This is a genomic window from Caballeronia sp. M1242 (genome assembly GCF_017220215.1).
Taxonomy (GTDB): domain Bacteria; phylum Pseudomonadota; class Gammaproteobacteria; order Burkholderiales; family Burkholderiaceae; genus Caballeronia.
On sequence record NZ_CP071131.1, the window covers coordinates 513,033 to 742,865 of the forward strand.

208 protein-coding genes and 3 pseudogenes (2 of these 211 running past the window's edge) are annotated in these 229,833 nt (G+C 63.5%); 122 read left to right on the forward strand and 89 right to left on the reverse strand.

Annotated features, from left to right (window positions below; genetic code table 11):
• Both JYK05_RS21860 and JYK05_RS21865 read left to right on the forward strand, forming a co-directional pair.
• Nucleotides 1-811, forward strand: the 3' portion of a protein-coding gene (locus JYK05_RS21860; protein WP_206469774.1) for a cytochrome c. It extends 488 nt beyond the left edge of the window; the window shows 811 of its 1,299 coding nt (coding positions 489-1,299); its start codon lies off the left edge, out of view; it ends in the stop codon at nt 809-811.
• 322 nt (nt 812-1,133) lie between these two features.
• Nucleotides 1,134-2,390 carry a glycosyltransferase family 4 protein gene (locus JYK05_RS21865; RefSeq protein ID WP_175943723.1) on the forward strand — a complete coding sequence of 419 codons (1,257 nt, stop codon included), beginning with the start codon at nt 1,134-1,136 and terminating at the stop codon, nt 2,388-2,390.
• 50 nt (nt 2,391-2,440) lie between these two features.
• Here JYK05_RS21865 and JYK05_RS21870 read toward each other — a convergent pair whose 3' ends face one another.
• On the reverse strand, nt 2,441-3,550 hold the full coding sequence (locus JYK05_RS21870) for a nucleoside hydrolase (protein WP_206469776.1): 1,110 nt from the start codon (nt 3,548-3,550) through the stop codon (nt 2,441-2,443).
• Between the two features lie 162 nt (nt 3,551-3,712).
• On the opposite strand from JYK05_RS21870, the gene JYK05_RS21875 reads away from it, so the two are divergent.
• Genes JYK05_RS21875 through JYK05_RS21900 form a run of 6 tightly spaced genes read left to right on the forward strand, consistent with a single transcriptional unit; the run spans nt 3,713 to nt 7,133 of the window.
• A complete protein-coding gene (locus JYK05_RS21875) occupies nt 3,713-4,069 on the forward strand; it encodes a CidA/LrgA family protein (protein WP_206469778.1) in 357 nt (118 codons plus the stop codon).
• The gene (locus JYK05_RS21880) at nt 4,066-4,800 is read left to right on the forward strand and encodes an LrgB family protein (protein ID WP_175943729.1); all 735 of its coding nucleotides are present in this window, start codon (nt 4,066-4,068) and stop codon (nt 4,798-4,800) included. The genes JYK05_RS21875 and JYK05_RS21880 overlap by 4 nt, the downstream gene beginning before the upstream one ends.
• Nucleotides 4,801-4,841: 41 nt before the next feature.
• A complete protein-coding gene (locus tag JYK05_RS21885) occupies nt 4,842-5,261 on the forward strand; it encodes a hypothetical protein (protein WP_175943731.1) in 420 nt (139 codons plus the stop codon).
• Entirely contained in the window at nt 5,258-6,478 is a 1,221-nt protein-coding gene (locus JYK05_RS21890; RefSeq protein WP_175943734.1) for an Nramp family divalent metal transporter, read from the forward strand. Before JYK05_RS21885 ends, JYK05_RS21890 begins: the two co-directional genes overlap by 4 nt.
• Nucleotides 6,475-6,840: a hypothetical protein gene (locus tag JYK05_RS21895; RefSeq protein WP_241270030.1), complete on the forward strand. Its 366-nt coding sequence runs from the start codon at nt 6,475-6,477 to the stop codon at nt 6,838-6,840. The genes JYK05_RS21890 and JYK05_RS21895 overlap by 4 nt, the downstream gene beginning before the upstream one ends.
• Entirely contained in the window at nt 6,840-7,133 is a 294-nt protein-coding gene (locus JYK05_RS21900) for a PRC-barrel domain-containing protein (RefSeq protein ID WP_206469780.1), read from the forward strand. Before JYK05_RS21895 ends, JYK05_RS21900 begins: the two co-directional genes overlap by 1 nt.
• Before the next feature lie 6 nt (nt 7,134-7,139).
• Here the strand turns inward: JYK05_RS21900 and JYK05_RS21905 are convergent, their stop codons facing one another.
• Nucleotides 7,140-8,102, reverse strand: coding sequence for an alpha/beta fold hydrolase (locus JYK05_RS21905; RefSeq protein WP_206469782.1), 963 nt, complete (start codon nt 8,100-8,102; stop codon nt 7,140-7,142).
• A gap of 138 nt (nt 8,103-8,240) precedes the next feature.
• Here JYK05_RS21905 and JYK05_RS21910 point away from each other — a divergent pair, with 138 nt between their 5' ends.
• Complete coding sequence (locus JYK05_RS21910) at nt 8,241-8,477, forward strand: MARCKS-like protein (protein WP_206469783.1); 237 nt, start codon at nt 8,241-8,243, stop codon at nt 8,475-8,477.
• 12 nt (nt 8,478-8,489) lie between these two features.
• Here the strand turns inward: JYK05_RS21910 and JYK05_RS21915 are convergent, their stop codons facing one another.
• Nucleotides 8,490-8,915, reverse strand: a complete 426-nt coding sequence (locus JYK05_RS21915) for a CBS domain-containing protein (RefSeq protein WP_206469784.1) — start codon at nt 8,913-8,915, stop codon at nt 8,490-8,492.
• A gap of 124 nt (nt 8,916-9,039) precedes the next feature.
• Between JYK05_RS21915 and JYK05_RS21920 the strand changes: the two genes are divergently transcribed.
• From JYK05_RS21920 to JYK05_RS21935, 4 genes are all read left to right on the forward strand, one after another.
• Nucleotides 9,040-10,125, forward strand: a complete 1,086-nt coding sequence (locus JYK05_RS21920; protein ID WP_175943744.1) for a glycosyltransferase family 4 protein — start codon at nt 9,040-9,042, stop codon at nt 10,123-10,125.
• Nucleotides 10,126-10,143: 18 nt separating this feature from the next.
• Nucleotides 10,144-11,214: a glycosyltransferase family 4 protein gene (locus JYK05_RS21925; RefSeq protein ID WP_206469785.1), complete on the forward strand. Its 1,071-nt coding sequence runs from the start codon at nt 10,144-10,146 to the stop codon at nt 11,212-11,214.
• Between the two features lie 15 nt (nt 11,215-11,229).
• Complete coding sequence (locus JYK05_RS21930; protein ID WP_206469786.1) at nt 11,230-13,029, forward strand: HAD family hydrolase; 1,800 nt, start codon at nt 11,230-11,232, stop codon at nt 13,027-13,029.
• A 112-nt stretch (nt 13,030-13,141) separates the two neighbouring features.
• Nucleotides 13,142-15,598: a glucose/quinate/shikimate family membrane-bound PQQ-dependent dehydrogenase gene (locus JYK05_RS21935; RefSeq protein ID WP_206469787.1), complete on the forward strand. Its 2,457-nt coding sequence runs from the start codon at nt 13,142-13,144 to the stop codon at nt 15,596-15,598.
• Nucleotides 15,599-16,670: 1,072 nt separating this feature from the next.
• On the opposite strand, the gene JYK05_RS21940 is transcribed toward JYK05_RS21935, so the two are convergent.
• Both JYK05_RS21940 and JYK05_RS21945 read right to left on the reverse strand, forming a co-directional pair.
• Nucleotides 16,671-17,900: a YihY/virulence factor BrkB family protein gene (locus JYK05_RS21940; RefSeq protein WP_206469789.1), complete on the reverse strand. Its 1,230-nt coding sequence runs from the start codon at nt 17,898-17,900 to the stop codon at nt 16,671-16,673.
• A gap of 127 nt (nt 17,901-18,027) precedes the next feature.
• A complete protein-coding gene (locus JYK05_RS21945) occupies nt 18,028-18,198 on the reverse strand; it encodes a hypothetical protein (RefSeq protein WP_206469791.1) in 171 nt (56 codons plus the stop codon).
• A gap of 112 nt (nt 18,199-18,310) precedes the next feature.
• Here JYK05_RS21945 and JYK05_RS21950 point away from each other — a divergent pair.
• From JYK05_RS21950 to JYK05_RS21960, 3 genes and pseudogenes are all read left to right on the forward strand, one after another.
• A pseudogene (locus tag JYK05_RS21950) lies at nt 18,311-18,835 on the forward strand (type VI secretion IcmF C-terminal domain-containing protein); the annotation flags it as partial.
• Between the two features lie 350 nt (nt 18,836-19,185).
• Entirely contained in the window at nt 19,186-20,487 is a 1,302-nt protein-coding gene (locus JYK05_RS21955; protein WP_241270031.1) for a glycosyl hydrolase, read from the forward strand.
• 158 nt (nt 20,488-20,645) lie between these two features.
• The gene (locus JYK05_RS21960; protein ID WP_206469793.1) at nt 20,646-21,875 is read left to right on the forward strand and encodes a YbfB/YjiJ family MFS transporter; all 1,230 of its coding nucleotides are present in this window, start codon (nt 20,646-20,648) and stop codon (nt 21,873-21,875) included.
• Between the two features lie 15 nt (nt 21,876-21,890).
• Here the strand turns inward: JYK05_RS21960 and JYK05_RS21965 are convergent, their stop codons facing one another.
• Nucleotides 21,891-23,288, reverse strand: a complete 1,398-nt coding sequence (locus JYK05_RS21965) for a replication initiation protein (RefSeq protein ID WP_175943759.1) — start codon at nt 23,286-23,288, stop codon at nt 21,891-21,893.
• Nucleotides 23,289-23,897: 609 nt separating this feature from the next.
• On the opposite strand from JYK05_RS21965, the gene JYK05_RS21970 reads away from it, so the two are divergent.
• Nucleotides 23,898-25,109 carry a ParA family protein gene (locus tag JYK05_RS21970; protein ID WP_206469795.1) on the forward strand — a complete coding sequence of 404 codons (1,212 nt, stop codon included), beginning with the start codon at nt 23,898-23,900 and terminating at the stop codon, nt 25,107-25,109.
• A complete protein-coding gene (locus tag JYK05_RS21975; RefSeq protein ID WP_206469797.1) occupies nt 25,106-26,083 on the forward strand; it encodes a ParB/RepB/Spo0J family partition protein in 978 nt (325 codons plus the stop codon). The genes JYK05_RS21970 and JYK05_RS21975 overlap by 4 nt, the downstream gene beginning before the upstream one ends.
• Nucleotides 26,084-28,555: 2,472 nt before the next feature.
• Here the strand turns inward: JYK05_RS21975 and JYK05_RS21980 are convergent.
• The 4 genes from JYK05_RS21980 to JYK05_RS21995 all read right to left on the reverse strand — a co-directional run bounded on the left by JYK05_RS21980 (nt 28,556) and on the right by JYK05_RS21995 (nt 33,171).
• The gene (locus tag JYK05_RS21980; protein ID WP_175943768.1) at nt 28,556-29,020 is read right to left on the reverse strand and encodes a hypothetical protein; all 465 of its coding nucleotides are present in this window, start codon (nt 29,018-29,020) and stop codon (nt 28,556-28,558) included.
• A gap of 337 nt (nt 29,021-29,357) precedes the next feature.
• The gene (locus JYK05_RS21985; protein WP_206469799.1) at nt 29,358-30,413 is read right to left on the reverse strand and encodes a serine hydrolase; all 1,056 of its coding nucleotides are present in this window, start codon (nt 30,411-30,413) and stop codon (nt 29,358-29,360) included.
• Between the two features lie 30 nt (nt 30,414-30,443).
• On the reverse strand, nt 30,444-31,733 hold the full coding sequence (locus JYK05_RS21990; RefSeq protein ID WP_206469802.1) for an MFS transporter: 1,290 nt from the start codon (nt 31,731-31,733) through the stop codon (nt 30,444-30,446).
• Nucleotides 31,726-33,171, reverse strand: coding sequence for a M20 family metallopeptidase (locus tag JYK05_RS21995; protein WP_206469803.1), 1,446 nt, complete (start codon nt 33,169-33,171; stop codon nt 31,726-31,728). The genes JYK05_RS21990 and JYK05_RS21995 overlap by 8 nt, the downstream gene beginning before the upstream one ends.
• A 154-nt stretch (nt 33,172-33,325) precedes the next feature.
• On the opposite strand from JYK05_RS21995, the gene JYK05_RS22000 reads away from it, so the two are divergent.
• The 4 genes from JYK05_RS22000 (at nt 33,326) to JYK05_RS22015 (ending at nt 38,232) form a co-directional block, all read left to right on the forward strand.
• The gene (locus JYK05_RS22000; protein ID WP_206469804.1) at nt 33,326-34,252 is read left to right on the forward strand and encodes a LysR family transcriptional regulator; all 927 of its coding nucleotides are present in this window, start codon (nt 33,326-33,328) and stop codon (nt 34,250-34,252) included.
• 39 nt (nt 34,253-34,291) lie between these two features.
• Nucleotides 34,292-35,473: a Gfo/Idh/MocA family protein gene (locus JYK05_RS22005; RefSeq protein ID WP_206469805.1), complete on the forward strand. Its 1,182-nt coding sequence runs from the start codon at nt 34,292-34,294 to the stop codon at nt 35,471-35,473.
• 9 nt (nt 35,474-35,482) lie between these two features.
• On the forward strand, nt 35,483-35,929 hold the full coding sequence (locus tag JYK05_RS22010) for a DMT family transporter (RefSeq protein WP_206469806.1): 447 nt from the start codon (nt 35,483-35,485) through the stop codon (nt 35,927-35,929).
• A 128-nt stretch (nt 35,930-36,057) separates the two neighbouring features.
• On the forward strand, nt 36,058-38,232 hold the full coding sequence (locus tag JYK05_RS22015; protein WP_206469807.1) for a TonB-dependent siderophore receptor: 2,175 nt from the start codon (nt 36,058-36,060) through the stop codon (nt 38,230-38,232).
• A gap of 14 nt (nt 38,233-38,246) precedes the next feature.
• Here the strand turns inward: JYK05_RS22015 and JYK05_RS22020 are convergent, their stop codons facing one another.
• The gene (locus JYK05_RS22020) at nt 38,247-38,747 is read right to left on the reverse strand and encodes an Lrp/AsnC family transcriptional regulator (RefSeq protein WP_175943788.1); all 501 of its coding nucleotides are present in this window, start codon (nt 38,745-38,747) and stop codon (nt 38,247-38,249) included.
• A gap of 176 nt (nt 38,748-38,923) precedes the next feature.
• Between JYK05_RS22020 and JYK05_RS22025 the strand changes: the two genes are divergently transcribed.
• The 5 genes from JYK05_RS22025 to JYK05_RS22045 all read left to right on the forward strand — a co-directional run bounded on the left by JYK05_RS22025 (nt 38,924) and on the right by JYK05_RS22045 (nt 44,328).
• Nucleotides 38,924-39,940, forward strand: coding sequence for a 1-aminocyclopropane-1-carboxylate deaminase (locus JYK05_RS22025; RefSeq protein WP_206469809.1), 1,017 nt, complete (start codon nt 38,924-38,926; stop codon nt 39,938-39,940).
• Between the two features lie 85 nt (nt 39,941-40,025).
• Nucleotides 40,026-40,346 carry a DUF1330 domain-containing protein gene (locus tag JYK05_RS22030; RefSeq protein ID WP_175943792.1) on the forward strand — a complete coding sequence of 107 codons (321 nt, stop codon included), beginning with the start codon at nt 40,026-40,028 and terminating at the stop codon, nt 40,344-40,346.
• A gap of 123 nt (nt 40,347-40,469) precedes the next feature.
• Nucleotides 40,470-41,804 carry an argininosuccinate synthase gene (argG, locus tag JYK05_RS22035; RefSeq protein ID WP_175943794.1) on the forward strand — a complete coding sequence of 445 codons (1,335 nt, stop codon included), beginning with the start codon at nt 40,470-40,472 and terminating at the stop codon, nt 41,802-41,804.
• Between the two features lie 91 nt (nt 41,805-41,895).
• Complete coding sequence (locus JYK05_RS22040; RefSeq protein ID WP_371826461.1) at nt 41,896-42,720, forward strand: DUF1932 domain-containing protein; 825 nt, start codon at nt 41,896-41,898, stop codon at nt 42,718-42,720.
• A 162-nt stretch (nt 42,721-42,882) separates the two neighbouring features.
• Nucleotides 42,883-44,328, forward strand: a complete 1,446-nt coding sequence (locus tag JYK05_RS22045; RefSeq protein WP_175943797.1) for an NAD-dependent succinate-semialdehyde dehydrogenase — start codon at nt 42,883-42,885, stop codon at nt 44,326-44,328.
• A gap of 64 nt (nt 44,329-44,392) precedes the next feature.
• Here the strand turns inward: JYK05_RS22045 and JYK05_RS22050 are convergent, their stop codons facing one another.
• Both JYK05_RS22050 and JYK05_RS22055 read right to left on the reverse strand, forming a co-directional pair.
• On the reverse strand, nt 44,393-45,322 hold the full coding sequence (locus tag JYK05_RS22050; RefSeq protein ID WP_206469812.1) for a phosphatidate cytidylyltransferase: 930 nt from the start codon (nt 45,320-45,322) through the stop codon (nt 44,393-44,395).
• Between the two features lie 3 nt (nt 45,323-45,325).
• On the reverse strand, nt 45,326-45,955 hold the full coding sequence (locus tag JYK05_RS22055) for a lysophospholipid acyltransferase family protein (RefSeq protein WP_206469813.1): 630 nt from the start codon (nt 45,953-45,955) through the stop codon (nt 45,326-45,328).
• 205 nt (nt 45,956-46,160) lie between these two features.
• Between JYK05_RS22055 and JYK05_RS22060 the strand changes: the two genes are divergently transcribed.
• Nucleotides 46,161-46,790, forward strand: coding sequence for a CDP-alcohol phosphatidyltransferase family protein (locus JYK05_RS22060; protein ID WP_206469814.1), 630 nt, complete (start codon nt 46,161-46,163; stop codon nt 46,788-46,790).
• On the opposite strand, the gene JYK05_RS22065 is transcribed toward JYK05_RS22060, so the two are convergent.
• Together JYK05_RS22065 and JYK05_RS22070 are read right to left on the reverse strand one after the other, a co-directional pair.
• Entirely contained in the window at nt 46,783-47,757 is a 975-nt protein-coding gene (locus tag JYK05_RS22065; protein WP_206469815.1) for a glycosyltransferase family 2 protein, read from the reverse strand. The two genes, JYK05_RS22060 and JYK05_RS22065, sit on opposite strands and share 8 nt — an antisense overlap.
• 355 nt (nt 47,758-48,112) lie before the next feature.
• Nucleotides 48,113-48,292: a hypothetical protein gene (locus JYK05_RS22070; RefSeq protein WP_206469817.1), complete on the reverse strand. Its 180-nt coding sequence runs from the start codon at nt 48,290-48,292 to the stop codon at nt 48,113-48,115.
• 184 nt (nt 48,293-48,476) lie between these two features.
• Between JYK05_RS22070 and JYK05_RS22075 the strand changes: the two genes are divergently transcribed.
• On the forward strand, nt 48,477-49,616 hold the full coding sequence (locus JYK05_RS22075; RefSeq protein WP_206469824.1) for a YhcG family protein: 1,140 nt from the start codon (nt 48,477-48,479) through the stop codon (nt 49,614-49,616).
• A gap of 193 nt (nt 49,617-49,809) precedes the next feature.
• Here JYK05_RS22075 and JYK05_RS22080 read toward each other — a convergent pair whose 3' ends face one another.
• Together JYK05_RS22080 and JYK05_RS22085 are read right to left on the reverse strand one after the other, a co-directional pair.
• Nucleotides 49,810-51,501, reverse strand: a complete 1,692-nt coding sequence (locus tag JYK05_RS22080; RefSeq protein WP_206469826.1) for a response regulator — start codon at nt 51,499-51,501, stop codon at nt 49,810-49,812.
• A gap of 4 nt (nt 51,502-51,505) precedes the next feature.
• On the reverse strand, nt 51,506-53,023 hold the full coding sequence (locus JYK05_RS22085) for an ATPase domain-containing protein (protein ID WP_206469828.1): 1,518 nt from the start codon (nt 53,021-53,023) through the stop codon (nt 51,506-51,508).
• A 4-nt stretch (nt 53,024-53,027) separates the two neighbouring features.
• On the opposite strand from JYK05_RS22085, the gene JYK05_RS22090 reads away from it, so the two are divergent.
• The 3 genes from JYK05_RS22090 (at nt 53,028) to JYK05_RS22100 (ending at nt 57,277) form a co-directional block, all read left to right on the forward strand.
• Nucleotides 53,028-53,171: a hypothetical protein gene (locus JYK05_RS22090; RefSeq protein WP_206469830.1), complete on the forward strand. Its 144-nt coding sequence runs from the start codon at nt 53,028-53,030 to the stop codon at nt 53,169-53,171.
• A gap of 515 nt (nt 53,172-53,686) precedes the next feature.
• On the forward strand, nt 53,687-55,399 hold the full coding sequence (locus JYK05_RS22095; RefSeq protein ID WP_206469831.1) for an IlvD/Edd family dehydratase: 1,713 nt from the start codon (nt 53,687-53,689) through the stop codon (nt 55,397-55,399).
• A 297-nt stretch (nt 55,400-55,696) separates the two neighbouring features.
• A complete protein-coding gene (locus JYK05_RS22100; RefSeq protein ID WP_206469832.1) occupies nt 55,697-57,277 on the forward strand; it encodes a sodium:alanine symporter family protein in 1,581 nt (526 codons plus the stop codon).
• A 17-nt stretch (nt 57,278-57,294) separates the two neighbouring features.
• Here the strand turns inward: JYK05_RS22100 and JYK05_RS22105 are convergent, their stop codons facing one another.
• The gene (locus JYK05_RS22105; protein WP_206469833.1) at nt 57,295-57,687 is read right to left on the reverse strand and encodes a nuclear transport factor 2 family protein; all 393 of its coding nucleotides are present in this window, start codon (nt 57,685-57,687) and stop codon (nt 57,295-57,297) included.
• Nucleotides 57,684-58,454 (reverse strand): SDR family NAD(P)-dependent oxidoreductase, encoded by a 771-nt coding sequence (locus JYK05_RS22110; protein WP_206469834.1) that lies wholly within the window; start codon nt 58,452-58,454, stop codon nt 57,684-57,686. The genes JYK05_RS22105 and JYK05_RS22110 overlap by 4 nt, the downstream gene beginning before the upstream one ends.
• A 164-nt stretch (nt 58,455-58,618) precedes the next feature.
• On the opposite strand from JYK05_RS22110, the gene JYK05_RS22115 reads away from it, so the two are divergent.
• Both JYK05_RS22115 and rpsQ read left to right on the forward strand, forming a co-directional pair.
• Complete coding sequence (locus JYK05_RS22115) at nt 58,619-60,523, forward strand: ATP-binding protein (protein WP_206469835.1); 1,905 nt, start codon at nt 58,619-58,621, stop codon at nt 60,521-60,523.
• A 188-nt stretch (nt 60,524-60,711) separates the two neighbouring features.
• Nucleotides 60,712-60,878, forward strand: a pseudogene (gene rpsQ, locus JYK05_RS26450) (30S ribosomal protein S17); the annotation flags it as partial.
• Between the two features lie 440 nt (nt 60,879-61,318).
• On the opposite strand, the gene JYK05_RS22120 reads toward rpsQ, so the two are convergent.
• The 3 genes from JYK05_RS22120 to JYK05_RS22130 all read right to left on the reverse strand — a co-directional run bounded on the left by JYK05_RS22120 (nt 61,319) and on the right by JYK05_RS22130 (nt 64,408).
• Nucleotides 61,319-62,722, reverse strand: coding sequence for a sensor domain-containing diguanylate cyclase (locus JYK05_RS22120; RefSeq protein ID WP_241270032.1), 1,404 nt, complete (start codon nt 62,720-62,722; stop codon nt 61,319-61,321).
• Nucleotides 62,723-62,848: 126 nt separating this feature from the next.
• Entirely contained in the window at nt 62,849-63,292 is a 444-nt protein-coding gene (locus JYK05_RS22125; RefSeq protein ID WP_206469836.1) for a hypothetical protein, read from the reverse strand.
• An 879-nt stretch (nt 63,293-64,171) separates the two neighbouring features.
• Nucleotides 64,172-64,408, reverse strand: a complete 237-nt coding sequence (locus tag JYK05_RS22130) for a hypothetical protein (protein WP_206469838.1) — start codon at nt 64,406-64,408, stop codon at nt 64,172-64,174.
• Between the two features lie 436 nt (nt 64,409-64,844).
• Between JYK05_RS22130 and JYK05_RS22135 the strand changes: the two genes are divergently transcribed.
• Entirely contained in the window at nt 64,845-65,105 is a 261-nt protein-coding gene (locus tag JYK05_RS22135) for a hypothetical protein (RefSeq protein ID WP_371826462.1), read from the forward strand.
• A 95-nt stretch (nt 65,106-65,200) separates the two neighbouring features.
• Here JYK05_RS22135 and JYK05_RS22140 read toward each other — a convergent pair whose 3' ends face one another.
• Together JYK05_RS22140 and JYK05_RS22145 are read right to left on the reverse strand one after the other, a co-directional pair.
• On the reverse strand, nt 65,201-66,310 hold the full coding sequence (locus tag JYK05_RS22140; RefSeq protein WP_206469842.1) for a patatin-like phospholipase family protein: 1,110 nt from the start codon (nt 66,308-66,310) through the stop codon (nt 65,201-65,203).
• Nucleotides 66,311-66,395: 85 nt separating this feature from the next.
• Nucleotides 66,396-66,710 (reverse strand): DUF4148 domain-containing protein, encoded by a 315-nt coding sequence (locus JYK05_RS22145; RefSeq protein ID WP_175943827.1) that lies wholly within the window; start codon nt 66,708-66,710, stop codon nt 66,396-66,398.
• A gap of 744 nt (nt 66,711-67,454) precedes the next feature.
• Here JYK05_RS22145 and JYK05_RS22150 point away from each other — a divergent pair.
• The 6 genes from JYK05_RS22150 (at nt 67,455) to flgM (ending at nt 71,763) form a co-directional block, all read left to right on the forward strand.
• The gene (locus tag JYK05_RS22150) at nt 67,455-67,754 is read left to right on the forward strand and encodes a flagellar transcriptional regulator FlhD (protein ID WP_175943829.1); all 300 of its coding nucleotides are present in this window, start codon (nt 67,455-67,457) and stop codon (nt 67,752-67,754) included.
• 2 nt (nt 67,755-67,756) lie between these two features.
• On the forward strand, nt 67,757-68,329 hold the full coding sequence (flhC, locus tag JYK05_RS22155) for a flagellar transcriptional regulator FlhC (RefSeq protein ID WP_206469843.1): 573 nt from the start codon (nt 67,757-67,759) through the stop codon (nt 68,327-68,329).
• A 468-nt stretch (nt 68,330-68,797) separates the two neighbouring features.
• Nucleotides 68,798-70,486 carry a methyl-accepting chemotaxis protein gene (locus JYK05_RS26555; RefSeq protein WP_206469844.1) on the forward strand — a complete coding sequence of 563 codons (1,689 nt, stop codon included), beginning with the start codon at nt 68,798-68,800 and terminating at the stop codon, nt 70,484-70,486.
• Between the two features lie 125 nt (nt 70,487-70,611).
• Nucleotides 70,612-70,776, forward strand: coding sequence for a hypothetical protein (locus tag JYK05_RS22165; protein ID WP_175943835.1), 165 nt, complete (start codon nt 70,612-70,614; stop codon nt 70,774-70,776).
• Between the two features lie 70 nt (nt 70,777-70,846).
• Nucleotides 70,847-71,290 carry a response regulator gene (locus JYK05_RS22170; protein WP_175943837.1) on the forward strand — a complete coding sequence of 148 codons (444 nt, stop codon included), beginning with the start codon at nt 70,847-70,849 and terminating at the stop codon, nt 71,288-71,290.
• Nucleotides 71,291-71,457: 167 nt separating this feature from the next.
• Nucleotides 71,458-71,763 (forward strand): flagellar biosynthesis anti-sigma factor FlgM, encoded by a 306-nt coding sequence (flgM, locus tag JYK05_RS22175; protein ID WP_175943840.1) that lies wholly within the window; start codon nt 71,458-71,460, stop codon nt 71,761-71,763.
• Between the two features lie 162 nt (nt 71,764-71,925).
• Here the strand turns inward: flgM and JYK05_RS22180 are convergent, their stop codons facing one another.
• The 3 genes from JYK05_RS22180 to JYK05_RS22190 form a co-directional block, all read right to left on the reverse strand.
• A complete protein-coding gene (locus JYK05_RS22180; RefSeq protein ID WP_206469847.1) occupies nt 71,926-73,200 on the reverse strand; it encodes an ATP-binding protein in 1,275 nt (424 codons plus the stop codon).
• A gap of 7 nt (nt 73,201-73,207) precedes the next feature.
• Nucleotides 73,208-73,948 (reverse strand): response regulator, encoded by a 741-nt coding sequence (locus tag JYK05_RS22185; protein ID WP_175943844.1) that lies wholly within the window; start codon nt 73,946-73,948, stop codon nt 73,208-73,210.
• A 94-nt stretch (nt 73,949-74,042) separates the two neighbouring features.
• Complete coding sequence (locus JYK05_RS22190; RefSeq protein WP_175943846.1) at nt 74,043-74,558, reverse strand: hypothetical protein; 516 nt, start codon at nt 74,556-74,558, stop codon at nt 74,043-74,045.
• A gap of 49 nt (nt 74,559-74,607) precedes the next feature.
• Here JYK05_RS22190 and JYK05_RS22195 point away from each other — a divergent pair, with 49 nt between their 5' ends.
• The 3 genes from JYK05_RS22195 to JYK05_RS22205 all read left to right on the forward strand — a co-directional run bounded on the left by JYK05_RS22195 (nt 74,608) and on the right by JYK05_RS22205 (nt 79,280).
• Nucleotides 74,608-74,790 carry a hypothetical protein gene (locus JYK05_RS22195; RefSeq protein ID WP_175943847.1) on the forward strand — a complete coding sequence of 61 codons (183 nt, stop codon included), beginning with the start codon at nt 74,608-74,610 and terminating at the stop codon, nt 74,788-74,790.
• A gap of 684 nt (nt 74,791-75,474) precedes the next feature.
• Nucleotides 75,475-77,550 carry a secretin N-terminal domain-containing protein gene (locus tag JYK05_RS22200; protein WP_175943849.1) on the forward strand — a complete coding sequence of 692 codons (2,076 nt, stop codon included), beginning with the start codon at nt 75,475-75,477 and terminating at the stop codon, nt 77,548-77,550.
• 404 nt (nt 77,551-77,954) lie between these two features.
• Nucleotides 77,955-79,280, forward strand: coding sequence for an MFS transporter (locus tag JYK05_RS22205; protein WP_175943851.1), 1,326 nt, complete (start codon nt 77,955-77,957; stop codon nt 79,278-79,280).
• 133 nt (nt 79,281-79,413) lie between these two features.
• Here the strand turns inward: JYK05_RS22205 and JYK05_RS22210 are convergent, their stop codons facing one another.
• Nucleotides 79,414-80,337, reverse strand: coding sequence for a LysR family transcriptional regulator (locus JYK05_RS22210; RefSeq protein WP_175944048.1), 924 nt, complete (start codon nt 80,335-80,337; stop codon nt 79,414-79,416).
• Nucleotides 80,338-80,494: 157 nt separating this feature from the next.
• Here JYK05_RS22210 and JYK05_RS22215 point away from each other — a divergent pair, with 157 nt between their 5' ends.
• Both JYK05_RS22215 and JYK05_RS22220 read left to right on the forward strand, forming a co-directional pair.
• Entirely contained in the window at nt 80,495-81,670 is a 1,176-nt protein-coding gene (locus JYK05_RS22215; RefSeq protein ID WP_175943852.1) for an L-rhamnonate dehydratase, read from the forward strand.
• A gap of 189 nt (nt 81,671-81,859) precedes the next feature.
• Nucleotides 81,860-82,861 carry a 4-hydroxythreonine-4-phosphate dehydrogenase PdxA gene (locus tag JYK05_RS22220; protein WP_206469850.1) on the forward strand — a complete coding sequence of 334 codons (1,002 nt, stop codon included), beginning with the start codon at nt 81,860-81,862 and terminating at the stop codon, nt 82,859-82,861.
• A gap of 194 nt (nt 82,862-83,055) precedes the next feature.
• Here the strand turns inward: JYK05_RS22220 and JYK05_RS22225 are convergent, their stop codons facing one another.
• Nucleotides 83,056-84,435, reverse strand: a complete 1,380-nt coding sequence (locus JYK05_RS22225; RefSeq protein ID WP_206469852.1) for an MFS transporter — start codon at nt 84,433-84,435, stop codon at nt 83,056-83,058.
• A 70-nt stretch (nt 84,436-84,505) separates the two neighbouring features.
• Complete coding sequence (locus JYK05_RS22230) at nt 84,506-85,258, reverse strand: class II aldolase/adducin family protein (RefSeq protein WP_175943858.1); 753 nt, start codon at nt 85,256-85,258, stop codon at nt 84,506-84,508.
• A 91-nt stretch (nt 85,259-85,349) separates the two neighbouring features.
• On the opposite strand from JYK05_RS22230, the gene JYK05_RS22235 reads away from it, so the two are divergent.
• From JYK05_RS22235 to JYK05_RS22255, 5 genes are all read left to right on the forward strand, one after another.
• Nucleotides 85,350-86,366 (forward strand): LysR family transcriptional regulator, encoded by a 1,017-nt coding sequence (locus tag JYK05_RS22235; protein WP_175943860.1) that lies wholly within the window; start codon nt 85,350-85,352, stop codon nt 86,364-86,366.
• Between the two features lie 662 nt (nt 86,367-87,028).
• Nucleotides 87,029-88,291, forward strand: coding sequence for a porin (locus tag JYK05_RS22240; RefSeq protein WP_175943862.1), 1,263 nt, complete (start codon nt 87,029-87,031; stop codon nt 88,289-88,291).
• Between the two features lie 149 nt (nt 88,292-88,440).
• Nucleotides 88,441-90,114, forward strand: coding sequence for a tannase/feruloyl esterase family alpha/beta hydrolase (locus JYK05_RS22245; protein ID WP_241270086.1), 1,674 nt, complete (start codon nt 88,441-88,443; stop codon nt 90,112-90,114).
• 197 nt (nt 90,115-90,311) lie between these two features.
• Nucleotides 90,312-90,587, forward strand: coding sequence for a hypothetical protein (locus JYK05_RS22250; RefSeq protein WP_206469854.1), 276 nt, complete (start codon nt 90,312-90,314; stop codon nt 90,585-90,587).
• 635 nt (nt 90,588-91,222) lie between these two features.
• The gene (locus JYK05_RS22255) at nt 91,223-92,056 is read left to right on the forward strand and encodes an ATP-grasp fold amidoligase family protein (RefSeq protein WP_241270035.1); all 834 of its coding nucleotides are present in this window, start codon (nt 91,223-91,225) and stop codon (nt 92,054-92,056) included.
• Between the two features lie 170 nt (nt 92,057-92,226).
• Here JYK05_RS22255 and JYK05_RS22260 read toward each other — a convergent pair whose 3' ends face one another.
• Both JYK05_RS22260 and JYK05_RS22265 read right to left on the reverse strand, forming a co-directional pair.
• Nucleotides 92,227-94,035 (reverse strand): CpsD/CapB family tyrosine-protein kinase, encoded by a 1,809-nt coding sequence (locus tag JYK05_RS22260; RefSeq protein WP_206469855.1) that lies wholly within the window; start codon nt 94,033-94,035, stop codon nt 92,227-92,229.
• A 90-nt stretch (nt 94,036-94,125) separates the two neighbouring features.
• A complete protein-coding gene (locus JYK05_RS22265; protein ID WP_206470522.1) occupies nt 94,126-95,268 on the reverse strand; it encodes an acyltransferase in 1,143 nt (380 codons plus the stop codon).
• Between the two features lie 735 nt (nt 95,269-96,003).
• Between JYK05_RS22265 and JYK05_RS22270 the strand changes: the two genes are divergently transcribed.
• Entirely contained in the window at nt 96,004-97,254 is a 1,251-nt protein-coding gene (locus JYK05_RS22270; RefSeq protein WP_241270037.1) for a glycosyl hydrolase, read from the forward strand.
• A 74-nt stretch (nt 97,255-97,328) separates the two neighbouring features.
• Here the strand turns inward: JYK05_RS22270 and JYK05_RS22275 are convergent, their stop codons facing one another.
• The 3 genes from JYK05_RS22275 to JYK05_RS22285 form a co-directional block, all read right to left on the reverse strand.
• Nucleotides 97,329-99,020, reverse strand: a complete 1,692-nt coding sequence (locus JYK05_RS22275; protein WP_206469857.1) for a beta-glucosidase — start codon at nt 99,018-99,020, stop codon at nt 97,329-97,331.
• A 90-nt stretch (nt 99,021-99,110) separates the two neighbouring features.
• Complete coding sequence (locus JYK05_RS22280; protein WP_206469858.1) at nt 99,111-101,417, reverse strand: polysaccharide biosynthesis tyrosine autokinase; 2,307 nt, start codon at nt 101,415-101,417, stop codon at nt 99,111-99,113.
• A 338-nt stretch (nt 101,418-101,755) separates the two neighbouring features.
• The gene (locus JYK05_RS22285; protein WP_206469860.1) at nt 101,756-102,829 is read right to left on the reverse strand and encodes a glycosyltransferase family 1 protein; all 1,074 of its coding nucleotides are present in this window, start codon (nt 102,827-102,829) and stop codon (nt 101,756-101,758) included.
• Nucleotides 102,830-103,367: 538 nt separating this feature from the next.
• Here JYK05_RS22285 and JYK05_RS22290 point away from each other — a divergent pair.
• Complete coding sequence (locus JYK05_RS22290; protein WP_175943881.1) at nt 103,368-103,586, forward strand: hypothetical protein; 219 nt, start codon at nt 103,368-103,370, stop codon at nt 103,584-103,586.
• Between the two features lie 54 nt (nt 103,587-103,640).
• Nucleotides 103,641-104,840, forward strand: coding sequence for a glycosyltransferase family 4 protein (locus JYK05_RS22295; RefSeq protein WP_206470523.1), 1,200 nt, complete (start codon nt 103,641-103,643; stop codon nt 104,838-104,840).
• A 46-nt stretch (nt 104,841-104,886) separates the two neighbouring features.
• On the opposite strand, the gene JYK05_RS22300 is transcribed toward JYK05_RS22295, so the two are convergent.
• Entirely contained in the window at nt 104,887-106,077 is a 1,191-nt protein-coding gene (locus JYK05_RS22300; protein ID WP_206469861.1) for a hypothetical protein, read from the reverse strand.
• A 295-nt stretch (nt 106,078-106,372) separates the two neighbouring features.
• Nucleotides 106,373-107,566, reverse strand: coding sequence for a glycosyltransferase family 4 protein (locus JYK05_RS22305; protein WP_206469862.1), 1,194 nt, complete (start codon nt 107,564-107,566; stop codon nt 106,373-106,375).
• 807 nt (nt 107,567-108,373) lie between these two features.
• On the opposite strand from JYK05_RS22305, the gene JYK05_RS22310 reads away from it, so the two are divergent.
• The 6 genes from JYK05_RS22310 to JYK05_RS22335 all read left to right on the forward strand — a co-directional run bounded on the left by JYK05_RS22310 (nt 108,374) and on the right by JYK05_RS22335 (nt 113,386).
• A complete protein-coding gene (locus JYK05_RS22310; protein WP_206469863.1) occupies nt 108,374-109,267 on the forward strand; it encodes a hypothetical protein in 894 nt (297 codons plus the stop codon).
• 164 nt (nt 109,268-109,431) lie between these two features.
• On the forward strand, nt 109,432-110,319 hold the full coding sequence (locus JYK05_RS22315) for an ATP-grasp fold amidoligase family protein (protein WP_206469864.1): 888 nt from the start codon (nt 109,432-109,434) through the stop codon (nt 110,317-110,319).
• An 8-nt stretch (nt 110,320-110,327) separates the two neighbouring features.
• On the forward strand, nt 110,328-110,873 hold the full coding sequence (locus tag JYK05_RS22320) for a DUF4142 domain-containing protein (protein WP_241270038.1): 546 nt from the start codon (nt 110,328-110,330) through the stop codon (nt 110,871-110,873).
• A gap of 194 nt (nt 110,874-111,067) precedes the next feature.
• Entirely contained in the window at nt 111,068-111,235 is a 168-nt protein-coding gene (locus JYK05_RS26465; protein WP_241270039.1) for a hypothetical protein, read from the forward strand.
• 169 nt (nt 111,236-111,404) lie between these two features.
• Nucleotides 111,405-112,376, forward strand: a complete 972-nt coding sequence (locus JYK05_RS22330; RefSeq protein WP_371826478.1) for an ABC transporter substrate-binding protein — start codon at nt 111,405-111,407, stop codon at nt 112,374-112,376.
• Between the two features lie 53 nt (nt 112,377-112,429).
• Nucleotides 112,430-113,386 carry a TauD/TfdA family dioxygenase gene (locus JYK05_RS22335; protein WP_175943897.1) on the forward strand — a complete coding sequence of 319 codons (957 nt, stop codon included), beginning with the start codon at nt 112,430-112,432 and terminating at the stop codon, nt 113,384-113,386.
• Nucleotides 113,387-113,437: 51 nt separating this feature from the next.
• Here JYK05_RS22335 and JYK05_RS22340 read toward each other — a convergent pair whose 3' ends face one another.
• The 6 genes from JYK05_RS22340 to JYK05_RS22365 form a co-directional block, all read right to left on the reverse strand.
• Nucleotides 113,438-114,262 (reverse strand): CHAD domain-containing protein, encoded by an 825-nt coding sequence (locus JYK05_RS22340; protein ID WP_175943899.1) that lies wholly within the window; start codon nt 114,260-114,262, stop codon nt 113,438-113,440.
• 122 nt (nt 114,263-114,384) lie between these two features.
• Nucleotides 114,385-116,055, reverse strand: coding sequence for a metallophosphoesterase family protein (locus JYK05_RS22345; RefSeq protein ID WP_206469866.1), 1,671 nt, complete (start codon nt 116,053-116,055; stop codon nt 114,385-114,387).
• Nucleotides 116,056-116,079: 24 nt separating this feature from the next.
• The gene (locus JYK05_RS22350) at nt 116,080-117,549 is read right to left on the reverse strand and encodes an esterase-like activity of phytase family protein (protein WP_206469868.1); all 1,470 of its coding nucleotides are present in this window, start codon (nt 117,547-117,549) and stop codon (nt 116,080-116,082) included.
• A gap of 113 nt (nt 117,550-117,662) precedes the next feature.
• Nucleotides 117,663-118,955, reverse strand: coding sequence for a sugar efflux transporter (locus JYK05_RS22355; protein WP_175943905.1), 1,293 nt, complete (start codon nt 118,953-118,955; stop codon nt 117,663-117,665).
• A gap of 111 nt (nt 118,956-119,066) precedes the next feature.
• Entirely contained in the window at nt 119,067-119,849 is a 783-nt protein-coding gene (locus tag JYK05_RS22360; RefSeq protein ID WP_175943907.1) for an SDR family NAD(P)-dependent oxidoreductase, read from the reverse strand.
• A 58-nt stretch (nt 119,850-119,907) separates the two neighbouring features.
• On the reverse strand, nt 119,908-121,209 hold the full coding sequence (locus tag JYK05_RS22365) for an L-fuconate dehydratase (protein WP_175943909.1): 1,302 nt from the start codon (nt 121,207-121,209) through the stop codon (nt 119,908-119,910).
• A gap of 142 nt (nt 121,210-121,351) precedes the next feature.
• On the opposite strand from JYK05_RS22365, the gene JYK05_RS22370 reads away from it, so the two are divergent.
• The 4 genes from JYK05_RS22370 (at nt 121,352) to JYK05_RS22385 (ending at nt 125,727) form a co-directional block, all read left to right on the forward strand.
• Nucleotides 121,352-122,110, forward strand: coding sequence for a GntR family transcriptional regulator (locus tag JYK05_RS22370; protein ID WP_206469870.1), 759 nt, complete (start codon nt 121,352-121,354; stop codon nt 122,108-122,110).
• Nucleotides 122,111-122,162: 52 nt separating this feature from the next.
• Complete coding sequence (locus JYK05_RS22375) at nt 122,163-123,674, forward strand: sugar ABC transporter ATP-binding protein (RefSeq protein ID WP_175943912.1); 1,512 nt, start codon at nt 122,163-122,165, stop codon at nt 123,672-123,674.
• 17 nt (nt 123,675-123,691) lie between these two features.
• The gene (locus JYK05_RS22380; protein ID WP_175943914.1) at nt 123,692-124,717 is read left to right on the forward strand and encodes an ABC transporter permease; all 1,026 of its coding nucleotides are present in this window, start codon (nt 123,692-123,694) and stop codon (nt 124,715-124,717) included.
• A 68-nt stretch (nt 124,718-124,785) separates the two neighbouring features.
• Nucleotides 124,786-125,727, forward strand: a complete 942-nt coding sequence (locus tag JYK05_RS22385) for an ABC transporter substrate-binding protein (protein ID WP_175943916.1) — start codon at nt 124,786-124,788, stop codon at nt 125,725-125,727.
• 48 nt (nt 125,728-125,775) lie between these two features.
• On the opposite strand, the gene JYK05_RS22390 is transcribed toward JYK05_RS22385, so the two are convergent.
• Nucleotides 125,776-126,123, reverse strand: a complete 348-nt coding sequence (locus JYK05_RS22390; protein WP_206469872.1) for a hypothetical protein — start codon at nt 126,121-126,123, stop codon at nt 125,776-125,778.
• 75 nt (nt 126,124-126,198) lie between these two features.
• Nucleotides 126,199-127,101: a LysR family transcriptional regulator gene (locus tag JYK05_RS22395; protein ID WP_206469874.1), complete on the reverse strand. Its 903-nt coding sequence runs from the start codon at nt 127,099-127,101 to the stop codon at nt 126,199-126,201.
• Between the two features lie 216 nt (nt 127,102-127,317).
• Here JYK05_RS22395 and sdhC point away from each other — a divergent pair, with 216 nt between their 5' ends.
• The 5 genes from sdhC to JYK05_RS22420 all read left to right on the forward strand — a co-directional run bounded on the left by sdhC (nt 127,318) and on the right by JYK05_RS22420 (nt 131,806).
• A complete protein-coding gene (sdhC, locus tag JYK05_RS22400; protein ID WP_159834264.1) occupies nt 127,318-127,728 on the forward strand; it encodes a succinate dehydrogenase, cytochrome b556 subunit in 411 nt (136 codons plus the stop codon).
• Between the two features lies 1 nt (nt 127,729).
• Nucleotides 127,730-128,098, forward strand: a complete 369-nt coding sequence (sdhD, locus tag JYK05_RS22405) for a succinate dehydrogenase, hydrophobic membrane anchor protein (protein ID WP_175940907.1) — start codon at nt 127,730-127,732, stop codon at nt 128,096-128,098.
• Between the two features lie 5 nt (nt 128,099-128,103).
• A complete protein-coding gene (gene sdhA / locus JYK05_RS22410) occupies nt 128,104-129,879 on the forward strand; it encodes a succinate dehydrogenase flavoprotein subunit (RefSeq protein ID WP_206469118.1) in 1,776 nt (591 codons plus the stop codon).
• 21 nt (nt 129,880-129,900) lie between these two features.
• Nucleotides 129,901-130,602: a succinate dehydrogenase iron-sulfur subunit gene (locus tag JYK05_RS22415; protein WP_175940909.1), complete on the forward strand. Its 702-nt coding sequence runs from the start codon at nt 129,901-129,903 to the stop codon at nt 130,600-130,602.
• 319 nt (nt 130,603-130,921) lie between these two features.
• A complete protein-coding gene (locus tag JYK05_RS22420) occupies nt 130,922-131,806 on the forward strand; it encodes a LysR family transcriptional regulator (protein WP_206469876.1) in 885 nt (294 codons plus the stop codon).
• A gap of 12 nt (nt 131,807-131,818) precedes the next feature.
• Here the strand turns inward: JYK05_RS22420 and JYK05_RS22425 are convergent, their stop codons facing one another.
• A complete protein-coding gene (locus tag JYK05_RS22425; protein WP_206469878.1) occupies nt 131,819-132,844 on the reverse strand; it encodes an AraC family transcriptional regulator in 1,026 nt (341 codons plus the stop codon).
• Nucleotides 132,845-132,991: 147 nt separating this feature from the next.
• Here JYK05_RS22425 and JYK05_RS22430 point away from each other — a divergent pair, with 147 nt between their 5' ends.
• From JYK05_RS22430 to JYK05_RS22445, 4 genes are all read left to right on the forward strand, one after another.
• Nucleotides 132,992-133,930: a 3-keto-5-aminohexanoate cleavage protein gene (locus JYK05_RS22430; RefSeq protein ID WP_206469881.1), complete on the forward strand. Its 939-nt coding sequence runs from the start codon at nt 132,992-132,994 to the stop codon at nt 133,928-133,930.
• A 76-nt stretch (nt 133,931-134,006) separates the two neighbouring features.
• Complete coding sequence (locus JYK05_RS22435; RefSeq protein WP_206469883.1) at nt 134,007-135,356, forward strand: MFS transporter; 1,350 nt, start codon at nt 134,007-134,009, stop codon at nt 135,354-135,356.
• A gap of 22 nt (nt 135,357-135,378) precedes the next feature.
• On the forward strand, nt 135,379-136,119 hold the full coding sequence (gene fabG, locus JYK05_RS22440; RefSeq protein WP_175942494.1) for a 3-oxoacyl-[acyl-carrier-protein] reductase: 741 nt from the start codon (nt 135,379-135,381) through the stop codon (nt 136,117-136,119).
• Nucleotides 136,120-136,170: 51 nt separating this feature from the next.
• Nucleotides 136,171-136,962, forward strand: coding sequence for an SDR family oxidoreductase (locus tag JYK05_RS22445; RefSeq protein ID WP_206469886.1), 792 nt, complete (start codon nt 136,171-136,173; stop codon nt 136,960-136,962).
• A 57-nt stretch (nt 136,963-137,019) separates the two neighbouring features.
• Here the strand turns inward: JYK05_RS22445 and JYK05_RS22450 are convergent, their stop codons facing one another.
• Together JYK05_RS22450 and JYK05_RS22455 are read right to left on the reverse strand one after the other, a co-directional pair.
• Nucleotides 137,020-137,583 (reverse strand): thioredoxin family protein, encoded by a 564-nt coding sequence (locus JYK05_RS22450; protein ID WP_206469889.1) that lies wholly within the window; start codon nt 137,581-137,583, stop codon nt 137,020-137,022.
• Nucleotides 137,584-137,608: 25 nt separating this feature from the next.
• The gene (locus JYK05_RS22455) at nt 137,609-137,791 is read right to left on the reverse strand and encodes a hypothetical protein (protein ID WP_206469890.1); all 183 of its coding nucleotides are present in this window, start codon (nt 137,789-137,791) and stop codon (nt 137,609-137,611) included.
• Here JYK05_RS22455 and JYK05_RS22460 point away from each other — a divergent pair.
• Together JYK05_RS22460 and JYK05_RS22465 are read left to right on the forward strand one after the other, a co-directional pair.
• Nucleotides 137,790-139,559: a cytochrome c biogenesis protein DipZ gene (locus tag JYK05_RS22460; protein WP_206469891.1), complete on the forward strand. Its 1,770-nt coding sequence runs from the start codon at nt 137,790-137,792 to the stop codon at nt 139,557-139,559. The genes JYK05_RS22455 and JYK05_RS22460 overlap by 2 nt on opposite strands.
• A gap of 162 nt (nt 139,560-139,721) precedes the next feature.
• The gene (locus JYK05_RS22465; RefSeq protein WP_175942504.1) at nt 139,722-140,018 is read left to right on the forward strand and encodes a DUF4148 domain-containing protein; all 297 of its coding nucleotides are present in this window, start codon (nt 139,722-139,724) and stop codon (nt 140,016-140,018) included.
• A 770-nt stretch (nt 140,019-140,788) separates the two neighbouring features.
• Here JYK05_RS22465 and JYK05_RS22470 read toward each other — a convergent pair.
• Genes JYK05_RS22470 through JYK05_RS26560 form a run of 3 tightly spaced genes read right to left on the reverse strand, consistent with a single transcriptional unit; the run spans nt 140,789 to nt 142,999 of the window.
• Nucleotides 140,789-142,132 (reverse strand): HAMP domain-containing sensor histidine kinase, encoded by a 1,344-nt coding sequence (locus JYK05_RS22470; RefSeq protein ID WP_175942507.1) that lies wholly within the window; start codon nt 142,130-142,132, stop codon nt 140,789-140,791.
• On the reverse strand, nt 142,129-142,869 hold the full coding sequence (locus tag JYK05_RS22475; RefSeq protein WP_175942509.1) for a response regulator: 741 nt from the start codon (nt 142,867-142,869) through the stop codon (nt 142,129-142,131). Before JYK05_RS22475 ends, JYK05_RS22470 begins: the two co-directional genes overlap by 4 nt.
• 7 nt (nt 142,870-142,876) lie before the next feature.
• Nucleotides 142,877-142,999: a hypothetical protein gene (locus tag JYK05_RS26560; RefSeq protein WP_256443438.1), complete on the reverse strand. Its 123-nt coding sequence runs from the start codon at nt 142,997-142,999 to the stop codon at nt 142,877-142,879.
• 352 nt (nt 143,000-143,351) lie between these two features.
• Here JYK05_RS26560 and JYK05_RS22480 point away from each other — a divergent pair, with 352 nt between their 5' ends.
• From JYK05_RS22480 to JYK05_RS22495, 4 genes are all read left to right on the forward strand, one after another.
• Nucleotides 143,352-143,570, forward strand: a complete 219-nt coding sequence (locus JYK05_RS22480) for a DUF4148 domain-containing protein (RefSeq protein ID WP_175942511.1) — start codon at nt 143,352-143,354, stop codon at nt 143,568-143,570.
• A 67-nt stretch (nt 143,571-143,637) separates the two neighbouring features.
• Entirely contained in the window at nt 143,638-143,859 is a 222-nt protein-coding gene (locus JYK05_RS22485) for a DUF4148 domain-containing protein (RefSeq protein WP_241270040.1), read from the forward strand.
• Nucleotides 143,860-143,906: 47 nt separating this feature from the next.
• A complete protein-coding gene (locus JYK05_RS22490; RefSeq protein WP_305870417.1) occupies nt 143,907-144,326 on the forward strand; it encodes an organic hydroperoxide resistance protein in 420 nt (139 codons plus the stop codon).
• 189 nt (nt 144,327-144,515) lie between these two features.
• The gene (locus JYK05_RS22495) at nt 144,516-145,052 is read left to right on the forward strand and encodes a DUF2934 domain-containing protein (protein WP_206469892.1); all 537 of its coding nucleotides are present in this window, start codon (nt 144,516-144,518) and stop codon (nt 145,050-145,052) included.
• A 47-nt stretch (nt 145,053-145,099) separates the two neighbouring features.
• Here the strand turns inward: JYK05_RS22495 and JYK05_RS22500 are convergent, their stop codons facing one another.
• Entirely contained in the window at nt 145,100-146,299 is a 1,200-nt protein-coding gene (locus JYK05_RS22500) for a YbfB/YjiJ family MFS transporter (RefSeq protein WP_206469893.1), read from the reverse strand.
• Between the two features lie 97 nt (nt 146,300-146,396).
• Between JYK05_RS22500 and JYK05_RS22505 the strand changes: the two genes are divergently transcribed.
• Nucleotides 146,397-147,269 (forward strand): LysR family transcriptional regulator, encoded by an 873-nt coding sequence (locus tag JYK05_RS22505; protein WP_206469894.1) that lies wholly within the window; start codon nt 146,397-146,399, stop codon nt 147,267-147,269.
• Nucleotides 147,270-147,296: 27 nt separating this feature from the next.
• Here the strand turns inward: JYK05_RS22505 and JYK05_RS22510 are convergent, their stop codons facing one another.
• The 3 genes from JYK05_RS22510 to JYK05_RS22520 form a co-directional block, all read right to left on the reverse strand.
• Nucleotides 147,297-148,010 carry a TetR/AcrR family transcriptional regulator gene (locus JYK05_RS22510; RefSeq protein ID WP_206469896.1) on the reverse strand — a complete coding sequence of 238 codons (714 nt, stop codon included), beginning with the start codon at nt 148,008-148,010 and terminating at the stop codon, nt 147,297-147,299.
• A gap of 100 nt (nt 148,011-148,110) precedes the next feature.
• Nucleotides 148,111-148,392 carry a hypothetical protein gene (locus JYK05_RS22515; protein ID WP_206469898.1) on the reverse strand — a complete coding sequence of 94 codons (282 nt, stop codon included), beginning with the start codon at nt 148,390-148,392 and terminating at the stop codon, nt 148,111-148,113.
• A gap of 41 nt (nt 148,393-148,433) precedes the next feature.
• The gene (locus JYK05_RS22520) at nt 148,434-148,715 is read right to left on the reverse strand and encodes a hypothetical protein (protein WP_175942526.1); all 282 of its coding nucleotides are present in this window, start codon (nt 148,713-148,715) and stop codon (nt 148,434-148,436) included.
• A gap of 706 nt (nt 148,716-149,421) precedes the next feature.
• Here JYK05_RS22520 and JYK05_RS22525 point away from each other — a divergent pair.
• The 11 genes from JYK05_RS22525 to JYK05_RS22575 all read left to right on the forward strand — a co-directional run bounded on the left by JYK05_RS22525 (nt 149,422) and on the right by JYK05_RS22575 (nt 161,458).
• Nucleotides 149,422-150,144 carry a serine protease gene (locus JYK05_RS22525; protein WP_241270087.1) on the forward strand — a complete coding sequence of 241 codons (723 nt, stop codon included), beginning with the start codon at nt 149,422-149,424 and terminating at the stop codon, nt 150,142-150,144.
• A 173-nt stretch (nt 150,145-150,317) separates the two neighbouring features.
• On the forward strand, nt 150,318-151,817 hold the full coding sequence (locus JYK05_RS22530; protein WP_206469902.1) for a SulP family inorganic anion transporter: 1,500 nt from the start codon (nt 150,318-150,320) through the stop codon (nt 151,815-151,817).
• A gap of 165 nt (nt 151,818-151,982) precedes the next feature.
• Nucleotides 151,983-153,095 carry a hypothetical protein gene (locus JYK05_RS22535; RefSeq protein WP_206469905.1) on the forward strand — a complete coding sequence of 371 codons (1,113 nt, stop codon included), beginning with the start codon at nt 151,983-151,985 and terminating at the stop codon, nt 153,093-153,095.
• A gap of 199 nt (nt 153,096-153,294) precedes the next feature.
• The gene (locus JYK05_RS22540) at nt 153,295-153,615 is read left to right on the forward strand and encodes a DUF2946 domain-containing protein (protein ID WP_241270041.1); all 321 of its coding nucleotides are present in this window, start codon (nt 153,295-153,297) and stop codon (nt 153,613-153,615) included.
• Nucleotides 153,616-153,717: 102 nt separating this feature from the next.
• Nucleotides 153,718-154,614: a hypothetical protein gene (locus JYK05_RS22545; protein ID WP_206469908.1), complete on the forward strand. Its 897-nt coding sequence runs from the start codon at nt 153,718-153,720 to the stop codon at nt 154,612-154,614.
• A 76-nt stretch (nt 154,615-154,690) separates the two neighbouring features.
• Nucleotides 154,691-155,005, forward strand: a complete 315-nt coding sequence (locus JYK05_RS22550; protein WP_371826479.1) for a copper resistance protein CopC — start codon at nt 154,691-154,693, stop codon at nt 155,003-155,005.
• Between the two features lie 673 nt (nt 155,006-155,678).
• On the forward strand, nt 155,679-156,023 hold the full coding sequence (locus tag JYK05_RS22555; RefSeq protein ID WP_175942543.1) for a PleD family two-component system response regulator: 345 nt from the start codon (nt 155,679-155,681) through the stop codon (nt 156,021-156,023).
• 67 nt (nt 156,024-156,090) lie between these two features.
• Nucleotides 156,091-156,768, forward strand: a complete 678-nt coding sequence (locus JYK05_RS22560) for an SDR family NAD(P)-dependent oxidoreductase (protein ID WP_206470527.1) — start codon at nt 156,091-156,093, stop codon at nt 156,766-156,768.
• A 225-nt stretch (nt 156,769-156,993) separates the two neighbouring features.
• Nucleotides 156,994-158,994, forward strand: a complete 2,001-nt coding sequence (locus JYK05_RS22565; protein WP_206469910.1) for a TonB-dependent siderophore receptor — start codon at nt 156,994-156,996, stop codon at nt 158,992-158,994.
• Nucleotides 158,995-159,077: 83 nt separating this feature from the next.
• On the forward strand, nt 159,078-159,518 hold the full coding sequence (locus tag JYK05_RS22570) for a YfiR family protein (RefSeq protein WP_206469911.1): 441 nt from the start codon (nt 159,078-159,080) through the stop codon (nt 159,516-159,518).
• Nucleotides 159,515-161,458: a bifunctional diguanylate cyclase/phosphodiesterase gene (locus JYK05_RS22575; RefSeq protein WP_241270042.1), complete on the forward strand. Its 1,944-nt coding sequence runs from the start codon at nt 159,515-159,517 to the stop codon at nt 161,456-161,458. Before JYK05_RS22570 ends, JYK05_RS22575 begins: the two co-directional genes overlap by 4 nt.
• Before the next feature lie 147 nt (nt 161,459-161,605).
• Here the strand turns inward: JYK05_RS22575 and JYK05_RS22580 are convergent, their stop codons facing one another.
• The 3 genes from JYK05_RS22580 to JYK05_RS22590 form a co-directional block, all read right to left on the reverse strand.
• Nucleotides 161,606-162,061: a carboxymuconolactone decarboxylase family protein gene (locus tag JYK05_RS22580; protein ID WP_175942551.1), complete on the reverse strand. Its 456-nt coding sequence runs from the start codon at nt 162,059-162,061 to the stop codon at nt 161,606-161,608.
• Nucleotides 162,062-162,085: 24 nt separating this feature from the next.
• Nucleotides 162,086-162,502: a cupin domain-containing protein gene (locus JYK05_RS22585; RefSeq protein WP_175942553.1), complete on the reverse strand. Its 417-nt coding sequence runs from the start codon at nt 162,500-162,502 to the stop codon at nt 162,086-162,088.
• A 107-nt stretch (nt 162,503-162,609) separates the two neighbouring features.
• A complete protein-coding gene (locus tag JYK05_RS22590) occupies nt 162,610-164,022 on the reverse strand; it encodes a PLP-dependent aminotransferase family protein (protein WP_206469912.1) in 1,413 nt (470 codons plus the stop codon).
• Between the two features lie 166 nt (nt 164,023-164,188).
• On the opposite strand from JYK05_RS22590, the gene JYK05_RS22595 reads away from it, so the two are divergent.
• Nucleotides 164,189-164,848: an HD domain-containing protein gene (locus JYK05_RS22595; RefSeq protein WP_206469913.1), complete on the forward strand. Its 660-nt coding sequence runs from the start codon at nt 164,189-164,191 to the stop codon at nt 164,846-164,848.
• A 377-nt stretch (nt 164,849-165,225) separates the two neighbouring features.
• Here the strand turns inward: JYK05_RS22595 and JYK05_RS26470 are convergent, their stop codons facing one another.
• The gene (locus tag JYK05_RS26470) at nt 165,226-165,399 is read right to left on the reverse strand and encodes a hypothetical protein (protein WP_241270094.1); all 174 of its coding nucleotides are present in this window, start codon (nt 165,397-165,399) and stop codon (nt 165,226-165,228) included.
• Here JYK05_RS26470 and JYK05_RS22600 point away from each other — a divergent pair.
• The 3 genes from JYK05_RS22600 to JYK05_RS22610 all read left to right on the forward strand — a co-directional run bounded on the left by JYK05_RS22600 (nt 165,320) and on the right by JYK05_RS22610 (nt 172,617).
• A complete protein-coding gene (locus tag JYK05_RS22600) occupies nt 165,320-169,411 on the forward strand; it encodes a CheR family methyltransferase (protein ID WP_241270088.1) in 4,092 nt (1,363 codons plus the stop codon). The two genes, JYK05_RS26470 and JYK05_RS22600, sit on opposite strands and share 80 nt — an antisense overlap.
• Nucleotides 169,412-169,733: 322 nt before the next feature.
• On the forward strand, nt 169,734-170,726 hold the full coding sequence (locus tag JYK05_RS22605; protein ID WP_206469917.1) for a chemotaxis protein CheB: 993 nt from the start codon (nt 169,734-169,736) through the stop codon (nt 170,724-170,726).
• Nucleotides 170,727-171,060: 334 nt separating this feature from the next.
• Complete coding sequence (locus JYK05_RS22610; RefSeq protein WP_206469919.1) at nt 171,061-172,617, forward strand: phospholipase D family protein; 1,557 nt, start codon at nt 171,061-171,063, stop codon at nt 172,615-172,617.
• 119 nt (nt 172,618-172,736) lie between these two features.
• Here JYK05_RS22610 and JYK05_RS22615 read toward each other — a convergent pair whose 3' ends face one another.
• From JYK05_RS22615 to JYK05_RS22625, 3 genes are all read right to left on the reverse strand, one after another.
• Nucleotides 172,737-172,994: a hypothetical protein gene (locus JYK05_RS22615; RefSeq protein WP_206469921.1), complete on the reverse strand. Its 258-nt coding sequence runs from the start codon at nt 172,992-172,994 to the stop codon at nt 172,737-172,739.
• Between the two features lie 10 nt (nt 172,995-173,004).
• The gene (locus JYK05_RS22620) at nt 173,005-173,295 is read right to left on the reverse strand and encodes a hypothetical protein (RefSeq protein WP_241270043.1); all 291 of its coding nucleotides are present in this window, start codon (nt 173,293-173,295) and stop codon (nt 173,005-173,007) included.
• Nucleotides 173,296-173,472: 177 nt separating this feature from the next.
• The gene (locus tag JYK05_RS22625; protein ID WP_241270044.1) at nt 173,473-174,240 is read right to left on the reverse strand and encodes an SDR family oxidoreductase; all 768 of its coding nucleotides are present in this window, start codon (nt 174,238-174,240) and stop codon (nt 173,473-173,475) included.
• A 104-nt stretch (nt 174,241-174,344) separates the two neighbouring features.
• Between JYK05_RS22625 and JYK05_RS22630 the strand changes: the two are divergent.
• Nucleotides 174,345-175,288, forward strand: a pseudogene (locus tag JYK05_RS22630) (LysR family transcriptional regulator).
• A gap of 187 nt (nt 175,289-175,475) precedes the next feature.
• The gene (locus JYK05_RS22635; protein ID WP_175942570.1) at nt 175,476-176,450 is read left to right on the forward strand and encodes a helix-turn-helix domain-containing GNAT family N-acetyltransferase; all 975 of its coding nucleotides are present in this window, start codon (nt 175,476-175,478) and stop codon (nt 176,448-176,450) included.
• Between the two features lie 35 nt (nt 176,451-176,485).
• Here JYK05_RS22635 and JYK05_RS22640 read toward each other — a convergent pair whose 3' ends face one another.
• From JYK05_RS22640 to JYK05_RS22680, 9 genes are all read right to left on the reverse strand, one after another.
• Nucleotides 176,486-177,682, reverse strand: coding sequence for a hypothetical protein (locus tag JYK05_RS22640; RefSeq protein ID WP_206469923.1), 1,197 nt, complete (start codon nt 177,680-177,682; stop codon nt 176,486-176,488).
• Between the two features lie 160 nt (nt 177,683-177,842).
• Nucleotides 177,843-178,388 carry a 4-hydroxyphenylacetate 3-monooxygenase, reductase component gene (gene hpaC / locus JYK05_RS22645; protein ID WP_175942574.1) on the reverse strand — a complete coding sequence of 182 codons (546 nt, stop codon included), beginning with the start codon at nt 178,386-178,388 and terminating at the stop codon, nt 177,843-177,845.
• A gap of 121 nt (nt 178,389-178,509) precedes the next feature.
• On the reverse strand, nt 178,510-179,253 hold the full coding sequence (locus tag JYK05_RS22650) for an SDR family NAD(P)-dependent oxidoreductase (protein ID WP_206469925.1): 744 nt from the start codon (nt 179,251-179,253) through the stop codon (nt 178,510-178,512).
• Nucleotides 179,254-179,265: 12 nt separating this feature from the next.
• Entirely contained in the window at nt 179,266-180,408 is a 1,143-nt protein-coding gene (locus JYK05_RS22655; protein WP_206469926.1) for an amidase, read from the reverse strand.
• On the reverse strand, nt 180,405-180,908 hold the full coding sequence (locus JYK05_RS22660) for a nuclear transport factor 2 family protein (protein ID WP_371826463.1): 504 nt from the start codon (nt 180,906-180,908) through the stop codon (nt 180,405-180,407). Before JYK05_RS22660 ends, JYK05_RS22655 begins: the two co-directional genes overlap by 4 nt.
• Nucleotides 180,909-180,912: 4 nt before the next feature.
• Nucleotides 180,913-181,290: a hypothetical protein gene (locus JYK05_RS22665; protein ID WP_175942584.1), complete on the reverse strand. Its 378-nt coding sequence runs from the start codon at nt 181,288-181,290 to the stop codon at nt 180,913-180,915.
• A 64-nt stretch (nt 181,291-181,354) separates the two neighbouring features.
• Nucleotides 181,355-181,729 (reverse strand): tautomerase family protein, encoded by a 375-nt coding sequence (locus JYK05_RS22670; RefSeq protein WP_206469928.1) that lies wholly within the window; start codon nt 181,727-181,729, stop codon nt 181,355-181,357.
• Nucleotides 181,730-181,748: 19 nt separating this feature from the next.
• Nucleotides 181,749-182,249: an aromatic-ring-hydroxylating dioxygenase subunit beta gene (locus JYK05_RS22675; RefSeq protein ID WP_206469929.1), complete on the reverse strand. Its 501-nt coding sequence runs from the start codon at nt 182,247-182,249 to the stop codon at nt 181,749-181,751.
• Nucleotides 182,246-183,529 carry a Rieske 2Fe-2S domain-containing protein gene (locus tag JYK05_RS22680; protein ID WP_175942591.1) on the reverse strand — a complete coding sequence of 428 codons (1,284 nt, stop codon included), beginning with the start codon at nt 183,527-183,529 and terminating at the stop codon, nt 182,246-182,248. Before JYK05_RS22680 ends, JYK05_RS22675 begins: the two co-directional genes overlap by 4 nt.
• 156 nt (nt 183,530-183,685) lie before the next feature.
• On the opposite strand from JYK05_RS22680, the gene JYK05_RS22685 reads away from it, so the two are divergent.
• Nucleotides 183,686-184,606, forward strand: coding sequence for a LysR family transcriptional regulator (locus tag JYK05_RS22685; RefSeq protein ID WP_206469930.1), 921 nt, complete (start codon nt 183,686-183,688; stop codon nt 184,604-184,606).
• Here the strand turns inward: JYK05_RS22685 and JYK05_RS22690 are convergent.
• From JYK05_RS22690 to JYK05_RS22715, 6 genes are all read right to left on the reverse strand, one after another.
• On the reverse strand, nt 184,603-185,565 hold the full coding sequence (locus JYK05_RS22690) for a PDR/VanB family oxidoreductase (protein WP_206469933.1): 963 nt from the start codon (nt 185,563-185,565) through the stop codon (nt 184,603-184,605). The two genes, JYK05_RS22685 and JYK05_RS22690, sit on opposite strands and share 4 nt — an antisense overlap.
• 177 nt (nt 185,566-185,742) lie before the next feature.
• On the reverse strand, nt 185,743-187,050 hold the full coding sequence (locus JYK05_RS22695; RefSeq protein WP_175942598.1) for an MFS transporter: 1,308 nt from the start codon (nt 187,048-187,050) through the stop codon (nt 185,743-185,745).
• Between the two features lie 143 nt (nt 187,051-187,193).
• Entirely contained in the window at nt 187,194-188,114 is a 921-nt protein-coding gene (locus tag JYK05_RS22700; protein ID WP_206469936.1) for a LysR family transcriptional regulator, read from the reverse strand.
• Between the two features lie 55 nt (nt 188,115-188,169).
• Nucleotides 188,170-188,826, reverse strand: a complete 657-nt coding sequence (locus JYK05_RS22705) for an EthD family reductase (RefSeq protein ID WP_206469939.1) — start codon at nt 188,824-188,826, stop codon at nt 188,170-188,172.
• A 7-nt stretch (nt 188,827-188,833) separates the two neighbouring features.
• Nucleotides 188,834-190,024: an acyl-CoA dehydrogenase family protein gene (locus tag JYK05_RS22710; protein WP_206469940.1), complete on the reverse strand. Its 1,191-nt coding sequence runs from the start codon at nt 190,022-190,024 to the stop codon at nt 188,834-188,836.
• A 32-nt stretch (nt 190,025-190,056) separates the two neighbouring features.
• Nucleotides 190,057-191,415: an MFS transporter gene (locus JYK05_RS22715; RefSeq protein ID WP_371826464.1), complete on the reverse strand. Its 1,359-nt coding sequence runs from the start codon at nt 191,413-191,415 to the stop codon at nt 190,057-190,059.
• Nucleotides 191,416-191,714: 299 nt separating this feature from the next.
• On the opposite strand from JYK05_RS22715, the gene JYK05_RS22720 reads away from it, so the two are divergent.
• From JYK05_RS22720 to JYK05_RS22760, 9 genes are all read left to right on the forward strand, one after another.
• Nucleotides 191,715-192,920 carry a porin gene (locus tag JYK05_RS22720; protein ID WP_175942605.1) on the forward strand — a complete coding sequence of 402 codons (1,206 nt, stop codon included), beginning with the start codon at nt 191,715-191,717 and terminating at the stop codon, nt 192,918-192,920.
• 117 nt (nt 192,921-193,037) lie between these two features.
• Entirely contained in the window at nt 193,038-194,174 is a 1,137-nt protein-coding gene (locus JYK05_RS22725; RefSeq protein WP_206469947.1) for a muconate/chloromuconate family cycloisomerase, read from the forward strand.
• A 15-nt stretch (nt 194,175-194,189) separates the two neighbouring features.
• Nucleotides 194,190-194,480, forward strand: coding sequence for a muconolactone Delta-isomerase (catC, locus tag JYK05_RS22730; protein ID WP_206469949.1), 291 nt, complete (start codon nt 194,190-194,192; stop codon nt 194,478-194,480).
• Nucleotides 194,481-194,524: 44 nt separating this feature from the next.
• Nucleotides 194,525-195,460, forward strand: a complete 936-nt coding sequence (gene catA / locus JYK05_RS22735; protein ID WP_206469951.1) for a catechol 1,2-dioxygenase — start codon at nt 194,525-194,527, stop codon at nt 195,458-195,460.
• A 208-nt stretch (nt 195,461-195,668) separates the two neighbouring features.
• Complete coding sequence (locus JYK05_RS22740; RefSeq protein WP_206469953.1) at nt 195,669-197,642, forward strand: sigma-54-dependent Fis family transcriptional regulator; 1,974 nt, start codon at nt 195,669-195,671, stop codon at nt 197,640-197,642.
• Between the two features lie 170 nt (nt 197,643-197,812).
• Complete coding sequence (locus tag JYK05_RS22745; protein ID WP_206469955.1) at nt 197,813-198,853, forward strand: ATP-NAD kinase family protein; 1,041 nt, start codon at nt 197,813-197,815, stop codon at nt 198,851-198,853.
• An 18-nt stretch (nt 198,854-198,871) separates the two neighbouring features.
• Nucleotides 198,872-199,870 (forward strand): thiamine pyrophosphate-dependent dehydrogenase E1 component subunit alpha, encoded by a 999-nt coding sequence (locus JYK05_RS22750; protein WP_206469957.1) that lies wholly within the window; start codon nt 198,872-198,874, stop codon nt 199,868-199,870.
• A gap of 18 nt (nt 199,871-199,888) precedes the next feature.
• Nucleotides 199,889-200,905, forward strand: a complete 1,017-nt coding sequence (locus tag JYK05_RS22755) for an alpha-ketoacid dehydrogenase subunit beta (protein ID WP_206469959.1) — start codon at nt 199,889-199,891, stop codon at nt 200,903-200,905.
• Nucleotides 200,905-202,029, forward strand: coding sequence for an acetoin dehydrogenase dihydrolipoyllysine-residue acetyltransferase subunit (locus JYK05_RS22760; RefSeq protein WP_206469961.1), 1,125 nt, complete (start codon nt 200,905-200,907; stop codon nt 202,027-202,029). Before JYK05_RS22755 ends, JYK05_RS22760 begins: the two co-directional genes overlap by 1 nt.
• A 55-nt stretch (nt 202,030-202,084) precedes the next feature.
• On the opposite strand, the gene JYK05_RS22765 is transcribed toward JYK05_RS22760, so the two are convergent.
• From JYK05_RS22765 to JYK05_RS22775, 3 genes are read right to left on the reverse strand one after another with little or no spacing between them, the layout of a single operon-like run.
• Nucleotides 202,085-202,489 carry a cupin domain-containing protein gene (locus JYK05_RS22765; RefSeq protein ID WP_206469963.1) on the reverse strand — a complete coding sequence of 135 codons (405 nt, stop codon included), beginning with the start codon at nt 202,487-202,489 and terminating at the stop codon, nt 202,085-202,087.
• A 4-nt stretch (nt 202,490-202,493) separates the two neighbouring features.
• Complete coding sequence (locus JYK05_RS22770) at nt 202,494-202,973, reverse strand: carboxymuconolactone decarboxylase family protein (RefSeq protein WP_206469965.1); 480 nt, start codon at nt 202,971-202,973, stop codon at nt 202,494-202,496.
• Between the two features lie 47 nt (nt 202,974-203,020).
• The gene (locus JYK05_RS22775; protein ID WP_206469968.1) at nt 203,021-203,773 is read right to left on the reverse strand and encodes an SDR family oxidoreductase; all 753 of its coding nucleotides are present in this window, start codon (nt 203,771-203,773) and stop codon (nt 203,021-203,023) included.
• 176 nt (nt 203,774-203,949) lie between these two features.
• Here JYK05_RS22775 and JYK05_RS22780 point away from each other — a divergent pair, with 176 nt between their 5' ends.
• Together JYK05_RS22780 and JYK05_RS22785 are read left to right on the forward strand one after the other, a co-directional pair.
• Nucleotides 203,950-205,440, forward strand: a complete 1,491-nt coding sequence (locus JYK05_RS22780; RefSeq protein ID WP_175942624.1) for a PLP-dependent aminotransferase family protein — start codon at nt 203,950-203,952, stop codon at nt 205,438-205,440.
• Between the two features lie 144 nt (nt 205,441-205,584).
• A complete protein-coding gene (locus JYK05_RS22785; RefSeq protein WP_175942625.1) occupies nt 205,585-205,866 on the forward strand; it encodes a hypothetical protein in 282 nt (93 codons plus the stop codon).
• Between the two features lie 133 nt (nt 205,867-205,999).
• Here JYK05_RS22785 and oxlT read toward each other — a convergent pair whose 3' ends face one another.
• Both oxlT and JYK05_RS22795 read right to left on the reverse strand, forming a co-directional pair.
• Entirely contained in the window at nt 206,000-207,277 is a 1,278-nt protein-coding gene (gene oxlT / locus JYK05_RS22790) for an oxalate/formate MFS antiporter (RefSeq protein WP_206469969.1), read from the reverse strand.
• A gap of 98 nt (nt 207,278-207,375) precedes the next feature.
• Complete coding sequence (locus JYK05_RS22795; protein WP_206469970.1) at nt 207,376-207,681, reverse strand: hypothetical protein; 306 nt, start codon at nt 207,679-207,681, stop codon at nt 207,376-207,378.
• Between the two features lie 458 nt (nt 207,682-208,139).
• Between JYK05_RS22795 and JYK05_RS22800 the strand changes: the two genes are divergently transcribed.
• The 5 genes from JYK05_RS22800 (at nt 208,140) to JYK05_RS22820 (ending at nt 213,697) form a co-directional block, all read left to right on the forward strand.
• The gene (locus JYK05_RS22800; RefSeq protein WP_206469971.1) at nt 208,140-209,372 is read left to right on the forward strand and encodes an AMP-binding protein; all 1,233 of its coding nucleotides are present in this window, start codon (nt 208,140-208,142) and stop codon (nt 209,370-209,372) included.
• 78 nt (nt 209,373-209,450) lie between these two features.
• Entirely contained in the window at nt 209,451-209,840 is a 390-nt protein-coding gene (locus JYK05_RS22805; protein WP_175942629.1) for a phosphonate transporter, read from the forward strand.
• Between the two features lie 5 nt (nt 209,841-209,845).
• On the forward strand, nt 209,846-211,117 hold the full coding sequence (locus JYK05_RS22810; RefSeq protein ID WP_206469972.1) for a sensor domain-containing diguanylate cyclase: 1,272 nt from the start codon (nt 209,846-209,848) through the stop codon (nt 211,115-211,117).
• A gap of 92 nt (nt 211,118-211,209) precedes the next feature.
• Nucleotides 211,210-213,090, forward strand: a complete 1,881-nt coding sequence (locus JYK05_RS22815) for a bifunctional diguanylate cyclase/phosphodiesterase (RefSeq protein WP_241270045.1) — start codon at nt 211,210-211,212, stop codon at nt 213,088-213,090.
• A gap of 88 nt (nt 213,091-213,178) precedes the next feature.
• A complete protein-coding gene (locus JYK05_RS22820; protein ID WP_206469973.1) occupies nt 213,179-213,697 on the forward strand; it encodes a GNAT family N-acetyltransferase in 519 nt (172 codons plus the stop codon).
• A gap of 69 nt (nt 213,698-213,766) precedes the next feature.
• Here JYK05_RS22820 and JYK05_RS22825 read toward each other — a convergent pair whose 3' ends face one another.
• Complete coding sequence (locus JYK05_RS22825; protein WP_206469974.1) at nt 213,767-215,230, reverse strand: chemotaxis protein CheW; 1,464 nt, start codon at nt 215,228-215,230, stop codon at nt 213,767-213,769.
• A complete protein-coding gene (locus JYK05_RS22830; protein WP_175942633.1) occupies nt 215,227-217,026 on the reverse strand; it encodes a PAS domain-containing methyl-accepting chemotaxis protein in 1,800 nt (599 codons plus the stop codon). The genes JYK05_RS22825 and JYK05_RS22830 overlap by 4 nt, the downstream gene beginning before the upstream one ends.
• Before the next feature lie 180 nt (nt 217,027-217,206).
• Here JYK05_RS22830 and JYK05_RS22835 point away from each other — a divergent pair, with 180 nt between their 5' ends.
• Nucleotides 217,207-217,713 carry a GAF domain-containing protein gene (locus JYK05_RS22835; protein ID WP_175942634.1) on the forward strand — a complete coding sequence of 169 codons (507 nt, stop codon included), beginning with the start codon at nt 217,207-217,209 and terminating at the stop codon, nt 217,711-217,713.
• Nucleotides 217,714-217,820: 107 nt separating this feature from the next.
• The gene (locus JYK05_RS22840) at nt 217,821-219,053 is read left to right on the forward strand and encodes a Zn-dependent hydrolase (RefSeq protein ID WP_206469975.1); all 1,233 of its coding nucleotides are present in this window, start codon (nt 217,821-217,823) and stop codon (nt 219,051-219,053) included.
• 24 nt (nt 219,054-219,077) lie between these two features.
• Here JYK05_RS22840 and JYK05_RS22845 read toward each other — a convergent pair whose 3' ends face one another.
• Genes JYK05_RS22845 through JYK05_RS22865 form a run of 5 tightly spaced genes read right to left on the reverse strand, consistent with a single transcriptional unit; the run spans nt 219,078 to nt 224,950 of the window.
• Nucleotides 219,078-219,893 (reverse strand): amidohydrolase, encoded by an 816-nt coding sequence (locus tag JYK05_RS22845; RefSeq protein ID WP_206469977.1) that lies wholly within the window; start codon nt 219,891-219,893, stop codon nt 219,078-219,080.
• Nucleotides 219,890-220,912 carry a hydroxyacid dehydrogenase gene (locus JYK05_RS22850; RefSeq protein ID WP_206469979.1) on the reverse strand — a complete coding sequence of 341 codons (1,023 nt, stop codon included), beginning with the start codon at nt 220,910-220,912 and terminating at the stop codon, nt 219,890-219,892. Before JYK05_RS22850 ends, JYK05_RS22845 begins: the two co-directional genes overlap by 4 nt.
• Complete coding sequence (locus JYK05_RS22855) at nt 220,909-221,988, reverse strand: LacI family DNA-binding transcriptional regulator (RefSeq protein WP_206469981.1); 1,080 nt, start codon at nt 221,986-221,988, stop codon at nt 220,909-220,911. The genes JYK05_RS22850 and JYK05_RS22855 overlap by 4 nt, the downstream gene beginning before the upstream one ends.
• A gap of 18 nt (nt 221,989-222,006) precedes the next feature.
• On the reverse strand, nt 222,007-223,902 hold the full coding sequence (locus JYK05_RS22860; RefSeq protein WP_206469983.1) for a TRAP transporter large permease subunit: 1,896 nt from the start codon (nt 223,900-223,902) through the stop codon (nt 222,007-222,009).
• A 16-nt stretch (nt 223,903-223,918) separates the two neighbouring features.
• Nucleotides 223,919-224,950, reverse strand: a complete 1,032-nt coding sequence (locus JYK05_RS22865) for a TRAP transporter substrate-binding protein (protein ID WP_206469985.1) — start codon at nt 224,948-224,950, stop codon at nt 223,919-223,921.
• Between the two features lie 338 nt (nt 224,951-225,288).
• On the opposite strand from JYK05_RS22865, the gene JYK05_RS22870 reads away from it, so the two are divergent.
• The 6 genes in view from JYK05_RS22870 to JYK05_RS22895 are tightly spaced (at most 46 nt apart) and all read left to right on the forward strand, a layout consistent with a single transcriptional unit that may run on beyond the window.
• Complete coding sequence (locus tag JYK05_RS22870) at nt 225,289-226,023, forward strand: GntR family transcriptional regulator (RefSeq protein ID WP_371826465.1); 735 nt, start codon at nt 225,289-225,291, stop codon at nt 226,021-226,023.
• A gap of 46 nt (nt 226,024-226,069) precedes the next feature.
• On the forward strand, nt 226,070-226,876 hold the full coding sequence (locus JYK05_RS22875) for an SDR family oxidoreductase (RefSeq protein ID WP_206469987.1): 807 nt from the start codon (nt 226,070-226,072) through the stop codon (nt 226,874-226,876).
• 14 nt (nt 226,877-226,890) lie between these two features.
• Nucleotides 226,891-227,823: a 3-keto-5-aminohexanoate cleavage protein gene (locus JYK05_RS22880; protein ID WP_175942647.1), complete on the forward strand. Its 933-nt coding sequence runs from the start codon at nt 226,891-226,893 to the stop codon at nt 227,821-227,823.
• 13 nt (nt 227,824-227,836) lie between these two features.
• Nucleotides 227,837-228,616 carry an N-acyl homoserine lactonase family protein gene (locus JYK05_RS22885; RefSeq protein WP_175942649.1) on the forward strand — a complete coding sequence of 260 codons (780 nt, stop codon included), beginning with the start codon at nt 227,837-227,839 and terminating at the stop codon, nt 228,614-228,616.
• Between the two features lie 39 nt (nt 228,617-228,655).
• On the forward strand, nt 228,656-229,783 hold the full coding sequence (locus JYK05_RS22890; protein WP_175942651.1) for a sugar ABC transporter substrate-binding protein: 1,128 nt from the start codon (nt 228,656-228,658) through the stop codon (nt 229,781-229,783).
• Nucleotides 229,784-229,794: 11 nt separating this feature from the next.
• Nucleotides 229,795-229,833, forward strand: partial view of a sugar ABC transporter ATP-binding protein gene (locus tag JYK05_RS22895; RefSeq protein ID WP_206469989.1) — the 5' end (the start) only. 1,485 nt of this gene lie beyond the right edge of the window; the window shows 39 of its 1,524 coding nt (coding positions 1-39); its start codon is at nt 229,795-229,797; the stop codon falls past the right edge of the window.

The following is a 229,833-nucleotide window of genomic DNA, read 5'->3' on the forward strand; positions in this document are numbered from 1 at the left end:
GCGATGGGCTATCGCGCCGAAGAAGGTGTACGAGCCGCGGCCCGAGCGCGATGCCACATGGAATCGCGGCGCGTATATCGTGCAAGGGCCCGGCCATTGCGGAGCCTGCCACACGCCGCGCGGGCTTGCGTATCAGGAGCGCGGCTACGACGAATCGTCCAAGACATATCTCTCGGGCGCGGTCACCGACAACTGGTACGCGATGAATCTGCGCGGCGATCCGGGATCGGGACTCGGGCGCATGTCGACAGAGGAGATCGCGTCGTTCCTGAAGACGGGTCATGGCGGCGACAAGACGATCGCGTTCGGCACCATGGTGCAGACCATCGAGGACAGCCTGCAGTATCTGAACGACGACGACCTCACCGCCATCGCCACGTATCTGAAGACGCTGCCCGCGACCGGCGCCGCCGATGGCACGTTCGATCCCTCGCTCGCGCCGCCGGGGCGTCTCAAGACGCGCGCGCCCGATAAGCCGCCCGGTCAGGGCGCGGCCGTCTACGCGACCTTCTGCGCGCAATGTCACCTCGATACGGGACAGGGCGTGCCGAAGGCGTTTCCGAGGCTCGCGGGCAACCCCGCCGTCATCAGCGAGGACACGACTTCGCTCATTCGGCTGATCGTCGAAGGCGGCAATAGCCCGGACACCGTTCACGGGCCGCCGCGGCAAAACATGCCGGGCTTCGCGGGCCGGCTGTCAGATTTGCAGATCGGGCAAGTGCTCTCTTACATTCGTTCGTCTTGGGGCAACGACGCGCGGCCGGTCACCACGAACGATGTTGCGTCCTTTCGTAGCAAGATACATAAGTAACGGCGGTTACATTCACGAGTAAATCATGCGGATTCGTCGGACGCTTCGATGAGACAAGGTTGCCGACAGAAGATCGGACAAAAAGACTTCGTTCCACTAAATACGGCTTGCATTTCCTTACGTTTCGCTTTGAGCCTTCTCAAGCTTTTTGGCTTATCCTAAACTCTTGCTTACGAGTAAGAGCGAAACGTGGACCTGTGGATTCCGAGTTCGTCTTCGGGGGAAGACGACCACAGTTAGCGCACTCCTCGCCCTTGCCGCATCGCCTCACGGGTGACAGCCAGGGTGCCTCTAGAAGAACGACAACATCACTTCTAACGCCGTGAAAATTCTCATCGTCAACACGTTGTATTACCCGGACAAGGTCGGTGGGGCCGAGGTATCGACGCAACTTCTCGCCGAGGGTCTCGTGCGAGCCGGCATGGAAGTCAGCGTCGCCTGCGCGACCGGTACGGGCACGGACAGCATTTCCGAATTGAACGGGGTGAAGGTCTATCGTCTGCGCAACGCCAATCTGTACTGGCCGCATCGGCCAAAAAAGCGCTCGCGCGTGGCGAGATTCGCCTGGCACGCGCTCGATGTCTATAACGTCGTGATGTCGCGCAAGCTCGCGGGCATCATCGCGCATGAAAAGCCGGACGTCATTCATACCAGCAATCTCGCCTGTCTCTCCGTGGACGTATGGCGCGTGGCGCGCAACGCGGGCGTGCCTATCGTGCATACCGCGCGCGACTATTACCTGATGTGCCCGTCCACGACAATGTTCTCGGACGCGGAGCCTTGCAAGCGGCAGTGCGCGTCCTGCGCGCTGTATTCGGCGCCGAAGCGCGGGGCGTCGGCGCGCGTGGAAGTGGCGATCGGCGTGAGCCGCTTCGTGTTGCAAAAGCATCTGGAGAACGGCTATTTTCCGCACGCGTCGCGCACGGCGGTCGTGAGCAATTGCTATATCCCGAGCACCGACAGCGCGGCGCTCGTCAACAAGCGGCGTTACGAAGGCGGCCCGGTGCGCCTTGGCGTGCTCGGGCGCGTGGCGCGCGACAAAGGCTCGGAGGTCGTGCTCGAACAACTCTCGGCCGATCACACGCTCGACTGGACGCTCGCGTTCGGCGGCAATGGCGAGGCCGGTTACATCGCCTCGCTCAAGACGAAGTATCGCGACCCGCGCGTGCAGTTTCTCGGACACGTGAAGGCGAGCGACTTTCTCAATAGCATCGACATTCTCATTGTCCCTTCCATCTGGCACGAACCGTTCGGGCGCGTGATCGTGGAAGCGTACTCGCACGGCTTGCCCGTGGTCGGCGCGAACCGGGGCGGCATTCCCGAAGTCATTGAACCGCGTTCCGGTCTCGTGTTCGACATGGATCGGCCGGAGACGCTCATTCAAAAGATCCGCGAAGCCATCGAACTGCTGAAAGAGCCGTCCGTGCATGACCGGCTGCGCAAACACGCCGATACCTTCAACCCCGACACGATGGTGAACGCGTATCTCGACATCTACCGCAGCGCGCTGGAAGGCGCGATGACGAGAAGCGCCGAGCCGGTCGCCGCCGCCATCACGCCCAAGGCGCACATGGATTGATGACCGCGCAAGGCGGTCATCGTTCATTGGCCATCGTCATTGGTCATCGGTCATTGAAACTTCACGGGCACCGGACTCGTCAGCAGGTTCACGTACAGGTTGAAGAACCTGGCGTTGTCGTACTTCGTCACATAGGTGATCTTGAGCGGTGAAGCGCCGGGCGCGGGCGCGTCCGGATACACGCGCACGTGCCCCTGATTCTCGCCCGGCGTGGTGTCGATATCGAGGTATGCGCTCTGCGTTTCGGTCGCGTAAGTCGGGTCGAGAAAGTAAGGCATCGTCAGCGTGTCGTAGATATCGGTATGGCTCGCGAAAGCATTCGCGTTCTCCACCGCATAGACCTTCGTGACGGCCGTCTGCCCCGTCGGCGGATTGACGATCTGGTTATAGACGCTTTCGGTGAGCGGCACGGTGTTGGTCACATCGAGCGGAATCACGCGCTGCGGAATGGTCGTCTGCAACAGCGTGCGCACGGCCACCGGATCGAACCACCAGTTCAGTTCGCCCACGGCGTTCGCGTTGCCCGGCACGTTCATGGCGCCGCCCATGTAGACGATCTGCTTGATGAGCGGCACGATCTCGGGCGCCTTCTTGACGGCAGTGGCGAGGTTCGTCGGCGGTCCCACTTCGATGATCGTTACCTGGTTCGGATAGCGCTTGATCGTGTCGATCATGAAGTCCGCGGCGGCTTCCGCTTGCAGTTTGGTCGACTGCGCGAAGCCGTCGGGGGGCGCGGTGAGTTGCGACGCGTCGGTGGGCTCCGGGCGCATCCACGCGCCGAAGTACCCATTCGGATTCGCGGCCTGCTGCGCGCGAATGCTCGCGACATCGTACTGAAGCGGATAGTTCGCGCCGGCGTACACGCCGACCCGGTTCTGCACGCCCATGCGCTCGACAGCCTTCAGCGCATCGGCTTCTTCCTGCAAGAGCCAGTCGTTGCCCGTCACGACGCACAGGCCGAGCAGATTCACTTTGCCCTGCCCCATCAACTGGCTCGTCATCGCGAAGAGTTGGCCGTCATCGCCCATCGTGTTGAAGTCGGAATCGATGATGACCTTCGGTGCGTCGTTGTAGACATCGTGATGATCCGAGCCGCCGCAAGCGGCCACGAGGCAGGACAGAAGCGGCGGAATCAGCGGAAGCAGTCTGCGGGGCGCCATGGTGTGTCTCCTTGTGTTTGAACGTTCTGGATGGCCGCGCTGGCAAGCGGCCTGATTCATTCTAGGAGCATTCACTGCGTTCGGAGGCATGATCGTCGATGCCTGCGGGAGCGCACTTTGCTGGCATCGCACACCGCGCAATGAACGTCGACAGGTCCCGCCATGCTTCTTTCCCTTGCCGTGCTGCTGCTCTTCCAGTGTTTCGGGGAAGGCGTCTCGTATGTGTTCCGGCTTCCCGTGCCGGGGCCGGTCGTCGGCATGTTGCTGCTGCTCGCGTTTGTCATCGCGCGGCCGCGCGCCGCCGATACCATCGAGCCGACCGCGAACGAACTGCTGCGTCATCTCTCGCTGCTTTTCGTTCCGGCGGGCGTCGGCATCATGGCATCCGCGAGCGCCGTGCGCGGCGATCTCGTGGCGGTGGTACTGGCGATCATCGTGAGCACGACGCTCGGCATCGGCGTGACGGCCATCGTGATGCGCGCGCTGATGCGCCGCCAGACGGGAGACGAACGGTCATGAGCGCGATCCCACGGCTCACCGCGATATGGGTCTACCTCGCGGCCTCGCCGCTGCTCGGCCTGACCATCACGCTCTTTGCGTATCTGATCGCGCAATCCGTCTATACGCGATGCCGCTTCAATCCGCTGGCCAACCCCGTGTTGATTGCGGTGGCGCTGATCGTCGCGGTGCTTCAGATCAGCGGCACGCCGTATCCGACGTATTTCGAAGGCGCGCAGTTCGTGCACTTTCTGCTCGGGCCCGCGACGGTTGCGCTGGCCCTGCCGCTCTACCGGCAACTGGGCAACCTCAGGCGGCTCGCCGCGCCGCTTTTCGTCGCGCTGTTCGCCGGGTCGATGACCGCGATCGTATCGGCGGTCGCTATCGCGTCGTGGCTCGGCGCATCGCGGCAGACGATTGCATCGCTCGCGCCGAAGTCCGCCACCACGCCCATCGCGATGGCGGTGGCGACGTCCATCGGCGGCATTCCGTCGTTGACGGCGGTGCTCGTCATCTCGACGGGCGTGTTCGGCGCCGTGTTCGCGCGCGTGATTCTCAACGCGCTGCGCGTCGCGGAGCCGGAAGCGCGCGGCTTCGCGCTCGGCGTGGCGTCGCACGGCATCGGCACGGCGCGCGCCTTTCAGGTCAGCCAGCAGATGGGCGCGTTCGCCGGGCTCGGCATGGGGCTCAACGGCATACTCACCTCGTTTCTCGTGCCGGTGTTAGTGCCCGTGCTGGTGCGCTGGCTCTGAACGGAAGCGACGAAGGAACGCGCCTTGCTCGCTGCGGCGCCATGAAGCCCTTCCGTTCACTGCCGCTCGCGCCGCTCGTTGTCGCGCTCGCGCTGGCATGCGCCGCGTGTTCGTCATCCGACGATGCCGCCTCCGATGCCCGCATCGTGCTGTCGTATGCGCGCTCGGCGTCGCAGTGGATCGACTCGTGGCTCGACGGCAGCTCGCCGTCGTCGTACGCCACACGCTCGGTCGATTCGGCCAGCGAACAGATCGGCAAGATAGCGGGCGACCTGCAACGCGCGCACGCGCCCGCCGATGCCGCCTCGCAGGTTCACGCGGTACAGGCCGCCTTCGATAAGGCGCGCGCCGCGCTCGATTCCGGCGACCGCGCGCGCGTCACCGAAGCGCGCTCGACGATGCATGACGCAGCCGTACGCCTCGACGCGTGGCTGCGCGCGCAAGCCGGTGACGCGTCATGAAGAAGCTGCTGGAGATATCGCTCGGCATCGTGACGAGCGTCGGCGGCTTCCTCGAAATGGGCGAGATGTCGACTGCCGCGCAGGCCGGCGCCGCGTTTCACTATCAATTGCTATGGACCATCGTGCTCGGCACGGTCTGCATCGCGTTCCTCACCGAGATGTCGGGACGCTTCGCGGCGGTGAGCGGACACACCATCGTCGATGGCATTCGCGACCGCTTCGGCATCAAGCTGCTCGCGCTGCCGCTCATCTCGACCGTGATCGTGAGCTTTCTCGTACTGAGCGCCGAGATAGGCGGCGTCTCGGTGGCGCTCGAATTCGCAACGGGCATCTCGTATCGATGGTGGGCGCTGCCCGTCGCGCTGCTCTCGTGGCTGTTCTTGTGGCGCGGCACCTTCGGCATGCTGGAGAAAGGCATCTCGCTGCTCGGCCTCGTCACGCTGTGCTTCGTCGTCGCGATCATCCGGCTGCGGCCCGAATGGACGCAGGTGGCCGCCGCTGCGGTGCCGAGCCGCCCGCACGAACATGCCGCGACGTACTGGTTCATGGCCGCGAGCATTCTGGGCGCGTCGCTTTCGCCCACGCTCTTCCTGTTCTATTCGTCGGGCGCAATCGAAGACCGCTGGGACCGCAGCTATCTCTGGCCCAACCGCGCGATCGCCGCACTGGGCATGCTGTTCGGCGGTGTGATTTCGGCGGCCGTGCTGCTCGTCGCGGCGCAGGTGCTCAACGGGCGCGGCATTCTGGATGTCGAAGACTTCCATCAACTGCCGCTGCTTCTCGTCGATGCATTCGGCATGTGGGGATTCGTGCTCTTCGTGGCGTCGCTCGGCATTGCATCGCTCGGCGCGGCGCTGGAAGTGGCGCTGCTCGAAGCGTATCTCTTCGCGCAGGCGTTCGGCTGGAACTGGGGGCAAGACTGTCCGCCGCGCGACAATCCCGGCTTCAGCCTCGTCTATACCTGCGCGCTTTTGCTCGGCGCGTTGCCCATTGCCGCCGGCGCCGATCCGCTCAAGCTCACGGTGTTCTCCATGGCGCTCACCGCCGTCAACTTGCCGTTGATGGTGGTGCCGTTCATCGTCTTGATGAACGACGAGCACTACATGGGCGAGCATTGCAACGGACCGATCTCCAACGTGGCGGTGATCGCCATTACCGCGCTCGCGTTCGTGCTCGGCATCGTCACGATACCGCTCGAATACTTCGGAGGCACATGATGGACGTCGTGCACGATATCCTCGACAAGCAGCTCGTCGACAAGAACGGCGTGCGTATGGGACGCGTGGATGGCCTCGTCGCCGAACTGCGCGACGGCGAATTGCCGAGGCTCGTGTTCATCGAAACCGGCACGGTCGTCATGGCGCGGCGCTTCGGCAGGCGGGCGCATCGGCTGATGTGCGCGTTGCTCGCGCGTATCGGCGCGGGCCACAAGACCACGCCGTATCGCATTGCGTGGAAGGACGTGCGCAAGGTCGCCGTGGATATCGAACTCGACGTGGATGCCGACGACACGCCCGTGCACGACTGGCAACGCTGGCTGCGCGAGCGGACCATCGACCGCATTCCCGGAGCGCGCTGATGCAGACCGTCAACCTGGATGAACTCGTCGGGCTGCGCGTCACCGCGATGGATGGCCGGCGCGTCGGCCGCATCTCCGCGCTGCTGGCCGAAGATCGCGGCGGCGATTGCGTGATCTCGGCGGTGCGCATCGAGACGCACGGCTTCGCGAGTCGCGTGATGCGCTGGATGGCGATGGCGCTTTCGCCTGCGTCCTTGCGCAAGAGGCTCGCGCAGAAGCCGCTCGATGTCGCGTGGGACAAGCTCGACTGGGCCGACATGCGGCAGCCGCGCCTGCGCGAACACGCGCGTTGATCGGCGTCACTCGATGGCCATCGCCTCGATGGCATCGGCGATGCGGCCCGCTTCATCGTAGTGAAGCATGTGCCCGCGATTCGGCACCACGGTGATCGTGCTCTGCGCGATGTCTTCATGCAGCCTTCCCGACTGCGAATCCGCATCGACGATCTTGTCGTCCCGGCCCGCGAAGATGCGCACCGGCACGCTCACTTCGCCGTAACGCCGCGACAGGTCATGCGCCGCCGGCACCATGTAGCCAGCGTCCTCGCCGATCGCGCGCATTTGCGACGGACGCAGCATCAACTCGCGCGGCAGCATCTCGCGAAAGACGTCCGGCACCGGTTGCGGCGCGAACATCAGGCGCAGGTTCGGATCGATCATCAGCCGCGCCGCAATGGGCGAGACCGTGTAGCGCATCACATCGCCGATGACGGGTATCGCGGCGGGCGCGGTGAGCAGCACGTCGAAGCGGGCGCTCGGATAGAAGTAGCCGCTGATCAGCGCGAGCCCGCGAATGTCGATGCGCGGATCGAGCGCCATGGAAAGCGCGGCGAGACAGCCGAGCGACTGCCCGACCACGACCGCCCGCGTCAGTCCCATGCGCTTGAGCGCCTGTTGAAAGAGCGCCGCCTGCGCCTGCGGCGTCCATGCGCGATCGCGCGGACGTTCGCTGAAGCCGAAGCCGGGACGATCGAACGCGATCACGCGATGCCGCTCTGCGAGCCGGTCGAAGAGTCCGCTCGCCACATAGTCTTGCAGCATGACGAGATTGCCGTGCAACAGCACGATGACCGGGCCTTCGCCTTCGTCGATGTAATGCAGACGCACGCCGTCCACGTCGATGAAGCGCCCGACCGGCGGATGATCGCGCTCGGCGCGGCGCGCGCGCAGCGCGGCCCACGCGGCCACGCCGAGCGATGCAGCCGCGACGGAGCCGGCAAGCAGTTTGCCCGATGACAAGGCGCTGGATGATGTCTGAGGCATGTTTCCCCGATGGTCTTGATTGAAGCGCGAAGCGCACGAAGCGAGTGGGCGAGCAAAGGCCGTGCCCCTAGCGGTTCCCGAATCTCGGAACGGTGCTTGCTGCCGTTGAACGCGACATCCACTCAGCGAGATCTGACCATGAACCAGAAAACGCAAGACCCGCAAAGCGCCGTATCGGAGAATGGCCACATCGAAAGCCAGCCGATTCCCGGCCACAACGAAAACATCCCGACGAACCCGGCGGATGACCCGAAGCGCGGCCCGACCGAAGACCGCGCGCCGGACGCGACGCCCGATAAAAAACCCGGCACGCCGCCCGGCTCGCAGAGCGAGAGCGATCGGCTGAAGACGCCGGAGGACGGCAATCCGCTGTAGATCGCGCGCCGCTTATCTGTCCGGTACGGAAGGCGTCGAAATGGCCTGAATGGTCGAGGACACTTCCCCGTCGGAGTAGATCGCGATATCGCCGAGCGCGAGCATGCCGACGATGTTTTTCTCGCTGTCCACGACAGGCATGCGGCGAATCTGCAACTGCTCCATTCTGCGCATGGCGTCGTGAATCTCGTCGTTTTCGAAGCACCATTCGACAGGTTCGCTCGCCACGTCCTGCACCGCGCACGACGACTCCTTGCCCACCGACACCGCGCGCACCACGATGTCGCGGTCGGTCACGACGCCCTTCAGGCGCGTGCCGTCGCACACCGGAAGCGCGCCGACATTGAGTTCGTCCATCAGTTCGGCTGCGCGGCGAATGCTCTCGTTGGGCGCGATGGTCTGCACGCCGCGTGTCATTACTTCGGCTACCTTGGTCATGACTTCCTCCTCGTTCCATGGCGACTCCCGATGCAGCATGCAGCGTGCCGTTGTCTCGCCCGGCGCGCGCGCGTCGGCCTGCTGATTGCTAACCGAAGCCCATACGGTCAATGCGGAACGCACAATGAAAATCGCACAGGTCGCACCGCTCTACGAGAGCGTCCCTCCTATCGCATACGGCGCCACCGAGCGCATCATTTCTTATCTGACGGAAGCACTGGTCGCCCTCGGGCATGAAGTCACATTGTTCGCCACGGCGGATTCGAGAACGCGCGCCCGCTTGCATGCGAGCGCGCCGACGGCGCTCTGGCGCGACGAACGCGTGTGGGACACGACGAGCCATCATCTGCGTCAGCTCGAAGCTGTCATCGAACGTTCATCGCAGTTCGATGTGATTCACTTTCACACCGAGCCCATTCATCTGCCGATGCAGCGCTTTCTCGCATGCGCTTCGCTCACGACCATGCACGGGCGTCTTCTTCCCGCCGATCACGGTCCGCTCTTCGAGACCTTCGCGAATGCGCCGCTCGTCTCGATCTCCGACAGTCAGCGCCGCGGCGCGCCGCACGCGAACTGGCGGGCGACCGTGCATCACGGCCTTGCGCTCGATGAAATGCGCTATTCGCGCGAAGGCGGCGACTATCTGCTATTCGTCGGCCGCGTGATGCCGGAAAAGCGCATTGACCGCGCGATCGAGATCGCGCGTCGCGCGGGGCTGCCGCTCAAGATCGCCGCTGCCGTGCATCCCGGCGAGCGCGCGTACTTCAAGGAGACGATCTGGCCGCTCATCGCGGAATCGGAGTCTTTTGTCGAGTATCTGGGCGAAGTGGGCGGCGAGACGCGTCGCGCGCTCTTCGCGAACGCACGTGCGCTCGTCTTTCCTATCGACTGGGAAGAGCCGTTCGGCCTCGTGATGATCGAGGCGATGGCATCGGGAACGCCGGTCGTCGCGTTCAGGCGCGGCGCGGTGCCCGAAGTCATCGAGCATGGCGTGAACGGCTTGATCGTCGACGATGTGGACCAAGCCGTGCGCGCCGTTCGCGAGATTGGCGCGATAGACCGCGCCCGCTGCCGCAAGACGTTCGAGCAGCGCTTCTCTGCCGAACGCATGGCGCGCGACTATCTCGCGGTGTATCACGATCTGCTGCAAAGCCGCGCGAGCGCAGACGCTTTTATCGCCGCCGCCGATACCGACGCGCTGGAAGCCTGACCTTCGACACGAACCACCATGCGCATCGCTCTAGTCTCAACGCTCTATGAAAGTGTGCCGCCACGACGTTACGGCGGCATCGAACGGATCGTCTCCTATCTCAGCGAAGAACTCGTGGCACTGGGTCACGACGTGACGCTTTTCGCGAGCGCCGACTCGCGCACGAGCGCGAAGCTCGTCGCGGGAAGCGACTGCGCGGTGCGGCTCGTCGAGGACACCGCCGATCCGCAAGCCTTCCATTTCGCGATGCTCGAAGACGTGGTCGCCGCGTCGAAGCACTTCGATATCGTGCATTTCCACACGGATTACCAGAGCTTTCCGTTCGCGCGCCGCATGCAGTGCGCGCATGTGACGACGCTGCACTGGCGGCTCGACGTGCCGGGACTCGAGCCCATGTACCGCCGCTTCGCCGATATTCCGCTCGTCTCCATCTCGAACGCGCAGCGCGCGCCGCTGCCGTGGCTCGCGTGGGCGGGCACCGTGTATCACGGCTTGCCGGACACACTCTATCCGTTCCATGAACGCGCGGGCGACCATCTCGCGTTCGTCGGAAGGATCGCGCCGGCCAAGGGACCGGATGCGGCTATTCGCATCGCGCGTCGCGCGGGCATGCCGCTCAAGATCGCCGCGAAAGTGGATGAAGCCGACCGTCCGTACTTCGAGAGCGCGGTCGCGCCGCTCGTCGAAGCGCCGCTGATCGAATACGTCGGCGAGCAGGACGATGCGGGCAAGAGCCGCATCATCGGGCAAGCGCGCGCGCTGCTCTTTCCGATCGACTGGCCGGAGCCGTTCGGCCTCGTGATGATCGAGGCGCTCGCGTGCGGCACGCCCGTGATCGCGTTCGGGCGCGGCTCGGTGCCGGAAATCATCGAGGATGGCGTGAACGGCTTTGTCGTGCGTAACGAGGACGAAGCGGTGGAAGCGCTCGCGCGTCTGCCGGAGATCGATCGCCGCCGCTGCCGCGAAACCTTCGAGCGGCGCTTCACGGCACAGCGTATGGCGCGCGATTACGTCGATGTGTATCAGCGTCTCGTCGATGCCCGCGCGGCGCGTTGCGCGCCGCCGTCGCTCATCGAACAGGATGCCTAACCAGAGGACACGCGCATGCGATTCATGGTGCTTGCCAGCGATTACGACAACACGCTCGCCGAGAACGGCCGCGTCTCCGAGGCTACGTGGGACGCAATCGACCGCCTGCGCGCTTCGGGGCGTCACATGATTCTCGTCACGGGCCGCGAGCTCGACGATCTACTCACGCTGTGCGACCGCGTCGACCGTTTCACGCTGATCGTCGCGGAAAACGGCGGCGTGATCTATTCGCCCGTCACGCGCGAGCGCAAGCTGCTCGCGCCGCCGCCGCCGCCCGCGTTCGTCGAGGCGATGAAGAAGGCCGGCGTGCGTCATCTCGGCGTGAGCCAGACGCTCGTCGCGACCGTGCGGCCTTACGACGAACAGGCGCACGCCGCCATTCGCGATCTTGGGCTCGATCTGCACGTCGTCTATAACGGCGACGCGGTGATGGTGCTCGCGCCGGGCGTCAGCAAGGCCAGTGGCCTGCTCGCCGCGCTCGATGAGCTTTCGCTGTCGCCGCGCAATGCCGTGGGCGTCGGCGACGCGCAGAACGACCACCCGCTGCTCGATGCGTGCGAGATGTCGGCGGCGGTGAGCAACGCGATTCCCGCGCTGAAGTCGCATGCGGATATCGTGCTGAAGAGCGAATGCGGCGCGGGCGTGACCGAACTGATCGACGCGATTCTCGCCGACGATCTTGCCGCCGCGAGCGAGCGCGTCACGCGGCGCAACGTGCTGCTCGGAGCGCGCGTCAACGGCGATTCGCAGCAAGAAGAGGGCGAGCCTGAAACGCTCGCGCCGCAGCGGACCGTTGCGCTGATCGCCGGGCAATCGGGCGGCGGCAAGTCCACGCTCATCACGGGTCTCATGGAGCGGCTCGTGGCGGCCGGCTACCAGTTCTGCGCGCTCGATCCCGAAGGCGACTTCGATACCTTCGAGAACGCGCTGCCCATCGGCGATGCCGAGACCGCGCCGAAAGCCGACGACATCACGCGGCTTTTGCATCAGCCGAGCCAGTCCGTGCTCGTGAACCTCATGCGCGTCACGTTCGCGGACCGGCCCGCGTACTGCGCGAGTGTGCTCGCGCACATGCAGAAGTCGCGCGCGCTCACCGGCCGCCCGCACTGGATGCTCTTCGACGAAGCGCATCACTTCTTCCCCGCGAGCATAAATCCGGCCGACGAAGTGCTGCCAGACCAACTCGCGCCCGCGCTTTTCGTCACCGTGCATCCGGAGCAGCTTTCGCCGCGCCTTTTGGATCGCGTGACGATGTTCATCGGCGCGGGGCCGGGCGCGCAGACGTCGCTCGAAGAGTTTGCGCGCGCGGCGGGCCACGATGCGCCCGGCGCGCTGCCCGACGACATCAAGCCCGGCCAGGCGCTCGTGTGGCGTCGCAAGGCGGACGACGGCGGCTGGGACGAGCCGGTCGTCGTGCATGTCGAGCCCGCGAAAACGCAGCGTCGCCGTCATGTGCGCAAGTATGCGGAAGGCATGCTGATTCCGGAGCGCAGCTTCTACTTCCGCGGCCCCGAGGACAAGCTGAACCTGCGCGCGCACAATCTCGTGCTCTTTCTTGAACTCGCCGAAGGCGTCGATGAGGAGACCTGGATGTTCCATCTGCGCCAGGGCGACTATTCGACGTGGTTTCGCGACGTGATCGGCGATACGTCGCTGGCGGACGAAGCGCAAGCCGTCGAAGCCAACGAGGGCCTTTCGGCGAAGGAGAGCATCGAAGCGATTCGAAAGGCCGTCGAAGAGCGTTATACGCAGCCTGAGAATCCGGTGCTGCCGAACATCCTCGCGCCGGGATCGAAGGACGGCGATGGCGCATAAATTGCTGCACTGCGTCGCGTATCGCGTAACGCGCTTGGCATCGGCGAAGGTTCGATGTCGGGCGCCGTTCGCGTTGCATGTTCCTGAAGGTCGCTCTAAGCAGAGGTGTTGAATGAATACGAACTCGCCGCCAGCGCGGTCGCCCGCCGGCCCATCGTCGCCATCGCCATCGAACACGCGATCGCCGTCACCTGTCGTCAAATGGGTCACTGTGCTGTTTCTCGCGTTGTCGGGGCTGTATCTGGCCGGCGTCGGCATATGGCTCGTCGCCATCGGCGGCTCGCCGTATTACGTCGTCGCGGGCATTCTTATGCTCGCCGTCGCGTGGCTCATCTGGCGGCGCAATACCCTCGCCCTAATCGTGTACGCGGTGCTGCTCTTCGGCACGCTGATATGGGCGGTCGCCGAAGCGGGCTTCGACTTCTGGGCACTCGCGCCGCGTCTGGACGTGCTCGTCATCGTCGGGATTTGGTTGCTGCTGCCCTTCACGTATCGCCTGTACATGAACCCGGTGCGCCGCGGCGGGCTCGCGCTCGGCGCCGCGCTCGTTCTGACCGGCATCGCGCTCGTGTATGCCGTGTTCAACGATCCGCAAGAGGTCAGCGGCACGGTGAGCGCGCAGGCGTCGAGTGCTTCGGCTGCGCCTGCCGCGACCGGCGGCCGTCCGGGCGACTGGCTCGCCTACGGCAATTCGCAGCACGGCACGCGCTATTCGCCGCTTTCGCAAATCAACGACAAGAACGTCGGGAACCTGCAAGAAGCGTGGACCTTCCGCACGGGCGACATGAAAGGCCCGCACGATCCGCTCGAAATCACCGATGAGGTGACGCCGCTCGCCGTCGACGGCACGCTCTTCTTCTGCACGCCGCACCAGAACGCGATTGCGCTCGACGGCGCGACGGGCAAGGAGAAATGGCGCTTCAACCCGGACCTGAAGCCGGACCCGAGCTTTCAGCACGTGACCTGCCGGGGCGTCTCCTACTATGAGACGCCCGCCGCCGCGCAGGCGCGTCAGACGAACAACCTGTCGTCGCTGCCGGCGTGCGCGCGCCGCGTGATCCTTCCGGTGAACGACGGCCGTCTGTTCGAACTCGATGCCGCGACCGGCCAGCGTTGCGCGGGCTTCGCCGCGAACGGCATGCTCGACTTGCAGCATCTGCAGCCGGTGAAGACGCCGGGCATGTACGAGCCGACCTCGCCGCCGATCATCACGTCGAAGGTCATCGTCATGGCGGGGTCGGTCACGGACAACTACGGCACGCGCGAGCCCTCGGGCGTGATTCGCGGCTTCGACGTGGACACCGGCAAGCTGCTGTGGGCGTTCGATCCGGGCGCGCGCGACCCGAACGCGATTCCGAGCGATCAGCACAGCTACACGATGAACTCGCCGAACTCGTGGGCGCCGGCTGCCTACGACGCGCAGCTCGACATCGTGTATCTGCCGATGGGCGTCTCGACGCCGGACATCTGGGGCGGCAATCGCACGCCCGAACAGGAACGCTACGCGAGCGGCCTGCTAGCGCTGCATGCATCGACCGGCAAGCTCGCGTGGTTCTATCAGACCGTGCACCATGACCTGTGGGACATGGACTTGCCCGCGCAGCCGACCATCGCGGATATCAAGGATTCAAACGGCAACATCGTTCCCGCGATCTATGCGCCGGCGAAGACGGGCAACATCTTCGTGCTCGACCGCCGCACCGGCAAGCCGATCGTTCCGGCGCCCGAGCAGCCGGTGCCGCAGGGCGCGGCACAGGGCGATCGCCTGTCGCCGACGCAGCCGTTCTCGCAACTCACCTACCGGCCGCAGAAGAACCTGACCGGCGCGGACATGTGGGGCGCGACGATGTACGACCAACTCGTGTGCCGTGTGATCTTTCATCGGCTGCGCTACGAGGGGCCGTTCACGCCGCCGTCGGAGCAAGGCACGCTCGTGTTCCCGGGCAATCTCGGCATGTTCGAGTGGGGCGGGCTTGCCGTCGATACGGACCGGCGCATTGCGATTGCGAACCCGATTGCGCTGCCGTTCGTCTCGAAGCTGATTCCGCGCGGACCGAACAACCCGATGGAGCCGCCGCAGGCCGGACAGTCGGGCACTGGCGCGGAAACGGGCATTCAGCCGCAGTACGGCGTGCCGTTCGGTGTGACGCTGAATCCGTTCCTCTCGCCGCTGCGTCTGCCTTGCAAGCAGCCGGCCTGGGGCTATGTGTCGGCGCTCGATCTGGAGACGAACAAAGTGATCTGGAAGAAGCGCATCGGTACGACGCGCGATGCATCGCCGATACCGCTTCCGTTCAAGATGGGCATGCCGATGCTCGGCGGCCCGATGACGACGGCGGGCCATGTATTCTTTATCGGCGCAACGTCGGACGACTATCTGCGCGCATTCAGCACCGATACCGGCGAGGAGTTGTGGCACACCCGTCTGCCGGCAGGCGGACAGGCGACGCCGATGACGTATGAGGCGAACGGCAAGCAGTACGTGCTGATCGCGGCCGGCGGGCATGGGTCGTTTTTGACCAAGCTCGGGGATTATGTGATTGCTTATGCGTTGCCGGAGAAGCGGTAATTGGCTGGCGGGGGATCGCTGTCGTGCGTGGTGATGGGCGACAGCGATCTCGGCGGTTCAGGTGACGCTGGGGAATCGCGGGCGCATGTGATGGAAAGTTGCCGGGCGCGCTGCGCAAGTCGAAGCCAAGGTAAGTGCGCGGCAGCGAACGACAGGTAGCCCGCTTGCCCACGTCGCTCCCTTTCATGAGCTGCTCACTTGGCAGCGAACCCGTTTCCGTCAAGAGCGATCGTACGATTTCCTAAGTTGCCGACGCTACAGCGAATGACCGCGTAACAGCCGCATCGGGTGTGGGACTCTGCAGGCGGCCTCGCGGCGGCGAACATAGGTTTAGTTAAGAAAACATTCACCGCTTCGTAAAACTCTCTGCGCGGCTGCAAACATCCGGCGGCTAGATGTGCGCGCGCGTCACCTTAAATGCTGCGTACGTACGAGCGCGCAACTCACGTCTCCGATGACGTCCCGCACGTGCTTCCCATGCAGACGGGCAGGCAAGCGGGCCAAAGGGACAAACGACAAGAATGTCGCCGACGTTGCAATTCCGGTACAGAAGGGCAAGCCAATCATGAATCGCTGCGAGAGACGGCGATCAACGTCGCTTTCGAAGAAGAGTGAATTGGCAGGCAATACGGCGCACGAGTAGGGTGGCGTTCCGCGGCGTCGAATCGCTATAGCGCGCGTCGGTTAGGCTGTTCTCGACACCGACTCAAAGGCGACACGACGGAAAAGTCTTCTTCCCTCTTTATATCGAGCCCGTCTTCTTGAGATAACCGCCTGCATCTCGACCATGCCGCGTCTGCTGAAGAAGCGCGAGCGAGTGACCAGCGCCATGCGGCTGCTGTCGCGCCACCCTCACGCGTCACGTCGAGAGCCCTCCCAGATGCGATCACCTGCATGGTGAGCGAACCGGCGTCATCGGTCTCCGGGCGCTATATCCTCCGGATGCGCCGACTGCTGCACGATTTCCTCGCCGACGCGGAAACCGGATTGACAATGTCCGCATGACGCAATGCTCTATAGCCGTCCCGGGCGGCCGTTCGCCGCCCGCCTCTCCTTCACAACGCCGGTCGGCCTACGCCTTAACCGACCGATGCCGCTCCGCCTGCGGCCGGCCCGATCCCTTGGCGAACACGAAGAGACTCGCGCCCGCGCCCGCAGCCGCGATGGCGAGCCGGATCGGATTCGCCTTCACCGTATCCACGCCCTTGGCCACGGCATTCGCCCACGGCGACGAACGCGTCGCGCCCGACGTCGACGGCGGAACGGGCGGCAGCGGCGCGGGCGCGACCGGTTGCGCGTGCGCCGCGCTTGCCAGCACCGGCGCGTGCGGCGCGCCGTGCACCGCGTCGTTAGACCCTTGATTCGACGCGCCGGTCCCCGGCGCCGGCATCGCGGGCGCGCCCGGCTTATCGGCTGCGCTCGACTCCTTCGCCGGCTTGCCCTCGCGCGCTTCCGCTCGCGCGGCCGCGGCTTCCGCGCCGAGCAGCAGCACGGCGGCGGCGAAATACAGCCACATCATGAGCACGGCGAGCGAGCCCGCCGCGCCGAATGCGTTGGCCGTGCCCGCGTGCGTCAGATACAGCGCGAACAGCTTCTTGCCGACCGAAAACAGCACGGCGGCAATCGTGCCGCCCACGAAGGCATCGCGCCAGGTGACGTGGCCATCGGGCAAATATTTCATCAGCGCGGCGAACGCGCACGACAGAATCACGAGGCCGAGGAGGAACTGCGCGATATCGCCGATGACGACGAGCGGCGATTCCCCGAACACCCATTTGCCGGCCGCCTGCACCGCCGTATCGAGTACGAGCGAAATGATCAACAGGAACGCGACGCCCATCACGAGGCCGAAGGAAATCAGCCGCACCTTGACGAGCGTGGCAACGCCCGACTTCGCTTTGTCGTCGGCGGGCCACACGACGGAGAGCGCCGTATTAAGCGATGAAAACGTGGCGGACGCGCCCACGGCGAGCAGTACGAACGAGATGACCGCCGCGATGCCGCCTCCGCCGCTGCGGTGCGCGTGCTCGACGATGGTCTGCACGCTCGCGGCGGCGTCCTTGCCGAGCATGCCGCTCACCTGATGGAAGATCTGCCCGCGCGCGGCCTCTTCGCCGAAGACGAGTCCGGCCACGGCGATCACCATGACGAGCGTCGGCGCGAGCGAGAAGGCCGAATAGAACGCGATGCTCGCAGCCATCGGCGCGGAGCGGTCGGCGCTGAAGCGCTTGAAGGTGCGAACGGGCCAGGCGATCGCCCGGCTCATGAGGGATGTGGAATCCCGCGCGGATGTCTTGTTCATCGCTATTCTCCTGGGAACGTGCTGCTTGCCTTTAGCATCGCGGATGCCAGCCGGGAGAACGACGGTGCGAAAACGCGGGAGTGCTGATGGTGCGCTGGGGGCTGTAGAAGCGCGCGACGCGCGGGATTTAGCCGTCCGCGCCGGGCTTCGAGATGTCGGGCGTGCCACGCACGGGGTTCTGGTCCGGCTGCAGATCGGTGTTGTCGGGCAGCGTCTCCGGCGTGCGCGCAGGCGGCGTGCCGCTCGCGATTTCGGCTTGCTCCGGGGCGGGTCGTTGCGGTTGAGTCGGGTCGGACATGGTGGCTCCTTGGGGCGTCGGTGTTTAAGTCGTCAGCAAATGGCGTACTCGCGTTCGCGCGTCGCGGACTGTCGCTGCCTGCGCGGCCTCCGGCCGTGCCACATCGCGTCGCGCCTGGAAAGCCGACCTCCGCATCGCCGAACTCGATCCGACGATCCTGAGCTTATCCATCGACATCGACGGTCAGAACGCGCTCTACCAGCACGGACCCGTCGCGCCGACGCGCATCAGCTGGCCCGGCCCGCGCGGCGGCGTGCATGCGGAACTAACGGCGAGCCCGCGCATCCGCGCCGATACATCGACGATTGCTGCCGACGGCCCATGGGCGCTCATGCGCCTGATGCGTCTTGGCGAAGTCGTGCCGACCGCGACGCCGGGCCGCACGCGCGTCGTCTTCGGCTTCGAGGGCCGCAAGGCGGTGCTCGATATCGCGACGGCCGGCAGCGTGGCGAATCCCCTCACGAGCGATGTGCTCACCACGTTCCGCTGCCCGAGTTCCATGCCGATCTTCAACCTGCCCGACAGCGGTCCGCCGCCCGGCTTGCCCGCATTGCCGTCGCAGACGGCCTCCTCCGCCGGAACCGCAACCGCCGCGGCAGCCGATCCCGCTCCGGCCGCTTCGGCGAGCCGTCAGTAAGCATCGCCGCTTCGGCAGACGGGCGCACGGTCGACAGACGTAGCCGGCGCTCGCCGACAGCGGCATCCGCCTCAGTTTTCCGGCACATATTTCCGCTTTTTCGCAGGATCTAGGCAAACGTTGGCGGCCCGGCTCGTTCAGCGCGTGCCGTCCACGCAAATTTGACGAGAAGAACCCTAAAGTCCCGCCTTTTCCGGCCGTAGTTACGTCCGAACCCCAAGCGGGACGGCCTCTTTCGTCCCGCCGCACTTTCTCCTTGCATCGCCGATCGGGCTTGCCGCGCGATGGTCCTCTTCCATCCGTCGCCCTCGTCGTCGATGCGACCTCGATCAGCATTCCTAAGTGACACCATGATGACGATCAACTCGAATGCACGCGCTCTTTTCCAGGCGCGTCCGTGCGCCCTATTCGCCATTGCACTGGCGATGACCGCGCTTCTGACGGCGTGCGGCGGCGGCGGAGGCGGCGACGGCACGGCCGGCGCGGCAAAAAGCGCTGCCGCCGGCACCACCGTCAGCGGCACGGGAAGCGATGCCGCTTCCGCCGCTTCGTCGGCTTCCTATTCGGGAGGCGGCACTGCCGTCGCCTCCCCGGCCACGAGCACCGCGCAGTCCGCCGCGAATTCCACGGCGGCCAGCACGTCGACGGGAAGCAGCGCGACGCCCGTTAGCCTGAACAACTCGACAGGCTCGAGCGCGCCGGTCAGCGCACCCGCGCCGGTCAATGCCTCAGCGTCGATCTTCTATGGCGCCAATGGCCACAACAACGAAGGCGGCGCCTACGACATTTCCAGTCCCGCGCGCCAGCTTTCGCAGTTGCAGGACCTCGGCGTGAAGCTGTATCGCAACGAGGTGTACAGTCAGGCAACCGCCACGAAGCTGGCCGGTATCGCAAGGTCGATGGCGGCCGGCGGCGTCACGGTGTTTCCCGTGCTGCTGTCCGACCCGCGCTCCTTCAACAGCGAAACCGACGCGTACGACGCGGGCTTCGCGCTCGGTCAGCAGACGGCGACGTCGTATCGGTATCCCTATTACGAGGTGTCGAACGAACTGGGCGCGCTGGCGTTGGTCGGCAACGTCGATGGCGTCTATCCGCAACATTTCAACAACGCGATTTTCCAGAAGGCGCGCGGCGTGATACGCGGCATGATCGCCGGCATCAAATCGGTCGATACGAACGGCAAGATCGTCATGGGCGGAGAAACGTGGCTGCACTACGGCTTCGACGAGATGCTCTGGAACGGCACGCAGCCGGACGGCACGACGGGCCATCCGAAGGTCACGTGGGACATCACCGGCTGGCATTGGTATTCCGATCAGGGCGACATCACGCGCGCCTGTGGCGGGACCGGCTGCCACGACGTGCTCGCCGCGCTGCAGGCCTTCGGCAAGCCAATCTGGCTGACGGAGTTCGGCGTGCGCCCGTCCTACGGTTCGGACGCGCAGATCGCGTCGTACATGGTCGGCAACACGATGATGGCGCAGTTCGTCGCGGTGGCATCGCGGTATAACCTTCAGGCGATCCAGGTGTACGAACTCTACGACGATCCGGTCGGCGGCGAAGGCAACTACGGTCTTCTGATGAACGACGGCGTCACGCAGAAGCCGGTGTATGCGGCGTTCAAGAACTTCGTCGCCGGGCATCCGATGTAACTCGCCGGTCGCGTGACGCGACGATTGACCGGCCACGCGAGGGGTACGGCTGACGCTCGACGCGCTACCATAAGCCGCACCATCCGCGATTCAAGCCAGCCGGAGAAGCGACGAGCGTGCGAAACCCAGAGACTATCGACAGCAGCGCAGGGCCTCGCATGGAGCCGCAGCCCGCGAGCGCATCGGCGAACCGCACGCACGCGCGGTGGCTCGCCGTCGCCTTGTCGCTCGGCAGCGCGATCGCGCTCGGGTTTGCGCGGTTCGCGTACGCCTTGCTTCTGCCTCCGATGAAGCTCGACCTCGGATGGAACTTCGCGCAGGCCGGCGCGATGAACACGGCCAACGCGCTCGGCTATCTGCTCGGCGCGTTCGCGTTCTGGCGGCTGTCGCAGCGAAGCGCGCCGCGGACGCTCTTCGTCGCAGGTTGTGTCACGACGGCGCTGTTGATGGCATTGAGCGGCGCGGTCACAAAGACCAACGGGCTGCTTATATTGCGGGTCCTGACCGGCGCTGCGAGCGCGCTCGTCTTCGTGAGCGGCGGGGTGCTGGCGGCTCGCCTCGCGTCGCTTTCGCCTCGCGACTCCGGACTCATCATCGGCTTGTATTACGGCGGCACGGGCTGGGGCATCGCGCTTTCGTCGATCCTCGTCCCGCTGACCATATCGTCCGATACGCACGGCTGGCGGTACGCCTGGTTCGCGCTCGCGGCAGCGTGCGCCCTCTGCGGAACCGCCGCGGTGTGGGCAGCGCGGCGTATCGACTCGGCGTCTGCGCAACCGATGGCACCACGCGGGGCGCCAGTCGCGGCGCATCGGCCGGTAGGGCACAGGCGCTACATCCTCGCGCTTGCGGGATACGGCTGCTTTGGCGTCGGCTATATCGGGTACATGACGTTCATCGTCGCGTTGCTGCGCACGGCGGGCATGAGTGCCGCTGTCGTCAGCGGCTTTTACGTCGTGCTCGGCCTGGCGACGGTTATCTCGGCGCGTGTGTGGTCGGGACTGCTCGACCGGGTGCGCGGCGGTCAGGCGCTCGCGTTGCTCAACGCGCTGCTCGCCGTGGCGACGCTGGTCCCCGCGCTGTTCGCGCATCCGGTGGCCGCGTTCGCGTCCGGCTTGCTGTTCGGCGCGACGTTTCTATCCGCCGTGGCGTCGACGACAGCCTTCGTCCGGCACAACCTGGCTGCGAGCCAATGGGCAAGCGGCATTAACGCGTTCACCATCGTCTTCGCCGTCGGGCAGATCGTCGGTCCCACGGTGATCGGGCGCATTTCGGATAGCGGCGGGCTCAGTCGCGGTCTCGTCTACTCTGCAGCCATGCTCGCGCTCGGCGCTGCACTTGCGGCGTGCCAGAAGCCGTTGAGCGAGCCCGCATCGCCGAAAGAATGAGGCCAGTGCGGCAGGTCAGCCCGACCGCGCCTTCTTCATCTTGACGTACACGTGCGAGCAGAACGCATCGGCAACGACGCGATTGACCGTCAGGATGTTGTCCGCGCTCAACGATTCGCGTGAGAGGCCCTGTTTCTCGATCAGTCGCTGCGGAATCAGCTGGCTCAGGAACGAATGGCACAGTTCCTTGCGTGACTGCGTGTCTGCCGACTCGAAGAACTCCCGCCCCGCCCTGATCTCCTCGCTAATCTTCGCTTTCGCGGAATCGTTCTGCGCCTGGATGGTCGCTTCGAGTTGCGCCTGGGCTGCGTCGCGCTCTCGCCGGCCCTTCTTCTCTTCTTCGAGTTGGCGGGCCTTGATCGCGGCCATCTTGCGGTCCGCGTCGCCGATACGGTAGTTGCCTTCCAGCGCCTTGAAGAGGTAGCCGCGCGGGCTCACGGTGACCTTGCCCTCGTTCAGCTTGAAGCGCGTGTATTCGATCGCCTGTTCGAGACGCTCGTCCGTCCACACATCGCGGCGCTTGGCGAGGCGCTCGAAGTCGGGCGTATCGAACGCGAATTCGTTGTGCAACAGGAGGTACATCTCGTCGGCGATGCCCGCCCGCGCCGCATCCGCGCCCTGCTTCTTGGTGAAACGAAAGCGGATCTTGAGCTTGTCGCGCGTGGCGCGATCGGCGTTGGCTTCCCAGCTCACGTCGAAGTCCGAGACTTCATTGAGTTGGTCGATAGCCGGCTCCAGAAACCGCTTCTTGAACTCCTTGACTTCCTTGCGCGACTCACCGACTTTGCCCGGCCATTCGAGCACCTCTTCGAACGGGAACCACTCGGTCACGCCGTGGCCTTCGCACGGAATCAGGCGGTCATAGATTGCACGTGCGAGCGACAGCGAAAATGCCGTCGAGGCGCGCAAGCTCAACCAGTGGGCCTTGTAGGGGCTAATGAGATACTTGATGACGCGTCCGGAAAGCAGCACGCAGACAACGTTCCGTTCGATATAACAGTCACCGAGCAGACTAATGGTGCCCCACGAGTCTTTCTCCGTCAGTTCCTCGATGGATGGCGCCGTCATGATTTCGACGCGCGCGCGCGCGGCCGCTCTCATTTGCGCGATCAGGTGACTGTGGTTGCGGCTGTCGTAGCGCATCAGCCACTTGAAGTAGTTCACGTCCGCGGTGAAGGTATAGACCTTGTCGTCGATCAGCTCGTCGGGTGCTTTCGTCGCGACGATGAAATAGGCGGCGTCAAGCACGCGCCGCGCCGCGATCCCGAGGCCGCCGACACGCGTGAAAATGTTGTTCCGCAGAAAACCGATATCGCGCGTCGCCTCGCAAATAGCCGCGCCTTGACCGGACATATCCTCGTAGATGTCCAGCGCAAGTTGCTGAGGCGTGACGGTGAAATCTTGATTGTCCATTCTTCTGTTCGGCTACTGTCCCGGCACTCTAACAGGCACGAAAAGCGTGTCAACACAAAAACCGCCCCGCTTTTACGCGCCTGATCTGCACAAAAACCGTCCTGCCCAGCGCCTCAGACGCCCAAATTCCGCCCCCGCGCGCACAAAAACCGTCTCTGGCCGCCCAGTTTGCGGCTGACCCAGCACAACAACCGCCCCGTCCGTCACAAAAACCGTCCCTATTCACAACGGGCGGCCTTGATTTCAAAGGGAAACCTCAGCGTTGTTTGTAGGTGTGCGAGTCAAGGTTTACAAAAAGACAAGACAAACTCTTGCCTCTGCAAGGTGAATTCTTGTCTCCTCGAATCTAAGTGTCTGATTTCGTAATGGATTTTCTAGCGCACAAAAAGCACCCCCGGGGCGCTTTTTGTGCTGGAGCCTTTTGCATGGGAGGACGACGGCGGAGGCACCGCTTCGTCAAAAAGATCCGGACGGTATTGCGAGCAGAGAAAATGGCGGGATGAAGGCGCTGATAGACAAGAAACTGCGAAATTTTCTCCGCTCCGTAAGCCTGTTTACGCATATTCGTGTATTCTGCGCTTCAGCGTCAATACAGGGAGAAAGCGCAGAATGGCCAACGTAGGCAGCCTACCAATGGAAGACCGCAAAGTATCGCTTCGGGAAGTGGCGGAGTTTGCGGATAACCTCGAACCGTTTTCGGACAACCTTCGCGAGCAGATCCTCGCACCGCGCCCGCGCAAGACAGCACCCTTTTACACCATCAGCGAACTTGCCGAGATGTGCAACCTCACTCGGCAGCAAATTCAGTATCTCGTGACTAAAGGCGAAGGTGGTCTGCCGAGCGGCACACTAAATGGCAACGGGCGCAGCCGGACGTTCACATTGCCCGAGGTGCGACTGTGGGTGAAGATGGCTTCGGATATCTACCAGACGCGGCTCGACGATGCCGACGGCACCTTTCGCGGCAAGGTGCTCACTACGGCGCAGTTGAAGGGAGGCTCGGCGAAGACTACGACAACCGTATGCCTGGCACAAGCTCTGACGCTGCTCGGCCGGAAAGTCTTGTTGATCGATCTGGATCCGCAAGCGTCGGCGTCGGAGCTCTGCGGACTTTATGCAGAGAAGGAAATCTCGGGGGACGACACCGTGCTCCCTTATATCTATGACCAGAACATCGAAGGTGGGCTGGGCGCGAGCGTGCAGTCGACCTACTGGGATGGGCTCGACATTATCCCCGGTCATACCTTCCTGTACGGAGCAGAGTTTCTGCTTCCCGCGCGGCAGAAGACGATCCAGGGCTATCGGTTCTGGGCGGTTTTGCGGGAGGGGCTCGAGCCGCTGCGCGCGCAGTACGACTACATTCTGATCGATACGTCGCCCTCGCTGTCTTACATGAACCTGAACGCATTGCTGGCAGCCGACGCGCTCGTCATGCCAATGATTCCCGAGAATCTCGACTTCATCAGCTCGTTGGCGTTCTGGCGGCTTTTCTCCGATGTCGCGGAAGATTTTCTGCCGTACGAAGAGGACAAGGTGTACGACTTCATCTCGATCCTGCTGTCGAAGGTCGATTACGGTAAGACGTCGTCGGCGCCGGTCGTCCGGCAGTGGGCGCAAAGTGCGTACGGCCGTTGGCTCGATCCGTTCGAGATCCCGGCGAGTTCTGTGATGAGCGGCGGTGCGCTGTCGTTCTCGACTGCGCTGGACGTCGTCAGTACGCACTCGACGGCCAAGTCGTTGCAACGGGTTCGTCAGCCGATGATGCAGTATGCCAAGTGGCTCGACGATATGTTCGTTAAATCCTGGAAGGAGGCGGCGTGAGTAACAACATTAGAGAACAACTCATGGCCAAGACGGCCAACCTTCCGAAGCCGGCCGATTTCAAAGGCGAGTCGAAGAAGGATCGAAACGCCCGAGGTCCGCAGACGATGCCCGGCATCACGAGCGCGCTTGCAGCGGCGCAGCTTCGGATTCAGGAGTTGGAATCGAAGGGTGTGGAGACGGACATTCCAATCGAGGCGATCGTGCCGAACCCGTGGCAGCCGCGTCGTCAATTCAATGAGGGCAAGCTCTCGGAACTGGCGCGGTCCATCGATGAGGTCGGGTTGCTTCAGGCGGTTACGGTTCGCCGCATCGGGGAGTCGTTTCAGTTGGTCGCCGGCGAGCGGCGGCTGCGTGCGCATAAGCTCATCAACAAGGAGGCGATTCGCGCAGTTGTGATCGAGTGCTCTGATCAGGATATGGCAGCGCTTGCGTTGATGGAGAACGTGACGCGTGACGATCTGTCGGACTATGAGATCGCTATTGCGATTCGGCGTGCGGAAGCAGAATTTCCGAACCGCACTAGGCTGGCGGAGGCGATGGGCATCTCGCGGAGCGATCTCTATCGGTTCCTGGCGTTTGATGCGCTGCCCGATTTCGTTAAGCGCGATCTGGATTTGACGCCTTCGGTTTTAGGCGCGTCGTCGGCGCAGGACGTTGCGAACGCGCTGAAAAAGTCGGGCGAAGCGGGGCTGAAGGCGCTGCAGGAACTGTGGCCGCAGGTGCTATCGGGCGATCTCGTTCAGACGAAGCTCGCTGCGAGTTTGGGCGCGCATATTAGCCGAGGCGGTGCGGCTACAGACGCTGGCGGGCGTAGCATCTTGAAGATCTTCGCGGGAAAGGTGCAAGCGGGGAGCATCACGAAGGACGTCAAGGGATTGACGTTTAAGTTTAAGGCGGGCGTGGTCACTGAGGAGCAGGAAAATCAGCTCCGAGAGCATATAGGGAAGATGTTCTCAATACGGTCTGAGTGACTCACTTATTGGCCCGCTTCGCGGGCTTTTTTTTGGCTTCGCAGTGTGGGTGTGATGAGTGCGGCTGGCCTGCGGACGGGTGTCCGAAGCATGCACGCGACAAGGGTGCGATGTCACCTAGAGGAGGAAGCGCTCGTAGACGTTGTGCTTATGCTCGGCGCGAGTGTCCGAATTTGGACACTCCACCAAGACGGGGCGCAGAGCCGTTGATCCCTGCCCGCTTCGTCTGGGGCGCCGCGAACCATCAACGCTGCCTTTACTAACGTACCTTGTGGCGCGTGGTGCGGCGCGCCTTCCTTACTTGCATGTAGGACGGCATTGAGGCGACAGCAGCGCTACTGTCCGAATTCGGACACTCACTCGGACAGGCGGCCGAGTTGCAGTGACTCTTCCGCGCCTCTCGGATCCTCCTGTTGGCGTTTTTCGACCACGTCTAGCTAGCCCACGCCGGCCTCATTTCCTGCGCGATCCGTTGCAATTTGCAACGACGCCCTGCGCGTACTCATTCGCGAACGCCCGGACGCAAGCGTGAAAAGCGTGATGCCTGGGGTTCCACGCTAACTTGACACGACCGGCTGTCAGATTACAGACGTGCTATATCGGGCATCAAGTGGCGTCGTCTTGGTCCAGGCAAGAATGCGCTCTGCGCGGCGCGTCTCGCGTGCAAGCTTGGATTCGCACTGCAGGTGGCTCAGCGTTTAGAAGATCAGAACGCTTAGCTCGAAGAATACAAAATATGCGGCGGCGTACCCCGCGCCGTACCCGCAGTATCTAGGAATGACGGCCGTCTCAACGGTGTCCGAATTCGGACACAATGCGGCGTCGTTCGACTGCGCGCATTTCTTTTCGGGACAACTGCGGTTGGACCGTCCAATGTGCCGCGTCGCTCGCTGGTGGACCCTAGTAATGGTGGCCCCGAGCATCGGGCGATACTCCAAGAGCAGCGCGGCTTACGGCGAAGAAGCTCTCGCGCCGGAATCATCGCGGCGACCTGAACCGCGACGTCGGGCGGACCTTCGCGGTCACGAGGAGCGCCGCTGGTTTCCTACAATTTGAGTGCGTTTGAGTGATCGCGCAACGCGTAGGCTCGTGGCAGCCGTACCCGTCCACCGATTGCCGAGCGTGGGCGCGAGTTGTCCGCCCAAGAGGCGCAAAGGCATCTTCTTTCCGTCTCAAGCCTTTCCCGAGCAGTTCACGCAGAAAGAGGCGCTCGTTGGACTTCCTTCACAACGCCGCGCCGTGAGGAGCGATCAGGACGACAGGAAGCGCGCCATCAAGGCACTAGATTAGGGCCGACTCGGAAGCCGATAGGCGGGGCCGTTGAAGAGGTACCCGGAGTGCCGACGAACTCGCAGGACGCTCAACGTAGACCTGCATCGCAGTATGGCGGATCTCCGTCTACTCAATCACGAACCCGCGCCTTGCAGTCGCGCGAACGAAATGCTGGTACCGATCAAGCAACCGACCACGTGCGTAATTGAATTTGATGCCGGTAGCGCGCCGATGGCTTCGACGCGTCTGGGTAGGGCTCTGGCATGGAGCACGCACTAGTGTGCTAATGAGGCAGAACCAATGCTCAGTGTCCGCGGACCGATTGCTGTTGCGATCCAAATCGTTACAAGCCGGCTCGATGACTTCGGAAAAAGCGACTGCTGAATGTGCTAGGCAACAGTCGCATCTCCGAAGTGGAGCGATAGTCTTTGCTTAGGCAGAAAGGAGCCCTGCGAGCAGTTCTTTGATTCCCGCGATCATTGCGAGGCGAACGACATGGGATCGTCACCGCGCGGCTTCCTGAAGTAGCTAATGCAAGAAGCGCATTTGACGCCAGCATCGCTTTTTAGAGGCGTGTACGGACGTACGGGGACATGGTTGACACATGATGGTCAGGGTTTCGGCTCGTGCACGTCAAGTCGGGCGGCGCGATGATGAGCAAACCAGAGTTCGAAAACGCCGTCTTCGTCGCTTTTGGGCCTGCCAGCCATGAGTAATCCCTTGCGTGCAATCGACAGACGCAGCGCGTGGCCCGGAGAGAAACTTGGCAATTCGAATTGACTTGCAGGATCTCGTCTGTGGCAGGGCATGGATGATTCCGGGCGTTCGATTGCCCGAAAGCGTCAACCATGTCCCCGTACACCTGCCAGCCATGTCTCCGGTCTATACAGAGGCGGAAAGACTTCAGCCTGCGCGTTTCTCGCGGGCTCAGCGTATCGGGCGAACGAAGTGCCTCAGCGTGGAACAAAGGCATCTTTCTTGCATGCCGCGAATATCGTTTAGATTCAGTGACTTACGACCGTTATCTTCACTTGTTTCACGAAGAAACAGCCTAACAGCGAGCGTCAACCGCGCGCTGACGCAAGACCGCGACGAATCCCGCCCCGAAGCTCTTCAATCCCGCTGCTTCGTAACAAACGATACATTAACGCCGCCAGAGGCCGGGGCTAGCGCTTCCGCACACGCCCCAAGAAACCGCCCTTAAGCCCGCTTCTTCCGCGACCCCTGATACGGTTCCCCCGCCTTGAACCGCTCGAGCCTGTCGCTTGCAGTGGTCAACGCACCGAGCGTCGCGCGCCTGAGTTGATGATCGTAGAGCGACACGATCGCTGCCAGCCGCTCGACTGCCTCCGCCTCGATGCTCCACGAGCCGGATTCGCGGCCGCCGTCGAACATGCGCGCAATCGTTTGATCGGCATCGACGAGAGCTTCGTCGGGGAAGTTGCCATGCCCGGCGTCCGCAAGAAACTTCGCGAGCAGCATGACTTCGGCGATATGCTGCGCTGGTGCAATATCCGGCGAGCCGACGCGCAAGGTCTCGAGCGCGAGGTGCGCGTGAAGGGCGAGTTCATCCGCTACGCCGCGAGCGATGGGCAACAGTTGTGCTTTTGAGAGCCGCGTGTGCGTCGCGGGAGCCGAGCGGCGAAATGGAATAGTGGAGGACATGCGTCGGTCTTGGGTTGGCTTGCTCTTGTTAACGAACAACTGAAGCCGTTCTTAAGGGCCCGCGTGCATCTGCATTTACCCTAATGACGCAACTAACGGTCATACCGAAAGACGTTCACGAAAGAGTCGCAGCCGACACCGACCAACGAAGCAAGCAAAAGCGGGCGAGCCGAGAGGCGCCCGCCGCGCTATTGGCCAATCGCGCCGTCCACGGAGACGTCGAGAACGTTCGTCAGTTCGCCGCGATCGACCGCTTCTAGCGTTAGCCGATTGAGGAATGCACGCATCGACCTCCTGCGCAGGTCAGAGCAACCATTCCGCCTCACCAATTCTTCGTCTACGCCCCGCGTCGTTTCATCGCCTCATACATCAACGCAAAGAACTCTGCCGCGTGCGCCGAGTCGAGCCATCGCACGATCAACGCGATCCGCGACTCTGGCTCGATCCACATAAACGAACTTCCCGCGCCGATGCCGAAGTAGCTCGTCTCCGGCACCCCGGGAAACATCTTCCGCCCCGTGTTGAGCCAGACGAGGTAGCCATAGAACGATGCAAGCGGGCAGGGCGCGCGCATCCTCGCGATCCACTGGGATGAAAGCACCCGCTTGCCATCACTCACGCCATCATCCAGCAGCATCTGCGCGATCTTCAATTGATCGTTCGCGCTGATCGACATCCCGCCGCCCCAATGCGTGCCGCCCGGCACGGACTGCATGCGCTTGCCGTCGATTTCGACCCACGCGTGGTCATAGCCCGCCCAGTTCCAGTTGTCGCTCAAGCCCAGCGGTCGCGCGATGGCATCGCGGAAAACATCGGGCAGCGGCCCCCGGAACAGATGCAGCAGCGCGAGCGAAAGCTGATTGATGCGAACGTCGTTGTATTCCCAGTACGTGCCGGGCGTGCGCAACGGCCGCAGTTCGCCCTTCTTGCCTGCGGGCGGCTCGCCGAACGTGACCGCGCGGTAGTGGTCCGCCTGATCCGAAAGCCCGAAACACTCGCCCTGCCATTCGCTGGTTTGCTGAAGCAGATGCGTCCACGTGATCGGCGCGTTATGCGGATCGTCGAAGCCGATGCCCGGTACGCGCACGCGCACCGCTTCGTCCGGATCCGGCAACAACCCGCGATCATGCGCGACGCCCGCGAGCAGCGCGAGATACGTCTTCGCGATGCTGAACGTCAGGTCCGCGCGGTCCGGCTCGCCCCACGTCGTCATCACGCGGCCATCGACGGCAAGCGCGCCCGACACCGGTCCTCGATCATGCACCGGCCCGAGCAGCCGATTCCACGGCGGCGGATCGTTGACGTGCACGCCCCAGTTGCCGTGTACTTGCCGATCCCAAGTCGATTCGTGATCGAGGGAAAACTGGATCGCACGCTGCAATGCTTCATTCATGTGAGAACTTCCTGGCTGAATTCGAAACGTTCAACGCACATCCAGGCGCTTTCGCGCCCAGACCAGCGTGAAGAGACTCACGACCGCCGCGATCATCAGATACAGTCCCGGCGCGAGATTGTTATGCGTCAACGCGATGAGCGACGCCACGGCGAGCGGCGTAAAGCCGCCGAACACCGTCGTGCCGATGTTGTAGCCGAAGGCCATGCCGGTCGTGCGCGTGGCGGTCGGGAACAGCTCGGACATCAGCGCGGGAATCGGCGCGAAGTACGTCGCCTTGAGGAGCGCGACCCAGATCACGGCGGCGAGCAGCGTCGGCAGCGACGGATGCGCGTTCATGAACATGAACGCCGGATAGACCGTCAGGAAGAAGATCACGCCGGTAATCAGCATGATGCGCGTGCGCCCGTACTTGTCGGAGAGATGCCCGACCACCGGCACGAGCACCATCATGATGAAACCGGCCGTCAACGTCGCGATGAAGCCGGACGAGGGCGCGAGTCCCAACTGCCGCGCGGCATACGTCGGCATGTAGAGCAGCATGTAGTTGGCGGTCGTCGTCAGCACGAGCGATCCGATCGACACGAGCAGCCGCTCCTTCTGCGTCGCGAGCAGTTCGCGCACGGGCGACGCCACTTTCTCCGCGTGCTCGAATTCCGGCGTTTCGTCGATGCGTCGCCGGATATACAGCCCGATCGGTCCGATTAGTACACCAAACAGAAACGGAATGCGCCAGCCCCAGCCTTCGAGCTGCGCGGACGTCAGCGAGCCGGTCAACACCGCGCCGAAGAGCGATGCGAGCAGCGTGCTCGCGCCCTGACTCGAAAACTGCCAGCTCGACATGAAGCCGCTGCGCTCGGGCGCGTGCTCGACGAGAAAGGCCGTCGAGCTGCCGAATTCGCCGCCGGCCGAGAAGCCTTGCAACAGCCGCGAGACGAAGATCAGCACCGGCGCCGCGAGCCCGATGGTCGCGTAAGTCGGCATCAGCGCGACCATGGCGGTGCCGAGCGTCATCATCGCGATGGAGAGCGTGAGCGAGGCCTTGCGTCCGCGGCGGTCGCTGTACGAGCCGAGCACGAGCGCGCCGACCGGCCGCGCGAGATACGAGAGCGCGAACGTGCCGAGCGTGAGCAGGAGGGAGACGGTGTGATCGTGCGTCGGGAAAAAGAGCTTCGACAACGTCCCGGCGAAATAGCCGTACACGACGAGATCGTAGAACTCGAGCGCGTTGCCGATCGATGTCGCGACGATCAGTCGTGCGACGCTGCGCTCCTTGCCTTGCGTTTCGGGCGACGTCGAAATGGTGGCCGAATCACTCATGGCGAAGCCCTCCGTTCGTCTTGCGCGGCAGATGGTCGGCGGGATTGCCGTTGGCGGCATCGCCTTCGCGCGTGCCGAGGTCCCAGAAGAGGCCCGCCATGATGCGCAGCCCTTCGCTCGCGACCGAGCCGAGCAAATGCTCGTCCGGCGCGTGCTGCGAGCAGCCGGGATACGAATGCGGCACCCATAGCGTCGGCATTCCGAGCACATCGGCGAAAACGTCGTTGGGAAGCGTGCCGCCGAGATTCGGCAACAGCACGGGCCGCGTGCCCGTGGTTTGCGTGAGCGAGCGCAGCGCCCACTTGACCCACGGATTGTCCGGATCGACGCGCGTCGCGGGCATGCCGCGCTCCACTTCGACATCGACCATCGGGAAGCCGTGCGCATCGAGGTGATCGCGCACGATCTGCTGCAAGTTGCGCCAGTCCGTGCCGACCACGAAGCGGATCTGCATATGCGCGAACGCGGTTGCGGGAATGGCGTTCACCGGTTTGTCGGGATTGCCGGCGCGAAAGGCCAGCACTTCGATATTGTTCCAGCCGAACACGCGCTCGGCGGGCGTGAGTCCCGGCTCGCCGTAATCGGCGTCCACGTCCGGTTCGCCCGGATTGCCGCCGACGGTGATGTCCGCGAGCGCGCGAACCACCGAATCGGGAATCGGCGGCGGACGCAAGCCTTCGATCAGAATCTTGCCGTTCTCGTCGACCATCGTCGCGATCGCGTTGGCGAGCACGATGCCCGGATTGCGCAGCAGGCCGCCCCAGTTGCCCGAGTGATGCGCGCCGTCGCGCAGCTTAACGTCGAGCCGGAAATTGATCACGCCGCGCGAGCCCAGAAACAGGGTCGGGCGGTCGGCGGCGAGGCGCGGTCCGTCGGAAGCGATCAGCGCGTCGGCGGCGAGCTCGTCGCGCAACTGCTCGCAAATGGCCGAAAGGCCGGGCGAGCCGACTTCCTCGCCGGTCTCGAAGAGCAGCTTCAGATTGAAGCCGAGCTTGCCGCCGCGCGCGTCGAGCACCGCCTTCAACGCGGCGAGGTTGATGCTGTGCTGCCCTTTGTTGTCGGCGGTGCCGCGGCCGTACCAGCGGTCGCCGTCGACCGTCACGCTCCACGGCGACAAGCCTTCTCGCCACTGCGCATCGTAGCCGCGCACGACATCGCCGTGGCCGTAGGTCAGCACCGTCGGCAGGTCGTCGGCTTCATGGCGATGCGCGACCAGAAACGGCCCCGCGCCAGCCGCAGGATTCTCGACCACGCGGCAGCGGAAGCCCCACATCGTGAGCGTCGGCGTCAGTTCCTCGGTGAGATAAGCCATGAGCCGCGCGGCGCTGTCGGCCTCCTGGCTTTCGGTGCGATACGCGACGCGCCGCTGCAAGTCGTCGAGAAACGCGCCGGACTGAAAGTAGCGATCGGCAATTTGAAGGGCGGTGTCGCGGGTCACGTCGGTCTCCGTCGAAGCTGAAAAGGCAGCCGTAGCCGCCGACCAATTCATGCTGACCTCGCCGATATTTCTGGACAATTACAATATTTCTCACCGACCTTTGCCGTTACGGCAAAGCGCGCACTTCGACTTTGAACGCTTTAACGGACGGCGCATGGACCAGACGGCTTTACGCTATTTCCTCGAAGTGGCGCGCAGCGGATCGCTCAGCAAGGCGTCCGAGCGGCTCTTCGTCGCCGTGTCCGCGCTCAGCCGGCAGATCGCAAAAATCGAGGAGCAAATGGGCACGCCGCTTTTCGAGCGACGCCCGCGCGGCATGGTGCTGACCGAAGCCGGCCGCCTGCTCGCCAATCACGCGCGTCGCAGTCAACTGGAAGACGAGCGCGTGATCGACGAGATTCGCGGACTCGCCGCGAGCGGACGCGCGACGATTCGCATCGCGGCATCCGAAGGCGTGGCGCCCGACTTCCTGCCGCAAGCCTTCGCGCACTTCCTGACCACGCATCCGCGCGCGCACTTTCAGCTCGACGTCTCGGCGCCGTCCATTGCGACACAGCGCGTGCGCGACGGCTCGCACGACATCGCCGTGTGCTTCAGCATGGCGCCCGAGCAGGACGTCCACGTGCATTACGCGCAACGCGCGCCGGTCTATGCGCTGATGCGGCGCGACCATCCGCTCGCATCGCGCGAATCGGTGTCGCTCGCTGACTTGCATGCATGGCCGCTCGCGATGCATAGCCAGGGCGTGACGCTTCGACAACTCTTCGACATCGCATGCAGTCTCGAAGGACTCGTGTTCGAGCCGGTCTTCGTCGGCAATTACCACATGGCGCTGCAAGGCTTCGTGCGGCTCACGGACGCCATCACGCTCACCGGCTATCTCACGGTGCGCAGCCGTCTTGGTGCCGAGGGCTTTGCCGCCGTGCCGATCTTGAATCCCGAGCTGCATCAACGCACGCTGCAAATTCAGACGATGGCAGGACGCACGCTGCCGCAGCCCGTCGCGGCATTCGTCGCTCTGCTGAAGGACGCGATAGAAGACCCGGCGATCATCGACAGGAATAGCCGTTGCTCTAGCTGATGCCAACGCCAAACGGCATTGCGACTCACGGAGCACATCATGTCAGGCTTGCCATCGACCGGGCAGGACAAACCCGAGACACGCCCGCCCTTCGTCGGCGCTTCGGAGCGGCGCTCGCCTGTCGAGCTACCGCCGCTTGCGCCTGATCGCAAGGTGGGCTTCGCCATCGTCGGCCTCGGCCGTCTGAGTCTCGATTCGATCTTGCCCGCGCTGGCTTCATCGAAGCTCGCGCGCCTCGCAGCCGTGATGACCGGCGACAAGGCAAAGGGCGAGCGCGTGGCGCGTCAATACGGCGCGCCTGCCGACGCGGTGTACGGCTACGACGAATGGCCGCGCCTCGCCGCCAACGACGACGTGCAGGCCGTCTATATCGTGACGCCCAACGGCTTGCATCGCGAACAGGTGATTGCGGCGGCGGGCATCGGCAAGCATGTGCTGTGCGAGAAGCCGTTGAGCAATACATCGGCCGAAGCGGAAGAGATGATTCGCGCATGCGCGGATGCGGGCGTGATGCTGATGGTCGCGTACCGCTTGCAATATGAACCGCATAATCGAGAGGCCGCGCGGCTGGCAAGATCGAAAACGTTCGGAGAACTGAAGATAATCGAAGCGCATAACGGTCAGGTGCAGGGCGAGGCGGATCAATGGCGGCACGACAAGCGCCTCGCGGGTGGCGGATCGTTGCCGGACATCGGACTCTATTGCCTGAACTTCGCGCGATTCGTGACCGGCGAAGAGCCGATCGAAGTGTCGGCCTGGGCGTGGAGCACGCCGGGCGACGCGCGCTTCGCGGAAGTCGAAGAGAACATTTCGTGGCAGATGCGCTTTCCGTCGGGCGTCGTCGCGCGTTGCTCGGCCGCTTACGATGCGCATGAATCGCGCGTCGCACGCCTTCACTTTCAGCGCGGAACGGTGGTGCTCGATCCGGCGTTCGCGTACAAAGGCCTGCGCTTGTCGGTGCAGCATCGCTCGCCAGAACGCGAGGACGTCGAGGTGCGCGAAGAGCGCGTGCTCGAAGACGCGAACCAGTTCGGCGCGGAGATCGATCACATGGCCGAATGCATTCTGACCGGCAGAACGCCCGCGACGCCCGGCGAAGAGGGCCTACAGGATCAAAGGATCATGGAAGCGATCTATCGCTCGGCGGCGGAAAATCGGCCGGTGCAGCTTCCCGCGGTCGCCGAGCGGGACGCGTTCCGCGACGCCCGGCTCACTGTCTGAGGCCACATCATGCACTGGCTACTCGCGGTCTTCGCGGTACTGGCGGGCGTCTCGAACCCGCTGCAATCGGGCAGCAACTCGGCGCTGCTCAAGGGGCTGCACGAGCCGATTGTATCCGCGTTGATCGTCTATCTGATCGGCGCGGCGTGTCTTGCCGTATGCGTGCCGTTCTTCGGCTTCGGCGTGCGGCCCGCGCTCTCGCGCCTCGGCAGCCTGCCGTGGTGGGCGTATATCGGCGGCATCTGCAACGCGCTCTTTCTAATGTGCTCGCTCCTCATCACGCGCAAGCTCGGGTCGGCCACCTTCACGACGATCGTCGTCATTTCTGCTGTCGTGACATCGATCGCGCTCGACCACTTCGGCCTCATGGGCTTCGAAGTGCGCGAGGCCAGCGCGTTGCGTCTGCTCGGCGCCGGCCTGGCTGTCGCGGGCGTCATTCTCATCGCGATCTTCTGACTGCGCCCGTTCGACGCTCGCATTGACGCGCGTCGCCGGTAGCTTTACAAACGTAAAGCCAGCGGGCACAATCCGCCGTTGAATAATAATGATTCGCATTTAAAACCACGACGGCTACGAGAAAGAGCATGAATTCAGACAAGACCAGCCGGTTCGCGCTGCGACCGCTGAGAACGGCCGCGCTGCTTTTGTTCACGGCGAGCGCATGCGTGAATGCGCAATCGGTCGACGCCGACACCGCGCCAGCGGAAAGCACGCTGCCCGCGGTGAAAGTGACGGCTCAAAGCGATCAGGACGCGCCGTACGGACCGACGAAAGGCTACGTCGCGAAGTCCAGTTCCACGGCGCTCAAGTCCGGCACGCCGATCATCGAGACGCCGCAGTCGGTCTCCGTCGTCACGCGCGATCAGATGGATCAGCAAAACGCGCAGACGCTGAATGCCGCCGTGCGCTACGTGTCGGGCGTGACGCCGGAAACGCGCGGCGCCATCGCCACGCGCTACGATCTGCTGAAGGTGCGCGGCTTCGACGCCGACACGTACTGGAACGGCCTGAAGCTCATCGGCAACGGCTGGTATTCGACACCGCAACTCGACCCGTATCTGATGGATCGCGTCGAAGTCCTGAAAGGGCCGGTGTCCGTGTTGTACGGGCAAGCCGCGGCGGGCGGGCTGCTCAACATGGAAAGCAAGCTGCCGACTGTCGAGCCGCTGCACGAAGTGGGCGTCGAAGTCGGCAACTACGGGCATGTGCAGGGCAAGTTCGATCTATCCGGGCCGATTGCCGGCGACGACCGCTACCTCTTTCGCGTGACCGGCATCGGACGCAAGGAAGACGGACAGGTTGCCATGACGAAGAACGAGCGCATCGCGATCGCGCCGTCGTTCACCTGGCGCCCGGACAACAAGACATCGCTTACGCTGTTCGGCCTGTATCAGCACGATCCGCGCAGTTCTTCCTACGGCAGCGTGCCGCCGCAAGGCACCGTGCTCTATAACCCGAACGGCAAGCTGCCGAGCAATTTCTACGACGGCGATCCGAGCTTCGAGAGCTTCAATCGCGTGCAGGAATCCGTCGGCTACAAGTTCGACCGACGCCTCACCAACGCGTGGACGTTCCGCGCGAACGGCCGCTACATGCATCTGGCGCAGGACTACAAGAGCGTCTACGCGAGCGCGCTGGAAGACGATCTGCGCACGCTGGATCGCGGCACCGCCTATTCGCAGGACAATCTCAATACGGTCGCGCTGGACAATCAACTCGAAGGCAACTTCTCGACCGGGCCGATCGACCACACGTTGCTCGTCGGCTTCGACTATCAGCACTACGCGACGAACTTCGTCTCGGGCTTCGGCACGGCGCCTTCCATCGACATGTACGCGCCCGTGTACAACCAGACCATTGCCGTGCCTGAGTTGTCGAAGCAGGTGTTGAGCGGCACGCAATACGGCGTATATGCGCAAGACCAGGCGCGTTTCGGCAACGCGATCCTCACGCTCGGCGGGCGCGAAGACTGGATCAACAGCAAGACGCGCAACGAAACGTTCGGCACGTCGTCGAGCCAGTCCGACCGCGCGTTCACGGGCCGCGCCGGTTTGACGTATGTGTTCAACAACGGCATTGCGCCGTATGTGAGCTATACGGAGTCGTTCACACCGCAAGTGGGCACGGACATCAACGGCCGCGCGTTCGACCCGGAGCGCGGGCATCAATACGAAGTGGGCGTGAAGTATCAGCCGAAGGGTTACGACGCGCTTTTCACGGCGGCACTATTCGATCTGACGCGCGAAAACCTGCTGACCGTCGATGCTACGAACCCGAACTTCCAGTCGCAAACCGGCGAAGCACGCTCGCGCGGCGTCGAGTTCGAAGCGAAGGTCAGTCTCACCGATTCGTTGAACGTGACGGGAAGCTATACGTATTTGAATACCGTCTACACGAAGGACAACGGCGGCCTACAAGGCAAGCATCTGCCGGCGGTGCCGCAGAACCAGGCGTCGTTGTGGGCGTATTACACGATCAATCGCGGGCCGCTTGCAGGTCTCTCGCTCGGCGCGGGCGGGCGATACACCGGCACGACGTACAGCACGCAGAACGACTTCAAGGTCCAGAGCTTCTTCCTGGTCGATGCCACGCTGCGCTACGACCTCGGCCGCGCGGCCGCGCAGCTGAAGGGCGCGGAGTTGTATGTCAACGCGCAGAATCTCTTCGACAAAGAGTACGTGGCGTCGTGCTACTACGGAAGCTGGTGCGCGTTCGGCTACGGGCGGCAAGTGTTCGCGGGCATGAACTATCGCTGGTAGAACACCTGCGCGCGTCACACGGGGAATGCTGTCGTCGAGAGAATCTCGCGCAGAACCACGAAGGTCCGTATCTGCCGGACGCCCGGCAGATACAGCAGCTTCTCCGCGTGTAGCCGGTTGAAGCTGTCGCTGTCGCGCGTGCGAATCAGCATGAAGAAATCGAACTCGCCGGTAACGACGTGACACTCCATGCAGCCCGGCACCTTCTGCGCAGCCTTCTCGAAATCCGTGAAGGACTCGGGCGTCGAGCGGTCGAGCACCACGCCGATCAGCACGAGCATGCCCGCATCTAGCGCCTTCGGGTTCAGCAGCGCAACCGTGCCGCGAATCAGCCCGGCTTCGCGCAGCCGCTCGACGCGCCGCAGACACGCCGGCGGGCTCAGGTGAACCTTGGCGGCGAGCGCGACATTGGAGATGGATGCATCGCGCTGAAGCTGGCGCAGGATCGCGCGATCGACGCGATCGATCTCGATGCCCGATGCTGGCGGCTCTCGCCGTGGCGTGGTTTTTTTCATTGCGTGCGAGCACCATCCGAAGAAATAAAACTGCGCTTGGTCTGACCCATAAGGGGTCACGTTAGGCCAAAGCCGATTTCTTCGCAACGCCGACATCCGTCAGATTGACTACGATTTCCGTCAGGCGTCGCGGATCACGCGCGGCAGCCCGACCTCAATCGCACAGGATGCCGACCATGAACCTGCAACGTTTTCCCCGCTATAAGCTCACTTTCGGGCCGACGCCCATTCAGCCGCTCAAGCGCCTGAGCGCGCATCTCGGCGGCAAAGTCGAGCTCTATGCGAAGCGCGAGGACTGCAACAGCGGTCTCGCGTTCGGCGGCAACAAGACGCGCAAGCTCGAATACCTGATTCCCGAGGCGCTCGAACAGGGCTGCGATACGCTCGTGTCCATCGGCGGCATTCAATCGAATCAGACGCGTCAGGTCGCCGCCGTCGCCGCCCACCTCGGCATGAAGTGCGTGCTCGTGCAGGAAAACTGGGTCAACTACTCGGACGCCGTCTACGACCGCGTCGGCAATATCCAGTTGTCGCGCATGATGGGCGCGGACGTGCGGCTCGTGCCCGACGGCTTCGATATCGGCATCCGCAAAAGCTGGCAGGACGCGATGGACAGCGTGCGCGCGGCGGGCGGCAAGCCGTTCCCGATACCGGCGGGCTGCTCGGAGCATCCGCTGGGCGGGCTGGGTTTCGTCGGCTTCGCGGAGGAAGTGCGGCAGCAGGAAGCCGAGCTGGGCTTCAAGTTCGACTACATCGTGGTGTGCTCGGTGACGGGCAGCACCCAGGCGGGCATGGTCGTCGGTTTCGCGGCGGACGGCCGGGCGCGGCGCGTCATCGGCATCGACGCGTCCGCGAAACCGCAGCAGACGCACGATCAGATCACGCGCATTGCAAAGCACACGGCGGAACTCGTCGCTCTCGGCCAGGACATCACGCGCGACGACGTGATTCTCGACACGCGCTTCGGCGGCCCCGAATACGGCCTGCCGAACGAAGGCACGCTCGACGCCATTCGCCTGTGCGCGCGGCTGGAAGGCGTGCTGACCGATCCCGTGTACGAAGGCAAGTCGATGGACGGCATGATCCAGATGGTGCGCAACGGCGAGTTCCCCGAGGGGTCGAAAGTGCTGTACGCGCATCTGGGCGGCGTACCCGCGCTTAATGCCTACAGCTACCTGTTTCGCAACGGCTGACTCGCTTTACCTCGCACGTAATCGACGCGACGCGCGCCGGCCGGCAAGATCGGCGGCATCCTCACACAGAAGAAGGAGCCGCGAAATGACTGCTTACGCCGTTGGGCATCTGTATGAAGTCGAGATGTGCGCGGATATCGTCGCGTATCTTGAGCAAATCGACGCCACGCTCGCGCCGTTCGGCGGGCGCTTCATCATTCACGGCGGGCCGTGCGACGTGCGCGAGGGCGCGTGGCACGGCGATCTCATCGTGATCGCGTTTCCGGATTCATCGGCCGCGCGGGGATGGTACGAGTCCGACGCGTATCGGCGCATCCTGCCGCTACGCACCCGCCACGCGCGCGGCGCGGTGTTCTTGATCGACGGCGTCGATCCGACGCACAAGGCGACCGACATCCTGCACTAGCGGCGGCTCGCGGCGAACGACCGTCTACACGCGCGGTTTTGGCGCAAACTTGTCATATCACCGGTCATGGTTGATACTGCCCAGTTGCACCTTTTCCCGTACGTCGACTTAACGGTTTCGCTAATGAGCACAATTCTTGAAAGCCTTCCGACTGGGCAAAAAGTCGGTATCGCGTTCTCAGGTGGACTCGACACCAGCGCCGCGCTGCACTGGATGCGCCTGAAGGGCGCGGTGCCGTACGCCTACACGGCCAACCTCGGCCAGCCCGACGAAGACGACTACGACTCCATTCCCCGCCGCGCCACGCAATACGGCGCGGAAGGCGCGCGCCTGATCGACTGCCGCGCGCAACTGGTCGCGGAAGGCATCGCCGCGCTGCAATGCGGCGCGTTCCATATCTCGACGGCGGGCGTCACCTACTTCAACACGACGCCGCTCGGCCGCGCCGTGACCGGCACCATGCTCGTCGCCGCGATGAAGGAAGACGGCGTCAACATCTGGGGCGACGGCAGCACGTACAAGGGCAACGACATCGAGCGCTTCTACCGCTACGGCCTGCTCGTGAATCCGGACCTGAAGATCTACAAGCCGTGGCTTGACCAGACGTTCATCGACGAACTCGGCGGCCGCGCGGAAATGTCGGAGTTCATGCGCCAGTCGGGCTTCGAATACAAGATGTCGGCGGAAAAGGCGTATTCGACGGATTCGAACCTGCTCGGCGCCACGCACGAAGCCAAGGACCTCGAAAGCCTCGAATCGGGCATCAAGATCGTGAATCCGATCATGGGCGTCGCGTTCTGGCGCGACGACGTGAAGATCGACAAGGAAGAAGTAACGATCCGCTTCGAGGAAGGCCGCCCGGTCGCGCTGAACGGCAAGACGTTCACCGACGCGGTGGAGTTGCTTCTGGAAGCGAACCGCATCGGCGGGCGTCACGGCCTCGGCATGAGCGATCAGATCGAAAACCGCATCATCGAGGCGAAGAGCCGCGGCATCTATGAAGCGCCGGGACTCGCGCTGCTTCATATTGCGTATGAACGGCTCGTGACGGGCATTCATAACGAAGACACCATCGAGCAGTATCGCGAAAACGGCCGCCGCCTCGGGCGCTTGCTCTATCAGGGCCGCTGGTTCGATTCGCAGGCCATCATGCTGCGCGAAACCGCGCAACGCTGGGTCGCGCGCGCGATCACCGGCGAAGTGACGCTCGAACTGCGCCGTGGCAACGACTACTCGATTCTCAGCACGAAATCGCCGAATCTGACGTATCAGCCGGAACGCCTGTCGATGGAGAAGGTGGCATCGACGTTCTCGCCGCGCGACCGCATCGGCCAGTTGACGATGCGCAATCTGGACATCACCGATACGCGCGACAAGCTGCGCATCTACGCGCAAGTCGGGCTGCTCACGCCGGGCGAGGCGTCCGCGCTGCCGCAGATCAAGGGCGACGAGGCTTAAAGCCACGCGTCCGGTTGCCGGATGAGCGCTGCGAGCGCGCGCTCATCCGCGTATCCTGTGGGTCTCGTCACCGATCCGCAAGGAGCCGCACTTGACTCGTTTGACCATTGCGCTGCTCGGCGCGGGCAGCATGGGATCGGCGGTCGGCCGGGCGCTGTCTGCCTCCGGCGCGCGCGTGCTCACGACGCTCGAAGGCCGCAGCGCCGCGAGCGCCGCTCGTGCAAACGACGCGGGCATGGAGGACGCGAGCCTCGCCGAACTGGCCGCGTGCGATTTCATTCTTTCTATCGTGCCGCCGGCCGTCGCCGTGCAATCTGCCGAACGGCTCGCGCCCGCGCTCGCGCAGGCGGACCGAAAAGCCGTGTACGTCGATTGCAACGCCATCAGCCCCGAAACCGCCGCGACCATCGCCCGAACGGTCGATGCCACCGGCGCGCCGTTCGTTGATGCCGCCATCATCGGGCCGCCGTCTGCGCCGAAGTTCTACTTGTCCGGACCGCACGCCGCGCGCGCAGCCGTGCTCGGCGAAGCGGGCCTGAACGTGCGCGTGCTCGACGGCCCGGTCGGCGCGGCGTCGGCGCTCAAGATGTCGTATGCGGGCATCACGAAAGGGCTGACGGCGCTTGGCTCGGCCATGTCGCTTGCCGCTCTGCGCAACGGCGCGGGACAGGCGCTCTTCGACGAACTCCGCGAGAGCCAGCCCGAGCTTGCCGCATGGCTTGCCGGGAACGTGCCGCGCATGCCGCCGAAAGCGTATCGCTGGGTCGCGGAGATGGAAGAGATCGCCGCGTTCATCGGCGATGCGTACCCGGAGCATCGCATCTACGACGGCGCGGCGGGCCTTTACGCGCGGCTCGCGAACGACAAGGCTGCGACCGACGCGCTCATCGACTTCTTCGGCAAGCGCGGAGAGTGAAGGGCGACCCATGCACGCCCGCGATTTAATCCGTATCCTTTTCTTTTTGACGACGATGCAGCGCGGCGCACGCGCCGAAGCGCCGAAGCGGCAATCGTCGTGCAATAGACGCCGCGCCGGAAACGCACCGGCGCGGACCATTTTCTCAGCAAGAGGTGCTCAATGACTGCAGGTACGTATCAGAACACGCGTCTTTATATCAACGGCGAATGGTGCGACGCGCAGGGCGGCGCCACGCTCGACGTGGTGAACCCGGCCACCGGCGAGAAAATCGGCACCGTCGCGCGCGCCGGCATTCCGGATCTTGATCGCGCCGTGGCCGCCGCGCAAGCGGGCTTCGCGACGTGGCGCAAGATGAGCGCGCTCGAACGCGCCTCGCTGATGCGCAAGGCCGCCGCGCTCGTGCGCGAACGCGCCGACAGCATCGCGCGCCTGATGACGATGGAGCAGGGCAAGCCGCTTGCCGAAGCGCGCATCGAAGTGAATTCGGCGGCGGATATCATCGAATGGTTCGCGGACGAAGGGCGCCGCGTCTACGGCCGGATCGTGCCGCCGCGCAACGTCAACGCGCAGCAGACGGTCGTGAAGGAGCCGGTCGGCCCGGTCGCCGCGTTCACGCCGTGGAACTTCCCGGTCAATCAGGTGGTGCGCAAGCTCTCGGCCGCGCTCACGACGGGCTGCTCGTTCATCGTGAAGGCGCCGGAAGAAACGCCGGCATCGCCTGCCGAACTCATCCGCGCGTTCGCCGACGCGGGCGTGCCCAACGGCGTGCTCGGACTCGTGTTCGGCGATCCGCCCGAAATCTCGAAGTACCTGATCGCGCATCCGGTCATCCGCAAGGTGACGTTCACCGGCTCGACGGCCGTCGGCAAGCAACTCGCGGCGCTCGCCGGCCAGCACATGAAGCGCGCGACGATGGAACTCGGCGGCCACGCGCCCGTGATCGTCGCGGAAGACGCGGACGTCGAGCTTGCCGTGAAGGCGTCGGGCGCGGCCAAGTTCCGCAACGCGGGTCAGGTCTGCATCTCGCCGACGCGCTTTCTGGTTCACAACAGCCTGCGCGACGACTTCGCGAAGGCGCTCGTCAAGCACGCGGAGAGCCTCTCGGTCGGCGACGGCCTCGCCGAAGGCACGACGCTCGGGCCGCTCGCCAACGCGCGGCGCATCACCGCCATGGCGAGCGTCGTCGAGAACGCGCGTCAGGCGGGCGCGAAGATCGCGACGGGCGGCGAGCGCATCGGCTCGGCGGGCAACTTCTTCGCGCCGACTGTGCTGACCGACGTGCCGCTCGAGGCCGACGTGTTCAACAACGAGCCGTTCGGCCCGGTCGCGGCCATTCGCGGCTTCGATTCGCTGGAGGACGCCATCGCCGAGGCGAACCGGCTGCCGTACGGTCTTGCCGGCTACGCGTTCACGCGCTCGTTCAAGAACGTGCACTTGCTCACGAACCAGCTGGAAGTGGGCATGCTGTGGATCAACCAGCCCGCGACGCCGTGGCCGGAAATGCCGTTCGGCGGCGTGAAGGATTCGGGCTACGGCTCGGAAGGCGGACCCGAGGCGCTGGAGCCGTATCTCGTGTCGAAGTCGGTGACGGTGATGGCGGTCTGATCTCCGCTCTTTGCCCGCAATGACGCTTGGCGGCCCCGCAAGGGGCCGCTTTCTTTTGCGGCGCTCAAACGTAGAAATATCGGACGAGGTGAAAGAACACCGGCGCCGCGAAGCAGACGGAATCCACGCGATCCAGCATGCCGCCGTGCCCCGCGATCATCACGCCCCAGTCTTTCGCGCCGAGCGAGCGTTTGACCGCCGACAGCACGAGCCCGCCGACGAAGCCCGCGAGCACGATCGCGAGCGACATGAGAAACGCCGCGCCGAATCCGAACGGCGTCACCCGATACAGCGCCGCGCCGCACAGGGTCGCGAGCAATCCGCCGCCGACGAAACCTTCCACGGTCTTCGAAGGCGACAGCACCGGCGCGATCTTGCGCCGCCCGAAGAGCTTGCCGACGACATACTGCAACACATCGCTGATCTGCACGACGAGCAGGAAGAAGAACAGCAGCAGCGCGTTCTGCCCGCGATAACCGGGAATATCGAGCGTCAGCAGCGCGGGCGCGTGACTCAGCCCGTACACGCACACCATCAGCGCCCAGTTGATGCGCGCGTTGCGGCTCAGAAACTCGCGCGTGTCCTGCGTGAGCGCGGAGACGAGCGACATCGCGAAGAAAAGATGCACCGGCACGAAGATCGAATACATGCCGTACCAGTCGATGCCGAGCAGCACGTATTGCACCGGCACCGCGACGAAGAACGCGACGAAAAGCGTGGTGTGATCGCTCGCGGTGGTCGGCGTGAGCGTGATGAATTCGCGCAGCGCGAGATACGAAAGCAGCGCGAAGACGACGAACGTCGCCTTGTCGCCGAGACCGATGGCGACGACCATCACCGCGATCATGCCCCACCAGGCACGGATGCGCTGGTTCAGATTGACGATGGTCGCGCTTGTGCCCTTTGCGCGCGCGCCGAGCACTGCGCCGATCAGCGTCGCGAAGGTCAGCGCGCCCACGACACCCGCGACCAGATTCCAGAATGAAGTCGGCATAGATTAATTTCGATGTGCTGATTGAGCGAGCGCGCTCACGGCGTCGCGCATTCGGGCGAGAAACGGCGCTTTCTCTTCGCCGTCGCGCAGTGTTTCGCTCGCGCCGACGTGCACCTTGCAGATGAGCGGAATTGGCCAGATAGCGCCTTTCGGCATGATTCGCTGAAGGTTCTCCAGATACACGGGCGTCAGCGCCACGTCCGGAAACTCGCTCGCCAGATGAAAGAGCCCGCTTTTGAACGCTTGCGGCAGCGCATCGGCGCCGCGCGTGCCTTCGGGGAAGATGATGATCGAGTGGCCTTGCGCGAGCGCATCGCGCACCGGATCGAGCGGATCGCCTTCCGTCTCGCGGCGGCGGTCGATCAATACCGCGTTGAGCAAATTGCGCGCGATATGTCGCTTGATGCGCCCGGTGGCCCAGTAATCGCGCGCGGCGACAGGCCGCACGGCATCGCGCAATTCGCGTGGCAGTGCGGCGAGGATCGCGAGGGTGTCGATATGGCTCGTGTGATTCGAGAAATAGAGCTTCTGCGTGGCGGTCGGCGCGGCGCAATGCCATACCGGATACGCGCCCGCAATGAGCCGCACGAGCGCGAGCAGCAGGTCGCGCTGCCAGACATGCATAAGTTTCATCGGGTGAGAGTGCGAAGGGTGAGTGTCGGGCCGCTATTCCTTTCACATCCGCCGTTCGCTTGCAATGCGCAGTAACGAGATTTGCCAGATATCGGCGATGCTGTGACAAACCTGCTCAATTGTTGAGCTTCGGCATCCTTAGCGTTTGACGCGTGCGGAAAGGGCCGCGATAGTAGCGCCTCTTTTCCGATATCCGACGCGTCTCATGAGCCTCTACGCACTCAAACCCCGCTTCCAGAATCTCTTGCGTCCGCTGACCGACTGGCTGTATCGCCACGGCGTGACCGCTAATCAGGTGACGTTGACCGCGGCGGGCGGATCCATCGCGGTAGGCGCAATTGCGGCGTTCGGCTCGCCGCGCCGTTCGCTGTTCCTGCTGATTCCGCTTTGGCTTTTCATCCGCATGGCGCTCAATGCCATCGACGGCATGCTGGCGCGCGAGCACGGCCAGAAGAGCGCGCTCGGCGCGTACCTGAACGAATTGGGCGATGTGGTCTCCGACGTCGCGCTCACGCTGCCGTTTCTCGCGGTGCAGGCGTTTTGCGCGGCCGATGTCTGGCTCTTCGCGCTCCTGGCGGTGATCGTGGAATGCGCGGGACTCGCCGGGCCGCTCGCAGGCGCAAGCCGGCGTTACGACGGACCGTTCGGCAAGAGCGACCGCGCCTTCGTACTGGGCGCGTTTGCGCTGTGGATCGGCGCGGGTGGCACGATCGGCGCGGCCGGCGTGGGACTGTGGCGCGTGTTGATCGTCTTGTCGCTCGTGACGGCGATTCGGCGAGTGCGTGCGGGCGTCGCGGAGGCGAACCGCGCAAGCATCACAAGCGACGTCAGTTGAAGCTCCGCACGAAGCGATAGAAGATGCGCGGATGGATCTTCAAAAGACACATGGCGACGGATAACTTGGGCCGCTTGTCCGCGTAGATCTTGCCGACGTGCGTGAAGCGCAGCTTGCTCGCCACGCTGTCGAGTATCGGCGCTGCCGTCGCGTAATCGGGCGCGAGGCGCGCGGCTTCGAACGCGATGTTCCGGTACGCGTACACATACTTGAGCCGGAAGAAGAGCTGGCTGCCATTGTCGATGGGCAGCCCGCGCGTGTCGCGCTCCACGCGGTCCATGATTTCGAACAGGTCCACGATACGCGGGTTGAAGCGCACCGAAAGCCCGTTGCCGCGCTTCACGTAGTAGTACAGTTCGTCGGGAATCAGCCGCACCACGCGCGCGCGCGAAAGCGCCTGCACGCAGACGAGAATGTCTTCGTAGATGAGCCCCGCCGGATGCTCGACCGAGGCGAACAGTTCGCGCCTGAAGAGCTTGTTCCAGCAGTACGCCTGCAAGCTCAGGTCCATGATGCGGCCCACCGCCTGAAGTCCGGTGATGGTCTCGTTGCCGGTCTTGACGCGATAGACCTCGCGTCCCTGCGGGTCGATGCACTTCGCCGCGAAGATCACCACGTCCGCGCCGTGCTGGTCGGCTTCGCGGCACGCCACTTCCACCACGTTCGGCGCGACGAAATCGTCGCTGTCCACGCACAGCACGTACTCGCCGCTCGCGTGACTCACCGCGATGCGCCGCGTCTCGGCAATGCCAACGTTCTTCTCATTGCGCACGAGCTTCCACGGAATGACGTCCTGCGCTTCGAGCAGCGCGCGCGCGACTTCGCCGGAGCGGTCGGGACTGCAATCGTCGACTGCGATGATCTCGAAGTCGGTGCGCGTCTGCGCGAGAATCGAGCGGACGCATTCCGCGATGCATCCTTCCACGTCGTACATCGGCAGAAGAATGCTGACTTTCGGTATAGGCATGCAGGCTCTCACGGTTGGCCGGGGGAAGGGGCGGTATGGAGCACCGTTGGAAGGCGGCCTCGCGATGAAACGGCGGTGGACCGCCGTCGAGACTACCGTGACGAATCGTGGGGGATCGTGCGGCAGCGCACATAGGCGGCGTTGCGCCGCAGGGTGCGTTGCTTGCTGGCTGACGCACAGGCATCGCGACCTGAGACGACTTTTGACGATGCCGACTCCGCGCGATGCGCCGCGTTCGCCGAAACGCCGCTCTCGCTGCGGCGTGGCCGCGCATGAAACGCGTCGCTCAGAGCGCGCGTCGACCCGGACGAACCCGCGACGACGCCGCACGAACCGAAGCCGTGAGCCGCGCGCTTCAGCTAATGAATACCACTTGGTCTTCGTGCGCCGCCGAGTGCCGGTACCAGCACACGCGCCCCGCGCGCACGTCGAGCAACACCTGATCGAGGCCGGCTATTTCGATGCCGTCCGTGCGACATCCGTCGATAGCCGGCGCCGCGCGATTCATTCGCGCGAGCTCCCGCTTGAGTTCCATCAGACGCTTGATGGCGCCTTGCCTTGAGGTGAAATATCGAGTCATTGACCGCCGAACGCTGATCCGCCTGAAGGGCCACAGCGTAGGGCGATTCATCGGACAATAATGTGCGCTCGGCGACACACGCGCGTATGCGACACTTCGCTCGAACGCGCCATGTGCGCAGCGGAAAGGAAGAACGACGATGAACGACGTGATGCTGCCCGAGGACGACTACGACGCGACGCTCGGCGACGTGCTGGCGTTGCTCGAACAGGGGCGTCAGGCGGCGGCGCGCAGCATCAACGCGCTGATGACGGCGACGTACTGGCGCATCGGGCACCGGATCGTCGAATTCGAGCAGGGCGGCGCGGGCCGCGCGGCGTACGGTCAGGCGTTGTTGCAGCGGCTCTCGGCCGATCTGACGAAGCGCTTCGGGCGCGGCTTCGGCGTCGACAATCTGGAGCTGATGCGCCTCTTCTACCAGTCGTACGCGAGCGCCGGGATTTCCGAATCGCCGATTCGGAATTCGGCGGCGTCCGCGTCCGCGGGAAAATCCGAACCGGCGATTCGGATTTCGACGCTCGCGCAATTAGCCGAGCGGTTCCCGCTTTCATGGACGCATTACGTCCACCTCATGCGGCGCACCCGTTCCGACGACGAACGGCGTTTCTACGAAGCCGAAGCGCTGCGCGGCGGCTGGAGCGTGCGGCAACTGGACAGGCAGATCGGCAGCCAGTTCTATTCGCGCACGCTGATGTCGCGCGACAAGCGGGCGATGCTGGAGAAGGGCGCCATTGCCGAGAGCCGCGACATCGTCACGCCCGAAGAAGCCATCAAGGACCCGTACGTGCTCGAATTTCTCGACCTGAAGGACGAGTACTCGGAGAGCCAGCTCGAGGACGCCCTGATTCATCGGCTCGAGGACTTCCTGCTGGAACTGGGCGGCGACTTCACGTTCGTCGGGCGGCAGCGGCGCCTGCGCATCGGCGACAGCTGGTATCGCGTGGATCTGCTGTTCTTTCACCGGCGGCTGCGGTGTCTCGTCATCATCGACTTGAAGCTGACGGAGCTCAATCACGCCGATGTCGGGCAGATGCACATGTACTGCAACTACGCGAAAGAGCACTGGATGCTGCCGGGCGAGAACCCGCCGGTGGGGCTGATTCTATGCGCACGGACCAATGCGGCGGTCGCGAAATACGCGCTCGACGGCCTGCCGAACAAGGTGCTCGCCGCCGAATACCACATGATGCTGCCGGACGAGGCGGTGCTCGCCGAAGAACTGGCGCGCGTGCGAAGAGAATTGGAGGCCCGGCGGCTCGCGGACGGCGGCGAAGCGTAGTCGCTTCCCACCGCGTCTTACGCCGCTACCGGTTTCAGCGCGCTCAACGCCGAGCGCCATGCTTGCGAGAGCCGCTTGCGCCGCCGGGTCTCGCGATCTACATACACGTGCACGAAAGGCCTTTGCGCCGCCGGTGAATCGCTGGCTCGTGCGGCGCGATGCGACCGGGCCGATTCAACAATGTCCGCGCCCCTCAGGTCTTCTCGGCGCTTTTCAGCGCGAGACGCACGGCGCGCGCAAGGTCTTCGAGCTGGAACGGCTTGCGAAGCGCGGTGAAGCGCCGGTCGGTGATGGTCGTGACATCGACGTCCGCGTAGCCGGTCGCGAGGATCACCGGCAGGTCGGGGCGCGATTCGCGGGCGCTCGCGAGCACCTGTATGCCGTTCATGCCCGGCATCGCGTAATCGACCATCATCACGTCCGGGTTGTCGGCATCGAGACGCGCGAGGCCGCTCGGCCCGTCCTCCGCCTGCGTGACGTGATAACCGAGCGCTTCGAGACAATCGACGATCATCGTGCGCACGTCCTCGTCGTCCTCGATGACGAGGATGCGGCACGGCGTCGCCGTATCGTCGCGCGGGTCCGCGTCTAACGCTCCTTCGGACGGATCCCGCGCGCCGAACGGCAGCCAGATCTGCACGGTGGTGCCCTTGCCCACTTCGCTTTCGATGCGCGCGACGCCGCCCGCTTGCCGCGCAATGCCGTACACCTGACTGAGACCCAGGCCGGTTCCCTTGCCGACCGGCTTGGTCGTGAAGAAGGGATCGAATACGCGCGAGAGCACGCCCGGCTCGATGCCCGAGCCCGAATCGGTCACGCTGATGACGATGTAACGGCCCGGCGCGAGCGCTTCGTCGACGCTCGGCCGTTCTTCGGCGTGAATCGCCAGGCGGCCGCCGTTCGGCATCGCGTCGCGGGCGTTGATCGCGAGATTGAGTATCGCGAGTTCGAGCTGGTTCGCGTCGGCTTGCGTCCAGAGATCGTCGGACGCAGTCGTGATCGACAGCGCGATGGTCGAGCCGAGCGAGATCGAAATGATGTCGCGGATGCCGTGCAACAGCGCGGCCACGTTCACCGCTTTCAAATCCAGATTGCTCGTGCGCGAAAACGTCAGCAATTGCGCGGTCAGCTTCGCGCCCCGCTCGGTCGCACGCTTAGTGGTCGCGGCCATCTTGAGCACGCGCTCGTCCTTGCTGATGCGCGCGAGCAGTTCCGCGTTGGCCATGATCACGTTCAGCAGGTTGTTGAAGTCGTGCGCGATGCCGCCGGTCAGCTGCCCGAGCGCTTCCATCTTCTGCGACTGCACGAGCACGGCCTGCACCTTGGCGCGTTCGTGAATCTCGCGCATCAGACGGTTGTTGGCCGACGCGAGCTCGTGCGTGCGTTCCGCGATGCGGCTTTCGAGCGATTCGTTGAGCCGTTGGAGCGCTTCCTGCGCCTTGACGCGGTCGATGAGATGCTGCTCCGACTCGGCGAGGTGCCTGCGCGCATCGTATTGCCGGGCGCGCGCCCGCAACGACGACGCCACGGCGCGGCGCAAGGTTTCGGAGTTGAGCGGCCGTTCGAGCACCAGCACGTTGCCGAGCCGCTCCAGCATCTCGATGCTCTTGGCGGAGCGCCTGCCCGGCAGCCGCCCGGAGAGCAGCACGATCGGGAAATCCGACCATGCGGGCTGCTGTTCGATCCATGCGGCAAGGGCCATCGCGCTGTCGTCCAGCAGCGATTCTTCGGTGATGATGGCGACGGCCGCGCCCCGGTCCAGTTCGGTCACGAGCACGCGCGAGTCGGCGCAAACGAAGCACTCGCGGCCCTCCGTCTTGAGGACATCGACGATGACCTCGGCGTCGCGGCCGAAAGGCGCAACGATCAGTACGCGATGTTCCATCGCGTTATTCCCGTGGCGAGGCCGGCTCGCCCTCCGATGAGGCGAGCATGGCGGTATCGCCCCGGTAAGTCGGCAGGCCGCTCAACACGCCTTCGAAATCGCGCAGCGCCTCGCCGACGTTCAAGCCCTTGCTGCCGAGCCGGAACTGACGGATCGAGCGTTCGTGGCCGTTGGCGCGGCTCTTGACGGCGGTCACGGCGGTGAGCACTTCGCCCTGGCGTTCGAAATAGCGAAAGAGCAGCACGACGTCGCTGAGATAGCTGATATCGATATCGCTCTGTATCTCGCCGATGATCCCGTGCTGGCCCAGCACGAGCATGGTGATGACGCCGCGCTGGTTCAAATACGTGAGCAGCTCGTGCATCTGAAGCAGCAGATAGCGCTCGCCGGGCATGGCCTGCAGATACGCGTTCAGGCTGTCGATGGCGACGAAGCGCGCGCCGTCCTGCTCCACGCTCTTGCGCACGTCGCTCGTGAATTCGCCGGGCGAGATCTCGGCGGGATCGATCTGGCGCAGCGTCAAGAGGCCGCTGTCGAGATGCGGTCTGAGGTCGATGCCGAGGCTCGTCGAGCGGCGCACGAGCGTCATCAGCGTCTCGTCGAAGAGATAGTAGACGCACGGCTGACCGCGATTGAGCGCGGCGAGCAGACACGAGGCGACCGTCGTCGTCTTGCCGACGCCCGACGGACCGACGATCAGCGTGTTGGTGCCCGGCACGAGGCCGCCGCCCATGAGCGCATCCAGCTCACGCGTTCCGGTGCTGAGCGAATCCGAAGCGAAGTCCGCGTGATGCTCCGCCGCGACGAGCCGCGGATACACCTCGATGCCGCCCGTCTTCAGCGTCATGTCGTGAAAGCCTTCGCGGAACCGGATGCCGCGCATTTTCGCGATGCGTATGCGCCGGCGCTCGCCGCCGTAGTCGTGCACGAGGTTGTCGAGGCTGATGACGCCGTGCGCGATGCTGTGCAGCTGCAAGTCGCCGGTTTCGGACGTGTGGTCGTCGAGCAGCATGACGGTGCAGGCGCGCGTGGCGAAATAGCGCTTGAGCGCGAGAATCTGGCGGCGATAGCGCAGCGAATTCTGCGACAACATACGCAGTTCGGAGAGGCTGTCGAAGACGAGGCGGGCGGGCTTCAGTTCATCGACTTTGGCGATCACGTCGCGCACGGTCTCGCCGAGTTCGACTTCGGCGGGATGCAGCACGGTCTGCTCGTAAGCGGGATCGAGCCCTTCGTCCGACAATAGTTCGATGATGGTGAAGCGGCTTGTGTCCCAGCCGTGGCTTTCGGCGACGGCGACGAGTTCGTCCCGCGTTTCGGACAGTGTGATGTACAGCCCCGGCTCGCCGACCTCGGCGCCTTTGAGTAAAAACTGCAAGGCGAGGGTGGTTTTACCTGCGCCGGGCGCGCCTTCGACCAGATACATGCGGTGCGGCGTGAGCCCGCCGCCCAGGATATCGTCGATTCCTTCGATCCCGGATTGAATGCGCCCCCGTTGTGGCGCGGAGATGTTGTCTGGCATGTGATTGCTTCTGATGATCGACGAGATGGGCGATGTCCGCTACGGGGACTGCAAGAAGCAGGCCGGGCTCGTCGTCGTAGCGCGGCAGGCGGATGGCGGAGCGGACGCGCGGTTCGCGCGGGCGTGGCTGCGGCGGGCGGCCGCCTAAAGCATTCGTTCGATGGTCGGCGAAGGCTACCACATCGATGAGAGGGTGCGGCTGGTTTCGTTGGGTGGAGCAGCGAGCGCATCGATAGACGGCGGTTCTTGATGGCGCGGTGTTCGAGTTGATGAGCATCGCCGCTTTGCGTTCGCTGACGCTCTTCTTGAAGCTTTGGATGAACGCAAAATCATGGGGCCGCGGCAGCCATGACATGAGCGCTATTCCCGACGGTTTTATCGAGCCAAGGGGCTCGGAGGACGTGGTGATAGTGGGCGTGGAAGGTGCTCCAGGGCTGTTTATAAGTTGAGTGCCACGGACTGACTGCGGAGTGGCCACACTGCTAGTGCTGCGGGCCAGAAAAGCTGCTTTCTTTGGTTACTTTCTTTGCAGCGGCAAAGAAAGTGACCCCCGCCCCGGGGAGGGGCAACGCTAATACACCGACACGAATACAAGTTCCATAGAATGACAATACAACCGCCCCAGCAGCAGACAAGCAAAAGAAACCGGAGACACCCAACCAAATGCCAGAAAAAAAGACTGAAGGCCTGTCCAAAGGCCTGACCAACTACGGCGATCGCGGATTCGCCCTGTACCTGCGCCGCTCGTTCGCCCGCTCGATGGGCTACACCTCCGACATGCTGACCAAGCCGATCGTCGGCATCGCATCGAGCGGATCGGGCTTCAACAATTGCCATCGCGGCATGCCGGAGCTCGTCGAAGCAGTCAAGCGCGGCGTGCTCGCAGCGGGCGGCTTGCCCATCGACTTTCCGACCATCTCGCTCGGCGAAGTGTTCCTCAATCCGACCTCGATGATGTTCCGCAACCTCATGAGCATGGACGTCGAGGAAATGCTGCGCGCCCAGCCGATGGACTCCGTGGTACTGATCGGCGGCTGCGACAAGACCGTGCCCGCGCAATTGATGGGCGCCGCTGCCGCCGATATCCCCGCCGTGCAACTCGTCGTCGGACCGATGATGACCGGCCGTCATCAAGGCGAGCGCCTCGGCGCGTGCACCGACTGCCGCCGCTTCTGGGGCAAGTTCCGCGCGGGCGAAGTCGGCGAGCAGGAGATCGACCAGATCGAAGGGCGGCTCGCGACCACCGCCGGCACCTGCGCGGTGATGGGCACGGCAAGCACCATGGCGTGCATCGCGGAGACGCTCGGCATGTCGCTGCCGGGCACCGCCGCGATTCCCGCCGTCCATGCCGACCGCATTCGCGCCGCCGAAGCGAGCGGCGCGCGCGCCGTGCAGCTCATTCGCGCGCCGCTGCGCCCGAGCCAGATCATCACGGAGAAGTCCGTCGAGAACGCGCTACGCGTGCTGCTGGCCATCGGCGGGTCGACTAACGCGATCATCCACTTGACCGCCGTCGCCGGGCGGCTCGGCATTCCGGTGTCGCTCGAACGGCTGAACGTGCTCTCCGACGACACGCCGGTGCTCGTCAATCTGAAGCCGACGGGCGAGCACTACATGGAAGACTTCTTCGCTGCGGGCGGCATGACGGCGGTGCTGCGCGAACTCGCGCCGAAGCTGCATCTGGATGCGATGACCGTCACCGGCGAAACGCTCGGCGAACGCATCGCGGCGGAGCGCGAGGCGTGGGTCGATCATCGCATCGTGCGCGAGCTGTCCGACCCGGTCGAACCGCAAGGCGGGCTCGTCGCGTTGTTCGGCTCGCTTGCGCCGCGCGGCGCGATTCTCAAGCGATCCGCCGCCGACAAGGCGCTCTTCGAGAAAGAGGGCCGCGCCGTGGTCTTCGAATCGCTCGAAGACCTGGCCGCGCGCATCGACGATCCCGCGCTCGATGTCGAGGCCGACGACATTCTCGTGCTGCAAAACGCCGGTCCCGCGAGCGGCACGGGCATGCCCGAAGCGGGCTATCTGCCGATTCCGAAGAAGCTCGCGCAGAAGGGCGTGAAGGACATGCTGCGCATTTCGGATGCGCGCATGAGCGGCACTGCATATGGAACCATCGTGCTGCATGTCACGCCGGAAGCCGCGCTCGCGGGGCCGATCGGGCTTGTGCGCAACGGCGACCGCATCCGGCTTTCGGTGCGCGATCGGCGTATCGACCTGCTGGTCGATGAGGCCGAACTCGCGCGCCGCGCAGCCGATGTCAAACCGCCCAAGCGCGTGCTGCGCGGCTATCAGAAGCTGTATCAGGAGCACGTATTACAGGCCGATGCGGGTTGCGACTTCGATTTCCTGCAGGCGGTATCGAAGGATTCCTGAGCGTCGTCCATCGCGCGGGAAGGCGCGCGCCCCGGCGCGCATCACTGATCGAACATGCAAGTACGATTCGTTCGGCAACCCGAAGCCGCCATCGCCGCGTCGCGCGGGCGAGCCGCGCAGTCCTGTCCGCGATGCGCCCAAAGCGCCGCCAGCCGGCACCGTATAATGGCCGCCCGCCACGGCGCGCGCGGGTGCGCGCGCGCCTGCGACAGCGCCTGATCCCAGCGAATCCGGTTCACTCAATCGAACTTCCGCCTTAAACAGCTCGAAGCATCAGAAAACAGAAGGAAAGCCCGCGTGGAAGACCTTTTCCAATCCGTCAACGCGTTCTTTGCGTTCATCGCGCCCATTTCCGATTTTCTTTGGGATTTTCCGACCAACTTCGCGGCCTATTCGCGCATCCCCGTGCTCGGCCGGTTTCCGTTCGCGATTCTGCTGCTGGTCGGCGTAGGCATCCACTTCAGCATCCGCACGCGCTTTGTCCAGACGATGAACATGCGCAAGATCGTGCGCATCATGCAGCGCAGGCAGTCGTCCAGAACGGGCGTGAGCGCGATGGCTTCATTCATGCTCGGACTGGCGATGCGCGCCGGGCCGGGCAACATCGTCGGCATTACAGGCGCCATTTCGGTCGGCGGTCCCGGCGCGTTGTTCTGGATGTGGGTCGCCGCCTTCTTCGGCATGGCGACGGCCTTCATGGAATCCGTGCTCGCGCAGTTGTTCAAGGAGAAGAACGGCGACGAGTTCGTCGGCGGCTTGCCGTTCTACGGGCGGCGCGTGCTCGGGGGACGGCGCATCGTGGGCACGTTCCTGTCGCTCGTGTTTATCGTCTATGCATTATTCAACGTGCCGCCGCAAACGTTCAACGTCTTCACCGCGATGGGCACCATTGCCGATACCGTCGCAGGCGAGCACCTCGCCCGGCAATCCACCGCGTACTACGGCATCGCGGCGACGCTCGTTTTCGCGTGCGCGTTCATCATCATGGGCGGCATCAGGCGCGTCACGGCTTACACGGACGTGCTGGTGCCGATCAAGGCCGCGCTCTTTTGCGCGATGTCGCTCGTCATCATCCTGATCAATCTGCCGCTCGTGCCTTACTTCTTTCGCGAGGTCGTCGTCGGCGCGTTCGCGCCGCGTGCACTCTTCGGCGGCGCGATCGGCACGGCGCTCGCGCAGGGCGTGAAGCGCGGCCTCATGTCGAACGAGGCGGGGCAGGGCACCATCACGATGGCGGCGGCCATCGCCGACAACGCGCATCCGTGCGAACAAGGCTTCGTGCAGAGCCTCGGCGTGTTCTTCGACACGATGGTGATCTGCACGATGACCGGCTTTATCGTCGTGATGGCGCACGTGTGGACCGGAACCGTCGACGGGCAGGCATGGGAAGCCGTGCGCGCCTCGAAGATCACGGTCTATCTCGCTTCGGTGCAGGCGCTCGTGCCGCTCTGGGCCGCGCATGCCATCAAGATCATCATGTGCGTGTGCTACGGGCTTTTCGCTTTCACGACGCTCCTCGGCATGATCTCGTTTGCCGAAATCTCGGCGAACTTCATCTCGCGCCGCCGCGCGTTCATCGCCGGTATTCGCGTGGCCGGCTCGCTGGTGTTCGTGCCGTTCGGCGCGTTGACCGTGCTGGCCGGGCTCGAACTGCCGAACCTCTGGGCGCTCTCGGACCTGATGAACATCGTGATGGTGCTGCTTAACGTGCCGATCGTTCTGCTCGGGCAAGCGCTCGTCTATAAGGCGCTCGCGCACTATCGCGCGACGGGCGGCGGCGCGTTCGTATCGGAAGAAATCGGAGTGAAAACGGCGTGCTGGCCTGGCGATGCGCGTCGCGCCGCGCCGGTTCACGAACGCGAGACCGTCGACGCTTAAATCGCGCGGGGCATCGCTCAGGCCGGATTCTGACGCAGCAGTTCGGCCACCATCGCGCTGTCGAGATACGCGCGCACCTCGACGATCGAGCCTTCCTCGAAACGGCACACCCAGCAGTAGCGATTGTCGAAGTGCATGCCGTTCGCCGCGCGCACGTCCGAATGCAGCTCGACCGCGGCCGTGTCGCCATCGACGAGCGCGTGCGTGACCGTCAGCTTTGCGCCGTCGGGCAGCGCCTTCGCGAGGCGCGCGAACGTATGTTCGAGAAACGCCTTCTTGCCACGATAGCGCCCGGCGAGCGGATGCGTGCCCATCACGGTCCAGTCGACGTCATCGGCGACGCGCGCGAAGAAGGCGTCCGTATCGTCCCTGAGCTTTCCGAAAAGCGCGAGCACGTCTTCCTTGTTCATGCGCCGCCCCATTGCATCGACAAACCGCCGTCGATGGTCCAGGTCTGTCCGGTTACGTAATCGCCGTCGTCGGAGGCGAGAAAGAGCGCGAGACGCGCGATCTCCTCCGGTTGCCCCGGACGATGCCACGGAATCACCGACATCGACTTCTCGCGAGCGTCAGGGTCGTTCAGGCGCTCTTGCGTCATCGGCGTTTCGATGAGTCCGGGCGCGATGTTGTTCACGTTGATCTTGTCGTTGGCGACTTCGCGCGACAGGCTGCGCGTGAGCGAGCCGAGCGCGGCCTTGGCCATGCCGTACGGCGCGCTTTCCGGCGTCGGCAAATGCTGCGCGACCGACGAAATCGTGACGATGCGCCCGCCGCCGCCCGCCTCGCGCCGCAGCTTCACGAACTCGCGGCAGCAGTAGAGCGGCCCGAAGAGATCGGTCCGGATGACGGTTTCCAGTTGGGCGTCGTCGAGCTCGGCCACTTCGGCGCCGCCGGCGCCCACGCCTGCATTGTTCACCAGAATGTCGAGGCGTCCCAACTGCGCCGTGACTTCGCCGAAGATGCGCTTGACGGACACGGGGTCGCCCACGTCGCCTTGCAGCACGAGCGCGCGCCGGCCGAAGGAAGCGATCTTCGCTGCGGTCTGGTCTGCGCCCGCGCGGTCGGTGTGGTAGATGACCGCGACGTCCGCGCCTTGCTCCGCGAACAGCGTCGCGATTGCCTGGCCGATGCCGGAGTCGCTTCCGGTAACGAGCGCCGTCTTCCCTTGCAGTTTCATCTGTACTCCTCGCGAGCGGTTGAGCGATGAACCAGCGTTAGCAAACGGCGTACGCGCACGTTAGCGGCGGAGCGCGCCGCGAGACGAAAAGATTCGCATTTGCAAACATAGGAGGAATGCATAATGCAGGCGAAAGGTGTCATCAATCTGACGAGTTGCCAACCATGATTGTTCGAATCGCGCAGTATCCGCCGGGCAAGCGCCTGGTGTTCGGAATGGCGTCCACTGCCGCCGTCCTGGTGGCGCAGCAGGTGCTGACCGTGGTGGCCCACGGACGGTTGACTTTTCTTCTCGTCAGCGCGTCGCTTCCGCTCATCACAGTGCTGTTCGGCGGCTGGTCGGGTGTGTTCCTGCTGGCAGCCGGCACGGTGTACGGCGCATTGTGGATGCCGCCTGTCGGCAATTTGACGGTCGAAGGGCACAGCGACCGGATCGTGCTGCTGGCCTTCGTCGTGGTCGGCGCGCTTTTGGTGGCGGCGGGCCAGCAGCTCGCCAAGGTCGCCAGACGCGCCGGGCGGGCGGAGGCCGCTTCGCAGGAGACAGCCGAGCGCCTGTTGCAAATGGAGCGCGACGCGCGGCACCGCTTCGACGTCGCGCTCAATAGCGCAGGCGTGCCGTTCTTCATCCTCACGCCGATCGTGCGCAACGGCCGCGTGGCGGAGTTTCGCTGGGACTACCTCAACGACGCGGCCGCGCACTTGTTCAATCGGGCGACGACGGTGGTCATCGGCAGTTCGACCACGTATGTGCGTCCGCGCGGCTGGGACGCGGACGTGCTTCTGAAGCGGCTCGCGCCGTTGGCGGAGGCAGAGGGCCGCGATGCGTTCGATGTGAGCGTGCAGGGAGAGCACGGCGAGCAGTGGTTCCACGTCGTGGCTGCGTCGCTCGACGGTTCAGTGGTCGCATGGTTCGGCGACGTGACGCCGCGCGTGCGCGCCGAACAGGCGCTTTCCGAAGCGGACCGGCGCAAGGATGAATTTCTCGCGACGCTCGCTCACGAGTTGCGCAATCCGCTCGCGCCCATCCGTCAGGTCGCGGAAATTCTGGAACAGCCACACCTGACCGACGAGCGCCGCAAGTGGTGCATCACGGTGCTGCGCCGGCAATCGGCCGCGATGGCGCTTTTGCTGGACGACCTGCTCGACGTGTCACGCATCACGCGTGGCGCGCTGACGCTTCGCAAGGAAGCCGTGGCGCTGCGGGATGTCGTCGAGGATGCGGTGGACACCGCGCGGCCGATGCTGGAGGGCAAGGGTCACGACCTCGTCGTCAAGCTGCCCTCGCGGCCCTTGCACATCGAGGCGGACCGCCTGCGAATTGCGCAGGTATTGGCGAACCTGTTGACGAACGCCGCGAAATACACGCCGTCCGGCGGGCGCATCGAACTGACGGCGAAGGCGGACGACGCCGAGATCGTGGTATCGGTCGCGGACAACGGCATCGGTATCGATCCGGACAAGCTGTCGGCCATCTTCTCGATGTTCTCGCAAGTGAATCGCGATCATCATCGGCAGGGCGGGCTCGGCATCGGACTCGCGCTCTCGAAATCGCTGATCGAGCTGCACGGAGGCCGGCTGACTGCATCGAGCGCCGGAAAAGACCAGGGAAGCTGCTTCTCCGTTCATCTTCCCGCGCAGTGCCGCGTGGTGGCGCCGCCCGCTCCGGCGCGCGACATGCCCGCCATTTCCGCCGAGATCGAGAAGCATCGCATCCTGGTGGTCGATGACAACGTCGATGCGGCCGACGCGCTCACCGCGCTGCTCGAACTCGAAGGCCACGAAGTGCGCACGGTCTATTCCGGCGAGGAGGCGGTCGACATACTGAGCCACTACACGCCCGAAGTCATCCTGCTGGACCTCGGCTTGCCGGGCATGAGCGGCATCGAGGTCGCGCGCCGCATCAGGTCGAGACCGTCGACGGCGAATGTGACGCTCATCGCGATCACCGGATGGGGGCAGCCGCAGGACCGAGCGCGCACCGCGGACGCCGGCTTCGATTATCACTTCACGAAGCCGGTCGATGTGGCGCAGCTCAATCACGCGATCGAGAGCGCGGTCACCGCGTCTTAGCAGGGCGCGTCATCGCGCGGGAAGGGTTATGCGAAGGGCGAAGCATGCGGCAGCGTCGACGGAGGTGAGAATGCGCTCCGTCTTACACCGCGCGGGAAGATCATGCGGCGGTAGAAGCGGCTGCCGGACGGCGATCTTCGGCGGCGCGTTGGAGCCCCGCAGCCCCGGGCGCGGCACGCCCGGGTTCGCTGGTCGAGCACCGTGTGAAGCACCCGATTAGGGCAAGCGCGTCGCACGCTCGAATCGGTACGACGCGCGTGATGACGCGAACACGTACAACGAGGACGATCTCGTCGAAACGCAGCAGACGCGTTCGGGTTCCAGCGCGAAAAGGCGCTGGCGTGTTGTTCGATGAATGACGGACGCCGACGGTTTGATTGCGTCATCAAGAGCGTGGCTTGACGGACACCGCAGCAAGACGCGCTTTCACCTCAGGACGCCGAAGTCTGACGGACGCCGACGGCATCATCGCGTGACCAAGAGCGTGGCTCGACGGAAACCTCGGGGCGGCGCGCTTTCCGCTCAGGACGCCGAAGTCTGACGAACGCCGACGGCTTTATAGCGTCACCAAGAGCGTGGCTTGACGGAAAACGCGGGGCGGCGCGCTTTCGCCTCACGATGCCGAAGTCTGACGGACGCCGACGGCATCATCGTGTGACCAAGAGCGTGGCTCGACGGAAACCTTAGGACGGCGCGCTTTCCGCTCAGGACGCCGAAGTCTGACGAACGCCGACGGCCCGTTCCCGTGACCTACAGCGTGGATCGACGGAAACCGCAGGGCGGCGTCCTCTCCCCTCAGGAAGAAGAAGCCGAAGTCTGACGGACGAGCCCGCCACTCGCCTTACCGAAACGCGCGCTGGCGACACGGTTTCGGCCGCCCGCTTTCGCCGCGTACAGTCCCGCGTCGGCGGCTTCGAGCAGCGCCTTCGCTGTCTGGCGCGAGGCGGCGTCGCGGCAGGCGAGGCCCACCGAGATGGTGACCACGGTGCCGGGCCTCGGCGCGGGCAATGTTGCGCTTTCGACTGCCGCGCGGAGCTTCTCGGCGACCGCGAGTCCCGCTGCCGCGTCGCATGCCGGAAGCACGACGACGAATTCCTCGCCGCCGTACCGGGCAACGAAGTCGCCGGTGCGCGCCAGCGTCTCGGTCAGCGCGTGCGCGACCTTTCTCAGGCAGTCATCGCCGGCCAGGTGCCCGAACGTGTCGTTGTAGGCCTTGAAGTTGTCGACGTCGATCAAGAGCACGCAAAGCGGATAGCCCGAGGAGGCGGCGAGCGCGTGCTCGCGGCTGTATCGCTCATCGAAATACGCGCGGTTGAACACGCCTGTCAGCCCGTCGCGCGCGGAACTCTCGAGCAGCTTCTCATGCGTGTCGGTGAGCTTGCGATACAGCCCGGTCGTCTCGTAGATCAGCATGCCGAGAACGGCGCTTGACGACAGCATCGAGGCGAGGCGCGCCGCGTACCAGCCGACGCTGTAGCGCGCGCCGGCCGACAGCGTGAGCGTCACGTCGATCAGCGCCGCCAGCAACGCGACGGCGAGCCACAGGTCCATCAGCGAGCGCAGCCGGGTGGTCGAGACGTGCAGGCCGAGCGCGGCGAGACACGTTGCCTCGACAATCAGCGCGGCCGGGCTGCTCGACAGATTCGAATACGAGCCGCCCGATGCCACGACGACCGGCAGAACGTCCTTGCCCACGATGGCCAGCGCCGCGCAACACGAGGCGAGGGACAGCGCGCCGAGAAGCGCCACGTGTCCCGATGCGCGATTGCGCAGGCTCGGCGCCCAGGACCGCGCGGCCAGCGACACGGTGACGAGCGCGGGGAATCCGCCGTGCCAGAACACCCATATCCAGATGGCGGTTTGCGGGCCGGCGCCGAGCAGGCCGCCCGCGGAAAAGACGCCGGGAAACACTATCAACTGGATGGCCGCGATCAGGCTCACGAAGGCGTACGCACCGCTCAGCGTCGCGAAGAGAAGACGCCCGGAAATGCGGTACTGAGTCCACAGCAGGAAGGCCGTGAGGCCCTCGGTGAGCGTGACCCAGGTCGCGAAGATCGGCAGGAACGGGACGATGACCGGACCGGGCTGCCGGGCATGCGGCCATACGATGAAGGCGCCGATCAGTGCAATAGCGGCGGTGATGGCCGCGGCGAGGCGGTCCTTCGACGTCGATGGCAGGTGAATAAGCGAAGTTTGCAATGCGGATCCTCGGTCTGGCCGGCACCGACGCCGAGCGACAACTGGAATACGGCAATTATCGGAAATTCTTGAGCGAACGCGCTCGCACGGGTAGGAATTTCCGGACGTCGGCAGCGTCGTTTGTAATCAGAAGTCTCCCGGCGCGACCTGAAAGCACGCGAGACCCTCGGATCGCCACATATCGACGACGCGCTGGCGGTCATCGTAGACGCACAACACGCGCTCGCGCGGAATGGAGCCGTCCTTCAACCATCCGCGTTTGAGCCGGTCGTCGGCTTGCCGATCTCCGGCGCGGCGCATCAGCAGCGTGTCGATGTAATGCATTCCCACATGCAGATCAAGCCACGCTTCGGTTTCGGGGCGCACCTCGTCGCTGCGGCCCGACGCAATCCAGATGCGATGCCGCGCCGCGTGCGTATGCAGCGTTTCGATGACCGGCGCGTTTGGAAGATCGTCGCCACATGCGGCGAAGAACGCGGGCCAGTTGCGCCGTTTTCCGCTGATGTGGTGCACGCGGTGTTGAATCAGTCCAATCGTCCCGTCTAAGTCGAATAGCACAATGTCGCGCATGAGACACCTCCGCTTTCGGAGAAGCAGAGATCGTGCGTGGTCGGTCGGGGAGTGGGCTCGCGGGCATGGCGCCGGACGGTCGCATGATCGAGAGAGCGACGCGTTGGCCTGGCGCGCGGTCACCGTCCTGCGAGCTAGCCAGCGAGCGCAAGCGGGCTCGCGCAGACGCTTGATCGCGAACGGTCGCTATCGCAACCGGGGAAGGGGTGATCTTATATAACAGCCGTCTGTCGACGGCGGGGCGCGTCTGCGGTCGATCTCGCTAAGGCGCTAGCGCCGGGCGTGACGCCGACCGATCAGAAGCGTCGCGGACAGGACCGCGACGATCGAATAGATACGAGAGCGCGAGCCCCGCTGCATTGTGTCCGTCACGCGTGCGGCCGGCCTCGCTCAGCGATAGACCACGCACGGCGGCACGAAGCGCATCAGAGCGCATTACACGACCGCCGCGCCGCTCGCACAGTCTCGTTCTACGCGAGTGCCGCGCACGGCAACGCGACAAGCCGCCGTCAGCGGATCAACTCGGCTGTTTATGTTTGTGATGATGATGCTTCAGACGAAGCGTCGAATGTTTCCCTGAGGGACCGGCAGGCGCGCCGGTCTCGCCGTTGCCATTCGGCGTGCCGACGCCCACTCCGCCGCGGCCGGCGCCGTTACCGCCGGGTAGGCCGCCGGCGTTGCCCTGAGCGAGCGCGGCGGTGGATAGGCCCCACGCGAGGGCAGTCGTCACTATGCACTTCGTTGCTATGTTCATCGCTTGTATTGTCCTTGAGTTGGCCGGCTCAGACCGGACTGCGTCGCGCAGTGTCCGTTGCCGTCGCGGCGGTAGAGCCTCGCAATCGACGGTCCCACGTAGGGACGAGACCGCGACGCGCCGTATTAGAGCGAAGATTTATGACGATGCCGCGACAAGGCGATGCTCTCATCGCGCGTCTCGAACGACAGCGCGGCGCGTCCAGTCATGCCCTTGCAGCTGCAGTAAGTGGCGCTCAAGTCGCGGTCCGGACAGCCGCCGTTATCGGCGGCAGCAGGAAAAGCATTCGGCCGGGAAGACTGTGTTTTCACCGCTTTTTCGTGAGATACCCGATGTCCGATGCCGCATACACTGCTTTCCATGGCGAGCAATCAAACGCCATGAATCGCGAAACGAACGTCACCGAGCAAGCCGGCCTACCTTTATTTTTCCGGACGCAGCGGTTGTCGCAGTAGCGGTTGCAGCTCGTACTATCGAGGGAGCAGTCCGAAGGGAAAGTTGTTTCGATTATGTGGTTCTTAAAGCCGTACCATTGCAAGCATAAGCCCCGGCCATCGCATGATGGTCGGGGCTTTGTCTTTCTGGCACAGATGCTTTGGAGCCGGCTCTATCGTCTATCTTAAGAGCTTATTGCAGATAGGTTACCGTTTGTTAAAACGGATGCGGCCAACGCTACCGTTAATTATTCTTCTCACGGTTTGACAAAGGTTAGACGAGCGGCCTCATGGTCGATTAGGCCTGGCCCCGAATAGAAAGACGTTCAGACAGCGGACTTCACGGCTTCTTCGAGGAGAGACCGTGCTGATTGAACCGAACCTGAGAGAGACGAACATGATCATCTATCACCGCGGCGCGGCCTTCGAGCCGCGAATCATTCCGGCCGGCAACGGCTTCGTGGCTTCTGTCGCCGTGCTCGAGGAAGACGGCCACGCCACATCGCTCGGAAAGCTCGGCATGTTTGCCAACGAAGAGGGCGCCATCAATTTCGCCGTTCGGTGCGCGACCGCCTTTATCGAAGGCGACGAGATGCCGCTGCCTCCGTTCCGGGTGCACGCGTAGAACCGCTACGAAGCGAAGAACGGCCAAGCGGCGAATCGGACCGCTTGGCGCTTCCTGCAGACCAGCGCCAGTGACTGCCTGCGCCTGACACATATTCAATTACGCTCGCTCATTCGGGCGAGCGCCGCTTGCGCGGCCTCTCGCCCGTGCGCCCAGTGGGTTTCGATCGCCGCAGCGGTGAACTGTCCGTCCTTGAAGTGCGATTCGCGCTGCGAGAACGCGTAGTCGACCGGCACGATGCGAACCGGCCGCGCGCGCGCCAGCGCCGCGGCATTCATCAGTTGCGGATCGGATTGACGTTGCGCCGCCGGAATACATTCCAGCGCATGAGCGAGCAGGGCTCGCAGGCGCTGCGACTCGTCGAACGCCTGATGATAGGCAGCCGCGCGGCTACCGTGCTCGATGTTCTTCTGCCGGATTTCGGCGTCGGTCAGATTGTCCGGCACCTGGCCCTCGGGGGTCCACAAATCGGCACGGAAGATGATGGTTTCGACGTCCGCAGGCGCCGTCTCGACGATACGTTGCAGCGGGGCGGCGGATACGAGCGAGCCGTCCCAGTACCACGCATCGCCGATCTGCACGGCTGCGAACCAGGGCGGCAGCGAGCCCGACGCGACGATCATCGGCGCTTGCAAACCGCCGGCGCGATTATCGAAGTAATGCGGCTCGCCGGTCGCCACGTTCGCCGCGATGACACTGACCTCCGTCGCACTGCGATTCAGTTCGTCGAAATCGCAAAGGCTCGCGAGTGTCTGATAGAGCGGGCGCATATCCATGATGCTGGCGAGTTCCGGCGCCTGGCTGCCGGTCGTCCACGGCACGGCGAGGCGTCGCGTGAAGAATCCCGGCAGGCCCGCGCTGATCGCGTAGCTTTGATCGGCTTCGGCCAGCATGCGGCGAAAGTCGTCGTTGGCGAATGCCAGTCCGCCGATCAACGACGCCATCCGGTCGCGCAGCGTCGTGCCGGGAACCGACACGCGATGATAGAACTGCCTGAGCCGATCGACGCGATGCTCCGGCGCGTTGCCGAAGAAGATCGCGGCGTTGATGGCGCCGATCGACGATCCGCAGCATGCGTCGATCTGGATGTCTGCATCGTGCAATGCTTCGAGCACGCCTGCCTGAAACGCGCCGATCGCGCCGCCGCCTTGCAACGCCAACGCCATACGCGGGCGATTGCCTGCGCCGTTATCTTGCTGCGCCATACATTCTCCAGTTGCCCCAGTGCGCTGCAATCCCCGCAGGCATCGGCTCACATGAAATCACGACGCCCGAGCCGGGCGGCCGCCGTCACTGCGTCCGAGCGGGCGCGCATTCCGTCTGAAACCAGTAGTCGACGAGGCGCTGTGCCTGCTGCAGGTCGTCCGGGTAGTAGGGATCGTCGTAGAAGGGAGACGGGTCGTAGCCCGCCTTGCGCAGCGCCCCGAGTTCCACTTGATGCTGGGCCATCGTAGAAGGGCTCGCGTTCGTTCTGAGCGCGGCCAGATCGCGGCATTCCAGGTCCGTCAGATGCCGGCCCGGAGGGGGCATGCCACCCGCGACGCATCCGGCGAGCAGGAGAAGCGCCGCCGACGCTAGCTGAGTCTTTGTCCGAATCTCGCGCATGGTGCGTCAGCGGCCGGCTAGTCGCCGCGCTCCGGTTCGATGTTTTCGTGCGGGTACATGGCGGCGTGAGGCCGCTTGTTCCGCGCTTCGTTGCCCTTTTGCCTTGGCGGTGAGGGATGTCGACAAGTGCGGGCACCGCCTGTTTCATTGATGACGCCCGGCTCGCGCTGGTCCGGCATGGTTGTCTCCCTGTTGTTCCACGAGCTAGGAGCAAGCACTGTTCCGCCGGGCAAATGGCGCGCGCAAATGATGTCGATGTTCGTACTGGTCACACGGCGCCGGTTCGCTGGGTCGAAGGGCCGTCGCGTCCAGCAAGTTACGGTGATCCATTCGGCGGCGGCGGGACACCGCGACCAGGCCTTTCGACGCAAGCACATCGTTACAAAAAGAGTAAGCGGTGGTAACACTGTCGTGTAATAGCCGCGGTAAAAGTGTTACGCGGAAACAATTGCCGGTATGCCCATCTCTGTGAATATTGAAACTTGCGTTTAACTCGCAGATTTTCCGATGAATTAATTCGCGGTCTCAAACACTTGCATCGAATATATGAAGCGTCAGACAACCGCCATCGTTGGCACAAACCATCAGCAGATAACGTTTGCAACCGCGAATCGAACCTCCGTGAACGTTTGCCACTGTAACTTTTTGTTGCAGATCGCTGCGATTAGCCAGACAATTGCTTCGCGCTGTGAGTCACGGCGCGCCAGACGCCAAACACGGTCACAGTTACTCGGTAAGCCAGCCATGACACACGCCAGCCCAGACCTTTCGTCCATCCGCGAGTTGAACCTGTCCTACTTGACGCTCGCGCGGCGTGTATTGGCGTCCGACCGCGAAGCCGCGCAGGCGCACCTCGGCCTGTCGGCGGAAATCGCGGACACGCTCTTGAATCTCTCGCCGGCGCAAACCGACAAGCTGGCTTCGTCGTCGCAACTGCTGTGCTTCTTCCGCATGAGCGCGGACGAAATGCTCGGCGGCCTCGCGAGCCGCAGCCACGATGCGCCGGTCGCGGCCCTGTCCAACGCAGCTCTCATTGCCGCCTGACCATGAGCACGACCACGTCTTCGAAAAGCCTCGCCGAGGAAGCCGCTCAGGTTCTGCGCGCAATCACGCTGATCAAGCTGGGCGCGCGCATGCAGGTGCTCGAATCCGAATTCCCGAAGCTCTCGCGCGACCGTCTGATTCGTCTGTATCGGGAAGTGAAGGGCGCTTCGCCGCCCAAGGGCATGCTTCCGTTCTCGGAAGACTGGTATCTGACGTGGGGACCGAATATTCACGCATCGATGTTCGCCAACGTGTATGCGTTTCTCGAACAAAACAGCGCGAACCTCGATCGCGTCGACCTGTTGAGCCGCGCCTACGCGCTGTACGCCGAGCACTTCACGCTGAACGGCGAAGCACTGCAGATGGATCTGACGCGCGCGTGGACCTTCGTGCGCTTCAAGGAAGCCGGCATCCTGCGCCTCGCTGGCTGCACGCGCTGCCGCGGCAAGTTCGTCGTGCACGCGCACGAACCGACGCACGGCATGGTCTGCGGCATTTGTCAGCCGCCTTCGCGGGCGGGCAAGACGAAGGCAAAGGCGGCGCGCGAGCAGAGCGCGACGCTGCGGGCGGCTTGACGCCGCATTGCTCGAGCGCTTGATCGGCAAGCGCCGCCGCATTCAAACACACCGCGCCTCCCCATTTGATGCTTTACGGCCTTCGACGTGTCTCGAAGGCTTTCGCGTTATTGCATCGTCGAGGTCGCGCTCGATAGTCGACCACTCCCGCATCGGTGGCTAGCCCAAGACGCTCGATCGCTCCGTCAGAACAACCGGCGACGATCGTTAGTGCTACCGATCAAGACGTCAGACGCCTCGCGGCATCGGTAAAGAATACATCTCAGCGAGCAAATACTGGGAATTCGAGGTAAAGCTTCCGTGCCTTCTGCCGATACTAAAAAAGGAAGGCGACAGTAACCAGCGATCCAGATCCGACAGGCGATCCCTGAAGGAACTCAGCCACCGGCGACCGGCCGCGCTACCGCAGCAAGTTAGCGAGCGCCTTCCCCCGAACACGTCTTGAACAACCGGTCCCCGGAATCCCAAATGAACCTGCACAACTTCAAGGTCGGCACCCGCCTGACCATCGGCTTCGGCATCGTCGTCGCGTTGCTCGTCCTCATCGCCACGATCAACTTCGTCAATATGCGCGGTCTCGATAGCGAGATCACCGTCATCACCGATGACCGGATGGTCAAGGCGGCAGAGGTGAGCAAGGCTAAGGACTCGGCGAGTCAAACGGTGCTGCGGCTGCAGCGCGCCGCCATCACCGGAAAACCCGAGGATATCGCCGCCATGCAAGTCGGCGTCCTCGAAGCAGCCAAAGCCACATCGCAGCGGCTCGAGAAAGTCGACCGCATGATCACGACGGCGCGCGGGCGGGAGCTTTTTAACGCGCTCGTCGAGGCGCGCGCGGCCAACACCGCAGCGCGTCAGGAAGCGGTCAAGCTGCTGACGGCGGGGCAGATCGAAGACGCGCGCGCTCAAATCGCCGGACCGGTTGCAACCGCACAGGCCAAATACTTCACGGCGCTGGACGCGCTCGTCGCGCATCAATTCGAACTCGCCGACGAGTCCGCCCGGCACGCTCACGCCGCGTATGACCGCGCGGTCGCGCTGTCTTTCGGATCGACGATAGCGGCGGTGCTGGTCGCGATCGCGGCGATGCTCGTCATCACGCGATCCGTGACGAGGCCGCTGGGCGACGCGCTCGCGGCAATGAAGGCGCTGGAGCAGGGCGATCTGACGCACCGCGTGGAGGTCGTCGGCCGCGATGAACTCGCCACGTTGATGCTGGCGGTGCGAGCCGCGTTTGAGAAGCTCTCGTCGCTCGCAAACGGCATCAAGGAGTCCGTCGATGTCATTCGAACCGCGTCGGGCGAAATTGCCGCAGGCAGCACGGATTTGTCGTCACGTACGGAACAGCAGGCCGCCTCGCTCGAGGAAACCGCAGCCAGCATGGAAGAGCTGACCGCGACGGTCAAGCAGAACGCCGAGAACGCGCGACAGGCGAGCGGCCTCGCGGACAACGCGAGTACCGTCGCGAACGAGGGCAGCGCAATCGTGAGCCAGGTCGTGGACACGATGACCGGCATCGAAGATAGCTCCGCGAGGATTGCCGAGATCATCGGCATGATCGAAGGAATCGCGTTCCAGACCAACATCCTCGCGCTCAATGCCGCGGTGGAAGCGGCGCGAGCCGGCGAGCAAGGCCGGGGCTTCGCCGTCGTGGCGAGCGAAGTGCGCAGTCTCGCGCAGCGCTCGTCGGCGGCGGCCAAGGAGATCAAGGAACTGATCGAGACGTCGGGCAGCCGGGTGCAGGCCGGAACCGAACTGGTGGCGCGAGCTGGCGACACCATGCAGCGCGTGGGCACCGCGATCAAGCGCGTGACCGACATCATGGGCGAGATCGCATCGGCGTCGAACGAACAGAGCCGCGGCATCGAGCAGGTGAATCAGGCCATCTCGCAGATGGACGAAGTCACGCAGCAAAACGCGGCGCTCGTCGAAGAAGCGGCGGCAGCGGCCGGCTCGATGGAGGATCAGGCGAAGCATCTGACCGCCGCCGTTGCCGTGTTCCGCACGACGCAGTCGTTCGCCGCGCCGACGACCGCCAGCTACGAACAGAAGCCGGCGCGACCGCCGCTCCCGAAGAAAACGCCGGCGGTGGCGCGTGCGGCGAGTCCGTCGGTGGCGGTCGCGGCGACCGCTGACGGCGACTGGTCGACGTTCTGAGCCGGACGGGTGCTGCCGTGCGGCTGACAAACCGGCGCGCGGATCCGGCGGCGCCGACTCACGCAACCTCGCCTTGCCACGAAGAATCGCAGGGCGAGTTTCTTATCCGGAACGAGGTGGGTGACATGGTCAAGCAACTGCATGAACTGCGCCGTCGGCTGGCGGCGATGGAAAACGATATCGCACAAGAGGCGATCGAGGCAGTCGTCAAGGCTTGTTTCGAGCTGGACGAATTCCTTCGATCGAGTGGCGGTCCGCCGGGCGACACCTCGCGTTGCCCGAGCACGTAGCGAGCTAGCCCTCTCGCATGGCTGCGTGCGGGGCCATGCGCGGGACAGTACAAAGAGAAAGGATTGACAGATGGTTAAGACGGAAATGCGTTTGCTGGTAGTCGATGACTTGACCACCATGCGCAGTTTGATTCGAAAGATGCTCAAGGCGATCGGCTATACGCTCATCGACGAAGCAGTGGATGGCGTGGCAGCCCTCGAAAAGCTCAAGACGCAGCGGTTCGATCTCATCATCACCGACTGGAACATGCCGAACATGGACGGGCTGACCCTCTTGCAGGAGATTCGCAAGTCCGAGGATCACGCCGACGTTCCGGTCCTGATGGTGACTGCCGAGACCCGGCGCGAGAATGTCATCGCCGCGATTCGCGCCGGTGCGAACGGCTATGTGGTCAAGCCGTTCTCCGAAGCGGCGCTCGCTGACAAGCTGGCCCAGATCGCGCCGCTCCAACAAACCGCCGCGCCGGCAGATCGCGGCGCATCCGTGTTCGGTGCCGTCTTCATGAACGCGTGATTGGCCTCTTTTACACTTTGTTGCAAACTGTTGCAATTGCCCGGAAGCCTTGCTGTGTAAGGCTTCCGGGAGAATGCCAATGTTTTCGCGGGATCGGCAAGCGCTTCGGATGGTAAAGGTTTCAACGCAGGCACCGTTAAGCATTAAAGCCAGCGAGAACCGAAACCATGAACATCCAGACCTTCAAAAGCGCAGATTCCTCGAACCAAATCACCGTGAAGCGCGCGGCGAGCACCAGTGCCAAGCTCAGCGCCGGCACCGCGCAGCCGGTCGCACCGGCAGCGACCGAAGGCTCGACCATCAGCCTGTCGTCGACTGCCGCGTTCTCTTCCCACGCTTCCGATATCGATACGGCCAAGGTGGAATCCATCAAGGCCGCATTGAGAGACGGGACCTACAAGATCGACTCGGCGGCCGTCGCGGACGGCATGCTGGGTACGGCACGCGATCTCCTGCCGGCGGCATCGCGCTAACCAGAGGCCAATTTTGCCGGTGCGGCTGTGTGCTCTGCCGCCGCGCCGCGATTCTTCCGGTATCGACCGGACTCAGACAGCGACGCGCGACTCCCGGACTCGTAGAAGCAGCAGTCCTGGCTGCGTCGTCTGCTCGCGAGAGCGGCCAGACGTTCGTCTCGCTCAAAGTCCGCTCGCGTTGACCGGAATCGCGATCCGCACACGAAAGCCGCCGCCCGGCTCGTTGCCGATCTCGCAGGTACCGCCATGCTCACGTGTCAGTCGCGACACGATGGCAAGCCCGAGTCCGCTATGTCCCTGACTGCCGCGCGCCGGATCGAGCCGGACGAACGGTTTCATCGCTGCGGCGAGTTGCCCTTCGGGAATGCCGGCCCCGTGGTCGCGCACCGAGATCATCCAGTGACTTTGCTGCAGCGCCGTCGCTATTTCGATCGGCGGCGCGCCATGCTCTAACGCGTTGTCGACGAGGTTCGTCGCGACGCGATCCAGCATGCCCGCAGGCAGCCTGAACGCCGGACCCGCGCGCAGGTCCAGCGAGAAAAGGCGTTCTTCATCAGGATCATGAGACGCGGGAAACTGCTCGCGAAGAAACGCATCAACGCCGACCGGTTCGCCCTTCTCGACCGGCTGGCCCGCGAATTCGAGAAATTGCTGGACGACGTTGGAGAGCGAGTCGATATCGCGAAGCAATTCGCCGCGCTCGGTGTCGCACGCGAGAAGCGTGGCGCGCAGTTTAAGCCGCGTGAGCGGCGCTTTGAGATCATGCCCGAGCCCGGCGAGCATGACCGCCTGATTGTCGTCCGCTTCGTTGAGCCGCCGCATCATGTCGTTAAACGCGCCGATCAGCTCGCGAACTTCCTGCGGTCCTCGCTGCGGCTCGGCCGGCGGGCGTCCTCCTGATCCGAAAGCGCGGGCCGTGCGCGCAAGTCCAGATAGCGGGCGTTGCATCTGCCATGCGACGAGCACGGACAGAACGATCGCCGCGGTCAACAACGAGAGCGTTTCGAGGATATGGCGCGGAGGCGGCGGCGTGTCCATCGGCACGACGAGCCACGATGGCTTGCCTGGAAACCGGACCCAGAGATGAGGGGGTCGTTCGTCATCGAACGCCATCGCGGTGCCGGGCGGCAATGCTGCGCTCAGTTCTCTGATCAGGTCTCTTAACGGCGGCGCGTTCGATTGATGCAGCTTCACATGCGTCGGATCGAGTTCGGCCGAAACGGATCGCACGCGCATGGCCGGCGCGAGTTCTTTACCGCTTACCGTCTCGCCGTTCGCCGCGTGCAACGCAAGCACGAGTCCTTGCGCGAAGCCGTGCATTTGCTGGCGTGGTCTTTCACCGGCCATGATCCAGAACCAGCAGAATTGCATGCCTACCAGCACCACGACAGACATGATGGTCATTCTGCCGAACAGGGAGTTGAGCGGATTCTTCATGCGAGCGTCACGCCGGATCAGGCTTTGCCGCGTCGGCGTTCGCGTCCGCATCTGCGTCGGGCACGAAGACAAAACCTTTGCCGCGCAGCGTCTGAATGTATTTCGGGCTCGATGGATCGCTCTCGATGATGCGGCGCAAGCGCCAGATGGGGACGTCCAGGCCGCGATCCTGAAAGCTCACTGCGTCGCGATGCACGAGGTCATGAATTAGGACTCGCGGCAGCACCCTATAGGGGTGATTGACGAAGACCTTGAGTAGAGCGAATTCGCTATCGCGCAGCGGGATTTGCCTTCCTTCGCGGCTCAACATGCGAGTTGCGAAGTCGAGCTCGAAGGGCCCGAAGCAAAAACGCGCGCGTGCTTCGGGGGCGCTCGTCTGCGCCGGACCTCTGCGGCGCAGCACGGCTTGAATGCGCGCGAGTAATTCGCCCGGATCGAAGGGCTTGACCAGATAGTCGTCGGCCCCCAGCGAGAGCCCGGCTATGCGATCGGGAACCGCCCCGCGTCCCGTGACGAAGATCACCGGGATGTCGTCGCCCGAGGCACGAAGCGCCTTGAGAGCCGAGAGCCCGTCCGTGTCCGGCATCATGATGTCGAGCACGATGACCGATGGACGCTCGGTTTCGAGCCGCCGTTGAAGGTTCTTCGCATCATGCAACACGGATACTTCCATCCCGTTTGCTTGCATGAAGCGGCGTAGGAGGTCGCGTACCACGGCGTCGTCATCGACGATAAGAACATGAGGCATCGTTAAGTTGGCAGGGCGGAGCTGGCAGGCAACTTGCCCGTAGTGATTTCAGAACAAGGTCCGATGATACGCCGGGTGCCGCCCGCGATGCCGCTTAAGCCGACGTGCTGACGAACATGCCTCGCGCGCCCGCGCCGCCGCTTTGCAGATTGCTCGCCAGCGTCGTCAGAAACGTCTGAAGCGTGGCCGTTGCCGTGCTCGACGTGCCGCTGCTGTCCGTAGAGCCACCGAGCGCCGTGATCAGATTCTGGAAGTCGCTCGACAGCGTGCTGGTGTTGGTCGAATCGCTTGTCGAGTCGCTTGTCGAACTGCTGGCGCTGCTCGCCGTAGTCGCGCTGGTGCTCGACGTGCTGCCCGATGTAAGCGATTGCGCGAGGCTCTCGATTGCCGAGGCGAGATCGTTGCCATAACCCTGCGCATGAGCAGGCGGCGGCGGAGGCGGCGGCGCCGAGTTGGCCGCAGATGAAACAGCGGTACTCGTCGTTGCGTCCGTGCTGCTATCGGTGGTATCGCTCGAAGCTGTCGTGGTGTTGCTGTCGCTGCTGCCATCGCGCGGCGGCAACGGAGGCGCTCCGTTCTGACTGCCGAGCGTCTGGAACAGATCGCCCATGAATTGTTGAAGCGCAGACGCGACCGAGTCAGACGAACTCGTCGATGACGTGCTGCTGCTCGAAGCAGTGGTCGACGACGTAGTGCTTCCGTCACTCGATGACGTGCTCGAATTCGACGTGATGCCGAGTTGTGCGAGCGCCGCGGCAATGGCGGCCGCGAGCGGGTTGGTGCTCGAGTCCGCGCTCGACGACGAGTCGACGCTGCTCTGCGACGCGCTCTTCTTCGAGTAGCTCGTTTGCCAGATCTGTGCACTGGACGTAGCACCGGACAAAGACGAGATTGACATACATGTCCTCCAGGTTTTTCGGCGAATCCGTTCGCTAGACGTGGGCTAACGTTGAAGCCCGAGCGATATAACGGCTGTGATGCTTGCGCCTTGATGCAATGCCGCGTGCGTTTGCCTTACCGAAACTTTCCCGGGCGGAGTTGCCAGCGGCCTTAGCTGTTAATGTTCGGCCGGGTAGATGATCGACGCGTCTCAACTCCGGCCTTCTGACCTCGCAGGGCGCCGGGGTCTTTCGCCGACGGACCGAGAAACGCTTCGGTCCGTCGGCGCTTTTATTCTCCATCCCGCTATGCAGCCGTCGAGACAATCGTCGCTTGCGCGAAGCAGCCGACTATACGTCTAGCGCGCTGTCTTCGCGATTCAAACCGACGGCTTATCCCTAACCGATTCTTACCGGCCGGAACAGGGCGCATCGGCGCCTTGTATAGTGCGCAGCGCGCGAGCTTTCGTCATATGACCGAAGCGCGGTCCACTCTCCGCTGGACTGCTTCTATCTCACTAGAGCAGCTTCCAATTCACTACCCTTCGCGAAACAGCGGAACACTCGCTAATGCAAACGATTGTCCCTTGGAGTCCATCACGATTCGAAACCAGCTATATACGGCTGCATCTATCGCTCCGAATAGTGATGCGCGCCACGCTGCTGGTCGGCACAGCGTTCCTCGCCATGCATTGCCACCGGTCCTTCGCGGCAGTGACGATGAACTTCTCTCACGCCGATATCGGGGAAGTAGCGCGCGCCATTGGGCTCGCGACTTCTAAGACGATCATCGTGGACCCACGCGTGAAGGGCCAATTAGACCTGGTGTCCGAACGCCCGGTCTCGGAAGAAGAAGCGCTCAAAACACTGCAGTCCGCGCTGCGAATGCAAGGTTTCTCATTGTTGCAGGACCACGGCGTGCTCAAGATCGTGCCCGAAGCAGATGCGAAGCTTCAGGGCGTTCCCACCTACGTTGGCAACAGCCCGCACGCGCAAGGGGATCAGGTCGTCACTCAGGTCTTTCAACTTCATCGCGAGTCTGCCAACAATCTCATTCCGACTCTGAGGCCGCTCATCTCGCCGAACAATTCGATTACCGCTAATCCGAGCAACAACACACTTATCGTCACGGACTATGCGGACAATCTAAAGAGGATCGCGGCAATCATCGCGGGTATCGAATCGGCTTCGAGTCCGCATATATCGGTCGTTCAACTCAACTACGCGGATGCAACCGCCGTAGCACAAGAGGCGCAGAAGCTGCTGGATCTGAACGGCATCGGCAATACTGACCCGACTCAGAAGGTCGTGGTCGTGCCGGACGTCAGAAGCAACACCGTCGTGCTTCGCGCAAGCGGCGGCGCGCGTCTGGACGAAGCCGAGTCTCTCGTCGTGAAGCTCGATACGCCGACGAAGGCGCCAGGCAATATCCATATCGTGAGTTTGCGCAACGCGGATGCCACCGACGTGGCGAAGACGCTGCGCAGAATTCTGGGGCAATCGAGTGGCAGCGATTCTCAGTCGAGCGCGGCGAACAGCGGCAACACACAAAGCTCGTCCGGATTGCCAAGCAGCAACGGGACCTTGCCGCCGTTGCCGAGCGGCGCGGATTCGGCCTCGTCGGTCAGCGCGGCTTCGTCTTCATCGAGCAGTCCTTTCGGCAATAGCAATTCAACGCAGTCGCGTGCGAGCGAAGATAAAGACGATAAAGGAAGTGGCGAAATCGTCGCGGACGTCTCGACGAACTCACTGATCATCACGGCGCCCGAGCCGGTGTTCAGAAACCTGAGCACGGTTATCGCGCGGCTCGATCAGCGCAAAGTGCAGGTGTATATCGAATCGCTGATTATGGAAGTGTCATCCGACAAAGAAGGGGAGTTCGGCATCGAATGGCTGACTACCGCGGGCTTGCAGTCGGTCGCTGCCACTACCACGAACGTCGGCCTCGTAGCCGGCTTCGGCAACATCCTCGGTACGAAAGGTCTCTTTCGCGCGCTCCAGTCGAACTCGGACGTCAATGTCCTTTCGACGCCCAGCCTCATCACGCTCGACAATCACGAGGCGCGGATCCTCGTAGGTACCAACGTGCCGATCGAGTCCGGGTCCTACTCGACGAATACCACGAGTTCATCGTCAGTGTCCGCATTCAACACCTATGACCGCAAGGACGTGGGCGTCATGTTGAATGTCAAGCCGCAGATCAATCAGGGCGGAACGATCACGCTGCAGGTGTATCAGGAAGATTCCAGCGTCGAGAGCGGTACCGCGGATCAGGCCGGCGGTTACAGCATCGACAAGCGATCGCTGCAAACATCGATCCTCGCCGATGACGGACAAATCGTCGTGCTCGGAGGGCTGATCAGCGACAACTACACCGACGGCAACAGCAGGATTCCGTGGGTTTCCAAAATCCCCGTCCTCGGTGCATTGTTCAGACACGAGACAAAAAGCCGTAAGAAGACCAACCTGCTGATTTTCCTTCGACCGGTCATCGTGCGCGACGCATCCATGCTTCAGGCTATCGCGGCCGATCGTTACGGGTATATGCAAGCGCGGTCCGCGACTTACCGAAGCGACAACTGGCTGGAGAAGGACGACACGGTGCCGGTATTGCCGTCGCTGCACTCAGGCGAGCGAGGAGCGGATGACAGTGTCATCGATCTCACTCACGCGCGGCAAGCCACAGTGACCTCGCCCGCCGATAATTCGGCGCCTGTCCGTTGAGACGGACTTCTTCGACGTCAGGAGAAAGGCATGCGGTGCTCGCGCCTTCGAGAGAAGCGTGCTGCAAACCAAGCCCGTACACTGACGCCACCGGTTCCTGCCGCCGATGCGAAGCGCGAATTCACCGTCAAACGAAGTCCAGAACGAAATGCGCGACCAGTGCCGCTGCAGTCGCCAGCGCCGCGAGCCAGCTGAGCGCGCGCAAAGCCCAGTGCGCAGCGAGATCGCCTACGGCTTCACGCTCTGAACTCAGCATGCGTCGATAACCACGCGGAATCGCGCTATAAGCCGATTTCAATAGACGGCTATCACGCTTTTCTCCATGCTTCGGGCATCGGACCGTCGATGTAACGGTCCGCCTCTAAAAGCGCAATTCACGCGCATTGCCCTGTAGGAGACACAGAATGCCGCAACGTCCACGCGTTACCCGGTCAGTTCTCGCCCTGATGTGCGCGATGTCCTTCATCATGTATCTGGACCGCGTGAATCTGTCCGCCGCCGCGGGTCTAATTCGCGACGATCTGCATCTCTCCAATACCGATGTCGGCTTCGTGTTCGGCGCATTCGCGTACACGTATGCGATTTGCCAGGTCATCGGCGGATGGTTCAGCGACCGGATGGGCGCAAAGACCACTCTCGTGATCTGCGCGACGATCTGGATCATCGCGACCGTGGCCACAGGCTTCGCGGGCGGCGTGGTGTCGCTCTTCTGCGCGCGTATGTTACTCGGTGTCGGCGAAGGCGCCGCGCTGCCGGCGCAGGCGCGCGCGCTCGTCAACTGGTATCCGGCGAGCAAGCGGGGCTTCGTGCAAGGGCTGACGCATTCCTTCTCGCGACTCGGCAACGCACTCACGCCGCCGCTCATCGCGATGTTGGTCGCGTTCGCGTCGTGGCGTGCATCGTTTCTACTGGTCGGCGCGCTGACGGCAATCTGGCTCGCGTTCTATGCGTGGTACTTCAGGGACGATCCGCGCAAGCATCGCCATATCACGGCGGAAGAAGTGGCCGAATTGCCGCCCGAAACCATCGCGTCCGCGAGCAAGACGCGCGAACCGACGCCGTGGGGCAAGCTTATCAAGCGCATCGGACCGACCATGGCAGTGTATTTCTGTTATGGCTGGACCGGCTGGCTCTTTTTCACCTGGCTGCCGACTTTCTTCATGCATGGTCGCGGCCTCGATCTCAAGAGTTCGGCGCTGTTTTCCGCAGGCGTATTTCTGTCCGGCGTGGTCGGCAATACGGCTGGCGGCGTGCTGTCGGATCGCATTTTGAAGCGCACGGGCAACGTGGTGGCGGCGCGTCGCAACATGATCATCGTCGCGTTTCTGGGCGCGCTGGTCTTCCTGGCGCCTGTGATGATCGTGCATTCGCTGCCCGTCATGGCGGCATCGTTGAGCCTGTCGTTCTTCTTCCTCGAAATGACCATCGGGCCGATCTGGGCCGTGCCGATGGACATCACGCCGAAACACGTCGGTATCGCGAGCGGGATGGTGAACGCGGGATCCGCGATTGCCGGCATCTTCTCGCCCATCGCGTTCGGCTTCATCGTCGATCGCACAGGGAGCTGGACGCTGCCGTTCGTCGGATCGCTCGGGCTGCTCGCCGTGGGCATCGCGATGACGTTTTTCATGCGGCCGGACATCAAGCTGGATGCGCAGACTGGAAATGAGGCGGACGTCGCAGAATCGATGGCGGAATTCGCGTTGGCGGAGCAGAGGGGAAGCCGGTGAGCCGTGTTCGAATGTCGATCCGTTCCAACGGGAAGGTAGCGGCTAGAAGTGGGACGGCGCAGGGCAAGCTCGTTCGCTTGCTCTCGAAGCCTGCAAGCCAACGCCGTTGCGTCGAACGCCCGGCGGCGTCTTCTCAGGCGCCTCTGATCGCCTCTATTACCAATTGCGTCGCCGGACCGATCCGCCGGTTTCTTCGCAAAATCAGCCCGTACGGCGCGAGCCTTCCACGCAGCGGCGTCGACAGCGACGCAATGGTGTTGAGCGCCGAATAATAGTCGGCAACGGACGCCGGCAACACCGCCAGCATGTCCGAGTCGCGCAGCAGCGACAGCGTCGTGAGAATCGATGACGTTTCGACCGTGCTCGCCGGTGGGCTGACCCGTGATTCCCTGAACGTCTGGTCTATTATCTCGCGCATCGGACTCGGATGCGGCTGCACGATCCACGCGAACTTCGCAAGCTCGAGCAGCTTCGGCCGACCGGGCAGGGCGAGGGCGGGATGATCGGGCCGCGCCACGATGGAAAGCGCCTCTTCGGACAGCGTCTCGAAGGTCAAGTCCTGCGCCGGATAGCCATAGGGTATGCGGCCCACGACGATATCTAGTTGATCCTGCTGCAAGGCTTGCACGAGCACATCGCTGGTATCGATCTGCACGCCGATCTGCAAGCGAGGATGCGCTTCCTTCAACTGCACGATCACGCGAGTGAGCAGGTCCGGCGCAGGGGCCATGACTGCCCCGATGCGTACCTTGCCGATATCGCCCGCCTCGATAGCCGCCAGTTCCTCGCGCAATTTATCGAGATCCTCGAACACGACGCGCGCATAGCGCATGACTGCTTCGCCGTAGATCGTCGGTTCCATGCCGCGCGCATGCCGCACGAAGAGCGACACGCCGATGGTGTCTTCCAGTTCCTTGAGTGCCTTGGTTGCCGCGGGCTGCGTCATCGCGAGTTCGTCGGCCGCGCTGCGTAGCGATTCCGTCTCCGAGAGCGCGGTCATCAATTGCAGATGACGCAGGCGAAGTCTCTTTCGAATGGTCGATGCGGGCGCAATCATCTCTACGGAGTAACCCTCGGTCATAACCACAGGAAATAGCCTGATTCTGAATATTCAATGGTCAGTTATCGCGGAGTTTCGCACACTAGCGTTACCCGACATAGCCGCGCAAACCCTCGCATGCGACGGCGCAATCAATCGAATGGAGACAGGGCATATGAAGATCAAGCACGTTCGCGCACGCGTTTTCGAATGGAAAGGCAAGGTCGTGCCGCCGCAAGCGCACTTCTGTACGAATGCCGTGGATATTCTCTACGAACGCGGCGATGCAATGGGCTCGTTCCGCTTCCACGGCTGGCTCGTCGTCGAGATCGAATGCGACGATGGCACGGTCGGCATTGGCAACTGCGCGCTCGCCCCGCGCGTGGCGAAGCAAATCGTCGATGAATACCTCGCGCCTATCGCTATCGGCGAAGATCCCTTCGATAACGAGTACATCTGGCAGAAGATGTATCGCCGCACGCTCGCATGGGGCCGCAAAGGGATCGGCATGGCGGCGATCTCGGCGATGGATATCGCCATCTGGGACATCATGGGCAAGGCGGCGAAGAAGCCGGTGTTCAAGCTGCTCGGCGGCCGGACCAAAGAGAAGATCTGGTGCTATGCGTCGAAGCTCTATAACAACGATAACCGCGACGCCTTCCTCGCCGAAGCCCAAGGCTACCTGGATCAAGGCTTCACCGCGATGAAGATGCGCTTCGGCTATGGTCCCAAGGACGGCCCGAAGGGCATGGCGAAAAACATCGAACAAGTACGCTTGCTGCGCGAACTGATCGGCGATGATGTAGACCTGATGGTCGAGTGCTACATGGGATGGACGCTCGAATATGCGCGGCGCATGCTGCCGCGACTCGCCGAATTCAATCCGCGCTGGCTCGAAGAACCAGTCATCGGCGACGATATCGAGGGCTATCAGGAACTGAAGAAGATGAACATCGTGCCGATCTCCGGCGGCGAGCACGAGTTCACCGTGTATGGGTTCAAGGACCTGCTCGAACGCCGCGCAGTCGATGTCATTCAATACGACACGAACCGCGTAGGGGGCATCACGGCGGCGCGCAAGATCAATGCGATGGCCGAAGCGTGGTCGGTGCCGGTCATACCGCACGCGGGTCAGATGCACAACTATCATCTCACCATGGCATCGACCGCCAGCCCTATGTCCGAGTTCTTCCCGGTATTCGACGTGGAAGTGGGCAACGAACTCTTCTATTACATCTTCGACGGCGAACCGCAACCTGAGAACGGCTATTTGCAACTATCCGATGACACGCCGGGCCTCGGCCTCACGCTGTCGGACAAACATTTGAGCGACTTCGACATCATCGAATGAAGCGGGCAACACAACGGCCGTCGAAAGCATGAGGAGCGTCCGCTGCCGGATACTGGACATGTCGTCCACCCGGCGCGTGCTTGACTTGCGCGAGCAGCGTGGCACTCATACAGCATGGGCGCTGATATATAACTTCCTATCGCTGGCGTTCGATCCGCACCGCACGCGCTAACACATGAAGGGCTAACAATGAAACCTCGCATTGCAGTGTTGCTTGGCGACCCCGCCGGCATCGGTCCCGAACTCATCGCGCGTCTGATCGCGCGGCCGGAGAACCGCGCCCGCGCCGATCTACTCATCGTCGGCGACAAGCGCGAGCTCGAAAAAGGCATGGCGATCGCGCAACAACGCTTCGAATACGTGGTGGTCGAGAACGAAGCCGATGCCGAACGCGATAGCGATACACCGTCGCTCATCGATTTCCGCCTTACCGATGATGCTCCCTACGAGCGCGCCCTGTCCACAGAACGAGGCGGACGGTACAGCCTCGAAGCGTTCAAGAAGGCGCTCGCGATGACGCAAGCCAACGTTACGAACGCCATGTTGTTCGCGCCCGTCAACAAGACCTCGTTGCACATGGCGGGCATGGAAACGAACGACGAGATGGAATGGTTCGCGCGTCAACTCGATTACAGCGGCGCCTTCTGCGAATTCAACGTGCTCGATGAACTGTGGACGTCGCGCGTCACGTCGCATATCGCGTTGAAGGACGTCAGCGAAAGGCTCTCCGAACAGCGTATCGTCGGGGCGGTGCAATTGATTCACGATGGACTCGAGCGCGCGGGCGTCGCATCGCCGCGCATCGCGGTATGCGGCTTCAATCCGCATAACGGCGACAACGGCGCATTCGGACGCGAAGAAATCGATGTGATCGCGCCCGCTGTCGATAAAGCGCGCTCGCTCGGCTACGACGCACGAGGCCCGTTCCCGGCCGATACCATTTTCGTGCGCGCACGCGACCAAAGAGCCTTCGACGGCGTGGTGACCATGTATCACGATCAAGGCCAGATCGCGATGAAACTCATGGGTTTCTGGCGCGGCGTCACGGTGCATGGCGGCTTGCCCGTGCCGATCACGACACCCGCGCATGGCACCGCGTTCGACATTCACGGTCAGGGCCGTGCGGACGTCGGCGCCACGCAGAAGGCGTTCGATATCGCGTTGAGCATGGCGCAGGCGCGGCTCGCCTGATCGCCATGATGCGAGAGCACGTGGAGGCGTTGCGCGAGCGCTTCCTGCGGAGCGAGAACGATGACGACCTTCCTATCGTGGAGGCGCATCGCCATATTCGGGACTTCTGGCGCAACCCTCATCGTGTCGTTACGAGCCGCCCGGCGTGCAGCCGCGTCCTGGCCGGGCGTCACGAGGGCAAGGGATGGGCGCCGTCACTCCGCAAGTCCGGCGCCCGTCGCGGACGCGGGACGGGCGGGCGCCGCCGGCGCGTCGTGTGTCGCGCGGCGCATGAGGGGCGCGAGCCACGCGGCGCCGATTGCCGCGACGAGCAGCACGCCCGCCATCAGCGTGAGCATCGCGGATGCGCTCCAGTGCAGGCCGAGCAGGAAGCCGCCCGCCATCGATCCGACCACGGAGCCGATGCGCCCGACGCCGAGCGCCCAGCTCATGCCGGTGGCGCGGCTCGACGTCCGATAGAACGACGACGTGACCACATGCGCGCCGGTCTGCGCGCCGCCGGTGCCGACGCCGATAGCGAACATCAGCGGCAACAGCACGGCGGCCGATGTGCCCGCGTGCGCGGCCAGAACAAGCGCCAGCACGCCCACGAGAAACGAGGCCGCCAGCACGCGACACGGGCTCGTGCGATCCATCACATAACCGATGCCGATCGAGCCGAGCGCGCCGCCGAGCTGGAAGGTCGAGGTGAAGGCCGATGCGCGCATGATCGACAGGCCGTGACCGAGCAGCAGCGTCGGCAGCCAGCTGTTCAGAAACAGCAGCACGAGAAGGTTGGCGAAATAGACGAGCCAGATGAGTGCCGTGCCTGCTCGCACGCCCGGCGCGACCAGTTCGGCGACGGGAAAGCGCCGGCGCGCGTCCGCATGCGCGGCAAGATCGACGGCGGTGATATCGGACGAAGGAAAGAGCCGGGCGGCGATGCGCGCGATGCGCGCGCCGGCATCGCGCCGCAGCGACAGAAATCGCAGCGACTCGGGCAAGCCGATCGCGAGCACAGGCGCGAACAGCAATGGCAGCAAGCCGCCGGTGACGAATACCGCGCGCCAGCCGAAGTCCGAGACGATCCATGCGGCCAGCAGGCCGCTCGCGGCTGCCCCGGCCGTGAACCCGCAGAACATCGTCGTGACCATGAGCGAGCGATGGCGCCGTGGGCAGAACTCGGATGTAAGCGTGATCGCGCAGGGCATCGTCGCGCCGAGACCCAGCCCGGCGCACAGGCGCAACGCGACGATGACCGGCAGCGATGTGGCGAGCGAAGCGGCGAAGGTCAGCAAGCCGAACGAGGCGACGCTCGCCACGAGAATCGACTTGCGGCCGAACCGGTCAGCGAGAGGACCGATCAGCATGGCGCCGACCATCAGCCCGATGACGCCCGAGCCGAACAACGGCGCGAGCTGCGCCGGCGCAAGCCTCAAGTCGGCGCGGATGGCGGGCGCGACATACCCGATCATGATCGAATCGAAACCGTCGAGCAGCACCGCGACGAAGCAGAGCACGCCGATCAGCACCTGCGTGCGCGAGAGCGGCTGCGAATCGACGAATTCCTCCAGGGTCAGGCGGGCTTGCGCCATGATGTGTCTCCAGGTCGGATCTTATAGTTGAGGTGCGTGACCGCGTACCGGGCAATTCAGGTCGTTGTTGTCATCGCGGGTCGTCCGCGTAGCGTCGCCATAGCGCCCAGGGCTTGGCGACCGCGCCCATGTTGGTTTCGTCGGCGAGCCGCGCCTCGGTTTCGTCGAGGTAAGTCACGGGGCCGCCCATCGCGATGGCCTGCTGCTGGATCGCGGCGTTGCGCTCGGTATAGATCGCCCGATAGACGGCCCCGGGAAGCGACTCGCTGGTCGCGACATAGCCGTGTCCGCGCATGAGCGCCACGGACGCATCGCCGAGCGACCGCGCGAGCGCTTCGCCGTGTGCGGGCGCGCGCACGAGCATGTCGGTGCAGCCGAAGCAGGCGTGAATGTCGAACACGGGCGCGCCTTTGCCGAGAAAGCCGGCCATGTGATAGACGGGCCGCAAAGGCTGCGTTACCACGCCGAAGGGAATTACAGAAGGCGCATGGCTGTGCACGATCGCCCGCACGTCCGCTCGCGCCCGATAGATTTCGGCGTGGATCGGTACTTCGAGATACGGCTTGGCGCCGTCGCCTTCCGATATCGAGCCGTCGAGACGCATCGTGATGATGTCGTCGAGTTCCACGAGTTCGGGCGCGCACGAGCGCGAAATCAGAAACTCCCCTGGGCGATCGGGATGCCGCACGCTCACATGACCGAATGCATCGAGCACGCCGAGATGCGCGAGCACGCGGTTCGCCGCCACGAGCTCGCGTTTGAGCGCGAGCAGTTCTGTGCAAGAATCGACCGCTTGAGAACTGGCTGATTGAGTTGTTTCCATGACGAATCCGTTCTTCCGAGACAACCTAGTCTATCGGCGCGGTCCCGCGATGTCACACGAGCATTTCTTGGGCTGATCGCGAATTTTTTTCGTGTCCCGGCCGCCGCCCGCCATCCATCTGACGACCACGATGCCCACGCCGTTACCGCCGCTGAACGCGCTGAGAGCGTTCGAATCCGCCGCCCGTCATCTCAGCTTTCGCAAGGCTGCCGAAGAGCTTCACGTGACGCCCGCCGCCATCGGCCATCAAGTCAATTCGCTTGAAACCTACCTCGGCGTCCTTCTCTTCGAACGCACGAAAAAAGGCATCGTGCTCACTCAGGCGGGCCGGCTGTGGCTGCCGAAACTAAGCGAGAGCTTTCGCACGCTGCGCGAATCGATCGATCTACTCTCGCGCTTCAAGGACAAGGAAACGCTCACGGTGAGTTGTCCGCCGTCGTTCTCCAACCGCTGGCTGATGCCGCGTCTGCATCGCTTTCTCACGCAGCACAGGGACGTGGATGTGCATGTCGTCTCGTGGATGCTCGGCTTCGGACATTCGTGGACCGCGCCGGAAACGGAGGCGGATTCCGTGCGCCAGCAACTCGAAGAAGTCGATGTCGTCATCGTGCTGGGCGACGGCCGCTATGACCCGCTGCACGTGGACGCACTGCTGCCGCTCACGCTCACGCCGCTTCTGCCGCCCGCGCTCGCGGCCACCGTGAGCGTGGAGCGCCCCGAATCGCTCATGACACTGCCGCTCCTGCACGACGATCGGGGCATCGTTCACGGCGGCCTGTCTTACTGGCGGAAGTGGTCGGAGTTCGTCGGCATTGAGGTGTCGAACGAATCGCAAGGCCATCATTTCTCGCACGCCATGACGGCGCTCGAAGCCGCCGCGGATGGCATGGGCGTGGTCGTGAGTTCGCCGGCGCTCGCGCTCAAGGAACTGGAGAGCGGACGGCTCTTGGCGCCCTTTCCCGTGCTGGAAAACTGCGGCGCGTCGTATCACGCGGTCGTCTCCAACATGCGGCGCGATACGGAAGTGTTCATCGAATGGCTGCGCGCCGAGGCAGAAGCCACAGGGCGAGCTCTGCGGACATTGCGGGAGACTCGAGCGAGGCGTTGAAAGGGCGCGCGCGCCAAGCCGGGCGGCGCATCACAATGCCAGTGGCCGACCGGCGCTCGACGGACTTTGGCTTGCTCTTACGCGACATGTTCTCGCCTTTAGATGTCGGAGCCTTCGAGGCTCTACACGTGGAACTGACGGACCGTCAACGGTCTGTAAGTATGCGTGCGGGTATGCGCGTTGCCATTTCAAGACCTATGGCACAGCGACTTCTGAGCGCATTGCCGCTCTACCAACCGCAGTTCAATACGAAACACCTCACAACGGCATCTGTTTTATTTATCGGCGTCGTTCGTCCGAGAAGCGCGGACTGCGTCGCTGAATCAGCCGGTCGTCCTCCGAAAGTCTCTTACCGCAAGGCTCCGGCGCTTGCGAGCCTTCATACGCGGGCTTGCTCGATGCGCCTACGCACTGGTTAACCCGGCCTTTTCCGCCAGCGGCGTCGCAGCCATTTTGTAGCCGGTATCAACTTTCAAGCCGATGACCCTACACGGCATAACGATTCGAGAAGGGAGACGCTTCCATGCCTGACGCTTTTGCGCCCTAGCGCCGCCGCGCGGTAGCAGCACCCGCGGAACCACCATCGCAAGCCAACCTCGCCGCCGTTCTCATGACGCGCGGCACGGACAGGCTTTGCCCAACGTCGTAGCCATCAAGAGAACATGAGGAAATCAAACGTGACACGTCGACTAAAGCAGTTTGGGGCAGGGATGATTGCAGGAACGGCGGCCATCGCCGCGCCTGTTTTCGCGCAAAGCAGCGTGACGCTGTACGGTATCGTCGACGATTCGATCGTCTATCAGAACAGCCAGACGAACCTGGCGCGCTCGACAGCGGGCCGCTCGAACGTCAAGATGGCCTCGGGCATCTGGGCGGGCAGCCGCTTCGGCCTGAAGGGCGCGGAAGATCTCGGCGGCGGCAACAAGGCCATTTTCCAGCTGGAGTCGGGCTTCGATATCAATAGCGGCGGCCAGCAGTTCACCAACGCGATGTTCGGCCGCCAGGCCTGGGTCGGTCTTACGAACGCGAACTACGGCACGGTGACGTTGGGCCGTCAGTACACCTCGTACTACACGCTGCTTTCGCCGTATAGCCCGACGAACTGGCTGACCGGCTACTTCGGCGCGCACCCCGGCGATATCGACAACATGGACACCATCTACCGGGCCAACAACTCGGTCGTGTACACGTCGCCGAAGCTGTACGGCTTCACGGTGAGCGGCTCCTACTCGTTCGCGGGCGTGCCGGGCAGCGTCTACCAAGGCTCGGCATGGTCGGCGGCAGTGCAGTACGCGCAAGGTCCGGTCGGGATGACGGTCGCGTTCGAGCGCTTCAACAATGCGGCCAACGGCGGCGGCATCTATAGCGGCAGTTCGGCTGTCGTCAACAACACCGCGGCCACCGACGGCACCGGCCAGCCGGGCGTCTCGGCGCTCACCGCAGGCTATCAGCGCGCGCAGGCGCAGAACCGCTTCGCCGTCGCGGGCGGCTACGCGTTCAACAGCGCGTGGGACATCTCGGTGACGTACTCGAACGTGCAGTACATCCCGGGCGTCAACTCGCTGTTCACGGATGAAGCCATCTTCAACACGGCGGGCACGGTGCTGCACTGGAAGGCATCGTCGGCATGGGACTTCGCCGCCGGCTACAGCTACACGTGGACGAGCAAGGCCAACGGCATCACGAACGCGGCGACGTATCACCAGTTCAACCTGTCGCAGTACTACGCGCTCTCGAAGCGCACGGGCTTCTACGCGCTCGAAGCGTTCCAGCGCGCGAACGGCAATACGCTCTCGGCGCCGACGGGCAACACGGCGGGTCATCAAGTCGCGGCGAACGCGACGCTCGGCGACGGTTTCCAGAACACGCCGTCGGCGACGCGCAATATGTTCGGCGCGGGCGTGGGTATCATCCACCGGTTCTGACGTAGCGGCCGAATGGATACGATGATTCGTACAACGAACGTAGCATGGAGATCATCATGACAGTCACGAGATTACTTGGGCGATTCAGACGTGCCCGCGTAGGCGCGGTTTCGCTGGTGACGCTTTGCGTGGCGTCCATCGCCGTTGCGATGGTCGCGGCATGCGGCGGAAGCAGCGGCAGCAGCAGTACCAGTAGTGCGCCTTTGTCGGTAGTGAAGCCGCTCGTCGATTGCTCGAAGCTCGCCTCGCTCGATATCAGCGATATCGGCGGCGCGGGCAGTTCGATCACATCGGCTACCGTCACGGCCGCGACCATCAACGGCGCGACGGTCAACTTCTGCACGGTCAAAGGCACCCTCGCGCCGTCGAATACATTCGAGGTCGCGCTGCCCGTGGATTCATGGACGCAGCGTTTTGCCGAGCTCGGTTGCGGCGGGCTGTGCGGCAATCTGAGCGATCCAACCAAGCAGAGCTCGTTCAGCTTCAGCTACACGTGCCCGCTCGTGCAGCAAGGCGGCTTCGTGACGGCGGCGACCGACATGGGCCACTCGGCGCAGGATTCGTCATGGACGACCGACCCGCAGAAGCAGGCAGACTTCGCGTATCGCGGGCAGCACATCACGACGCTCGCCGCGAAGAAGCTGATCCAGACGTATTACGGCCAGGCGCAGAAGTACTCGTACTTCGTCGGCTGCTCGGACGGCGGCCGCGAAGCGTTGATGGCCGCGCAGCGTTATCCGGCGGACTACAACGGCATCGTCGCGGGCGCGCCGGCTGCGCATTTTCAGGTGCAGAACTCGCTGTATCACGGCTGGAGCGTCGAATCGAACAGCACGACGGGCACGAGCGCCGGCAAGGCCGTGCTCTATGCGGACAAGGCCGCGGTGCTGCACAAGGCGGTCGTGGCAGCTTGCGGTGGTCAATCGGGCGCGCCTGACGGCTTGATCGCCGATCCGCGCGCTTGCCATTTCGATCCCGCGACGATCCAGTGCAGCGCGAACGCGTCCGATACGAGCAACTGTCTGACGGCGGCGGAAGTCGCGACGGCCACGAAGATCTACGCCGGCCCGACCGATGCAACGACCGGCGAGCGCATGCTCGCGGGCTCGCCGCAGTATGGCTCCGAAGTGAACTGGCCCGGTGTCGAACTGCCGACGTCCAAGTCGACGGATGCGCCCGTGCCCGTCACCAGTCTCTTCAGCTATATGATCGTGAGCGGCGCGTACAACCTGATCTTCACGGGATCGCCGACCATGCCGAACATCGACACCTTCGGCTATCGCGACGCGAGCTTCTATCCGAACTACTTGCAGGCCAACCATCCGCTCAACGATGCGACGAACCCGGATCTGTCCGCGTTCAAGAAGGCCGGCGGCAAGCTGATTCTCTGGCATGGCTGGGCGGATCAGCATATCTCGCCGCTTTTCACGATCGCGTATTACCAGGCGGTGCAGAACACTATGGGCGCTGCGAGCGCGAGCGAGTTCACGCGTCTTTATCTCGTGCCGGGCGTCGGTCACTGCGGCGGCGGCGAGGGCTTTCCTAATATCGACCTCGTTTCGCAGATCACCGGCTGGGTCGAGCACGGATCGTCGCCCAATGCCGTCATGACTTATCAGACCGACTCGAACGACAAGGTCACGGCCACGCGGCCGGTCTATCCGTATCCATCGGTGGCGAAGTACACCGGCAGCGGCGACTGGCACGATGGCGCGAACTACACGCAAGGCGCCGCGTTGTACACGGGCGTCGCGCCTGCCTGGGCGGGCTCGAGCCTCTACACGCCCTATACCCCGAAGACGCAGGGCGTAGCGGCGCCGTAAGTCTTATCGACGAACTCCAAGCGGGTGTTTGCCGCGCACTGTCACTCAGTGACATTGCGCGGCTTTTTCATGTGCAGTAGACCGGTTGCGCGAGAAAGGCATTGCGACGCGCTCCTGCTTCGTGGTAGAAGCACCGCTGCGTTCGCGGCTGTGCGGCGCGTGTAAGGGATTCATTTGTTGCCACGAAGGAGCAGAAGTTGAGAAGGACCGCCGAAAACAAGTTGAAGGTGGTCGCGGTACGAGTCGAGCCGGCAATCGAGCAGAGGTTGCGGCTACTGGCGGAAGTAACGGGACGCAAGCAATCATTCTTTTTGCAGCAGATGATCGAACGCGGCATCGGCGCAATGGAAGAGCTCTGGCTTCCGGCGGATGTCCTCGAAGAGGTGCGCGGCGGCAACTTGCAGGCGCGGCAACCCGTGGCCGGCGCGACGCCTGATCTATTCGGCGATTTGTCTGATGAGACAACTGGCTAGGCAGCTCGCTTTCAATTTGCGAAGTGAATTCGGCCTGCGAAAATGATTTGCGTTTAACCAACGCGCACAGCAGTTTTCCGAACTCACAGTAAAGAAGCGAAAAGCCGTGACTCGATTGCGCCGCTGCCCGGTATTACCTATCCGATAATCCATGCGCTTTGCTTCGAGACAGACGGCGCGCGCTGTCACGCGGCGAGCGCCTTACGCCGCAAGGCGTTCATCGCCATGAGGCGATGGCCGTAGTACCTCCGCCGTAACGCCTTCGCAGGTCGCTCAATTCAAGCCGCATTATCCGGGTATCGCCCTTGCTCCAAGCAGCGGCGCAATCACGCGTTCGCAAGGCATCCCTGTAAAAGTCAATGCGCCATTCCGCGGCACGTTTCAACGGCTAATACAAGGAAAATCCGCAAGCAATCGTTTCTGGGATGCAGTGTACGGTTCCGCACGGTGGCAAGACCACTGCCTTGGGACGATTTCGGGGATACACCTAACCGGTGAAAAAGCCCGAGGCGCCCGCCACCGTGGGCCGCGAATCGCGCCTAAACATTACATGACATTTACAGGGGGATAACCGGATGTCGCTTTCGAAAAGGCTCATTGACAGCGCTAAAGTCTTTCTGCCCGACGACGTCTTCTTGAGCTTCGTTCATCGCCGCCGGATCGGGCGATTTCCTAATCTCAAGCGTCCGCTCACCTTCAACGAACAGATCCTCAGCCGCTGCCTGCACCCGGATCCGCGCTACGTGGATCTCAGCGACAAACTCGCGGTGCGCGACTTCATCGCCCAAAAGATAGGCCCGCAGTATCTGATTCCGTTGATCGCCGAGCCCGCCGTCTTCACCAAGACCGTCTTCGACCAGTTGCCCAACGAGTTCGTGATGAAGGCGAACCACGGCAGCGGCTTCGTGAAGGTCGTGCGGGACAAGAAAGATACGAGCTTCGAAGAACTGGCGGCGCTCGCGCAAGAGTGGCTCGCGACCGACTTCTACAAGATCGCGCGAGAGCGGCACTATCGCGCCATCAAGCCGCGCGTGTACTTCGAAAAGCTGCTTCTCGACGACAACGGCGTCGTGCCGGCCGACCTGAAGTTTCACGTATTCAACGAGAAGTCCGGCAAGCAGACCATCTACATCATGGTGATTTCGGATCGCTTCGGAGAGACGCCGCGCGGCGATATCTTCGATGTGAACTGGAATGTGCAGGACATCACGTTCGGCGCGTACGCGCGCAGCGAGACGCCTGTTCCTCGCCCCAAGAATCTGGACGCGTTGCTCGAAGTCGCGGACGCGCTCGCGAAGGACTTCGAATACGTGCGCGTCGATCTGTATTCGCGCAACGATGACATATTCTTCGGTGAGCTAACGTTCACGCCGGGCGCGGGCGTTTTGCGGATGCTTCCGGAAAGCGTCGACTATGAATGGGGCCGGCTGCTGCAGATGACACGCCGCCCGATGCGCGCCGGCGCGTAATTTCTGCGCGCGCCGCAACGGCGCGCGGCCCACGCGACGACGAGCTTCGCGCTCATGCGGGCCGTCGCCGCCCATGGACTCTCCTTCCTTCTCCCGGCGAGCGGCGGCGACTATCGGCTGTTGCTCGTGATCGGCGCGGCAGCGCTTCCCATAGCGCGTTCGTTCCGCACTCAATACGAAACCGACGGACGCCGGCGCCGCGCGCCATAGCCGCCGGCGTACGCGCGCGTGCGTCTTTCGTTCGGGCGCGGCATGTCGCCGTTGAACACCACGCCTACGACATGCGCGCCGACTTCATCGAGCTGCCGGACCGCCTCTTCCAGTTCGTCCTCGCTGCGCCGCCCCGGCTGCGCGACGAGCACCGCGGAGCCACCGAGCGCGGCGATGACGCTCGCATCGTCGACTGACAACATCGGCGGGGTGTCCACGATGATCAGGTCGTAATGCGGTGCGAGTTGCTGAATGAGGCGCGGCAGGCGGCCGTTCGAGAGCAGTTCGACCGGATCCGCAGGCAGGCCGCCTGCAGGAATCACATCCACGCCCGTGCCCCCGACCGAGCGAATCACGCGATCGACGTTCACCATACCGTCGAGCACCTGCGCGAGCCCCGCGCTACCCGAAAGCCCGAACAGGAACGCCATCCGGCCGCGCCGCAGATCGCCGTCGATGAGCAGCACGCGCTTGCCGGCGCGGGCATTCACGCCTGCGAGATTCGCGGCCACGAAGGTCTTGCCCGAGCGCGGCGCGGGCCCGGTCACGACGAGCAGCTTGCGGCGCCACGGCGCGCCCGCGAGCCGCATCCGCCTCGCGCGGCCGAATCCGAAGCGTTCGATCGGCGTCAGCGCGAAGCGCTCCTGCATGAACCATGTTCGCTTGGCCCGGTACGCGGCGAACCTCGGCCAGTAGAGGACCAGATAGGCGATCGGCACGAACGAGGTCACGGTCGTGATGCTGACCGTCGAGGTGACGAGAAGCAGCAGCAACATGACGAAGCCGTCGCTCGCGGTGAACGCGACTACGCCGAACAGCAGCAATGCGCTGAAAAGCCCCATGTCCGCGACGCTCGCGGGCAGGCCGGCAAACGGGATGCCGGCGGCGATCTCCGTCTGCACGAGGCGCATGGACGGCATGTACATGTAGTGGGAGCGGACATCCTCCGCGTTGACGCCCGCGAGCAGGTCCTCCAGTCTCGCTTCGACCATGAAGGGGTAGCCGCCGAGACGGTGCGCGAAGGTGGTCGATCCGAAGAAGGCGTGATTGCCGAGATACACCGAAATGAGTCCGACGACGCCGATGAACGCCGTCAGAACGACGAGCGGATGGATCAACCGCAGCTTGTGACGCATCGGATACAGCGCGAGGAAGATGAAGAGCACCATCGAAGACTTCGAGAAGGAGATGAAAAGGCCGACGCAATAGAGCGCGACCACCTTCTTGTTGACCTTCTCGGTCAGCAGATACGCAATGAGCGATGCGACGAGCAACGACGAGAAGAACCCGGCTTCGCGCGAGAAGCCCGACACGCGCGCGAAGTAGAAGATCTCGAAGAAGTTCGTGTAAGTGCGCGTCGCGTAAGGGCCCCAGATCGTCTGCGCGAGTTGCGTCGGGCCGAGTTGCCAGGCGAGGCCCTTGTCGACGTAATAGAGCACGAACTGCAGCATCGCGAAGACGATGTTGATGCCCATCCAGTGATGCAGATAGCTGATGCGCCGGCCCATGGTGTACATCAGATAGCCGATGCAGATGGCAATGGACACCACGCGCGCGGCGACGCTCGGCGAACCGAGAAGACTCACCGCGACGGCCAGGACCAGTGGAACGCTCCAGTGCCGAACCGTGGCCGTGAGGAACCGCACGAACTTGGGGTCGAGAAACGGAATGAAGAGATAGAAATAGATCGTCGCGCCGTTGACCTGCGGATTGAAGATCACGCAGGTGAAGAACATGTAAAAGAGAAAGGAGACGATCTTTGAATACATGAGTTCCTCTGTATCGGCATGCACAGGCTGGACGCTGCTTGCAGCGCCGGTTGTTCCAGGCCCGCCATGCAAGGCGGGCCGCGAAAAGCATCAAGGCGAACGGCGCGCGTTCTCCTTGGCCGCCGTATCGCCGAGCGCAGATCGCGCGGGCGCTCGCCGCGTGGACGTCAACGCGTGACCGAGCCGGATGCACGGCGCTTCGACGATGCGAAACGCCACGGAAGACAACGCGATTCCCAGGACGCCGGCCACGACCATGTAGAGAGCCAACGGGCCGCCGGTCCAACCGGCGCGCTGGCATCCCCAGTACAGCACATAGAGCGGGACGCCGTGCAGCAGATACAGCGAATAGCTCCGTTCACCGAGCCATGCGAACGACCGCCAGTGAATCTTCGCGACGGTGGCGAGCAGCGCGAAGATGCCCATGCCGACGAGATAGCTCACCGAGTTGATGACGTGCTCGCTGTCGTGCTGCTTGATGGCGACGGCGAACGTCAGCACCGAAATGCCCGCGACGACGCTTGTCACGGCAAGGAACGCGGTTCTATAGGACCAGTCGGCTCGCAGGCCGCGCGCGCCCGGAAATTGGAACACCACGCGCGCGCCGGGGTTGTCGTAGAAGTGCCGGAAACAGGCGCCCCAGAACATGATCGACAGGTGATACAGCATGCCCTTGTACTGGCCGAGCGCAGTGGGCGGCACGATCTTCAGCGCCGATGTGATAACGAACGCCGCGCCCAGCGAGACGCAAACCACGCAGAGGTCGCGCATGCGGTGAATCCGCCCTTGCCAAAAGAGCGCGAGGCACAGCACGTAAAATACGAGCTCCGTTTCGAGCGTCCAGTAGTGGCCCATCACTTCGGGATAGCCGAGCGGGCGCGGCACCATGGTGGCGTTCGCGAGCCAGCCCGCAGGCTCCAGTTGCTTCCCGAAGAGCATCCAGTACGCGAGAAAGCCGAGCGGGATCGACGCCCAGAACGCGGGATAAAGGCGGAAGAATCGCCTGATGAGAAACTGCCGCGTGCCGGGTCCGATGGGACCGTGCAGGCTTTTCGGGATCAAGAGTCCGCTCAGCGCGAAGAAGACGACCACGCCGATCCGCCCGAAGTTGCCGTAGTGCTGGATCGCGTTGAGCCATTGCTCGGAGCCCGCGAGATCGGAGAATTTTTCCGCGTAGTGCGTCCACATCACGAACAGCACGGCGACGGCGCGGATCGCATCGACGTGCGACATGCGGTTGGGCAGCGGTGATGTTTGCGCGTTCACAGAGTTCTCCGGCTTGGCAGGCGCTTTCCGGCCGCGTCAGTAAGTGCAAAGGCATCCGTGGGAAGCAGGGCGTCGTGCGGGACGCCGGATGCGCGGTTTTCGGTTCAGTGCGCCGAAACGTCCTTTTTTCATCGGATTCATCGGCATCGCGCGGCGCGTGCGGCACATATGACCTGCGAGAGCCGCTAGGCTGCGCAAGCCGCAAAACTTTCGCGCGCTGACGCTGTTTTCCACCTCGATTCGATCCGCGCGCTCGATGAATCAGCGCGCACGATCGTTCGCACAACGACCTATTTCCGGTCATTCGTACTGATCAGTAAAAAGGGTGCTATTCAAGACCCTCCAAACTGACCGGTTTCTTCCACTGTCCCCAAAAGCGAGCGAACGTTTGTTCCTCTTTCACATTCATGTGAAGGAAAGTTTCCTGTCTACGATATGAATAAAGCGAGTGTTTACCTTTTCCGTTTTTTGTTACATTCAGAAACGTTTGGGAGCGTTTTAGGAACATATACTCCGGTCTCCTTAAGCAAACACGCACTTTTTCCCGTGTCTACGAATCTCTCCACTCGCAAGCAGGACCAAATTTCCGTGTTCTCCGTGACGGAAGCCCGTAACGCACCCGTATCGCGTAGAAGCTTCCTGTCCCTTCTCATGGCAGGTGCTGGCAGCGCGGCGTTGGCGGCCTGCGGCGGCGGCGGAGATTTGACCAACACCGACAGCGTGGCGAACGCCGAAAAGGGCGTGGCGAAGAGCGCCTCCGCGAGCGGCACCGTCATTCCGCCGGCGGCATCCGTGACCGATAGCTCGGGCGCCGTCTGGACGCTCGTGAACGGCCACGCGACGCGCAACGGCACCTCGGTCGCGACCGGCTCGCCCGTCGCGTTCGTCAACATCCTCTATTACAACGGCGTCATCTACGGCAAGAACTCCGCCGGCAACTGGTTCAAGAGCGGCACGTCGCCGTGGCAGAACCTCGGCACCGCCGACCCGCGCGGCACCGTGGCGGCGGCGGCCACCACCAGCAAATCGCTGTTCTACGGCATCAACGGCCACATGGCCTACGGCAGCGGCATCTACCACACGATGTCGCCCGCCGCGCAGCTCGCGATTCTCAAGGACCTCGGCGTCACGAATTACCGCGCCGACGTGGCATCGGCCGGCATGGCGACCGTCCTCGCGACCGCGCTCAACGGCGCGTTCAAGAACAGCGGCGTGAACATTCTTCCCGTGCTGAACCCGTCGTCGTGCGGCTGGAACGGCTCGCTCAGCGAATCGGCGGCGTACACGCTCGGCTACAACCTCGCCACCGGCGTCACGCAGCAGCTCAAGGGCCTCGTGAAGTACATCGAGTGCGGCAACGAACTCGAAGTGTCGCTGAAGATCAGCGGCGACGGACATGACACGAGCAACTGGAGCCCGACGATGTGGCCCGCGTACCGCGGCGTGATCCGCGGCATGGTCGACGGCGTGCGCGCGATCGACTCTTCGATCAAGGTCGGCGTCGGCACCGGCGTCGCGCTGTCGTACCGCGCGCTGCAGATGCTGTGGAACGGCATCTCGCCGAACGGCACGTCGGCGGGCGTGGGCGGCGCGGCTTCGGTGCGCTGGGACTTCACGTGCTACCACTGGTACGAAAGCTCGGGCGACGTGCTGTGCGGCTGGCAGAACAGCCAGTGCTACGACGTGCTGCAGGCGCTGAAGGATTCCTTCGGCGTGCCGATCTGGCTGACGGAATGGGGCTGGTTCGGCCAGGTCGACACGGCGGCGCAGCAAACCGCCTACGTCACCAAGGCGCTCACCGAGTACAAGTCCATCAAGGACAAGTACAACATTCAGTCGGTGATGATGTACGCGGTGATCGACGACTCGTACGGCCTCATCAAGAACGACGGCGTCACGAAGACCCCGGCCTACGCGGCCTTCAAGAACTTCGTCCAGGCGAATCCGGTTTAAGCGGACACCGCCCTCCAACGCTCCGGCGCGCCATGCGCCGGAGCGTTTTTTTTTGTCTGCGCGCGCGGCTCGGTTCATCGCGTTGCCGGAATCAGGTACTTGGGCAGCGCGCCCAGTTTCCACTCGAAGCCTTCCTTGACTTCGACGGTCGAGGTCGCGCCCTGCCAGTCGAGTTGCTTGTACGTTCCCGGCGGAATCGGCGCGGGCGTGGGCGACGGATCGGCGTTCGAATCGCTCTTCCAGCCCACGATCACGCGGTCATCGCTACCGTATTGATAGATCTTGGTCTTGTCGTCGTCGACGAACGACCGGTTGAACGCGCGTGCGCCGATGGTCCTGAACAACGTGGCCGCGGCGACATACGCGGGCTTGGGCGTGAGGTCGAGCCGCACGAGGCCGAAGTTCGCTTCCTTCTCCGCCGCGTCCACGCCGTCGTCGACGAAGTCGTACCAGATCACCGTTTCCACGGTGCCGAAGCGGCGCGAGAGCAGGAAGGTGCGCGCTGCCGCCGCCGCCTGCTTGCGCTCCGAGAGACCGGCTTCCGTGGGACTCGACGGCCAGCCGATTTCCGTGATGTACACCTTCAGCCGTCCGACGCCGGGGCGCGGGTGCGACTGCGTCATGCGCTGCAAATGCGGCCATACGGTCGAGACGTTCACGCGCGGCAGCGGCGATCCCTTCGCCTCGTAACCGCGGTCCGGGTCGTACGGCGACATGTACGGATGAATGCTGAAGCCGTCCTGATAGTCGAGCGCGTTCGCCTTCACGATCTGCACGATGCAATCGCCGCCGGGACCGCCGCCCGCTCCGCCGCCGCCGCACGACACCACGCTCGCGTCGGGACTTTCTTTCTTGATTGCCGTGTAGACGGGCTTGAGCAGCGCAATGTAAGTGTCATAGCCGATGCTCGGGAAAGCCGGCTCGTTCCAGACTTCCCACGTCTTCACGTACTTGCCGTAGAACCCGACCACCTTCTGCGCGTAACGCACGAAGAGGTCGCGTTCCTGCTGCGTCTGCGGAAACCCCTTCGGTCCCTTGAACAGGCCCGGGTAGGCGCGGCCGTTCCCGTAGTCGAGCACGATCAACGGCTTCAACCCAATCTTCGAGGCTTGCGCGACATATCCGCCATAGTCGCTGTCCTTGCGCGGGAACTGGAACTTGCCGGGCGTCGGTTCGACGTCGGTCCAGTACAGTTCGTCGCGAATCCATGTGAAGCCTGCGCGCTTGATGAGCGACATCACCGTCGGCGGATCACCCTTTCGTTGTCCGAAATGTGTCGCGACGCCGGCTTCCCTGAAATTGCCGTTGCCCGCCGCGAGCGCGGCAAGACTGACCTTGAGCGAATCGCTTTCGCCGCCGTCCTTCGATACGACCTTCGCGTCGAGCGTATAGAGCCCAGCGCCCGGCAACGAGACATTGACGGCCACCTGCGCGCCGCCCTTTCCCTGCGACGGCGACACGCGGTACGTGTCGAGCGGCGTGCGCGAGAGCTCGGCGTTATCGTCGTAGCGATACAGCGTCGCGACGACCTGATCGCCGTCCGACGCACTGCCAGCATCCATCTTCAGCGTGATGCGCTTCGCGCCAGCACCGTCGCTGATGAGCGAACTCGGCGCGCTGGCGAGTTGCAGCCCGCTCGCGGCGAAGCATGCGTCCGCGGCGGCGAGTCCGGTGGACAGCGCGGCGAGCATCGAGACGATGCGCACCGTCGGATCGACATGCCACGTGCGGCGCGGCACGTCGTGCTTCGTGCTGAATGCCAACATGAAACTCCCGTAGGCGGCGGATTCGAAACGCGGCAGCGCGCGCCGCGCTCAGGCGGCGGTCCGCGAGGTCTCACAGAGAAGTGCTGCCGCCTATTCCTCTTCCGTGGCGAGATTCGACGTGTACGCGCTCGCGTAGGCATACGTGCGCTTCTCGCTGCGGCGCTTCGGCACCGCGTTGAAGATCACGCCCGCGATGCGCGCGCCAGTCAGGTCGAGCCGCTTGATGGCTTCCTGAAGTTCGTCCTCGCTTTGCGCGCTCGGCCGCACCACGATCACCGAGGAGCCGGCGTTCGCGGCGATCAGGTTCGCGTCGCTGACCGCGAGCACTGCGGGGGTATCGATGATGACGAGATCGAACTGCTGCTGCATGTAGTCGAGGATCAACGGCAGGCGCGGCGTCGAAAGCATCTTCGACGGATTGGCCGGGAAGCGGCCGGCCGTCATGAGCGAAAGCCCCGGCACGTCGCTCTCGCGAATGGCCTGATCGACCTGAATCTTGCCGGCGAGCACTTCTGCGAAGCCGTTGCCGCCGTTCTGACCGAAGATCGATGCAATGCGTCCGCGTCGCATGTCGCCGTCGATCAGCAACACGTTCTTGCCGGTTTGCGCGTGCAGCACGGCGAGGTTCGAAGCGACGAACGTCTTGCCGGTTCCGGGCGTCGCGCCGACGACCGCGAGAATATTGTTCGGGGCGGGCGCGATATCCAGCATCAGCGACGCATGCACCGCGCGCAACGCTTCCACGGCCATGTCGCGATTGCCGAGCGCCGACAGCGCGTGGCTGCCTTCGACCGACCCCGCGTTCGGATCGTCGCTCAGTACGCGGCGCGACACATCGTTGATGACCGAGGGCAGACGACTCTTGCCGGGCAGAAGCGAAGGCCTGGCCGTGCGGTCGAGCCGCGCCTGCATCGGGCTGAAGCTCACTGCGCCGAACACCGGCAGGCTGAGACGGCTCTCGACCGAGTGCGGCGTCTTCACCGCGCGCGAAAGCTGATCGCGGAAGAACACGAAGAGAATGCTCAGGATCACGCCACCTGCGGCGCCGCCCGCCATGACCAGCATGCGCTTGGGCTTGGACGGTTCGGTCGGATAAATGGCCGAGTCGATCAGATGCACATTGCCGATGGTGCCCGCGCGCGTGACGGCCAGTTCGCTTGCTTTTTTGCGCATGGCGACATAGATGTCCTCGGCCACCTTTGAATCGCGCGTCAGGTCCATGAGCTTGCGCTCGGAGCCGGGCAGTTGCCCGAAGCGTTTGTCGAAGGCCTGCTTTTGCGCGTTGAGCGTGGCGAGCTGTTCGTCGATGGTGCGGACTTCGCGCGTCGTCGGCGCGAAGCGGCTCGCCATCTGCGTGCGCTGCATGGTGAGCGCCGCAATCTGCCGTTCGATGTCGATGCTGCCTTGCAGATACGACGTCGCTTCGGTGCCCGGCTGCATGGAGTTCGACGACTTGCGGTAATTGCTCAATTCACTCTCGGCGCGTTGCAGTTCACGCTCGAGACGCGGCAGCTCGCCGATGATGAAGTCGCGCGTGACACTCGCTTCTACGCGATGCTGGTCGATGTGCGCGGCGATATAGGTCTGCGCGATCGCATCGGTGATTTGCTGCGCGAGCTTAGGGTCATCGTTCTCGTAGACGACCTGGACGACGCCCGAGTCCTTGGTCGACTCCATCACCTTCAGGCTTTTCTGGAAGCGCGAGACGGCCTGATACTCGCTGAAACGCACGACCTTGAACTCGGTGCCGGGACGCGCGACCAGCTTGTCCACCATGATCGAGATTCCGTCGGCATTCGTCAGATGACCGACGGTGCCATGCAGGATCGAGTTGCCGTCGGAGTCCGTCAACTCGTAAGCGCCCTGCGGCAGCGCGCGCAGGATGAATGCCTTGTTTTCCAGACGCGGCGGTACCTCCAGCGTGCTGATGTCCGCATCTTCTCCGCCCCACGCGAACGACTTCAGACCGAGAACCGGCGCCATGGGTTGCCCCGGCGTGGCGAACATGCTCGAAATGCGCCCGAGGAGCGGCACCTGTCTCGGCGTGATAGAGAGATTCTGATGGTACTTCTTGATCACTGGCAAAAGGACGGCGCGGCTTTGCATGATCTGCATTTCGGCATCCGTCGGCAACGTGGCCGGACCCGCCTGCTGTTGCCCTTGTGTGTTCACGCCGAGCGCATTGGGATTCGGGAAATCCACTTTGATGAGTGCGTCCGACGAATAGACCGGTGTGGCGATGAACGCGTACAGCGTCGCCAGGCCTGTCACCAGGACGATGATCCCGAGCACGAGCCACACGTTATCGACCATCAGCTTCCAAAAGTCACTCGCTGAAAAGCTGTCGTCTCGCGTGCGCGCGGGGACTGGATCGATCCCAAGAACTGGTGTGTTCATCAGAGAGTTTCCTTATTCGTTCGAATGGCGGTCCAACGAAAAGCGGCGATAGCGCGACCGACGAAGTCGGCAACGAACGTTGTGGTTACGATGCTTGGCGATAAACGTCGGATGACGAAACGTACGACGTTAGCTGTACGCACGGACGGAAGTGAAATGTCAACGTCCAATACTACTTACCTTCACGCCTCGCCAAATTGCAGTACGTGCGCCAACCCACATTGCGATAAAAGGGACGGAAATGCAAGCGGAATACTCGGCACTTACATAGGTCTGCTTCACGATCGTTCGATACGCGATGGCGAGACGAACGAAACGTCCGACGAACCCGACTTAATTCAGTGCGTAGTCTGAAGTATCTCCAGCAGCCTCGTGGCCGCGCCGTCCCACTTGAACTTGCGCGCGTGTTCCAGTCCTGCGCGCCTATGCATCGCGCGGACGTCTTCTTGCGTTGCCATGATGCGAATCTTGGCGGCGATGTCTTCGACCGAACTCGCATCGCAATACATGGCGGCATCTCCGCACACTTCGGGCAGCGATGCTTCAGACGAAACGATCACGGGGCATCCACAGTACATCGCTTCCAATGGCGGCAGTCCGTATCCTTCGTACAAAGAAGCGAATACGAGGCATGCCGCGCTGCCGTAGAGGGCTTTCAGTTCGCCGTCGGTTACGAATCCCGCCCATATCACGCTATCCGAATCGAGCGTTGGCGCGGAGTCGCTCGATGCGAATACCCGGGCGTTCGCGCCGCCCGCTATGACGAACTTGAAGCCGTCGAGATCTTTCAGCAGCCGCGTCGCTTCGAGCACGCGCCGCAGATTCTTGCGCGGATCGAGGCTGCCAACGAGAACGCAATACCTGTCTTTCACGAGCGAAAGTCTCTCGAGAATCGAAGGCTCGGGCGTGACGCGGTCCATGTGATCAGCGCCGGGACGTACCACCATGACGCGGGATTCGTCGACACCCAGGTGATGACAGATGCGGTTTCGCGAGAATCCCGAGACTGTCAGGATGGTGCTGGCCTGTCTGCGCAGCAGCGAGAAGCGCAAGCGGTACCACATGACGAATTCCTTCGAGAACCCGTGCGGTACGTCGTAGACGGCCATGTCGTGAATCATCAACATATGCCGCCGCTTAAACAGTGGTCCTGTGTTGCAGAGGCTGATGAGCGTATCGCGGCGCGACTCCAGCGGCAAAGCGATCTGCTCCCAGAGGTTGCCTTTGAGCCGTCGGCCGATCTGAGTCGGGCGCGCTGCGAGACCGAGATCCGTCGCATTGGACGGAATCAGCACGGGCAGTTCCGTCGGAGACTTCGTGTGCGACTGCATGGCGCGCGTCAGTTCATACGCCACGCGCTGCACGCCGGTAATGCGTTGTGAGGCGAACTTACCATTGATTGCGAAGCCCATCGGAGGTCCCTGATAGATGCACGCGGCAATTCTTCATACGTCCAACGCGGTGCAAGGAGCCGCAAAAAAATGGACGCGGCTCACGCATAGGACACGTTCTACCAGAGACAAAGTTTCGTGTCATGCGCATTTGCCGAGAAATTGCGAGGCCGTGAGTTGCGCCAAACATATGCTGAATCGAATCAATCGCAATCCTTAGAAGATTATCGGTTCATAGAATCAATGGCTGACAAGGTGAATGAGCGATAGGGTGAGTCGCGATTATTTCGCTCAGCGATTTATTTCTGGGATCTAATTCACGCAAGCTTCATTGCTCAAGTCACCAGGATCGCTTAGAGTGTGCTCTTTCCGTTGCATGTGCGACGGCACTCATCTGTTCTACGCGAATACCTCAACCGCCTGATGAATAAAGGTCAGGCTTGCATAACACCTCGTTGACTCAATAAGGCACTGGCATCGTCCATGCTTCGCTTCGACGCCACGTTCCTTAGACAACGCTTAGGTATACCAAGCATAATCGTCAGACAAAGGAATCCGCATGCGACCGAATTGGCGATACCTTCATGAACGGCAAACGCACCGCGAGATCGACGACAAGTCGTTCGCAGCCACGCTGTACGCCATGTTCGCGCTCTTCGTGCGCGCACTGGATATCGTCAGGGTCGTCGGACTCTTTCTTCTACTGACCATTTCCATGTGGGTGTATCAATCGATCGAAAAGCTGCTTAATCGAGGTGCGAAAAGTAGTCGCCAATAGTGCAAGCCGGCAGCCTGGCGAGCCCAGTTGGAGCATCCACCTACAGGAGTTACTGTGAGAGTTGCTATCGTCCACGACTGGCTCGTGGTGTCGGGCGGAGCGGAGAAGGTGCTCCATCAGATCATCGAATGCTTTCCCGAAGCGGACATCTTCACGCTGGTCGACTTCCTGGAGGACCGAACGTGCATCAATAAACGTCCGGTTCGAACCTCTTTCATTCAGCAATTGCCGCTTGCCAGAAAGCACTACCGCAGCTACCTGCCGCTGATGCCCATCGCCATCGAGCAGTTCGACCTTTCCGGCTATGATCTCGTGATCTCGAGTTCCTATGCGGTCGCGAAGGGCGTGCTGACCGGACCGGACCAGTTGCATATCAGCTACATGCATTCGCCGATTCGCTATGCATGGGACCTTCAGCACCAGTACCTGAACGAGGCCGGGCTCTCGAAGGGCGTCAAGTCGGTGTTCGCGCGGGCATTGCTGCACTATATTCGCGGCTGGGACGCGCGTTCGACGAACGGCGTCGATTACCTCATCGCGAATTCGCATTTCATTGCGCGGCGCATTAGAAAGGCGTATCGGCGCGACGCGACCGTGATTTATCCGCCGGTCGATATCGCAGCGTTGCCCGTTCGCGTTCAAAAAGACGACTTCTATCTGACGGCTTCGCGCATGGTGCCGTACAAACGGATCGATCTCATCGTGAAGGCATTCTCGATGACGCCCGAGCGCCGGCTGATCGTGATCGGGGACGGCCCCGACATGCGCAAGGTGCGCGCGGCGGCCGGGCCGAACGTCTCGATACTCGGCTATCAGTCGTTCGAAGTACTGCGCGATCACCTTCAGCGTGCACGCGCGTTCGTCTACGCCGCAGAGGAAGACTTCGGCATCTCGATCATAGAAGCACAGGCTTGCGGCACGCCGGTCATCACCTACGGACGGGGCGGCGCGCTGGAGACGGTCATTGGTATCCCGAGTGAGCGCGCCACGGGTGTCTTCTTCAAGGAGCAGACGCCCGAATCGTTGAACGAAGCCGTTACGCGTTTCGAACGCAACCGGCATGCGTTCGACCCGCAGGTATGCCGCGACAATGCCGAGCGCTTCTCACGAGAGAAATTCAAGGCGGCGCTCAGGGCGTTCATCGAAGTGCAACTGGCTCGTTCTCCGTCCGAGACGATGCTCGACAGGCGGGCGGCGTCCAGAGACATTGCAGTAGAAACGGGCGTTACTGAAGCAGTCGCGTCGTCGAAGTGATGCAACGGCGCGGGCCGGTGGCGCTGCCGGTCCCGCGCATTCGACCTTACTGAGCGGTATCCAGATTGACGTGATGCGGGCGGCTCACGGTCCTCTCCGTGTGAATGAGAGCCGTGGCAGCGGAAGGTTTGAAGCCGGACGCGAGCGCCGCGACAGCCGAGCCGACGCCGCGAATCGCCGCGTGCTCCCAGCTGTGCGCGGCGCGCGGCTCGCCCGGCGCATGCGGCGCCCAGCCGTGGAAGCTCAGGAACGGCCCGCCGCCCGTTCTGGCGCGACTGTAGGTCCTTGCTCTCTCGGTCAGCGACGCGAGCATGCGTTGCTCGGCCACATCCGCGCGACGTCTCAGCGTCTCGAGCACGGACATCGCGGCGGCCAGCGATTGCACGAGCACCGGTATCGCACGGCCAACGCCCACGTCCAACAGACGCAACACGCGAGAGAGGTCCGCAGTATCGTCCGCGAGTTCGCGGCTTGCGAGCACGATAGCGGCATCGGACGAGCCGCGCGCCATCTCGAAGAGACTCAAAGCATCAGCGACCGTGAACCGGTCTAGCGCGTGCATTCGCATCGCTGCGAAGCCGAGCGCGCATCCGCTCAACGCGTCTTCGCCGACGCCCTGCCAGTCAAAGCCGTCGGACAGTTCACGCGCAACGCTATTCCCATGCTGAGACTGATTGAGCGAGAGAAGCGACAGCAAGGTGTTTCGCGGCCCTGCGGACACGCGCGACACCACGATATTCAGCGCATCCCTGCTTGAAGACCCCGCCGCGTTCGCCGTGAGCAGTACCTTCACGTGTCCCTCTGGCAGCGATACGAAACGGGGTTCGATTTCCGGCCCGCCGATCTGCAACAGCGACGGCTCGTGCGTCGTCAGTTCGAACTGCTTCGCATAGCCGTTCGATTTCTCGTCGCTTATCAGGAGATCGACAGGACGCCATGCGCCGAGCCGGCGCGCCCAGAGTTTTCCCCAGACATGATAGGCAGGCGTGTCGGCGAAAAGCGCGCGCGCGCCGCGCGTCAGGTCCACGTCTGCGGCAGCCCACATGAGCCACTCTGGAATGTCGTCGGGAACGAGGTCGATCGTATGTTGAGCGAAGCGACCGATCAGCGGAATGCGGCGCGTGATGGTCGATCCGTTCCGAGTGGCGAGCTCGACGACGACGAACGACAAGCCGCCATGCCGGCTTGCGCCGCGACTATCGGCCTGTTCGCGTCCGCGATACGCGTCGTCCGGCAATTGAACCGTCGTTGGCCGCCTGGTTGAGAGAATGACGCGCTCAACGAGTGAACCGAACTCACTCTTTATTTCAGCAGGCAGTGCCACATCCCCTTCATCATCGTCAGTCAGCGACGCGAGGCTGAGAATAACGACTCGGCTCATACGATGGCCCCTGTGTAGTGGGAGACAACGGAGTACTTCAGACGAAAGGACGCCTGCAACGGCAATTTATCGAAGTGGACAATACAAGATTCTTCGCTCTACTACGATACATGTACACCCGGCTTGCGCAAATAAAAATGCGAGGGTGACGTTATTTTTCGAGTACGTCGGAGCGTGGAGGCGAGGCAGCGTCGAACGCATCTCGCGATGGAACGGGCAGGGTCATCACCCGTTGGGCCTGCGCCTCGAAAGTCTCGCGAGAGAAGCGCCGACGAAACTCGGCCGCGAGCGATGCCATCGGGACATCGGGCGCGGCGAAGATACGTTGTACGAACGCAGTGTGATCGCCTGGAGGGAAGAGCAACGTTTCGGGAAGGTAAGCATCGAGTCCGGACACGCGCGATACGACAATCGGTCGCTCCGCGAGCACGGCTTCGATCATCACGAGCGGCACGCCCTCGAAAGCAGACGGCAGCACCAGCGTGTCGCTCGCCGCGATATAGGGCAGCACGTCCGCTTGCGCGCCGACCACGCGAACGTGCGCGGACAAGATCGGGCTTGCCTGCACCATGTGGGCCGCGCGCTGCGCGTCGGGTCCTTCGCCGACAATGAGTACGAGCGTGCGCTCGAAGGCATCGGCGTGTCGTTCTATCGTTTCGAGCAGAAAGTCTTGCCGCTTATGCGTGAAGTCGATTCGCCCGATATGAGCGACGATGGTCGTGCCGTCGTCCGGCAAGCCCAGCATGGCGCGGGCCGCTGACCGCGTGAGCGTGGACTGTGCGAAGCGGTCGTCCACGCAGTTCGCGAGTATGGTCGTGCGCGCGTTCGGTGCCAGCGTGCGCAGCTTGGCGCGTAGATGTTCGTTGAGCGTGATGAATTCGTGGGGCATGCGATACACGCCACGTTTCACCAGCCACTTGAGTCTGTCGACGAGGCGGCCGCTGTCGGGCCCGTCTGCGACCAGCGGCAGATAGCTCACCGAGCGCGTGCGGGTCACTCGCGCGGCCAAAAGCCCGGCGAGTCCTGAAACAATCGTGCCTTGGGCAATGAGTAGTCGAGTCAGTTTCAATCTGCGCAGGATCGAGGCGGTCGAGCGCGTCATGCGAAGCATCGCGAACGCATTGCCGCGTATCGACTCGGCTGTATATGACAGGCCAATCGTCTGCACTTTTGAATGCGCGCGCGCGAGGTCTTCCACGAAGCTAAAGAGCGCGGCGTTCTGCCTGGGCGCCAGGATATACAAGGTTTCGATCTGCGCGTTCCCGACAAGCGCAATCATGAAACGCTTGAGCATCTCCTCGTGACCGCCGTTGATGCCCGAATCACAGTAGATCCCAACCTTCACGGCATTCTCCCTTTTTGTGCGCGTCCTCGCGCTTCTTCATGGCTTTGCTGCCGACAACGTCGAGTACGTCTGTGCGTCATGATTGCAATGGGCCGCCGTTCACCAGTCGGGCTTGGTCGCCCTCTGTCATCTCAGTGTGAAGCTTAGGCAAAAAAGGAATGAATTATTAGCACTCGCGCATTTCTGAACCGGCGTGCTTCGCATGAAGCCTCCTGCGGCTCTTGTGCATCGCGAAGCGGTTTGTCTGTAGAAAGCAATTAGCCGGATGTCCGAAGCGATTCGCGAAGCGTGAATGCAAAGCATCGATCAGGCCAAGCGTGAGTCGGCGATGGGCAACGAAACCGCACGGTCTCTGCAGCGTTTGTTGCGATGTCGTCCACGACGCTCAGTGTAGGGAAAATGGCAGGCGGTGTCTGCCGAAATTAATGCTGAAACAAGGCGCGAACGCAGTGCCGTTGCGCGAACAATCTCGTCTACCTAAGTGTTAATAGGTGTGCTAAGGTCGGTGCGACTTCAATGCACGATAGCTTCGTCCGTTGCAACATGCACTGCATGACCGATGCACCAACGCGTCGCAGACGGCGCTCAAACCGATATGTGACCATGGATCAGCGGGAAGAGTTGCGCTCGCTTTATTGCGTCGTTTGTCCTCGTTGCGAAAGCGTGTCGCCAGCGGATGACCTGTCGTGTCCTTACTGCGGCGCAGATCGACATGGTGCTGTGTTGACGCGGGCGCAGGCGTCGCTCCTCGGCATAGACGAGGCTGCGCGCGCGCTGGTGCGCGCCGCTTCATCGCAAGTCGGAGACATGCGCCGCGATCAAGTGGACGATGCCACACGCGCGGACAGCGCGAATCAATCGGCGGCATTGGTGTCGTCGCCCACTTATTTCGCTGTGAAGCGCAAGTGGGCTGCCGTGTTGACCGTAGGCGTGTGCGTGCTGGCCGGCATCGTTGCGTGGGTGCGCACTTCGCACAGTCCCGGTGCCGGCGAGCCGCACGATGACCGCGTGAGTGTCGTCGGGACGGTTCATAAGCTGCCGCCTGTTGCGCCGGCCGCTCGTTCCGATGACGTCGCGCCAGGAGGCTCGGCATCCGATGCGCAAGCACGCTTTCTCGCGATGACCAATGCGCCCGGCCGAGCTATCTTTGCATTGCCGGCGTCGATGGACATAGCACCGTGCGCCACGGCGTCGATGCCTGCGTGCGACACATTGGCTGAAAGCCAAGCGTCGAGCACAGCGGCCGATACCGGCGGCTCGACGGCCACGGTCGTTCCTGAAGCGCCTCATTCAATTGCATCGGCTTCGGCGAAGCCGGCGGCACGAAAGCATGGTCGCGTCGAACATGCTTCGGTGAGCACGCGGCAGGCGCCGACGCACTCACGTGCGCATGCCAACGAGAGGACGACTCACGCCCAGCCCGCTCCGCGTTCGGTTCGTCACGCGAAGAAGATCGACAAGACGCATCCGCGCGTGCGCACCGTGCAACGTACAGTGGCACCGCCACGCGGCGAAGCTGACGCATCGGACGCGCCAGGCGCGGGCACGGTCGCGCCGGTCGCCGATCCCGCGATGACGTCTTCCGCAAGCTGGAAGCCGGGCAGCGGTTCCGAGCCCAACGACAACCTCCGCTCGCGCATAGGCAGGCTATTGCCGGCGGGCGTCGCGGCCACCAACAAGGGACGCGGAGAGGCGCACTGACGATGCACGGAGCCACGCGACTCACGCAACCAATGTGGCCATCCGCACATTCGCTTTACTCTGTCATTTGCAAGAATCGTTTGCTGTAATTGTCGCCGGTGGAACGAGCGATAACGAGCAGAAGATCGTGCCACCGTCTTCCCCCGAGGCATGAGGGCTTCCGGATGTTCGCCAAGACACTCATCGACGGCGCGAAGGCGTGGCTGCCGGACCCGGTGTTTCTGAGCATTGCCCACCGACATAAGGTCGGACGATTCCCGAACATGTGGAATCCCAAGACGTTCAACGAAAAGATTCTGCATCGCTGTCTCTATCCCGATCCGCGTTACATGGATCTGACGGACAAGCTTAGAGTTCGCGATTACGTGGCGAACAAGATCGGTCCGCAACACCTGATCCCCTTGCTTGCAGAACCCGGCGCGTTCACGAAAGAAGTCTTCGATGCGCTGCCTTCCGCGTTCGTCATGAAGGCGAATCACGGCAGCGGCTTCGTGGAAGTGGTGAAAGACAAGAGCCGTGTGTCGTTCGAGCGACTCTCGGCGCTGTCGCAACAGTGGCTGTCGACGCCCTTCTATAAAGTCGCGCGGGAACGCCATTACCGCATGATCGAGCCGCGCATCTTTTTCGAAGCGCTGCTGCTCGCCGAAGATGGCGAAGTCCCCGCTGATCTGAAGTTCCATGTCTTCAACTCGCCCTCCGGCCAGCAGACGATTTTCGTCACAGTGATATCGGGCCGCTTCACCGATCATCCTCGCGGCGATACATACGACGCCGCGTGGCGGTTGCAGGACATCTGGTTCGGTCACTATAAGCGTAGCGACACGCCTGCGCCGCCGCCCGAATCGCTCGATTCGCTCCTTCGGATTGCAGGCGTGCTGGCCAAAGAGTTCGAATACGTGAGAGTCGATCTCTACGAAGCCGACGGAAACGTGTACTTCGGGGAACTAACGTTCACGCCGGGCGCGGGAGTTTTTCCAATTCGTCCCGATCACGTCGATTACGAATGGGGCCGGCTCTTCAAGGTTGGTCCGCGGCATCCTTACAACCGATAGGCGAGAGCGTGAACCAACGCAGACGGCGGATCACATGCGGCGGCCTGCTTTTCTTGGCGATGTGCGTCGGCGCGCGTGCGCAGAGCCGGCCGCTCTCGGACGCGCAGATGGTCGGTGTTCTGCTAACCGCGAATCAGGCGGAGATCGCAGCAGCGCAGATTGCGCTGCGCAGAACACGCTCCACCAGCCTGCGGAGCTTCGCGACGCGCATCGTCGATGAAAACGCGCAGATCGCGCAGGAGACAAACGACATGTTGCGAAGGCTCGGCGCGAACGCGCAGCCGAGCAGCGTGAGCGACGCGCTTGCGCGCCAAAGCCGCGACGACACCGAGATGCTCGACGAGCAAGACGAATACGCATTCGCGCAAGCCTATCTCGAACGCGAGGTCGATTTTCTCGGGCGGCTCGTGAATACCGTCGATGGATTCATCCGATCCACGCATAGCGCGGATGTGAAAGTACTGCTCGTGCGAGTCAGGCCGGCATTCACGCTTCATCTCGATCAGGCGCGACGACTCCAACTGGTGTTTCAACGCCCCGGCTTCGGTCATTGAGTGGGACAGGCAGCGTCTGCAATGCATTCCACGAAGTCTTGTTTGCCGGTTGATTATCGGCGCGCTAGATTGAAATCATTCACGCACTGTCGGAGCCGGCCATGTCACAGATCCTGACGCAATACTGGCAAGCGTTATTGGTCCCCGTAGGACGGGCTCGACAACGCTGGCGGCAACGCGCATACGAGCGCGCGATGCGAGCGTGCGCATGCTCGGCCGCAAGCAAACCGACGCAGCGCGACGAGCAGGCAAGCGGCCCGGAGCGGCTCGAGCAGATTGCGCTTTACGCGCGCGCGGGCTATTTCAACATGGGCTATACGGTGGACGCGTTCAGCACACCCGCCGATTTGCCGCCACATTGATTCCGACCACAACCGCGCGTTTCGCATATCGCGCGGAGGCATATTCGTAGCATTCTTCCTTCGTTTGTGCGCAAGCGCCGCGCTTGTACAGTGAACGCTCCTGACACTTCGCTCGGACGTTCAGCGCATGAGGGCATCTTCCGCATTCAATCGACTGCTTGTGCTCGTTATGCTCGTTGCGTCGTGTGTTGCACTAAGCGCGGCGCACGCGGAAGGAACGGTACGCATCGTCGATCAATATGGCATCGGCTCCTTGCTGCTGAAAGTGGCGAAGGACCAGAAGTTGATCGAGAAGGAAGGCGCGCGCGCGGGGCTGCATATCGACGTGCAATGGACCACGCTGTCCGGCGGCGCGGCGGTCAATGAAGCCTTGCTCTCGGGCGCCGCCGATATCGCCACGCTCGGCATCGGTCCGCTGATGACGATTTGGGACCGCACGCGCGGTCATCAGGATTTCCGCGCGATGTCGGCGCAGAGCGCGGTGCCAGTGTATCTCGTGTCGAACGATGCGCGCATTCGCAGCATCGCGGATATCGGCGAAAAAGACCGCATCGCGGTGGTGTCGGTCGCCGTCTCGCAGCAGGGGCGGCTGTTGCAGATGGCTTCGGCCAAGGCGTTCGGCGATGCGGAGTACGCGCGCCTCGACCGCTTCGAAGTGAACATGCCGCACGCGGATGCGACGACGGCCATGCTCGCAGGCAGTTCGGTCATCAACCTTCACTTCTCGAACGCGCCTTATCAGTATCAAGAACTCGACGACCCGAAGATTCACAAGGTCATCAGTTCGACGGACATACTGGGCGGCCCGGCGACGAGCAGCGTTGCCGTCACATCCGACAAATGGCGCAAGGATAACCCCCGCACATATGCGGCCGTGCGCGCGGCGCTCGTCGATGCGGCGCGGCTCGTTGCATCCAACAAGCCCGAGGCTGCGGCCATCTATATCCGACAGGACGCATCGAAACTGTCGCCGACATTCGTCGAACGCATTCTGAATGACAAGGACGTGAGTTTCTCCACGACCCCTGAAAACACACTCGCACTCGGCGCCTTCCTGTTCAAGGTGGGCGTCATTCGCCACGAGCCGAAGTCGTGGCGCGACTACTTCTTTACCGACGATCCCGACGGGCAAGGCAGCTAACGTCGTCGGGTCGCTCGCAGAAACAGACCCACAGTCAAAGCGGAGATTCGCCCATGAACGCAGCCGTCATCGCACACCAGGCAACCGAACACGAGATCGAAGTGCGTCCTTTGTCGGCGCATATCGGCGCGGAGATTAGCGGCGTCGATCTGACGCGTGCATTGCAACCTGCCCAGGTCGCGGCGATTCGCGCGGCTTTGCTGAAGTGGCGCGTCGTGTTTTTCCGCGAGCAGTTCCTCACGCATGAACAGCATGTCGCGTTTTCGGCGCAGTTCGGCGAATTGACTGTCGGGCATCCCGTGTTCGGTCATGTGGAAGGGCATCCGGAGTTGTACTCGATCTCGAAGTTTCGCAAGGCGACGCGCTTCGAAGGGCAGGCGTTGCTGCGGCCGTGGACCGGATGGCATACGGATGTGACGGCAGCGGTCAATCCGCCATTCGCATCGATTCTTCGCGGCGTGACGATCCCGCCATATGGCGGCGATACGCAGTGGACCAACCTCGTCATCGCTTACGAGAAGTTGTCCCCAACGCTGCGCGCATTCGTCGACGGATTGCGCGGCATACATCGCTTCGCGCCGCCGCAAGGCGCGAGCGGCACCGATGCATTCGCGAAGGCGGTCAACGAGCACACGCTCGTCAGCGAACATCCGCTCGTGCGGGTGCATCCGGAGACCGGAGAGCGCGCGTTGTATGTGAGCCCGGGCTTTTTGAAGTCCATCGTCGGCCTGACGCCGCGTGAGAGTCAGGCGCTGCTCGAATTGCTATGGGAACATGTGACGCGACCGGAGTTCACGGTCCGCTTCAAGTGGGAGCCGGGCAGCATCGCGTTCTGGGACAACCGCTCGACAGCCCACCTTGCGCCGACGGATATCTTCGATCTCGACTTCGACCGTCAGCTCTATCGCACGACGCTCGTCGGCGATGTGCCCGTTGGACCCGACGGCAAGCGGTCTATCGCGATAGAAGGCTCGCCTGTCGGCGCGGCGGCTGCCGTCGCGTTGAATTGAGCGCAGCGGCGACCGGGTCGCCGCGCATCCTCATCACAGGACAGACAACGGCTAAAGCAGCTTGGCGGCGGCCTTGAACCTGCGCTTCTGTTCCTTCTCCAGCACGCGCAACGCGCGGTCCGCCGCGCCGTCGGGCAGTGCCGCGCGGTGCTCGAGCAGCAGATCGCGGCTCGCGACGACATCGTTCAGTTCACCGAAACGCTTCTGCACGCGCTTCAGGTTCTTCAGCCCCTTGCGCTGCTTCTTGCCGAGAAGCGGCTCGAAGAATTCCAGCAGATAGCGGACCTTCTTTCCGGCCTTGCGGACTTCATGGAACGACTCATAGTCCGAGCGGCCTTTGCGTGATGCCACGCGCATCCGCTTCTTGAGTTGCTTCTGCGCCGCAACGACGCGCTGTCTGGCGAATTTCGTCAGCGGCGTGCGTTGCGCGGCCGTGTTCAACTCGCGATTCGCTTCGCTCATCGCTTCGCGCAGCGTCTGCTTGACACTCGCATGAGCAAGCGTTTCGAGGCTCTTTCGCGAGGCTTCGGAGCGGCTCTGGCGGAATGCGTCGAGCAGCTCCCGGTCGCCGGTGGCTTCCACGAGACCGATGAGGATGTCCCAGTCGCGCGTATTGCCTGCGGCGTTTGCGAGGAATTTGTAAATGGCGCGCTGCTGCGTGTCGAAGTCTTCGTGAAGTATCGGCCGGTACGCCCACAGCAGCGTGCGCAGGCGTCGCAGCGCCACGCGCAGCTTGTGCAGTTGTTCGGCCTCGCCTTCGTGTTCCAGCGCGGATGCCTGAGCGATGGCTTCGCCGACGAGCGGCTCTGCAAACGTCGAAAAGTTCGTCTCAGCGGTCGCCGGGCGATTGTCGGCGTTCTCGTCGTCCTTCTTCATGATCGTTTCCCGGTGTGATGCAACGGCATCTACAAGGCAAGATTCGTACCGCATCCACCATGTGATAAGAGTCTTGCCCGTTGCGCCGTTCTCGCCGGGAGATTGTCACGAGAGCTTCATATTCAACCGCGGCGTTGCTTCTGGAGGACGATGGTTTCGAACAGTTCGTAGTCGGCGGTGGGCGTCTTATCCGCGCCCGGCGCGTGGTAGTAGTTCATCGTGATCGACGTCTTTCCGCCACGTTCGCCCGGATCGTGATCGAACACGGCGATGCCGTAGCCCGTGCCCGTATCGCGTTGCGCGGACCAGATGGCGTCCTCCACCGCGTCGGCGACAGGGCGCACGAAGGTGCCCGCCGTCTTGCCGGGCACCGGGCCATTCCGCTTGGTGAAGATCTGCGCTTGCGGATTGCCCGTGCCCGCATCGGTGCCGTAGACGTCGAGCGGCGCGCTCGTGCCGCCGCCGCCGAGTATCAGATGCACGGTGCCGTGCGTCGTGTCGATCGGATCGTTGGCGCGCTGCGTCGTGGTGACCGGGCGCGGCTGCAACGTGTCGACGCTTTCGCCCGTCACGGCATCGCGGCCCGCGTGATGGTTGCAGCCGCGCACGGGATGGCTGCGCTCGTAGTCGTGATCGTGGCCGCACAGCACGAGATCGACGCCGTACCGGTCGAAAAGCGGCAGCCATGCTTCGCGAATGCCCTTGTCGGAGCCGTTGCCCGTCTTCGAAGAACTGAGCGCGTCCTGATGCATCTGCACGACGATCCAGTCGATGTCGTCGTCGTGCTTCGCCTCGCGCAAGGTCTTCTCCAGCCAGCGCGTTTGTTCGCCGCCGCTATAGCCACGTACATAGAAGGATGTGCCCGGTTCAATCGCGGGATGGCCGGTGCTCGCCGCCGGCACCAGCGGCGACGGTCCCGCGACGAACGCGGCGGCGTCCTGATACACGACGTCGTCCGCATCGAGCGAAATGAAGAGCACGGAACTCACCCGAAAGCTGTACCAGCGGCCGCCAAAGCGCGTTCCATTGTCGGGCAACGTGTAGCGCGTGAGGTAAGAATCGAAGCCCTGCGGGCCGTTATTGAATTCGATCTCATGGTTGCCGGGACACGGCATCCACGGACGATTCGCGGCCGAAACTTGCGCGTTGTTGCCGAAGTCGCGCCACACGTCCGGCTGATGCGTCGGGTTCAGATTCGCGTAACAGAGGTCGCCGTTCAGCAGATGAAAGAGCGGTTGAAAGCGTTCGACGGCCTGCACGGCGAAGCGGCTTTGCGGCGAGGACAGCACCCATCCGGTGTTGGGCGTCGCGAGATCGCCGTAACTCGTGAAGCGGAACTTGCAACGCCCGCGCGGCGCGGTGCAAAAGCTCGCGCAGAAGGGCTGAGCCGCGTTGCTGTCGTTGTCGGCCGTAACTTCGTAGCGGTACGTCGTGTCCGGATGCAGACCGTCGAGCCGCGCGTGATATGTGCAGACGATTTCGCCATTGAGACCGTCCGTATAAGTGCGCTGCACTGCGTGCACGAGCCGCGCATGACCATCGTGCGTGGTGAGGCGAACGCGCGGCTTGGCGGCCGGCGCAAGCGACGCCCAGCTCACGACCACTTCGTGCGCGGGATCTTCGCCCCATGTGAGGTGGATCTGTTCGGGCGTGCCGTCGGGCGAGGCCGCTGCCGCGTTCGCCGCGCCGCTGAGGGCGTTCGCGGCCGTCGCGAGCCCCGAGGCGCCGGCGAGCTTCAGGAAACCTCGGCGCGATGCAACGCGCCCGCTATCGTGCGAATGGTGTGTCGTCATTGGAGTGCTCGGGTCGTGGTCGGGTCAGTGGCCGTGGCGGTGATCGTGATCGTGATCGTCCCGGTCGATCCGGCAGAACGCCTCGCCGTGATGCGGCAGGCGCTGCGCTTCGTAAGCCGGAAGATCGGATGCATCTACCGAGAAGACGAAGAAGCGGTTCGGATTATCGATGCCGTTCGGATGATGCGTATCCGTCACCGTGCCGATGAAGTCGTTGTCGTTCGCGATGAAGAGCGTGTGCTTGAGCACGCCGTTTATGCGCACGTCGGGGCCGAACGCGAGGCTTTCCAGCTTCGCGGGGATGTCGGTGGCCGCGAAGCCTTGCGCGGACAGCGCCGCGACCACATCCAGAAAGAGCGTCTTGTTCAGCGCGAACGGCGCGAGTCCTGCGGCACCGCTCGCCTGGCTCACATCCTGCGCGCCCGTGAGATCGACCTTGTACACGCGCTTGAAGACCGCGGCAGAGTCGTCGCCCAGGCCTTTGCCGTCGCGTTCATCGAGCAGCAGCTCATGATCGTTGATGGCGACGATATCGCTGATCGTCGGATAGTTCGGCTTCGCCGTGGTGCCGATGTTGCTGAGCGGATAGGCGAACTGCGTCGTCTTGCCCGTGCGCAAGTCGATGCGCAGGATGCGCGTATAGCCGCCGCTCGTGCCGCCGTCTTGCAGCAGCGGGCTTTGCATCGCGCCGAAGAGCGTCTCGCCGTCGGGTGAAATGGCAAGGCCCTCCATGCCCTTGTTCGCCACGCGTCCCGTCGTGTTCTTGCTGATCTCGTCGCTGCCGACGGGCGAGAGCGTCGTGACCACGAACGATGCGGGCACGCGCACGACCGCCGTGCGCTCGCCGGTGCGCCGATCGAAGCGATAGATGTAGGGGCCGTACTCGTCGGAGATGAAGACGCTCGCGCCATCGCGCGATACGCGGATGCTTTCCGGATCGAAACGCGCATCGAGCGGATACGTGGACGGCTGCGCCGGCGCGAAGTTGTCGGAGCGGCCGGTGAAGTAGTGGGTGTGGTTCGTCGCGTTCAGCGCGGGCGCGCCGTTGCCGACGCCGGCGGCCGCGCCGTCGCCGTAGACGAGCGCATCGCGCGTGTGCAGCAAGGTCGTATCGAGCAGACGGGGCGTGAGCGTGTAGGGCAGCGTGCCGTTCTTGCCGGATGCTTCGAGCTTCAGGCTCAGGGTCTGGAAGCGGTTGATGTACGAAGCGGTATCGTCGAGCGCCTTGTTATACGAGATGGCGTTCGGACCGCGATCGGGCACGGCGAGAAACGTATCGCAGCCCGCATACGCGAGCCCCGAGCCGAGTCCGCCGAGCAGATTGCCCGGCGCGCCGTTTTCGAGCGGCGCGGCCGTCTGCTGCGAGCGGTCCACGCTGTTGCCGCTAAATTGACCGATGGCGATGAGATCGACGCTCGCCCACGCCGATGAACATGCCGCGCACAACGCGAGGGTCAACGTCACATGACGCGCAACAGCGGGGGCTCGAAGCATCGATGTCTCCTTCATCCGGCATGCGAAGTGATTGGACTCGCATTATTGCGGGATTGAAGTGACGTTTGTATGACTCATGCAATGAACGGCTCGTCATACCGAAGCCTGCGCCCTCAGCGTACCGGCATCCGCCATTGGTTCACGCGGACCCATACATATCGCGCAATCAGCCTGAACGGCGGATTGGCGAACAGCACGAGCGCGCCGAGCGCGAGGCACCCGCAGACGAGAAACGTGCCGCGATAGCCGATGGCTGCGACGAGCGCGCCCGATAACACGCCGGAAAGAATGGAGCCGACGCGCGATGCGTTGAAGAAGAGCGCCGTCGCCGCGCCGGGATTGCGCGGCATCAGGTCCTGCACGTAGGTCATGCCGAGGCACGACGTCACCGCGACGACGAACGCGTTGAACGCCTGCATCGGCATGAGAAACTGAATGGAGCGAGAGGACGCGACAGCCACGAAGTACACGATATGCACGGCTGCGCATGCCGCGAGCCAGCGTTGCTTGTCGAGATTCGAGCCGCGCGCGCCGAGCGCGAGCATCATCGGAATTTCGAGGAACGCGCCGAGCCCGAGCATGATCGACACCTCGATCTGCGTGCCGCGCAGTCCCTGCACGACATAGAGCGGCAGCACGATCATCGTCGCGTTGGCCGCGAGACCGATGAGCGTCAACGCAATCGTCGCGCGCCAGATCTGCGCGCGGCTCGCGGGCACGTGCTTCGCCGCATCATGCGGTTCGTCGTGCTCGGTCATCGTCGTGACTTCAAGCAAGGAGGCAGGATCGCCCGCATAGTGGGCGTGCGGCGCGATCGGCTTCTCCTTGTCCTTGATGCGCCAGGCTATCGCGCCACACGCCGCGAACGATGCCGCCGCGAACAGAAAGAGGCCGTGAAAGCCCGCGGCGGCCAACACCAGCGCGCCGACGGACGGACCGAAGACCCACGCCATCGAGAGCACGGTGCGCAGCGTGGCGAGCGCGAAGGAACGCTCCGCGTCGTCGGTGACGGGCAGCGCCGCGCGGCCGAAGGAGAACACGAGCGTCATGGCCGCGCTGCCGACGCCGAGAAACACGATGCCCACGGTCACGAGCGACGCATAGCTGCGCAGCACGCACAACAGCACGAAGCCGAGCGCCGACGCGGCCAGCGCGCCCATCAGCAACACGCGATGATGACCGTGCTTATCCGACCACTTGCCCGCGAAGGCGCTGGCGAGCACGCCGCTTGCCGCGATGAGCGTCATGAAGAGCCCGAGTTGCAGCGGCGTCATGTCCGCCTCCTGCACGCCGAAGAGCGACAGAAACGGCGCGGTGAAAGACATGGCGACGCCCAGCATCAGCGTGACGCCGGCAAGCGGCATGAACGAATGCAGGCGCGCAAGACGAAAAAAGCGAGCGTCCATCGACGGGGAAATCCTTCGGAAAATGCAGGCGCGGAATGCGTGCGCGTGACAGTAGCGCAATCGACATTCCGCGCGTAAAAGAGTGAGCGATGCCAGGTGGAGACGCGGGGATCACGCCTGCGGCGGCTGTCCGTTGGATGCGCTCAGGCCGCCGTCCACGGGAAGATTCACGCCCGTCACGAAGCGCGCATCGTCGCTCGCGAGAAACGCGATGACGGCGGCGATGTCGTCCGGTTGCGCGGCGCGGCCGAGCGGAATGCGCTCGCGGAACTTCGCCATGAGCGCTTCGTCGCCGAGCATGTCCTGCGTGAGATTGGATTCGGTGAGGCTCGGGCAGACCGCGTTCACGCGCACGCCGTCGCGGCCGTGATCCATCGCGAGCGCGCGCGTGAAGTTGGTCACCGCGCCTTTCGCCGCGTTGTAGAAGCTCATGCCCCAGTCGCCGCCGAGGCCGGACACCGACGACACGTTCACGATCGAGCCTTTCGCCTGGATCAGATGGCGAATGGCGGCGCGGCTGCAATAGAAGACGCCGTCGAGATCGGTCGACATGATCGCGCGCCAGTCATCGAGCGATGCCTCGTCGATGCGGCCCGTCGGCGCGACGCCCGCATTGTTCACGAGCACGTCGATGCGCCCCAAGCGCGCAATGGTGGCGTCGATCAGCTGCTGCGCGTCTTCGAAGCGCGAGACGTCGCACGCGTGGACGAGCGTGCGCGAGGCATCGAGATCGCGCGCCACGCGTTCGAGCTTGTCCTGCGTGCGGCCGGCGAGCACCACGGAGGCGCCCTCGGCCGCGAAGCGGCGCGCGGCGCCTTCGCCGATGCCGGAGCCCGCGCCCGTCACGATGACGACTTTCGAAGCGAAGCGGGAAGACTGCGTGGAAGCGTTCATGGTGATGGTTCCTCGTTAAACGAATCACCCGAGCGCGCAGATTTCGTTCCAGCGTCAGTCACTTCACGCGCCACGCTTCTCCGTCCGGAAAGTGATGCTTGTCCAGCGACGGCGCGTGCATTTCGATGCTGTAGCCCGGCCGCTGCGGCGGCATATAGCGGCCGTTGCGGATCACCACCGGATCGATGAAATGCTCGTGCAGGTGATCCACATATTCGAGCACGCGATTTTCGAGCGACGCCGACACGCAGATGTAGTCGAACAGCGAAATATGCTGCACGTACTCGCACAAACCGACGCCGCCTGCATGCGGGCACACAGGCACGCCGAACTTCGCCGCCATCAGCAGCACGACGATCACTTCGTTGAGACCACCGAGACGGCAACTGTCGATCTGACAGAAGTCGATGGCCTCCGCTTGCAGCAACTGCTTGAACATGACGCGATTCTGGCAATGCTCGCCCGTCGCCACGCCGATGGAACCGAGCCGGCGCCGAATGGCCGCGTGCCCGAGTATGTCGTCGGGGCTCGTCGGTTCCTCGATCCACCACGGATCGAACTCGGCGAGACGCCGCATGTTCGCGACGGCTTCGTCGACTTCCCATACCTGATTCGCGTCCATCATCAGCTTGGCGTCAGCGCCGATTTCTTCGCGCAGAATGCGGGCGCGGCGCACGTCTTCTTCCAGATTGCCGCCCACTTTCTGCTTGAAATGCGTCCACCCTTGCGCAACGCCTTCGCGAGCCAGTCGGCGGATCTTCTCATCGTCATAGCCGAGCCATCCCGCCGATGTCGTATAAGCCGGATATCCGTGCACGAGCATCTCCTTCTCGCGCTCGCCGCGCGTGCTCGCGTGGCGGCGCAGCAGCGCAATGGCTTCGTGAGGCGTGATCGCATCGGTCACATAACGGAAGTCGAGACAGCGCACGAGTTCTTCGGGCGTCATGTCGACGAGCAGCTTCCACACTGGCTTGCCTTCGGCCTTCGCCCACAGGTCCCATACCGCATTCACGACGGCCGCTGTAGCGAGGTGAATCGCGCCTTTGTCCGGGCCGATCCAGCGCAACTGACTGTCGGAGGTGATCTCGCGCCAGAACGCGCCCATGTTCGCCGCGATGTCTTCGAGCTTCTTGCCGACGACGAGATGACTCAGCGCCTCGACGGCGGCCACGCAGATTTCGTTGCCGCGTCCGATGGTGAAGGTGAGTCCGTGTCCGCTGATTCCGGCCGATGAATCGGTTTCGAGCGTGACGTATGTGGCGGAATAGTCGGGCGCGGCGTTCATTGCATCCGAACCGTCGAGCGAACGCGAAGTGGGAAAGCGGATGTCCCGAACGGACAGCTTGGTGATCGTTGTCATGGGTATGCCTCCGGGGCAATGTGCGATCGACTACGGTCTGCGGGAAAACACTGATGAGCTTCGACGCAGCAAGGCGATGCAGGCAGCTTTGCGCGTTCTTAGGCGTTTGCACGCGTTGACAACGTCGAATCTGCTTTCTAGCATGCTAGCATCTTCAACGGAAATCAAGCCCGCCGTGAGCCCTTCATCCGATGCGGTCATCGTGAGTAGTCCGTATGATGCGCTGCACAAGATTGCCGCCGGCCAGCGCGGCAGTCTGACCGGCGCGGTGGAAGAGGCATTGCGGGAAGCCATCGTCACGCTGGCGCTCGAACCGGGAATGATGATCGACAAGATAGCGGTTTGCGAGCGCATGGGCGTCTCGCGTTTTCCCGTATCGGCCGCGCTCGCCAGGCTGGAGCACGCCGGTCTTGTCGAAGTCTTGCCGCAGCGCGGCACGCGCGTGAAGCCCATCGCGCTGCGCGATATCCGTCAGCATCTGTTCATTCGCAGCGCGCTCGAAGTGGAGACCGTGCGCGGCGTGGCTGCAATGCATGACCCCGCCATACTCGAGGCGCTTGAAACCAACCTCACGCAACAACGCGAAGCCATGGCGAACGGCGCGCGCCTCGCGTTTCATGCACTCGATCTGGCGTTTCACGAGATTCTGCTCGATGCCATTGCGCTGCCGCGCGTGAAAGAGATCGTCGCGGTGTCGCGCAACGCGCTCGACCGCGCGCGGCAGCTGCTCGCGAGCCCCGAGCGCCTCGTGCACACGCTCGACGAACACGAACGCATCTTCGACGCGCTCAAGAAAGGCAAGGCCGATGCCGCCGCCAAAGCGATGCACGACCATCTGGATCAGGTCGTCGCCGAATTGCACCGCTCGGCGAAGGACAGGCCGGACCTCTTCGAGCCATGACCCGAATGTCGGCTCCCCGGTCGCACTATGAACGCTCATTCACGACGACTCCATGACTCCGCTCATTTCCGTCAGCAATCTCAGCAAGCGTTTTCCCGGTGTACGCGCGCTGCATGAAGTGCAGTTCGAACTCATGCCGGGCGAAGTCCACGCGCTCATGGGCGAAAACGGCGCAGGCAAGTCCACGCTCATGAAGATTCTCGCGGGCGTCTATAACCGCGATTCGGGCGAGATGCTCGTCGATGGAAAGCCCGTCGAATTCACGAGTCCGCGCGAGGCGCAGGCGCTCGGCATCGGCATCATTCATCAGGAACTGCATCTGATGAACCATCTGACGGTCGCGCAGAACATCTTCATCGGACGCGAGCCGCGCAAGCTGATGGGCCTGCTGCTGGACGAAGACAAGCTCAATGCGCAAGCCCGCGAAATTCTCGAGCGCATGCATGTGAAGCTCGATCCGCGCGCGGTGGTCGACACGCTGACCGTCGCGAGCCAGCAGATGGTGGAAATCGCGAAGGCGTTGTCGTTCGAATCGCGCGTGCTCATCATGGACGAGCCCACGTCCGCGCTCAACGACGCCGAAATCGCCGAGCTGTTCCGCATCATTCGTCAGTTGAAGGAGCGCGGCGTCGGCATCGTCTACATCTCGCACAAGATGGACGAGCTCAAGCAGATTGCGGATCGCGTCACGGTGTTGCGCGACGGCGAATACGTCGCCACCGTCAGCGCGCGGGAGACGAGCGTAGAGAGCATCATCGGCATGATGGTCGGCAGAACGCTGACGGACCTCACCTCGTTCCTCGGCGGCGCGCATCAGGGCGAAGTGGCGCTGGAAGTGCAGCATCTGAACGCCGGGCCGCTCGTGCGCGACGTGAGCTTCACGCTGCGCAAGGGAGAAATACTCGGCTTTGCGGGACTCATGGGCGCGGGCCGCACGGAAGTGGCGCGCGCGGTGTTCGGCGCGGACCCGGTCGAGTCCGGCGAGATCATCGTGAAGGGCGCGAAGGCGACCATCAAGAAGCCGAGCGACGCAGTGGCGCGCGGCATCGGCTATCTGTCCGAAGACCGCAAGCGGTTCGGCCTCGCGACGGGCATGGACGTGGAATCGAACATCGTCATGTCCAATCTCGGCAAGTTTCTTTCAGGGCGCGTATTTCTGCGGCGCTCGAAGATCCGCAAGACGGCAACGCATTTCATCAAGCTGCTCGGCATTCGCACGCCTTCCCCGACGCAGCCCGTGCGCCTGCTATCCGGCGGCAACCAGCAGAAGATCGTCATTGCGAAGTGGCTCGAACGCGACTGCGACGTGCTGTTCTTCGATGAGCCCACGCGCGGCATCGACGTCGGCGCGAAGAGCGAGATCTATCGTTTGCTGCGCTCGCTCGCCGAACAGGGCAAGGCAATCGTCATGATCTCGTCGGAGCTGCCCGAGGTCCTGCGCATGAGTGATCGCATCGTCGTGATGTGCGAAGGGCGCATCACGGGAGAACTTTCCGCAAGTGAAGCGACGCAAGAACGCATCATGCAGCTTGCGACGCAACGCCCGACTCTACAAGCGGCATGAGCCGCCAAGGACTTAAGATGACACAGCCTACCGATACCGCCGCGCTCGCCAGCGACAAACCCGCCAACGGCCTGCGCTCGCGCGTGTTCTCGCCGACCGCGCTGCAAAAGCTCCTTGCATTCGCAAGCCTGATCGTGCTGCTCGTGTTTTTCAGCTTCGCGTCGCCCGCCTTCATGCAGATGGATAACATCCTCGGCATCTTGCAGGCGACGGCCGTGAACGGCGTGCTCGCCATCGCATCGACATTCGTGATCGTGACGGGCGGCATCGACTTGTCCGTGGGCACGCTCATGACGTTCACCGCCGTGATCTGCGGCGTGTTCCTCACCTACTGGCACATGCCGATGTGGGTGGGCATCATCGCGGCGCTTGCGACGGGCGCGGTGTGCGGCACCATTTCCGGCACGCTCACGGCCAAGATGAAGATCCCGCCCTTCATCGCGACGCTCGGCATGATGATGCTGCTCAAAGGTCTTTCGCTCGTGGTGTCGTCGGACAAGCCGATCTACTTCACCGACACCGAGAACTTCTACATGATCTCGCAGGACTCGCTCATCGGCTACTTTCTGCCGAGCGTGCCGATTCCGAACGCGGTGCTGATCCTCTTCGTCGTGGCGATCGTGAGTTCCATCGCGTTGAACCGCACGGCGCTCGGCCGCTATACGTTCGCGCTCGGCAGCAACGAGGAAGCGGTGCGTCTTTCGGGCGTGAATGTGGATCGCTGGAAGATCGCCATTTACGGGCTCGGCGGCGCGATTTGCGGCATCGCGGGCCTGCTGATCGCTTCGCGTCTGAACTCGGCGCAGCCTGCGCTCGGACAAGGCTATGAGCTCGATGCCATCGCTGCCGTCGTGATCGGCGGTACGTCGCTGAGTGGCGGCTCGGGCACGATCCTCGGAACCATCATCGGCGCGTTCATCATGAGCGTGCTGACCAACGGTCTGCGCATCATGTCGGTCGCGCAGGAATGGCAGATCGTCGTGACCGGGCTCATCATCATTCTCGCGGTGTATGGGGATATTCTGCGTCGCAGGAAGCGTTGAGCATCAGGCGCGCAAAGAAGACGTATCAGCAAATCAAGAGAGACAGTCTACCCAGGAGGAGAACCTTCATGTTCAAAAGAAGAATCATCGGTGTCCTGATCGGTTTCGGCGCGATCGCCACGGCGGCCAGCACGGCCTACGCGGACGAAGCGTACATCCCGCTCATTTCCAAGGGGTTTCAGCACCAGTTCTGGCAAGCGGTGAAGTCGGGCGCGGAGCAATCGGCGAAGGAGCATAACGTCAGGGTGACGTTCGAAGGCCCCGAAACCGAAGCGATGGTCGACAAGCAGATCGACATGCTGTCCGCCGCGCTTTCGAAGAAGCCGCAGGCTATCGGCATCGCGGCGCTGGACAGCAAGGCGTCCGTTCCGCTGCTGAGGCGTGCGCAGAACAACAAGATTCCGGTCATCGCATTCGACTCGGGCGTCGACAGCGACATTCCGCTCACGACCTGCACGACCGATAACCTCGCCGCCGCCGCGCTCGCCGCCGACAAGATGGCCGACGCGATCGGCAATTCCGGCGAAGTCGGCGTGATCGTGCACGACCAGACGAGCCGCACGGGCATCGACCGCCGCGACGGTTTTTTGAACGAGATGAAGTCGAAGCACCCGAACATCAAGATCGTGTCGGTGCAGTACGGCGGCGGCGATCACTTGAAATCCGCTGAAATCGCGAAGGCGATGATTCAGGCGAACCCGAACATCAAGGGCATTTTCGGCGCGAACGAGGGCTCGGCGGCAGGCGCGGCCATCGGTATCAAGGAGTCGGGAAAGAAGCTCGTGCTGATCGGCTACGACTCGGGCAAGGAGCAGAAGGAAGACATCACTTCTGGACTGATGTACGGCGCGATCACGCAGAACCCGATCGGCATCGGAAGATGCGTGGTCGATTCGGCGGTGAAGGCGCTCAAGGGCGAGAAGCTGCCGAAGAAGATCGATACCGGCTTCTACTGGTACGACAAGAGCAACATGAGCGATCCGAAGATCGCGGCTGTGCTTTACGACTGATCGTGGCATAACGGCGCATCGCGCGGCTTCGTGCGATGCGCCGCTTTGCTACTGCCCCGTGCCGCCGTTTCTCGTCGACCCTGTCGATGACTCGCGGCCGGTCGGCGTGCCGCCGTTGCCGTTGCCGTTGCCCGGCGTCGCGGCGGTTCGGCCGCCGCCCGTTCCGCCGCTATTACCCGTCCCGCCCACGCCGCCCGTGGTCCCGCCGGGGCCGCCTGTCGCGCCAGTGGCCGCGGCGCTGGTTCCGCCGTTGCCGCCCGTCGACTCGCCTGCGCTGACGCCGCCTGTATGTTTCGCGTCGCCCATGCCGCCGAGGCCGGCGCTGCCTGCGGCGAAGGCCGCGCTGGAAAGCGACACGATCGCGGCTGCGACCAGTGTTCTGGATACGTTCGTCATGTGCGTTCTCCGTTCGACTGCCCTTGACTGCCTTCGTTGCCCGCAATGCGCATGCCATTGAAGCGCAGCAGTGCGTTAGAGCGCATCGACGGATGAAGCGAACGCGCGCGCCGTCTCGATGAAGTTCGCGGTCTTGGCGCGCGTCGCTTCTATCCGCGACGCCAGCGCGAGGCGGATCGAAATGACCTTGCCCGACACCTCGCGGTACGCGACGCCTTCCACCTGAATCTGGCAGACGGACGCGGGCACGAGCGACACGCCGAAGCCCGCCGCCACCAGATTGACCACCGACGAAAGCTGCGGCGCCTGCTGGCCCGCAATCGGCTCGAACCCCGCCTCCCTGCATGCGCCGACGATCACGTCATGCAGCGTCGGACTCGCGACGCGCGGGAGCATCACGAACGGGTCGTCGGCGAGCGCGGACAGCGCGATTTTCTTTTTCTGGGCGAGCGGATGCGTGCTGGGCAGCACGGCGCGCATCGGCTCGATGGCGATGTGATTGAACTCGACGCCCGCGGGCGACTGACTGCCGAGCCGCACGAACGCGACGTCGACGGTGCCTGCATCGAGCCACGCGAGCAACTGCGCCGTGTTGCCTTCGGCCAGCGTCAGCACGACGTTCGGATACGACTGGCGATACGCGCGGATCAGTTTCGACACGACCGGATTGAACGCGGCCGATCCCGTGAAGCCGATGTTCAGTTGCCCCATCTCGCCGCGCCCCGCGCTTTGCGCGTTCTCCACGGCGGCGCGGGCGTCTTCCAGAATGCGCCGCGCGTCGGTGGCGAACGCTTCGCCAGCCTCCGTGAGCACGACGCCGTGCCCCGTCCGGCGGAAAAGCCGCACGCCGATTTCGTCTTCGAGCGCGTGAATCTGTTGGCTCAGCGGCGGCTGGCCGATGCCGAGCCGTTCGGCGGCGCGCGTGACGTTCCGCTCTTCCGCGACGGCCAGGAAATACCGGATGTGACGCAGTTCCATACGATATACGCCAAACGTATTTCAGATAGAGGAGATAGATATTGGACAGTATAACAATCGCGCGACAAAATACCGCTGTCGCGCAGTCCGCGCGCCTGTTACGCGCCCCGCGATCACCGTCAGCCCGCCCGCCAAGAGGCACGCGCGACGGGTCGCAACCCACGCGTGAGGGCAGCGTCTGCGTTCATCGGGATTCAGAGAAAGAAGGGGTCTAGCATGGCTGAAGCCGTAAAAAAACCAAGGCCCGAGTACCGGAACATCGGGCTTGGACAGATCGCGAAGTATCGCTTGCCGTGGGCGGGCAAGGTGTCCATCCTGCATCGCATCAGCGGTCTGTTGCTCTTCATCGCGCTGCCCTTTCTGCTGTATCTGCTCGACCAGAGCCTCACGTCCGAGATCAGCTTCGAGGCGTTCAAGGGCTTTCTCGCGCACCCCATCGTCAAGATCATCACGCTCGTGCTGTCGTGGGCGTATCTGCATCACTTCTGCGCGGGTATCCGCTTTCTCGTGCTCGACATGCACGTGGCCGTCAACAAGGAAGGCGGACGGCAGACCGCCATCGCGGTGCTGGTCGTGTCGCTCGTGCTGACGCTTGCCGTCGCGCTGAAACTTTTCGGAGCCTTCTAACATGGGAACGCAAAACCGGGTCGGCCCGAAGCGCCTCGTCGTGGGCGCGCATTACGGCACAGGCGAATGGCTCGCGCAACGCGTGACGGCCGTCGCCGTGGCGGTGTACACGCTCTTGCTGCTCGTGCTCTTTTTCGGCGCGCATAACTTCTCTTACGAAGGCTGGGCCGGCATCTTCGCGATGCAGTGGATGAAGCTCGCCACCTTCGTCGCCTTGCTCTCGCTCTTCTATCACGCGTGGGTCGGCATGCGCGACATCTGGATGGATTACGTGAAGCCCGTCGGATTGCGCCTGGGCCTGCTGGTGCTCACCGTCCTGTGGCTCATCGGATGCGCCGGCTACGCTGCACAGATTCTCTGGAGAGTTTAAAGAACATGGCTGCAATCAAGACTTCCTTGCCGCGTCGGCGCTTCGACGTGGTGATCGTGGGCGCGGGCGGATCGGGCATGCGCGCGTCGCTGCAGCTCGCGCGCGCGGGCCTGTCCGTCGCGGTGCTCTCCAAAGTGTTTCCGACGCGCTCGCATACGGTGGCCGCGCAAGGCGGCATCGGCGCGTCGCTCGGCAACATGAGCGAAGACAACTGGCACTATCACTTCTACGACACGATCAAGGGCTCGGACTGGCTCGGCGATCAGGACGCCATCGAGTTCATGTGCCGCGAAGCGCCGAATGCGGTTTATGAACTCGAACACATGGGCATGCCGTTCGACCGCAATCCGGACGGCACCATTTATCAACGCCCGTTCGGCGGCCACACGGCGAACTACGGCGAGAAGCCCGTGCAACGCGCGTGCGCTGCGGCTGACCGCACCGGTCACGCTTTGCTGCACACGCTCTATCAGCAGAACGTCGCGGCCAAGACGCACTTCTTCGTCGAATGGATGGCGCTGGACCTGATCCGCGACGCCGACGGCGACGTGCTCGGCGTGACCGCGCTCGAAATGGAAACGGGCGACGTGTACATCCTCGAAGGCAAGACCACGCTGTTCGCCACGGGCGGCGCGGGTCGCATCTTCGCGGCATCGACCAATGCGTTCATCAATACGGGCGATGGCCTCGGCATGGCCGCTCGCTCGGGCATCGCGCTGCAGGACATGGAGTTCTGGCAGTTCCACCCGACGGGCGTCGCGGGCGCGGGCGTGCTGATCACCGAAGGCGTGCGCGGCGAAGGCGGCATTCTGCGTAACGCGAACGGCGACCGCTTCATGGAACGCTACGCGCCGACGCTGAAAGACCTCGCGCCGCGCGACTTCGTTTCGCGTTCGATGGATCAGGAGATCAAGGAAGGCCGCGGCGTGGGTCCGAACAAGGATCACGTGCTGCTGGACCTGTCGCACATCGGCGCCGAGACGATCATGAAGCGTCTGCCGTCGATCCGCGAGATCGCGCTCAAGTTCGCCAACGTGGACTGCATCAAAGAGCCGATTCCCGTGGTGCCGACCATCCACTATCAGATGGGCGGGATTCCGACGAACATGCACGGTCAGGTCGTCGGCACGGCGAAGGGCTACGACGATCCGGTCAACGGCTTCTATGCAGTGGGCGAATGCTCGTGCGTGTCGGTGCACGGCGCGAACCGTCTGGGCACGAACTCGCTGCTCGACCTCGTTGTGTTCGGCCGCGCGGCGGGCAATCACATCATCAAGCACGCGACCGAGATGAAGGAGCACAAGCCGCTGCCGGCCGATGCCGCCGACTTCGCGCTCGAACGCCTCGCGGTGCTGGAGAAGTCGACTTCGGGCGAATACACGCAGCATATCGCCAACGACATCCGCGCGACGATGCAATCGCATGCGGGCGTGTTCCGCACCTCGAAGCTCCTGGAAGAGGGCGTCGGCAAGATCGCGGAATTGGCCGAGCGCGTGAAGCACGTGCATCTGAAGGACAAGTCGAAGGTGTTCAACACCGCGAAGGTCGAGGCGCTGGAGTTGGCGAATCTGATCGAAGTAGCGCGCGCGACGATGGTGTCGGCCGAAGCGCGCAAGGAAAGCCGCGGCGCGCATGCGCATAGCGACTACGAACATCGCGATGACGAGAACTGGATGCGTCATACGCTGTGGTTCAGCGAAGGCAATCGCCTCGACTACAAGCCGGTGCAGATGAAGCCGCTGACGGTCGAATCGGTGCCGCCGAAGGCGCGTACCTTCTAAGGCAAGGGCAAGGATATCCAAATGGCAAAGAGAATTTTCGAGGTCTACCGGTACGATCCGGACAAGGACGCCGCGCCGCGCATGCAGCGCTACGAGCTCGACCTGACGCATGAACGCATGCTGCTGGATGCGCTGGTGAAGCTGAAGGAGCTCGATGAAACGCTGTCGTTCCGTCGCTCGTGCCGCGAGGGCGTGTGCGGCTCGGACGCGATGAACATCAACGGCAAGAACGGGCTTGCGTGTCTCACGAACCTGAACGACTTGCCGCAGCGCATTGTGCTGCGTCCGCTGCCGGGGCTGCCGGTGGTGCGCGATCTGATCTGCGATTTCACGCAGTTCTTCAACCAGTATCACTCGATCAAGCCGTATCTGATCAACGACACGCCGCCGCCGGAGAAGGAACGTCTGCAGTCGCCGGTGGAGCGTGATGAACTCGACGGGCTCTACGAGTGCATTCTGTGCGCAAGCTGCTCGACGTCGTGCCCGAGCTTCTGGTGGAATCCGGACAAGTTCGTGGGTCCGGCGGGCTTGTTGCAGGCGTATCGCTTCATCGCCGATAGCCGCGATCAGGCGACCGGCGAGCGGCTCGATAATCTGGAAGACCCGTATCGCCTGTTCCGCTGCCACACGATCATGAACTGCGTCGATGTGTGCCCGAAGGGACTCAACCCGACGAAGGCCATCGGCAAGATTCGGGAAATGCTGGTGCGGCGGGCGGTTTAAGACACGCATCGTTTTGACTCGCGGCTCATCGCGGGCCGCGCCTGACTACCGCAAAGCTCAACGCGATCGATCCGGTCGCGGGCCTGTCCTCTCCTTCGTTCTCGACCGCCCGGTAACGCGGCGGTCGAGATGATGCCTCCCGTTCATCTTTCACCGAAGCCGCTTCAGCCTGCATATCGTTGCCGCGACGCGCAGCGCGACGACGCATGGTCGTGCGAGATGTCATGTCCGTTCCTTGAGTTCAATTCAAGCCCTCATTCAACGATTGCGCGTTCCATTTGTAAAATGAATGATTTTCCGCATCTGATAACGGCATCGAATGGAATTGAAACTGTTGAAAACGTTTCTCGCGGTGGCGGAACTGCGCCATTTCAGCCGCGCGGCGGACGCGTTGCACGTGAGTCAGCCCGGCCTTAGCAAGCAGATCGGCGCGCTGGAAGCGAGTCTGGGCGGCAAGCTTTTCGAACGCGGCAGGCATGGGGCGGAGCTGACGTTGTTCGGTCAAGCGTTCCTGCCGGATGCGCAGGCACTGATGCGCGACGCCGACGATATGCTCGCCCGCGCGCGCGATGCCAGCAGCGGCAGAACCGGGCAATTGCGCATCGGCATTTGTCTTTCGGTGCTCACGCTGGTGCCGCGGCTCATTGCGGACTTTCGCCTGCAGAATCCCGGCGTGGCGATCACACTCTCCGACCTGTCATCGTCGGAACAGAGCCGTCGCATTCTCGCGGGCAAGCTCGATGCAGGCTTCATGCGTCTGCCGGCGGCGAGCGGACTGACATCGTTCAGAGTGATCGACGAAGGTCTCGCGCTCGCCATGCCGGCCGATATCCGATACAAGCGGCTTCCGACGGACCTCGGCGTGCTCAACGACATCGGCTTCATCGCGTTGTCGCGCGCACGCGGTCCGGGCCTCGCGGCGCAGATCGACCGATGGTGCGGCGAACGACGTTTCGTGCCGCACGTCACGCAGCACGCGGAGGACGTGCAATCGGTGCTCACGTCCGTTGCGGCGGGCGTGGGCGTCGCGTTTATCCCGTCGCGCGCGCAGCATTTGCTACGCGATGCAACCGTCCTGCCGCTCAACGGCAAACATGCGAAGTGGCGCGTGGGTTTGGCGTGGCCATCGGCGAAAGAGAACGCGGTCACGGCCCGCTTCGTGCGCCATGTGCGCGAGGCATTGAAGGACGCCGCAACATCATAAGGACGACGAACGTTATTTTCGTAGCTCGCCCGGTCCCTTGCCCGTCCAGCGTTTCAACGCGCGACGGAAGTTCGCCGTATCGCTGAAGCCGAGCAGCATCGCGACGTCGTCGGTATTCATCTTTGTGGTCTTCAGGTATTCGAGCGCGAGGGAACGGCGCACATCGTCGACGATCGCGAGAAACGACGTGCCTTCTGCCTGCAGACGCCGCCGCAGCGTGCGCGTGGTCATGTGCATCTGCTCGGCCGTGGCCTCCATGCCGGGAAAGACGCCGGGCGTGCTCATCAGTATCTGATAGACCTCGCCCGCGACACCGCTCGATGTCTTCGCCTGACCGATGAGCCTGTCGCACGTTTCCTGCAACAGCGACGCCGTGAGCTGATGCGCGAGTTGCGGCTTGCGATCGAGAATCGCGCTGTCGTAGATCAGCTCGCATTGCTCTTGCTCGAAGTAGCAAGGACAGCCGAGATATTCGGTGTAAATGTCCGCATGCGCCGGCGCGGCGTAGGAGAAGCAGGCCTTGATCGGCGGACACACCCCGCCCGCGACATCCTGCAGATGCGTGACGTGCTGCGTGTACTGCTGCTCGATGATGAACTCCCGCAACTCGCGCGACGGACTAGAGATGAACGCATCGGGAAACGTCCACACCATGCGGTCCGGATATTCGGTCCATTCGATGGCAACCGTCGGCGTGGCGAGCCGGTGGTACTTCACGCCTAGCTTGAAGTAGTCCCGCAGCGAGAGACAGGACATGAGCGCATAGCCATACATGCCGTAAGCCGAAAGATGCAGCTTCCTGCCGACCTTAAACGGAGTCGCGGGATCGCACGATAGCGAGATCGCGTTCCTGCACACGGTCGCGTACTGACCGATGGACGTGAGCACGGACGCATCCTGCAGCGCCTCGACGCTGACGCCCGTGCCCCGCAGACTGTCGGCGGGCGCGATGCCTTGCTCCGCCAAGACCTCGACCAGCGCCGCGATCTTGTACGGCGCGTACATGCGTTCGTTGAGTGGGGGCCGGATTGTCGCCATGACTCGCTCGCTGGATTCGCTATGTCCTCGCAGGACTCTCGCCTGTCCGGAAAAGACCTTTCCGGCCGGATGCTAACTCAATAACATCAGTGTCACAAGCCGCCGTTGCGCGAAGCGCGGCGGCATCATGGAGACGAGGACAGCATCATGAGCAACCCGGGCCGCAAGGTCATCATTTCGTGCGCCGTCACGGGCGCCACGCACGTTCCTTCGATGTCGGAGCATCTGCCGCTCACGCCCGACGATATCCGTACGCAGTCGATCGAAGCCGCCGAAGCGGGCGCCGCGATTATCCATCTGCATGCGCGCGATCCTATCGACGGACGCCCCACGCCGAGCCCCGACATCTTCAGGCAGTTCGTGCCCGCTATCGCCGAGGCGACCCATGCCGTCATCAACATCACGACGGGCGGCAGCACCCGCATGACGCTTGAAGAACGGCTCGCGTATCCGCTCGCAGCGGCCCCCGAGATGTGCTCGCTCAACATGGGCTCGATGAACTTCTCGATTCATCCGCTGGCATCGAAGATTTCGACGTGGCGTTATGAATGGGAGAAGGGCTACGTGGAAGGCATGGAAGACATGATCTTTCGCAACACCTTCAAGGACATCAAGCACATCCTGCTCGAACTGGGCGGTAAGGGCACGCGCTTCGAATTCGAATGCTACGACCTCGGGCATCTCTACAATCTCGCGCATTTCGTGGATCAGGGGCTCGTCAAGCCGCCGTTCTTCATTCAATCGGTGTTCGGCATTCTCGGCGGCATGGGGCCGGACCCGGAGAACATGACCGTGATGCGCGCCACCGCCGACCGCTTGTTCGGCCGCGAGAACTACTTGTTCTCCGTGCTCGGCGCGGGACGCCATCAGATGCCGCTTGTCACGATGAGCGCCATTCTCGGCGGCAACGTGCGCGTCGGGCTCGAAGACAGCATCTATCTTGCGAAGGGCGTGAAAGCCGAATCCAACGCGCAGCAGGTCAGAAAAATCCGCCGCATTCTCGAAGACCTGTCGTTCGAAATCGCGACGCCTGCGGACGCCCGCGCGATGCTCGGCCTCAAGGGACGCGATCACGTCAAGCTCTGATTAACGCAGTTATCGATTCCACACGGCATGCCTCAAGCGACACATAACAACGGCAGCCATTCTTTCAGGAGACAACATGAACACCGGCGCTCTCAACGACACGGTCGACGCGGTTCATCGCGCCGCGACGCGCAAGGCAATGCTGCGGCTCATCCCGCTCATGTGCGCGATCTATTTCATGTCCTTTCTCGATCGCACGAACGTGGCGCTCGCGAAGGTGCAACTCGCCGCCGACGTAGGCATCAGCGCGGCCGCATACGGCCTCGGCTCGGGCATCTTCTTTATCGGCTATGCGCTGCTCGAAGTGCCGAGCAATCTCGCGGCGCATCGCATCGGGCCGCGCCGCTGGATCGCGCGCATCGCGGTGAGCTGGGGCATTCTTTCGACCGCGATGATGTTCGTGCAGGGCGAGTGGTCGTTCTATGTGCTGCGCGTGCTGTTGGGCATCGCGGAAGCGGGGCTTTTTCCCGCGCTCATGTACATGGTCACGCTGTGGTTCGCGCCCGCTGACCGGCCTATCGCGGTGGGCTGGATCTACACGGCGCCGGCGCTCGCGCTGGTGCTCGGCAATCCGATCGGCGGCGCGCTGATGCAGTTGGGCGGCATCGGCGGCCTGCGCGGCTGGCAGTGGATGTTCATGATCGAAGGCATTCCCAGCGTGCTCGCGGGCGTGCTGCTGTACTTCAAGCTGCCGGAGCGTCCGCATAATGCGCGCTGGCTCTCGTCCGATGAAGCGCAGGCCCTCGAAGCGCGCGCGGTCATCGACACGCACGGGCATCCGGAACTGACGTCGGCGGACTGGCTCGCCGCGCTCAAGCGGCCGACGACCGTGCTCATCGGACTCATCTACTTTCTGAATCAGGTCGCCTTTGTCGGGCTTTACTTCTTCACGCCCGCGATGATTCATCAGATGCACGTGAGTTCGCCGTTCATCGTCGGGCTGCTGTCCAGCAGCGTGGGCGTGGGCTTTCTGCTGGGCGTGCTGATCCTGCCGCGCATCCATCGTCGGTATGGCAACGACTGCGTGTATCTGGGCATACTCACGGCTGGGCTCGTCGCGGGCGCGTGTGCGTTCGTGGCGACGGCCCATCCGGCGGCGCGCATGACATTGCTCGCGGTCACGGCGTTCTTCGGCGGCGGCGTCCTGCCTTCGTACTGGGCCATCGCGATGAAGCGGCTGCAAGGCATTCAGGCAGCGGCGGGCCTCGCGTTCATCAATACGATTGGGCTGATTGGCGGTTTCGTCGGACCGTATCTGTTCGGCATGACGGAGACGGTTACGGGGCGCAGCGATTCCGGCTTCCTCGTGATCGTCGTGGCGTCGGTGCTCGGGCTCGCGCTCGTGCCGGTCTTCGCGCGAGCGATCCGGCGCGAAGCGGGCGCGGCGTCGGCAATGAGCAATGGCAAGGCGGCCATCCACTCCTGACTGACACGAGAAGATTTCAACGATGAGACTCCAGAACAAAGTAGCGATCATCACGGGCGCGGGACAGGGCATCGGCGCGGCCACGGCATTGAAGTTCGCGCGCGAAGGCGCGATCGTCGTCGCGTGCGATATCAACGACGCAGCCGCGAAGGACGTGATCGCGCAATGCCGCGAGGCCGGCGCCGAGGCTTCGGCGTTTCGCGTCGACATGTCCGACCGTGACAGCGTGGATGCGATGGTCGCTGCCGTGCGCGAGCGGCACGGCAGAATCGACGTGCTCGTGAACAACGCGGGCATCACGCGCGATGCGCGCCTGCAGAAGATGACCATCGAACAGTTCGATGCCGTGATCGACGTGAATCTGCGCGCCGTGTTCCATGCCAGCCAGGCGGTGGTGGACGGCATGATCGCGCAAGGCTCGGGCGTAATTCTCAACGCGAGTTCGGTGGTCGGCATCTACGGCAACTTCGGGCAGACCAATTACGCGGCATCCAAGTTCGGCGTGATCGGCTTTACGAAGACCTGGAGCCGCGAGCTGGGGCCGAAGGGTATTCGCGTGAACGCGGTCGCGCCGGGCTTCGTCGAGACGCCGATTCTGTCGACTATTCCCGACGACGTGCTCGGCAAAATGCGCGCGCAAGTGCCGCTCGGACGGCTCGGGCGTCCCGAAGAAGTCGCCAACGTCTACGCCTTTCTCGCAAGCGACGAAGCGAGCTACATCAACGGCGCGGTCATCGAGGTATCCGGCGGCATGACGCTTTAATGCTTCGATGCTTCGATACGGCCGCGCGCTACTGCATGGTTCCACCTGAACATGAACACATTCGAACTTCTGAAACCGCAGCCTGGCTTGCGCGTGCTGATTAGCGGCGCGGCGTCCGGCATCGGCGCGGGCATCGCGCAAGCCTTTCTTGAGACGCAGGCGCAGGTATTCATCTGCGATGTGGATGCCGCGGCGGTCGAACGCTTCACGGCCACGCACGCGTCGCTGCATGGCTGCTTGGCCGACGTGAGCGATCCGCAGCAGGTCGATAAGGTCATCGACGAAGCGCGCGCCGCGCTCGGCGGCCTCGACGTGCTCGTGAACAACGCGGGCATCGCGGGTCCGACGGGGTCGGTCGAACAACTCGATCCCTCGCAGTGGGAGCGCACCGTCACGACCAATCTCAACAGCCAGTTCTACTTCTTGCGCAAGGCGGTGCCGGTCATGAAGGAGACGTCGGAGCGGGCGAGCATCGTCACGATGTCGTCGGTGGCGGGGCGGCTCGGCTATGCGTTTCGCACGCCGTATGCCGCGACGAAGTGGGCGCTCGTGGGCCTCATGAAGTCGCTCGCCATCGAGCTCGGCCCGAGCAACATTCGCGTCAACGCGATCTTGCCCGGCGTGGTGCAGGGCGAACGGATGGATCGCGTGATCGCGGCGCGCGCGAAGTCGGTCGGCGTTTCGTTCGATGCCATGCGCGAGGAGTATCTGAAGAAGATATCGCTGCGTCGCATGGTGACGGTCGAGGATATCGCAGCGATGACGCTTTTTCTTGCTTCGCCGGCTGCGGGGAATGTCACGGGGCAGGCTATCAGCGTCGATGGGAACGTGGAGTATTTGTAGGCAGCACGTTCAGTCAGCGCGGAAGCGAAGCCGCGCTGGCTAGCAAGCCAACCGCGCTCACTCCCGCTTCTCCCCACCCGCAAGCAAGCTCTTGATCTTCTCCTCCGTCTGCGCGTACTGCCCTTCCCCGAAGTGGCTGTACACCAGCTTGCCGTTCTGATCGATCAGATACAGCGCGGGCCAGTACTGATTGCCGTACGCGCGCCACGTCGCGAACTGGTTGTCCTGCGCGACCGGATACGTAATGCCGTTCTTCGCAATCGCTTTCTTGAGATTGCCCGTATCGCGTTCGAACGCGAATTCCGGCGAATGCACGCCGATCACCACGAGCCCTTTGTCGCGATAACGCGCGTTCCACTCTTTGATATACGGCAGCGTGTGCGCGCAGTTGATGCAGTCGAAGGTCCAGAAATCGACGAGCACCACCTTGCCGCGCAACTGCTTCAACTGCAGCGGCGCGCTGTTGAACCAGTTGTCGATGCCCGTGAACTCCGGCGCTTGTTCTCCGTTCGCGATAGCCGCGGAGCCGAGCGCCGAAGCGCCATTCGACGCGAATGCCGTAAAGCCCGCCGTCGCCGCGATGCCGAGCGCGACTGCTGCAATCCTCAGACGACCGAACATGGTGACTCTCCTTGGGTGGTTGATGTCAGCCCGTATTGCAGCGCGCCGATGTATCCGCACTGTGTCCCGCGTTGAAGCGAATCGCGTCGTCATGTATCGCCGCGCGCCGCAGATACATGGCGATACATAACGCCCGGATCGCGACATTCTCGCGATACATGCCAGCCGTGAAATAGCGCCATCGCTCATTCATGGAGGGCAGTCTCATGTTGCTGGTCATCGTGGCTTTTCTGGGCGGCGCGTTCACCGTGCTCAGTCCCTGCATTCTGCCGGTCGTGCCGTTCATCTTCGCACGCACCGACCGGCCGTTTCTCACCGATCGACTGCCGCTCCTCGCCGGCCTCGCCGGCATGTTCACGCTCGTCACCGGCCTGGGCGCGGCGGGCCTCGCCGGCGCGGCGCACCTGAGCCAGTACGGCCGCTGGCTCGCGCTCGGGCTGTTCGCGCTGTTCGGCGCGTCGCTGCTCTTTCCCGCTATCGCCGCGCGGCTCGCGTTGCCGCTCTCCGCGCTGGCGGACCGCTTCATCGCGCGGTCTCAGGCGCAAAGCGCATCGCGCCGCATCGTTCCTGCGATGCTGCTCGGCGCGGCCACCGGCCTGCTCTGGGCGCCGTGCGCCGGTCCGATACTCGGCGCGATTCTCTCCGGCGCGGCGCTGAATGGCGCGAGCTGGCACACCGGCGCGGCGCTCGCGGCGTACGCGACGGGCGCGGCGTGCGCGCTCGCGGTGGCGTCGTCGCTCGGCAAGCGCGCGCTCGACGGCCTCAAGCGATCGTTCGGCATCGGCGAGCACGTGCGCCGGGCGATGGGCGCGCTCGTGCTGCTGACCGTCGCCGCCATCGCTTCGGGCGTCGACACGCGCGTGCTCGCGCTCGTCAAGGGCGTCTCGACCGATGGCATCGAGAGCCGGCTCGTCGCGCTCTTGTCCGCGCGCACGCCGTTGCGCGGCGAAGCGCAAAAGCCGCGCATCGTGCGCGTGGCGATGTCGTCGCCGAATGCATCGGCGAATCTTCCGGTACAAGGCTCGCTGCCCGCGCTCGACGGCGCGACGCAGTGGCTCAACTCGCCGCCGCTTTCGCGCGATGCATTGCGCGGCAAGGTCGTCGTCGTCAACTTCTGGACGTACTCGTGCATCAACTGCCTGCGCACGCTGCCGTATCTGCGGACGTGGGCGCAGCAGTACGGCGGCAACGGACTCGTCGTGCTCGGCGTGCATACGCCCGAATTCGGCTTCGAGCACGACACCGGCAACGTTCAGCGCGCGCTGCGTGATCTGCGCGTGTCGTATCCGGTCGCCGTCGATAACGATTACCGCATCTGGCAGGCGTTCGGCAATCGCTATTGGCCGGCGTTCTATATCGTCGATCAGGAAGGGCGCATCCGCTATCACCACTTCGGCGAGGGCGGCTACCAGGAGGCCGAGCATGTGATCCGGCAATTGCTCGGCGATGCTGCGCGGACGCCGGACACGAGCGCGCGCCCGGCGGTCGTCGCGAGCGGCACGCAAGTGGCGGCCGATCCGGCGCACGAGGCGTCGAGCGAAACGTATGTCGGCTATCGCGAGGCGGAAGGACAGGCGCCCGGCCAGCAAGTCCTGCGCGATGCCGCCGCCGACTACGCGCTGCCGCCACGTCTTGCGCTGAACGAATGGGCGCTCGGCGGGCGGTGGAACATCGGCGCGGAGGCGGCCGTGCCGGTCGCGTCGCATGCGCGCATCGCGTATCGCTTTCATGCGCGCGATCTTCATCTCGTGCTCGCGCCCGCCGCCGACGGAAAGCCGGTGCGCATTCGCGTGACCGTGGATGGCGCGGCGCCGGGCGCGTCGCACGGGGCGGACGTCGATGCGAACGGCAACGGCGTCGTCGATGCCGCGCGCCTCTACCAACTCGTGCGCCAGAGCGGAAGCGTCGATGACCGCACGTTCCAGATTGAGTTTCTCGACAGCGGCGCGCGCGCTTACGCATTCACCTTCGGCTGATGTTTGTATCGCTGTGTATCCGGCGCGGCGCGTGACACATGCGCTTGCACCGGGCAGCGCTGGCGGAAACAAGCCAGATACGTTGGCGCGTTTCAATACGTCTCAGGCAAGGCCGATTCGCTTCCGGCCTTGCAGTCAACCCCTCGACCTTTGGAGAACATCATGAAAGCCATGCAACTGATTGCTGCCGCCGCGCTTGCCGTCGCGCCCATCGTTACCTTCGCGCAGAGCGGGAACGACATCACGCGCGCGCAAGTGCGTGCCGAGCTCGTTCAACTGGAGAAGGCCGGCTATAACCCGGCAAGCGATCATTCGCAGTATCCGAAGAACATCGAGGCCGCGGTTGCGCGCCTGCATTCGGGTGATGCCGCGTATGGCGGCGCGGCGGCCGGCGCGTCGCAAACGGGCGCGCGACAGGGTGAGGTCGTCGGGCTCGGCTCGGTGTACGCGCGTCCGTGATGCGGATGCGTTCGCATCGCGCGGATGTGGTTGCGCGGTGCGAACGCCGAACCTTCACGCGATACGACATCGGCCGCGCTTTCGTACGGCCGCCTTGGCGCGGATGCAAGTTCGTCGTGGCGTTCATCGCGGGTTGCCTCGCGATTGCGACTTCAGCGGTGTGCCGCTAGTGTCGCGACTGCTCTAAGCTTGCACTCGGCGTCGCGTCTTGGCGATGCGTCTGCTCATACGTCTAACCGGTGTTAATGACGCCAGTCGCGCTTCCAAACCGCCGCCTTCGCGCGGATCAGACCCGGGTTGCCGTTGATAGCCCGCGCGAAGTGCCGCGCCATGCTCACATGCCGATTGCGCGATCTTCCCGCGAACGTCGCATCGCGCAACAAGTCGTGCGGCATGCAACGTAAAACGCCCGTTCGCGACACCAGCGGCGCTTCTTAACCGCCGCCTTCGCGCGCATGCAAGGTCAACGTGGCCTCCAGCGCCCGCGCCACTTGCCGCGCGATCGCAAGCGCCGGCGGCATGCCGCTCGTGTCCCGATTGCTCGAAGCTTGCCACCCGCACCGCATCGCGCAAGCAGGTCGTGCAGCATGCAACGCGACACCGCCGTCCAAGGATCGAGCAGCGCTTCGAAACCGCCGCCTTCGCGCATATCGAGATCAACTTCGCGTCAATAGCCGCAAGATCGCAAGCACTCGCCGCCGTGCTCAAACTTCTCTTGAGCCTCGCATCGCACGAAACAAGTCGTGCAGCATGCAACGCGAAACAACTACTCACAAAACCAGCCGCGCCTCCAACCCGCCGCCGTCCCGCGAATGCAACGTCAACGTAGCATCCATCGCGCGCGCGAGTTGCCGCGCGATGGCAAGTCCCAGCCCCGTGCCGCCCGTATCGCGATTGCGCGAGCTTTCCAGCCGCACGAAAGGCTCGAACACCGCTTCGAGCGACGCTTCCGGAATGCCCGGTCCGCGATCCATCACCGAGATGCGCGCGCGGCCATCGGCGAGCGGCTTCATCTCGATCTCCGCCGCGCCCGAAAACTTCAGCGCATTGTCGACGAGATTGCCGACGATGCGCCGCAACGCCTGCGGACGCGTCACCATCGCATGGCCAATGCGGCCTTCGAGCGACACGCTCTTTCTCGCGTCGCGGTAGTCGTCGACGATGCTCTCGATGAGCGCATCCGGATCGATGCGCACGGGCGCTTCATGCGTGCCGTGCAACGTCCGCGCGTACGTCACGCCTTCCTTCACGAGCGTTTCCATCTCCTGCAAGTCCTGCCGCAGCTTCGCGCCGGTCGCGCTGTCGTCCATCACGTCCACGCGCAGGCGCATGCGCGTGATCGGCGTCTGCAGATCGTGCGTGATGGCCGCGAGTATCTGCATGCGCTGCGCCATGTACATCGCGACGCGATCCTGCATCGCGTTAAACGCCTTCGCCGCGCGCAGCACTTCGTCCGGGCCTTCTTCGGGCAGGCGCTGTCCCTTGAGATCGGGACCGAGCGTGTCGGCCGCGTGCGCCAGTTCCGCGAGCGGGCGCGTGGCGAGGCGCACCGCGAGCCAGCAGCACGCCACCACCACCGCCAGTTGCAACGCGAGCACGAAAGGCAGCCAGCTCGACAGCGGCGTGCCCTTCATCGGGCGCATGTCGATGGTGAGCGGCGAGCCATCGGAGAGGCGCAAGTGGATCTGGAACCGTTCGGCGTGGCCGGGCACGGCGTTCGCCGTCAGCGGATAACGCTTGCCGATGCCTTCGGCGATCGACTGCGCGAATCGCTCGGACAACGCGGCGTCCGGCGGCGCGCCGCTCACGCCCGGGCCGAGGATGAAATCGTACGTGCGCCGCGCGAGTCGCGGCAACCACGCGGCGCGCTCGCCGGGCGGCAGGTGATCGAGCAGCGCGACCGAACTCGCCACTTCGCGCTCGACATAGCCCGTCATCACGTTCGTCATGCTTCGGTCGCGCTCGGTCATGGTGAGCCAGAACGCGGCCGCCTGCGCCACCGCGAGCCCGATCAGCAAGATGACCGCGAGCCGCGCGAAGAGCGTGCGCGGCAAGCGCAGCCACGCGGCGGCTGCGCGCGGCGCGTCCTCCGATACCCCGATGCGCGTGCTCATGGCGTGCCGCCGAGCGGCGTCACCGCGGCGGAGAACACATAGCCCTCGCTGCGCAGCGTCTTGATGTAGCGCGGCTCGCGCGCTTCGTCCTTCAGGCGCTGACGCAGGCGGCTCACGAGCAGGTCGATGGAACGGTCGAACGGATCGGCCTGACGGCCTTGCGTCAGATTGAGCAACTGATCGCGCGTGAGCACGCGCTGCGGATGATCCAGAAACACGCGCAGCAAGCGATATTCGGCGCCGGAGAGCGCGACCATCGTGCCATCGGCGTCGAGCAGATGACGCGCGGTCGTGTCGAGCCGCCAGTCGCCGAAAGCCAGCACGGGCGCGGTCTCCGTCACCTGCATGCCGGGCGGCAGCATGCGCGTGCGGCGCAGGACGGAGCGCATCCGCGCGAGCAGCTCGCGCACGGCGAACGGTTTCGGCAGATAGTCGTCCGCGCCCATTTCGAGGCCGAGAATGCGATCGGCTTCCTCGTTGCGCGCGGTCAGCATGAGCACCGGAACGGAGCGGAACTTGCCCGCGCGCAGTTCGCGGCATAGCACGAGTCCGTCTTCGCCCGGCAGCATCAGATCGAGCACGATCAGATCCGGCGCGCCCTGTTCGAGCACGGCGCGCATCTGCCGGCCATTGGCGGCAAGCGACACGCGCATGCCGTTCTTCTCCAGATACGTCGCGAGCAGTTCGCGGATGCCGCGGTCGTCGTCGACGATCAGCACGTGGTCGTTGGTTTCCATCGATCGCTCATGGCTTCTTGCGCTTGTATTGCACCCGGGCGGGCGTGAGCAACAGGCACTGCACCGGATGCGCGAGTTCGGCCGCCAGTCCGCCCGCGAGGAAGGCGACGATTGCCAGCATGCGTTTCACGGATGACTCCAGCGTTGACATGCAAGCTTTATAGCCCAAAGCGCGCGCGGTTTCGACAGGCGGGCGGCGCGTTTTGTATCGCAGTGTATCCGCGGCTTTGGGCGATACATAGCGTTGCACGCGTCGATCACGTTGCGACCCGCGCGGCGCCGCGTTTGTATCGCCATGTATCCGGAAGCAGCCTGATACAGAGCGATTCGAACACGGCGCTCATCTGAAACATGGCGGATACACGGGGGCGTTTCAATGGCGTCACGGCAGCAGACGGTGCAAACAACGCAAGTTCACACGCAAGTGAGCGCGGGCCGGCACCTGATGAGCGTCGTCACTCTCAACCTCAAGGAGCTTAATCATGAAGACCTCGATCATCGCTTTGTTCGTCGCCGCGAGCGCTTTCGCGGGAGCCGCGCAAGCCGCAGTCAACGATACCGCGCCCGCGTCGCAGGATACACAGTCGTCGGCGGTGCATCGCGTCATGGGCAAGACGCGCGCCGAAGTCCGCAGCGAACTCGTGCAGGCGCAGAAGAGCGGACAGATCGCGGCGCTGGCGAGTCTCTATCGCGGTAGCTGAGTGACTGCGTTGCGCATCGCCCGATTTCCAATCATTCGCAAGATCACTTTCAACCTCAAGGAGCTTAATGATGAAGACCTCGATCATCGCTTTATTCGTCGCCGCGAGCGCTTTCGCGGGAGCCGCGCAGGCCGCAGTCAACGATACCGCGCCCGCGTCGCAGGATGCGCAGTCGTCGGCGGTGCATCGCGTCATGGGCAAGACGCGCGCTGAAGTCCGCAGCGAACTCGTGCAGGCGCAAAAGAGCGGACAGATCGCGGCGCTGGCGAGTCTGTATCGCGGTAGCTAAGCGCTTGCGTTTCGCATCGCCTGATTTCCAACCATTCGAGGATCACCATGACGACACACATGGATACTGTGCTCTATACCGGCAAAACGCGCGTAACCGGAGGCCGCGAAGGACACGCGCGCAGCTCCGACGGCCGGCTCGACGTAAAGCTCTCGACGCCCGGCGCGGCCGGCGCGGGCACCAACCCGGAGCAGATGTTCGCGGCGGGCTGGTCGGCGTGTTTCATCGGCGCAATGCGCAAGGCCGCCGCCGTGCTGCAAGTGAAGCTGCCCGAGGATACGGCCGTCGACGCCGAAGTGGATCTCGGCACGCACGACGGCGCGTATCTGCTGCGCGCGCGGCTTGCGGTGAGTCTGCCGGGCATCGACCGCGATACGGCGCACGCGATCGTCGAGGGCGCGCATCAGACCTGCCCGTACTCGAAGGCGACGCGCGGCAATATCGACGTGACCATCGAGGTCGTATGAGAGCGACGGCATGGCGGCGGCGCGAGGATGCGCTCGCTGCCGCCGGAATGTAGTGACTTCCGGGGACGCGTAAGAGCGGGCATGGCGCGTGCCATGAGCGAGAACGGTCGTCGATTGCGCGTCCGCGGTTGAACGGCGCGAGACGACCTGATATGTTCGCTTGAACCTCACTCAGCCCTCGGAGTCACGATGCAGTCCAAGTTGCGCGAAGAAGATATCCGAACCCGTGCCTATCTCCTCTGGGAGGCCGATGGCCGGCATTCCGGGCGCGATCACGTTTATTGGCAGCAGGCCATCGCTCAACTGAAGGAAGAAGGCGTCGCGCCGTCGCGCGATGCGGTCATCGACGAACATGGGGCTTCAGGCGCGAAGAAGCCGTCGAAGGCCAAGAAGGGCGCTGCGGCCTCCGATACGCCCGTTACTTCCGAGGCCGACAAGAAGGCGAAAGCGAAAACGAAGACGCCGGTCAAAACCGCAGCGAAGACCGCAACCAAGACCGCAACCAAGACCGCGACCAAGACTGCGGCGAAGTCCGAACCGAAGTCCGCTGCGAAGAAGCCAGCGAAGCCGAAGGAACCGGCGGCCGAAGCGAAGGCCAAGTCCACCGCCGCCGCGAGCGAGCCGAAAGCCAAGCGCGGCAGCAAGACGGCTGGTGCCGATGCTTCCAAGCCCGCGAAGAAGCCGCGCGGGACGAAGGCCGTCGAAGGACAGGCCGAGTCGAGCTAACGCTGCGGCGAGCGTCCGACAGGCATATCGACGCGAGGCGCGGTTCGCTAAGCGTCCGCGCCGCCGCCCCGCCTGCTCACGATAGCCAACGCGACCGCGCCCAGCGCCAGCGCCGCGGCCGCGATCCACAGCGCGTACGAGAACGATCCGGTTCGCTCCGCGATCGGCGCGGCGACGATCGGCCCGACGATTTGTCCGAGGCCATACGCGCCCGTCGCGTAGCCCATCAGCCCGGCTGCCGCGTCGCCGCGCAAGCGGCGCGCTTCGCGCATGGCGAAGAGCGTGATCGCGGTGAACGGCAAACCGAGCAGCACGGTGCCCGCGCCCAGCCCGATGGCGGTCGGCGACACGACGCCGAGACCGATGCCCGCCGCCTGCACGATGTAGCACGCAGCCAGCAAGCGCCGGTTGTCCCATGTAATCGGCAGACGGGCGCCGAAGACCGCGCCCACCATCAGCGCCAGACCGAAGGCCGGCCAGAACAGATCGGGCCACGGCGACCCCGGCAACGCGTGTCGCGCGATGACCGGCAGAAACGTCGCGGTGATGATGTAGCCGAAGCCGGCGAGACCATACAGGCTGACGAGCCAGAACGCATCGCCACGCGTCGAGGCGTGCGCGGTGGCGCTTGCGGCGCGCGCGTGCGCCGAGGCCGGCGGGGGCGTCAGCGCGAACGCCTGCCAGATGAACGCGATCGCTACTGCCGAGCACGCCGCGAAGCCCGTCCATACCCACGGCGCGCTGACGCCGTACGCGGCGGCACCCGCCCCGAGCAGCCCGGTCGCGACGATGCCGACGCCCGGTCCCGCGTAGATCACGCCGCTCATGCCGTGCGCGTTCAGTTCCGCGAGGCGCCGCAGGCCCCATTGCGATGCGAACACGAACGCCCACGCGCTGACGACGCCCGCCGCGAAGCGTATCGCGGTCCACGCCCAGAAGACGTGCACGAGACCCATCGCCAGCGTGAAGACGGCGGTCGTCACGAGCGCGAGTCGCACCATGCGGCCGTGATCGACGCGAATGGCCGCGCACGTAAGCGCGCCGATCAGATACCCCGCGTAATTGGCCGATGCGAGCCATCCGCCCTGACGAATATCGAGCGCGCCGCTCTTGAGCATCAAGGGCAAGAGCGGCGTGAACGCGAATCGACCGACGCCGAGCGCCACGGCGAGCGCGACGGCACAGGCGAGCGCCGCATCGCGCGCGGGATGCGTTGACGGTGCGTGAGCTTCAGCAGACGTAGCCATGACAGATCGAGAAAGACGAGCAGTTTCTCGATGCTAGCTTGACCGCCGCATCTTGAAAAATGAATAATCAAGATGCGATCAATCTCGGATGCAGATCATGGACCTGGGCTCATTGGCGATTTTCCGGACTGTCGTGCGCGAAGCGGGCGTGACGAAAGCGGCGGCGAAGCTCAATCGCGTGCAGTCGAACGTGACCACGCGCATACGCCAACTGGAGGAGACGCTCGGCACCGAGCTTTTCGAGCGCAACGGCCGAAAGCTCGTGCTCACGCCCGCCGGCGAGACGCTGCTGCCGTACGCCGAGCGCCTGCTCGCGCTGGCCGACGAAGCGCGTCACGCGGTGCGCGAAAATCGTCCGCAAGGGCGTTTGCGTCTCGGCACTATGGAAAGCACGGCCGCGAGCCGGCTGCCGCGCGTGCTCGCGGCCTACCATCAACGCTGGCCGGACGTGACGCTGGAACTGGCGACGGGCGTGACGCGCGCGCTCATCGACAGCGTGCGTGCGTATGAAGTCGATGCCGCCGTGCTCGCGCGTCCTATCGAGCCGAACGCGCTTCCCGCCGAGCTGTTCGAAACGGTGCCCGTGTTCGAGGAAGAACTCGTGCTGGTCACGCCGCGCGGCCAGCATCCGACCGCCATGGCGCAGCAGATCGCCGGGCTCACGCTCGTGGCGTTCGAGCGCGGCTGCGCGTATCGCGCATATGCGATGCGCTGGTACGAAGAGCAAGGCATCCGGCCGGCGCGCGTGCTGGAACTCGGTTCGTATCACGCGATCGTCGCGTGCGTGTCCGCGGGCGCGGGCGTGGCCGTCGCGCCGCGCTCGGTGCTGGAACTCGCGGGACTGGCCGACGAAGTGGAACTGCATTCGCTCGGCGATCTCGGCCGCGTGAGCACGCTGCTCGTGTGGCGCAAGGGCCACTTCTCGGCGGCGCTCGGCGCATTGCGCGACTTGCTGCTCGCGCGGTCGTGAGCGCCTACGCGTCGCCAGCGTCGCCCGTTAAGACGCTTTGCCGATGTTCAACTGCACCTGGTCGATCGCCGCCATGACGAGATCGTCTGCGTGGCGAATGCCTTCGGCGGAGGCGGCGAGTCCGTCCAGACGGCCATCGATCAGCAGCAAGGCGAGGCCGTGCACATACGCCCACGCAGCGGTGAGCGCAACGGCGCGCGACGCGTCCATCGGCCCGAAAGTATGCTTGCCCGATGGCGGGCCGAGCGGCGCGTCACCGAATACGCCGGCCAACGCAAGGCCGGCGGTTCGTCGCGCCTCGATGAGCGATGGCCTTTCGGCATCGAACATCTCGCCGCGCGACATCAGCCGCATGAGATCCGGGTTCTTCTTCGCGAACTCGATATAGCCACGCGCGATGGCCCTCGGCCTCTCCGACGCGTCCTGCACGTCCCGCGCGCTATTCGCGATGCACGCCGACAGACGCATGAAGCCATCGGCCGCGAGTTCGCTCAGCACGCCCGCCGTATCGCCAAAGTGATGCTGAGGCGCGGTATGCGACACGCCCGCCTCGCGCGCGATGGCTCTGAGGCTCAGCCCGCTGATTCCGTCGCGCTTCAGGACCACTTCGGCGGCCTGCAACAACGCTTGCGGCAGCGATCCGTGGTGATAGGGCTTGTGCTGTTCTTTTTCCGTTGGCTTCGCCGCGCGCTTTCTGGCTCGCGTCGGCTCGGCGAGACCGCTTTCGCTGTTGTCGACCATGTCGGTGGCATCGCATTTTTACATTGGAAACTTATGGTGATGCGTTCACGGCGAAATGTCAAAGACCGGTCCGCATGGAGAGCGCGCGCGGTCTGTCCGGTCACGGCACTGATCTTTCGTCCGTCATCGCGCGATGCGCGCCCGCAACGGGCGCTTCGTCCGCGAGCGAGCCGAAGCGCGCAGCGAGCCATTCCTGCGCCCATTGCCGCGCGAAGGCCACCGCGTCGTCACGCAAGTCGAAGCCTGCGAGATCGCCGCTCATGAAGACGTCGGTCTCGCTGCCGTCCGCGTTCGTCGCGCTGATGCGCACGTGCGCGATGTATTCGCCGTCCGCCCTGCGGGGCGTCGGGTCGATGCGATAAGGGGATGAAGTGGATTGCATGATGCTCTTCCTTCGATGCAGCGTGTCCGCTGTTCTGCGCGTCAATCGAAGAGCGTCCGATCCTTCGCACACGTGTCGATCATTTTCTCGGCGTACGCGGTCGATGCGCGCCGCGCGTCACCCGCGTTGCGGAACGGCTCTCGCGCGTCGAGCCTGAACACGCGGCTTCGCGTCACGCCGTCTGCGAGGCCCGGCTCCTGAATGCGCACGGCGGCGTCGAAACCGTCGTCGTAATTGTGGGCGCGGCCCGAGACCTGCGGCCGATGCGGAAACACGAGCGGATGAATTTCTAGACCACGGTAAAGACGGAAGTCGACTGTCATGAGAGGCTCTCGCGCCGCGCGGTGGCGGCAAATAAGTAGTGCGCGTGGAAAGTATCGGTAGTGATGACGCTTTGGCCGCGTTGCACGGCCGCGAACCACGCGAGAGTCATTCGCCGTCGGTCACGAGTCGCTCAGCTAGTCCATCGTACGCGCTTCGGAGACTTTGTACAGCGAAATTTCCGGCTTGCGTCCCGGGCGGCTCGAAGCGTTCGAAGAGGCTGCAACGTTGCCGCGCGATGTGCCTATAATGGACCGCACTCGACACATCCTTCCTGCAAGAGGCGCGTGATTTCCTGGCGCCTCATGGTCCGCATTTGCATTCATCGCGGCTTCGAATCAAAGACTCATATCGAGCGCTCGCGTCGCTTGCCGCACAGTCGCCATCAGCGCAACGAGCAATGACGCTTCAACAGGACACTCACTCATGCAAGCGCATATCCTCGACGTCTATTCGAGCCCGAATGGCGACACGTGGCGCTTGCGCATCGGCGCCGACGAATCGCGCGTCGTTCAACATGTCCCTAACGCGGCTTCGGGCGGGCAGGCATCGGAGATGTCGGTAGAGGCGTTCCTATCGTCCGACGAAGCGACGCCGCAACGCGAGGCGCTAGTCGCCTTGCTCGACCAGCTTCGACGCGACGCCGACCAGCCGAGCACGCAGACTTCGAATGAACGCGCAGCGCCCCGCAAGTCCGCTGCCGACCCGCTGTTGCTCACCGCTGCGCGCGTCAGGACCTTCGCGGACGAAGCGCATCTGACGAATGCGAGCGGCTTTTTCTTCGCTCGCGATGAACGGCTTTTTCTCGTGACGAGCCGTCATGTGGTCAGCGATGCGCCGAGCGAGCACTTTCCCGATCGGCTCGAAATAGAACTGCACATCGACGCCGACAACCTCGGCGCTTCGACTTGGTTCTCGTTGCCGTTGTATGCGGACGGCGTCGCGCTATGGCGAGAAGGCGCGGACGATGGCGGCGCGATCGATGTCGCCGTGCTCGAACTTGCGCGTGATCGCCTGCCCGCGACCGCGCGCTTCGATGCGTTCGGTCCCGAGCATCTGCCGAAGCCCGACGGCGCGCTGCCGGTCGGCGCTTCGGTGCTGATCGTCGGTTTTCCGCTGGGCTTTCACGATTCGCTGCATCATCTGCCGGTCGTGAGGCAGGGCGTCATCGCGTCGGCGTTCGGGCTGCGCTTCCAGGGCAAAGGATGCTTTATCACCGATGCGCGCACGCATCGCGGCACGAGCGGCGCGCCGGTCGTCACCCGCGATCCGTCGAAGGCGGGCACGCCTGAAGCGTCACGGCTGCCGTGGCTGTTGCTCGGCATTCACTCATCGACAATCGATATGGGCTCCCGCGACGTGCAGGTGGATGAAACGCTCGGCCTCAACAGCGCGTGGTACTCGGACATTCTCATGACGTTGACGCGTTGAGCGAGCGCGCCGTCCGGACGCGATTTTCACCATCCTGTTAAAATAGGCGCTCTTCGCACGTCCCGACGCATCGCATGCCCGCACCGCAGCTATCGCGTTGCCAGCGGGCCGAGCCTCTGTTGTCACCAACCGGCGCACTCGCGCCGCACGTCTTCGTCCGAATCCATACCGCCATGACTCAACCCGCGACCGGGACTCACACGCGCGTCGTCTCGCGCCTCTCATTGCCGTCGTCACGCGCCGAATGGGTGCGGGAGATTCTCGCGGGCGTCGTGACGAGCCTCGCGCTGATCCCCGAGGTCATTTCGTTCGCCTTCATTTCGGGTGTCGAGCCGCGTTCGGCGTTGTTCGCCTCGGTCGTGCTGCTGATCGTCACGTCGCTGCTCGGCGGACGGCCCGCCATGGTCACTGCCGCGGCGGGGTCGGTGGCGCTCGTCGTCGCGCCGATGGTCCACGCGCACGGCGCGGGCTACATTCTCCCCGCCGTGCTGCTCGCGGGCTTGATACAGATCGCGTTCGGCGCGCTGGGCTTCGCGCGCATCGTGCGCTTCATTCCGCGCTCGGTTATGCTCGGTTTCGTCAACGCGCTCGGCGTGCTCATCTTCTGCGCGCAGATTCCGCATCTCGTCGACGAACCGCTTGCGGTGTACGCGCTGTTCGCGATCACGCTCGCCATCGTCGTGATCGGGCCGCGCGTGACGCGGGCGGTGCCGGCGCCGCTCATCGCGATCATCGTGGCGACCGTGCTCGCCATTGCGTTGCACTGGTCGGTGCCGACGGTCGGCGGCGATCGTCCCATGTCGTCGGACTTGCCCGGCCTCACGCTCTGGTCCGTGCCGTTCGATCTGAGCACGTTGAAGATCGTATGGCAAACGGCGGTGTCCATTGCGTTCGTCGGCTTGCTGGAGACGCTGCTGACCGCGAAGCTCGTCGACGAAGTGACCGCGACGCGCTCGCACAAGTCGCGCGAATCGTGGGCGCTCGGGCTCGCGAATCTCGGCGCGGGCGCCTTCGGCGGCATTGCCGGCTGCGCGATGATCGGGCAGACGGTCGTGAACGTGGAGATCGGCGGGGCGCGCACGCGCGTGTCCACGCTCGCGGCGGCGGCCACGCTGCTTCTGCTCATCACCGGGCTGAGTTCGGTGATGGCGCGCATCCCGATGGTGGCGCTCGCCGGCGTGATGATGGTCGTCGCGGTCAAGACGGTGGACTGGCACAGCCTGCGCCCGGCCACGTTGCGCCGCATGCCGCTCATGGAAACGTCCGTCATGCTCACCTCGATCGCGCTGACCGTGTACACGGGCAATCTCGCGATCGGCGTGGTCGGCGGCGTGTTGCTGGCGACGGTGCTGTTCGCGCGGCGCGTCGCTCACGTGATCCGCACGACGCGCGCCGTATCGGATGACGGCGAAAGCGTGCGTTACGAAGTGCACGGACCGCTTTTCTTCGGCAGCAGCAACGATCTCGTCGACCAGTTCGAGTACGACGCCGATCCGCGCTCGGTCGTCATCGACTTCGCGAAATCCCAGGTGTGGGATGCATCGACCGTCGCGGTGCTGGACTCCATCGAGAGCAAATACCGGCAGCGCGATGTGGCCGTGCAGTTCGTCGGGCTGGACGAGCGCAGCCGGGCGTTCCACGCGCGGTTGAGCGGAACCTTGAATGCCGGTTGAAAGGCGGCGCGTTTCGCTGTCGAATGACGCGCCGAAGTCAAAGGTAAGACGAATTCGCCCGATACGTTAAACACCGCACAATTGCGCGTTTGCCCAGCGTGTACTGTTCTCCCTGACCGCCCGATTTGAGAGGCGGAACAAGCGAAAACAGATACGGGGAAGCAAATGAAATCACGTGCAGCGGTTGCGTTGAGTGTCCTGTTGGCTGCGTGCGGCGGCGGTGGCGGCGGGGGTGCATCGAACGGCGGGACGACGGCGGCGTCGGCCGCGCCGGCGTCCAGTTCCACGGCCACGGTGTGCTCGGGCGGTCCTTTCACCACGGACGCGAGCAAAGTGTGTTCGGATGCGTCGGGCAAGGTCGTCACGGCCTACGTGTACGCGCAGCCGCAAACGGTCATCGCCGATGGTACGGTCATCTCCGCGAATACGACGTGGCCCGCGAGCGGCTCGCCGTACTACATCGCGGGAACGGTGCAGGTCGCCAAGGGCGCGACGCTCACGATTCCGGATGGCGTCGTCGTCGAGGGCCTGAAGCCCGTGCCTTGCGCGGCCGACTGCATCGGCACCGTGCCGACCAAGGGCATCATCAACGTGGCGGGGCAACTGAACGTCGGCGGCAGCAACCAGTCGCAGCTGCTCGGCGTGACCGTCAGCAACGTGGACGGCACCGTGGGCGGCGGCACCGTGAGCATCCAGCACGCGCTGCTGCAAGACGCGTTCGTGCAGATCAGCCCCGCAGCGCCGTTCTCGATGACCTACAGCCAGGCGTACCGGCTGAACGTCACGCGGATCGTTCGCGCGGGCGTCACCACCTATCAGGCCGGAACGAACGGCTATCCGAGCTTCAAGAACGCCACGCTGAAGTACAACACGTTCGTCGACTCCGCCGCGTTCGCCTTCGATCCTTCGGTCGTCATGCAGAACAACTTGTTCGTGAACATGGTCGACGGACTCGTGCTGATCGACGATTTCCCGGCGACGGGCGCGCCCACCGGCATCGCGAAGAACAATTCCTTCCTCTTCAAGAAGGATTCGCCCAATCTAAATCGCCAGGTCATCGCGGCGCACGGCACGTACAACGCGTCGACGATTCATACGCTCGATTTCTCGAACAACTTCTGGGGCGTGACGGACAACACGACGATCCAATCGCGCATTCTCGACAGCACGAATTCGACCAGCCCGCGACTGCCGAACATCGTGAACTACGCGCCTGCAGCCACCACGGCCGACCCCGCCACGCCGGCCGATCCGCAAAGCGTCACGCCCAACGTCTGATCTCCGACGGCTGGAACAGTCGACGGCCGCGCGAGCTTCAGGGCTCCGCGGCTGTCGGCGGGATAATCCTGCACAAAAAACCGGCTAACGCAGCGAAACCGCGTGGCATACTCGGCACGGTACTCATCGGAACGTCGGGTTCATGCGAAGCCGTTTTACTCGGACCATTGGCACACTGTTGGGATTGCTTGCAATCCTGATGGCGTCGCTCGCCCCGACCGTTTCGCAGACGCTCGCCGCGTCGCACCACGAGCACGCGACCGCCGACATGGACTGTTCCATGCCGGAAATGCAACATGCGCCCGCCGGGAAGTCGCACGACGGCACGTCGATGTCCGACGGGCAGGCGTGCGGCTATTGCGGCCTCTTCGCGCACATGCCTACCGTGCCGATTGCGCAAAGCCGTTTTGCGCTGACGGTCGAGGCCATCGTCCATCAGGCGGCGACGCGCTTCGAAAGCGTTCGGCTCGTGGCGCACGTATCGCCGTCGCAGCCTCGCGCGCCTCCTGTCTTGTCCTGATGTGAATCTCATCGACGCGATGCGTGAAGCGCATCGCAGTGCCTCGCGCATCGGCTAACCGACGCGCGGCGGCATGACGACGACCTCATTCAAGGAGACGACATGCACGTCATCCCGACGCGCTGCGGGCATTCGCTGCCTGCGGCGTCAATCGCTTCGGCCATCGCGGCCGCTCTGCTTCTCTTGCCTGCTGTCGCCGGGGCGCACTCCGTTGCCGGCGATCGCATCTTCCCCTCGACGATGGCGGTCGACGACCCCGGCGTCGGCGACGAGGCCAATCTCCAGTTCGGGCACATTCGCGTGCCCGGCGACGACGGCGACCAGAGCATCAATACCTTCGAGTTCGAATACGACAAGCTGATTACGCCGAGGCTCGCGGTGTCGGTCGGCGGCGCGTACGCGATGCAGAACAATCCGACGGCGCACGGCTTCGACAACGTCGAGGTCGGACTCAAGTACCTTCTTTACGTCAACGAGGCGCACGAGTTCATGACGTCCGTCGGCGTCAGCGCCGAACTGGGCGGCACCGGAAGCCGGGCGATCGCGGAGAGCCATTCGACGATTTCGCCGACGCTTTATGCCGGCAAGGGCATGGGCGATCTGCCGGACTCGCTCGCGTACTTGCGTCCCGTGGCGATCACGGCGGAAGTCGGGCCCGCGCTGACCACGGGCTCGGGCCAGCCGAACGCCTTCAACTATGGATTCACGGTGCAGTACAGCCTGCCGTATCTTCAGCAGCACGTGCGCGACGTGGGCTTGCCGCAGCCGTTTTCGAACATCGTTCCGCTCGTCGAGATTCCGCTGTCGAGAAGCCAGGGGCAGACGACGGGCACGGTCAATCCCGGCTTCATCTGGATCAATCGCTACGGGCAGTTCGGCGTCGAAGCGCAGATTCCGCTCAACCGCGCGAGCGGCTCGCATGTCGGCATTCTGGTTCAGGCGCACATTTTCTTCGACGACGTCGCGCCGAGGACGCTCGGCAAGCCATTCTTCAAATAAGCGAGGCCGAAAAATGAGAAAACATCGAAAGGCCGGGCGGTGGCTCGCAAGCGGTGCAGCGTGGGCGGTCGGGCTGATGCTGTCCGGCGCCGCGTGCGCGCATGTGTTTCCGCAGAAGCAGGAACCGGGCGCGGGCGCGACGGTGGCTGCGCCGGCGCGCATCCGCATTGTCTTCGACGGGCCGCTCGAGCCCGCCTTCTCGACGCTGACCGTCACCGATGCAAGCGGCAAGCAAGTCAACACCGAGAAGTCGAAGGTGGATGCGCAGCAGCCGTTCATCGCCACGCTTGCGCTGCCGGCGTTGCCATCGGGGCGTTACACCGTCCACTGGGCGGCTGTCGCGGACGACGGGCATCGCACGCATGGGGATTACAGCTTCGAGGTGAAGTGATCCGCGCGGGGCTTGTGTGCGGTTTCGGGGCGGGCGCGGGGTGAAGCGCCGTCGCTGCCCGCGACTCGTGGCTCGCCGGATGCGCCGCCCGACGCGGGAAGCGGGGCATATCGCCGAGCCGCCACGCGCGCGTTGCTTGATCTAAGACGACCACGGCACGCGCCTCGCTTGCCGAGGCGGTCTACAACGCAGGCGGTGTCCCGTGGGCCGAGGCAGCGACTTTGCGGGCGAGGCGGCGCGTCGTGGTAGAACAAGCGCCGGCGCGCGCGGTGATGCGCCCCGCTGCCCGCGACTCGTGGCTCGCCGGACGCGTTGCTTGGTCTACGACGACCCCGCGCGCGCCTCGCTTGCCGGAGGTCTTCTACCGCGCAGGCTGCTCCGGGGCCGAGGCCGCGAACTGCGGGGTGAGGCGGCGCGTCGTGGCGGGACGAGCGCCGGCGGCCGCGGTCATTCACTTCGTTATCCCGCAGCCGAACGGCTGGAACGCGCCGCAAACCGCGCTCGGAACCGCCAACTCCGATTCCCTCGCGCCCGATGAAATCGGCCACGCCATCATCCGGCGCAAGCCGGTAGAGCACACGCATGCCGCGACGCGCTCGAAAGCCGCAAAGCGCCGCCGAGGTCGCGGCACAACGGTTGCGTAGGCTGAGACGACTTCTACGCCGGCGGCCTCATGACATGCGTTCTTCTGGTCGATGACGACACACTCTCCCTTCACGCGCTCGAAGCGGTCTTCGAGTCCCGCGGTTTCAGCGTGCTCCTGGCGCGCAACGGTGTCGACGCGCTCGCCACCGCCATTCGCGCGCTGCCGGACCTGGTCGTGACCGACTGGGAAATGCCGCTTTTCGACGGCGTGACACTGTGCGAGCGGCTTCGCTCCGTTCCCGGATTGGCGCGCATTCCTGTCGTTCTTACGTCCGGTAAACAGCGCCCCGCCGATGGCCCGCAAGCGTGGGACGTGTTCCTTCAGAAGCCGCTGGACTTGCGCCTGCTCGAACCGATCTTCCGGCGGTTCTAATCGAACGTTCGTCGCGTGCTCGATGTCCTGAAACGGAGAAACCGCCACGAACAGAACGGAAACGGCGCTGATCGTCGGCGCGGGGCCAGGTCTGAGCGCATCGCTGGCTCGGCTCTTCGCGAAAGAAGGCATGCAGGTCGCGCTGGCCGCACGCGATACGGCCAAGCTCGCGCCACTCGTCGATGAAACCGGCGCGTTCGCCGTCGCATGCGACGCGAGCGAGGCGCGGGACGTCGAGAGTCTCTTCGCGCAGGTGAGCGGCAAGTTGGGTGTGCCGGACCTCATCGTGTACAACGCGAGCGGCCGGTATCGCGCGCCCGTCGGACAGATCGACGCCAAAAGGCTCCGCGATGCGATCGACGTCACAGCCATAGGCGCGTTGCTCGTCGCTCAGGAGGCGGCCGTTGGCATGCTCGCACGCGGAAGCGGCTCCATCCTGTTGACCGGCGCAACCGCGAGCGTGAAAGGCCTGCCCGGTTCGACGCCGTTCGCGATGGGCAAGTTCGCGCTGCGCGGCATGGCGCAATGCCTCGCACGGGAACTGGCACCGAAGAATATTCACGTCGCGCACTTCGTGATCGACGGCGGCATTGCAAGCGGCGCGATGCAGCGCGACGTCGCGAATGCGCCCGACGCGTTGCTCGACCCGGACGCGATCGCGCGGGAATATCTTCACGTGCACCGGCAGCACCGCAGTGCGTGGACATGGGAGATCGAACTGAGGCCGTGGGTAGAACGGTTCTGAAGCCATGACCCACGCAGGATAAGCTCAGGTTCAGGGAAGAATTGCCGATACGAAACGGCCCGCGAGGCCACGCAGGCAATTCCGGCTAAAGCGCCCCTTCATCCTTGCCGATAAGAACGAACGGAAACGTTCATAAGAAAGCCGCAAGAGATGTTGATCCCCTGTGTCCCATCGCGACGCCCGTGCCTCGCCGCCGCGTCGCTGCCTCTGCTTGCCGGTGCGGTCATGGCCGCGGCACTGAGCGCCTGGACCTCGCCTGTTGGCGCCGCGTCTGCGGCGTCGCTGGCGGGCGCTTCCGCACAGGCCGACGGCGGCGCGGGCGATGACCTCGCGTCGATGCCGCTCGAATCGCTGATGAGCCTCACCGTGAGCGGCGCGACGCGCATCGAGCAGTCCGCGTCGAGCGCGCCTGCGGCCGTGATGGTCCTCACCGCGACCGACATCCGCGATTACGGCTGGCGCACGCTCGGCGACGCGCTCGCCACGCTGCCGGGCCTCTATGTCAGCTCGGACCGCATGTACTCGTATCTCGGCGCGCGCGGCTTCCAGCGTCCGGGCGACTACAACAGCCGCTTCCTGTTGCTGATCGACGGCATGCGCGTGAACGATGCCGTCTATGGCGAGGCGCCGGTCGGCCTGGATTTTCCGGTGGACATGGATCTCGTCGAGCGCATCGAATACATACCCGGTCCGGGATCGGCCGTGTATGGCTCGAATGCGTTGTTCGGCGTCGTCAACGTCATCACGAAGAAGGGCAGCGCAATCGGCGGCGCGCAAGTCGCGGGCGCGGTCGGCAGCTTCGGCGAGAAGGAAGCGCGCGGCACCTACGGCTGGCATGGCGCGAACGGCGCCGATCTCGTGCTGTCCGCCACGGCCTACGAGCGTCACGGACAAGACCTCTACTATCCGGAGTTCGATACGCCGGACCAGAACCACGGCATCGCGCAGAATCTCGACGGCGAGCGCAACCAGACGGTGTTCGCCAAGTTCGGCATGGGCGGCTTTCGCGTCAGCGCGGGTTATGGCAACCGGACGAAAGACGTGCCGGGCGCGCCGTATGAAGCCGTATTCAACGCGCCGTTCAGCGTGACTGACACGCGCTCCTTCCTCGATGCCACGTACACGCAGAACGTGCGCGAGGACATCGCGATCGACTACGAACTCTATGCGGGCCGCTACGACTACACGAGCCGCGAGTTGCAGGCGCCGGCTCCCGGAACCGCCAACGTCGACGGCGATCATGCTGCCTGGTATGGCGGCGATGTCCACGCCACCGTGCGCACCGTGCCGCGCAATCGCATCATGGTGGGCGTCGACTACACGATGAACGCGGCGCAGAATCAATGGAATTACAACGTCGCGCCGTACGCCAAACTGCTCGACGATCACCGCATGAGCCAGCGCGCGGGCTTCTATATCGACGATGAAATCAAACTCGCCGAACCGCTCACGCTCGATATCGGCGGGCGCTTCGACACGGAGACGCACGTGGGCGGCAACTTCAGCCCGCGCATCGCGCTCATTTGGCGGCCGACCGCGAGCGATACGCTCAAGCTGATTTACGGCGGAGCGTATCGCGCCCCGAACGCGTACGAGATGTACTACGCGATTCCCGGCGATGGCGGCCAGCTCGCGAATCCGATGCTGAAGTCCGAACATATCGACACGCAGGAGATCGTCTACGAACGCGCGCTCGGCAGCCTGGGGCGCGCGACCGTCACGCTCTTTCGCTATACGCTGCGCGATCTGATCACCGAGTCGATCGATCCCGACACGGGCCTCTATGTCTTTCGCAACGTCGATCGCGCGCAGGCACGCGGCGCAGAACTCGCGTGGCAGCAACAGTTCGCTTCGGGCGTGCGCGCCCGCGCGAGCTATTCGTATCAGTTCTCGCGCGATTCCATCAACGGCGGCGCATTGCAGAACTCGCCGCGCCACATGGGCAAACTCAATGTGAGCGCGCCGTTGTTCGCGAAGTGGGCGCGCGTGGGCGCGGAAGCGCAGTGCATGTCGTCGCGGCTCGCAGAAGCCGGTTCGGCTGGCGGCTACTGCGTCGCGAACGTGTCGGTTCATAGCCGCAAGCTCGTGCCGCGCGCGGACGTTTCCTTGTCCGTCTACAACGTGTTCGATCGCCGCTACGCCGATCCGGCCGGCCCCGGCTTCGCGCAGGACGTCATCGCGCAACAGAGCCGTACGTTGCTCGCCAAAATGGTCTACGGGTTCTGATGATGTGGATGCGTCGCTGCATAGCGTTGTCTCTCTGCGCGGCCGGATCGGTCGCGGCATGGCACGCGCACGCGCAGGCGGACATGCGTAAGCTCGAGAGCGCGTACATCTTCAACTTCACGCAGTTCACGCAATGGCCCGCCGATCGCATGCGCACCGGCGAGCTGCGCGTCTGCGCCAGCGCGCGCAGCTCGATGCGCGAGGCGCTCGCCGCGCTCAACGGACGCGCGGTCGGCGCGCGCGTGTGGCGCTTCATCACGCTCGCGGAAAAGCGCTTCGCCGATTGCGACGTGCTCGCTCTCGATGACGGCGACAGCGCGAACGCTGATGTTCGCGATGCGCTCGCAGCGGACGACGCGCTGCTCGTCGTCGCGGGCGTGGGCGCGACCCCGCCGGGCGAGCCGGTCGTCGCGCTCATCGCGCAAGACGATCATCTGCGCTTCGATATCAACAATACGGAGGCGCTGCGCCGCAAGCTCGTGCTCAGTTCAAAACTGCTGCGGCTGGCAAGGAGACTCAAGTGAGCGCCATCAAAATGCGCAGCGGAAGCACCGGCCGTCTCACGCTGCGCGCCAATCTGGTCAGCGTGGGCATCGCGCTCGTGGTCGCGAGCGTCGTGCTGCTGCTGTATCAGGCCGTGGCCTTTCGCAGCGCGCTTTACGACGACGCGTCCTTGCAAGCGTCGGTGATTGCGGAGAACGTGAGCGCGTCGCTGATGTTCGACGACGAAGGCTCGATGCAGGACGTCCTGCGATCGCTCGGCCGCGTTCCTTATGTCGAGACGCTGAGTGTCTACGAGAGCGATGGGCGGCTCTACACACGCTATGCGCGCGCGGGCATCACCCGCGAGGAACTGTCGGAAGGCACGCTAGAGTCGACCGAGCATCGCGACGCGCTTTCGCTCGGCGACGTTTTCGTGCGCGCGCCCATCGAACACAACGGCCATATCCTGGGACATGTGGTGCTCGTCGCGACGAGCGATCTCGTGCATCGGCACCTCGCGCAATACGCGTGCTTTCTCGGTGTTGCGTGTCTCGGCGCGATGTGGATTTCGACACTTGTGATGAACCGGATGCGGCGGCGCGTGAGCCAGGCCGAACGCGAACTGGAGCGCCTTGCCCGCACCGATCCGCTCACCAATCTGCCGAACCGTCGCACGTTCTATGAAACGCTGGAAGAGCGCGTGGCCAGCGCGAAGGAGCCGAGCCGCTATTTCGGCATCGTGTTGATCGACCTCGACGACTTCAAGACAGTCAACGACACGCTGGGTCACGGCGCAGGCGATGAACTGCTGCAGCACGTGGCGCGCGTGCTGAACGACACGGTGAGCGGCCGCGCCACCGTGAGCCGCATGGGCGGCGACGAGTTCGCGGTGACGCTCGAAAGCTCATGGAAGCGCACGGCGGTCGGGGAACTGGCGCGCGAGATCGGCACGGCGTTGTGCCGCCCGGCGACCTTCTTCGGCCGCGAAATCAACGTGACGGCGAGCGTGGGGTATGCGAGCTTTCCCGAGGCAGGCGACGACGGCGGCAGTCTTGTCACGAGTGCAGATATTGCGTTGTACGAAGCAAAATCGCTCGGGAAGAACACGGTGGTCGGCTTCTCGCCGGAGATGATGCACGCGGCGCAGCGGCGCGCGTATCTCGAAGCGGAATTGCGCAAGGCCGTCGACAGCGACGCGCTTGAACTCGTGTTTCAGCCGCAGTTCGACTGCCGCAGCGGCACGCTCGTGGGCGCGGAGGCGCTCGCTCGCTGGACGCATATGAAAGAAGGCGCGGTGTCGCCGGGCGAGTTCATACCGATTGCGGAAAATAGCGATCTGATCGTGCTGCTCGGGCGCTCCGTGCTGCAGCGCGCGTGCGTTGCCGCCGCGACGTGGAATGCCGGGTGCACGGGTATTGCCGTGCGCGTAGCGGTGAATGTGTCGGCGCGACAGTTGCGGCATCCGGCCTTCGTCGGCGACGTGATGGCGGCGCTTGCCACGAGCGGGCTCGCGCCGGCGCTGCTCGAACTGGAGTTGACCGAGAGCCATTTGATCGCGAATCGCGAGACAGGCATCGCCGTGATGAATCGTCTGCGGGCGGCGGGCGTGCTGCTGTCGATCGACGACTTCGGCACGGGCTATTCGTCGCTTTCCTATTTGCATGCGTTTCCGGTGAACACGCTCAAGATCGACCGGTCGTTCATCGAGCGGCTGCCGGAAGACGGTCAGCCGATCGTGACCGCGATCCTCTCGATGGCGCATAGCTTCGGCCTGGATGCGGTGGCCGAAGGAGTCGAAGATCCGAAGCAACTCGAATGGCTTATCGATGCCGGTTGCGATGTGGTGCAGGGATTTCTGACCGGGCGGCCGATGTCGTTGGAGCAGTTCCGTGAGTTGGTGGCGAGAGAGGGCGAGGAGAGCGTGCGACGACCATTCGGGTCCACGTGCGATGTGCAGAACGCTGGTCTTGTCGTTAGCTGACCAGCGCCTGCAATGGATCTTTTAGTTCGCGATGCGGATTGAAAAAACATCATGCCCGCGCGCCGCAGTGCCTCCGACATGTAACATGCGCCGCGCGGCCTATGCTCGACTTCACGCATTGTTATGGCGCGAAAACCCGCAGCGGCTTCATTGTTCCAGCACGGCCTGCGGCGTATTGCGAAAGCTGATCGCCAACCGGTTATAGGTGTTCATCAGGCTGATGGCGAGCGTGAGATCAACGAGTTCCCGCTCGTTGAACACGGCGCGCGCAGCGTCGTACGACGCGTCCGGCACGCCCGTCTGCGCCACCAGCGTGACCGATTCGGCCCACGCGAGGGCTGCGCGTTCGCGGTCATCGAAGAGATGGCCCGCTTCTCTCCATGCCTGCACCAGCGCGAGCTTTTCGATTTTCACGCCCTTTTTCAGCAGGTCGCGTGTGTGCATGTCGAGGCAATAGGCGCAGTTGTTGATCTGCGAGACGCGCAAATAGACCAGATCGACGAGAACCGGCGACAGGTCGCTCTGCATCACATATCCATAGACGCCGCCAAGGGCTTTGACGCCCGCGGGCGCAATCTGAACGTAGTCGAGACGCTTGCTCATGAGGTGACTCCTTGAAGGGGTGCGCTACTTGATGGGGGTGGTCAGCGCTTTATCATCGGTATCGGCGACGAAGACGGCGAGCAGCTTCGCAGGCTTCGTTTCGCTCGCATTGCGGCTTATGCGGTGAACCGAGCCGGGCTCCTCGAAGAAGCTTTCGCCGGCATGGTAGACGCGCTTCGGACCGTTATCGACTTGCGACTCGATCTCGCCCGATACAACGTACGCATAGATGAAAGCCGAGCCTGCATGCCTGTGCGCTGACGACGCCGCGCCGGGCGCGTAATCGACGACGACGGCGGTCAACGACTTGCCCGGAACGTTGGGAATGGCGTGCTGAAAGTTCGGCGTGACGGTCTCAGCCGCACCATGCGCCAGGGCCGGTACGGCGATGCCGAGCGCCATGGCGGCGCACGCGGCGCGCATGATGGATCGCATGTTCATGGGTGTTTGGCTCCTTTGTGTGTCTGCATTGTCGTGTGACGGGCGGACACGCAAAAGCACCAGGAATGGATATTTTCGATGCACCAAGAAGGCGGGTGTCGCTTTCGTCAGTGGCGCCCGCGAACAACTTCCAGCAAGCGGGAACAGTTGGCCGCGAGCGTTCTTTCGTCCAGATTGGTCACGCCGAGCAGAAGCCCCTGTCGACTCGGGTCGGTCGTGTACCACGGTGAAAGCGGGACCGGGGCCAGCCCGAAAACACGCGCGCGAGAAGCGATATCGATATCCGATACGCCGGCCTGCGAAAGCCCGGCCACGACGGTCATGCCCGCGGAGCCTTGCACGTCGATCGACTCCGAGCCCAGTTCCTTCAGACAACGCACGAGCGCTTCTTGCCGGCCCGCGTAAAGACGCTTCATGCGCCGGAGATGCCGAAGAAAGTGTCCGTCGTGCATGAACTCGGTGACCGCGTGCTGTACCGATGCAGCCGGCGCGGGCGAAAGGCACGCCGCGACATCGCCGAAGCCGCGCGCCAAGGGCTGAGGCACGACTAGAAAACCCAGGCGCAATGCCGGGCTGATGGTCTTGCTGAAGGTCCCGACGTGGAGCACGCGTGCGTTTCGGTCGAGCGAGGCCAGCGCCGGTGCAGCCCGTCCTCGCAACTGCAACTCGCCGAGATAGTCGTCTTCCACGACCCAGGCATCGTGGCGCTCGGCCCAGTCGAGCAGCGAGAGCCGTCGAGCGAGCGACATCGTCATTCCGAGCGGCGCCTGCTGGCCCGGCGTCACCACTGCCAGCGCGGCGGCGGGCGCGATGCGAATGCCCCTTTCGACATCGAGCCCTTCCGTGTCCACCGGCACGCCCGCCACGGTCATGCCGGCAAGCCCGAGGGCCGTGCGCGTGAGCGGAAAGCCGGGCTCTTCCATCCAGGCTTGTTTGCCTTCGATGCGCAGGCCGCGAATGGCTAGATTGAGCGCGCCGGCGAAACCGGCGGTAACGAACACCTGAGAGGGACTGCATAGCAGCCCGCGAGACACCGCGAGATACGACGCGATCTCCTGTCGCAGTTCGGGATCGCCGCGAGGGTCGGGATAGCCGACAGGAGCCGCAGCCGCCCGGCGCGCGGCGCGTCCCTGAATGCGTGACCAGAGTTTGAACGGAAACGCGTCCTGCGAGGGCACGCCCATCTGAAACGCGAGCGGGGCCGTGCTGAAGTCGTTGAACAGCTCTGGCAGCGGCGGCGATTCAGGCGACCATCCGGCCGTCGCCGGCGACGGTCTTGCCACGACTCGCGTGCCGGCCGCGCCCAATCCGACCGCGAATTGCTCGTCGATCAGACGTTCATAGGCCGCGCGAACGGTGCCTCGCGATACGCCGAGCTGGGCGGCCAAATCGGACCAGGAGGGCAGCCGTGCGCCGGCGGCAAGCTGACCCGACTCGATCGCATGGCGGATCGAACCATAGATTTGCGCGGAGAGCGGGAGGCCTCCGGCGCGATCGATTCCAATGGAAAGCGTTGCCATAGACGCGATAGTACAGTGGCTTCTAACGATCTTGGGCCTGTTCGATGACCCATGCGAAGCGTAACTTCACGGCTGTGGCGCCGCCAGTGAGTGCGGCGCGCGATGACCGACCGAATCAAAAGTGGCGTGCGATAGCAAGGCACGCTGTCATTCATTCGAGTAACCGATGAAGCCAGACAAAACCGGGCAGACGAAAGCCATGCTCGATATCGACATTCCCGACAGCCCGCTCGCGCGTGAGGCAGCCGAGCTCATCCGCGACACCGAGAGCGAATTGTTGTTCAACCACTCGACAAGGGTCTACTTGTGGGGCGCGCTGTTGGGCAAACGAAACGGTATCCGGTACGACGCGGAGTTGCTCTACGTTGCCGCGATGTTCCACGATATCGGGCTGACGTCGGCCTATGGCACAAGCCAGCTGCGTTTCGAAGTGGACGGCGCCAACGCCGCACGCGATTTTCTACGCAGTCATCGTGTTGACGAGGCTGACGTGGCGAAGGTGTGGACCGCGGTGGCGCTTCATACGACGCCGGGTATTCCCGAACATATGCACGGCGAAATCGCGCTGGTGCAGGCCGGGGCGGGAATGGACGTAGCGGGGCGCGGCTTCGATGCGTTCACGGAAGCGCAGCGCGCGGCGGTGGTCGCGGCGTATCCGCGCGGCGCCGACTTCGGCGAGAAGATGATCGATGCCTTCTACGAAGGGATGAAACACCGCCCGGGCACCACGTTCGGCACGTTCAACGACGATTTTCTCGCGCACAAGGACCCGAGCTTCGAGCGCGTGGACCTGTGCAGCATCATCCTCAATTCCAGGCTGCGTTGAAGGCGCGGACGGTTGTCACGAGCCGTCAACCTGCGTCTGATTGCCGAACGACCGTTTGCATCCATTGAGCCGGAATAAGCACTGAACGGCTGCGCACGGCACGGGCGCACCGCTGCGCGCGATCGAGCGCAACCCGCGCACGCGATCCCGTTCGCCACCGTTGCAACCATCGCAGGCGACGTCGAACGCCTGGCATGCGCAGCCCGCCATCTCACTCGAAACTTTGTCCGATCCGTCGTCGCGCGTATCCGTTAAGTAACGCTTTCGACAACGTGCAAGCCTAACTGCTGCCCTACAATAGCTGTGCTGCATCGCTGGTCCTACAATAGGCATTCAGTACACAATTCGGCATTGGTCGTGGATAGCACAACCGCGCATTAGACGAGGAGAGGCGCAGTGTCAAAGCCAAAGTCGACGCTCCAGCGAACGACGGATTCACCGGTTACGGTCAAAAGCGACTTGCGGTTTCCAGTGGTTGGAATCGGTGCGTCGGCCGGCGGCGTCGAAGCCTTGCAGACGTTTTTCGAAAATGCGCCGAGCAGCATGGACATGGCGTTCGTCGTCGTGGTGCATCTGGCGGCAGAACATGCGAGTCACGTCGACGACATCCTGCAACGCACCACCGGCATGCCGGTGCGGCAGGTGACTGCCACGCTGCCGCTCGAAAAGAATCATATCTATGTGATCGCGCCGGGCAAGCGGCTGGAGATGTCGGACGGCTGCGTGAGAGCCACCGACCGCGACGCATCCGAGAGCCCGCCCTTTACCATCGACCATTTCTTCCGCACGCTCGCCGAGGCGCACGAGCAGCATGCTATCGGCGTCGTGCTGTCGGGCGCGGGATCGGATGGCGCGGCAGGGCTCATCCGCATCAAGGAAGCGGGCGGCATCACGCTCGCCCAGACTCCCGGCGATGCCGAGCACGCTGAGATGCCCCAGCACGCCATTGCGACAAGCCAGGTCGACATCGTGCTGCCCGCGTCCGAAATGCCGCAGCGGTTGATCGAATTGTGGGCCAACGCCCAGCGCATTCAGTTAGAAAGTCTCGAAGTGGCAGAACCGGCAAACGACCGCACGCGTCGGATGGCGAGCGACCCGGAGCGCGCCTTGTCCGACATATTGATGCACCTGCGCGTGCGCACGGGGCACGACTTCCGGCTGTACAAGCGCGCGACGGTGCTGCGGCGTATCGAACGGCGCATGCAGGTCAACGGACAGCGCGATCTGATGGGCTATCGCGACTTCCTGCGCGCGACGCCCGACGAAGCGAACGCATTGCTCGGCGACATGCTGATCGGCGTGACGCAGTTTTTCCGCGACCGCGGCGCGTTCGACTATCTGGAACGCGAGGTCATTTCCACCCTATTCACCGAAGAGCCGGGCGAGGGGCAGGTGCGCGTCTGGGTGGCCGGTTGCGCCTCCGGCGAGGAAGCCTATTCCATCTCGCTGCAACTGGCGCAGGCGCGCGACGCCGCGAGCTCGGCCCGCTCGATTCAGGTGTTCGCCACCGACATCGACGAAGCGGCGATCTCGCGTGCGCGCGCCGGCTCGTATCCGCTCTCGATTGCGAACGACGTGCCGCCCGCGCTGCTGCAGCGCTATTTCGTGCGTCAATCGGCGCACTACGTCATCGCGAAGTCGGTGCGCGAGCGCATTCTGTTCGCCTCGCATAGCCTGCTGCGCGATCCGCCGTTTTCGCACCTCGATCTGATCTCTTGCCGCAACGTGCTGATCTACCTCGAACGCGCGGTGCAGCGGCAGATTCTCGAGCTGTTCCACTTCGCGCTGCGGCCGAACGGCTACCTGTTTCTCGGCACCGCCGAATCGGCCGATGCCGCCGACGACCTCTTTGTCGTCGTCGACAAGAAATGGCGCATTTACCGGGCGCGCACCGTCGCGCATCGCACGAAGCCCCCAGTCGGTTTCCCACCGCTGATGCAGCACGAAGCAGGCACCGCGGACGACCGCGCAGCGGCCACCGCGCCGCTGCGGGCGCCGGCCAGTCCCGCGCAGCGCAGCTTCTCCTTCACGGAGTTGCATCAGCGCGCGCTGGAGACGTATGCGCCGCCGAGCGTGATCATCGACCGGGACTCGAACGTGGTGCATCTGTCGGACAACGCGGGCCGCTTCCTGCGCCATCCGGGCGGCGAGCTGTCGAGCAACATCATGTCGCTGGTGCTGCCGGACTTGCGGCTGGAACTGCGCACCGCGATTTTCCGCGCGCTGCAAACGGGCACGAGCGTCGAGGCGCGCCGCGTAAAGTGGGTGCACGAGCCGCGCGCCTCGTGGATCAACATGACGGTGCGGCCGTTCCACGACAAGGTGGCGAATGCCGGCTTTCTTCTGATCGTGTTCGATGAAGTGTCGGCTCGCATGACCGACGAAGAACACGCCGAAGCCGCCGGCCAGGACCCGGTGCTCGCGCAGCTCGAACAGGAGTTGCAGCAAAGCCGCGAGCAGCTGGCAACGATTATCGAGCAGTACGAAACATCCGTCGAGGAACTGCGAGCGTCGAACGAAGAGCTGCAGGCGATCAACGAAGAGTTGCGCTCGACCAGCGAAGAACTGGAAAGCAGCAAGGAAGAACTGCAGTCGGTCAACGAGGAACTCACCACCGCGAACGCGGAATTGCAGGCGCGCATCGAAGACACCGCGAAGGCCAACGACGACTTGCACAACATCATCGAATCGAGCGAGATCGCGACGGTGTTCGTCGACAAGGAGATTCGCATCAAGCGCTTCACGCCGAACGCGACGGCGATCTTCAATCTCATCGATAGCGACATTGGCCGGTCGCTCTTTCACATCACGCATTCGCTGCGCTACCCGACACTCGCCGACGACGTGCGGCAGTCGTTCCAGTCGTTGCGGCTGACCGAGCGCGAGATTCAGAGCGAGACGGGCCGCTGGTATCTGATGCGCCTGTTGCCGTATCGCACGGCCGACGATCATATCGACGGCGCGGTGATCACGCTCATCGACATCACCGACCGGCACCACGCCGAAGAGGCGGCGCGCGCGAACGAGCAGAGGCTGCGTCTCGTCGCTCAGTCCACCAAGGATTACGCAATCATCATTCACGACCGCGACGGCTTGATCGTGAGCTGGAACGCGGGCGCGGAAAGAATCTTCGGGTACGCGGAAGACGAAGTGATCGGCCGGGATATCGAGCTCATCTATGAGACGAACGACCGGCTGGCGTTCGTGCCCGCGCACGAGCGCGAAACCGCGCTGAAGGAAGGCCGCGCCGACGACGAGCGCTGGCATCGCACCAAGGACGGCCGGCGCATCTATTGCAGCGGCGTGGTCACGCCGATATCGGACGCTTCGTTCAGCGGCTTCGGGAAGATCGTCCGTGATCTGACCGAGCGCAAGCAGCGCGAGGATGCGAGTCGCGAGGCGTTGGAGCAGGAGCAGCGAGCGCGCGAGCAGGCGCTGAGCGCGAATCAGGTGAAAGACGAGTTCATCGCGGTGCTCTCGCATGAGCTGAAGCATCCGCTCAATCTGATAGGCGTGAAGTCGGAGATGCTGCCGCGCTTGCCGGAGGTCCGGCACATCGACGCCGTGCGCGAAGCGGCCGTGTCGATCAAGCAGGCGGTGCGCAGCCAGGCGCAGATCATCGACGATCTGCTCGACTGGTCGCGCATTCAGACCGGCAAGCTCACGCTCGAAATGCAGCGGGTGGACCTGGCTGCAATGCTCAGCAGCATCGCGGATGCATGCGAGGAAGACGCGGGTTCGCGTGGCATCTCGCTCGAAACGCATTTGGCGGAGGGACCGGCAATCGCGCTCGCCGATCCTGTCCGGTGCGAGCAGATCATCTGGAACCTCGTTTCAAACGCGCTGAAGTTCACTCATGCGGGCGGCCATGTGAAGCTGCATCTGTCGCATGAAGGCCGCATGCTGCGCATCGACGTCGCCGACGACGGGCAGGGCATGGACGCGTCGATGGTCGCGTATGTATTCGACATGTTCCGTCAGGGCCCGCGCGACCGCGTGCGTGGCGGTCTCGGCATCGGCCTCGCGCTCGTCAAGCAACTGGTCGAGAAGCATGGCGGCAGGGTCGCGGCGGCATCGGAAGGTCACGGCATGGGCACGACGATGTCGGTATGGCTGCCGGCGGCCGACGCCCCGCCGCCTGTGAGCGCCGTCACGCGAGACGACGCCAGTATCGTCGGGCTGCACATTCTGCTGGTCGAAGACGACGACGAAACCGGCGCTTCGCTGACCGCGCTGCTCGAACTGGAAGGCGCGGTGGTCGAAGCCGTGACGGATGCGGACGCAGCGTTGACGCTTCTTGCGGAGAAGCCGATCGACGCAATGGTGTCGGACATCGACCTGCCGGGCATGAACGGTTATGAACTGGTGCGAACGATCCGCGCGAATCCGGAATGGGCTGCGCTGCGCTGCGTCGCGCTCAGTGGACACGACCGCCATGAAGACATTCAGGCCGCGCATGAAGCGGGCTACGACGTGCATCTGGCGAAACCGCTCGACTTTTCACGATTGATGGATGCACTGGGCGTCTTGACCCGCGATCAGGGCAGCCAGGCTACCGGCTAGGCTTCGCACTGGCGCGCGGGTGCAACAACGTGCAATGCGGGCCGGGGCGGCTTGATTCAATGAAATGCAACGTCGCCCCGGCACGCTGATCTTCGGCGCGTGAATGTCGCTTTACGCATGCGAGCTTTGATTCAACTACTTCATGCGCTTTCGCGGAGCGCAGCACACCGGACCCACATCGCGACGTTTCCTCAGTCAGTCAGACCGGCAATGCACGCCCCCGCGCGCACTGTCGATACACAGCGGACCCCGAACTGATCGGCTTGACCGATATGAACGAGGGCAGGCGCAAATAATGCGGCCTACGTCGGGTGGAGGCCCTATGGAACATCGAGATATTGTTGTCATTGCGGCGTCTCGCGGCGGACTTCCCGTCCTGAGGACGCTGGTGACACAGTTGCCCGCGGACCTGGACGCCACGCTTTGCATCGTGCTGCACATAGGCAGGCATCGAAGCGTTCTGCCCGAGCTGCTCTCGCGCTGGGGCTCTCACGTGGCGATTCATCCGAGCCACCAGGAAGTGCTGGAGCGTGGCAGAATTTACGTGGCGCCGCCCGATCGTCACATGGTTTTGCGCGACGGCAAGCTGTGCCTTCTCGATACCGCCCCGGAGAACTTCGCGCGGCCCGCCGCCGATCCGCTGTTCAGATCGGCCGCCGTCGAATACGGAAGCCGCGTCGTGGGCGTCGTGCTCAGTGGCGACCTCGATGACGGCGCCGCAGGCCTCGCCTCGGTGCACGCGCGGGGCGGTTACGGCGTGGTTCAGCAACCGGATGACTGCGAGGCCCCGTCCATGCCGCGTAGCGCGATCGCCGCCGGGGGCGTGGATGTCATCGCGAAGCTGGATGAACTTCCGGGGGTCCTTGTTGCAGCCGTCAAGGGGGCGAAGCGGCGCAAGGAGCATTGCATGACGACTAATCGGCCAGACCTCGACCGCGAGGCACAAATTGCTGAGACCGGGCTCGTCGAACCTCAAGTGCTCGATGAGATCGGTCAGCGTTCGGCGCTCACCTGTCCCAGTTGCAACGGCGCGCTTTGGCGGCTCAACGACGACTGGCCTTTACGCTGCCGATGCCATACCGGGCATGCATTCTCGATGCTGTCGCTCGAAGAAGCGACCGCGCAGACCGCCGATCACGCGATCTGGAGCGCGCTGCGCGCCGTGCACGAGCGCATCATCTTCGCGCGCGAGCGGCAGCAGTGGGCGCAGCGGGTGGGCAGCGACACGGACGTGGCCGTGGAACAGGCGCGCATCGACGAGAATGAGAAGCTGGCGGAACTGCTGCGCGCGGCAGCGAATGTTCGCGAGCCTTAATGGGCCATAACGAGCCGCGAACACCGCTGTTATACCATCGATTCACTCGCGCCTGGCGCAGACCGAGGGCGGGAAGCCATGGGTCTGAGCGCGAGGATGGCCGATGGGCGTCGCGATAGACGTGTCAGAGTCCAATGGTCTTATCCAACCGTTATCGCCTGCACTGGCAGCGGGTAACGGCAGTGGGCGGGTCTCGCTCTCTCGCGCATCGTTCTCTTGCTGCGTTACAGAGTGCGTCGAACGCGCTGTCGTGAAGTAGGCGCTTCATAACTCGTGACTATCTCCGTCGCGCAGGCGCGACTACACGGTTCGTCACCGCATAGGAGAGTGCGCCATGAAACTCGGCAAGTGGTTCGCGGTTGCGCTGATGCTGTTGATGACCGCATGCGCAAGCCTTCCGCCGCAAGCCGAACGCGAGGAATCACACGCCCTGACCGACACCTCGAACACGCGCCTCGGCAGGTCGTTCGCGACGAGCGAGGCCGCTCATCCTGGCGACAACGCGTTCCATCTGCTACCCGATGGAATGGATGCGCTCATCGCACGCGTGATCCTGAGCGAGACCGCCGATCGCACGCTCGATCTCCAGTACTACATCTGGCATTCGGACCTCACGGGTCGCGAGATGGCCGCGTCCATCATGCGCGCGGCCGATCGCGGCGTGCGTGTGCGTCTTCTGCTCGACGATCTCGGCACGAACGCCGACGATCAGTTTCTCCTCGCGCTGGCCTCGCATCCACACGTGCAAGTGCGTCTCTTCAATCCTGTGGCGAATCGCACGTTCAAGAGACTCGGCTCGGCAGCGGAGTTCTTTCGCGTGAACCGACGCATGCATAACAAGGCGCTCATCGCGGACAATCAAGCGGCGATTCTCGGCGGACGCAATATCGGCGACGAGTACTTCGGCGCATCGAGCACGGTCGCGTTCGGCGATCTGGATGTGCTCGTGCATGGACCTGTCGTGCGTGAAGTATCGAGCGCGTTCGACCTGTACTGGAACTCGGATGAGGCCTATCCGATTGAAAATCTCCTGCGACGTCATGCCGACGGGGACTCATTAGCTGAGTATCGCGAGAAGCTCGATGCTTATCTTCTGTCGGAAGAACATTCGCCGTACGTGGCGAACGTGCGAGAGCGTCTCGCAACCGTGATCCAGCAGCGCGGCACCGAATTCTCATGGGGCAAGGCAACGCTTCTCTACGACGATCCGGCGAAGATCACGCGCGCGCCCGGCGATGCCGAAGGTCATCTGATTTCGCAGTTCAAGGCTCTTAAGCTCGATCCCGAGAAAGAGATGCTGATCGTGTCGCCCTATTTCGTGCCGCGCGAGGAGGGCGTGCGCTGGCTTCGGTCGATGACCTCGCGGGGCGTGCGCGTGACGGTCCTGACGAATTCGCTAGCGGCGACGGATGTCGCTGCGGTGCACGCCGGCTATCGACGCTATCGCAAGGAAATGCTCGAAGCGGGCGTGCGCTTGTATGAGTTGAAGCCGGTCGCGTCGACGGATGACCACGAGAGCAAGAAGAAGTCGACATTCGGATCGTCGAAGGCTTCGCTGCATGCGAAGACCTATGTCTTCGACCGCAAGCGCATTTTCATCGGCTCCATGAATCTCGACCCACGTTCCATCGAATTGAATACGGAGATCGGCGTCTATTGCGAAAGCGCGGCGGCGGCTGAACAAGTGGCGACCGGTATCGGCACGAATATCGATCGCATCGCATGGCGTGTCGAGTTGCAGGACGACGGCAACGGTGGCACGCGCATGGTGTGGATCGACACGGACGCCAACGGCAACACTGCGCTGCTCGAAAAGGAGCCGGGCGTGTCGGCGTTCAAGCGCGCGGGCATCTGGATGCTCGGCATTCTGCCGATAGAATCGCAGCTGTGATACACCGCACGCGCAGCGGGAACCGACTTCGAGATGGGTGCGCGTCTTTGCGGCGTCTCGCTTCATGAACCGAAGCACAGGCGCTTCTCAACGCTTGGTCCGAAATCGCACGAGGCTATTCAGTATTTAATGTCTCTTGCAGCTTGCCGTCCCTGTTGCTTCGTCTCCCGCTTGTCCTGACGGCACTGCGCGTTCGATTGCTGATTCGCGGCGCGGCAATCTTGTTTGGTATGCCGGGCGGACTGGCGCGTGTCCTGACGCACATCGCGCGCGGCGCGGCGTTGTTGCGCCTGCTGTGTCGGCAAAGCGCTATCCGGCCACGACAGCGCGAGGATGGCGGTGGCGATCGCGATAGACCTGAGTGTGCGCGCGGTCATGATGTACTCGTCAACTCGGGATCTTGTCGTCGATGACGCGCTGCGCTGCTTTGAGGCCAGTTGACAGAGCCTCGTCCTCCGTGCGGAAGACGGTGTGGGCTTCGGAGACCAGCCGAACCGGCACGCCGACCGGCCGCTTCGGCTCGGCGGTGCAGACGCTCACAAGCGCGATGAATCCCACCGTGCCGCCATATCTCGCATCCTGCGACACGGCTCGAACCGGCTCGAGCTGAACCGTGATCTCGAATCCTCGATAGGGATAGCTTCGCTCCATCGATTCGCCCTCGCGAGTTTCCGCCAACGGCAAGCGCGCCTACCGTCTGATCAAACCGGCAACCACCGCAGCCGCCTACGTAAAACCATTCTAGTTGGTCGGCATCTCGATCCGCAGGGGCGTAGGGGTTTGTGCTTACGAGACTCACGCCGCCCACGGTTCACGGCAAGAGCGACGCAAGCACTTTTCCCGTTGAGTCTTACGTCACACGAGACGCGCGCCGCCATCGACGTTCAGCGTCGCTCCGTTCATGAAGCCGTTGGTCATCAGGAACACGACGCCTGCGCCGGCTTCGCTTGCGGTGCCGAGCCGATGCAACGGCAGCGTCTTCTCCATGTTCGCCACGACCGCATCGCGCGCGTCACCGAGCGCCTTGCGCAGAATCGGCGTGTCGATCGGGCCGGGCGACAGCGTGTTCACGCGCACCGGCGCGAGTTCGAGCGCGAGGCCGCGCGCGAGCGCTTCCATGGCCGCGGACGCCGCCGCGAGCACGGCGGTGCCGTAGGCGTTCGGACGGTCGGCGAGACTGCCGGAGATGAACGTGATCGAGCCATCGGCGCTCAAGCGGTCTCCCAGCGCGCGAATGACGTGCACGGCCGCCCAGATGCGTTCCTCGAACGCCGTTCGAAGATGCGCGACGTCGGCTTCGCGCACCGTCCCCGCGACGAAGGTGCCCGCCAGCAAGACGAGATGATCGACCTTCGGAATGTCGCGCACGGCCTGCTGGAGAGCGTCCGCGTCGGTTACGTCCGCCGCGCGCCAGCCGGCGAAGCCATGTTCCGCGGCGACGCGTTGAGCCGTATCCGCGGATCGTCCGACGACGATCACATCCGCGCCCGCCCGCTTTGCCTGAATAGCCGCGTCGAGCCCGATGCCCGACGTTCCGCCGAAAATCAGCGCCGTCTTGCCTGCCAGCGCGCGTTGAGCGACTTCTTCGGCCTGTGCGTCTTGCGCTTTCATGTTCGCGTTCATGTCCTTCTCCTGTTTGACTTCGCCGGTTTGGCGTCGATGGAAGAAGGTTAATTCGCGACGACTGGCTTGATAATGGGGCCGACGTTCGCTTTAATGATGCCATCATGGAACAAATTGCCATCGAACGACTGACCGGGCTGATTGCTTTTGCGCGCGCGGCGTCGCTCGGCAGCTACACGGCCGCCGCGCGATCGCTTTCCGTTTCGCCATCGGCGATCAGCAAGAGCATCCAGCGGCTGGAGCAGCATTTCGGCCTCAGGCTGTTCAGCCGGACCACGCGCTCGCTGACGTTGACGCCGGAGGGGCGCGACCTTCTGGAGCGCACGCAACGTTTATTGCGCGAGGCGGAAGGTATCGAGCAAGGCGTCGCCGCTGCGCGCGCGGAGCCAGCGGGAACGCTCAAGGTGACGGCGCCGTTGCCCGTCGGCGTGAACATCCTCGCGCCGGCTTTGCCCGCGTTTCGCCGGCAGCATCCGAAAGTGACCGTCGATGTGCGCCTGAGCGATCGTTACGTCGATCTGATCGAGGAGGGCGTGGATGTCGCTATCCGAGTCGGCGATCCCGGCGACACGCGGTTAATCGCGCGCCGACTCGCACCGCATCGGATTTGCGCGTTCGCATCGCCCGATTATCTTCGGGAGCGAGGCGTGCCGCGGCATCCGAACGATCTCTTGCAGCATGATTGCGTGAACTTCCGATACCAGTCGACAGGGCAGGAGGCGGCGTGGCCGTTCAACGTGGGCGGCAAGCTCGTCGAGTTCACGCCTGCGTCGGCTTTGATGATCGACGTCAGCGACGCGGTTGCTTCCGCGTTGGCCGCCGGCGCCGGGATCGGGATTTCGACGACTTATATCGCGGCGTCTTACGTTCGAAGGCGCGAGCTCGTACCCGTGCTGCATGAGTTCGCCTATGACCGATTCCATTTGCATGCCGTGTGGCCCGAAAGCCGACGCAGCAATCCTGCCGTGAAAGCGTTCGTCGCCTTTTTACAGGGCATTTCCCGTCTCCCGCGCCTTGGGACGTACTCGTACGGGATCACGCTTCCTAGCTGCTTTGATCACATTAGCGGGGAGCTACAGGCGCCAACGCGCTGATTGTTCGGAACGTCTAGCGTTCCTTGTTCGTTTCGCGCGTCGGTTTTGCGGAAGACTACCGCCGCGACCTGCCGACGCTCTTGTTGACATAGTTGCGGTGCGCAACTACAGTAGTTGCGTATCGCAACTGAAAACCTTTCTATGTCACCCGAAAATCGTCAGACCGCCCCGTCGTCGAACACCGTGCGCCAGGTCCGTGATTCCTCCCGCAAGCTGGTTCGCGAACTAGGATTCATGAGCGCAACGCTGGCAGGCACCGACCTTTCGCCGTCTGCCGTACATGCAGTGCTCGAAATCGGCGCAAGTCCCGGAATGAACGGTAAGGAACTGGCAGAGCTGCTGAGATTGGATAAGTCCAACAGCAGCAGGCAAATCGCGCGTCTGGAGGCGGCCGGAATCGTCGAGCGACGCGCGTCCGACGGCGACGCCCGCTCTTCAGAACTCTATTTGACGCATGCAGGAAAGTTACTCAGGCAGAAGATCGACCGCTTCGCGTCTACTCAGGTGTCGAAGGCGCTCGGGCGCTTGAGCCATTCCGATCAATTGGCCTTGGTGCGTACAGTCGGACTGTATGCCGATGCATTGGGGCAAGACAATGGAGCCAACGCACCGATGAACAAAACGCTTTCTGCGTCGATAGTCGAGGGGTACCGGCCCGGCTGCATCGGTGATGTGGCCAGCTTGCACGGGCGCTTTTATGCGCAGCACTGGGGTTTCGGCGCCTTCTTCGAAAAGAGAGTCGCGACGGAACTGGCCGCGTTCGCCGAAGCGTTGCCGCAAGAGGGCAAAGCGCTCTGGCTCGGTGAACGCGACGGCCGCACGCTTGCATCCCTTGCCATCGATGGGAATCTCAAGAGCGGAGTAGCGCATCTGCGTTGGTTCATCGTGGACGACGCGTTGCGCGGTACGGGCATAGGAAGGCAACTCATGACGCGCGCAATGGAGTTCGTCGACGCGCATTTCGCCGAGACGTACCTGTCTACCTTCAAGGGTCTGGACGCAGCGAGGCACCTGTATGAGTCATTCGGCTTCAAACTGTGCGAAGAAGCTCAGGGCACGCAATGGGGAACAAGCGTCACGGAACAACGCTTTGTTCGTCGAACCGCCTGCCCCTAGTGGCTGTACCCGCTGCTGACGTAACGCCCGCTATCTCACCACCACCATGGACGCAAAGAGCCTCGCTCGTCTGGATCGATGTGGTGACCGCGGCTCCCGTCATGCCCGTGGTGATGATCCTCGTCATGTTCTTCGCAACGGTGCCCGGCTTTCGGCAGGCCGCTTACCTTGCGAATGTATCCGGTGCTCTGCGCCGCTTCGGCAAAATACAAATCGCCTTCCGGCCCGAACGCGAGTCCTCTGGGACCGCTCAAAATGCCAGCCTGGGTGGCGGGACCGCCGTCGCCGCTATGACCGTCCATTCCACTGCCGGCAATGGTCGTGATGATGCCGGTGTGCCTGTTCACCTGGCGCACGCGGTAGTTGAAGGTATCGCTGATCGTCAGGTTGCCCGCGCAATCGAACGCGATGTGCGTGGGGAAGTTCAAGAGCGCGTCGGTGGCGAGAATGCCATCTCCGTTGTAGCACGCGGAGCCGCCAATCTGCTGGCATGTGGGCCCCGCGCCGGCTACCTTGGTGACCGTGCCGGTCGATGCGTCGAAGCGGACGACATTCGGCGGCACCGGATCCACCACGTACAGAACGCCGTGCCGGTCGAACGCCATGGTCACGATGTACGTGGCGCCCAACTCGACAACGGTCGAGATGATGCCGGTTCGATGGTCCACTCGCCGGATAAGACCGGCCGCTGAATCGGCAATGTAGAGATCGCCTTCGCGGTTCACCGCGACATCGTTGGCGAATACCGTTGCTTGCGTGGCGGGACCGCCGTCACCGCGATTGGGCACATTCGGCGTTCCGGGGCCAGCGACCGTGGTGATGACGCCGGTCTCGCGATCGACCCTTCGCACGACTCTGACATTGCCCGAATCGCCGATGAAGACGTTACCGGCGCGGTCGAGCGCGACGCCTGTCGGATAGTCGAGCAGGGCTTGCGTGGCGGGGCCGCCGTCGCCGCGATAGCCTGCTTGCCCGGTGCCGGCGATGATCGTCACCGTGCCGTTCCTGTGGTCGATGCGCCTAACCACGTGATGCGTCGGTTCGGCCGTATAGATGTTGCCCCATCGGTCCGCCGCGATGGCTTCGGCCTGAATGCTCTGCGCGCCTTCCCCGCCTGCGAAGGTAGTGATCGTCTGCGCTTGGGCGGCGTGCGCGATGGCGATCAACAGCATTGCGTAGAAGGCTCGCAACGTGGCAGCGATGCTTCGGCTAACCTGTGCAGTGTGCGGCATACGTCCTCCATTTCGCGTCATCGAAATGCACGACCATTCGAAAAGTCGATGTCGCGGAATGTAGGATGTTGTGGCCACGAAGGAGCAAGCCCGAAAGCGTCCAAACCGCCCGACACTTCATTTTAGTAATAAGTATCGAAAAGCAAATGACTTTTCATCCTTACGATTGAGTCGTTGCCTTCCATGCTCGCGGCACGCGATGAAAGTTGCGGTCGAAATAGATCAGGCTGTCGCCATCGCTTCGCACCTTGATGTGCGTCGTTTGCACGAACATCACGGCATGCGAGCCCACATCTTTTGCTTCGACGATCGTGCCTTGCAAACTGGCAAGCGCGCCACGCAAAACGGGTACGCCGTTCTCGCCTTCGTCCCAAACCGGCAACTGAAAGCGCTCTTCCATCGATAACCCCGTCATGCCCGCGAAGTGTCGGGCGATGCTCTCCAGACTCGCCGGCAGGACGTTGATGCAAACCTGTCGATTGCCGTCGAAGACGGAATGCATCGCGCTCGACCGGTTGAGGCAGACGAGCAGCGTCGGCGGCGCGTCGGTAACGGAGCAGACCGCGCTTGCCGTGATGCCGCATCGTCCGTGCGCGCCGGCGGTGGTGATGACATTGACGGCTGCGCCGAGATGGGCCATCGCTTGTCGGAACTGTTGGCGCTGCGAATCGAGTTCGGTGTGGACGGATGCGGCTTGTGCGGACATGATATTGAGTCTCCGGCTTGATCTGCCATGAAAGCAAACACATGGATGAAATGTGGCTTGGCTAGCGCACTTTTGAGTGGTTACGATGGCCGTTCGAAATTCGCATGCACGCGCCATATCGTTAGCGCATGAAAAGCCCACCATTGATATCCCAGCACGCACCGTTGGCGAAGTAGGCATCGGCGGAAGCGAGCATGACGGCAATATCGGCAATGTAGGAAGCAGAGCCGAGGCGTCCCACGGGAATGCCGGCAATCACTTTCTCCAGCTTGTCCGCGGGCACGCTCTCATGCACGATCGGCAGATCGAGCGGTCCCGGTGAGATCGCGTTGACAGTCACGCCATGCGCCGCGAGATCGCGTGCGAAGACCTTGGTAAGCGTGATGGCGCCGCCTTTGGCCGCCGCGTAATGCGCGCCGGTCGCCGAGCCGCCATTCTGTCCCGCGAGCGATGCGATATTCACGATGCGCCCCGCGCCGTGCGTCGCGAAGTACTGCCCGAACACCTGACAGCCGAACAACACGCTGCGCAGGTTCACGTCGATGACCTGATCGAACTCTTCCGCCGTGATCTCCATGACGGGCACCACCTTCGACGCGCCCGCGTTGTTCACGAGCGCATCGATCGCGCCCCAGCGGTCGATCAGCGCATCGCGCGCGGCCTCGAAATCGGCCTTTGAGGTGACATCGAGCCTGAGCGCGAGTGCGCTCGACCCGTCGCCGCTCAACTCACGCGCGAGCCTCTGCGCGGCATCAAACGCGATATCGCCGAGCGCCACTTTGTAGCCCGCGTCATGAAAGCGGCGCGCGAGCGCCTCGCCCAGTCCGCGCGCGGCGCCTGTAATGAGCACGACTCTCTTCGACATGACATGTCCTCGTCATTCGTTGGATGCGAGCGCCGCTTCGATGCGCGCCGCGACCGCGCACACGGTCTCGTCCTCGCCCTCGCGGCCGACGATCTGCAATCCGGCCTTCATGTGCGTTCCGTTCATTGGCACGGGCAGCGTAATGGCAGGATGCCCGCTGAGATTGAATGGCCGTATGAGCGACGACATCGCGATGACCGACGTTCCCGCGCGCGCCGCCTCGATGGTGATCGGAAGCGACGGAAGCGTCGGCAGAATGAGCACGTCCGCGTCATCGAGCGTGCGGTCGATTTCATCCGTGATCGCGCTGCGGATGCGTTCCGCGTTGTCGAGATCGGCAGCGTTCGTATTGGCTGCCGCGCGCAGGCGGGCTTCGATATCGGCGCCGAGCTTGCCGGTATCGACGAGATGGCCGAACGCACGCCACGTCTCCGCGTTGATGACAGCCAGCCCCGCTGCGAAGGCATCGCGCATCGACGCGAGCGCCACGCGGCGCGTGAACAAGCCGCTGCATGCCACCGCAGAGGCAACCGCGCGCTTGATGTCGTCGTCCGCATCGACATGAAGCAGCGCGACCCTTGCATTCGCAACATCGCGGCGCGCGCGGCCCGCCTGAAACGACGGATCGATTGCGAGCATCACGTCGATGATCGTGTTCATGTCACGCGCGAACGGACCGACGCAATCGAGCGTGGTCTCGCGCGGCGCGACGCCATCGCGCGATACGCGTCCGAACGTGGGCTTGAGGCCGATCACGCCGCAACACGCCGCCGGGCCGCGCACGGAGCCGCCGGTGTCGGTGCCGAGCGCGGCATCGACGAGATGCAGGCCGACCGCGGACGCCGAACCGCTCGACGATCCGCCCGGAATGCGCGCCGCATCCTGTGGATTGCGCGGCGTGCCGCAGAAGTCGTTGATGCCGGTCATGCCGAACGCAAGCTCGTGCATGTTGGTCTTGCCGGTGATGCGCCAGCCCGCGTCGAGCAGGCGCTGGGCGACTTCGGCGTGGCGCGTGGCGGGCGGCGCATCGGCGAGCGCGCGGCTCGCGGCGGTCGTCGCGTAGCCCGCGATATCGATGCTGTCCTTGATCGCAATCGTCGGCGCGTCCGGACGTGCATGCGCAATGAGATCGAACTCGTGCAAGAAGGCGCTCATGCGATAGCTCCTCGGGCGGGATTGACGGACCACGGTGCGTCGAAGAGACGCTCGGTGCGGAAGTGGCGGATCAGCCAGATGGCTTCGTCGTGCGATGAGGGCACGAAGTCCACTTCGAGCCGCGCTGCGATGAGCTCGGCCCGGCCATCGACATAACCGGAAGCCTGCAACATGATCCAGCGGCCTTTCGCCGACTCGCCGCGCACTTCGGTATGCTCGCTCGTCAGAAAGTGCGTGTTGGTCGTGAAATGCGGTGTGGGCGGCAGATAACGCTGCAACATCGCGACGATATTCGCCGGTCCGATTAAGCGACCGAACTTGTTTGCATACTGCGGGCCGATGCCTTCCCACACCGCATCGTCGGAAAAGAGCGCCGCGAGCGATTCGCCTTCGAGCGCGCGCGCGGGCACGTCGCACAGCGCCATGTACCGCGCGATAGTTCTGCGGACCGCGTTGTGCGCCTCCAGCGCGCGCAAGCGCTCGACGATGGTCTCGTTCATCGCATCACCCATGATTGCCGACCGCGGGCGGCACCGTCAGCGCGCGGCCCACGCGTGCTTCGATCTTGCCGTAGCGCCACAAGTTGTACTCGCCGACCGGCGTCGTGCGATACAGATTGCAAACAGCGACGGCGGTGTCGAAATCGGCGACATCGGCCATAATGTAGAAGGTCCACGGCGCGCCGTCCGCATTGCCGACGACGAGCCGGTCGTCATCCATCACCCCGAGCACGCGCACGTTGTCCATCGCTTCGATGGCGTTAAGCATCTTGCCGTAGGCTTGCCACACCTCGCCGATCTGCTCGCGCGGCAGATCGAAGAAATTCTGCGAGACGCCGCAGCAGAACAGCACGCGCAGGGGCAGGTTTCGCGTATCGGGCATTGTTAGCTTCCTGTTCAACGTTTTTGCATGGGGCGATCAAGGACAGCGGGAGATGCACTGCACGCTATCGACCGAGCGCGCGAGCGGTCTTTCCGCCGAGACCGAAATCCGTGTTCGGTATGTCCTTGATCATCACGCGCGTGGACTGCAACGGCACGTCGAGCACTGCGGCGCTGGTTTCGCAGAGGTGCGCGATCAACGCTTCCTTCTGCGCTTCCGTGCGGCCTGCAATCAGAATCGCGATGATGACCGGCAACGCAGCAGGCGTAAGTTTTCCGCCCAGACCGATGTTCGACGCCGGCAACTCCGACAACAGAATGCGCACCGATTCAGCCGGCGCGCCGATCGCATCGACGGTCGCCTGTGTCAGACCGTGAATGAGCGAGGCCTTGCGATCATCGGCATGGCCTTGCGGCAGATAGACTTCGAGAGTCGGCATGGCAATTCATCCACGAACGTCAAAGCAGAAAGCCGATGGCGTTCAGTGCTTCGGTCGAGTTGATCAGACGAATCACCTTCTCCACGAGACGCGGCTCGCCGTCGGTCATGCTGATCTTGTGCGTGAGGTCGGCTGCGAAGATGGTCGACACGCCGCGCTTGTACGCGATGATGATCTGCGACGACTTCACTTCGACGAGATCGGCGCTCTCCGACGAACGCGTGAAGCGCGACACCGTGCGCACCGTGCGCGCCGCATCGGATGCGGACGCCGAGTAGCCCGACGTCATGCGTTGCACGCGCAGCTCGCGCATGTGCTGATCGTCGAATGCGTAATTCAAGGTCGCGGCGTAGTCGGTCGTATCGGGATCGATCGGCACGACGTAGATGCCTTTCGGGTCCCACAGCTCTAGCCACGCGCGGTAATCACGGCGATCCAGAAGCTCGGCTTCGCGCCAGATGAACTCGATCGCGCATGCGAAGGTCTGGTCGGATAAGAGTGCGTTGCGGTCGTCCATCATGCTTGCTCCATCATTGCGCGCCATTGCCTGTACGCTTCGCGCATGCCGGTTTCGTCGGTCGCGTGCGCGGTCTTTTCGCCGTTCGGCGCGGTGGTTTCGCGGTTCAGGCCGCGGTTCACGAGGATTGGTACATCGGGGCCGGCGTAAGAGCCGCGCTGCACGCGCTCCCAAGCTTCGGCGTCGTCGGGACTGCCGAATCCGAACGGACCCTGAAAGTGTTCGTGTATGCGCAGACGCACTCGGTTCGCTTCCTCGGGGCCGCCGTCCATTCCCAGCGCGACGTGGCGAATCTCCGTTTCCTCTGCGGAAATGGGCCGCAGCACGCGGAAGAAAGCCATCGACAACGCAAGGTTCGGAAAGAGGTTCAGATTGAAGCCCACGCCCATCAGCGAACGCACGATGCGGCGCACTTCCTCGGGCGTATGCTTTTGCGCGAGTTGCGCGGCGAGTTCATTGAAACGCTCGGGCAAGGGCGCGCCGTCGTCTTTGTCGAGATCGACGATCTCCGGCACCAGCACCGCGAGGCTGTGACCATTGCCGAGCGAGCGGCAGAACGCTTCGTCGCTCGTCATGAAGCTCGTGATGGCGGCGGCGGTTTCATCGTCGATGGACTTCATCCATGACTTGTGCACGACCGGGAAGTGATACAGGTCCGTCGTGTTCTCGAGCTGGATCTTCCAGTTGCCTTTGAACTTGAACTTGTGCTCGCCGTTGGCCTTGATCGGATAGCCCGCGCCTTGCTTCATGAAGAGATCGATCCAGGGCTTCGCGCCGCCGAGAAAGTCTTCGAGCGATTCGATGCTTTCATTGAAGCTCGCGAAGATCAAGCCCTGATACACGCCGACGCGCAGCTTCTTGAGCGGCAGATCGCCTTTCTCGCACACGCCTTCATAACCGTCGCCATAGGGCAGCGCGCGCAGCGTGCCGTCGAGCGCATAGGACCAGCTGTGATATGGGCACGTAAAGCCCTTCGCGTTGCCCTTGTGCTCTTCGCAGACGGTCGCGCCGCGATGACGGCAACGGTTTTGCAGCACGTTCACCGCGCCCGTCTTGTCGCGCACCACGATGACCGGCTGTCGGCCGATGGTGGTCGTCACGAAGTCGCCCGGTTTCGGCAACTCGCTCTCATGCGCGACCCAGACCCACGTTTTATAGAAGATGCGTTCGAGTTCTTCTTCGAACAACTGCGGATCGTAGTACAGGGAAGGCGCGATGCGATCGGCCTCGGCGCGCTTCGCGAGCGCGCTCGTGTCGATGGTTTGATAGGTCGGCGTACTCATCGTGATCGTGGGAAGTAGTTGAGTGGCTCACATGAGAAAAAGGCATCGACATCAGCGCATCCTCTCGTTGACATCAGTCTCGCTTTGCGAAGATCATGCGTCAAATCGATTAAAAACAGGTCGCCGGATAAGCGCGGCCGATATTACCGAGCCGCCATGACCTCCATTGACCACATCGATCTCAATCTGCTGCGCGTGTTTCAGGCCATCGTGGAAGAGCGCAGTCTGACGAAAGCGGGCGAGCGGCTTGCCCTATCGCAGCCCGCAGTGAGTTACTCGCTCGGACGGCTGCGCACGCTCTTCGACGACACGCTTTTCATCCGCACCAAAGCGGGCATGCAGCCGACGCCCGTGGCGCTGGAGCTCGCGGAAATCGTCGGACGCGCGCTCGATACGGTGCGTCAGGCGCTGCGTTATGCGGAGCGATTCGAACCGGCGACGAGCACGCGCAGCTTCCGTCTCTCGCTGTCCGACGCGGGTGAAATGGCGTACTTGCCGGCGCTGTGCGCCGCATTGCAGAGCGCCGCGCCGCGCGTGAAGCTCGTCGTCGAGCCGCTGCCGGTGGAAGACATAGAAGAAGCATTGCGGTCGAGCAGGCTCGACTTCGCCATCGGCAATCTGCCTGCGTTGCTGCCGCGCACGCGTTATCAACTATTGTTCGAGGAGTCGTATGTGTGCATGACGCGCAAGCGCAGCGATCTGCCCGCGGGCGATACGCTCAAGCTGGAGCATTTTCTAGCCGCATCGCATGTGCAGGTGCGATCGCTCGAACACAGTCATCACGCACTGGACGATGCGTTGCGCGCGCAAGGCGTGGGGCGAAATATCGCGTTGGCGTTACCGCATTTCGTCGCCGTGCCGGGCGTGCTCGCGGCGACGAATCTGCTCGCGACGCTGCCCGAGCGGCTCGCGCATATCCTCAATCGCAATGATGCTTTCCGCATCTATGCGTTGCCTGTGCCCTTGCCGAAAGCCGCTGTCACGATGCACTGGCACGAGCACTTTCATGAGGACGAAGGCATTGCGTGGATGCGCGGGCTCATCTCCGACATCCTCGCGAACTTCAGGAAGTCCTAGAGATCCAGCACCAGCACCGGAGAACGCGAACGCGACACGCAACAGCAGATGACCGTGTTGCTCGCGCGTTCCGCCTTGCTCAGGCAATGGTCGCGATGCTCCGGCTCGCCGCTCACGACATCCACCATGCAGGTGCCGCACACGCCTTCCCCGCAGGACGTATCCACTTCGATGCCGATAGAAGCGAGCGCATCGACGATGGACGTCTTCGCATCGACATGCACCGTCTGACCCGTGCTCGCAAGCTGCACGTCGAAGCTATCGAGTGAAGCTTCGACCGTGGGCGCAGGCTCGGCTTTGAAGCGTTCGAGATGAATCGATTCGGCCGGCAAATGCGCCTGTGCTCTGTCGACGACGAGATCCATGAACGGGGCCGGGCCGCAGGTGTACACGTGCGCATCGGGACCTGCATCGCGCAGACATGCATCGAGTGCGGCGGGTAGCGCATCGCGCTGCACGCCGAAATGCAGCTTCACGTGGCTTTCGAAAGGCGCGCGCGTGAGTAGCGTCATGAAGGCCGCGTGACGTTCGCTGCGCGCGAAGTAGTGCAGCGTGAAGCGTGCGTTGCGCGCGGCGAGGCGATACGCCATCGAAAGCAGCGGTGTAATGCCGATACCCGCGCCGATAAGGATATGTTCGCTCGCGCCTTCTTCGAGCTTGAAAAGGTTGCGTGGCGCGCCGACCGACAATTCTGTGCCGATGCTCACTTCCTCATGCAGCGAGCGCGATCCGCCGCGCGACTGCTCTTCCTTCTTCACGGCGAACACTTGCGATTCGACGCATTCCGGATCGCCACACAGCGAGTATTGACGCGTGATGCCGGACGGACCGGTCACGTCGATATGCGCGCCGGGCTCATACTGCTCGAAGGGCAGGCCGTCGACGCGGGAGATACTGAACGAGCGCACGCCGTGCGCTTCCTCTCGCACTGCGTCGACGCGGACTTTGAAGAGTTCCATGATGCGTTCCGATGACTCTTTACAGGGGACGATGTACCGAGATTAGCGCTGTGAATCGAATAAGAGAAATAGATTAAAAAGTCCGGGTCGCATCAAGCGGACTGATTTGACCGCTGAATGGAAAAGCGCATTTACACGGCGAAGAGCCGTGCGAATGCGCGGAGAGAAACGTGGGATTTACTGCTGACGCGTTTCGTGCGTGAACTTCAAGGTCACGACGGTAATGAGTCCGAGCACGATGAGAAAGAGGGCGACCGGCCAGTACGCGTGATAGCGCGAAAGCAGCGCCGTCGCAATGAGCGGCGACATTCCGCCCGCGAAGATCGAAGCGACTTCATGCCCCAGCGCGACGCCCGAGTAGCGCACTTCCGTGCTGAACAGTTCACCGACGAGCGCGGGCAGCGTGCCGATCATCGCGCCGTGACAGACAGCCGTGCCGAGCACGAGCGCGAGCCAGATGAGCGGCGTCGAATGCGTATTGAGCAGCCAGAAGAAGGGGAACGCCATCACCGCGAGCGAGACTGCGCCGATCATATATACCGGCTTGCGGCCGATGCGGTCGGAGAGCTTGCCCCATAGAAGCATCGCGACCATTTCGATGACCATCGCGAGCATCACGCCCGTGAGCATGACCGAGTTCGAGATGCCGGCGAACTTGCCGTACACCAGCGAGAACGCGAGAAAGATATACGCGCCGCCGTTTTCCGCCACGCGCAAGCCCATCGCCATGAGAATCTCTTTCGGGTGCCGCTTGATGACTTCCACCACCGGCATGTGCGATGTCTTGCCCGCCTTGTCCGCGTTCTCGAAGTCGCGGCTCTCGGGAAGGTTGTGGCGAATATAGACGCCGAGCGCGAAGATCAGGATGCTCGCGAGAAACGGCAGACGCCAGCCCCACGAGATGAACTGATCGTGCGGCAACGCCTGCGCGCCGAGAAAAGCTGCTGACGACAGCACGAAGCCGCCGCCCACGCCGAGCTGGCTCCATGCCGCGTAATAGCCGCGCTTTTCCGGCGGCGCGCTTTCGCTGATCATGAGCACGCCGCCGCCCCATTCGCCGCCCGACGCGACGCCCTGCAACAGCCGCAGTCCGACGAGCGCGGCCGGCGCCCACAAGCCGACGTGGTCGTATGTGGGCAAGAGGCCGATGCCGAAGGTCGCGAAGCCCATGATGAGCAGCGTCCATACGAGCGAAGCGCGACGTCCGTACCGATCGCCGATATGCCCGAACACGATGCCGCCGAGCGGCCGGGCGACGAAGCCCATTGCGAACGCGGCGAACGCGCCGAGCGTGCCGATCAGCGGGTCCGCGTTGGCGGGAAAGAACAATTGTCCGAAGACCAGCGCGGCGGCGGTGCCGTAGACGAAGAAGTCGTACCACTCCATCGCGTTGCCGGCGACCGATGCCACGACGATGCGTCTCAGTGCGCGGTCCTGCATGGCCGTGCTGCGTTCCGTCGTGGAAGTTGATTGAACCGTGGACATGTCTTCTCGCCTGATTGATCGTGGGGCGCGCCTCGAGCAGGCTTCGCATGTAGAGCAGTGTCGAGTCGCCAGGCAGCCACGTCAAATAGGCTGAAAAGCATGCCGGGTATCAGTGGGGCAAATGTGCGCCGCATTCGACGGAGTCAGGGTTCGGACTGATGGAACATCGCCACGAGCGTTTCCCGCAGCCACGCGATGCCAGGATCGGATGCGAACTGCGTATGCGAATGCACCTCGATTTCGATGGGCGGCAGCGAGAACGGCAGCGGCAGCACGCGAAACGCCTTGCCGCGATTGAAGCGCCGCGCGATGCTCTTCGGGAAGATGACGGCGAGATCGGTGTTCATCACGATCTCGGGCGCGACGATGAAATGAGGCAGGCGCAGCACGATATCGCGCTTGAGATTGAGTTCGTCGAGCCACTGCTCGACCATGCGATGCCCCGTGGCGTTCGTGCTCGCGTACACATAACGCAATGCGGCAAGGTCTTCGCGCGTCGGCTTCGCGCGGCGTAATGGGTGACCCGCGCGCACCACGCACACATGTTCGTCGACGAAGAGCGTCTGGCTCACGCAGCCTTCGTCCAGCCCCGGCACATAGCCGAGCGCAAGATCGATCTCGCCCGCGCGCATGGCGGCACTCACCGATTCCACCGGAAGATTCGCCACCTCGATGCGGATGCCGCGCGCCTCGCGGTCGAGCATCGCGACGAGCGGCGGCAGGAAATAGAACTCCGACATGTCGGACATCGACACGCGGAATACGCGCTGCGCGGTCGCGGGATCGAACTTGCCGAGCTGCTGCACGGCGTCGTTGATCATCGCGAAGGCTTGCGCGAGCGGCGGATACAGCCGATACGCGGCATCGGTCGGCACCATGCCGCCCGGCGTGCGCAAGAACAGCGGATCGTCGAAGAGCGTGCGCAGACGGCGCAGCGCATGACTCACCGCGGGCTGCGTGAGGCCGAGCCTGTCGCCCGCGGCGGTCAGACTGCGCAAGTCCCAGATGGCGAGGAACACGCGCAGCAGATTCAGATCGGCAATGCCGAGATGCGGCTTGTTCATGCTTCGCCTCGCGAACGAGGGCGAAGCGCGCGTTTGGCACAGCGCGACCGCCCGGTCAGTGTTGCGCGAGATTACCGTACAAGCTGCGCATTGCAAAATGCGGCGTTGCACCGGTGTAGGGCGGCAGCGCATGGAAATCGCGGCGCATGGCGTCACGAACCGGCGACGCAAGCGCAGCCATGAGCGCGGCAGCATCGTCGAAGACCACCTTGTTGCGCTGCATCGCGTTTGCATGATCGAACGGCAGACCGCTCGTACAGTCGATGCGCGTATAAACCTCCAATTCACGCAATCCGGGCAACTGCAACATCAGCGGCGGGTGATGCTTCAGATAGTGCGTGAGCCACGCATTGAAGTCGTCTGCAACGCCTTCGTATGCGACAAGGTAGGTGCACCGCTCCATTGGGCTTTGCGTCGCTGCCTGCTTGAGCGGACGCACCGCCATGACTTGCTGCGTGAACGAATGACCTCGTACCATGCGATGAATCGCGCCGTCGCGTTCACATGCCGCTTCGAGCGGCGCGAGGTCGTCGAAATACCATTGCAGCACGCACGACGGCGTGTTCGGCGCGGGCGCGATGCGCGGATCGACCTGGCCGTCGATCGCTTCATGCACGATCAGCCGACGCAGGCCCTCGACGTCTTGCGCCGCATGATGCAGCGCGGACGCATCGCACGATGCGTCGCCGATGAGAAAGAGACAGGCTTGCATCGTCATATCAGGGATAAGGCGTGACCGGCGGGATACCGACGAAGATCGCGCCCGACGCGTCATACGTGCCTTCGCCGAGAAACGCGTGCTGCGTCACGACGATGGAATCGCGCACGAGCCGTTGCATGCGGTTCTCGCGATAGATCGCGCCGATGCCCGCCATCTTGTACGCCTGCATCACGATGTCGGCACACGTATGGGCCGCGTGCGTGGCGGAGAGACGCAACAGATTCGCTTCGGCAGGCTGTACCGGGTCTCCTGCGAGCACCGTTTGCCACGACGCTTCCGCGGACTCGAAGAAGAACGCGCGTGCGCTGCGCAGTTGCGCTTCCGCTTGCGCGAGGCCCGAGCGATAGTACGCACGGTCGGCAAGACGCGGCGCGCCCGTCGTCGTCTTCGTCACGCCGGACATGCCGGCGAGCAGGTCGAGCGCGGCGCGTGCCAGGCCGATGTTCACGGCCGCATGAACCTGCGCCTGATACGCGACCGCCGGATAGCGATAGAGCGGCTCGTCGATCAACGCCGCGCCGCCGCGTACGAAGGTCCATCGCTCATCGACGTACTTGTCCTTCAGACGCAAGTCATGGCTGCCGGTGCCCTGCATGCCGACCACGTTCCAGTTATCGACGATCTCCACTTCGCTCGCCGGGAACACGGCGGTGAAGGGCTTGCCGGCGTTTTTGTCGTCGGCGCCCGCAGGCGCTCCGCCGATGCCCACGCCGATCCAGTCCGCGCCCTTGCAGCCGCTCGCGAAGCGCCATTGGCCCGACACTTTGAAGCCGCCCGGCGCGCGCTCCGCCTTTTGCAGCGGATACAAGCCGCCCGCGAACACCTGGTCCGGACCGGTCGCATAGATGCGCGCCTGCGTTTCCACGGGCAGCGCGGCGAGATACGTGTTCGCCGAGCCGAACGCGGCGACCCATGCCGTCGAACCGTCCGCGACCGCGATGCGTTCCAGCATTTCGAGGAAGCGCGGCGGCGGCAGCGCATCGCCACCGAAACGCTTCGGCGTGCTGGCGCGGAAGATGCCCGCGCGCTTCATCTTGCCGACCATGTCGCGCGGCACGTGAGACATTGCATCGAACTCGTCGCGACGGCGCTCGACTTCCTCGATGAGCGCGTCCATTGACAGCGGTCCGGCGTATTCAGGGTAATCGTCCTGCGAGTCGATGATCGAATCGCTTTGAAGGGCTTGCATGCGTGATACCTCTCGATCGTTGTGAGCCAATGTCATTCGGCGTGCTGACGCGCGGCCATGCGCATCGCTTTGGGGAACGTCTCGCGCGCCAGCAAGGTCGCAATGACGGTGATGAGTCCGAGCGCGCCGAGATAGATCGCGACCGGCACGGCGCTGCGATAGTGCGCGAGCAGCGCGGTGGCGATCATCGGCGAGAGACCGCCGCCGAGTACCGACGACACCTCGCGGCCAATGCCGAGACCGGAGAACCGCAAGTGCACCGGCAACATCTCGCTGATGAACGCGGGCTGCGCGCCTTCGAGAATGCCGAGCGTGACGCTGTTTGCGAGAATCAGCGCGGCCATGATCTTCCAGTACTCGCCCGAGCCGAGCAGCGCGAAGTAGGGCCATGCGACGAGCAGCATCGCGATGGCTCCGGCGAGATACACCGGCTTGCGGCCGACCTTGTCGGTGACGTGGCCGAAGAAGAGCGAGACCGGGATCATGAGCAGCATGGAGACCGTGAGGCCGCTGAGAATCCAGCTCGACTTGATGCCGAGAAACTGCCCGTATGCAATGGAAAACGCGAAGAAGATGTACGACGCGCCGCCTTCGCCGAAGCGCAGGCCGAACACGGTGAGCACTTCGCGCGGGCATTGCTTGAGCACGTCGATCACGGGCATGCGGCTTTCGTGACGCGTCGCCTTCACTTCCGCGAAGGCCGCGCTTTCGCCGACTGAGCGGCGCATCCACAGGCCGAGCGCGACGAGCGCGGCGCTGCAGAGGAACGGTATGCGCCAACCCCAGCTTTGGAAGTCGCTGGACGGCAGGTTCTGCACGAGCAGGAACGCGCCGGTCGACAGCACGAAGCCGAGCGCAGCGCCGCACGGACTCCACGCCGCAAGCGCGCCGCGCTTCGATTGCGGCGCGTTTTCGTGGATCAGCAAGATGCTGCCGCTCCATTCGCCGCCTGCCGCGAGCCCTTGCATGATTCGCAACAGCACGAGCAGCACCGGCGCTGCAATGCCGATTTGCTGATACGTCGGCAACACGCCCATTAGCACCGTCGCGGTGCCCATGGTGAGAAGCGTGAGCATCATCACGACCTTGCGGCCGTAGCGATCGCCGATATGACCGCATAGCACGCCGCCGATGGGCCGCGCGATGAAGCCGACGGTAAAGCCGCCGAACGCCGCGATCGTGCCCGTCAGCGGGTCGCTGCCCACGGGAAAGAACAGCTTGCCGAAGACGAGCGCGGCGGCGGTGCCGTAGAGAAAGAAGTCATACCACTCGAGGATCTGACCGAGCACGGCGGTGGTGACCGCGCGACGCACGCCGCTTCGCGTGCGGGGAACGTGCCGCGCGGGAATGGGCGGCGCACTCATTTCGGGATTCACGGCATCAGGGTTCATGGCTTTGAAGGGGCACGAGAGATTTGTTCCCGCATCGTTTGGACACGCAGCGGGGCGCTTTGAATCGACACCGTCATGACATGGTTCGAACGATATGAGCCGAGAAAACAGCGGTCAAATCAAAGCCAAAAATGCGCGATATGAATCTCGTGCATGAACATGCAGTGAAAACCCTCGTATCAGCGGCGCTTATCGAACCTCCTTCTTTTGACTGATTTGCGACGCCATATCGGTCAACGCAGACTTGCGGCGGGTCATTGCTTGCCCCATCGGACAACCTCGATAGAAGGATCAACAGAATGAAACTCAAGGTGAGCGCAACGGCCGTGCTGTTGCTGGCGGTGGCAGGAAGCGCGCAGGCGCAGAGCACGGTCACGCTGTACGGCATCGTCGATGACGGTTTCAACTGGACGTCGAATTCAGGCGGCCACAATCTGTACAACGTGTCGAGCGGCGTGATGCAGGCAAGCCGTTGGGGCCTGCGCGGCAAGGAAGATCTCGGCGGCGGACTGGCTGCGCTCTTTGTGCTGGAGAACGGCTTCGATCTGAACAACGGGTCGCTGGCGCAGAAAAACCGCGGCAGCACGCAAGGGCTGATGTTCGGGCGACAGGCCTATGTCGGCCTCGCGAGTCCGTATGGGACATTGACGCTCGGACGTCAGTACGACTCCGTGGTCGATTACGTGGGTCCGTTCGAATCCGGTACCCAGTGGGCCGGATATATCGGCGCGCATCCCGGCGATCTGGACAACCTGAACAACGCCTATCGCGTGAACAACGCGCTCAAGTTCGCGAGCAAGACGTACTACGGCATCTCATTCGGCGGCGTGTATAGCCTGGGCGGCGTGGCGGGCGCGGCGTCGCGCAATCAGTTGTGGTCGCTCGGCGCGGGCTATGCGAACGGTCCCATAACGCTCGGCGTCGCGTACCTGAACGCGCGCAATCCGAACGTCGGCTTCTTCGGCGATAACGGCGCGAGCACGGCGCCGAGCGCGACCGCCAACTTCATCTCGTCGCCCGTTTACAGCGGCTATGCATCGGCGCGGACGTATCAGGTCGTAGCGGCGGGCGCGGCCTATGCAATCGGCGCGGCGACGATCGGCGCGACCTATTCGAATGTGCAATTCAAGAGTCTCGGCGATACGGTGAACTCGGGTCCGAATCCGCGTGGCTATAGCGGCAACGCCAATTTCAATAACGCAGAGATCAACTTCAAGTATCAGTTGACGCCCGCGCTCCTGGTCGGCGCTGCGTTCGACTATACGAAGGGTGGCGATGTCGATACATCCACGGGCGTCAATCCCGGCGCGAAGTACTACCAGGGCGCCATTGGCGCGGACTATTTCCTTTCGAAGCGCACGGACGTCTATCTGATCGGCGTTTATCAGAAGGCGTCCGGGACTGATTCGACGGGTACGGCGGCGGTGGCCGCCATCAACAACCTGACGCCTTCGACGAGCGACCGTCAAAGCACCGTGCGCGTGGGGATACGTCATAAGTTCTGAACGTGCGGTTCGACACACGCACTATCAGTCAAACGGATGCAGTCCGCCACATTTGATCTATTTGACCAATCTTGCGCGCATCACTACCTTGTAGTCGAAATCACTCAAGCTACTCTCATGACCACAGCGACGATCGAACGCATCGAAACATGTCTCGTCGATTTACCGACGATTCGCCCGCATAAGCTATCGGTCGCGACGATGCACGGGCAGACCTTGATGCTCGTGAAAGTGTTCTGCAGCGATGGCGTGATCGGCATCGGTGAAGGCACGACCATCGCGGGCATGGCGTACGGTCCCGAGAGTCCCGAGTCGATGAAGCTCGCCATCGACGGGTATATCGCGCCGGCCGCGATCGGCAAGGATGCGACGCGTATTCAGAAATTGATGGCGCATATCGGCAAGCTCGTGAAGGTGAATCACTTCACCAAGAGCGCGCTCGAAACCGCGTTGCTGGATGCACACGGCAAGCGGCTCGGCGTGCCCGTGAGCGAGCTGCTCGGAGGCCGGCGACGCGAGCGCTTGCCCGTTGCATGGACGCTCGCATCCGGTGATACGGCGAAAGACATTGCAGAAGCAGAACGCATGATCGATATGCGCCGTCACAAGGTGTTCAAGCTGAAGATCGGCGCGAAAGAACTGAGGACCGATATCGCGCATGTCGCGCAGATTAAGCGCGAGCTGGGCGAGCGCGGCGCGGTGCGGGTCGACGTGAACATGGCCTGGAGCGAGACTCAGGCAGCGTGGGCGATTCCTGCATTGGCCGATGCCGGTTGCGAACTGGTGGAGCAGCCGGTCGCATCCGCTGCGGCGCTCGCACGTCTCTTGCGCCGCTTTCCGGTCGCGCTCATGGCCGATGAAATTCTGCAAGGTCCGGAAAGCGCTTTCGAGATCGCGAAGCATGGCGGCGCGGATGTCTTCGCCATCAAGATCGAACAGAGCGGCGGTCTCTTTGCAGCGCAATGCGTTGCAGCGATTGCGGATGCAGCGGGCATCGAGCTATACGGCGGCACCATGCTGGAAGGCGCATTCAGCACGGTGGCATCGGCGCATTTGTTCGCGAGCTTCGCTAACCTGCAATGGGGTACTGAGTTGTTCGGCCCCTTGCTGATTACCGAAGAAATTCTGACGCGGCCGCTCGACTACAGCGACTTCGAACTGACCGTGCCGAACGGCCCGGGCCTCGGTATCGAACTGGACGAAGCCAAGGTAAAGCGCTTCACGCGCGACGGCCTGACAAAGATCATCAAGTAAAGAAGGAGACCGCCGATGCTTTTCCACGTACGCATGGACGTCAATCTTCCACCGGACATGCCCGCCGATGTGGCCAACGAAATCAAGTCGCGCGAGAAAGCGTATTCGCAAGAGCTTCAACGAAGCGGCAAATGGCGTCATATCTGGCGCATCGCGGGCGAGTATGCGAACTACAGCATCTTCGATGTCGAAAGCAATGCTGAACTGCACGACATATTGACCGCCTTGCCGCTTTTTCCGCACATGAAGATTTCAGTGACGCCATTGTGCCGTCACCCGTCGTCCATTCGCGACGACGATGCATGAGCGTAAGCCATAAAACATCCCCCGATAACGATGGAGACAGAATCATGAGCGTTAGAGTGTTCGCCAATCAGGAAGTGCAGGACTTGCTCACGGCTGCGGCCAACCTCAACAGCGATGGCGGCAATGCGCGCGCCAAGCAGATCACGCACCGCTTGCTGAGTGATTTGTTCAAGGCCATCGACGATCTCGACATGACGCCCGATGAAATCTGGGCAGGCGTGAACTACTTCAATAAGCTCGGCCAGGACGGCGAGGCGGCGTTGCTTGCTGCGGGGCTCGGACTGGAGAAGTACCTCGACATTCGAATGGATGCCGCGGACAAGCAAGCCGAAATGGATGGCGGCACGCCGCGCACGATCGAAGGTCCGTTGTATGTCGAGGGCGCGCCGGTGCGCGATGGTGTATCGAAGATCGATATCGATGCGGACGCGGACGCTGGCCCGCTGGTGATACGCGGAACGGTAAGGGGACTGGACGGCAAGCCCATTGCCGGGGCGGTGGTCGAATGCTGGCATGCCAATTCCAAGGGCTTTTACTCTCACTTCGACCCGACCGGCGCGCAAAGCGCGTTCAACCTGCGCGGTGCTGTACGCACGGGCGGGGACGGCACATACGAGTTTCGCACGCTGATGCCGGTCGGTTACGGGTGCCCGCCGCAAGGCTCGACGCAACGCTTGCTGAACGCATTAGGACGGCACGGCAACCGTCCCGCGCATGTGCACTTCTTCGTGACGGGCGATGGTCTGCGCAAGCTCACGACGCAGATCAACATCGAAGGTGATCCGCTCATTTGGGACGACTTCGCTTACGCCACGCGTGAGGACCTTATTCCTCCGGTGGTCGAGAAGACGGGGGGCGCGGCATTGGGGTTGAAAGAGGACGCGTACAAGGAGATCGAGTTCAACTTCGTGCTGACGCCGCTGGTCGGCGGAAAGGATAATCAGCTCGTGAATCGGCTGAGAGCGACTGCAGAGGCTTGATGGAGTGCGGGAAGCCGCCGCTCGATTGCGGTTGCGAGCGGACTTCGCTTCACGTGCGGCTTGTTTCCGTCCGTTGCGGCACGCATTCATGTTGCATTGCAACGCTAACGCCCGATGACGCCCGCCTCCGATTGAAGCATCATACGGCCTGAGACACGCTCGTGCGGCTCGGTGTATCCCGGTTCGCACGCGAGACCAGGAGAGCACGATGGACATGCGGCAACGCGAGCACATCGAGGCAGTCGTCGCGGCGACCACGCGGGCCGAAGCGCAAGTCGTGGCGCGCACGCACGAGAGCATCATCCAGTCCTCGTGGCGGCGTTGCGTGCATCAGTACGGGCTCGACCCGTCGCGCATGCAGGAGGCGCGCATCCTGCCGCAAACGCGGCTGCGCGAGCATCAGCAACGCATCGACGGCTTCGCCCGCATCGCGCGTCACGGTCTCGAAACGCTCTACGAGCACGTTGCGGGCATGGGCTACGTCGTGCTGCTGACCGATGCGCTCGGCGTGACCGTCGATTACATCGGCGATGCGAACACCGACATCGAGCTGCGCCGCGCGGGTCTCTATCTCGGCGCGGAATGGAGCGAAGCCGGCGCGGGCACGTGCGCGGTCGGCACGGCGCTCACGACCGGCCAGGCGCTTACCGTACATCAGGTCGATCACTTCGACGCCACGCATATCCCGCTGACCTGCACCGCCGCGCCGCTCTATGATTCACGCGGCGCGCTCGCCGCGATTCTCGACATCTCCGCGCTCACGTCGCCGCAAGCGCGCGACAGTCAGAATCTCGCGCTGCAACTCGTGCGCATCTACGCAGGACATATCGAGAACGCGAACTTCCTGCGCACGCATCGGCAGGACTGGATCTTGAAGCTCAACGCGTCGCCCGAATTCGTCGACGTCGCGCCGGAGTACCTGATCGCGCTCGATGCGAGCGGGCGTATCGTCGGACACAATCGCCGCGCGCACGCGATGCTTGCGGCGGAGATCGGCCGGCCCATCGCGCCCGGGGAAATGGCCGCGTCGCTGATCGGCGTGCCGTTCGACACGCTCTTCGATGCGCGCATCGAAGAATTGGGCCGCTTCGTGTACTCGCGGCCGAGCGAACTGCGCGCGGTGCCGCTCGCGAAATCGGGCGGGCTGCTGTATTTGAGCGTGATGCCGCCCGCGCCATGCGTCACGCCGGCCCGCAACGCGGCGTCGCCACGCAGCGTCGAGGTGCCCGCGCCGCTCGCCGCGCTGGGCGGCGGCGATGCCGCGCTCGCGCGTCAGCTGGAACGCGCCGCGAAGCTCGTCGATTCGCCCATTAACCTGCTGATCAACGGGGAAACCGGCAGCGGCAAGGAGTTTTTCGCGAAGGCGCTGCATCGCGCGAGCGCGCGTCGCGCGGGACCGTTCGTCGCCGTGAATTGCGCGGCGATTCCCGAGACGCTCATCGAGAGCGAATTGTTCGGGCATCTGCCGAACAGCTTTTCGGGCGCGGGCGCGAAGGGCAAGCGCGGCCTGATTCAGGAAGCCGACGGCGGCACGCTCTTTCTCGACGAAATCGGCGACATGCCGCGCGAGCTGCAGTCGCGGCTGCTGCGCGTGCTGGCCGAAGGCGAAGTGCTCGCGATCGGCGCGTCCCGGCCCGTATCGGTCGATGTGCGCGTGATTTCCGCGACGCATCATTCACTCGATGCGCTCATGCAGGACGGACGATTCCGCGAAGACCTGTACTACCGCCTGAACGGGGCGCGCTTCACGCTTCCGCCGTTGCGCGAGCGAAGCGACCTCGACTGGCTTATCGACAAGTTCCTCGAAGGCGCCGCCACGCTGTCGAGCGCAGCGCGCGAGCGATTGCATCGGCATGAATGGCCGGGAAATTTGCGCGAGCTCAGCAACGTGCTGCGTTATGCGCGCGCGGTGTGTTCGAACGGCGTGATCGACATTGATGATCTTCCGGAAGGGTTCGCAAGCGCCTCGGTGCCGGTCGATCCACCGCCGCGTCCCATCGAGGACTTCGATCCGCACCGTCTGCCGCCGGAAGGCATGTTGCTCATGCAATACCTGCGCGCGGCAAGCTGGAACCTGAGCGCAGTCGCGCGTCAGATCGGCGTGAGCCGCATGACGCTCTATCGGCGCATGGCGCGTTACGGCATTCGCTCGCCGAATCAGCGCGACGCGAATGGTCACTGACCACTGATACGCCTGTACTCCCGCCGATACACCTGCCGCTGTGACACCTGTCACGGCGGCGCTTGTTATATCGCACCGAAACGCTGCTTTTCTACGGGAAATCCCGCGTTTTTTCGATTGGCATAGGCTTTGCCTTTATCCGCCGCACACAAGAACGACGGAGACAAGGCATGTCACAGCCGCTCGTCGGCATCATTGCCAATCCTGTTTCGGCGCGCGATATCCGGCGCGTGATCGCCAATGCAAACAGCCTGCAACTCGCGGACCGCGTGAATATCGTGTTGCGGCTGCTTTCGTCGCTGGCGTCGTGCGGCGTCGCGCGCGTATTGATGATGCCGGACCGCGAAGGCCTGAAAGTCATGCTCGAACGCCATCTCGCGCGCAAGCACGGCCCGGACGCATCGCTCGCTCAAGTCGATTTCCTCGACATGCCCGTGACCGCGCGCGTCGACGACACGTTTCGCGCCGCACGCATGATGCGCGATGCAGGCGTCGATGCGCTCATCGTGCTCGGCGGCGACGGCACGCATCGGGCGGTGGTGCGCGAGTGCGGGCAAGTGCCGATCGCGGGCCTTTCGACGGGCACGAACAACGCATACCCGGAAATGCGCGAGCCGACCATATCGGGACTTGCGACAGGACTTTATGCAAGCCGCCGCGTGCCGCCCGCCGAAGCGCTCGCGTGGAACAAGCGGCTCGACATCGAGATACGCGATGCGAACGGCAACGCGCGCCGCGACATCGCGCTCGTCGATGCCGTCATCTCGCACGAGCAGTTTATCGGCGCGCGGGCGCTCTGGAAGATCGACACGCTCGCCGCCGTCTACGTCTCTTTCGCCGATCCCCAAGCCATCGGCATGTCCGCGATCGCGGGTCTGCTCGAACCGCTCGGGCGTCACGAAGCGGGCGGCGTCGCCATTGAACTCGCCGCGCCGGGGCAAGGCGAATTCGTGCTGCACGCGCCGATCGCGCCGGGGCTCATCGAGCCGGTGCCGATCGCGAACTGGACGCGCCTCGCCAATGGCGTGCCGCATCGCGTGAAGCAGCGTTCGGGCATCGTCGCGCTCGATGGCGAACGCGAGCTCGCCTTCGGCCCCGGCGATGAAGTCACGATCACGCTTACGGAAAACGCGTTTCGCAGTATCGACGTGGCCGCGTGCATGCGTTACGCGGCTGCGTCCGGGCTGATGCGTCAGCTCGAGCTTCGCTAACTCAACCGGGAGACAACCATGACAGCGTCGCGACAGCATGCGGGCGGCTTGCCGCTCTCGAAGGAAGAACTGTTGAGCGCGTATCGCAAGATGCGCACGATCCGCGATTTCGAGGAACGTCTGCACGTCGATTTCGGACGCGGCGACATTCCCGGCTTCGTGCATCTTTACGCGGGCGAAGAAGCGGCGGGCGTCGGCATCATGATTCATCTGAACGACGGCGACCGCATCGCGAGCACGCATCGCGGACACGGGCACTGCATCGCGAAGGGCGTCGATCCTGTCGCGATGATGAAAGAGATCTACGGCAAGAAAGGCGGCTCGTGCAACGGCAAGGGCGGCTCGATGCATATCGCCGATCTGTCGAAGGGAATGATGGGCGCGAACGGCATTCTCGGCGCGGGCGCGCCTTTGATTTGCGGCGCGGCGCTCGCGGCGAAGTTTCGCGGCAAGGGCGAAGTGGGCATCACGTTCGCGGGCGATGGCGCGTCGAATCAGGGCACGTTCCTCGAAAGCCTGAACCTCGCGGCAGTGTGGAATCTGCCGGTCATCTTCGTGATCGAGAACAACGGCTACGCCGAATCGACGGCGCGCGACTATGGCACCGCTGTCGACAGCTACGTGGATCGCGCGGCGGGCTTCGGCATTCCGGGCGTGACCGTCGACGGCACCGATTTCTTCGCGGTCTACGAGGCGGCGGGAGAAGTCATCAAGCGTGCGCGTGAAGGCGGCGGACCGGCGCTGCTCGAATGCAAGATGATCCGCTTCTACGGCCACTTCGAAGGCGATGCGCAGACGTATCGCGCGCCGGGCGAACTGGACGATATCCGCTCCAACAAGGATTGCCTGAAGAAGTTCGCGGCCGCCGTCACGCAAGCCGACGCGATCTCGCCCGGAGAACTCGACGCGATCGACCGCGAAGTCGCCGCGCTGATCGACCGCGCGGTGCAGGAAGCGAAAGACGCGCCGTTGCCGACAGCCGCCGATCTGCTCACCGATGTGTACGTCAAATATTGAAACGAGGAGACAACCATCATGGCCCGCAAACTGAGCATGAAGATGGCGATCAACGAAGCCATCGATCAGGAAATGACGCGCGATCCGAGCGTGATCGTGCTGGGTGAGGACATCGTCGGCGGCGCAGGCGCGGACGGCGAGAAAGACGCATGGGGCGGCGTGCTCGGCGTGACGAAGGGACTCTACGCGAAACACGGCGACAGATTGCTCGACACGCCGCTGTCGGAAAGCGCATATGTAGGCGCGGCGATCGGCGCTGCGGCGTGCGGCATGCGACCGGTCGCGGAACTGATGTTCATCGACTTCATGGGCGTGTGCTTCGACCAGATCTTTAATCAGGCCGCGAAGTTTCGTTATATGTTCGGCGGCAAGGCCGAAACGCCCGTCGTGATTCGCGCGATGGTCGGCGCGGGCTTTCGCGCGGCGGCTCAGCACAGCCAGATGCTGACGTCGCTGTTCACGCATATTCCGGGGCTGAAAGTGGTCTGCCCTTCGACGCCTTATGACACGAAGGGACTGCTGATTCAGGCCATTCGCGACAACGATCCCGTGATCTTCTGCGAGCACAAGAATCTGTACGGCTTCGAAGGCGAAGTGCCCGAGAACTCGTATGCGATTCCGTTCGGCGAGGCGAACATCGTGCGCGACGGCAAGGACGTGTCGATCGTCACGTATGGATTGATGGTGCATCGCGCGCTGGAAGCGGCATCGACGCTCGCGAAGGAAGGCATCGAAGCGGAGATCGTCGATCTGCGGACGCTGTCGCCGCTCGATATGGACACCGTGTTGGAAACCGTCGAGAACACGGGACGGCTCGTCGTCGTCGATGAAGCGAATCCGCGCTGCAACATCGCAACCGACGTTTCCGCGCAGGTCGCGCAACAGGCGTTCGGCGCGCTGAAGGCCGGTATCCAGATGGTCAGCGCGCCGCATACGCCGGTGCCGTTCTCGCCGGCGCTCGAAGACTTGTACATTCCGAGCGCCGCGCAGATCGCCGAGGCCGCGCGAAAAACCATGCAGGGAGGAAAGCACTAATGTCCGCAATCACACCGATCGTAATGCCCAAATGGGGCTTGTCGATGAGGGAAGGCACCATCAACGAATGGCTCGTGGAGGAAGGCACGGAGATCACCGTCGGCATGCCGATTCTCGATGTCGAAACCGACAAGATCGCCAATGCCGTCGAAGCGCCCGATGCCGGCCTACTGCGACGCAAGGTGGCGCAACCCGGCGAGACGCTGCCCGTAAAGGCGCTGCTCGGCGTGCTCGCGCCGTCCGACGTGAGCGACGCCGATATCGATGCATACGTGTCCTCTTATGTGACGCCCGCCGAGGACGAGGAAGAAGGCGAGGAAGCAGCGGCGTATCACTTCGTCGATGTGGATGGCATCCGCGTGCGCTACGCATCGCGCGGCGGCGATGACGCGAGCCGCGCTGCCGTGCTCTTCATTCACGGCTTCGGCGGGGACCTCGACAACTGGCTGTTCAATCTCGACGCGCTCGCGGAGAAACATCGCGTCTTCGCGCTGGATTTGCCGGGGCATGGGCAATCGACGACGAAGGTGCCGGGCGCGTCGCTCGCGGAACTCGCGGGCTTCGTCGGCAAGTTCATGGACGCGGTGGGCCTCGAACGCGCGCATCTCGTCGGACACTCGATGGGCGGGGGCATCGCGGCGCAGATGGCCGTGGATCAGCCGAAGCGCGTGCAATCAGTCGCGCTGATTTCGCCTGCCGGATTCGGCGAGGAAGTAAACAACGCGTACACCGAGGGCTTCGTCACGGCCGAATCGCGTCGCGAGCTGAAGCCTGTCGTCGAACTGCTGTTCGCGAACCCTGAGCTGGTGAGCCGCCAGATGCTCGACGATCTGCTGAGGTACAAGCGGCTCGACGGCGTGAGCGACGCGCTGAGATCGCTCAACGGCGGATTGTTCGCGGGCGGCAGGCAGAGCGCACAGCCGGGCGCGAAGCTCGCCGCGACGGAGAAGCCGGTGCTCGTGATTTGGGGTGCGAAGGACCAGATCATTCCCGCCGCGCACGCAAAGCACGCACCGGAAGGCGCGACCGTGCGCGTCTTCGAAGACGCCGGGCACATGAGTCAGATGGAGAAAGCAAACGAGGTGAACGCGCTGTTGAAGGCGCATGTCGAGAAGGGCGGTTGACGTTCGTGCGACGTGCCGGCGCCCCGCTGAAAACGCCGTCAGCGGGGCGCGTTTGCTACTTCACCGGCGTCAGGATCGGCGCGCCCTTGTTCTTGAGCAAAAACACGACGAACTTTGCCGGCTGCGTCGCGCTGGCATTGCGTCCGACGGTGTGGATGTCGTCGGGGCCTTCGTGGAAGGTATCGCCAGGCTTGAGCGTCACTTCCTTGCCGCCCTTGACGCCCATGACGATGGTTCCCTCGAGCACATACACGAAGGCGTGAGCGTCATGACGATGCACGGGATCCACTGCGCCGGGCGGATAGTCGACGACGATCATCTGAAGTTCCTTGCCCGGATAATCCGGCAACGGCTCAGAGCGAAGTGGCGTCACACTCGCCTCTGGCGCGGCCATGACGGGCGGCGCGATCACCGAGCCGATACTCATTATTGATGCAGCGACGCAAAGCATTCTCTTCATGACATCACTCCAGGCCGGCCTTGTCGAGTCCGAATGCCTTGTCCGACGAACCGGGCGCCGTGCGGAACGCGACGTTGAGTCGGTTCCAGCTATTGATGATTCCCACGAGGAACGTCAGGTCGGAGAGCTCCTTATCGGAGTACTGGGCGCGCACGCTGTCGTAGATGTCGTCCGGCACGCCGTCAGAAGGAATGTTCGTCAGCACCTCGGCCCATGCGAGCGCGGCCCGCTCGCGCGGCGAGAACAGCGTCGACTCGCGCCAGATCGCCACGTGATGCAGGCGCAGTTCGCGCTCGCCATGAATCTTCGCCATCTTCACATGCATGTCGACGCAGAAGGCGCAGCCATTCAGCTGCGACGCCCGAATCTCGACGAGCTCGCGGATATGCGTTTCGATTGTGGATTCCTGAAGCAGCGCGCCAAGCTGGATGAGCTTCTTCGAAAGTTCGGGCGATTGCTGAAAGTAATCGATGCGTTGCGTCATGACGTACTCCTAAGTGATGATGTGTCGTGAAAGTTATGTGCTGACAATCAGCCGCGCTCGGCCTGAGCGAGCCACTGATCGAGACCGATCTGACCGAAGCGCGCTTCGCCAAGAGGCACGAGCGATAGTTCCTCGACCGCGCCGCCGTAATACCGCGCCTTCGGATCCGTCACGACCGTGCGTGCGTCGCCTACGGATTGCAGATATCGCGCGATGATCTCCGCGAACGGCGCGCGATCCGGGCCGGCTATGTCGATGGTGTCGTTCAGAGGCGCCGCGAGCGCCACCTGTGAAAGGATCGACGCGACGTCATGCACGGCGATCGGCTGAAACTGACCGTCGCCGACGCGCACCGTGCCGCTCTCCGTGCTGAAGTCCGCGATGCCCCCGATGAACTCCATGAACTGCGTGGCCCGCACGATCGTGTACGGAACGCCGGCGGCCTTGATCGCCTCTTCCTGCGCGACTTTGGCGGCGAAATACGCGTTCTCCGGCATGCGGTCGGTTCCGACGATCGACAGCGCGACGTGATGGCCCACGCCCGCCGCCACTTCGGCCTTGCCGAGATTGCGCGCCGAGGTGCGGAAGAAATCGAGCACCGCCTGCGGTTCCCATGACGGCGCGTTCGTTACATCGACGACGACATCCGCGTCCATGAGCACTGTCGTGAGACCCTCGCCCGTTATGGTGTTGACGCCGGTACGCGGGGATGCAGCGAGCGCCTGATGGCCTGCCTCGTTGAGCAGTGCGACCAGACGCGAGCCGACGAGGCCCGAACCACCGATTACGACGATCTTCATGGCAAATCCTCCAGATATGTCGATACAACGGCGGGCGTGGTGACGCGTGAAGGTGTTCTCCGCCGTCGCATTGCCCACAACCAGTATGGGACAATGATGGTCTACAAATAAGGGGCAAGATTCGTCGATACGACTAGTCCAAGATTGCCCTGCTTCGCGTTGTCGGAGAGACGGTCATGAACGCCCGAAGTCCTGCATTGGCTATCGAAATCGATCGGCTGAAGCCGTTGCCGATCTATTTGCAAATATGCGAGCGATTCCGGACGGCGATCGCAGCCGGGCATTTGCGTCCGGGTGAGCGCGTGCCCGCGCTGCGCAATCTCTCGACGCAGTTAAGCACGGCCCGCGGCACCGTCGAGCTGGCCTATTCGATCCTCGTCGACGAGGGCTATCTGCAAATGCGCGGTGCCGCCGGCACGTTCGTATCGCCGTCGCTGCCGGCGTCGGTGGTGCAGGGCGCGGATGACAAGAGAGCGGGCAGCGCGAAGAAGCGAGATGCGCAGCAGACCCAGCCGATGCCACGCCAAGGCGCGCTCACCGTTGCCATGAGCGGCGAGCCGCGGCCCTTGCAGCCGGGGCTGCCGGCGCTGGACGCGTTTCCGCGCAAAATATGGAGCCGGCTGGTTTCGCGCCGCGTGCGTAGCGGGGATCGCGCGATGCTTGGCTATCCCGATCCGATGGGCTACAGACCGCTGCGTGAACGCATTGCCACCTATCTCGGCTTGTCGCGCGGTGTCACATGCTTGCCCGAGCAGGTCTTCATTACCGGCGGGTATCGCGCGACGCTTGAACTCGTGCTGCGCAGTCTCGCGCAATCGAACGATCGCATGTGGTTCGAAGACCCCGGCTATCTGCTCGCGCGAAATTTCCTGACGGAGACCGGCGTGCAGTTGACGCCCGTGCCCGTCGACGATGAAGGGATGGATATAGCGCGTGGCACCGAACTCGATCCCGAGGCACGCTTTGCACTGGTCACGCCGTCGCATCAAAGCCCGCTCGGACAGGTGCTGTCGCTGACGAGACGCCTCGCGTTGCTGGACTGGGCGAAAAAGGGGGCGCGTTGGATCATCGAAGACGACTACGACAGCGAGTTCCGCTATGCAGGAAGGCCATTGCCGGCTTTGAAGAGCCTCGATCGGCACGACCGGGTGATTTACACCGGCACGTTCAGCAAGGTGTTGTTCCCCGGCCTGCGGCTCGCGTATGCGGTGGTTCCGGACCGCGCTGTCGAGCGTGTCGGGCGGGTGGCGTGCTCCATGAACGCTGGCTCGCCGGCGCTCTTGCAGGCTGCAGCGACCGATTTCATCGAGCAGGGGCATTTTGCGCGGCATATCAAGCGGATGCGCGCGCTGTACGGGCAACGACGTGTGTTCATTGCAGACGCGCTGGAGCAAGCGTTCGGCAAGCGCTTAAAGATCGATCTGCCGCCCGGCGGCATTCAGTTCGCGGTGCGGTTCGCTGAAAGCCGCAACGGCCCGGTCGACGATGTCGCTGTCGCCGCGCGAGCCCGCGAAGCGGGCCTCGGCGTGTTGCCGCTTTCGATCTGGTATGCGAACGCACGTATGCCACGCACGCCACGGGGTCTTGTCATCGGTTTTGCGAACATTACAGATGCGAGTGAAGCGGTCCGTCTTGCCAGGAAGTTGCGTGCTTGTCTGGATGGCTGACGCGAAGGGCTGCACTGCGTTTGATACGGACGGAGCCCCGGACGGGCGACGCTGGAACGTCGGTTGCTCAGACGAATGGCCTGCGCAACGGTGCGTCGTGTTGTTGCGACGCACGCCGCAGGTATTTTTCGAGAGGAACCCGGAATGAAAACACGTCATCTTGTCACGGTCGCGGCCGCCGCACTTGTCGTTGCGAGCGGCACGGCCCTGGCCCAGCAACAAAGCGCGCCGATGGCTGGCGCATCTCACACCACCGATGCGAGCATGGCAACGTATGGTGCATCCACCTACAGCGGCTCGGATTATGGCGGCACCGGCTATGGCGATAGCTCGGCCGGCGCTCGCAACTACGGCGAGTGGGCTAGAGCCCGCAATCCGGCAAACTGCCCGCCGGGACTCACGTGTAACGTTTATAAGGGATCCTGATCACTGCAACACGGCTGCCTGACCAACAAGCGGCCGCGTAGTCCTTCGCTGAAGCGTGCGAGTCACGCGGCCCGCGCACGGCTCGCACGCTGCTGTGCACGGGGCGATGTCAGTTCGACACGGCGCTCGACAGTCATGCGCGGCTGCTCAAGAAGCGCGAGCGCATGGGCTTGAGCACCAGAATGGCGAGGACCGCTGTCACGATGTCCAACGTGATGCCGACGGTGAAAACCGGCACCCAGCTACCCGCATGCTGATGCAGCAGGGCAGCCAGCGGCCCGCCGAAGATCGAGCCGATGCCCTGCGAGATATACAGCCAACCGTAGTTCTCGGTGGCGTGGCGCGTGCCGAAAGTATCGGTGAGCGTCGACGGAAACAGCGAGAAGATTTCGCCCCAGCCGAAGAACACCACGCCCGACAGCAGTACGAACAGCACGGCGTTGTCGCGCGTCATGAGCCACAGCGCCATCGCCACGCCTTCGAGCGCGAAGGCGAAGAACATCGTGTTTTCGCGGCCATATTTATCTGAAACGAGGCCGAAGAGCGGGCGCGTCAGACCGTTGGTGAAGCGGTCGATGGTCAGCGCGAGCGGCAGCGCGGCCATGCCGAAGACGACGACCTTCGTGATGCCGAAGTCCGCCGCGAAGGTGGCCATCTGCGAGGTGACCATGAGACCCGAGGTCGACATCATCGTCATCATGGCGAACATCAGCCAGAAGAGCGGCGACTTGATCATTTGCGAAGGGCGCAGATTGCGCGCGTCCGAAGCGGCGATGGCCGATGCCTTCGCAGGCGTTGCGTCGCGCGGTACGCGCAAGCCCTGCGATGCGACGAAGCCGACCACCGCGAACGCGATGCCGTAGAGCCAGAGCGTTGCATCGATTCCGCGCGCTGCCAACGATGCCGAGATCGGGAACGTCGTCACGATCGCGCCCATGCCATAGCCCGCGGCCACCGCGCCCGCAGCGAAGCCGCGTCGGTCCGGGAACCAGCGCACCATCAAGCCGACCACGCCGACATACACGATGCCCGTGCCGAGACCGCCCACGAGACCGTAGGTGAGATAGAGCATGGGTGTGCTCGTCGCCATCGACGACAGTACCCAGCTCAGGCCCGACATGACCGTGCCGAGCGAGATCAAGAGGCGCGGACCAAAGCGGTCGATGAGCTTGCCCTGAAACGGCGAAAAGAACGTCTGCAAAATGATGAGCAGCGAGAAGGTGATTTGCAGTTCCGGCAGCGGCACGCCGAGCTTGGCCGATAGCGGTTTGGTCAGCAGCGTCCATACGTATTGCGGACTGGAAATCGACATCATGCAGATGAGGCCGAGGCCGAGCTGAAGCCAGCGGTGATGTGTCGTGCTCGCGGACGCACTTGCGTCTTCCTGCAGTGTCTCGATGCGTGCGTTCATATGCGTTCCCCGATATGTGCGGATAAAAAGAATGAGTTGTGCCCTCCGGTTCGACAAAAGCGGCCCGGAAAGCGATTAAGGCAATGGAGGGTTATGCGTTACGTGCGCGCGGCTGCTCCTTCGCTGCGCGGATCGAGGTCGGCTCTGCGCGTTTGATTAGCATGACGAATGATCCCGCTCGAATGGCGCGTCGCTTCCTCGTATCGACCGGCGTCGATGACCTTCGAGGAGAAGCGCGCTTCCAGCTTCAACGAATCGGTCGATCGATTCCGCTCGCGGCGCGGCGCGCCGATCGCGTTGTCGTCTGCGGACACAGTGAGCGCGTACGGCGCGACCGCCACGCCACGCGAGCCGCATGTCGGACTGAGTTGATGGGCCGCGATGTCCGCGTGCTCCGAAAGCATTGATCTTTTCCTCGTACACAACGAGAACCGGCAATGCGAGATCCGTGCCAGCGCATGGTGAAAACCCTGAGGGCGTCATTGCACAAGGGTTCGGGCGGCTATCACCGGTTCGGAGCGGCCCCGCGCGATGCCGTCAGATGGTGCGCCGAGGCTTTGCCAGTGCGTGCGCGGTGGCGACGCGCCCCGGCGCGGTGCGCGCGGTACCGATCGGCGCGAAAGAACTCGGGAATCAAGCCATATTCATGCAGGACGGGGATTTGCCGCGGGAGCAGTCTGCCTGTTTTGAGGATCTGCCGCTTACCGCGAGACGACGCGTGCGGCCGCTCTCACTGCGTCTCACAGGCGCATCGGCGAGCACACGAGCTAAAGCTTCGCGAGGCCGTGCCGTAATTAGAACGACACGTTGTCAGTGCCGATCCGGATGAATTTCATCTAACGTCCACAGAGCATATACAGAGATGTCTGTTGCATTGGAGCTAGCTCACAGCGCATGGTACGAAGCGCCGGGGACATTGGCGCGCTTTCTAGGCGATGCCATCGCAGCGGAGTTGCGGCATCTGCGTCCCGGAGGCGCGACGCCAGAACAGTTTCCCTGGCCGCTCGAACTCAGTATGGGAGAAGACGGACTCGGTCTTGATTCCATCGAACGGCTTTCCGTTGCGACGACCCTTTCGGAGCTGACTCAACTGCACAAGAGCGGACTTGACGAAGTGCTCTTGAACCAGCGCTGCTTCGGCGACTGGCTGGACGTCGTCGCGAGAGGACTGAAGCAGTACAGCGCCCAACTGGTTTTTCGCACATCGGGCTCGACGGGCAGACCCAAAACATGCGTCCACGCATTAGCCGACCTTCAACGAGAGGCAGAATATCTTGCCGAAAGCCTCGTCGGAACGCGCCGAATCATTTCGGCGGTGCCAGCGCATCACATCTACGGCTTTCTCTTCACTGTGCTGTTGCCGTTGCACTTGGATGGTATCGAAGTCATCGACGTCCGGCATGTGACGCCGTCTGCCTTGCCGCGCATGATGGCATCGGGCGACCTGCTCGTCAGTCATCCGGCGCATTTGGCGCTGGTTGCGCGCTTCGCAGGCGAGATTCCTCGTGGCGTATCGGCGTTGACATCGACTGCTCCATGCCCGCCGCAACTCGCGCAAGCCCTCACCATCGGAGGGGCGTTTGACCGCGTGCTGGAGATATACGGGAGCTCGGAAACGGCTGGCGTCGGTATGCGTGAGGTCCCTGCGCCGGCCTTTCAGTTGATGCCCTTCTGGACGCGAGACGAAGCGGACGCCAGTCGACTCGTTCGCGTGGAGCATGACGGGCACGAAAGAAGCGTCGCGCTGCAAGACCGCGTGGAATGGGTAACCGACCATAGCTTCGTCGTCTGTGGCCGAATCGACGACGCCGTGCAGGTGGCGGGCACGAACGTCTTCCCGGCGCGGGTGCGTGAAGTGCTGTTGCAGCATCCTGACGTCGCTGATGCCGCCGTCCGCTTAATGGACCCGAGCGAGGGCGCGCGACTGAAGGCTTTCGTTGTTCCGGCAGCGGGTGTCCGCATTGAACGGCTTTGCATCGAACTCGATCGATGGACACTCGCACGACTGTCCGCGCCAGAGCGGCCTAAGGCTTTTACGTTCGGCGAGCGACTTCCTGTCAGTGACAGCGGCAAGCGCTGCAACTGGAGCCTGTAACGGCCAGAACGATAAAGTATTCCGAGTTTCTGCCGTTATAGCCTGCGAGCGACGCCCCTTTATGCGGAGACAAGATCAATGGCTGACCCGTTTACTTTCAAGCACACGTTCGATTCAGTTCTATTCGACGACCTCGTCGCAGCCGGTGAGCCCGAGCTCGATGAACTCGAGTTCGGTTTGATAGGCTTCGATGCGACTTATGCCGTGACTCACTACAACGCAGTCGAATCATCGAGCGCGGGTCTGAGCGCCACTCGCGTTCTCGGCAGACATCTGTTCGAAGAAGTCGCGCCGTGCATGAACAACTTCATGGTGGCGCAACGGTTCGAGGATGAAGCCGAACTCGACGAAGTGCTGCCGTACGTTTTGACGCTGCGCATGAGGCCGACGCCCGTGCAGCTTAGGCTTATGAAGTCCAGCCGCAGCGAAACCCGCTTTCTTCTCGTGCAACGTCAGACCGGCAAGTGAACGTCATGACCACCGTGGAAGGCGCATTGGAAGCGGAGCACGAGGCGCTGCTGTCGTTCATGTATATGTCACCCATCGGCATCGTCCGTAGTGGCCTGAATGGCGATGTGGACATGCTCAATCCGGTCGCCGTCCAGTTGCTCATGCCGCTTGCCGGGTGCATGGGCGTCGGTAACGTCTTCGAGAGCCTGACTAACGTCGCGCCGGAGTTGCGCAATCTCGTGTCGAGTTTTCCGGCCGAGCGAGGGCGGGTTTGCGAGGGCCATCGAATCGTGATCGCGCCCAGTGCCGATCGCCCGATGGTACTGTCGTGCAGCATCATCAAGGTCAACGGCAGTACGTTGATGATGACGCTCTCCGACATCTCCCGTCAGGTCGAGGCCGAACGACGCGCGAGACAGCATGAGTCGTGGCTCGCGGGCATCTATACGAGCGTCAACGATTTCGCCTTCTTCACGCTCGATGCCGCTGGCCGTATCGACAGCTGGAACGCTTCCGTCGAGCAGCTCACGGGCTTCGGCGCGGAAGAAGTGCTTGGCCATACGCTCGACCTCTTTTACGCGCCCGAGGCTGTGGATCCGTATTGCAGCCCCGAGCACATTTCGCTGACGCGCGAGGAGGGTTGGCATATTCAGGAGCGTTGGTGCGAAAGCAAGCAGGGCCGCCGCTATGCCGCGCAAATCCTGGTTGCCGTCTCGCGAGAAGACGATGCGGACATCGCGGGATATTCCGTCGTCGTACGCGACGTCTCCGAACGCAAGATATCGAGCGACGAACTCACTCGCCTTCTCACGACCGATCACTTAACCGGCGCGGTCAATCGCGCGCATTTCTTCAAGCTCGCGGAGAAGGAGCTTGCGAGAACGAGGCGACTGGGCAAGGACTTGTCCGTCGTGATGATCGATGCCGACCATTTCAAGCGAATCAACGACACCGCCGGACATCAAGCGGGAGACCTCGTTCTGACGCAGATCGTTCAGAAGGCGAAAGCGCATTTGCGGTCGATCGACCTGCTGGCCCGACTCGGAGGCGAAGAGTTCTGCCTAATGCTTCCGGGAATTTCTCGCGAAGAGGCGCTTGTCATCACTCAACGCGTGCGCGCAACGATTGCGGACGGCGACATCGATACAGGCGCCGGCCTAATACGAGTGACGGTCAGTGCGGGCATTGCCTCGGTAACCGATGCGACGTCTTGCGTGAACGACTTGCTTGCCGCAGCCGACAAGGCACTGTATGCGGCCAAGGCAGCCGGTCGGAACCGCGTGGAACTCGGTTAAGGGCAGGCACTCTTTGTGCGCTTATCTTTGCGCAATCGTCCCTGGCATGTCTGTTTGGTCGTCGAGGAACCTAAGAAGCTCGACGCATGAGAATGAGTGAAAATCAATGCAACGGCGTAGCGGTGTTACGCCACGGATCCCAAGATAGCGTCACATCGCGCGGCGCGACAAGCGAGGAAGCGCTCTGCGAGCAGCCCGTGGAGGAGGCTATCAAGTCTTCGGCCGACTCGGTGTCCGCGAACGAAGCATTGATGGAGTTTCTCTATCGGGCGCCGATAGGGCTCTTGCAGATCTCCGCGCTCGGTGTGATCGAGATGATCAACCCGATGTCGGCCCGCTTGCTGATGCCGCTGTCGCCGGATGGCAACCTCGTTAACCTCTTCGACGTGCTGGAAACGATCGCGCCGCAATTCCGGCGCATGGTCCAGGAATACGAGGCGCCTGCGGGACCGGTGTGCGATGCGGTTCGCATCACCGTTCCGCGCGCTTCCAGAAACACGCTTGCCCCACAGGTCCTGTCGGTCAGTTTGCTCAAGCTCGACCAGAACCACCTGATGGCCATGGTGAGCGATGTCACCCTGGAGTCGCAGCGCGAGCAGTCTATTCTGGACAAGAAGCTCGGGGAGGCCGCACGCCGGGACAAGCTGACCAAGATGCCGAACCGCACGTCCATCTGCGAGTTCATTCAGGGTGGCGCGCAACCTCAGACTCGAAACGCGCGGCGCTTCGTAGTCCTATTTATCAATTGCGATCGTTTCAAGCAGATCAACGACTCGCTCGGTCACTCCGCGGGCGACGAAGTATTGGCAGAAGTCGCCAATCGATTGATAACGACACTGGGTCTGCCCGATTCGCAGAGCGGCCAATATGACAGCGGCCTGCTGGCGGGCCGGCTCGGGGGCGATGAGTTCGTCGTGGTGATCGGCGAGCCGCGATCCGAATCGGACGTCCTCTCGCTTGCGGATCGGATACTCGGTGTGTTGAGCGAGCCCTACCGGATCGCTGGCCAACAACTGCACCTTAGCGTCAGTATCGGGATCGTTCAGTCGGCGACGTCGAGCGCGCATCCCGATGCGATACTTCAGGACGCGAGCATCGCGATGGTGGAAGCCAAACGTCGCGGCGGCGCCCGGCATGTGAGTTTCGAACCTTCCATGCACGAGCGCGCTGCGCGTCGGGCGCAGATGGAGAATGATCTGCGTCGCGCGATCGGGAATCAGGAACTCTTCGTCGTCTATCAACCGGTCGTCATGCTTGCGCCTACTGCGGACCGGTGGTCGTTCCCGCCGCATGCCGCCGCTGTCGAAGCACTGGTGCGGTGGCGTCACCCCGTGAGAGGCGTCGTGCCGCCGGTCGAATTCATCGGCGTCGCGGAGGAATGCGGCTTGATCGGTGCATTGGGCGAATACGTTCTGGATACCGCGTGCCGTCAGTTCGTCGCATGGAAAAGAGAACTGGGACGCCTGGCCCCGCGCCTCCTGGCGGTCAACCTGTCTCGCGCGCAACTGACCGACGAAGGGTTCGTCGCCTATGTGTCTCGCACTCTGCAAGACAGCGGCATGAGTCCTGGCGAGCTGCAACTCGAAGTGACAGAAAGCCTCGCTGCGCAGGATGAATCGGTGCAGGCTACGTTGCAACAACTCAAGTCGCTTGGACTTACCTTGGCGCTCGACGACTTCGGAACGGGTTATTCCTCGCTTTCGAGCTTGCACCAGCTACCCGTGGCTACCGTCAAGATTGATCGATCGTTCGTCAGCCAGGCAGTGCAGAGTGCGCATCATCGCGTACTGATCGAAGCAACCGTCCGCGTGGCCGCGAGCCTGAACATGAGCACGGTTGCGGAGGGCGTGGAGAGCGAAGCACAGGCATCCGTGGTCCGCTCGCTCGGCTGCGAGAAGGGCCAGGGCTATTTGTTCAGCAAGCCGGTTGTGTCGGAGGATCTCGTCGGTTGGTTGAGGAGCAAAGACGCTTGATGGCTTCCGGGCGATCGTGTGCAACGACGGTGGGATGACACCGACAATCACGTAAAGTATCGCTCTACCTGTCTAAAGAGGACCGTCAATGCTCGTTCGCCAACTCACTCGATTCGACGCGTCATCATTCGTCTCTCTGCGGCTTGCCGGACTGAAGGAGTGTCCCGCTTCATTCGCATCCAGCTATGAAGAGGAAGCGGGCCGCTCGCTGCATGACGTCGAGAAGCAACTGGCAGCGGAGCGAGGCGAAGGCGTGTTCGGCTCTTTCGATGAAACCCGCCTGGTCGGCGTCGCGGGCCTCGGACGTGAGCACCCGCGAAAGCTGAGTCACAAGGCGTTTGTCTGGGGCGTTTATGTCGCGCCGGAAATGAGAGGCCGAGGCATCAGCAGAGCGCTCATTGTCGAACTCATTCGATTCGCGCAACTTAGGTCCGACATCACACAAATCAACCTGACTGTGAACGCGAAGAACGAGCTTGCACTCCGGCTCTATAAGTCGTTGGGCTTTGAACCTTTCGGTATAGAGCGGAACTCGTTGTTGGTGGACGGTTGCTTTCACGACGAGGTGCACATGTCGCTGCAGATGGATCGCCGGACCGCGTCGTAGGATCGCGACGCGGGATTCGCTCGACGCCAGGTTGAAGCGGCAATCGCGCATCGGCTTCATTCGCGAAGCCTAGGCAGCCGCTTGCTCACCGACCTGTAACGCGCCGAACCTCTCGGACACCTTTTGAGCGAGGTCGATAAGTCGATAGCTGATCCGGCTAGGCTCGATCATGGTTACGATCTGATACGTGCCGCCCGTTTCAGGGTCGAAGCCTCGCGAAATCTGCGTCGCGTCGGTCGGGCCCGACATCGTCAGCACGGTGTCGACCGCAAACGCAAGCGTGAGCCCGTCCACCACGATCACCAGCGCCTGCGGCGGCTCAGAACGCTCGATGTCGCTGCCCGCCGCCAAGTCGAGGTTCACGAGCTCGATTAAGTCGTTGCGCCAGTTGATGAGTCCAAGGCTTGCTTGGTCAACGCCACCGCACACTTCGACCTTGGGCTTCGTCACGATTCCGGCCACGTGTTCGATGTTCGTCGCGTAAGGACGTCCCGCCACCGAGAACACAATGTAGGAACCGGTATAGGCCGCTGCCGCATTCACTGTGGCCGAAGTCTTCTGCGTAGCTGCGGTGCGCGGTAGATGCATCAGGCGTCCGCTGCTGGAAAGCGCTTCCGGGTTCAGAATCAGCGCCGTTCTGCTTCGAGAGGTACCGATAGCGCCCAAGAAGAATCCGGGCTGAGCAAAGGCAGCGGGCGACACCGGCCGTATGTCCTTAGGCGCTAGCAGTACCAGTTCTGAAAGCTCATCAACGGCGAAACCGGTCACGCGGTCACCGTGTGCGAGGACGAGCAAGTACTTGCCTTCTCCCGTTTCGCGCTGGGGAAGGCCCAATACCGAAGGAAGGTCCATCACGGCCAGATCCGCACCCAGCCAATTCGCGACACCCAGGAATGTGGTGTTGCCCGGACTCGGCTGCTGAAGCTCGGGCATAGGAATGACACATCGGACGGCGAGCGCGTCGACGCCGAGCAGATGCTCGCCGCAACGTACGATCGCGTGCTGCCTGCGTCGCGACTTCTCATCCTTGTTCGAGCTAGCTCGTGGGCTTTCAGAGTCGCGCAGCCGAACCGCCTTGCGCGCAGCCCTTCCCGCCGTTGCTTCGTAGAGCTTATCAACGTTCACAATGCCGATGAGCGATGGCGGTTCTCCGAGCGCGGCCAACACAGGAAAGAGGCCCGCTGCGGATTCATCGTCTGGCGCCAGCGTAATCAAGCTATCTCGTTCGATCGCTTCGGTTTTCCCGACTGCATCGACTTCGATACCAAAGACGGCATCGCCGTGGCGCAGCACGATGACGTGTCGCGCTGGCGCGCGCGCTGTCTCATCGGGGCAGATAAGTGCGTAGGTATCGAGCGTGGCAACGGCGTCGCCGCGCAGCAGAAAGTATCCCTTCATGCTGGCCGGCTGACCTGGCACGTGCTGATAGGCGCACGGCGCTTCCACCGCCTCCGCGATGTGCTCGACAGGGATCCCGAAGCGGATCGAGCCGACTTGCACGACGCCGACAACAAGTGCGGACGAATCCATCATTGCGTCTGGCGGGACAGCGCGGCCACGGTGGAAGATGAACGAACCGCTGCTTCGCCGCCCGTTACCAGCGTGAGCTCGCGCAACAGTTCGGAAACGGTACGTGTGGCGGTTGCCTGCTTTTCGGTTACCTGATGGATTCCGGCGATGGTCTCGGTCGTACGGTGCACACCGGCGCGAATACGGTCGAAGCCATCGGCTGCGCGTCCGGACGTTTCGCTTCCGGTCTTGATGCGATGCACGGACTCGTCGATGTGACGACGAATCTCGTTGGTCGCTTGCGAGCAACGCTCGGCCAGCCGACGCACTTCGCTCGCGACGACCGAGAATCCCAGCCCATGCTCTCCCGCGCGCGCCGCTTCGATGGCTGCGTTGAAGGCGAGCATGTTGGTCTGCGTGGCGATCTCGCTGATGACCTTCACCACTTCGCTGATACCGGCGGAGGACTGCTCGATCTCCTTGATCGCCGACATCGATTCAGCCAGCGTACGGCCGCCCGTATCCGCCTCGGCCTGCGTTTCGGTCGCGACAGCGGTTGCCTCGCGCGTGCGCGCGGCGATGCCGTCGATGGACTGGGACAGCTCGTCGATCTTCTCGCTCATTGCGATCAGACTGGCCTGCATCCGGCGCTCGCGCTCCACTTGCGCGGTGATGTCGCTCGCGTACTTCACGATCTTGTAGGGCCGTCCAGACTCGTCGAGCACGGGGTTGTAGGTCGCCTGAAGCCACACGCGGTACCCGTGCTTCGATACGCGCTCGAAGCGCCCGGCGTGATAGTCGCCGCGGCTCAGTCGCGCCCAGAAGTCGCGGTATTCGGCCGTCGCAGTCGTCTCGGGATCGCAAAACATTCTGTGATGCTTGCCGACGATCTCGCGCAGCGTATAGCCAATCGCATCCGTGAAGTTCTGATTGGCGGCGAGAACGTTGCCTTCGAGGTCGAACTCGACCACAGCATTGGCCCGGTCGATGGCGGCCAGGCGGCCATCTCGCTCAGCGACGCCGCGTTTGAACTCGGTGATGTCGGAGGCGAATTTCACGATCTTGATGAGCCGGCCGTCCGAGCTATAGATCGGGTTGTACGTCGCCTGAATCCATACTTCGCGCCCGCCCTTCGCGATGCGCTTGTACTGCCCGGCGTCATACTCGCCGCGCCCGAGCTTTTCCCAGAACGAGCGATAAGCGTCCGTATTCAGATACGACGGCTCGCAGAACATCCGGTGATGCTGGCCCTTCACTTCTTCGAGGCTGTAGCCCATCAGATGCAGGAACAGGTCGTTCGCCGCAAGGACGTGGCCATGCAGATCGAATTCGATGACAGCTTGAGCGCGTTCCATCGCCCGCACCTTGCCGGCGTGATCGTCGGCGAGCGTGCGCGCGCCGGTAATGTCGGTGGCGACCTTCACGATCTTCTGGACATTGCCGCTTTCGTCGAGAACAGGCGTATACGAGCCGTGAATCCAGACTTCCGAGCGCGTCTTGTTCAGGCGTCTGAATTCGCCGCTCGCTTCGCGTCCGGACGCGAGCATGATCCAGAAGTCCTGATATGCCTGACTGTTGGCGTATGCGGCGTCGCAGAAGATGCGGTGGTGCGATCCGACCACCTCATCGGCCCGGTAGCCCATCAACGTCAGGAAATTGGCATTCGCGCGCAGAATCACGCCGTCGGGCGAGAATTCGACGACGGCTCGCTCTTTCTCTGTGGTGGCCCACAAGGAGCGCAATTCCGCGAGGGGCTTCTGACCGGCTGCTGCCGCGTTCGACGCGCATGCGGTGAGGGAGGGTTCGGCGTTCGGGTTCATGGTTCGAGTCTTTCCAGAGCGTGCTCGATGGCTGTCAGGGCTTAGGCGGCTTAGCCTTTTGTTAGCGGCACCATGACGCCCGATCTTTAGCCGTATCGTGGAAAGAAAGCGCTCAAGTATGCGTCCGGTTCTGCCGACAAGACATCGATCAAAGACCTATCCTTAGCCCAACGAGTAACGATGTCCGAGTATCCGGTTTTATATAACGAAGAAGACAGACTTGATGCAGTCGCGCAATGCGGCTTGCTCGACACGCCCGACGATCCCCGGCTCGACCGCATCACGCGGCTTGCGGCTTACGTCACGGCGTGTCCGATCGCGCTGGTGTCGATCGTTGCCGCGCACCGGCAATGGTTCAAGTCGCGGCACGGGCTCGCGGTTAGGCAAACGCCTCGTGATGTCGCCTTCTGCAACTATGCGCTCGTCGAGCCGGGCATCTTCGTGGTCGAAGATGCCACGAAAGATGATCGCTTTCGAATGAACGCACTCGTGACGGGCGACCCGGGCATCCGGTTCTATGCGGGCATCGCGATCACCGGGGCGAGTGGCCACCGTTTGGGCACCTTATGCGTCATCGACACATCTCCTCGGGCGCTGTCGCCTGTCCAAAGGCGCTTGTTCGAGGATCTCGCGGGCTGCGCCGCCGACGTTTTGCGCGTGGTCGAAGCTGAAGTGACCGCGCGGTAAGAGAGCGGCAAGCGATCGACGAAGCAAAGCGCGGCAGTCTCATAGACGGCGCGCGCTCGTCGCGCGGCTGATACGCTACGTCTTTCCCACGCATAGGAAGGACCGCCGTGTTGAAGATCGATCCCGCCCGCCTCATGAACGACCTCGAGCACCTGCGCAGCTTCGGCGCGACGGGTACGGGCGTCGTGCGTCTTTCGCTCTCGCCGGTGGATATGGACGCGCGCCGCTGGCTGGCGCAGCGCATGAACGAGGCCGGGCTCGATGTATCGATCGACGGCGTGGGCAACGTGTTCGGCCGCTCGCGCAACGACGGCCCGGCGTTGCTGATCGGCTCGCATACCGACACCCAGCCGACCGGCGGCTGGCTCGACGGCGCGCTCGGCGTGATCTACGGCCTCGAAATCGCCCGCGCGCTTGGCGAGTGCGATGCGACGCGCCATCTCGCCGTGGACGTCGCATCGTGGATCGACGAGGAAGGCACGTTCTCGGGCTTTCTCGGCAGCCGCAGCTTCGTCGGCGAACCCGTCGACGAGGCGATTGTGAGCGCGCGCAATCGCGAAGGCGTTCTGCTCGGCGACGCGCTTGCACAGGCCGGCATCGCGGACGCGCCGCGCGCACGCATCGACCGCGCGCGTCACAAGGCGTACATGGAGCCGCATATCGAGCAGGGCGGCCGGCTGGAGGCGCATGGCCATGCCATCGGCGTGGTGACGACGATCGTCGGCATACGCGAGCTCCGGCTGCGCTTCACGGGGCAGCGCAATCATGCGGGGACGACGCCGATGTCGATTCGCCGCGACGCCGGCGCGGGACTGGTCGCGTTCATTACGCGCATGAACGAAGCATTCGAGCGGCTCGCCGATGCCGATACCGTGTGGACGGTCGGGCGCATCGATCTTGATCCGGGATCGTTCAGCGTGGTGCCGGGTTCCGCCGACATGTACCTGCAATTTCGCGACGCCGACGCGCAACGCCTCACCGCAATGGAAGCCGCGCTCGCCGAGCTGATCCGCGAGTTCAACGCGCAAGAAAAGGTGAGCGTCGAGATACGCGACATCGAGCCGCCCGAAGAGCCGGTCACGATGGACGCGGCGCTGCAAGCCCACCTCGCCGATGCAGCGGAAGCGCTCGCGCCGGGGCAATGGGAGCGCATGCCGAGCGGTGCGTCACACGACGCGCAGGTGCTGGCGCATCATCTGCCCGCGTGCATGCTGTTCGTGCCGAGCATCGGCGGAGTCAGCCATGACTTCATCGAGGATACGGCGGAGGCGCATATCGTACTGGGTTGCGAAGTCGCGGCGTGCGCGGCGGCGGAGATTCTGCAAAGGATGCGGGGATAGGCGGCAGCACCAGCGCAAGCCCGGTTAGAACTGATACACCTCAGCCGGATTCTCGACAAGAATCCTGCGCCGCGTTTCGTCCCCCGCGACGAGCTCCATCGCCCACTCGAGCATGCGCGCGTCCTCAGGCACCGGCCGCACATTCGGATGCGGCCAGTTGGATGCCCACAGTCCCCGCTCCGGATACCGCGACGACAGATCGCTCACGAGCCACGCCACATCGTCGAACGCGGGCGGACCGACGCGCGAACTCTCATACGGCGCGGACAGCTTGATCCAGCAACGCCCGCCATCGAGCAAACGGCACAGCGACGCGAAGCCTTCGCTCGTCGGCGTGACAGGCGCGAGGAACTTGCCGATATGGTCGATCACGAGCCGGGAGGCGAGACGCGACAACATCGGCTCATGGCGCGGCAACGCATGCCCGTCGAGTTGCAGATCGATGTGCCAGCCGAGTGGCGCGATGCGCGCGGACATCTCCGCGAGCGCGTCCCACGGCAAAACGCCGCCCGGGAGCATCATGAAGCGCACGCCACGAATGCCCGCGTCATGCAGACGCTGCAATTCGTCTTCGCCGACATCCGGCGGCACGACCGCGACGCCGCGCGCGCCGCTGCCCAGTTCGGCTATCGCCGCAAGCGTGCAGCGATTGTCGAAGCCATAACCGGTTGGCTGCACGACGATCGCGCGGGACAGGCCAAGCGCGCGCTGCACTCGCGCATACGCGGACGCAGGGGCCGGTGGCGGAATGAACGTCGCGCTCGCGGCGAGCGGATAGCCTTCTTCGTACACGTGAATGTGGCAATCGCACGCGCCGTCGAAAGATAGCGGCGACGTCATCGCGCATCCGCCGGAACGTCGATGCCCGCGTGGCCCCAGCGCGCCAGCCGGAACGCGTGCGCCGCATTCACCGCGCCGACCGGCATGCGACCGTTGAACAGCGATTCGGTCTGAGCGACCGTCTCCATCGACTGATGCTCGATCGCGCCCGGCGTCAAGCCACCCACATGCGGCGCCGCGACCACACGCGGATGCGCAGCCAGCCGGGGCGACGGCATCTGATCCGGCGCGCGCCCGACATCGAGCGCGCATCCCGCGATCCGTCCGCTCTCCAGCGCGGCGAAGAGCGCGGCGTCATCGACCAGTTCACCGCGCGCCGCGTTGATGAAATACGCATCGGGTTTCATCGCGTCGAAGGCGCGCGCATTCATCAGATTCGCGGTCTGCTCGTTCGCGGGCGCGAGACAGACGACGAAATCGGCCTGCGCGAGCAAGGCGTCCAGATCGACGGCGCGCACGCGGGCATCGTCGATTCGCGCGTAAGGATCGGACACGATCACGCGCATCCCGAAAGCGAGCGCAAGCTCGCACAGATAACGCGATATCTGTCCGTATCCGATCACGCCGAGCGTGCTGCCGCGTAATTCGCGGCCCATCTGCGGCACGGGCGCTTCGTTGCGGTGATACGCCGATGCATACGCAGTCGTCGCGCGCGCGAGATCGAGCATTGCGCCGATCACCCATTCGGATACCGCCGGCACGAAGCCCGCGCTCGCCTGCGTGACGAGCACGCCATGTTCGCTGGCGGCATCGACATCGACAGTGCGGATATCGACTGCACAGCGCACGAACGCAGCGAGCTTCGGCAGCGCTTCGAACAACGCGCGCGGCGCAGGCGTCTGACGATACGCGATGACGACATCCGCATCGCGCGCCTTGTCCGCGAGTTCGGCCGTAGTCAGCTCGCGGTCTTCGGGGTTGTAGGCGACGTCCGCGATCTTCGCGAGTGCCGCCGCCGCGCGGGCGCCGAAATAATGGTCCAGCATGTGCCGGGGGTGACTCACGAATACCTTGTTCATTTTCTGGTCCTGGATTGCTTCGTTACCGGCCTGGCGTTGCCCGGCGGCGCTACCGATTCCCGTTCGACGAGCGTGATCTCCGTGAACAGCGCCTGCTCCGATGCGGGCATCGGCTCGTCGTGCGCGCGCATCACCCGTTCGACCATCGCGGCGGCCATGGCGGGCACCGGAAGCTGCACGGTGGTGAGCGCGGGGTTCGAGATCGCCGCCAGAAAGTGCCCGTCCATGCCGACGATCGACACGTCCTCGGGCACGCGCAGCCCTGATTCGCGCAAGCCCGCCATCAGACCCAGCGCCATCAGGTCGTTGACCGCGACGATCCCGGTCGGGCGCTCGTCGTCGGCCGCCAGTCGACGCGCAAGCGCGCGGCCGTTCTCGGCGATCATCGAGTCGCCGTATTCGTTGACCGGACCGCTGTCGAGCACCTGCGCGCGCCCGGACAGGCCCGCTTCGCTCGCAGCGGCGAGAAAGCCGTCGATCTTGTCGCGCCGGCTCATCGTCATGCCGGTCAGCGTCGCGAACGCAAGCCGCGTGTGACCCTGTCCGATGAGATGACGTGTCGCCATGCGCGCGGCACCGAAGTTGTCGGGCGTTACATGATCGACGCGCGTGGCTTCGCCTTCGGTCGCGCGGCGGTCGTAACTCACGACGACCATTCCGCGTCCGGCGGCGGTTTCCAGATGGCGCTCATTGGCGAGCGATGAAATCACGATCACGCGGCGCACGCCCTGCGAGAGCAGATCCTCGAAGAACGAGGCTTCTTTCGCCGGATCGCGATACGTGTTGCCAATCATCACCCGATAGCCGTAACGCTCCTGCGCATAGGTTTCGACTTCGCGCGCGATATAGCCGTACATCGGATTGGCGATGGACGGCACCAGCAATCCGACGATCGGCGTCTGCCCGGTCTTCAACTGACGCGCCAGCGTGCTCGGGCGATACCGCAGCGTGCTGATGGCGGCCTGCACGCGGGCAAGCGTTTCCTGGCGCATCTGATCGATGCGGCCGTTGAGCACGTTCGACACAGTGCTCACGGACACGCCGGCTTCGCGGGCCACATCCTGAATGGTGCTCATAGCGTTGACTTCTACCGGCTACAGGCCGAGCCGGGTCGGCAACCAAAGTGAGAAAGACGGCACCAGAACCAGCGCCACCAGTGCGATGGCAAGCACCAGCAGATATTTGACCATGGGACGCGCCACCGCCTTCATGTCCGTGCCGGTGATGGCGCAGGTGGCGAACAGGCCGAGACCGACCGGCGGCGCGAAGAGGCCGAAGCCCATCGCAACGACGATCACCGTGCCGAAGTGCAGAGGGTTGATGCCGAGTTGCGTCGCGATCGGCGTAAGCAGCGGCCCGAAGATGATGAGCGCGGGCGCGCCTTCCAGCACCGCGCCGAACACGATCATGATGAGCACGGAGAGCAGCAGGAACATCGTCGGGCCATACTGATGCGCGAACGCGATCATCGAATCGGACACGAGCGCGGGAATCTGCTCGATGGTCAGCGCGAAGGATACGCTCGATGCCGCCGCCACGATGAACAGAATACTGCTCGCCATCGATGCCGAGCGCACGAACACGCGCGCGATCGATTTCGGCGTCAGTTCGCGGAATGCGATCCAGCCGACGACGAGCGCATAGACCACGGCGAACGCCGATACTTCCGTCGATGTCGCGATGCCCGAAGTCACGCCCTTGCCGATCATCGCGATCATGACCAGTGCGACGAGCGCGCCGCCCAGGAGCGGCAGCCACGCGCGCGGGTGCGTCAAGGCATCGGCGAGATTGATGCGCCGGCCGCAGATGACGGCGACGATCGCGAGCGCCACGGCCAGCACCGCGGCCGGCACCACGCCCGCTAGAAACAGGCCGGCGATCGAAATGTTCGCGACGAAGCCCATGATGATCATGTTGACGCACGGCGGGATGGTCTCCGCCATCACGGCGCTGCAGGCGAGCAGCGCGGCGGCTTCGTTCGGGTCTTCGCGGCTCTGGCGCACCGCGGGCATCACCACGCCGCCGACCGCCGCGATATCCGCCAGTTTCGAGCCGGAGACGCCCGAGAAGAACGCGGTCGCCATGATCGTGATGAGGCCGAGTCCGCCGCGGACCCGCCCGAACATGCGCAGCAGCAGTTCGATCAGGCGCGACGACATGCCGTTCGTTTCCATCAGAAGGCCGGCGAGCACGAAGAATGGAATGGCAAGCAGTACGAAGTGATCGGTGCCGGCCATGACCTGCTGCGAATAGACGAGCATCGGCAGGGACGGTTCCGAGAGGAAGTAGAGCAGCGCCGAGAAGGCGAGCACGAAGCCGATCGGCACGCCGAGCACGAGTCCGCCGATGAAGCCGATGGCGAGCAGCGCGCCGGGCTTCGCCGCATGACCGGGCACGAGGACGTTCCACGCAAACACCGCCGTCGCGATCGCCATGCAGCCGAGCAGCGTGCCGAGCACGAGTCGGCGCGTGCCGTTCAACGCATGCGCGAGGGCGAACACTGTCATGAACAGGCTGCCCGCGACCAGCGGATACACGTTGATCCACGCCGGCAGGCCGCTCGGCGTCATCTGCCCGTATGAATCGACGAGCAGCAGACACGACGACACGCAAAGATTGGCGGCGACGCCCGCGATCACCCAATGGCCGGCATGCACGAGCGACGGTTGCCAGCGCTTCGGCAGCATGCCGCGAAACAGATCGACGCCGACATGCTGGCTGCGCCCGAGCACGGTGGCCGCGCCGAAGAAGACCAGCACGATCATCAGCGCGCGGGCGACTTCCTCGGCCCAGTCGAACGGGTCGTGCAGGACGTAGCGATAGATCACTGACAGAAACACCACGAGCACGTCCGCCGCGAGCACAGCCGCGCACAAATATTCGATGCCGCGCATCAGGCGCACGAGACCGCGCGCGAGCGCAGTCTCGCGGCCGAAGTCCGGCGCGGCGAGCGTAGCTTCGGGGCCGGGCGTCGCGGAAAATGTGGTCATGGCGTCGTTCCTCCGTTCAGGCCCGGGCCGAGGCGATGGCGGTGAAAAGCGGCGCGGTCGCGGGATATTGCTTCGCGAAGCTCGCGTACAACTGCGTCTGCATTTCCTTGCGCGCGGTGTCGCGATCGGTCTGCGACATCGGGAAGAACGTCATTCCGCGCTTCTTGAGTTCCTGCTCGGCGCTGGCGGCGGTCTGGATGGCCGCGACGCGCTGCTTCGCGGTGGCGTCCTGCGCGGCCTTCTGGAACGCGGAACGCAGGTTCTCGGGGATTTTCGCGAGCGCGCGGCGGCCCATCACGACGACGAGCGGGCTGAAGACGTGCTGCGTCTGCCAGCACGACTTCACGACCTCGTCGTACTTGCTGGCAAGCACGGTGGCGCAATCGTGCTCGAAGCCGTCGACGACGCCCGTCTGCGCGGCCATGTACAGTTCGCCGATGGGAATGGGCGTCGGCACCGCGCCCATCAGCTTGAAGGTTTCCATGAACGCGGGCGTGGGCAGGACACGCAGCTTCACGCCCTTGATGTCCGCGAGCGATTGCGTCGGCTTCTTCGTGAAGACATTTCGGCCGCCGAAGGAATAGCCCCACGTGACGACGGAGCAGCCGGCGCGCTGTTGCAGCATGCTGTCGAACGACTTGCCGACGCTGCCGTCCATCGCGCGGCCGACGTGGTCGAAACTGTCGAACACGTAGCCCAGGTCCAACATGCCGAGCTCGGGCAGCACGGTCGCCCAGATCGACGAGCCGGTGACCATCATGTCCACGGCGCCTACCTTGACCTGCTGCACGACGTCGCTTTCCTTGCCGAGCTGGTTGTTCGGGAAGTAGTCGATGCGAATCTGGTCGCCCACGCTCGCCTTCAGGTTGGCGGCGAGATTCTGGTACCAGACATAGTGCGCGGCGTTCTCGTTGGCGGGCATCGAAGACGACAAGCGCAGCGCGACGGCCGGCTGCGCGCGCACGATGGCGGGAAAGCCCGCGCCCGCCGCCGCAAGCGAGGCGGCGGAGGCTGTCTGAAGGAACCGTCGCCGGGAAATCGAATGCATGGTGTGTCTCCTGATTGCCGCGTGAGCGCGGACGAGTTTGCGCGCATGCGAGCATCCGCCGCGCGTCTGTATCGATTTAGTGTATCGATACAGTAGGCGACGGGTTGTCCAACGGTCAACCGCGCGTTTTCCCGTAGGCTCATCCGTTCTGCCGAGCGCGTTCGCCCTGAATAAACCGCTACGCGCCACAACGAACCACGGCGGTGGCCGACCCGAGATAGCAAACGACTCGGCGTTTTCACCTAGTTGACTCGTCCGCGCACTCTGCCCAAACTGCGTTCCATGCGGTGTGATCACACATCACAACGACAACCGGCATGCCTTTGGGAGGTCTTCTCGTGGCGACTCGCGCATCACCGGACTTACCGGCACTCGAACTGGTTGCACGAGAGACGATGGCGAGCCGCGTCTACACGCAGTTGAGGGAAGCGATCATGACGGGACGCTTCGCGCCGGGGCAGTTGCTGAGCCTGCGCAGCGTCGCGGAAGCGGTCGGCTCGTCGACGATGCCGGTACGCGCCGCGCTCACCCGCTTGCAGGCGGAAGGCGCGCTGATCGACGGACCCGGCCGCGCGCTCATGGTCCCGCCGATGACGCTCGAACTGCTCGAAGAACTCCGCGACGTGCGCATCGCGCTCGAAGGCGCGGTGGCCAAACGCGCGGCTTCGCGGATGACCCGCTCGCATCTCGCTTCGCTACAGGACATCTTCGACGAGATGGATGCTCACGTGGAAGCGGGCGACGTGGCCGCCTACCTGCGCAGCAACTTCAGATTCCATAGCGCGATCTACGCGCACGGCGCGAGCGAAATCACCCAGGCGACGATCCAGAACCTCTGGATGCGCATCGGGCCGTTTCTCAACCTCGTCGCGCCCGACATTCCCCACATGCGCCGTTCGATGGCCGCGCATCGTCATATCGTCGAGGCGCTGTGGCGCGGCGACGGCGAGGGTGCGCGCGCCGGTATCGAGGAAGACATCGGCGACGCCGCGGCCGATTTGCAGGAGCGCCTGCAAAGCGCCACGAGCGACGAAGCAAGCGACGACGGCGGCGGCAATCTGGCGCAGGCCTGAATCGAAGAAGATTCGTACAACGAATGAAAACAAACGGAGACGGACAATGACGGTTCTGCAGATGCTGAAACCGCACGCGGGCTTGCGCGTGCTCATCACCGGAGGCGCATCGGGCATCGGGCTGGTGATTGCGCGGGCGTTCGTCGATGCAGGCGCGCGCGTCCACGTTTGCGATGCGAGCCAGCAAGCGATTGACGAACTCGCGAAAGCCGAAGCGGGCGCGGAGTTGAATCCGATCACGGCGACGCTCGCCGATGTCTCGGATCGCGACGCGGTGGAGCGCGTGTTCGCGGACGTGCAAAGCCAGCTCGGCGGGCTCGATGTGCTCGTGAACAACGCCGGCATTGCCGGGCCGACCGGCGGCATCGACGAAATCGACGTCAAGGCGTGGGAAGACACCGTCGATGTCAATCTGAACGCGCAGTTCTACTTCGCGCGCCGCGCGGTGCCGCTGCTGCGCGAAGCGAGGGAAGGCGGCACGATCATCGCGCTGTCCTCGGTGGCGGGGCGTCTCGGCTACGCCTTCCGCACGCCGTACGCCGCGACGAAATGGGCCGTGGTCGGCATGACCAAGAGCCTCGCGATCGAACTCGGTCCCGACAACATACGCGTCAATGCAATCCAGCCGGGCATCGTGAAAGGCCCGCGCATCGAGCGGGTCATCGACGCGCGCGCGAAGCAGCTCAATCTCTCTTACGAAGAGATGGAGAAGCAGTATCTCGCCAAGATTTCGCTGCGCCGCATGACGACGCCGGAAGAAGTCGCGGCCACTGCGCTCTTTCTGTGCTCGCCTGCGGGCAGCGGCATCTCGGGACAGGCTATCTCGGTCTGCGGCAACGTCGAAGTTCTCTAACGCACGAGGATTCCATGGCAACGAAACGCAAGGTCATCATCACCTGCGCGCCGACCGGCGCCATTCATACGCCGTCGATGTCGCCGTATCTGCCGGTCACGCCGCAAGAGATCGGCGATGCCGCGCTCGCCGCCGCCAAGGAAGGCGCGGCGATCATTCACCTTCACGCTCGCGATCCGAACGATGGCCGTCCGACGCAGGACCCCGCCGTGTTCCAGGAATTCCTGCCGCGCATCAAGGCGGAAACCGATGCCGTGATCAACCTGACAACCGGTGGCAGCCCGCACATGACGGTGGCCGAGCGCCTGAAGCCCGCTCATCACTTCCAGCCGGAGGTGGCGTCGCTGAACATGGGCTCGATGAACTTCGGCCTCTATCCGATGCTCGATCGCTTCAAGGAACTCAAGCACGACTGGGAGCGCAAGCATCTCGAGAACAGCCGCGATCTCGTGTTCAAGAATACGTTCGCGGATATCGAATACATCCTGACTTCGTGTGGCGCGAACGGCACGCGCTTCGAGTTTGAGTGCTACGACATCTCGCACTTGTACAACCTCGCGCATTTCGTGGATCGCGGGCTGGCGAAGCCGCCGTTCTTCGTACAGAGCGTGTTCGGGCTTCTGGGCGGCATCGGCGCGCATCCGGAAGACCTCGCGCACATGAAGCGAACCGCCGATCGTCTCTTCGGCAGCGATTACGTCTGGTCGATTCTCGGCGCGGGCCGCAACCAGATCGCGCTCGGGTCTATCGGCGTCGCGCAAGGGTCCAACGTGCGCGTCGGACTGGAAGACTCGCTGTGGATCGAGCCCGGCAAGCTCGCCGATTCGAGCGCGGCGCAGGTGCGCAAGATCAAACAGGTGATCGAAGGACTGTCGCTCGATATCGCGACGCCCGCTGAAGCGCGCCAGATGCTGCAACTGAAGGGCGCCGACAACACCAACTTCTGACCGGGAGCGCACAGTGAGCGCGAAGCTGAAAGTCGTCGCGATGCCGACGGGATGGCTCACCGTCGATCGGTCATCGCAAGTCTATGGCCGTTACTTCGGCCAGCAGATCAAGGTGCCGGTGTGGTCCACGGCCATCGTCGGCGCGGGCAAGAAGATCGTGGTCGATACCGGCATACACGATCCGGGCTGGGTGTCGAGCTTCGTCTGCCCTTGCGATCAGGCGCCGGAAGAAAGGCTGGAACGCGCGCTGAAGGAATACGTAGGCTGGAGCGCGGACGAGGTCGATATCGTCATCAACACGCACCTGCACTACGACCACTCGGGCGGCAATACGCTGTTCAAGAACGCACGATTCATCGTGCAGGCGCAGGAATGGGAATACGCGGGTCGCCCGCTGCCGACGCAGGCCACGTATTACCAGGAGTTTCTGATCGGCCGCGAGCCGCTCGCGTACTTCCGCTGGCAGTTCGTGCACGGCGTCGCCGATATCGTGCCGGGCGTGCGTGTCGTGCCGACGCCGGGTCATACGCCGGGCCATCAGTCCGTCGCCGTGGATACGGAAGAAGGCGTGGTGCTGATCGCGGGAGATTGCGCGAACTGCATGGAAAACATCGTCGATCTGGTGCCGGTCGGCATCGTGCACGAGACGCTTGCCGAGATGGGCTCGCTCTCACGCATACGCCAGATCGCCGACTTCGTGATTCCCGGACACGATCCTAACGTCGTGCCGGGAAGCGCGGGCATCGCATTGCCGGCGAGCGCGCGCTTGCCGCATGTAGTGAAAGAGGCGTAAGTCCGAAAGCAGTCAAGAAGACAACCAGCGGAGGAAGACATGAAAGCATGGACGAATACGATCCGTCATGCGGGCCGGGCAGCGCTCGGCCTCGCGATGGCGACGGCGCTTGCGATGTCGGGAAGCGCGCACGCAGCGGGCAAATACAAGGTGTTTCTGTCGATGAGCTATGTCGGCAACGACTGGCAGACGGAAGCCGCGAACATGGTCAAGGCCATGGCGAACACGCCGGCGTTGAAGGACAAGGTCGATCTCGAAGTGCAGGTCGCGGGCACCGATGCGCAGAAGCAGATTCAGCAGATCAACTCGATGGTGCAGGCGGGCGCGAAGGCCATCATCATCTATCCGATCTCGCCCACTGCGCTGAATCGCGCGATCAAGAATGCCTGTTCGAAAGGCGTGGTCGTCGCGGCGTATGACGCCGAAGTGACCGAGCCGTGCGCGCACAACGTGAACATCGACCAGCATCAGGCCGGCACCGTGACCGCGGAATGGCTCGCGAAGACGATCAACGGCAAGGGCAACATCGTGATGATCAACGGCGTGCCGGGCACCTCGGTGGACCGCGCGCGCACCGAAGCCGCGAAAGCCGTGTTCGCGAAGTATCCGGGCATCAAGATCGTCGCGGAAGGCACCGGCATGTGGAGTCAGGCGACGGCCAAGACCGAACTCTCGAAGATTCTCGCCACCAATAGCTGGGACAAGATTGACGGCTTGTGGATGCAGGTCGGCTGCTTCACGGCGGCGTCGATGCAACTCGACGCCGGCATCGCGGACGACAAGATCAAGCCGTGCGCGGGGGAATCGTCGAACGGGCATCGCGTGCAGATGCTTCCGCCCGGCGAGGTCAAGGGACAGGGCGCGTATCGCTCCATCGGCTACCGTTCGATCTCGTACGGCGCGCCGCCGTACTCCGGCGCGATGGCGCTCAAGATGGCTGTCGCGAAGCTCGACGGCAAGGACTTCCCGCAGCACATCACGCTCAAGCTGCCGCTCGTGGAGAACGGCCAGTCGAAGCTGTGCAAGACCGGCAGCATCGACGAACTGAAGGCGGGCTGCACGGCCTTCAGCCCGGACAAGGTGCCGCCGGGCTGGTTCGCGGACATCTACTCCGAGGACACGAAGGAAGTCGGCTTCAACGCGGCGCTCACGGGCAACCAGGACTAAAGGCGCTCATCATGAACGACGCATCTCTGGCGATCGATCTATCGAACGTG

Bases quoted from the DNA above. Each gene is read 5' to 3' on its own strand.
- JYK05_RS21870 (WP_206469776.1), bottom strand. From the start codon at position 3,550: ATGGCGCCCCGCAGACTGCTTCCGCTGATTCCGCCGCTTCTGTCCTGC.
- JYK05_RS21875 (WP_206469778.1), top strand. From the start codon at position 3,713: ATGCTTCTTTCCCTTGCCGTGCTGCTGCTCTTCCAGTGTTTCGGGGAA.
- JYK05_RS21880 (WP_175943729.1), top strand. From the start codon at position 4,066: ATGAGCGCGATCCCACGGCTCACCGCGATATGGGTCTACCTCGCGGCC.
- JYK05_RS21885 (WP_175943731.1), top strand. From the start codon at position 4,842: ATGAAGCCCTTCCGTTCACTGCCGCTCGCGCCGCTCGTTGTCGCGCTC.
- JYK05_RS21890 (WP_175943734.1), top strand. From the start codon at position 5,258: ATGAAGAAGCTGCTGGAGATATCGCTCGGCATCGTGACGAGCGTCGGC.
- JYK05_RS21895 (WP_241270030.1), top strand. From the start codon at position 6,475: ATGATGGACGTCGTGCACGATATCCTCGACAAGCAGCTCGTCGACAAG.
- JYK05_RS21900 (WP_206469780.1), top strand. From the start codon at position 6,840: ATGCAGACCGTCAACCTGGATGAACTCGTCGGGCTGCGCGTCACCGCG.
- JYK05_RS21905 (WP_206469782.1), bottom strand. From the start codon at position 8,102: ATGCCTCAGACATCATCCAGCGCCTTGTCATCGGGCAAACTGCTTGCC.
- JYK05_RS21910 (WP_206469783.1), top strand. From the start codon at position 8,241: ATGAACCAGAAAACGCAAGACCCGCAAAGCGCCGTATCGGAGAATGGC.
- JYK05_RS21915 (WP_206469784.1), bottom strand. From the start codon at position 8,915: ATGACCAAGGTAGCCGAAGTAATGACACGCGGCGTGCAGACCATCGCG.
- JYK05_RS21920 (WP_175943744.1), top strand. From the start codon at position 9,040: ATGAAAATCGCACAGGTCGCACCGCTCTACGAGAGCGTCCCTCCTATC.
- JYK05_RS21925 (WP_206469785.1), top strand. From the start codon at position 10,144: ATGCGCATCGCTCTAGTCTCAACGCTCTATGAAAGTGTGCCGCCACGA.
- JYK05_RS21930 (WP_206469786.1), top strand. From the start codon at position 11,230: ATGCGATTCATGGTGCTTGCCAGCGATTACGACAACACGCTCGCCGAG.
- JYK05_RS21935 (WP_206469787.1), top strand. From the start codon at position 13,142: ATGAATACGAACTCGCCGCCAGCGCGGTCGCCCGCCGGCCCATCGTCG.
- JYK05_RS21940 (WP_206469789.1), bottom strand. From the start codon at position 17,900: ATGAACAAGACATCCGCGCGGGATTCCACATCCCTCATGAGCCGGGCG.
- JYK05_RS21945 (WP_206469791.1), bottom strand. From the start codon at position 18,198: ATGTCCGACCCGACTCAACCGCAACGACCCGCCCCGGAGCAAGCCGAA.
- JYK05_RS21955 (WP_241270031.1), top strand. From the start codon at position 19,186: ATGATGACGATCAACTCGAATGCACGCGCTCTTTTCCAGGCGCGTCCG.
- JYK05_RS21960 (WP_206469793.1), top strand. From the start codon at position 20,646: ATGGAGCCGCAGCCCGCGAGCGCATCGGCGAACCGCACGCACGCGCGG.
- JYK05_RS21965 (WP_175943759.1), bottom strand. From the start codon at position 23,288: ATGGACAATCAAGATTTCACCGTCACGCCTCAGCAACTTGCGCTGGAC.
- JYK05_RS21970 (WP_206469795.1), top strand. From the start codon at position 23,898: ATGGCCAACGTAGGCAGCCTACCAATGGAAGACCGCAAAGTATCGCTT.
- JYK05_RS21980 (WP_175943768.1), bottom strand. From the start codon at position 29,020: ATGTCCTCCACTATTCCATTTCGCCGCTCGGCTCCCGCGACGCACACG.
- JYK05_RS21985 (WP_206469799.1), bottom strand. From the start codon at position 30,413: ATGAATGAAGCATTGCAGCGTGCGATCCAGTTTTCCCTCGATCACGAA.
- JYK05_RS21990 (WP_206469802.1), bottom strand. From the start codon at position 31,733: ATGAGTGATTCGGCCACCATTTCGACGTCGCCCGAAACGCAAGGCAAG.
- JYK05_RS22000 (WP_206469804.1), top strand. From the start codon at position 33,326: ATGGACCAGACGGCTTTACGCTATTTCCTCGAAGTGGCGCGCAGCGGA.
- JYK05_RS22005 (WP_206469805.1), top strand. From the start codon at position 34,292: ATGTCAGGCTTGCCATCGACCGGGCAGGACAAACCCGAGACACGCCCG.
- JYK05_RS22010 (WP_206469806.1), top strand. From the start codon at position 35,483: ATGCACTGGCTACTCGCGGTCTTCGCGGTACTGGCGGGCGTCTCGAAC.
- JYK05_RS22015 (WP_206469807.1), top strand. From the start codon at position 36,058: ATGAATTCAGACAAGACCAGCCGGTTCGCGCTGCGACCGCTGAGAACG.
- JYK05_RS22020 (WP_175943788.1), bottom strand. From the start codon at position 38,747: ATGAAAAAAACCACGCCACGGCGAGAGCCGCCAGCATCGGGCATCGAG.
- JYK05_RS22025 (WP_206469809.1), top strand. From the start codon at position 38,924: ATGAACCTGCAACGTTTTCCCCGCTATAAGCTCACTTTCGGGCCGACG.
- JYK05_RS22030 (WP_175943792.1), top strand. From the start codon at position 40,026: ATGACTGCTTACGCCGTTGGGCATCTGTATGAAGTCGAGATGTGCGCG.
- argG (WP_175943794.1), top strand. From the start codon at position 40,470: ATGAGCACAATTCTTGAAAGCCTTCCGACTGGGCAAAAAGTCGGTATC.
- JYK05_RS22045 (WP_175943797.1), top strand. From the start codon at position 42,883: ATGACTGCAGGTACGTATCAGAACACGCGTCTTTATATCAACGGCGAA.
- JYK05_RS22050 (WP_206469812.1), bottom strand. From the start codon at position 45,322: ATGCCGACTTCATTCTGGAATCTGGTCGCGGGTGTCGTGGGCGCGCTG.
- JYK05_RS22055 (WP_206469813.1), bottom strand. From the start codon at position 45,955: ATGAAACTTATGCATGTCTGGCAGCGCGACCTGCTGCTCGCGCTCGTG.
- JYK05_RS22060 (WP_206469814.1), top strand. From the start codon at position 46,161: ATGAGCCTCTACGCACTCAAACCCCGCTTCCAGAATCTCTTGCGTCCG.
- JYK05_RS22065 (WP_206469815.1), bottom strand. From the start codon at position 47,757: ATGCCTATACCGAAAGTCAGCATTCTTCTGCCGATGTACGACGTGGAA.
- JYK05_RS22070 (WP_206469817.1), bottom strand. From the start codon at position 48,292: ATGGAACTCAAGCGGGAGCTCGCGCGAATGAATCGCGCGGCGCCGGCT.
- JYK05_RS22075 (WP_206469824.1), top strand. From the start codon at position 48,477: ATGAACGACGTGATGCTGCCCGAGGACGACTACGACGCGACGCTCGGC.
- JYK05_RS22080 (WP_206469826.1), bottom strand. From the start codon at position 51,501: ATGGAACATCGCGTACTGATCGTTGCGCCTTTCGGCCGCGACGCCGAG.
- JYK05_RS22085 (WP_206469828.1), bottom strand. From the start codon at position 53,023: ATGCCAGACAACATCTCCGCGCCACAACGGGGGCGCATTCAATCCGGG.
- JYK05_RS22095 (WP_206469831.1), top strand. From the start codon at position 53,687: ATGCCAGAAAAAAAGACTGAAGGCCTGTCCAAAGGCCTGACCAACTAC.
- JYK05_RS22105 (WP_206469833.1), bottom strand. From the start codon at position 57,687: ATGAACAAGGAAGACGTGCTCGCGCTTTTCGGAAAGCTCAGGGACGAT.
- JYK05_RS22110 (WP_206469834.1), bottom strand. From the start codon at position 58,454: ATGAAACTGCAAGGGAAGACGGCGCTCGTTACCGGAAGCGACTCCGGC.
- JYK05_RS22115 (WP_206469835.1), top strand. From the start codon at position 58,619: ATGATTGTTCGAATCGCGCAGTATCCGCCGGGCAAGCGCCTGGTGTTC.
- JYK05_RS22125 (WP_206469836.1), bottom strand. From the start codon at position 63,292: ATGCGCGACATTGTGCTATTCGACTTAGACGGGACGATTGGACTGATT.
- JYK05_RS22130 (WP_206469838.1), bottom strand. From the start codon at position 64,408: ATGGAAAGCAGTGTATGCGGCATCGGACATCGGGTATCTCACGAAAAA.
- JYK05_RS22140 (WP_206469842.1), bottom strand. From the start codon at position 66,310: ATGGCGCAGCAAGATAACGGCGCAGGCAATCGCCCGCGTATGGCGTTG.
- JYK05_RS22145 (WP_175943827.1), bottom strand. From the start codon at position 66,710: ATGCGCGAGATTCGGACAAAGACTCAGCTAGCGTCGGCGGCGCTTCTC.
- JYK05_RS22150 (WP_175943829.1), top strand. From the start codon at position 67,455: ATGACACACGCCAGCCCAGACCTTTCGTCCATCCGCGAGTTGAACCTG.
- flhC (WP_206469843.1), top strand. From the start codon at position 67,757: ATGAGCACGACCACGTCTTCGAAAAGCCTCGCCGAGGAAGCCGCTCAG.
- JYK05_RS26555 (WP_206469844.1), top strand. From the start codon at position 68,798: ATGAACCTGCACAACTTCAAGGTCGGCACCCGCCTGACCATCGGCTTC.
- JYK05_RS22165 (WP_175943835.1), top strand. From the start codon at position 70,612: ATGGTCAAGCAACTGCATGAACTGCGCCGTCGGCTGGCGGCGATGGAA.
- JYK05_RS22170 (WP_175943837.1), top strand. From the start codon at position 70,847: ATGGTTAAGACGGAAATGCGTTTGCTGGTAGTCGATGACTTGACCACC.
- flgM (WP_175943840.1), top strand. From the start codon at position 71,458: ATGAACATCCAGACCTTCAAAAGCGCAGATTCCTCGAACCAAATCACC.
- JYK05_RS22180 (WP_206469847.1), bottom strand. From the start codon at position 73,200: ATGAAGAATCCGCTCAACTCCCTGTTCGGCAGAATGACCATCATGTCT.
- JYK05_RS22185 (WP_175943844.1), bottom strand. From the start codon at position 73,948: ATGCCTCATGTTCTTATCGTCGATGACGACGCCGTGGTACGCGACCTC.
- JYK05_RS22190 (WP_175943846.1), bottom strand. From the start codon at position 74,558: ATGGGCGATCTGTTCCAGACGCTCGGCAGTCAGAACGGAGCGCCTCCG.
- JYK05_RS22200 (WP_175943849.1), top strand. From the start codon at position 75,475: ATGCGCGCCACGCTGCTGGTCGGCACAGCGTTCCTCGCCATGCATTGC.
- JYK05_RS22205 (WP_175943851.1), top strand. From the start codon at position 77,955: ATGCCGCAACGTCCACGCGTTACCCGGTCAGTTCTCGCCCTGATGTGC.
- JYK05_RS22210 (WP_175944048.1), bottom strand. From the start codon at position 80,337: ATGATTGCGCCCGCATCGACCATTCGAAAGAGACTTCGCCTGCGTCAT.
- JYK05_RS22215 (WP_175943852.1), top strand. From the start codon at position 80,495: ATGAAGATCAAGCACGTTCGCGCACGCGTTTTCGAATGGAAAGGCAAG.
- JYK05_RS22220 (WP_206469850.1), top strand. From the start codon at position 81,860: ATGAAACCTCGCATTGCAGTGTTGCTTGGCGACCCCGCCGGCATCGGT.
- JYK05_RS22225 (WP_206469852.1), bottom strand. From the start codon at position 84,435: ATGGCGCAAGCCCGCCTGACCCTGGAGGAATTCGTCGATTCGCAGCCG.
- JYK05_RS22230 (WP_175943858.1), bottom strand. From the start codon at position 85,258: ATGGAAACAACTCAATCAGCCAGTTCTCAAGCGGTCGATTCTTGCACA.
- JYK05_RS22240 (WP_175943862.1), top strand. From the start codon at position 87,029: ATGAGGAAATCAAACGTGACACGTCGACTAAAGCAGTTTGGGGCAGGG.
- JYK05_RS22245 (WP_241270086.1), top strand. From the start codon at position 88,441: ATGGTCGCGGCATGCGGCGGAAGCAGCGGCAGCAGCAGTACCAGTAGT.
- JYK05_RS22260 (WP_206469855.1), bottom strand. From the start codon at position 94,035: ATGTATTCAAAGATCGTCTCCTTTCTCTTTTACATGTTCTTCACCTGC.
- JYK05_RS22265 (WP_206470522.1), bottom strand. From the start codon at position 95,268: ATGTCGCACGTCGATGCGATCCGCGCCGTCGCCGTGCTGTTCGTGATG.
- JYK05_RS22275 (WP_206469857.1), bottom strand. From the start codon at position 99,020: ATGTTGGCATTCAGCACGAAGCACGACGTGCCGCGCCGCACGTGGCAT.
- JYK05_RS22280 (WP_206469858.1), bottom strand. From the start codon at position 101,417: ATGAACACACCAGTTCTTGGGATCGATCCAGTCCCCGCGCGCACGCGA.
- JYK05_RS22285 (WP_206469860.1), bottom strand. From the start codon at position 102,829: ATGGGCTTCGCAATCAATGGTAAGTTCGCCTCACAACGCATTACCGGC.
- JYK05_RS22290 (WP_175943881.1), top strand. From the start codon at position 103,368: ATGCGACCGAATTGGCGATACCTTCATGAACGGCAAACGCACCGCGAG.
- JYK05_RS22310 (WP_206469863.1), top strand. From the start codon at position 108,374: ATGCGCCGCGATCAAGTGGACGATGCCACACGCGCGGACAGCGCGAAT.
- JYK05_RS22315 (WP_206469864.1), top strand. From the start codon at position 109,432: ATGTTCGCCAAGACACTCATCGACGGCGCGAAGGCGTGGCTGCCGGAC.
- JYK05_RS26465 (WP_241270039.1), top strand. From the start codon at position 111,068: ATGCGAGCGTGCGCATGCTCGGCCGCAAGCAAACCGACGCAGCGCGAC.
- JYK05_RS22330 (WP_371826478.1), top strand. From the start codon at position 111,405: ATGCTCGTTGCGTCGTGTGTTGCACTAAGCGCGGCGCACGCGGAAGGA.
- JYK05_RS22335 (WP_175943897.1), top strand. From the start codon at position 112,430: ATGAACGCAGCCGTCATCGCACACCAGGCAACCGAACACGAGATCGAA.
- JYK05_RS22340 (WP_175943899.1), bottom strand. From the start codon at position 114,262: ATGAAGAAGGACGACGAGAACGCCGACAATCGCCCGGCGACCGCTGAG.
- JYK05_RS22345 (WP_206469866.1), bottom strand. From the start codon at position 116,055: ATGACGACACACCATTCGCACGATAGCGGGCGCGTTGCATCGCGCCGA.
- JYK05_RS22350 (WP_206469868.1), bottom strand. From the start codon at position 117,549: ATGCTTCGAGCCCCCGCTGTTGCGCGTCATGTGACGTTGACCCTCGCG.
- JYK05_RS22355 (WP_175943905.1), bottom strand. From the start codon at position 118,955: ATGGACGCTCGCTTTTTTCGTCTTGCGCGCCTGCATTCGTTCATGCCG.
- JYK05_RS22360 (WP_175943907.1), bottom strand. From the start codon at position 119,849: ATGAACGCTTCCACGCAGTCTTCCCGCTTCGCTTCGAAAGTCGTCATC.
- JYK05_RS22365 (WP_175943909.1), bottom strand. From the start codon at position 121,209: ATGACAACGATCACCAAGCTGTCCGTTCGGGACATCCGCTTTCCCACT.
- JYK05_RS22370 (WP_206469870.1), top strand. From the start codon at position 121,352: ATGCTAGCATCTTCAACGGAAATCAAGCCCGCCGTGAGCCCTTCATCC.
- JYK05_RS22375 (WP_175943912.1), top strand. From the start codon at position 122,163: ATGACTCCGCTCATTTCCGTCAGCAATCTCAGCAAGCGTTTTCCCGGT.
- JYK05_RS22380 (WP_175943914.1), top strand. From the start codon at position 123,692: ATGACACAGCCTACCGATACCGCCGCGCTCGCCAGCGACAAACCCGCC.
- JYK05_RS22385 (WP_175943916.1), top strand. From the start codon at position 124,786: ATGTTCAAAAGAAGAATCATCGGTGTCCTGATCGGTTTCGGCGCGATC.
- JYK05_RS22390 (WP_206469872.1), bottom strand. From the start codon at position 126,123: ATGACGAACGTATCCAGAACACTGGTCGCAGCCGCGATCGTGTCGCTT.
- JYK05_RS22395 (WP_206469874.1), bottom strand. From the start codon at position 127,101: ATGGAACTGCGTCACATCCGGTATTTCCTGGCCGTCGCGGAAGAGCGG.
- sdhC (WP_159834264.1), top strand. From the start codon at position 127,318: ATGGCTGAAGCCGTAAAAAAACCAAGGCCCGAGTACCGGAACATCGGG.
- sdhD (WP_175940907.1), top strand. From the start codon at position 127,730: ATGGGAACGCAAAACCGGGTCGGCCCGAAGCGCCTCGTCGTGGGCGCG.
- sdhA (WP_206469118.1), top strand. From the start codon at position 128,104: ATGGCTGCAATCAAGACTTCCTTGCCGCGTCGGCGCTTCGACGTGGTG.
- JYK05_RS22415 (WP_175940909.1), top strand. From the start codon at position 129,901: ATGGCAAAGAGAATTTTCGAGGTCTACCGGTACGATCCGGACAAGGAC.
- JYK05_RS22420 (WP_206469876.1), top strand. From the start codon at position 130,922: ATGGAATTGAAACTGTTGAAAACGTTTCTCGCGGTGGCGGAACTGCGC.
- JYK05_RS22425 (WP_206469878.1), bottom strand. From the start codon at position 132,844: ATGGCGACAATCCGGCCCCCACTCAACGAACGCATGTACGCGCCGTAC.
- JYK05_RS22430 (WP_206469881.1), top strand. From the start codon at position 132,992: ATGAGCAACCCGGGCCGCAAGGTCATCATTTCGTGCGCCGTCACGGGC.
- JYK05_RS22435 (WP_206469883.1), top strand. From the start codon at position 134,007: ATGAACACCGGCGCTCTCAACGACACGGTCGACGCGGTTCATCGCGCC.
- fabG (WP_175942494.1), top strand. From the start codon at position 135,379: ATGAGACTCCAGAACAAAGTAGCGATCATCACGGGCGCGGGACAGGGC.
- JYK05_RS22445 (WP_206469886.1), top strand. From the start codon at position 136,171: ATGAACACATTCGAACTTCTGAAACCGCAGCCTGGCTTGCGCGTGCTG.
- JYK05_RS22450 (WP_206469889.1), bottom strand. From the start codon at position 137,583: ATGTTCGGTCGTCTGAGGATTGCAGCAGTCGCGCTCGGCATCGCGGCG.
- JYK05_RS22460 (WP_206469891.1), top strand. From the start codon at position 137,790: ATGTTGCTGGTCATCGTGGCTTTTCTGGGCGGCGCGTTCACCGTGCTC.
- JYK05_RS22455 (WP_206469890.1), bottom strand. From the start codon at position 137,791: ATGAGACTGCCCTCCATGAATGAGCGATGGCGCTATTTCACGGCTGGC.
- JYK05_RS22465 (WP_175942504.1), top strand. From the start codon at position 139,722: ATGAAAGCCATGCAACTGATTGCTGCCGCCGCGCTTGCCGTCGCGCCC.
- JYK05_RS22470 (WP_175942507.1), bottom strand. From the start codon at position 142,132: ATGAGCACGCGCATCGGGGTATCGGAGGACGCGCCGCGCGCAGCCGCC.
- JYK05_RS22475 (WP_175942509.1), bottom strand. From the start codon at position 142,869: ATGGAAACCAACGACCACGTGCTGATCGTCGACGACGACCGCGGCATC.
- JYK05_RS22480 (WP_175942511.1), top strand. From the start codon at position 143,352: ATGAAGACCTCGATCATCGCTTTGTTCGTCGCCGCGAGCGCTTTCGCG.
- JYK05_RS22485 (WP_241270040.1), top strand. From the start codon at position 143,638: ATGATGAAGACCTCGATCATCGCTTTATTCGTCGCCGCGAGCGCTTTC.
- JYK05_RS22490 (WP_305870417.1), top strand. From the start codon at position 143,907: ATGACGACACACATGGATACTGTGCTCTATACCGGCAAAACGCGCGTA.
- JYK05_RS22495 (WP_206469892.1), top strand. From the start codon at position 144,516: ATGCAGTCCAAGTTGCGCGAAGAAGATATCCGAACCCGTGCCTATCTC.
- JYK05_RS22500 (WP_206469893.1), bottom strand. From the start codon at position 146,299: ATGGCTACGTCTGCTGAAGCTCACGCACCGTCAACGCATCCCGCGCGC.
- JYK05_RS22505 (WP_206469894.1), top strand. From the start codon at position 146,397: ATGGACCTGGGCTCATTGGCGATTTTCCGGACTGTCGTGCGCGAAGCG.
- JYK05_RS22510 (WP_206469896.1), bottom strand. From the start codon at position 148,010: ATGGTCGACAACAGCGAAAGCGGTCTCGCCGAGCCGACGCGAGCCAGA.
- JYK05_RS22515 (WP_206469898.1), bottom strand. From the start codon at position 148,392: ATGCAATCCACTTCATCCCCTTATCGCATCGACCCGACGCCCCGCAGG.
- JYK05_RS22520 (WP_175942526.1), bottom strand. From the start codon at position 148,715: ATGACAGTCGACTTCCGTCTTTACCGTGGTCTAGAAATTCATCCGCTC.
- JYK05_RS22530 (WP_206469902.1), top strand. From the start codon at position 150,318: ATGACTCAACCCGCGACCGGGACTCACACGCGCGTCGTCTCGCGCCTC.
- JYK05_RS22535 (WP_206469905.1), top strand. From the start codon at position 151,983: ATGAAATCACGTGCAGCGGTTGCGTTGAGTGTCCTGTTGGCTGCGTGC.
- JYK05_RS22540 (WP_241270041.1), top strand. From the start codon at position 153,295: ATGGCGTCGCTCGCCCCGACCGTTTCGCAGACGCTCGCCGCGTCGCAC.
- JYK05_RS22545 (WP_206469908.1), top strand. From the start codon at position 153,718: ATGCACGTCATCCCGACGCGCTGCGGGCATTCGCTGCCTGCGGCGTCA.
- JYK05_RS22550 (WP_371826479.1), top strand. From the start codon at position 154,691: ATGCTGTCCGGCGCCGCGTGCGCGCATGTGTTTCCGCAGAAGCAGGAA.
- JYK05_RS22555 (WP_175942543.1), top strand. From the start codon at position 155,679: ATGACATGCGTTCTTCTGGTCGATGACGACACACTCTCCCTTCACGCG.
- JYK05_RS22565 (WP_206469910.1), top strand. From the start codon at position 156,994: ATGGCCGCGGCACTGAGCGCCTGGACCTCGCCTGTTGGCGCCGCGTCT.
- JYK05_RS22570 (WP_206469911.1), top strand. From the start codon at position 159,078: ATGCGTAAGCTCGAGAGCGCGTACATCTTCAACTTCACGCAGTTCACG.
- JYK05_RS22580 (WP_175942551.1), bottom strand. From the start codon at position 162,061: ATGAGCAAGCGTCTCGACTACGTTCAGATTGCGCCCGCGGGCGTCAAA.
- JYK05_RS22585 (WP_175942553.1), bottom strand. From the start codon at position 162,502: ATGAACATGCGATCCATCATGCGCGCCGCGTGCGCCGCCATGGCGCTC.
- JYK05_RS22590 (WP_206469912.1), bottom strand. From the start codon at position 164,022: ATGGCAACGCTTTCCATTGGAATCGATCGCGCCGGAGGCCTCCCGCTC.
- JYK05_RS22595 (WP_206469913.1), top strand. From the start codon at position 164,189: ATGAAGCCAGACAAAACCGGGCAGACGAAAGCCATGCTCGATATCGAC.
- JYK05_RS26470 (WP_241270094.1), bottom strand. From the start codon at position 165,399: ATGTCCATGCTGCTCGGCGCATTTTCGAAAAACGTCTGCAAGGCTTCG.
- JYK05_RS22605 (WP_206469917.1), top strand. From the start codon at position 169,734: ATGGAACATCGAGATATTGTTGTCATTGCGGCGTCTCGCGGCGGACTT.
- JYK05_RS22610 (WP_206469919.1), top strand. From the start codon at position 171,061: ATGAAACTCGGCAAGTGGTTCGCGGTTGCGCTGATGCTGTTGATGACC.
- JYK05_RS22615 (WP_206469921.1), bottom strand. From the start codon at position 172,994: ATGACCGCGCGCACACTCAGGTCTATCGCGATCGCCACCGCCATCCTC.
- JYK05_RS22625 (WP_241270044.1), bottom strand. From the start codon at position 174,240: ATGAACGCGAACATGAAAGCGCAAGACGCACAGGCCGAAGAAGTCGCT.
- JYK05_RS22635 (WP_175942570.1), top strand. From the start codon at position 175,476: ATGTCACCCGAAAATCGTCAGACCGCCCCGTCGTCGAACACCGTGCGC.
- JYK05_RS22640 (WP_206469923.1), bottom strand. From the start codon at position 177,682: ATGCCGCACACTGCACAGGTTAGCCGAAGCATCGCTGCCACGTTGCGA.
- hpaC (WP_175942574.1), bottom strand. From the start codon at position 178,388: ATGTCCGCACAAGCCGCATCCGTCCACACCGAACTCGATTCGCAGCGC.
- JYK05_RS22650 (WP_206469925.1), bottom strand. From the start codon at position 179,253: ATGTCGAAGAGAGTCGTGCTCATTACAGGCGCCGCGCGCGGACTGGGC.
- JYK05_RS22655 (WP_206469926.1), bottom strand. From the start codon at position 180,408: ATGAGCGCCTTCTTGCACGAGTTCGATCTCATTGCGCATGCACGTCCG.
- JYK05_RS22660 (WP_371826463.1), bottom strand. From the start codon at position 180,908: ATGAACGAGACCATCGTCGAGCGCTTGCGCGCGCTGGAGGCGCACAAC.
- JYK05_RS22665 (WP_175942584.1), bottom strand. From the start codon at position 181,290: ATGCCCGATACGCGAAACCTGCCCCTGCGCGTGCTGTTCTGCTGCGGC.
- JYK05_RS22670 (WP_206469928.1), bottom strand. From the start codon at position 181,729: ATGCCGACTCTCGAAGTCTATCTGCCGCAAGGCCATGCCGATGATCGC.
- JYK05_RS22675 (WP_206469929.1), bottom strand. From the start codon at position 182,249: ATGATGGACGACCGCAACGCACTCTTATCCGACCAGACCTTCGCATGC.
- JYK05_RS22680 (WP_175942591.1), bottom strand. From the start codon at position 183,529: ATGAGTACGCCGACCTATCAAACCATCGACACGAGCGCGCTCGCGAAG.
- JYK05_RS22685 (WP_206469930.1), top strand. From the start codon at position 183,686: ATGACCTCCATTGACCACATCGATCTCAATCTGCTGCGCGTGTTTCAG.
- JYK05_RS22690 (WP_206469933.1), bottom strand. From the start codon at position 185,565: ATGGAACTCTTCAAAGTCCGCGTCGACGCAGTGCGAGAGGAAGCGCAC.
- JYK05_RS22695 (WP_175942598.1), bottom strand. From the start codon at position 187,050: ATGTCCACGGTTCAATCAACTTCCACGACGGAACGCAGCACGGCCATG.
- JYK05_RS22700 (WP_206469936.1), bottom strand. From the start codon at position 188,114: ATGAACAAGCCGCATCTCGGCATTGCCGATCTGAATCTGCTGCGCGTG.
- JYK05_RS22705 (WP_206469939.1), bottom strand. From the start codon at position 188,826: ATGCAAGCCTGTCTCTTTCTCATCGGCGACGCATCGTGCGATGCGTCC.
- JYK05_RS22710 (WP_206469940.1), bottom strand. From the start codon at position 190,024: ATGCAAGCCCTTCAAAGCGATTCGATCATCGACTCGCAGGACGATTAC.
- JYK05_RS22715 (WP_371826464.1), bottom strand. From the start codon at position 191,415: ATGAACCCTGATGCCGTGAATCCCGAAATGAGTGCGCCGCCCATTCCC.
- JYK05_RS22720 (WP_175942605.1), top strand. From the start codon at position 191,715: ATGAAACTCAAGGTGAGCGCAACGGCCGTGCTGTTGCTGGCGGTGGCA.
- JYK05_RS22725 (WP_206469947.1), top strand. From the start codon at position 193,038: ATGACCACAGCGACGATCGAACGCATCGAAACATGTCTCGTCGATTTA.
- catC (WP_206469949.1), top strand. From the start codon at position 194,190: ATGCTTTTCCACGTACGCATGGACGTCAATCTTCCACCGGACATGCCC.
- catA (WP_206469951.1), top strand. From the start codon at position 194,525: ATGAGCGTTAGAGTGTTCGCCAATCAGGAAGTGCAGGACTTGCTCACG.
- JYK05_RS22740 (WP_206469953.1), top strand. From the start codon at position 195,669: ATGGACATGCGGCAACGCGAGCACATCGAGGCAGTCGTCGCGGCGACC.
- JYK05_RS22745 (WP_206469955.1), top strand. From the start codon at position 197,813: ATGTCACAGCCGCTCGTCGGCATCATTGCCAATCCTGTTTCGGCGCGC.
- JYK05_RS22750 (WP_206469957.1), top strand. From the start codon at position 198,872: ATGACAGCGTCGCGACAGCATGCGGGCGGCTTGCCGCTCTCGAAGGAA.
- JYK05_RS22755 (WP_206469959.1), top strand. From the start codon at position 199,889: ATGGCCCGCAAACTGAGCATGAAGATGGCGATCAACGAAGCCATCGAT.
- JYK05_RS22760 (WP_206469961.1), top strand. From the start codon at position 200,905: ATGTCCGCAATCACACCGATCGTAATGCCCAAATGGGGCTTGTCGATG.
- JYK05_RS22765 (WP_206469963.1), bottom strand. From the start codon at position 202,489: ATGAAGAGAATGCTTTGCGTCGCTGCATCAATAATGAGTATCGGCTCG.
- JYK05_RS22770 (WP_206469965.1), bottom strand. From the start codon at position 202,973: ATGACGCAACGCATCGATTACTTTCAGCAATCGCCCGAACTTTCGAAG.
- JYK05_RS22775 (WP_206469968.1), bottom strand. From the start codon at position 203,773: ATGAAGATCGTCGTAATCGGTGGTTCGGGCCTCGTCGGCTCGCGTCTG.
- JYK05_RS22780 (WP_175942624.1), top strand. From the start codon at position 203,950: ATGAACGCCCGAAGTCCTGCATTGGCTATCGAAATCGATCGGCTGAAG.
- JYK05_RS22785 (WP_175942625.1), top strand. From the start codon at position 205,585: ATGAAAACACGTCATCTTGTCACGGTCGCGGCCGCCGCACTTGTCGTT.
- oxlT (WP_206469969.1), bottom strand. From the start codon at position 207,277: ATGAACGCACGCATCGAGACACTGCAGGAAGACGCAAGTGCGTCCGCG.
- JYK05_RS22795 (WP_206469970.1), bottom strand. From the start codon at position 207,681: ATGCTTTCGGAGCACGCGGACATCGCGGCCCATCAACTCAGTCCGACA.
- JYK05_RS22800 (WP_206469971.1), top strand. From the start codon at position 208,140: ATGTCTGTTGCATTGGAGCTAGCTCACAGCGCATGGTACGAAGCGCCG.
- JYK05_RS22805 (WP_175942629.1), top strand. From the start codon at position 209,451: ATGGCTGACCCGTTTACTTTCAAGCACACGTTCGATTCAGTTCTATTC.
- JYK05_RS22810 (WP_206469972.1), top strand. From the start codon at position 209,846: ATGACCACCGTGGAAGGCGCATTGGAAGCGGAGCACGAGGCGCTGCTG.
- JYK05_RS22815 (WP_241270045.1), top strand. From the start codon at position 211,210: ATGAGTGAAAATCAATGCAACGGCGTAGCGGTGTTACGCCACGGATCC.
- JYK05_RS22820 (WP_206469973.1), top strand. From the start codon at position 213,179: ATGCTCGTTCGCCAACTCACTCGATTCGACGCGTCATCATTCGTCTCT.
- JYK05_RS22825 (WP_206469974.1), bottom strand. From the start codon at position 215,230: ATGATGGATTCGTCCGCACTTGTTGTCGGCGTCGTGCAAGTCGGCTCG.
- JYK05_RS22830 (WP_175942633.1), bottom strand. From the start codon at position 217,026: ATGAACCCGAACGCCGAACCCTCCCTCACCGCATGCGCGTCGAACGCG.
- JYK05_RS22835 (WP_175942634.1), top strand. From the start codon at position 217,207: ATGTCCGAGTATCCGGTTTTATATAACGAAGAAGACAGACTTGATGCA.
- JYK05_RS22845 (WP_206469977.1), bottom strand. From the start codon at position 219,893: ATGACGTCGCCGCTATCTTTCGACGGCGCGTGCGATTGCCACATTCAC.
- JYK05_RS22850 (WP_206469979.1), bottom strand. From the start codon at position 220,912: ATGAACAAGGTATTCGTGAGTCACCCCCGGCACATGCTGGACCATTAT.
- JYK05_RS22855 (WP_206469981.1), bottom strand. From the start codon at position 221,988: ATGAGCACCATTCAGGATGTGGCCCGCGAAGCCGGCGTGTCCGTGAGC.
- JYK05_RS22860 (WP_206469983.1), bottom strand. From the start codon at position 223,902: ATGACCACATTTTCCGCGACGCCCGGCCCCGAAGCTACGCTCGCCGCG.
- JYK05_RS22865 (WP_206469985.1), bottom strand. From the start codon at position 224,950: ATGCATTCGATTTCCCGGCGACGGTTCCTTCAGACAGCCTCCGCCGCC.
- JYK05_RS22875 (WP_206469987.1), top strand. From the start codon at position 226,070: ATGACGGTTCTGCAGATGCTGAAACCGCACGCGGGCTTGCGCGTGCTC.
- JYK05_RS22880 (WP_175942647.1), top strand. From the start codon at position 226,891: ATGGCAACGAAACGCAAGGTCATCATCACCTGCGCGCCGACCGGCGCC.
- JYK05_RS22890 (WP_175942651.1), top strand. From the start codon at position 228,656: ATGAAAGCATGGACGAATACGATCCGTCATGCGGGCCGGGCAGCGCTC.